The following is a 226,538-nucleotide window of genomic DNA, read 5'->3' on the forward strand; positions in this document are numbered from 1 at the left end:
TCGCCACCGGATAGCCGCTGGCCATTGCCAGCGCCAGCCACAGCGCGCCCAGCACCAGCAGCGCCATGCCGGTGCCGACGCCGCGGAAACGCCCGCGCTTCCACGCGATGCCCAGCTGCTGCGGGATCAGCCAGACCACCAGCATGTTCAGCCATGCGATTCCGGCCGGATGTTCCGACACGCCGCGGCCAAGCCAGCGCAGCGCATCAAGCGATGTCGCGCCTGCGCGCACCACGTCGAACACGGCCGCCAGCGCCACCAGTCCCACCACCGCACGCAGTCCGAAACGGACGTCCAGCCGCAGGCACCACGGCAGCAGCGCCTGCACCGTCAGCAGCATCAGCAGGAACCACAGGTGGATGGTGAGCGACTGGTTGAACACGCCGAGCAGGCGCCCGCCGGTCAGGAGCGAGAACGCCGCCAGCGCCACCAGCACCGCGAGGTAGGTCACCGTCGGCCGCGCCAGCCCGAGCGCGCGCGCCGCCCACCAGTGCTTCTGTCCGCCGCCTTCCATCCGTCGCGCCACGCCATCGGCGCTGACCGCGGCCGACACGAACACGAACAGCGGCACCACCTGCAGCACCCAGGTCAGGAATCCCGCCGCCTCCCAGATGCCCAGCAGGTGGTCGGTGTCGACCAGCTGGCCATCGACCAGGCGCGGGAGGGTGGCGACCCAGTGTCCCAACACCACGACCAGCAGCGCGCACGCGCGCAATGCGTCGGGATAGGGGTCGCGCTCCGATCGGGTACGTGCGCTGTCCAAGACCGGCAACGATCCGCTAGACGCGACGCAGCATGCGACGCCCGGCCACGATGCCCAGCCATGCCATCGGCAGGTACGCGAACACGAGATCCAGCGCGATGAACCACGCCGGCGCCGGGATCATGAACGCCGCCGCCACGCCGCCCGCCAGGAACACGACGCCGATCACCCATGCGAAGGCCGCCTTGCGACTGGCCGCGACCAGGTAGGCCACCAGGGCACCGGCAAACGTGCCCAGCGCATGCGCCAGGAACGGCACCACGAAGTGCTCCGGCCGGAACAGGTGGATGCCCGCAGCGAGGCCTTCCGCGGTCGTCATGTCCACGCCGGCAGGCGGTGGCACCAGCATCGGGCCACCGGTCACGATCGCCATGTTGACCAGGCTCCCGATAACGATGCCCGCGGGCACCGCGGCGATATTGCGCAACAGCTGTTTCATCTCCCCTCCCCCGCCCGTCCCCCGCCAAGGGGGACAGGCGCGAGTCTAGCCGCAAACCCCAGTGCCCCAGTGCACCCCGTGGCAGACCGGAGTCGGGCCAAGCCGCGGCCTGCAGGTCCGGCGAAACGCAGGCCTTGGGGCAAACCGCCTCCGCGCTATCATCGCGACAGGGGAACGCGGGGAACACCATGGGGATGGGACTGTTTCGCATCGCGCTGCTGGCGCTGCTCTGCGCGGCTGCATGCTGGCCTTGGCACGCCCGGTCCGATGACGACCCGGTGCAAGCGTCGGTCAGCGAGGTCGACGCGCACATGCTGGCCGCGTACGAGCAGCAGCTGCGTCTTTTCGACGCCGGACCCACGTCCCTCCCGGACCACGCCGCCCGCGCGGTGGCGCGCTGCGAATTCATCGCCGCGTTCAGCGACGCGGAAACCGGCCGCTACGTGGACAGTGCGCCCGACGCGCTGGACGAATGCATCGACGCGATCGCGGCAGCCGCGCCGGACCACCCGATCGTGCGCGTCTACATGCTGGAGATGGGTCGCCTGCACGATGCCGACGGACAGGCCGACGCACTGGTCGCCGAGTCCGTCGACTGGCCGCCCGAGCTGCGCAGGCGACTCGCGACCGCCCTCTACTGGGAGCTGCACGACGAACGCGAGGGGGTGATGGCGACCATGGCCGCGCAGCTGGGCGAGTCCCCGCTGGTGCCGCGCGCGGTCACCCACCTTGTCGGTACCGGCGATCACGCCGGCGCGCTGGCCCTGCTCGAGAACGCCGGCCCGGCCAGCGGCAGCCATGCGGCGGTGCGGCGCGTGGAGGCGGCGATGCAGCTGCAGCCGCCGGGCGCCGCCGCTCGCGAACTGCGCCGCCAGGAGCAGGACGGTTTCGCGGTCGACGCCGCCATCGCCGCGCGCGCCCTGCTTCGCGCCGGCGAGATCGACACCGCCCAGGAGCGGCTGGCCGCATCAACCGACGGGAACGACGATGAACTGGCCCTCGCACGCTTCGACGTGGCCCATGCGGCGGGCGACTGGAGCACGGCGGCCGCGGCGGTCGACCTGGTCCGCGCCGAGGGCTTCGTCGCGCACGCCGAACGCTTCGCCAGGCTGGTCGCGGCATCTCCTGGCAGCCTGCTGCAGCCGGCCCTGTGGCCGTCGCTCGCCATCTTGCTGGTGATCCTCCTCGGCCTCGCTCTCGTCCCGGGCCTGCTGCTGATCCCGGTCCACTACCGCGGGGCGCTGCGGCGGCTCGCGGGGCGCGCACGCACGCCGCTCTACCAGACCTTCGGACTGCGACACGCCTGGATGGCGCTGGCGGCCGTGCTGGTCCTGCCGATGCTGGTGCTCGGAATCGTGGCCCCTCACGACGTGTCGGTGATGCTGTCCGAGGACCCGCAACCGGGCGGCCGCACCTTGATGCTGGTCGGACTGTGGGGCGGCCTGGCATGCATGGCGGCGCTGGCCCTGCCGCTGGCGCGCTTCAGCACCGCCGGCGGCTTCGGCTGGGCGCGGCTGCACCGGGCGTGGTGGCGGATCCTGCTGGCCTGGGGTGTGCTGCTTGTGCTTGGCGGACTGCTTGCAGCCTGGCATCAAGGCCAAGGCACGGACACCGACACCGCGCAGGTGCGGATGGTGGCCGAACTGGTCAACAGCGGACGCACCACGCTGGAGATCCTGCTGGCCTTCGCCGCCGTCGTGCTGGTCGGGCCGCTGTGGGAAGAGATCGCCTTCCGCGGCATGCTCCTGGGCGGAATCGCGCGGCACATCTCATTCGGCTGGGCCAACCTGCTGCAGGCCGTCCTGTTCGCCGTGATCCACGATGACCCGCCGCGCTTCCTGTTCTACCTCGCGCTCGGGCTGCTCGCAGGCTGGCTGGTGCGGAGCACGCGCTCGCTTGGGCCGGCCGTGGTCCTGCACATGCTCAACAACGCGCTGGCCTTCGCCCTGACCCTGCGCTGAGCTGGCGCGCAGGGTCACTCATGCGCACAGGCGCGATGCCACTGCGCCCTTGTGGTTGCCGTTGAAGCCCACCCAATGATCGCGTCCGCAACGCATGAACACGGACTTGGGCACGGCTGCGCCGGCGGGCCGCAGCACCAGCTCAAGCCAGTCACCCCACAGGACCGCCCGCTTGAACCTGGCCGGCTGGTCGTCGATCCAGGCCTCGCCCTCCACCCGCTGCCAGGTCTGCTGCAGGCGTACGCGGAAGCGCCGGCCGTTCGATGTCTGCCAGCCCCAGGTGCCCGCCACGCCGGCCGGGATCATCCACAGGAAAATGGCAACCCCGCCGGCGGACATCTTGCGGTCCGGCTTCCAGTCGCCCATGTCGAAGTCGTGCGACACCACCCGCGTCCCCGGCCGCAGTTCCTCCAGCAGGCGTGGGCGCAGGTCCAGGTTGACGCTGTGCAGCAGGTACATCGTGACCACCGTCGCCGGGCTGAAATCGGCGTGGAACAGGTCGTATTCGATGAAGCTGACCCTGTCTTCAACCCCGGCCCGGGCCGCGTATGCCTCGGCCCGCTCCACCCGCACGCGATCGATTTCCACGCCCACCGCCTGCGCGCCGTGGTCGCGGGCGGCGGCGACCACGATCCGGCCGTCACCCGAGCCCAGGTCGTAGACCACGTCGCCGGCATCCACAGCGGCCAGCTTGAGCATCGCCTGCACCACCCGCTCGCCGGTGGGCACGAACGGCACGTCCAAGGGCATGGCGAACGGATCAGACCCGTCAAACACACATTCCCTGGACAACCCTTGCACCCCACTTCCGGAAAGACGATCGGACAATCAGCATAGCAGCGGCCCTTGGTGGGCCGCCGGCGTTCGCGGGTGGCGATCAATGCACTCCGTGGCAGACCGAGGTCGGGCCGAAGCTCTCGCCGAACGCCTGTCCCTGCCGATGGTGCTGCCAGTAGAACTCCGGTGCGGGCACGGCCTGGTTGCCGATTTCCGCCATGTCTGCGGCGACGTCGAACAGGCGGCCATCGACCATCACGTAGCGCGTGTCGGCGGTGTGGCGGATGTTGTCCAGCGGGTTGCCGTCGAGCACCACCAGGTCCGCGCGCTTGCCGACCTCGAGCGAACCCAGCTGCGCGCCGAAGCCGATGTAGTCGGCGCCGTCGATGGTGGCCGCGCGCAGCGCCTCGAAGTTGCTGAAGCCGCCCTGGGTGAGCATCCAGATCTCCCAGTGCGTGGCCATGCCCTGCAGTTGGCCGTGGCCGCCCACCTGCACCTTGACCCCGGCATCGCGCAGGCCCTTGAGCGCCTTCGCCACCTCGATGTGGTGGTAGTCCCAGTCCGGCGCGATCTCGCGGCGGATGCTGCGCGCGTCCAGGGTCTCGCGCGGGAAGAAGCGGTTGAGCTTGGCGTCTTCCCACACATTGTCGCGGGCGTAGAACCAGTACTCGCCGGACAGGCCGCCATAGCTGACCACGAGCGTCGGCGTGTTGCGCACGTCGGTTTCCTTCCACAGATTCACGACGTCGTCGTAGAGCGGCGCGATCGGCAGGTTGTGCTCGATGCCGGTGGCGCCGTCCAGGATCATGGTCATGTTGTGGTGGAAGGTGGAGCCGCCCTCCTCGACCACCAGCATGCCCAGTTCGCGCGCGGCCTGGTTGACCTGCTGGCGCTGGTCGCGGCGCGGCTGGTTGTAGCTCTTCACCGAGAACGCGCCGTTGGCCTGCATCCGGCGCAGGTGGCTGCGCGCGTCGTCGAGGGAATCGATCTCGGCCTTGAAGCCGCCGTCGGCGCCGTACAGGATCGTGCCGGTCGACATCATGCGCGGACCGACCATGCGCCCGGCCTGCAGCAGCTCGGCCTGCGAGAACACGAACTCGGTCGTCGCCGAAGGATCGTGCAGGGTGGTGATGCCGAACGCGAGGTTGGCGTAGTAGGCCCAGTTCTGCTGCGGCACCACGCCCTGGCCGAAGTTCGAGGCGTGCGCGTGGACATCGATGATGCCGGGCACGATGGTCTTGCCGGAGACATCGATCACGTTCGCTCCGGCAGGCACCTGCACGGAGTCCGCCGCGCCCACCGCCGCGATGGTGTTGCCGTCGAGCACGATGGTGCCGTTCTCGATCACCTCTTCCCCGTCTTCGGCATTGCGCATGGTGACGATGCGGGCATTGGTGAAGGCCACCACGTCGCGCGGCGCGTACACCGGCGCCTCGAGTCCCACGGCGGTACCGCCGCCTGGTGCCGGCGCAGCGATCTCCTGCGGCGCGCCGGGTAGGAACGGGAAGGTCTGGTCGAGCCGGCGCGAGTGGTAGCGGTCGCCGACCATCCAGTGCAGCGAGCCCGAGTCCGCCGCCCAGTGCAGGTAGCTGCCGACGTCGGCGCTGACCGGGCGCACCGGCAGCGCCTTGGTCTTGCGGTCGAGCGTGATGCTGCGGCCGGTTTCCGGCATCGGTGCCACGTAGGCGTTGAAGAGCTCGGTGAAGGCCACCCATTTGCCGTCGGGGCTGATCTGCACGGAGTCCACGTACTTCAGGTCGAACACCGCGCGCGGCTCTTCGCCGTGCAGGCCCACCGACATCAGCTTCTTCTCCATGCCGCCGCCGGTGAGGTAGAGCACGCGCGTGCCGTCGTGGTTGAACTGCGGCGACTGGCCGGTCTCGGCCACGCGCACCGGCTTGCCGCCGGCCGTGGGCACGACGTAGATGCCACGGTCGCCCGACCACAGGCTTCCCGTCAGGCCGCCGCCGCTGCTGCGGCTGTAGACCACGTGGCGGGCATCGGGCGAAAAGCGCGGGTGGTAGTAGAAGCCAGGCTCCTGCGTGAGCTTGCGCCCGGCGCCGCTGCCGCTGGCGCCGCGCACGTGGATCGCGCCGAGCGCAGCATCGGACCACGTGGTGTAGAGCAGCTGGCGGCCGTCGGCGCTGAAGCTCGGCTGGTATTCGTAAACGTCGCGATTGCCGGTGAGGCGCGCCGGGGTGCCGCCGGGCAGCGGCTTGCGCCAGAGCTGGCCCAGCGCATGGAACACCAGGGTGCCGCCATCGGCGGAGGTAGCCACGTCACGGATCATGCGCGGGTTGAAGCGGCCCTCGGGCAGCGACTGCGCGAACCGCAGCGGCTCCGAGACCACCTGCTCCACCTGCGCCGTGAACGGGATATTCGTCGCCGCGCCACTGCCCATGTCCACGCGCCACAGCCCGCCCTGCGCCCAGACCACCACCGCGCGCGAATCCGGCGTCCAGTCGAACCCGCTGTAGGGCCCGAAGATCGCCCAGGCTTCCTGCTGGTCGTGGCTGAGGCCGTCCCAGACCGGGCGCACCTCGCCACTCGCCAGGTCCAGGTGGTGCAGCACGCTCGCATCGCGCACGCGCTTGACGAAGGCCAGCGACTTGCCATCGGGCGACACCTGCGGACGCACCGCGCCGCCCGGCGTCGCGACCACGGTCTCGGTCTTGCCGGTCTGCCGGTCGAAGCGCTTGATCGCGTAGATCACGCCGTGCGGGTCACGGTTGTACTCGAAGCTCGGCCCGGGGCTGACGTCCTGGGAGAAGTAGACATGGCGTCCGTCCGGCGACACGGAGGGCTCGCCGAGGTCCTGCTGCTCGTTGGCCTTTTCCACCAGCTGGATGCCGGCGCTGGTGCCGCCGGCGTGATACAGCCACAGCTCGCCCGCGCCAAGCGAGCGCGTGGAGGTGAAGTGCTTGCGGGCCACGATGTATTCGCCGTCCGGCGTCCAGGCCGGGTTGTTGATCAGGCGGAAGGTCTCCTCGGTGACCTGGCGCGCATCGCTGCCGTCGGCAGCTACCGTCCAGATGTTGTTGCCACCGCTGCGGTCGGAGGTGAAGGCGATGCGGCGGCCATCGGGCGACCAGCGCGGCTGGATGTCCCAGGCGCGACCGGTGGTGATGCGGGTGGCGGCGCCACCGGCGATCGGCGTGCGGTAGATGTCGCCGAGCAGCGAGAACACCAGCTGGCGGCCGTCGGGCGAGACGTCGACGTCCATCCAGGTGCCTTCGCCGGTCTCGAAGCGCACCGTCTTCGCCTGGCCCTGGGTGGATTCCACGTTCCACTTGGCGGCCTCGTCGGTGCCATCCGCGTCCTCGCGCAGGCCGCGCGCGCTCTCGAGGGGCGCCCGTGCCTCGTCCACGCCGGCGGCGTCCAGCGCGTCCTGTTCCAGTTCGACGTTGTCATCGCGGTTTTCCTGCTGCTCCGCCTTGTCCTGCGGCGGCGGCGCAGGCGGGTCCTGGGCGAGGACGGGGAACGAGGCAAGCGCGCAGGCGAGCGCGAGGGCAAGGGCGTTTCGGGACATGCGGTCGGCATCCAGGAGATAAACCCGCCCAACTTAGCCAGCCCCGCGCCACTTGGCACGGGACAAAAGTCCCGGCTGAACGCGGGATGTAGGCCCCTGCGGCCACATTTCCACCCGGAGGGCACCGCTTGGTCTAAGGTGCGCCCACCCCCCGCATCGGAAAGCCCCATGAACCTGACGCACGACGGCGCATGAGCGCCGACGTCCATCACTGCGCGTCCTGCGACGCTGTCTGCTGCCGCATGACCGTGGTCCTGCAAGCCGAAGACCGTATCGCCGACCACCTCACCACCTGGACCGACGCCGGCCTGCATGTCATGGCCCGGGACGAATTCGGCTGGTGCGTGGCGGTCGATCCCGCCGGCGGCGGCTGCTCGATCTATGAATCACGTCCCGACGTCTGCAGGCGGTTTGTGATGGGCGGCGCCTATTGCCGGGCACTGCGCGAAGACTATTCGGACCGCAACGCCCGCGGGATTCCGCTGCAGATGTTCTAGATGCAGGCCTGCCGAGTGGGCGCGGAGGCCCCGGATCGCCCGTTTTCGTACAATGGACGTTCTGATCACGACGGATGACCCATGGCCAAGCCAAACTACTCGTTTGAAAAGCGCCAGCGCGAGCTGGCAAAGAAGAAGAAGCAGGACGCGAAGGACGCCAAGAAGCGCGCCGAACGCGAAGCGGCCAAGGGCGACGACGCCCCGGCGCAGGACACGCCTGCCTGAGCGAGGCGGTATCAGCGCCCGCGCAAGCGCTTACAGATGCCGGACAGGCCCCAGCATCTGCTCCATGTCCGCATCCTTTTCCTGCCACACCCCGTTCATCCACTGCTGGAAGCGGGCGCGCACGACGCGGTCGTCCTGGTAGCGGCCTGCCATCACTTCGGTCGGGATCGGGCGCTGCCGCACGTGCACGCGCACCTCCGGGATGCGCCCGCCCATGAGGTCCATCATCGTGGGCCGGCCGGCGGGATAGGCGATGGTGACGTCCAGGACGGCATGCAGGGCGTCGCCCATCGCATCGATCACGAAGGCCACGCCGCCCGACTTGGGCTTGAGCAGGTGCCGGTAGGGTGAGGCCTGCCGCGCGTGCTTGTCGGGCGTGAAGCGCGTGCCCTCGACGAAGTTCATCACTGCGACCGGCAGCGCCCGGAATTTTTCGCAGGCACGGCGCGTGGCTTCCATGTCGCGCTTGCCAAGCTCGGGGTTCCTCGCGATCTCCTTGCGGGTGTAGCGGCCCATGAAGGGGAAATCCAGCGCCCACCACGCCAGTCCCAGCACCGGCACCCAGAACAGCTGGCGCTTGAGGAAGAAGCGCAGCAGCGGGATGCGCCGGTTGAACACCTTCTGCAGCACCACGATGTCGACCCAGCTCTGGTGGTTGGCCAGCACAAGGTAGTGGCCATCGGCCTGCAGCGCCGCGTCCCCGCTCACCTGGAAGCGGGTGCCGGTAAGGCTGTCGACCATCGCGCCGTTGGCGCCGATCCAGCTTTCCGCGAGCACCGCCAGCAGGCGGTTGATGGCCCGCCGCACGCCCTCGATCGGCAGCAGCGCCTTGCCCACGGCCACCAGCAGCAGCGGCACCGCGTGCACCAGGGTATTGAGGACGATCAGCAACAGCACCAGCGCGGCGCGCATCAGGGACATCGGGGACACCGGCCAGGCATTCGGGAATCGGGGGCGGAAGCGTAGCAAAACCGACCCCGCCGGCGTGACTAACGACCGGTGAACCGCGGCTGCCTCTTCGCTAGAGTTGTCGGTTTCCAGCGCCCCGGGCGCAGAGGGGATCCCGATGTTGAAGCGTTGCCTGATGGTGTTCTGCCTGGGGGCCAGCGGCCTCGCCGCGGCCACCGAGCCCGTCGACCTCGACATGGTCAGCCGCATCCGCCAGGAGGCCTTCCACAACTCCCAGGTGATGGCCACCTTCAGCCATCTCACCGAGAACATCGGCGCCCGCCTGACCAACTCGCCGCAGATGGCCGAGGCCAACGCCTGGACGCGCGCCAGGTTCACCGAGTGGGGCCTGTCCAACGTCCACGACGACGCGTTCGACGACTTCGGGCGAGGCTGGGAGTTCAGCCACGCCAGCGTGGAGATGCTCAGCGACCGCGTGCAGCCGCTGCACGCCCTGCCCAAGGCCTGGACCCCGGGCACTGACGGCGCGGTGGAAGGCGAGCTGGTGCATGTCGAGATCAAGAAGCTGGCCGACATCGACACCTACCGCGGCAAGCTGGCCGGCAAGATCCTGCTGCTGGGCGAGGCGCGCGAATACAAGCGCGGCAGCGAGCCCGATTCGCAGCGCCACGACGCTACCTCGCTGGAAGGCCTGCAGCAGTTCACGGTGCCCAAGACCGCCGCCAGCGACCGCGCCAAGCGGGTCAAGGAGTACAGCGAACGCCAAGAACTCGCCCGGGCGATCAATACCTTCTTCGCCGAGGAAGGCGCGCTGGCCGCGATCAGCATCAGCAGCTGGGACAACGGCATCATCCGCGTCGCCGGTGGCGGTTCGCGCAAGGCCGGCGAGCCGGTGGGCATCCCGGAGCTTGCGATGATCGCCGAGCACTTCAATCCGCTGGTGCGGGCGCTCGAGCGCGGCGACACCGTGCGCCTGCGCGTCCGGGTCGATGCCCGCTTCACCGACGTAGCCGACCAGCCCGGCTACAACACCATCGCCGAGATCCCCGGCCGCGGCCGCAAGGCCGGGGAGATCGTCATGCTCGGCGCCCACATGGACTCCTGGCACACCGGTACCGGCGCCGCCGACAACGCCGCCGGCGTGGCGGTGATGATGGAGGCCATGCGCATCCTGAAGGCCGTGGGCGCCCGCCCCGACCGCACCATCCGCGTGGCGCTGTGGAGCGGCGAGGAGCAGGGCCTGATCGGTTCGCAGGATTACGTGTCACGCCACTTCGCCGCGTACCCCGAACCCACCGATCCGGCGCAGAAGGCGCTGCCCGGTTCGCTGCGCGAGCCCACCGGCCCGCTGCAGAAGCAGCGTGACTACGACCGCTTCTCGGCGTACTTCAACATGGACAACGGCTCCGGCCGCTTCCGCGGTATCTACGCGCAGGAAAACCTGGCCGCCGTGCCGATCTTCGAAGCCTGGCTTGCGCCCTTCCACGATGTCGGCGCCACCACCGTGGCCACGCGCAACACCGGCAGCACCGACCACATCGCCTTCGACCGCGTCGGCCTGCCCGGCTTCCAGTTCATCCAGGACCGCCTGGACTACTTCACCAATGTCCACCACACCCACCTGGACACCTGGGACCACATCGAGCCCGAGGACCTGAAGCAGGCCGCGGCGATCGTCGCGACCTTCGCCTACCACGCCGCCATGCGCGAGGAGCGGATGCCGCGCAAACGCCTGCTGGAGCGCAACTAGCCTGGCCCACTCAGGCCACGCGGTCGCGGCCGTCGTGCTTGGCGCGGTACAAGGCCTGGTCGGCCTTGTGCAGCAGCTGTTCCAGGGTGGCGCTGTCGCCGTCGTCCTGGCACAGCCCGGCGCTGAGGTCGAAGCCGAAGGTCTGCCCGAACACGGTGATCGGCTCCAGCCGCGCGCGCAGGCGATCCAGCAGCGCTTCGGCCTCCGCCGCCGAACCCTCCAGCAGGATGGTGAACTCGTCGCCACCGCTGCGGCCGGCAATGCCGCGTCCTTCGACGACTTCGCTGATCCAGTCGCCAAGCGAGCGCAAGGCCTCGTCGCCCGCGGCATGTCCGTAGCTGTCGTTGACCTGCTTGAACAGATCGATGTCGGCAACGATCGCGGTGAACGGGCGCCGGTTGTTGCGAGCACGCACGAAGGCCGCCTCGCCGCGCCTGCGGATCTGCTGGTAGTTGAACAGCCCGGTCAGACCGTCACGTTCGGACTGCCGCCGGTAGCGGCCGCGTTCGAGGAACGAATGCCGCAACAGGATGGCCAGCAGGACAGCGGTGACCAGCAGCGCGAACATGCCCAGGCCCAGCAGCCACTGCCGGCGCTGGGTGGCGGTGACCTGGAGCGCGGCAAGCTCTTTCTCGGCTTCCAGCAGCGCGATCTGCTGCTCCTTCAGGCGGGTGTCGAACTCGACCTGCAGGTAGGCGAGCTGGCGCTCGCGGGTGATGGCTTCGGCGGCTTCCAGCGCCGTGGCGGCGAACTTGCGATGGGCAAGCGCCTCGCGCAGGTCGCCGCGTCGTTCGGCCAGGTCGCCCAGCAGCTGCTCGGTTTCCGCGATGGCGAACTGGGCGCCTTTTTCCCTGTAGTGCGCCAGCGCCTGCGTGAGCAGCACCTGCGCTTCGCCATGGCCGCGGCCAAGCGTGGTCAGGCTTTCGGCTACCACGAGTTTCGCGCTCCAGGCGCCGGCGGCAAAGCCCGCGGCCTCGAACTCGGCGATCGCCTGGCGCCCCCAGCCCAGGGCCTCCGAATGCTTGCCCTGGGCGGCGAGCATCTTGCCGACGCCGTATTTGGCGTTGGCGATGAAGATCATGTCGCCCGCACGGGTGCATTCCTCGATCTGCCGCAACCGCCAGGTCTCCGATTCGCGGTAGTTGCGCGCATGGTCCTCGGCAAGCGCCACGTCGGACACGGCCAGGCATACCGCCCGCGCGTCTCCCTGTGACTCGACCAGTTCCAGGCCGCGCAGGGCCAGCTCCCGCGCCTTCGCGGTTTCGCCGACCAGCGTGTGCAGATAGCTGGCCACGCCCATGAGCCTGCCCGACTCCGAGGGCGCGTCCGCCAGGTACGTCAGGGCTTCGCCCAGCCAGGCAAAGGCCAGCGGCCAGTCCTCGATATTGGCCGCCACGCTGATGGCCGTGGTGTACACGCGCACGCGCAGCTGCGCCGACAGGTCCTCGTGCAGCAGCTCGACGAAGCCCTCCAACGATTCCTGCTCGCGCGTCGACACCGCCAGGTTGCGCAGGCGGACGAACTCCAGGCGCTGCCGTTGCTCCGGGCTGAAGTCGTCCAGCCGCGGCGCGAGGCCTTCGATCCTTACGTCCGACTGCCGCCAGTGCGCAGTGACCGCCAGCCGCTCGATGTCCCTGACTTCCGCTTCCAGCGCGTCGTTCGCGAACGCCGGCATGCCGGCAAATGCCAGCAGCAGCAACGTGGTCCGAATCAGCCGGCACATGACGTCGGTCGAGCTCGGCCGCAGGGCCTAGTCGCAGGCCCTGATGACGTACGGCATCGCCAACACGGCATCGCCGCCGCGGGTATCCAACAGATCAAGCAGTACCGACATCCAAGTCTCCCCCCCAATGAACCACCCCGGCTTCCGATGCCGACCGCGGGATGGATGCGTGCCCGCGCCGTCGCGTCGCGGACACTAGCACAGGACCGGCGGTGACCACGGTACAGCGCGGTCACGGCGCGATCATTGCCCCGCTGCGAACATTTGCCGCCATGACGCGACCCGAGACCCCGGCACCGCAGGCCCGCTATTTCCAGGATGGCCAACCGCCCGTCCCCACCGCCGCGGCGCGCGAATGGAACATCGCGGTGGCCGACGGCCCCGTGGTGGCCACCGCCATCCACGACGGCCATGCCATCCGGCCTTCGCTGCAATCGCTGCTTGCGCTGCCCGACGACGTGCGGTTTCGCGAGGAAGATCCGCTGACCGGAGTCCTGACCGCCGTTGGCGACGTGCGCATCCAGGTCCCGACCTCGCGCTTCGAGCTTGACCTCAATCGACCGCGCACCGCGGCCGTGTACGCGCGGCCGGAGGATTGCTGGGGACTTGAAGCCTGGCGCGGCACGCTTCCCGATGCCGAAATCGAACGTTCGCTCGCCAGCTGGGACCGCTTCCACGCGATGGTGGCGGAGCTGCTGGACCGGCTGCTGCAACGCTGGGAGGCGGTGCTGCTGATCGACCTGCACAGCTACAACCATCGTCGCGACGGGCCCGACGCGGCGCCGGCGCCACAGGACGCCAACCCCGACATCGAGCTCGGCCTCACCACCGCTGATCCGGAGCGATGGGCCGCGGTCTGCGAACGCTTTGCGGCCGCGCTGCGCGCCACGCCCCTCCATGGGCGCGCACCGGACGTGCGCGCCAACGTGCGCTTCCCCACCGGCGGCGACTTCCCGGAATGGGTGTATGCGCGCTGGGGCGCGCGGGTCTGCACGATCTCGCCCGAGTACAAGAAGATCTTCATGGACGAACACACCGGGCAGGCCGACATCGCCGCGCTGTATGCGCTGCGCGACGGCCTGCAGGCAGCGGTGGACGCGGTGCGCCCGGACTTCGAGGCACGGCAGTGAGCACGGTCACGGGTGCGCCGGGCGTGCGCTCCCTGCCCCCCGTGGCGGCGGAAGTGGATGCCGCGCTCGCCGACATCGATGCCGGCCTCGACTGGCTGCTCGCGCTCACGCCCCTGGGCACCGATGCGCTGTGGGAGGAGTTCGTGGCAAGCGGGCACACGCGCGTGTCGCCGCTGCGCTATGCCGAGCCGACGCTCGACCTCGCGGCGATGCGCAGGCGGCTGCTCGACCTCCCGGTGGAGCGCATCGAATCATCGCTGCTCGCCGGCGTGCTGGGCGAGAAGCAGCGCGAACTCGACCGCATGATCGAACTGGTGCGGCTGCGCGGCACCCGGGGCTTCGTGTCGGCCAGCATCGACCTGTTCGGCGGCGTGGAGCCGGGCCTGCTCGAACTGGCCCAAGCGATCCTCGCCGGCGTCGATGACAGCGAGCCGCTCGAGGCCGACATCGGCGTCGACGCGGTCGTCGCCGCCGTGGAGGACGAAGTCGCCTGGTATTGCGAGCGCGCGCCGGATTTCCGCCTCGACATCGTCGTCGATGCCGACATCGGCTCGCTGATGATGGTCTCGCACGGCCGGCTGTACCTCGACGCGCAGCTGCGCCTGCCGCATGCACGGCTGCAGCCGCTGGTGCAGCACGAAGTCGGCACCCACGTGGTCACCCGCTACAACGGGCTGCGCCAGCCGCTGCGGCAGCTCGCCGTCGGGCTGGCGCACTACGATCCGCTGCAGGAAGGCCTGGGCGTGCTGGCCGAATACATGGCCGGCTACCTGCCCGGCGAACGCCTGCGCGTACTGGCCGGCCGCGTGGTCGCCGCCGACATGGCCATCCGCGACCGCGACATCCCGGAAATCTTCGCCTGCCTGCACCAGAAGCACGGGTTCCCGACCGAAGACGCCTTCGACGTCGCCGTGCGTGCGCGCCGCGGGGGCGGCCTGACCAAGGATGCCGTCTACCTGCGCGGGCTGCGCGACCTGCTCGACCACCTGCGTGGCGGCGGCGCCTTCGAGCCGCTGTTCGCCGGCAAGTTCGCACTCACGCACCTGGTGGTGCTGGAGCAACTGGTCGAAGCCGGCTGGGTGCTGCCCCCTGCACTGCTACCGCGCTATGCCACCGCTGCCGGCTTCACGCGCGCACTCGACCAGTGCCGCGACATCGGCGTCGAAGACCTCCACCACCACCACCAGCCCGCCCCTCCGGCCTTCCAGGAACCGCCCGCATGACCGACCGACCGCTGCGCATCGGATTCGTCGTCAACGACGTCGCCACCGAGCAGGACAACTACACCACCATCCGCCTCGCGCGCACCGCCGCCAACCTGGGGCACAGCGTGGCCCTGATCGGACTCGACGGGTTCGTCTACGACGCCAACGGCACCGTGCGCGCCAAGGCGCACATGCCCGCCCGGCAGGATTACGCCGACGACAACGCAATGCTGGAAGAGATACAGGACGAGGACGCCGCCACCGAACGGATCAACGTCGAGGAGCTCGACGTGCTGATGCTGCGCAGCGACCCCGCGCCGGAACAGGTCGAGCGGCCTTGGGCACCGACCAGCGCGCTGCTGTTCGCGCAGCTGGTGACCCGCCGCGGCGTGATCGTGCTCAACGATCCCTTCCACCTCACCAATGCATCCAACAAGACCTACTTCCAGCATTTCCCGGAAGAGGTGCGGCCGGTGACCTGCATCAGCCGCGACGCCGACGAGATCCGCGACTTCATCGCCACCCATGGCAACCGCGGTGTGATCAAGCCGCTGCAGGGTTCCGGCGGCCAGGGCGTGTTCGTGGTCCGGGAGGATGACGGCGGCAACCTCAACCAGATGATCGAAGCGGTGACCCGTGACGGCTACGCCATCGCCCAGGAGTACCTGCCCAAGGCCGCCGACGGCGACCTGCGCCTGCTGACCCTCAATGGCCGGCCACTCCAGGTGGATGGCCAGTACGCCTGCTTCCGCCGCTACAACGACAGCGGCGACGCGCGCAGCAACATCAGCGCCGGCGGCAAGGTCGAACTCGCCGTCCCCGATGCCGATGCGCTGCGGCTGGCCGAGATCGTGGCGCCGAAGCTCATCCGCGACGGCATGTATTTCACCGGCCTCGACATCGTCGGCGACAAGCTGATGGAGGTGAACGTCGACACGCCCGGCGGGATCAACATGGCCGAGGAGCTGACCGGCGTGGATTTCAGCAGCCACGTCATTGCCGACTTCGAGCGCAAGGTCCGGCTGCGGGAGCAGTACGGCGGCATCCTGGCCAATGTCGAGCTTGCGATGCTCTGAGCGGCTGCCGGCGGGAACTGGCCCCGGCGTCCGCTCGCTGTCGGGAAGCCGCAGCAACCAGGACGGATTCACCGTCGCGAGCACCATCACGCGCGCGTCTGCAGGACCCTCGCCGGGTCTGTTCAGTTGCCCGGGCCAGAGGCGTCACTCCCTGGAATCGATCTCCTGCACCATCTGCTCCGTGATCGCCGCGACCTGCTTGGACGTCATCGCCGCGAAGATCCCCTGCCACGCGCTGGACGAGGTGGAGTACTCGCGGGTGCCAGCCAGGGTCCTGCCCGGCAGCACGTAGAAGGCGGCATCGGCCTCGACGCGGGCGTTGCCGGTCATCACGCCCAGCCCGTAGCGTGCTCCGGTGGACACATGGCGGTAATCCGTGATGGTCACTTCGACCAGCGTTCCCGGCATCTCGAACGTCGCCGGCAAGGTGTCCAGGTAGACGAACTCCCGCCCGGCCCCGGCAGCCGTGGCGGCCATCGCGCTGCGCCACTCCGCGCGGAAGGCCTGCCAACCGTCGGAGGCCACCATCTCCGGCGTGCCCTTCACGTGCAGGAGGATGCGCGAGGTCGCTGGCACCGGGATGTCCATGCCCGCCGCCGGCGCCGCCGGCCGCTGGACGGTGGCTGCACAGCCGGACAGCGCAGCGCAGGCGACGAGCGCCATGCTCGCGAGCAACTTGTTCATCGGTCGCCTCGTGCGGGGGACGGGATGACCTGCACGCTAACGCCATCCGCACGGCCCGTGCAGCATGGGGACATCCCTAGCCCTGCTTTCCGCCGCGCCGCCGGCCGCGACGTGCCGGAATGCCCGCCCATGGGCAAAGCGGCAGCGCTCACCCGCGCCAGTTGGCGTGCGTGCTCCAGAACGCCACGCTGCGCGCATACGCCTCGCGGTCCACCGGCACGCCCGAACCGCCCTCCTCGACGCCCAGCGCGTTGCGCATCATCGTGATCGGCGCCATCGGCGTTTCTTCGGGCTCCGCGGTGTACATGCAGCCCACCACGCCCCAGTCGGCGCTGATGCGCGTGCCTTCCTTCTCCAGCTGCGCGCGGCTGTAGAGGATCGGGATCAGGTAACCGGCGACAGGCGGCTCCAGGCCTTCGAACCAGCGCACGAGCACGGGCAGTTCGTCGCGCGTGCGCGCCTCGTAGTCCGAGCGCAGCAGGTGCCGGTTGGCGTCGGTGATCGGCGCCGCCAGGCAGCGGGTGGAGGTCCAGTTGCGATGCACATGCAGCTTGCAGAACGGCGCGTAGCCATCGAGCACCTCAAGCGGCGGCACCTCGTTGAGATGGTGCTCGAAGGCCTCCGGCGTGCAGTCCTGGATGGTGTTGCCACGCGGCTGACGCGGGAACAGGCGCCCGCGGGCGAAGTCGGTGAGGATGATGGACATGCGCGAATGCTACCGGGACCCTATAGTCGGCGGCCAGGGAAGGGGATCGAAGGGGAACTCCATGCGCATCGTGCTCTGGCTGGCCTTGGCCGCATCGCTGTACGGCGGCTGGCAGTGGTGGCAGGAACGCTCCGCCGACGCGGCCATTGCCGCGATCGGCGCCGAACCGAGTCCCAACGGATTCGTGCCCGCGGCCATGCCGGTGGGCGCGCCGCGCAATGTCGTGCTGGTGCTCGCGCCGCGCAACTGCCCATCCGAGCAGGCGCAGCGGTCCGAAGCGCTGCTGGCCGCACTGGAACGTGACGGGGTTCCCGTGCGTCGTGGCACCAGCATCGAGTTCGAAGCGGTTGAGCCGACGCGCGAAGACCAGGCGGCGATCCGGCGCTCCATCGAGGTGTTCAAGCGCGGCGCGCCGGCGGTGTTCGTCAACGGCATGGCGATGTCCAATCCCACGCCGGAGCAGGCCATACGCGAATACCGCCGCACGCGCGGCTAGCGACCTGCGGCAAGCGTCTTGCAGCCGACGCAGCCGATCCGGAACGCCCGACGCTTCACCGTCACGACGCGCAGCCACGCAGTACCAGGCTGCGCGCCGCCGTCACGCGGAGCCGCCGCGCGCGGAACGGCGCAGCATGCGGCCCGCGCGTGCGACCGGCTTCCCGGCTTCGTAGACGGGCCGGCCGTTCACCACCACCAGGTCGAAGCCCTCAGCTTGAGCGGTCGGATGCACATAGTCCGCCCGCGCCCGCACGGCTGATGGATCGAACAGCACCAGATCGGCGATCGCACCCACGCGCACCGTGCCGCGGTCGGCCAGGCCGAGGATGGACGCGGGCAGCGACGTCGCCTTGCGCACGGCTTCTTCCAGCGACACCCGCGGGTCGCGGACGGCAAAGTCCTCGATCCATTTCGCGAACGTCCCGGCACCGCGTGGATGGCTGCCACCCGGCGAACCATCCGAGGCCACCGCCACGCGCGGATCCAACAGCAGCCGGTCCTGCAGCGCGCGGTCCATCACGAAGTGCGCAGCCTGCCCCCCGCCGGGGCCGATCTCGAGCAGGACGTCGGCGAAGGGAAGGCCGCGCTCCGCCGACACCTGCTCCAGCGTCCGTCCCGCATGCGGTCCGGTGCCGAACAGCAGCGCCGACGGCCCGCCACGCTGCGTCATCCGCTGCTGCAGCCAGGCGCGCAATTCGTCGCGCCGCGACTGCAGCACCGCTGCGTAGTCGCCCGGCGGCAGCGCCCACTCCGGGAACAGGATCGCCACGCCCGTATAGCTGGCTTCGTAGGGATAGGCATCGGCGGTGAGCGGCTGCCGCGGCCCGCGCAGCGACTGCAGGAAGGCGAGCAGTTCGACGGCGGCGTCCTCGCCCTTCCCGTACACCACCTTCAGGTGCGAGACGTGCGCACGCGCGGGGCCGGCGGCTTCCACCAGCTCCCGGATCGACGCACGCACGTCGTCGACATCCTCGGAACGCATATGGCTCATCGCCACGCCGCCATGGCGCGCGACCACCGGCCCGAGGCTGGCGAGCTCGCGCATCTCCGCGTAGCGGCCCGGCACGTACTCAAGGCCCGTGGAGAGACCGAACGCCCCGGCGCGCATATCGCCGTCCAGGACCGCCTGCAGCCGTTCGAGCTGCGTATCCGAGGGCCGGCGCGTGCCGTCATCGATGCCTGCGCGCCGCCGCAGCGTGCCGTGTCCGGAAAGCGTGGCGATGTTGATGTCCGGGTTCGACGCGTCCACCGCGTCCATCCACGCCGGCAGGCTGTCGGGCGCATTCCGCGCCTCCGGCAGCGCGGGGCTGCCGCCGTCCTGGCCAAGCACAACCGTGGTCACACCCATGGCGAGGAAGGGCGTGAACGCGGCTTCCAGCGGATCGCCGTGCGTATGCAGGTCGATGAAGCCGGGCGCCAGCACGCGGCCCTCGCCCTGTACCACGCGCAGCCCGCGTGCATCGGCGTCGGACGACGGGCCGATGTGTTCGATGCGATCACCGCGAATCCTGACATCGGTGTGCTGGCCGGGCCCGCCGGTGCCGTCGACAAGAAGCACGTCGCGCAACAGCAGTCCGGACACGTCTGCTCCCGGCATGGGTTGCCTGGAGCACGCCGACGGGGCCAGCGCGCAGGTGGCGCCTGCAGCCATCGCCCCCAACACATCGCGCCTGGACCAGGTCAGGTGCCGCATGGCCACGCCTCCGCTGCAATGACAGGCAGCCACATTAGCGAAGCGCGTCCGGCCAGTCACACCGCATTGCGGCAGCTTTACAGGAACGGCGCTGCGTCCGAAGGCCTTTCGAAACGCCGGTGCGCGCCGGTCAGCGGATCCACGAACTCCAGTGCGTGTGCGAACAGCTGCAAGGGCCGTGCATGGTCGTCTTCCCCGATCGCACGTAGCACCGGATAGTACGGATCGCCCTGGATCGGGGCGCCCAGGGCCGCCATGTGCACCCGGAGCTGGTGCTTGCGTCCCGTCACCGGCTTGAGCCGGTACCACCAGGCGTCCGGCCCGCGCGCGGCAACGTCGATCAGCGTTTCGGAGTTGGGCTCTCCGGCCACTTCGCGCATCCGGAAGAACGGCTCGCCCGCTTCGAGGCGGCTGCGGCGCACATGCGGGAACCCGAGCTCCGGCAGCGGGGCCGCGAGGGCGAAGTATTCCTTGCGCATGCGTCGCTCGCGGAACAGGGCCTGGTAGTCCGCCCGACTGTCCCGGCGCACGGAAAACAGCACAAGGCCCGCGGTGTCGCGGTCGATACGGTGAAGCGGTACCAGGTCCGCGGTGTCGAGACGGGTGGCAAGCCGTGTCAGCAGGGTTTCGCGCACGAACGCGCCCGTGGGAGCGACCGGCAGAAAGTGCGGCTTGTCGACGACCACCAGGTGTTCATCCACGTGCAGCACCGTTTCAGAAAACGGGATGCAGCGCTCGTCGGCAACTTCGCGGAAGTAATGGATCTCCGAGCCGGCGCGGTACGCAGTGGTGTCGTCCAGCGCGCGTCCCTCCGAATCCAGCACGCGCCCCCGGCGGAAACGGTCGGACCACGTCGCCCGGTCCACTGCCGGAAAACGTGCGCACAGGCCATCCAGCAGGGTGCCCCACGGACCGGGGGGCAGTTGCAGGCGACTGGCGGGAATGCCGTCGCGGATCGGGCGGGGCGAGCGAGTCACGCGCGCAGGTTACCGCGCCCGGCCGGGACCTACGTCCTTCAGCGCGCTACCACCTCTGCGATGGGATCGGATGCACTGCCACTGCGGCCGGATCGAAGCGCGGCCATCCTGCGATCGTGCTCGCGCAGCTTCGGCAGAGCTTCCCCGGCGAGGTGCGCGCCCGGCCCGCCCTGGTCGAGCTCGCGCTGGCACAGGCGGATTGCACGGCCATGGCCGCGCGCCATGTGCCGGAGCCACGCACGGTCGTAGGCTTCGCCCTGGTTCCGGTCGAGTTCGTGCAGCGTGCTCCGCTGGCGTGCGTCGGGCTTCGGGGGCGCGCTGCCGGCGGCTTCGGCAAGCACCCGGTTGAGCGCCACAAGGTCGTGTTCCAGCTGCTGTGCGAACCGGCGCAGCTCCGCCGACGCCCCGCGCAGCTGTGCCGAACGCGCCGCCTCCACCGCGGCGACGCCGTCGTACAAGGCCTGCCCGAGTAAACCGCGCGATTTGTCGCGTCGCGAATACGCTTTCCACGCAGCGGCGCCGGCGCCGGTGAGCAAGGCAAGCTTGATGAGCCTGGCGAGCATGGGGGATCTCCGTGTGACTGCTGGTTGAGCAGGCACCAAGGACAGCAGCCGCGGGATTCGGTGCGCGTGAAGCCGACAACGAGCACGGCGCTCGCGTTCATCCCGCGCCCGGATCCCGCGCTGCCTTCCTACGCACTTCACGCCCCGGCGCATGCTCCCGAACACGATCCGGACGTGCCAACCGACCCTGGCCTAGGCTTGGCCTTGGAAGACCGGCTCCAGCAGCCGGAAGCTCCCGTCACCCGCGTCCATCTCCACCCGGCCGCCCACCGGCACGATGAACTGCTGCCGGATGTGGCCGATCATCGCGCCGCGGTAGGCGGGAATGCCCAGCGGCTTGATGTAGTCGTCGAGGATCTGGTCGAGTCCCAGCGAACCGTAGCCGTCGCCCGGGTCGCAATCGGTGCACTCGCCGAAAATGAAGCCCGCGATCCGGTCCAGCGCGCCCATCAGTTTCAAGGTGCTGAGCATGCGGTCCACGCGATACGGTGCCTCAGACACGTCTTCAAGGAACAGGATCTTCCCGCTGAAGTCCGGCAGGAAGGGCGAGCCGGCCAGCGCCGTGAGCACGGTCAGGTTGCCGCCGACCAGCTCGCCGCGCGCCGTGCCACCGGTGATCGTCACCGTGCGGTTCTTGCGCTGCACCAGCTCGTCACCGCGATCGGCCACGTTCCGGTACTGCATCAACTCCCGATTGAAGAACAGGCGCCTGAACTGGTCGGCGTTGAAGCTGTTCCAGCTGCCGGAGCCGTTGGGGCCGTGGAAGGTGACGAGCCCCGTCTGCGCGTGGATCGCGCTGTGCAATGCGGTGATGTCGGAGTACCCGAGCAGCACCTTCGGATTGGCGCGGATCAGGTCGTAATCCAGCAGCGGCAACAGCCGCGCGGCGCCGGAGCCGCCACGCACGCAGATCACGGCGTTGACGTCGGTATCGGCGAAGGCCGTGTTGATGTCGTCCGCGCGCCCGGCATCGCTGCCCGCCAGGTGGCCGCGCTTGTCCGCGTAGTGGGCGCCGGCCTTGACCTTGAAGCCCAGCGCTTCCATCACTTCCTGCGCAAGCTGCAGGTTGAAGGCATCGTCGACGGGCGATGACGGACTGACCAGGGCAACGGTATCGCCCGGCTTCAGCGCCATGGGAAGCAGGCGCCCGCCCACCGAGGCCAGCGCGCGGTGCCCGCCGGCAAGTGGCAGCAGCAAGGCCGCTGCCGCCGCGCCACCGATGAACCGCCGCCTGTCCATGCCGCCGCGCCCGCCGGACACGGCGATCAGGGCGCGCCGGCGACGCGAACGCCGTCGGCGACGATCCGGTATTCGACCGGCTCGGCCGCGATGCCCTTGGCACTGTCGCCGCTGAGGTGTTCGACCTGCTCGGGAGTGAGCTCCTTGCGCTCAAGTACGCCGTGCACCACCGCCGCGCCGCTTGCGTCCTTGGGCAGGAAGAAGGCGTGGTCGCCGAACATCACCCGCGCCACCTGGCCGTCGTCCTCCAGCATCATCCAGCAGCCCTTGGCCTGGCAGACCTCGGCGATGCGGCCGCTGAAGCGACGCGGCTCGCCGGCATGGCCGTCGAAATCCGCAATGGCTGCGGATACCGGAACGGTCGGGCCATCGGTGAAAGCCTCGCCGTAGGAGACAGGCTCCGCGGCATGGGCCAGCAATGCGGTGGTGGACAGCAGGATGGCGGCGAGGAAGCGCATGGGAGCCCCGGATCGGCAAAGGATGGGGTCCGACGATAGCGGTGGATGGCGGCGTGGGCCAGTGTCTCCCGCGGCAGCGGGCCCCATGCCGGGACCCGCCGCCGTTCAGTCAGAACCGGGCTTCGACGCCGAGCATCAGCGTATCGGCGCGGTCCGCGTCGTAATAGAACGTGCCGCGGTCCCAATAGGCTTCGTTGAAGTACACGTAGTTCGTGTAGACGAGGCTCATGTTGAAATGACGGTTGAAGTCCACGCCCAGGCCGACGCCGACGTAGCCGCCGTCGACATCGTAGTCGGCCGACATGTAACCGGCGCGCACGAGGGCGTACACCGGGCTGGTGCTGACAAAGTTGAAGCGCGCGTTCACGCCGATGCTTGCGTAGTCGACTTCGGCGAAACGCCAGCCGTCCTCGGTGGTGCTGTCCAGCCGACCGGCGGCCAGCTCGATACCGACCAGGCTCACCGCGCCGGCCTGCCAGCGGTAGCCCGCGTTGACCAAGCGCGCCGACTGGTCGACGTCGTCATATACCCAGCCCTTGCCGCCTTGGACGCCGACGAAGAAGCCGCCCCGGCCTTCCTCTTGGCGCGCCGGAGCCTCGTAGCTGCCGGTATACGACTGCGAGTGGCCCACGCTGGACTGCTGCTGCGGCGCAGGCTGCGGCGCTTCGTCTGCAGCGACAACCGGTCGCGGCGCTTCGGGCACGCGCTTGGCCGGATCCATCTCCTGGCGCGGCGGCGGTGACGCAGGCTCGATCGCCTTCGACTGGGCGTAGGCACCCGTTGATGCGATGACTGCGAACGCGGCGGCCATCATGGCCACCGAACTGGACTTCTTCATGAAACTCCCCTGTTTTCATTGTTTTTGACCGCGCCGGAAGACGCTGGCGCGCTGCGCATGAAGCACGTCGCGTGCCAACGCCGTGCCATCGGGCGATACATCCCACGCCCCATCCACCCGAGCAGGCGGCCGCTTCACGGCGGGTAGTGACGATTCACGTCAGCAGCACCTGTTTGCGGCGACGAGGCCCGCCAATCCACCAGGCACCCAAGGCATATAGTTGCCGCCTCACAGGGGGAAACATCATGAAACAGACCATGCGCGGCGCGGCGTTGGCCGCAGCCTTGTTCCTGTCCGCCTGCGCGACGCACCAGGACGTGCTTCTTGCGAAGTCGGCGCCGCCGGCGATCGTGTCCGTCGCGCAGGCACCGGCCGAGGGAAATTCCGCAGAGATGGACGTGGCGGTGCGCAATGCGCTGCTCGCGAACGGATTTACCGTGCAGGCGCCCTTGCCCGCCGGGACCCGCACGTCGGACGGTGTCGACGCGATCGTGAGCTACGTCGATGTCTGGCGCTGGGACATCGTGATGTACCTGCAGTCCGTAGCGGTCAAACTGTTCGATGCCAAGAGCGGCGACCTTCTGATCGCGGGCGACTGGAAGAATTCCGCGTTCCACGGATTCCAGGACGAGGCACGCGTCATCCAGGATCTGATCGGGGAAATGACCGCCAAGTTGAGGGCAGCGAGTCCGGCGCCGCAGCCACAGGAGGCAACCGTCGCCCCCGATGACCACGCCGCGCTCGATGAGGCCGCGGGTCCGCTTGGGATCAGCTCGTCCGGAACGGCATCAGACGTGCTCGAGTGAGGTCGTCTGCTTCGAGAGCGTCCCTGCCCGCTCCACTCTGAAGTCGATGGGCTTGCAGCTGAATCGGATGCGTTATCGTAACGCCCGCCGCCAAGGCCTCCGGGAAAGGACCAAATGAGCGACCAGGCTACAAGCACCGGCGTCGACCACCCGGCCCACTGCGAAAACTGCGCGGCCGCCCTGCACGGCGAGTTCTGCCACGCCTGCGGACAATCCGTACACAATCCGATCCGCCATTTCGGACACGCGATCGAAGAGTTCTTCGAGGCGTTCTGGCATCTCGACGGGCGCGTCTTCCGGACGCTCCGCGACCTCTGGTTCCCGGGGCGGGTGGCGATCAACTATCTCGCCGGCCACCGCGCCCGCTACATCGCGCCGCTGCGCCTGTTCGTGATCCTGAGCGTGCTCACGTTCTTCATCGGCGCGGTGTCGGTGCACGTCGACGACAACCCGGTCACCGTCACCGGCATCGAGGAAATCCGGGGTGCGGGGACCGTCGAAGAGGTCGAGCGCATCCGCGACGCGATGACCGCCGAGATCGAAGCCGCACGCGTGGAAGCCGGCAACACACCGGGCATCGACCCTGCCCTCGTGGCAGCCGAGGTGCGGATTCACGGTGCCGCCGCCAACCGCATCGTCGAGCTGACGGGCGAGCCGGCGGCCGGGGACACGGGCGAATCGTCCGCACCCGGCGGCAAGCGTCCCTCGTCACTGCAGTTCAACTCGTTCGGCCACAAGGGCGTGTGGGATGCCGAGACCAACCCGCTTGTCGTCAACTGGTGGCCGCGCTTCGCGAACGACTGGCTCAACCGCAAGGTGGGCAATCTCGAAAAGAACATGCAGTCCTTCGACGGTGCGGCCCCCGACGTGTGGCTGCAGGGCATCATGTCGTCGGCGCCGTCGGCGCTCTTCCTGCTGGTCCCGGTGTTCGCCCTGTTGTTGAAGGTGGCCTACCTGTTCACGCGACGCGTGTACCTCGAACACCTGGTGGTGGCGCTGTACAGCCACATCTTCCTGTTGCTCATGTTGACCGCGGCCTTCCTGCTGGCGGCGCTGGATGACTGGGTGGGCACGCGCGCCGCGGGCGTCGTGTCCGCCCTGGCGATGTTCGCCATCCTCGTGTGGATGCCGGTCTATCTGCTCATGATGCAGAAGCGCGTCTACGCGCAGTCCTGGTGGCTGACGGTGCCCAAGTACCTGGTCATCGGCTTCATCTATTTCATGATGCTCACGTTCGCCACCTTGCTGGTGTTCCTCGGGCGGCTGACGGCGGCCTGACCACGCCAGGGCCCATAGGCTGCGTCCGGCCTTTGCGGATGCTTCATCCGCACTCGGCTAAACAGGGGGACCCCACAAGGAGCTCCCCGATGACCGCACACGATGCCCCCGCCACCGTCCCCGCCGTCGACCTGCAGCGCTACCTCGGCACCTGGTACGAAATCGCCCGCCTGCCGATGCGGTACGAGCCCGAGGACTACCGGAACATCACCGCCACCTACACGCTGCAAGACGACGGCAAGGTGCGGGTCGCCAACCGCGCCATCGACGGCAAGGGCGAGCCGCAGGAGTCGATCGGCGAGGCCACCCCGGTCGACGGCAGCCAGGACAGCAAGCTCGAGGTGAGCTTCCTCCCGCAAGGCCTGCGCTGGATCCCGTTCACCAAGGGCGACTACTGGATCCTGCGCCTGGACCCGGACTACCGCATCGCCCTGGTCGGCAGCCCGGACCGCAAGTACCTGTGGCTGCTCGCGCGCGAACCGCGCCTGGACGCGTCGACCCGCGAGGACTACCTCGCCACGGCCCGTGCACAGGGATTCGAGCTCGACGACCTGATCGACACCCCCCAGGGCGGTGCGAGCCCCACCCTGTAGCAGCGCCGTGCCGGCCGCCGGGCGGCAATCCGGTTCCGGATGGCTGGCGCATACTGTGTGGGCCGACTGCAACCGCAGTCCCGCGCCAATGCGCCGAGGAGAACCAGATGAGCAAGGGCCTGAACCAGAAGAAGGAACAGAAGAAGAAACCGCTCAAGACCATGAAGGAAAAAAAGGCCGAAAAGCGCGACAAGGGCGCGACCAAGCCCTTTGCGCCGGCCTGAGCGCGCTCCAGTCAATCAACGGAAAAGGCCCGGACATGTCCGGGCCTTTTTTTGTTGGCCCTCCGGGTCATCCGCCAGGGCGTTCGCGTCGGCCTATGGCAGCACCGCGGTCCACTCCGGCGTCGAAAACCGGTCCCGCGCCAGCGCCTGCGCGCGCCCGAGTTCGTCCGGATGCAGGATGTCGGGCTGCAGCCCGCCATGGCGGCTGCGGAAGGTGTCCACCATGCGGTCGATCACCACGGCGCGTGGCAGTCCGGTCTGGCTGCGCAGCGGGTCCACGCGCTTGGCGGCGCTGGTCGTGCCCTTGTCGGACAGCTTCTCGCGGCCGATGCGCAGCACCTCCATCATCTTGGCCGCGTCGATGTCGTAGGCCATGGTGACGTGGTGCAGCACCGCCCCGCGGCGCCGGGTCTGTGCCGCGCCGGCGATCTTTCCGGCACTGGACGTGATGTCGTTCAGGGGCTGGTACCAGGCCTTGATCCCGAGACCGGCCAGGGCCTCGATCACCCATTGGTCCATGAACGCATAGGCCTGCTCGAACGTCATGTCCTGCACCAGCGTCTCCGGCGCGACGATGGAATACGTGATGGTGTTGCCGGGCTCGATGAACATCGCGCCGCCGCCGCTGATCCGCCGCACCACCTCGATGCCATGGCGACGCGCGGCTTCCATGTCGACCTCGTTGCGCAGGGACTGGAAGCGCCCCATCACCACCGCCGGCCCGGCCCACTCCCACACCCGCAGCGTGGGCGGCCGCCGACCGGCAGCCACCTCGTCCAGGATCACGTCATCCAGCGCCATGTGCAGCGCCGGCGCCTGCGCTTGCGCGTGCACCAGGTGCCAGGCGTGGTCGCGCCAGTCGCTGCGGCTCACGCCCGGCCCCCAGCGTCGCCGCCCGCGGCACCCACTGCCCGGCGCACAGCGATCGCCACACCCGCGGGGGTGATGCCATACATCCGCGTCTCCGGATCCGTCGCCGCGGCCACCAGGGCAGCCAGCGCGGCCTCGTCGACATCGACGGGTGTTCCTTCCAGGGCCGCGGTGATCGCGTCCAGCGCACTGTCGGGCTCCAGGAAGAAGTCCCCGCTGACCTGCACCGCCGTCATCCGGCCCTCCGCGACGGCCAGGTCCACCACCACCAGCTTGCCGCCGGGGACCTTGTACTCGCCGTGCGCCCTGCCATTCGTTTCGTCCATGCGCGCAGTCTATCCCCGGACATCGCGCGCCACAGCCGTGTTCCCCTATCCTTCCGCCACGGCTGGAACTCCGTTCCACCCCGGCCCTTTTCCGAACCGAGGCTTCTGTGCACACCGCAGACAGGGGCAACAGCGGCGCAGCTGCATTGATCGCAAACGATGACCGCGCCCTCCTGCGCGGCATCCTGGTGCACGACATCCGTCGCGACCTGCGCCGCCACCTGCGTCCGATGCTGGCCTGGTACCTGCTGTTCACCGTGTTCGCGACGGTGGCGGCGGCACCGCTGACCACGTGGTCGCTCGCCGCGCTGCTGCACTGGATCGAGCGCCCGTTCGCAGGCGACCTGGATGGCGCCCTCGACAACCTGCTCGCGCTCACCTGGCTCATGCTGGCCGGCGCACTGTCCTGGTACGTGGTCATGCTGCAGCAGGCCGGCATGCTCCTGGTCTCGGCAAGCCACGGCTGCCGCTACCGCACGGCCGCTGCAGCGCTGATCGGCATGCTGCGCCGCGCCGGGCCGCTTGCCGTGCTGGCCACCCTGCAGGTCCTCGCGCACACGCTGTTCGCCCTGCCCTGGCTTGCGATCGGCGGCACGCTCTACTGGCTGCTCCTTGGCGGCTACGATCCGTATTTCGTGGTGGCGGCGCGACCACCCGCGCTGTGGTGGTTCCTCGCCGCCTTCCTGCCGGTGCTCGCGATCGGCCTGCTGCTGCACGCGACGCTGTACTTCAGATGGCTGCTCGCCACGCCGGCGCTGGTGCTGGAAGGCCACTCGCCACTCGCCGCCCTGCGCCGCAGCCGCAGGCTGACCCGCGGCCGGCACCTGCGCATCGCAGCGCTCGTGGTGGGCGTCGCGCTCACCGTCGCGGCCATGCCGCTGGTCGTGACCGAACTCTACGACCGGGCGGCCACGCCCCTGCTGGACTGGCTGCCCGAGCATCGCCTGCTGGTCAGTGGTGGCATGGTGGTGTACCTCACGCTCTACGTCGCCACCGTGCTGGGCGTGCTGCTGCTCGGCAGCACCTTGAACACCCTGCTCGTCCGCGCCCTGTTCCACCGTCTCGGCGGCGCCCGCGGTGCACGGGTGGCCGACCCCACTCCGCGGCGCCCGGGCCGGCTGGTCTGGGGCGCCGAGGCCGCGTTCCTCGTCGTTGCACTGGTGCAGGCGACGATGGCCGTGAGCAGCATGAACCTGCGTCGCGATGTCACGGTGACCGCGCATCGCGGCGCCGCGCTGATGGCGCCGGAGAACACGCTCGCGTCGTTCCAGGCGGCGATCGCCGGCGGCGCGGATGCGATCGAGTTCGACGTCCGGCTGAGCGCCGACGGTGCCGTGGTCGTGTTCCATGACAGCGATTTCCGCAGGGTCGCCAATGACCCCCGCACCGTGCTGCAGACGCCGCTGTCGGCCATGCGCGGCATCGACGTCGGCAGCTGGTTCGATCCACGCTTCTCGGGCGAGCGCATCCAGACGCTGGCCGAGGCCCTGGCCTTCATCGACCGCCGCGCGCTTGCGCTGGTCGAGCTCAAGCCCGACGCACACAACGCACAGTCCCTGCTCCACGCCACCCTGCGCGAGATCCAGCGCGCGGGCCATGAAGATGCCGTCGTGCTGGCCTCACTCTCGCCGGAGCTCGTCCGCGCCGCGCGCGCCGCCGCACCCGGGGCGCGACTGGCCCTGTTCGCGAATGCTGCCCTGCCCGGCACGGCACTGCGGACCGACTTCGACATGCTCGGGATCAACCACCTGCAAATCGACGCCGCCGCGGTCGCCGATGCGCGCCGCCGCGGCTACCTGCTGCAGGCATGGACGGTCAACGATCCTGTACGCATGGCGCGTTACATGGACCTCGGCGTCGACGACATCAGTACCGACGTGCCGGAACTTGCGGTGCGCCTGCGCGCCGAACGGGCGGCGCTGACCGACGTCGAATTGCTGCTCGTGCGCCTGCACAGCTGGTTCCGGCGTTGAAGCGAGCGACCGCCTAGAGCTCAGCGACCGCCACCCGCGCCAGCGCCAGCGTCTGCTGCTCACGCTGCGTCAGGGTCGTCTTGTGCCACTCACGACTCGCGGCGACCATCTCGGCGAGGCCCGCGGGGGCCGGCATCCTGTCGCCGTGGTAGGCGGTCACGCTGAAGTGCAGGTTGTCCTGGAGCACGCTCAGGTCGCCCCTGCCGACCTGCATGCGGGCCCGGTCCCCGATGCCCATGACTTCGCTGAACTGGATTCCGCCCGACCCACTGCGGGAGGCGCTTCCGGCCGCACCCAGCAGTGCGTCCGTTGCGGCACTGTCGGCCGCGTTCTCGCGCGCCTTCTCGCCGATGGAGTCCATGGCCGCGTCCAGCTCGGCGCCGCCTATCCCGCGCGTGGCGCTGGCGAAATAGTCCGCGGCATCGGCGGCGTTGTCCGACACCCGTGTCACATGGATGGTGGCATCCATGACCTGGCCGTTGCCCTTCCAGCTGTACAGGCACATCCCCGCGGCCGCGTGCTGTTCGATCTCATCCACCGGCAGCCCGAACACCGTCGCCACGGTGTCGATGGTCACCACGCTGCAGGGGGTGTCCCTGAGCGAAGGATCGAACTTCGCCGAGGCCCGGCTCAAGCCCTGCTGTCCGCCGGCACTTGGATTCCCGGCGGCGTTCGCGGCGTCACCTCCGCAGCCCGCCAGCATCAGGGCAAGCGCAAGCATCGACACCGCCGGAAGCTGGACGCGACCCGGGGACCGCCGGGCGGAATGGTGGAAGTGGATCTGCATGGCATGAATCTCCCCGCGCGAACACTCGCGCATTTGATGAAGGACCGGGCCTGGATCAGCGGCCGCGCGACTGGTGGAGCAGTGCCGATTCGGGCGCGGAATCCAACACCTGGCGCCAGCGGACCCAGATGGTGCCGATGTCGTGATCCAGCACCATCGCGTCGCGCGCGAGTGCCGTGGTCGCCAGGTCCTGGCCGTCGGCATTGGCCGAGATCACGAACACGAAGCGCGGCGCGTCGGGATCGAAAGGCATCGCGCGATCGGCCTCTTCGCCCAGCGCGGCAACCAGATCGTCGGCGACGCGTGCCGGATGCGGCCCACCGGGCGCCGGCGCATAGCCGATCGACGGCGCCGTCACATCGCGCGCGAACCATTCGCCCTCGGGCGCGACCGGATCCGGCAGTGCCGCACAGGGCGCACCCAGGCAGTCCGCCGCAAGCGCTTCGGCAGCGGTCAACTCCTTGCGCGAGGCATGCATGACGCCGGCACGCATGCCCTGCCGGGGCGCCATCACGAAGCGCCAGGCCACGTCCGCCCCGACGCCGAACTCCGAGACGTCGGCCAGGTGCTCCGCCGCCACCGATGCGCGCAGATCGTCATGCCGCGCCGGCCCCAGGTTGAATCGCTGTACTTCGACGTAGTCCAGCTGCCGATCCGGCGCCTGCGCATCGGCCGCCACGTGCCAGCTGACCCGGTAGCGTGCGTGCGGCAGCAGCCCTTCGCGATGCTCGACCAGCAGCAGCGCACGCACCGGCGGCGCCAGCCCGGCGTCCGGATGGAATGCCGAACCGCCCTGCGCCGGAAAGCGCTCCGCGCTGTAGTAGTCCGCGCTTTCGGTGGGTTCGGCATCCACCACGCTGAAGCCCGGGGCGCCAATGTAGGCAGGTGGCGCCGCTTCCGACGCAGCACACGACATGGCGCCTGCACCGAGCAGGCTGGCGAGAAACAAGGGGCGCATACGCAGCATCGTCGGCATCCTTTCCACGAAGAAGAAAGCAGGGCCCGGCCGCGCAGCGCCAGGCCAGGCAACCGGATTCCCAAGGTGTACGCCGTCCGACCGGGCGAGAGGACAGGTCCCGCGCACCGGTACACTGCGCGTCCCGATTCCCGGCAGCCTCCCATGTCCGACCCCGTACGCCTGGCCAGACGCGTCATCGAGATGACGCAGTGCTCGCGCACCGATGCCGAGCAGTACATCAAGGGTGGCTGGGTGTCGGTGGACGGCCAGGTGGTCGAGGATCCGGCGTTCCGGGTCACCACCGAAACCGTGGTGGTGGACCCCGCCGCCCAGCTGGCCGCCGCCGAGCCGGCCACCATCCTGCTGCACAAGCCGGCGGGCTACGACGCCATCACCGGCCCGAAGCCCGCGGACACGCTGGTGCAGCCGGACAGCCGCTGGAGTGAGGATCCCTCCGGTGTGCGCCTGCTGCAGCGGCATTTCCATCGCCTGACGCCGCTGATGCCGCTCGATGCCGAAGCCAGCGGCCTGATGGTGCTGACCCAGGACGGCCGCGTCTGGCGCCGGCTGAGCGAGGACCGCGACGACATCGAGCAGGAGTTCGTGGTCGAAGTGGACGGCGAGATCGCGCCCTACGGCCTGCAGCGCCTGAGCCACGGTATGAGCTACAGCGGCCGCCCGCTGCCCCCGTGCAAGGTCAGCTGGCAGAACGAGATCCGCCTGCGCTTCGCGATCAAGGGCGTGCAGGGCGGGCAGCTGCGCCACATGTGCGCGCAGGTGGGGCTCGACGTGGTGGCCATCCGCAGGATCCGCATCGGCAAGGTGCCGCTGACGAAGATGCCCGTGGGTGCCTGGCGCTATCTGCCCGCCGGCGAGCGCTTCTGAAACCCTGGGGACCTGCCGCCCTGCGGGCTCAGGCGCCGCGCACGCGCAGCGTCAGCCCCTTGAGGAACGCACGCAGCAACTGGTCGCCGCACAGGCGGTAGTTCTTGTGTTCCGGCTGCCGGAACAGGGCCGAAAGCTCCGGCTTCGCCAGCGGGAAGCCCGCGGCGGCGAACACCGCGTGCATGTCGTCGTCCTTGAGCTGGAACGCCACCCGCAGCTTCTTCAGCACCACGTTGTTGCGGATGCGCTTTTCCACCGGTCGCGGCGACACGCTTTCGTCGCGTCCCCGCAGGTGCACGATCAGCCCGTCGAGCACGTGCGCCAGCACCGCATCGCCGCAGGCCACGTGGCCGGGCTCTTCTTCCCTCAGCAGGAAGGCGCGCACGTCGTCCCGGTCCAGCGGCAGTGCCGGATCCGCCAGGTGCGCGATCTCCACCACCTTGTTGTCGCTCAGGTCGAGCATGTAGCGGATGCTGCGCAGGACGTCGTTGTTGATCATGGTGCCTCGCGCTTGAGCAGCGACTTCAGGTCGGCGAACGGATTGGACGTGGCCGTGGCCGGTTTGTCTTCGGCCACCAGCGCGCTCACTCCGGTGTGGTCAAGCTGGCGCGAGTGCTCGTTGTCGTGGCAGTACACGCACAGCAGCTCCCAGTTGCTGCCGTCGGCCGGATTGTCCGAATGGTTGTGGTTGCGGTGGTGCACCGTCAGTTCCTGCAGGTTGGCGCGGGTGAACTCGCGCGCGCAGCGGCCGCAGATCCATGGGTACATCTTCAGGGCCCGCTCGCGGTAGCCCTTGTCGCGCTGCTCCGCGCTGCGCCGGGCCTCGGCGACGATGCGGTCGAGCTTGGCGTTGTCTGGAACGGCCATGGTGATCGGCTTCAGTGGGAATCGGGAAAGGGTAGCACCGGGTCCGGGCCACCCGGCCATCGGCACCGGGGTGCGTTAGGCTTGGCGCGCCTTTCCCGCCACAACGCAGCCCATGCCCACCCTCTTGGGCGCTCACTGAGCGACGACGGCACGATCAGGCACGCAGCTCCCATGAAGCCATCCCCACCCACGCTGCATCCGCGCAACCGGCACCAGGGCCGCTACGACTTCGTGCGCCTGGTGCAGGCCTGCCCTGCCCTGGCACCGCACCTGCTGACGACACCGCGCGGCGACACCAGCATCGATTTCAGCGACCCCGCCGCCGTGCGCGAACTCAACCGCGCGATTCTCCGCAGTGACTACGGCATCGCCCACTGGGACCTGCCCGATGGTGCCCTGTGCCCGCCGATCCCCGGCCGCGCCGACTACCTGCACGGACTGGCGGATCTGCTCGCCGAAAGCGGCGACGGCGCGATCCCGCGCGGCACCTCGATCCGCGTGCTCGACGTCGGCGTCGGCGCCAGCTGCATCTATCCGCTGCTGGGACACGCCGAGTACGGCTGGCGCTTCGTAGGCTCGGACATCGACGCGACCTCGCTGCGGGTCGCCAACGCGATCGTGCAGGCGAACCGGCTCGACAAGGCGATGGCACTGCGCCAGCAACCGCGACGGGGCAATGTATTCCGCGGTGTGATCCACGAGGACGACCGCTTCGACCTCACTCTGTGCAATCCACCCTTCCACGCCTCCGCAAGCGAGGCCGCGAACGCCAACCAGCGCAAGCGTCGCCAGCTCGGCACGCAGTCCCCACCACTGTCACAGCGGGCGCCAGCGCCCGCACTGAACTTCGGCGGCCATGCCCACGAACTCTGGTGCGAGGGCGGAGAAACGGCGTTCCTGCGCCGGATGGTCCGCGAAAGCGTGGAGTTCCGCGACCAGGTGCGCTGGTTCACCAGCCTCGTCGCCCGGTCGGAGCACCTCCCCGCCCTGCGCAGCCAGCTTGTCCAGGCCAGCGCCTCGGACATCCGGGTGGTGCCCATGGCACAGGGCGCCAAACAGAGCCGGTTCGTCGCATGGACGTTCCGGTAGCGCCCCACTGGACTCATCAGCGTGAACGCTGCTCCCACGCGGCGAAGAGTTCGCGCATCCGTTCCTGCTGCGGTGCATCCCAGCGCCGGATCCTGTGCTCCATGCCTTCCACGGTCCCCCACTCCGGCTGGCCGGCGGCCGTGGTGTCGTACCACTGCAGGGCAAGGTCGGCTTGTCCGGTCGTCCAGTACAGCAGTGCCATGCTGTAGGCCGCCCAGAAGGGTTCGCCGCCATGCAGCGCGATTGCACGCTGCCAGTCGGAAAAGGTGGTCGCAAAATCGCCGAGGTCATAGCTCGCCCAACCCCTGGACCACAGCGCGTTGCGCTCGTACGGCCCCCCGGGTTCTGCCACCGACAGGGCGGTGTCGAAGTCACGACGCGCGCGCACCAGGTCGCCGCCTTCCATGAACAGGTACGCACGCTGCGAAAGCGCGGCCCCGTTGCGCGGGTTCTTCTGGATCGCGGCGTTGACCATCCGGCGGAAGCGCGCCCGGTCCCCGGGGGGCGTGGGGTGATACCTCGCGGACAGATCGTCGTCGACATAGCGTCCTTGCGGCTGCACCGCAGGCAGCGGCTCGACCGCGCCCGCGGCGCCCACCCATAGCAGCACGACGACCAGTGCAATGCGATATCCCATGAATGGCTCCCCCTGATGACGGGCGAAGAGTGCCATACGACGGGTGGGGGCGCGATCGCTGGGGCGAACAAGCTGCGCCAGCTCGGCGGCGCGCCCGTGCGTGCTTCGCGGCAGCGCCGCGCAGCTGTCACCGGCTACAGCAGGAGAGGTCGATCCACGCCTGGATCGGGTCGGCCGGCGCAGGCATGTGCTGCACGCCGCCTTCGCCCACCAGGACGATGTGGTCGCGATCTACCGCGTCAAGGCCGGCTTGGCTGCGCGAGGCGGAGTCGGCAGTCAGTCACTTCCGCCGAACGGGCGGGGATCAGGCGTCCTGCCCTCGGCAAACGTCTGGTACAGGGACGCAGCGCGCCGGTCGACCATCCGGTGCTCGACCGGCCCGAACCGCGACAGCCGCTCTGCCAGCACGTCACCCGCGCGATGATCGCCAAGGATATAAGCCAGCCGGAGGTAAGCGCCGGACTCGAGCATGTCCTGTCGCGGGCCCTTCGCGGCATGGATGTCGGCAAGCACGTGATAGGCGAAGAGGTTGCCCGCCCTGGCGAGCGGGTAGGTCATGCCGATCGCGTGGTACGGGTCGCCTGCGTCCAGATGCCGCATCGCCAGCTCGAGCACCGCGGCCTCGTTGCCGGGCGCCTCCGACTCGAGCTGCTCGATCGTGAGTTCTTGCAAACGCTGTCGTTCCGCAGGAGAGGGATAGCCGTTGCGGATCAGCCAGTCAGCTTCCCTGGCATCCACAGCCATGAACACATCATCGGAGCAGCGTGCATGGGCACCCGCACAGAGATACGCATCGGGACCATCCACCCTGCGCGCGGGCGACTCACCCAAGACCGCTTGCGGGCTGGGCTGGGACCAGTCGACCGCCTCGCTTGCGGCCGGGATTCCATCCGGCGCGACGTCCTGCGGATTGACCGGAGACTCGCTGCAGCCAGCCGCCACGATCGCGGCCGCAAGGGCCACCGCGATGCACCGACGGCTGGAGATGTTCAGGTGCCGCATTCGCACTCCCCGATCTTATTCAATCGTCTGCGCATTTTGCCCGACATCGCCCCGACACACCCGACCCTTGCTTTCAAAACACAGACAGCCCCGTCATCCGCGTGAAGCGATGCAGTGCATAGCGGCCGAGCAGTGAATTGCCCTTGTCGTCCAGCCCGGGCGACCACACGCACAGGCCCATCACGCGCGGCACCACCGCGACGATGCCGCCGCCCACCCCGCTCTTGGCGGGCAGGCCGACATAGAACGCGAAGTCGCCGGCGGCATCGTATGTCCCCGCCGTCATCATCACCGAATTGATGCGCGTGGCGCCTTCGGACGTGGTCACCTGCTCGCCAGACGACCCGCAGCGGCCACCATCGGCCAGGTATTGCACGCTGCGCGCCAGGTCCACGCAGTCCATGCGCAGCGAACACTGCAGGTAGTAGAAATCCAGCACATCCTGCACATCGTTGTGCAGGTTGTCGTAGCTGCGGATGAAGTTGGCGAGCGCCACGTTGCGGTAGCCGCTCTCGCGCTCGGACTTCGCCACAACCTCGTCGGTGCCGACCTCCGGATTGCCCGAACGCGCCCGCATGAACTCGAGCAGCAGGGTCTCGGCATCATCATGGCTGGACAGCACCACGTCGGCGGTCACCAGGGCCCCGGCGTTCATGAACGGATTGCGGGGAATGCCCTTCTCGTGCTCGAGCTGGATCAGCGAATTGTACGCATCACCCGAGGGCTCGCGGTCCACGCGCGTCCACAGCTCGTCGCCAACCGCCTCCAATGCCAGGGTCAAGCTGTAGACCTTGGAGACGCTCTGGATCGAGAAGCGCTCGCGCGAATGCCCGACCTCGTGGATCGTGCCATCCAGCAGCGCCAGCGCCATGCCGAAACGATCCTTCGGCACGTCGGCCAGCGACGGGATGTAGTCCGCCACCTCGCCTTCGCCGAAGCGCTGCCGCACCTCCTCGTTGATGGTGCCGAGGATGTCGTCGAGGTCGAGGCGGCCAAGGTCGTCGGGGTTGGGTGGAAGCTTGCGCATGCGCGGGTCCATCGGGTGCGGGGTGCCCACTGTACGCAGCGTCGCATGATACCCGCGGCGCGTGCGGCCCAGAGGTTGAAATGACAGAGGGTCACCGTCTCGTCCGGGCTGAGGCCCGGATAGTGGATCTCCATCTGCAGTCACCATCTCAGCGCGCCAGCAATCGCCGGGTCCAGTCCAGCAGCACCAGCGGCAGCCGCTCGGGCGTCGACAGCAAGGCGTAGTGGCCCGGGCCGAACACCTTTGGCAGATAGCCAGGCGCCTGCAGGTCGACAGTCAGGCAGAAGGGAAAGATGCCCTGCAGCCGTGCTTCTGTGACCGACTGGCGCATGTCCTCGACGCCGAACAGGCCATCGTAGCGGTCGGCGTCATTGGGTTTGCCATCGGACAGCATGAGCAGCAGCCGGTGCTCGGCGGGCTGCCGCATCAGCAGCGACGTGGCATGGCGGATCGCTGCGCCGGCGCGCGTGTAGTGCTCGGGTTCCAGGCCGGCAATGCGCAGCGCGACGTTCTGCCCGCAGGCCTCGTCGAAGGCCTTGAGCATGCGCAGCGTCACGCCGTGCGGGCCTTCGCCGGAGAAGGCCATGACCGAGAAGGGTTCGCCCAGGCCGTCCAGGGCCATGCAGACCAGCAGCAGGGCCTCGCGTTCGACGTCGATCACGCGCCGGCCGCCACCGATGAAACCGTCCGTGGAACCGCTGGCGTCGACCAGCAACGACACCGCGATGCTGCGCCGACCCGGTCGGCGCGACTCGTACAGCCCTTCGCGCAGGAATCCCCCGGCGCGCAGGTCGGCGCGGCCTTCGACGCAGGCATCGATATCGATGTCCTCGCCATCGCTCTGCCTGCGCAGGCGGACGCGCTCGGGACGCAGGGCCTCGAACTGGCGGCGGATGCCGTCGAGGTGCGAGCGGTGGCGGGCCAGGGTCGCGTCGATCCAGCGGCTGTCGCCTTCCACCGACGGCATCATGCGCACCGTGGTGCCGTGCTCGATGTAGGACCTGCTGGCGTGGTCCCACTCGGGATAGCGGAAGCGGATGCCGCCGGCGTCGGGATCGTCGAACTCGATCCTTGCGCGACTGGAGGGTGGATCGTCCGACAGCAGCACTTCGCGCGGCGGGTCCGGCGCGGCGACCATCCGCGTCGATGCCAGCTCGGAAAGCATGTCGCCGTACTCGTCCGCGCTGGTCTCGTCATCGCGGTCGACCGGGCGCTGCAGGCCGAAGGGATCTTCGGCAACCTCGTGCGGCGCGTCCTGCTGGACCATCCACGCGCCGGGCTCGCCGTCCTGGTCCTCGTCCGCGGCCGCTTCGCGCTCCTCGGGGCGCCGTTCCATCCGCGCGCTGCGCACGGGACCGGCGTCATCGTCGTGGTCGAAGGGCTTGCCTTCGACCAGTCCGGCGGCGGCGCCCGCCTCGCGCAGTTCACCAGTCCACCAGTCGCGATACAGCGGCATCGGGCCAAGCCGGCGTACGTCCGCACTGGCGATGCCCCACTCATGCAGCAGTCGCCCGGCACGTGCGAGCGAATCCTCGACCGGTCCCGGCGGCGATGCCGGCACGGCCGACAGGTCGCGCGCAAGGATGCCGCGGACCAGCTGCTCGAGCGGCTGCCTGGCCGGCGCGAAATCGGCCAGCGGCGGCCGCCCTGCCAGCGCAAGGCGGCGCAGTCGCGTCAGCGCCGGCAGCAGCCCGGGGAAGCTCCGCGCAATCTCCGCTTCGGCGGCCTGCGTCTCGAGGACCAGCGCGGTATCGCGCAACAGCGGTGACCCGCGCTGACCGAGGATCGCCTGCACGCTGCCACGCATCGCTCGGCGCGCCTGCTGCAGCGCCATCGCGCGATACAGCTCAGACGCCTCGACACCATCGCAAGTGCCCAGGTGCGCCGGGAGCCAGATCGCATCCCCGCTGGTGGCCGGCAGCGCCCGGCGGTGGCGCGGATAGGCGCCGCGGTGGAACAGCCGGTGCAGCACGGTCGGGCGCGCCGGCGGCAGCGCCACGCGCATCGGCAGGCTTGTCCCGCAGGCGGCCGACACCAGCAGGTCCAAGCGCCGCACCAGCGACGCCAGTGCGACCGGCGCATCGGGTTCGCGCGCGTAGTGCCGGCGCCAGGTGTCGCGGATGAACACCGTCGCGTGCCGCGCGGCATCGACGACAACGTCCTCGGCCTCGGCCACGTCGGGTCCGCCTAGGGGAACATCGCGTCGACGAGTTCGCGCATCGCACCGAGCAGGGTCGGATCGTCGCTCAGCGGCGAAACCACCGCGGCGTTGCACGCCTCGCGCACGCCGATGCCGCTGGCGACCAGGCGGCCCGCGGCAATCAGCAGGCGCGTGCTCGGCACCTCGGCCAGGCCGCGGTCACGCAACGAGCGCAGGCGCCCGGCCAGCTCCACCAGCGCCGCCGCCGTGCCGCTGTCCACGTCGCTTTCGGTCGCGACGATCGCGGCTTCCGCCGGCGGCTCGGGAAAGCCCAGCTCGATCGCGACGAAGCGCTGGCGCGTGCTCGGCTTCAAGTCCTTGAGCATGCGCTGGTAGCCGGGGTTGTAGGAGATCACCAGCTGGAAGCCCGGTGCCGCCTCCAGCGTCTCGCCGGTGCGGTCGATCGGCAGCATCCGGCGGTAATCGGTCAGTGGGTGCAGGACCACGATGGTGTCCTGGCGCGCCTCCACCACTTCGTCGAGGTAGCAGATCGCGCCCTCGCGCACGGCGCGGGTCAGCGGGCCGTCCTGCCAGACGGTGTCGTCGTGGCGGATCAGGAAACGCCCGATGAGGTCGCTCGCGGTCAGGTCGTCGTGACAGGCCACCGTGATCAGCGGGCGCCCCAACCGCCAGGCCATGTGTTCGACGAAGCGCGTCTTGCCGCAGCCGGTGGGACCCTTGAGCATCACGGCAAGCCCGCCTGCATGGCACTGCTCGACGATCCCGATCTCGTTGCCCGTGGGCAGGTAGTACGGGCCGGCCTTCGCCGTCGCGGTCGCTGAGCGCTCATCCATCGATCAGCGTCCCGGCTTGACCTGCAGCTCGCCCTCGGCCCCGTCCGCGATCACATCGAACTGCGGCCGGTACCGGAAGAAGTCGAAGATGAACATCGCAACGCCGGTGGCGAAGATCGTCGCCGTCAGGATCAGCATGAGGAAGTGCACCTGGATCTTGAGCTGTGCGTCCAGGTAGCCCATCCCCATGATCCGCTCCAGGTAGACCTGGGCGATGCCTGCGGTGCCGAAGGACAGCGTCATGCCGAACATGCCCGACACCTGCAGCCAGAACGCCCAGTAGCCCAGCGGCGAGTGCTTTCCCGGCGGCCGGTTGGTCAGGCCCGGCATCGCGTAGCTGATCATCGCCATGATGATCATCGCGTAGGCGCCATAGAACGCGGAGTGCGCATGCATCGCGGTGATCAGGGTGCCGTGCGTCCACTTGTTGACGCTGGGCCAGGTGTGGGCCAGGCCAAGCAGGCCCGCACCGAACAGCGCGAAGATCGCGCTGCCGATGGTCCAGTGCAACGCCAGGCTGTTGGGATGCGTGACCCCGCCGCGCCGCATCGCGGCATAGGCGTAGATCGCCATCGCGGCCAGCGCCAGCGGCTCCAGCGCGCTGAAGAAGCCACCGATCGGCAGCCAGATCTGCGGCACGCCCACCCAGTAGTAATGGTGCGCGGTGCCAAGGATGCCGGCGAAGAACACCAGGCCCACGATCACATACAGCCACTTCTCCATCACCTCGCGATCGATGCCCGACAGGCGGATCAGCAGGTAGGCGAGGAAGCCGGCCATGATCATCATCCACACGCCCTCGACCCACAGGTGGATGGTCCACCAGCGGTAGAAGATCGACACCGTGTAGTTCTCGTAATGCAGCAGCGCCGGGATGTAGAGCACCGCCGACAGCGCAAGTCCGCCGATCAGCACGCCCTCGGTCGTGGTCAGTCGCCCCGACCGCTTGATCGTCATGCCGATGTTGTAGAGGAACATCAGCATGCAGATGACGATGACGATCTTGTGCGGCAGCGGCTGCTCGAGCAGCTTGTTGCCGGTGCCGTAGCGGAACAGGTAGCCGATGACCGCGGTGACGCCCATCACCGTCCACAAGCCGAGCTGCCAGTACGCGAGCTTCGTGCTGTACAGCTCGGTGCGCGACTCGTCCGGCACCATCCAGTAGGTCGCGCCCATGAAGCCCGTGAGCACCCAGACGATCAGCAGGTTGGTGTGGATGGTCTTGGTGACGTCGAACGGCAGGATGTACAGCAGCGGGTCCGGCCCGAGGTACTTGGCCGCCGACAGCAACCCGAACACGATCTGCAGCCCGAACAGCACCATGGCCACGGCGAAATACCAGTAGGCCACTGATTGGGACTTGTAACGCATGGAAGATCTCCCGGTGCCGGCGCAGGACGCCGCCAGTGTTATTTCATCGATCCAAGGAAGGCGACGAGCTGGTCGACCTGCTCTTCGGTGAGGGTCTCTGGATACGTGTTGGGCATGAACGACGTGCCTTCCGCCGAGAACATGGCTCCCGGAACCAGGTGCGCGCTTGGGGAAACGATCGCCTCGCGGATATAGCCCTCCACGTCGGTCGCACTGCCGGTGTAGTCCGGGGACGCGATCGTCTGCGCCGCACGTTCCGCCATGCCAGCCATCGACGGGCCGGCGAGCTGGACGCCCGGCTGCAGCGAGTGGCATGCGGTGCACACGGGCACCGCGGTGCCGAACAGGTGTTCGCCGATTGCGCGCGGGTCGCTGTCGGCACGCACGGGCCTCACGTCCTGCGCCGTGCCCTCTTCGGTGCCCTGCGCGGCCACGTTGACGGTGCCGCCGGCGACCAGGATGGGCCGCGGCGGCCAGCCCTGGTTGTCGACCTTGGACACCCACTCGAGAAACTTCACCAGGTTCGCGATCTCGAGCTCGCTGAGGTTCTGCGTCGGCATCAGGCGGCGATGGCGCTGCTCGTCGTAGAACTGCGATGGATCGCGCATATAGGCCTTCAGGTAGGCCTCGCCGCGGTGCTGCGCGATCTTGGTCAGGTCGGGGGCGTAGTAGGCGCCTTCGCCGAACAGGGTGTGGCAGTTGATGCAGTTGTACTTGTGCCAGACATCCTTGCCGTGGGTGACCTCCGGCGTGATGTCCTGCGCGTTGGTGAGGTCGTCGAAGCGCGCATGGCTGTACAGGGTCAGGCCGAGGAATGCGACGGCGGCGAGGCCTGTTGCGACGATGGCGAAGATCCGGGACTGCCGCTTGTTCATGGTGTCGTTCCTAGACGGAGATCGAAGGCCAATACTCAATCGCCGTGTAGCCGGCGTAGATCACGGCCACCGCCATCAGCACCAACACCAGCATCCCGAGCCAGCGCACGGGAGAAATCAGCTTGCTTGCCTTCATTCGTCTGCTCCCCGAACGGGTCGACTCAGGACACGCGCCTGATTCACTCTGTCATTTACTCAACCTTCATGCAACGCATGAATCTCCGCCCCTTCCCGGCTTCACCCGTCGCGACGCCTCCATGCTGCGAAGAACCGCAGCATTTGCGCAGATGCGTCGGGGCCATGCGGATCGGTGTACGCGATCGGCATCGAGCCGGTGGGTGGCCACCAGGTCGCCGGGCGGCGCGCTCGAAGCCGCCACCTTCTACGCCGCGACCTTCCCCGACAGCGCCGTCACCGCCGTCAACCACGCGCCGGGCGATTACCCCTGCTGCTCCTACGGCCCGCACTGCCACCAACCACTCCACCTGCGCTGCGCACCGTCGGCACGGTGATAGACGAGGGTCGCAGGGCGGACCGGTGATTCCCCGCCTCCGCTCGCCGCGCCGGTGAGCGTGATGTCGATCGTCTTGCCGGCGCCGGAAAAGCGCGTGCCGCGGAGCATCGCGTCGAAACCGCCGGGCGCCGCCACGGGCTCTATGTAGTCGCCGACCTTCACCACGCCGCGTGCGGACTCGGCGGAGGCCACATCGCCCCTCGCCAGCAGCAGGGGTGCCTCGCCCGCTTCGCCAGAGGAGAAGCTGCAGGCGAGCTCCCCGGCAAGCGCCGCCGCATCGATCTCCGCCGCCGACAGCGGCATGAGCGCGATCGCAGAGCCGTCGCCGCCACGGGTCGGGTCACTGCCGTCATCCAGCGGCACCAGCCGGTGCGCGGCATCGCTGCACACCGTCAGGCCATCTCCGTCCCCGGATGCACCCACCACCAGCACCCGCATGCCCACGGCCAAGGCCTGCACGTCCACTGGTTCGGCTTCGCAAAGATTCCAGCGCGCGGGCAGCCGCACCGCCACGCGGCCGCGGCCCACGACATCGACCTCGACCACAGCGCTGCCGTCGTACGTCCACGGTTGCGTGTCGATGGACGCCACGATGCCCTCGACGGAAACGTTGCCAGGGGCGGCGGAAGGTGCTTCGGGTGGCGTGGCGCAGGATGCGGTGGCCAGCGCAATGGCCAGGGCCACTGCGGACGGGACGGCAATAGATCGAAGGGAAGGCATTTCCTGCTCCAGGGCGTGGCGGTTGCGTGGAGCGTATCTTGACGGTGTCTACGGCGTGGCAAGGCGCCGGACAGCCGCTCACTTGGGGCGCAGCGCCCGCCTCTGGATAACCGTCCCAACGCCATCCCGTACCGTCCACGGGCGCAGCGATCAGGCCATGAAAACATCAGTCCCTGACCCCGTTCCGCGGCTGTCCTCGCTGGTGCAGCGGGTTGCCGTCCACCATGCCTCTGGCCGTTCTGTCGTCGGGATGTCGTGTCCTTCAGCAAAGGAGGCACCCATGCGCGTTCTGATCCTGTCCTCCCTCGCGGCCCTGCCGCTCCTGGCGCAGGCAGACGACACGGTCTTCAGCTGCACGACAACGAACGGCAAGGTCGTACAGGTGGTGCAGACGGTGACCCACGTCCGCTACACCTTCGGCAAGCCTGGCCAGGCGCCAGAAATGACGATCGAGACGCCTACGGCGGAGCTCGAATACTCCGTCTCCACGGGTTCGCAGGTTGAAAGCTTCGTGATGAACTTCAAGAACGGCGACACGACTTATCTGCTCGACGCATCAACCTCCTACATGGATCCGGACTGGTACGGCCAACTGACCGTGTTCCAGGGCGACACGCGGCTTGCGATGCTCGACTGCAAGAAGGGCACGGTCAAATTCACTGCCGCCAACATGGCCAGGGAGCCCGATCGGCCTTGAGTCCATCCGCCGGCGCGCTATTCTCCCGACAGGGAACGGGGAGCAAGCGTTGAACGGATCAGCCAGGAAGAGAGCAGCCGCCATTGCGCTGCTGCTCGCATGCGTCATGACGTCATGCGCGAACGTGGATCACACCGCACGCGCACCGGCGACCGCCACCGCCACCCCGCTCAGCTGGGAACTGGCGTACGCGCAGGCCAACGAAGCCTACGAGCGCGCCGCGTATGCCGATGCGTCGCAACTGGCGCGCCTCGCGCATTCACAGGCGACGGCGACCCTTGGCCCCGACACCACTGAAGCCGGCGCGGCGTTGAGCCTGCATGCCGCCGCCGAGCTTGCACTTGGGCATTTCCCCGAAGCCACCACGGCCTTTGAATCATCCCTGGCCACGCTGCGCCGTAGTCCCGACCCCGATCCCAGGGACATGGCGGTGGCCATGGGCAACCTGGGCGAGCTGCACCGGCAACAGGGGCAGTTCGATCGCGCGTTGCCGTGGCTCGAAGAGTCGTATAGGACCAGCGAACTGGCCTACGGCCCCACGCATGCCGAGACCGCAACGGCCCTCGCCGCGCTTGCCCTGATCCGCCACCAGCTGGACGCACTTCCCGAGGCCGAACAGGCCTACACGGAGGCGTTGGCGCTCATGGCGGCTACCGGCGCACCGCCACTGCAGCTGGCCAAGGTGCAAGCCAACTTTGCCGACCTTCTCATCCGAACGGAGAGGCTCGACGAAGCGCACCAGATGCTTGACCGTGTACTCGCCACGGAGCAAGCCCAACTTGGACCCGGCCACCCGGACCTTGCGTACACGCTGAACACGCAAGGCATCCTGGCGGATGCGCGAGGCCAGCATGAAGATGCACTGCAGCTCTATCGACGCGCGCTCGATATCCGGCGCAACGCACTCCCCGCTGGACATCCCGCCACCGCCACGGTGCTCGCCAACATGGCTGGCTCTTACCAGGATCTCGGCGCCATCACCGAGGCGCGCGACAACTACGCGCAGGCCCTGACCATCCTGCGCGAAGCCCACGGTGAAGATCATCCCGACGTTGCCGACCTCGAATCCGCCTTGCGGGCGCTGGACTGAGCCGACAGCGCGCATCGACAGCGGCCGCTACCTGGAACCGACGATCGACTTCAACGAGCGGGTGTCGGCGGTGTTCGAGATTTCCAGATGAGCGGAGGTCTATCCCGAAATCTCCCGCACCGCCCGCACCGCCCGCTCCACTTCCTCACTCGTGTTCACCAGGCTCGGCGCCAGCCGGGCATAGGTGACGGCATAGGGACTGGTGCTGGCGATGATGTTGCGCGCCAGCAGCTGCCGCACCATCTCCGCCGGCGCCACGCCCTCCACCTCGAACGACACCAGCCCCGCTGACAGCTCTCCCGACATCGGAGTGTGCAGCTTCACCTTCGGATTGGCGGCGAGCCCGGACTTGCACTGATCGTTGAGCTTGCGGATGCGCGCCGCCACGTGCGCGCGCCCCATCTGCTTGTGCATGCGGAACGCCGCGGCGGCGGCCCACTAGTGCTCGTAGGCGTGCCCAATTCCCGGCGCGTGCGCGCACGCGGATCGGCAGGCGGATGCCGCTGCTGGAATGCACCCAGGTCAGCCCCACCACCCGTGCTTTGGGGCCGATGGCCTTGAGCAGCGCGTCGATGATCGAATCGGTGGTGGCCGACGCCTCGTCCTCGAACAGCGGGACCATGCGCATGCTCGCCCCGGCGCGTTCGACGGCCAGGCGAGCACTTCGTCGCCGGCCCGTAGCGGCAGGCCCTGGTACACCAGCGCCAGGCCGGTGGTGGTGTTGCCGGTCAGGCAGACGTCCTGCGGTCGCGCGCCCAGGTAGTCGGCGATCTCCGCCTGCACCGGCGCCGGGTGACTGGCGATGAAGAAGCTGGCGAAGTGCATCAGCGTCAACGGGGCGCGCAGCGGGCCGCGGCCATTGACGGTCACCACGCCCTCAACGATCTCTTCCACCGGGGTTTCTTCCTCAATAGGGCGGCGCCCTGCGCTGCCGCTGCAGGCGCGCGGCCTCGGTCCACCACGCCAGGTCATCCGCGAAGCGGGCAAAGCTCCTTTGAAGCGACCTGCCGGCCTCATCAACTGGTTGACCCTGATCGTCCAGGGTCTTCGCAATCGGCCCGACTTCCACCGTGCTTGAGATCACCACCATGCCCATTTCCGACAAGGTGCCGTGCCAGGCGACATTCGCGCGCGCACCGGCCAGACGCCCGGCCGAATAGCTGACCACCCCGGCGGGGCGCCAGAACCACTCCTCCAGGAAGTGATCGGTCAGGTTCTTCAGGCCCGGCTGCATGCCCCAGTTGTATTCCCCGGTGACGAACACGAAGCCGTCGGCGCCGCGGATCTTGCCGGCCAGCGCCTCCATCGCCTCGGGCGCCTGGCCCTTCGGATATTCCTTGTACATGCGGTCCAGCATCGGCAGATCCACCGCCCTTGCGTCGATCAGCTCGGCGTCGATTCCGCGTGCCTGCAACGTGCGCACGCAGTAGTCGGCCAGGCGGATGCCCATGCGGTCGCTGCGGTAGGAGCCGTAGAACACCAGGATGCGTTCGGACATGACGTTGCCTTCGCGGTAGTGAAGAGTCTTTAGCAGGGCCGGCAGGCACGCAGCCAGCACGTGTCCGCCATGCTGCAGGAGTCGAGGCCGGGGGATCCATGCATGGCGCCATCTTCGTCGATCAGGCATGAAGCATCCGACAGGCCACAACCTGCGCGCCGGCACAAGTGACGCCCCAGCCACCCATCGCCGCCTGCCCCCGCAGGAGGGCTGTATTCTTCCCGCGGGGGCCATGGGAGCGGACGATGTCGATGGCGCGCGGCACCTGGCGGTATCGCAGAACACCCATCGGAAGGCAGCCAACGCATCCACTACAAGGGTAAATCCAGAATGTACAGGCAGATTGCAGGTGCCATGATCTTGTCGTGCGTGTGCACGACCGCCATGGCTGATCATGGATTCGAGCTGGTCTCCGCGATCGCTCCCGCGGGGATCGACGCCAAGGCGGTGGCGGTAGGCGACGTGACCGGTGACGGCCTTGACGATGTGCTCGCGCTCGGCGGCGGCCAGTCCCACTTCCGGAACCGCGTCATCCTCTACGCACAGATCGCGAACGGCTTCGCGCCGCCTGTCGCGATCGACTACCACCCCGAGCCGACCGACTACTACGCCGCGGGCAAGGGGCTTGCGCTGGCTGACCTTGACGGTGACGGCGACCTCGACATCCTCGTGCCCTACGGTGACTACCCGAGCAGCGAGCTGGCCGTGCTCCGCAATGACGGCGGCGCATTCACGGTGGACGCATTTTCCACGACCGAAGTGCTGCGCGAAATGAGGTTCACCGATGTCAACGGCGATGGCCATCTGGACCTTGTGGGCAACGACAACTACGGCAACATCGCCATCCTCCACGGCGACGGCGAAGCCGGGTTCGGCCAGATCACCTGGCACGGATACAACGCCTACCCCTCGATGTTCCAGCTGGCCGATATCGATGGCGACGGCAGGGAGGACCTCGTCTACCACGCGTGGGACGTGTTCCAGGTCCGTCGCAACGAGGGCACGGGCTTCGCCGAGTCGCCCCGCACCCTGGTCCGGGCCAGCTTCGATGACCGGTTCGCGGTGGCCGACTTCAGGGGCAACGGCCGCATCGACCTCGCGCACGCTGTGGGGTCCTGGCCGACGTACTCGGTCGTCCTCCACCTGCAGGGCAATGACGGCGCGTATCGTCTGAAGCAGCCCCTTGGTGGTGGGAGACTGGTCAGCGTCGACGAAGTGCTGGCCACTGACCTGGATGGCGATGGCCACCAGGACGTGCTGGTCTTCACCCGAAGTTTCGACCAGGCATTGGTCGTCCGACTCGGGCGTGCCGGCGGTGGATTTTCTCCCGCGGTCACGCACGAGCTGGGCAACACCGCGAGCTACGCCCTTGGCGACGTCAACGGCGATGGCGAGAGGGACATCGTGCTGCGCGACGCCAGCGGAGGCATCTCCTACAGGGCCGGCCGCAATTCATCACTGGGGACCGACCTTGCGGTGTTCACCGGCCTCAACGCAGGCGCGGCGGCGATACGCGTGGAAAACCGCGGCACCTTGCAGGCCGCGGCCTACAAGTTGACCTTCCGCCTCGAACCGCGCCTCGGGTCGGTCAGTGGCGGCACCCTCCCGGGCGACTGCACGTCCCAGGCCTGGAACGGCTCCCTCGCGATCACCTGCCAGATGCCGGCGCTCGCAGCGGGCGCGCATCACGAGCGCCAGTTTCCCTTCGTCCTCACCACCTCGGCCGCGCAGACCATGGTCACGGGCACCGCGCGCGTGCTTTACGACTGGCCCGAACTCCGCACGGACAACAACGTGGCGAGCAAGCGGGTGCTGTTCGAAGCGTCGCTCCCTCCCCCACTGTCCCACCCACACCAAGTGAAGAGGAGTCAGAAGCGGTAGTTCATGCCCATCGCAAGCCCACGGCACGGTGCCCGGTGGGGTGGCCGCGGCGCTGGTTACGATTGATGGCAAGCGTCGCTGCCGCCACGCCCTGCCCCTGAGGACTACGCATGGATCGTCGCCGCTTCCTTGGCGTGACTGGAGCAGCCGCCGCGTCGCCGATGTTGGCCGCACTGGGCACTTCCCCCGTGGCAAACGCCACCGCAACATTGTTCAAGCGCGTGAACTTCGCGTCCGACGGGCTTGGGCTCAGCCCCGCCGAGTACGCAGCACTGCTGGGCGAGGTCGTGGCGGAGGACGGCTTAGAACCCGACTACTACTCACAGGGCGGCGTCATCCGTGAGCTGGAACGCAAGTTCGCCCGGCTGCTCGGCAAGGACGACGCGATCTACCTGCCCACCGGAACGCTCGCGAACCACCTCGCGGTGCGCAAGCTCGCCGGGGACGATCGTCGCGTGCTCGTGCAGGCAGAAAGCCACTTCTACAACGACAGCGGCGACTGCGCGCAGACCCTGAGCGGGCTGAACCTCGTGCCCCTGGCCGAAGGAAGCAGCACCCTCCCCGTCGAAGACGTGAAGGGCTGGCTGGCGCGCTCCGAGAGCGGCCGGGTCGAGACCCGCGTCGGCGTGATCGCGATCGATCGACCAGCGCGGGAGTGCGCCCGATGACACCCGCATAACGGACGCGGGCGTACTCAGGCGTCTCCTCCACCGGACACAGGGAAGAGCCATGAAGATCGTGACCAGCCTGAGCTTCCAGGGGCAATGCCGCGAAGCGTTCGAGTTCTACGCCAAGGTGCTGGGCGGCAAGATCACCGCCGCGATCCCCTACGCCGATGCGCCGCCGGACATGCCGATCAGCGGCGACAAGTACAAGACCTGGCTGATGCACTGCTGGCTCGAGGTCGACGACCAGGCCCTGATGGGCGCCGACATGGACGTCGAGTGGGCGCCCAATGTCGACAAGCCCAAGAACGGCTTCGACGTCACCGTGCACACCGATGACATCGACAAGGCGCGGCGCTGGTTCGAACAGCTGTCCGAAGGCGGCAAACAGGTGATGCCGTTCGAGGCGACCTTCTGGTCGCCAGGCTACGGCGCCCTGGTGGACCGCTTCGGCGTGCCGTGGATGGTCAACACCGTACCGGCCGCGGACTGGACCCCGCAGCCATGATCGCCAAGAACACCATCTGCGTGTGGTACGACCGCGACGCGCTCGATGCCGCCAACTTCTACGCCCAGACCTTCCCCGACAGCGCCGTCACCGCCGTCAACCGCGCGCCCGGCGACTACCCGTCCGGCAAGGAAGGCGACGTGCTGACGGTCGAGTTCAGCGTGTGCGGCATCCCCTGTCTTGGCCTCAACGGCGGCGACACGTTCAAGCACAGCGAAGCGTTCTCGTTCCAGATCGCCACGGAAGACCAGGCCGAGACCGACCGCCTATGGGACGCGATCGTCGGCAACGGCGGCCAGGAAAGCGAATGCGGCTGGTGCAAGGACAAGTGGGGCATCTCCTGGCAGATCACCCCGCGCGTCCTGACCGAGGCCTATACAGGCCCGGACCGCGCCGCCGCCAAGCGCGTGTTCAACGCCATGATGACCATGCGCAAGATCGATGTCGCCGCGATCGAGGCCGCGCGGCGGGGCTGAGTCGCCGTCCTACATGGGGCCTGCGGCCCCATGCAGGAAGAAGTCAGAAGCGGTAGTTCATGTCCAGGAACCAGGTCGAGCCGATCTCGAGGCCAGCGCGAAACATGTCGTGGTTCGGGCCAATCGTGCGCCCGCGGCTCTTGCTGAAAATGTTCCGCCCGCTGAGTCGAAGCTGCAGGTTGGAGCTCACGTTCCACTTCGCGGTCAGGTCGACCGTGGTCAACGGCTGGATCCAGAGCGTGTCCCAAGGATTGGCGTCGAAGCTTTCAAGGTACTTGCCTTGGTGGTTGACCGCCAAACGCAGTTCGGAGCCCTTGTTGAAGCTCCAGAACACCGCGGCGTTGCCGGCAAATTTCGACTGGTACTGGAGCTGGTCGATCTCGTGGATCCCTTCCCCGTAGATATAGGAGGACTTGCCGTCGATCCACATCATGTTGACGGAAGCGCCCAGCGGTGCCAGCGCGTGATGCAGACCCCCGAAGCTGCTGTGGATCACACCCAGCTCCAGGCCCTTGTAGGTGGTGTCTTCACCATTGATCGGCGAGGTCACTGTCCAGGTTTCATCCTCGATGGTTTCCTGCCACGACATGTTGAGGATGTCGTCGCTGATGTCCTTGTAGAAGCCGGTCAGCGTGACCATTCCCAGACCCTGGTGGAAGTAGTACTCCATGCCCAGGTCAAGGTTGGTTGATTGCCGTGGCTTGATACCGGCGTTGCCGCGCGAGACGGTGAATTCCTCGTCATTGAAATTCTCGACTGTTGCGATCATTTCCGGGTTGGCGCGGCCAAGGGTCTTCGACGCCGATGCCTTGATGCGGAAATCCGGCGACAGCGACCAGATCACGTTGAGGTAAGGAAGGACTTCGGTGTCACTGCCCGACGCGAACGCCTTGCCGGGCTGGACCACACCACCGGCCACGCTCGCCATTTCCGCATCGAACTCGGCACGATCCAGGCGCAGGCCGCCACTGACGCGAAAGTCATCCGTGGCGTACACGCCATTCACGTAGCCGGCGAGAACTTTTTCGCGGTATCGGTAATCGTTCGCCAGAGAGTTGTAGAGGGACGTTTCCTCGTCAATCTCCATGCCGGGGATCACGTTCTTCCAGAACTCGTCCGCATCCAGCCAAAGCGCCGGCCAGCTGTATCCGGGAGTGTCGAAGTCTGGAGTGAAAGCCAGTCCCTCCAGCGTCACTTGGCCCCTTGCATATTGGGTGGCGGTGTTGTCGCGCTCCATATCCCAGACCCGGTAGTTGAGGCCCGTTGAGAAGCCCCAGCCCCTATCTTCAGAGCCATCGTTGAAGCCGTAATCGACCTTGGCTTCGGTGACATAGGAATTGGCTTCGCGCCGGTCCTTGTACACGTTCCAGTTGGTGAACTTGCCGGGATCAAGCAGGGCGCCACCATCGTCAGGAACGAAAATGTGGCCCGGGTCTGCAAGGTCGTAGCTGAGCCGGCCTGCGTTCTGGACACGGAACGCCGAGAACGGACGGTCAGACCGGTACCACGCCTTGGACCTGCCCAGATTCGCGCTGAGCCGGCCCTTGTCCGCGAGATCCCATTCAACCCGGCCCTGGATGCCCATCTGGTCGCGGTTGAAGTCGTTGAAACGCCACTGCGTGTCGGCGGCGCGAATATTGGCGGTTCCAGTATTTTCCGTCTGGTCGCGGTGCTGGTCGAGGGTGACAATCCGGTTGCTGTTCCGCGTCTCCTGCTCGTCGGACAGATAGGCAAAGCCGAACAGTGAGGCGTTGAACCGCTCGTTCGGCCTCCAGTCCAGTTTCACGGTGCCCCCGTGCTTGGTGAATACGTTCGTGTAGCTGTGGGCGGTAAACCCGTCGGGGGCGCCGATGCCGTTCCAATCCGCGGAGTCCGGTGTGGTGATACTGCCGGCGTCGTTGTAGTACATGCGGTTCGGGATCGCGTTGTTGGACTGGGTCCGCGGGCGCTGCTCATAGACGCCGGTCACCAGCAGACCGATGGTGTCGTTGGCAAAGGTCGGCGCCCAGGCGAGCCTCGCTGAACGGCCCCAGGGGGAACTCACCCCGTCGCGGCCACCCCTGTTGTCGTCGGGCACATCCATATAGGTGGAGTAGCTGGTGCCCAGCGTCGCGTTGACCAATGGCTGACCCATGTCGAACGCGCTGGACGGCACGATGTTGATCAGGCCGGCAAGCGCGCCGGCGTCAAGCTCGGGCGAGAGCGTCTTGAAGGCCTGGAGCTGCTGCACGGCGTTGGTCGGGATCACCTGCAGGTTGACCTTGCGGGTGCCCTCACCGTGGTCGCCAGTGGTGGCAATCGTCAGGCCGTTGATGGTGACCGGGACAAAGTCGGGGTGGGAGCCGCGGATCGAAGCGAACTGTCCGATGTCATCGTTGTACACCGTGGTCACGCCGGTGATGCGACGCAGCGACTCGGCGATGGTGAGGTCGGGCATTGCACCGATCTCGTCGGCGGACAGGGAGTCCACGATCGCGACCGCTTCGCGCCGGGTGTCGATCTCTTCCTTGGCCTGCATCCGCGAGCCGACCACCACCAAGGTGTCCAACTGGGTGGCCGTGGCCTCGGCGCCCGTCTCCTGGGCGGCTGTGGGGAGCACCACCGAGGTCATGGCGGTTGCCAATGCCAGGGTCAGGGCGCGGCGCCGCGGTGTGTTCTGAGGGGCGCGATGGAACGTGCGCGAAGCAAGAGCGGACATCTCGAATATCTCCATTGAACAGCCGTGACGGCCGCACGGCAGCGGCCGCCACAATCCGGCGGGGTTGGGTAACGCGTGTGGGGTGGTGCCTTGCGTTCCGGGTCTACTCGCCGGCGCCCTGGAACCGCCCGTGGAAATCGGCCAGCCCGATCTCGAACTCGTCGCGCGCAAGGAACTCGGCGTCACTCAGCTCGGCCCGCCTTTCGCCGGCCTTGTACCAGGGCGCGTACTCGGGGATCTCGGAGCTGAGCTTCCCGAAGTGCGTGGAGTAGGTGCGCACGTTGACGCTTGGCTGCGGACTGTCGAGATCGAAGGTCAGCAGGCGCAGCCACCCGTCACCGGTCTGGGTGTTTCCCGGGTACTTGCCGTCCGGGTCGTGCGACCTCGCCACCTGTGCACGCGGCTGATAGTCGGCGAGCATCTGGTGCACTTCATGGCCCTCGTCGTTGTAGTCGACACCGTAGCCCTGTCCCCCGATGTGACCGCTGAGAACAAGAAAAATCTGGTCGTGCTGGCTGATGAAGTCATCCCAGACCATTTGCGGATTGTTGTCGACCGGATCCAGCAGGCTCATGTCCAGCGAGCCGCCCACCGCATGCTCGCCGTCGCGGTTGGTGTACTTGTGGGTGGTCACGATCGTCGGCAGTCCAGGGTTCTGCTTGATGACCCTGCGGGCCCAGGCAAGCGAGCTGTCGGGCGCGTCGTACTGCAGACCGATATGCAGGAACCTGCACTCCCCAGCGGTGAAGACCTGGGCGCTGTCGGCGCCGCCGTCGTTGGACGCGATGTACCAGGGCTGGTCGCGGAAGAAGTCGGACTCCGCCGAAAGAACCGAGAGGAAGCCGGTCAGACCGCCGAAGTGACGGATCTCCGGCGCCATCGGGTCGGCCTCGGGCAGGGGCGGATGTGCCGGGTCGGTCCAGACCGCGTCGTAGTCGTGATTGCCCGGGACCACCGAGAACGGCAGCGCGCCGGCGATGATCTCGAAGCCTTTCACCGCCGTCGGGATCTCGTGGTTCCGGACCTCTTCGGGATAGAGGTCCGGCTTGCCGCCAGTGACCGAATCGGGCGCCGCCTTGAAGCCCCGCGCCGCGTGGCCCGGATCAATGCGCGTGACGCGGTTCTGCCAGATGTCGCCGACGTGGGTGGCGAACACGATATCGCCGCCGTTGCTCCTGGCGTTGTCGGCGATGTACTGCATCTGCTCGAAGTACAGCTCAGCGGCGTCGATCGGGAAGCCGTGGGACTTCTGGTGGCTGAAGTCCATGTAGTTCTGGGTGTCGGGGATGACGGCGATGGTGAACTCGCCGCACTGGCCCTGCCGGTACTCGCTGGCCGATGCATGGAACGAAAGTGTGGCTGCCAAGGCAGCGGTGGCCAGGGCCACGCCAACGGGCAGGCGCGCAGGCCGGATGCTTTTCAGGAGCGTCATTCAAATCACTCGGGTGGGAAGGATGCGCCGAGTGCTGTCATCGATGCACATGCCCCCATGATCAGGAAGGGGATGATCGGATGCGGCGGAGACTCCTTCTCCTGCGTCACTTGGCAAGCGCAGCATTGAACGCAATGAACATTGCACACGCATGACTCGCGCATTACCTGGCCTGGCTTCGACACCTCTCGTGGCCCCGGGGTGCCCTGGAGAACGGGCTTGGCGGAAAGGACGGCGTCAGCGCCGGTGGGTTTACTTCCGATCCGGCAAACGGCTCCGTCCCGCGGAGCGGACGCAGCAGCGTCAGGCGTCGACCACCATCCCGTCCCTGGCGGATCTTGAAGACCCGCAGCGGCCTGCCGTCGTCCAGCCGCAGCTCCATAGCATCCTGCAGCTGTTGCACTTGCTCCAGGCTGCCGCACAGGTCTCGGCCGCTGCCGCGATCTCGGCCTCGAACTCGTCGCCGAAATCGTTGGAGGGCCACTCACCGCGGCCGGCCATCTCATCCACGCGGGCCAGCGCGCGCTCGCGCAGGCGCTCAAAATCGCGCGCCTGGCGCCGGTTGCCGGTCAGCGCCGCGTTCACCTCGCCCAGCGCATCGAAGGCGATCCCGGTGGCCTCGCAGCTGACGGCCGCGATCTCAGGCAGCATGCCGCGCACGCCGGACTCTATCGCTTGCAATCGCGCGGCATCGGCTTTCGACACGGCACGAGGCTTGCCGTCCACGCGGAGCGTGCCGTCGCTGATCTCGACCAGCCCCGGAAGCGTGACCTCGGCGTCGTCATCAGCCTCCAGCCGCAGCCCGCCTGCACCGATTTCCAGTCCGTAGGCGCTGTCGATGCTGCAGCTGTCCCCGATCGCGCCGGACTGCAGGCGGTCTCCCGCCAGGGCGGGGAGCGATGCGCCCGTGGACAACCCCGCGCGGCAGCACCGCGTGTGAGCTCGTCGCACGCCACATCGCCCTTCGCCAGCAGCAAAGGTGCCTCCTCCGCTTCACCGGCGGAGAAGCTGCAGGCAAGCCACCGGCAAGGAAGAACATGGGTGCACCTCGGGGGGCTAGCGTGGAGCGTGCCCTGAGCAACGCCGCAAAGAGGTTTTCACCGAGCGATCCATGGCTGTGCGTTGCGGTGGCGCATACCCAAGGACGAGCAGAATCAAACGCTACGTTTGGTGTCACGGTTCCAGTGGCACCTGGCATGGCGTGCATGCTTGATCGTGCTCAACCCCTTTCAATTCCGTCACTTCGATTCTGACTATCGAACAGCTGCTCAACCACACGCTCATCTGCCTCGTGGCGAGCTAAAAGCTGCTCCCCACGCTGGGTGAACGCAACCCCCTTGGGGGACTGTGCAAACTCCTGCAAGATCCGACTCACGTCTGCGTCCTCTCCTACTGCAACAGCGGCGAGCACGCGATTGAGGTACGGGCTATCGAACGGGCTCGCGGGTGCTCGTACGGATCCTTGGCGCTCACGCTCTGGAGCTAGGCCTTGATGCAAGCCAGCAGTCTCCAAAGGTTCTCCTGTGCACCCCTCATCCATACGTTGGAGGAGCGTGTCAGCAAACTCCCGGCCTCGTCCGTTCATGGCATGTCTGATCTCGTCTGGAGTCGTCGCCATGTCCGCGCGCGGAGCCGGCACTCGGGGATCGACACGCAACAACGTCACGTGCACGCCACTTTCGTTGATTGTCAACTCGGTCGTGCCGTCGCCATTCCGCACGCGCGCCAAGCTGGCTGGATCGATTCGACGCCACTGCCCGTCGATGAAAGCCTGTCCTTGGCCGTTACGATTCCAATGTACGAAGTCATTGCCCGAAACATAGAAGCCCGCCTGCCGGCTCCCGTTAGCCTGCGGCTGTGGGTTGCCTTCGGCTAGCGACGCGCCCCTGTCGAGTGCTGCAATGAACCTACGTGAGGCTTCCGGTGTGAGGAACAGGGATCGCATCGTGTCGTATTCAAAGCCGAGATCAGGACTCGCCGTGTCAGGACGGTGAGCCGCCACCGGCCCGATCAGCGGATCGGCTGTTTTGGTAGCCGTCCAGTAGATTCGCGAGCCACTTCCGGATGCTGGCCAAGATCGATCTGTAGCGTGCCGAATGAGTAGCCGCTGTTGGCCACTGGCTCCATGCGTCCGCCTGCCCTGACGTTGCCAGCAAAGCTCAAGCGGTAGGCAACATCACGACCTGCAACGCTGCCTTCCGAACTCACCCCTACAGCGAAGTAGGCGGCCGCTCGCAGCTCATTCAAGGTAAGAGGATTCGGGTCCGTCATGATCCATCTCCTTATGGGTCATTCGCTACTTGCCGTCTGAAAGGCAGTTCTCCACCCAAGGTTGCGCCTGCAATGCATCCCACTCGCCTTGCTGGGTGGGCACTGCCCGATAGTCGGCGAGACATGCGCCATCCGCGGCTGTCAGATCGCCGAGATTGCCGTCGCAGAGCCGCAGTGGCTTGTCGATACCTTGCCATCCGTCTCCGCATTCCGTATCGGTCTCGGCGCCTGGACGACCACACACTTGGGTGCGGCGCGCTTCGTTCGAGGATGTTGCGCGAGCTACGACCCTGCCTTCATACACTTTGCCGGACGCGAGGTAAGACCAGGTCCCACAGATGCGATCGGCGCGCTGCACCAGCAGGTAGCGGCTGCATTCCTCACTCGATGCCACGCCTTCGCATGACTCCCACGCACCAGCGAAGGGCGTCTCGGTTGGCACTTCCGCGGTCCCCAACCCGGCACACGCCGCAAGACCCAGCAGCGCCATCATTCCCAGTACACGCATCCAGAATCCCTCCCGGCGAGCGTTCCACATTACGCCTCGCTCAGCGAGCTTACAAAGCTTGCGGCGAAACGCGCTTTACGTGACAGCGTGCGAGAACCTGTGTCCTCCGCCGCCACGGTTCGGCCGATCCGGCATGCGGAGTCCCCGCTTCCACGCGCTGCTGCAGTCACTCCAAGTCACTTACGCGCCTCAATCCAGCACCCCGGCAAACGGCTCCGGCCCATCGATATCCACCCCCAGCACCCGCGCCATCCCCTCCTCGCTGCGGTCGGTGGTGAACTCCACCCACAGCGGCAGGTGGTCGCTCACGCGCGGTGAGACCTGGGCGTTGGACAGCTCCTGGTACACCGCGCCGGCGAAGTCGATGCCGCCGGCGCGGCCGCTGGGCTTCAGGCCGAAGTCCTCGCCCTGGAACCAGGCGATCTGGTCGTAGTGCTTGGCGGTCTTGCCGGTCGTGGTCTTGACCGCCTGCAGCGGCACCGGCACCCACAGACCGGTTTCGACGAAGGCGTCGAACAACGGGTTGCCCTGGCGCTTGTCGATATTGAAGTCGCCCAGCACCAGCAGGTTCGGCTCCTCCCGGCTCTGCCCGGCCCGCGCCCGCGCGCGCAGCTCCTGCGCGGTGAAGCGGGCGATGCGCTGCAGCTCGGGCAGGCGGTCGGCGGGCACGCTGCCGTAGCGGATGTGGGCCGTGAGCAGGGTGAAATGCTCGTTGGCGGCGCGGAAGCCGGCGATGAAGGGCGTGCGGTCGAACTGTTCGGGCAGGCCCTCGGGCGTGGGCGGCAGCACGATCTCGCCCGCCAGCCCCGACAGCACCACGCGGCGGGTGTCGTACAGATAGGCCAGCCGCTCGGAGTTGCCCTTGTCGCCGCCGCTGACGTCGGTGAGCAGCACCGCCCAGTGCGGCCCGAGGAAGTGCGTCATCAGATGGCGCAGCGCGGTGGTGTCGCGCAGGACCTCCTGCAGGGCGATCACGTCGAAGCAGCGGACCACCTCGGCGATGACGGCCAGCGCCCGCAGGTTGCGCTTGGGGCTGCCGGGATTCTCCGACCAGTCGGGATGGAAGCCGCCGAACTTCTGGATGTTCCAGGTGCCGACGATGACGTTGGCGTCGGTGCGGCGCGGCGGCAGGCCGGCATGGGCGATTCGGCGGCGAAGGCGGACGATGTCCTGGATGGCGGCGACGGAGTACTGGGCGTGGTCCATGGCTGGCTCCTGCGCCTGCGGCGCTCCAGTTGGACAACGTGCCGACAGACGGAAAGTGGCCGCCTGTTTGAATCGCGCAAAACCACGGCAACGTGACCGGCGAGGTGGGCGCGGCGTTGGTTATGCTTTATGGCAGGCGTCGCTGCCGCCACGCCCTGCCCTGAGGACTACACATGGATCGTCGCCGCTTCCTTGGCGTGAGTGGAGCTGCCGCCGCGTCGCCCATGTTGTCCGCACTGGGCATACCTGCCACGGCAAACGCCACCGCGACATTGTTCAAGCGCGTGAACTTCGCGTCCGACGGGCTTGGGCTCAGCCCCGCCGAGTACACAGCACTGCTGGGCGAGATCGTGGCGGAGGACGGCTTCGAACCCGACTACTACTCACAAGGCGGCGTCATCCGTGAGCTGGAACGCAGGTCCGCCCGGCTGCTCGGCAAGGACGACGCGATCTACCTGCCCACCGGAACGCTGGCGAACCACCTCGCGGTGCGCAAGCTCGCCGGGGACGATCGTCGCGTGCTCGTGCAGGCGGAAAGCCACTTCTACAACGACAGCGGCGACTGCGCGCAGACCCTGAGCGGACTGAACCTGGTGCCCCTGGCCGAAGGAGGCAGCACCCTCCCCATTGAAGACGTCGAGCGCTGGCTGGCGCGCTCTGACAGCGGCCGGGTCGAGACCCGCGTCGGCGTGATCGCCATCGAATCACCGATGCGACGGCGCCACCACGAAATGGCCGACTTCGACGAACTCCGCCGCGTCAGCAGCCTCGCCCGCGAACGCGGCATCCGCCTGCATCTGGACGGCGCACGGATGTTCAACCTGCCGCTGCATTCGGGCAAGAGCCTCCACGAATACAGTGCGCTGTTCGATACCGTGTACGTCTCGCTTTGGAAGCACTTCAACGCCGCCTCCGGGGCGATCCTCGCCGGGGATGCCGGCTTCATCGAGGGGCTGTACCACCAGCGGCGCATGTTCGGCGGCGCCCTGCCCCATGCCTGGCCAGCGGCCGCGGTAGCCCTGCGGTTCGTCGACGGCTACCTGGAGGACTACGCCAAGTCCTGGCAGGTCGCTGATCGGTTGATTGCACTGCTGCAGGACGACAGCCGGTTCTCGTTCGAGAAGCTTCCAAACGGCACCAGCCGTTTCTTCATGACGGTGACCGGGGTAGGCGCTGACCTGCTCCGCGAACGACTCGCGAAGCAGGATGTCGTGCTGTCCTACGGCCACCCGGACAGCGGCAGGTTCGCGATGCAGGTCAACCCGACGCTGCTGCGGGTATCGGCGGAAACGCTGGCAGGGAAGTTCATCAGTGCGGCTGGTGGTCGAGCAGGTTGATCCGGGCGAGGACGGCGCATCGGAAACAGCCGTCAGGCGACCACGCTGCGGCGCGAGACCCAGGCATGGATCAGCCCGGCCTGGAAGAACTGGACTGGCGTGTCGAAGCCGCCGGAAGCGATGATGGATGCCACCTCCGCCGGCGGCAGGACCGCCACGTCCCGGGTGTAGGCGACGCGGGCGCGTTCGATGGCCTCTGCCGGCACCTCCGCCGCGGACATCATCCGCAGCCAGGCCGGCAGCAGCACCCCGTAAGCGGGCGAAGCCACGTCGGAGGCGAGGTCCGAACTCGCCAGCAGGCCGCCGGGGCGCAGGCGGGCGGCGATGTCGGCGAAGAAGCGCACGCGCTGCACGCGGTCGACAAGGAACTGCGACACCAGGAAACAGGTGGCGGCGTCGTAGTTCGTCCCGGCCGGCAGCGAGTCGACGAAGCCTTCGTGGAAGTGGCAGCGATCGGCGAATCCCTCCGCCGCGGCGCGGGCGCGGCAGGCCTCGAGCATCCGGCCCGATGGCTCCAGCGCGGTAAAGGTCCACTTCGGGAACGCCCGCGCCAGGTGCGCCATTTCCACCCCCGTGCCCACGCCCACGCACAGCACCCGTGCATCGGCAGGCAGCCCGGCGAGCATGGGATCGAGCAGGAAGTAGAGGCAGTCGCGGATGGCGACGGTGCGCGACCACTGCTGGTCGTAGCCCGGCGCCTGCTGGTCGAACAGTTCGACGATCTGAGTGGCATCCATGCGGGCGACTTTAACCGCCCGCAGGCTACAGCCGGAACCGACCGGGGGTCGGGCTGGGCGGGTGCGAATCGCGCACGCAAAACCCGCAGCCTGGTGTCGGGACGGCTGGGCTATTCTCCAGTCGGGGAACGAGGAGCAGGCGTTGAACGGATCAGCCAGGAAGTGCGCCTGCGCGAAGACGCGCGCGCGCAGGCCGTGGCGGATGCGCGCGAGAAGGCAGGCGGCCTGGCGACGGCGTTTGGCGGGCGACTCGGGCCCGTGTACAGCATCAACAGCCTGAACTCGATGCAGTCGGATGGTTACGGGAACACCACGCTGGATCGCATCCAGGTCACGGGCTCACGCATGGACAGCGGACGCTACCTGCAGCCGACGATCGAATTCACCGAGCGGGTGTCGGCGGTGTTCGAAATTTCGCGGTGAGGCCGGGTGCAGGTGTTTGGGCAAGGCGGGCCGATGCCCGCCTCCCCGGTGACGGTCAGTCGTCCCGCGTGCAGCCCAGCGAGACCCGGGCATGCGAATAGCCGGTCGCCGGGTCGATCCATTCATCGAGGACGGTGATGTCCTGGTCGGACTGGCCCCAGCTCAGGTAGCACTGCCTGTCGGCGTCGCGCCACGCGTTGTCGATCGCCTCTTCGGCGCTGCGACCGTAGGACTCGCCGATCACCTGGATGTAGTGCCGCGCAGCCATCGCGTCCGCGCTGTAGCCGGCGGCCATCAGGACGACCGCCGCAGAAAGGGTCCACTTGTTCATCGCACGCTCCTTGCCTGGTTGGGAGCCTCACCCTAATCCAGCGCGAACGGCGCGAACCGTGCACAACGCATGAAATATCGATGACAAGCATGACCCGGATCCCGTTTCCGGCTTCCGGCTCCCGCCCGCGTGTGAGCCATGCTGGAGAACAGACCGTGGCCAGGAGCACGCTTCCAGCGCGGGACGTATTCGAATGGAGCTGGGGTCTACCCTACCTGTTGCGTGCCCATGCCCGCCGCGAACATGGGACACCCCACACCGGTCGAATATCTGCCATGTACGACATCCTCATGACCCCCGACGCAGGGGCGCCAAGCCCGACCACTCCGTCCTGCAATGCGGTCGATGTCGACCAGGCGGTGGACAACGTCCTGGAGGCACAGGGACGCGGCGACCCCACGGCCGTACTGCTGGAGGAGCTTTCCAAGTGCTGCACGCCCGAAGAGGCCAAGGCGATCCTCGACGAACTGCAGCGCCGAGAGCCGGATCGCTGGACCGATATCATCAACACATCCAGCCTCGCCGCCCAAGAAGGCAGCGGCTACCCGCGAAGCGGCATGACCGCCCTTGCCGACGCGATCGCCGCCAAGCACGCGGAAGGTTCGCTCAGCCAGGACGAACTCTATGACGTGTTCGGCCTGGGCATTGGCGGTTTCGGTCCACAGCAGGAGCGGGGCGCACAGATGCTGTTCGGCGCATCCAACAGCCAGGTCATGCAGGATTTCGAGGAGGCGATGGCCACCCAGGCACTGGACACCCTCGCCGGTGCCGATCGCCACCAGGCCGCGCACGGCACCGAGGTACCGATCACCGGTTGGGCGAACATCGTGGTCGCAGGCTTGGGCGGCGACGGACTGAGCCGCCAGGCCCTGTACAACGCCTATGCATCCCCCGAGCGCAGTGCCGCCGAGCGCCAGCACATCCGGGAGCTCCTGGCCGACAAGGATTCCGTTGGCTATGACACACATTCACCCGATGCCCTCGCCGGCCTGATCGTCGCCGTCGCCGAGGCCGGTGGCCCCCGAAGCACCGAGCTGGCCGTGGAGATAGCCAACTGGGCCGGCGACAACCAGGAATACTTCGTCCAGAACGATATCTTCTCCCAGCGCACTTCCGATCCCCGGACCGAAGCCCTGTCGCGCCTGATGATCAGCCATTCCGACGCGATCTTCGACGACCTCACCGACGGTTACGAAAACCCGGACCAGTACGCCGCCGACGACTCCCGGCGCCTCGGCTTCCTGCTCGGCGTGACCGCCTTCAACGGGGACAATGCCTACGGCGAAGCCGTGGCCAACAAGCTCGATGCCTACACCCAGGAACAGGCGGACATCGTGGGCGTGGATCCGCGGTCCGCCGAAGCACAGGACGCACTGGGGCGCCTGGAGATCCTGTCACCCGCCCTGCTGATCGCGCAGGCCATGCCCTTCCTGGGCGACCTGGAATCGAACGAGGCCCGCGTCAACGGCATCCTGCGAATCATCGACACGGTGGTCACCATCGGCAGCCTTGTCCCGACCGGCAAGTTCGCCGACTTCCTCATCGACCTGTACGGCACCGCCGAAGGACTGAGCGATTCCCAGATCGAGGCGGGCCTGAGGGAGTACCTCACCGAGCTGATGTCCGGCTCGCCCGAAGAGATCGAGGCCGGCCTGCAGGAACTGGCGGACATGGTCGATGCGGGCATCCAGGCTGAGTACGGCGACAACCCGGTGGTCGCGGGCGCGATGTCACGCCGCCTGGAGGACACGCTCTACGGCATGTTGCTGGCCATCGCCAATAATGATGTGTCGGGTTATCTGGAGACGCATCACGACGGGTGATGCCGCCGAGCGAACCCCAGACGCACAACGAGCACCTCCAGCATGGAACCCCTGAAGATGCCGTCGGGACAGCTCACTGTCTCCGTGGGTCGACCGGCAGTTCAGGCGTCGATTCCCGCAAAATTTCCATGGATTCGGCATTACGTTTCCGCCATGCCTCCATTTCGGCTGGCGACTGCTGGTGGATCACTGGAGCGCTCGGCCTCGACTGGTACGCATTCGTGCTGCTTCTCCGTGCCGCTTCAGGCCCTGCTCCAGGACTCGAAGGCGCCTCCGCGGGCTGCGTCTTATCAACAGCGGCGGCAGGTGTCGGCGCGATGTTCCGAATGGCTCGCTGAAGAATCGTGCTCCCGAAGTAAAGCAGTGCCAGCGCGAACAGCAGCTTCAGCAAGATCGCCGAAAGCCCAGCCCCGACGCTGCTGGCGATCATTGACCTCCCGCGTCGCTTTCCGCCGTGGCGGATCCGCTCTTCCGCGGCGGAAACAAGCCGCTCCGCCGCATAGACGCCAAAGCTTCCGGCCGTGGTTCCCCAGCGTCTACCGCTGTCCCGGCCCTGCCCCTGCACCGTGCGCTCGAAGCCCTCCATCTGCGGCCCCAGCATCCGCCGGAGAGCTCGCGAGGTCCCGGGCGAGCATCTATCGCGAAAGCCTGAGCGTTCGGGTCTAGCGCGTCACCCGCGATCGTCAGAGGAATCGACCTGAGCTGGCGAGGGCGAGCGCCCAATGGCGATTACCTGGCGCCTGGAGCACCCGCTTCCGGGTGATCTCTACACGAAGTTCGCAGCCGCGGTCAGCCAACGGCCACGCAAGCCACCGTCATCACCGCGGCGGCAGCTCGATCTCTGGAGTCGAATCGCGCAGGATGTCCATGGACTCCGCGTTACGTCGCTTCCACTCCGCGAACTCTTCAGCAGTCGGCTCATGGATGACCGGGACGTCCGCCTGGGCAGTTGCTGCCTCTTCACCGTTTGTGGCCGTCGCCGCTCGCGCGCCCATCGTGGTGGGTGTGCGCGCCGCTGGAATCGCTTTGGCAGCTTTGACCGGCACATTTCGTACGGGCTCCGGCCGACTGCACTGCCACAGCACAAGTGCGGAAAGCGCGAGCAGCGTACCCACCAGCTTGATGCCCTCGTTCCCTGGCCGCGATCTGGCGACCCGGGCACTTGGCCCATCACCAACCGGAATCCATTCCGGCGCCAAACTGGGGGCAGGCACCGCAAGATCGGGGAACCAGCGCCGAACCTCGTCACCATCCACCAGCGCGAGGCGTCTGTCGCCTCGGGCGCTTTCGCGCGCATACGGAGTGAACTCACCCGCATTGACCACGATGGCGCCCGTGGCACCCTGCGTGCACATCACGCCAATCAGCTCGTGCCCCACATTGTGGGTTACCTGAAGTGCGTTCTCGCGCTTACATTGCACGACGATGTACTCGGTGCCACGCCGCAGCTTGAGGTCGATGCCGCCATCGAAATGGGCGCCGCCATGTCCAATCCTCTCTACCTCGTAGCCTAATTCGCGGTAGTGCGTGGCGACCAAGGCTTCGAATGCACCGGGATCCAGTCGCGCCAGCTTGTCGTCGTGAGGGTTGACCACCCGCGGCCGGCCGTATCTTGAGCGAGTGCCTGCCATGATCAGACCGCGAAAGTTTCAGGCCACAGGAAATACGGCCCGAAGCGTGGGCTCAGCCGAAACTCGCCACCCGCATTCCTTCCGGCTTCGGTGAGGTGGTGCTTGCCGTCCTTCATCTCGAGATGACCGCCCGCGACCAGCTTGTCGAGGAACTCGTTGGTCTTGAGTCCCAGCTTGCGCGCCAGCTTTGAGGATGTGACTTTGCCGCCGTCGCCGGCCTCCCCCTCTGCGTCGCCCTGGCTCCCAGGTTCGGTCTTTTCCGCCGGGACATCGATGCTCGCCACACGCTCTAGCGAAATCCTGACCTCGTCGCTGATGCGGATGATCCGCTGTGCTTCCTCGTAGGCGTCGCGATAGAGCTCCGGGTCATCGGAGCGTCGGATCAGGATTCCCATTTCGTTGTTGTTGACCTGGCTGAACTCGTAGAGGTTGAGGCTGGTGACGATGCACAGCTCTTCGTTGAGATAGCACTTGGCGTGCAGGTTCTTGCAGAAGCTGGTGCGCACGTAAGTCTGCTCGCGCAGCCAGCTGATCTCGGCCGGCTGCAGCTCGCTCTTGCCATAGACCATGCGCACATCGATCTTGAGGCGGTTCTTGTCGGCCAGCAGCTCCCTTACCCGGTCGTTGAGCTTCAGGTACGGACTGATCAGGATCAGCCGGTCTTTGGCATCCTTGATGAGCTCCTCGAGAAAATAGTTGGTAGCGCTGGTGTTGAGAAACTTGGCCATGGCCGTTCCTTGGTCGGGGACCACGGGATTCTGCCACCAGCCGTGACCGGGGGGTATGCTCAGCGCGGCCGGCACGCCTTGGAGTCACAGATCACAGTTGGGCGAAAGCGTTACATCCCAGCTACGCGCTGCACCCTGCATCCGCGTCACGAGATCTTCGATCGACCCCCACAGCCGCAGACCGGAGTCGCCCTCGGTCATTGGGCGCAAACCAACAAATTCATGGAATGCGTGGTCCAGATCCGACGGGCCTTCACCCACGGACGTCCAGTGCTCGTCACACAACGCCGGGATACGGACCTGCTCGGCGACGAACTGATCACCCCAGTCCAGACACGCCCGAATCGTCTCCTCGGCCCCGTCTGTGGTTCCAGTCAGCAGAAGACGACCGTTGGTCTTGAAGTTGCCCGCGTCGCGGTAGAGGTACTCAAAAATACAGCGGGACTGCTCCATGTCGGCTTCCATCCATCTCGGGACCTAGAAGTTAGAAGCACTAGATCTCACGGGATGCGAATGTGCGACGGACAGCCCCGCCTCCCCCTCTGAGCGAAGTCGACTAGCTCTGCGTCTAATCGACTCCGGCTGCAGGATGGCAACCCAGTCAGCTAATTCGCGATTACGGCGACGTCAGGCGCCCACAGGCGTCACAGCGCTTGGCCGGGTCAGCCTCATACGGACGCTGCACGGGCGCCGAGGATGGCGTCGAAGGCAGAGGGGCAACTGCAGGTTGCGGCACTTCAAGTTCCGTGTGCGCAACCGCGGGCCCTGCTTCAGATTGGGCGCGTGAGTCCGGTGCGTATTGAGGCGCGTTCGCGACGTGCCCCGAGTCCGGCACATAGATCGCCAGTCCATTACCCGTGCGATTCATGATTGCGGTCGAGAACCCGACACCGTGAACACTGTTGCCGCTTGCCCAAGCATTGCCGCTGCCAATGCTGCCCGCGTACTGACTACCCATGCCCTGCAGCAAGATGCCGTTGGCGCCCAAGGCCGCAGCCTCTTCCTTCATGCGCTCAATGACCGTATTAGTCCGCTGCTGATCTGTGAAGTTCAGAGCACCGCGATTGCTCGCCTCAAGAAGGGCGACTGTCTCGTAGCGCGCCGGAGGCTCGACGTACAGCCTGACTTGTTCGGCGGAGATCGGCTCGCGGGCCTGACCCACCAGCACATGGGACGACGCGCAGCCCGAAAGAACGAGTGCAGCGATAAATGCGATGACGAATTTCATGACGGCTCCTTCCTTGTGAGTCCCAAGGACGCAGCAGGTCCTGTGCCAGACGTTGGGGTCGTCTACAGGCGCGGAAGTACTGAGAAGGTCAGCAACTGCGGCAGAAGCTGACGTTGCGCGCCTACTCGAGGCTCGGATACCGCACAGCCAATGCCTTGGCGATCGTTCCGCGCTCGTCTGGGCTGAGGCGTACTGGCTCCCAGGTCATGAACTCCGCTCCCTTCCCCATGGGAGTGAAGACAATTATCGTGGACCTTTTGCCGGCCTCAGTTCTGGTCACAAACCATCCTGGCAGAGCGACGGCAGCCATGACTGGAACATCACGGCCCAAGGTTTCCCGCAGCTCGCGAGCGACCCAGTGCGCATTCCGAACCGCCTGATCGAGCGGCTTTCGGGTGCGGAAATCTGGGAACACCAATTGATCGCCGTCGAAGGTGACGCGGCAAGCCTCATCGCCTTCCAGATGCTTGGCCTTTCGAAACGACTTTGTCTCTACGACGTAGACGCCGCGCGGCGAGACCACTACATGGTCGATATTGAAGTCATCGCCGGGCAGGTCATGCAATACCGCGCAGCCGTTCGCGACAAGTCGGTTTAACTGCATTCCCGTCACGCGCTCAGCGACAAGTCCATCACTGGCACGATCCCGAGCGAGGAAAGCCCTCACGTAGCCCCAGAACGCGTAGACGAAGACGCCAAGACCAACAACTAGAAACACCGTCTCGGTACCGCCCCACTTGATTGCCGCCCAATCGATTCGAAGGCCTGCCCAAGCCGTGAACATCAGCGGCAGCGCCAAGAACATCAGCATGATGCCGTCAACGACTTGATCGTGATGGTCTGCAATCCGCTTCAGAAGTTGCTGACCAGGCAGGTGACCCAACTTGCGACCCATCAAGGGCGAGCGACGACGCGAGCGTGCCCGAATTGCCTTGAAGGTCAGGGCACAGGCCAGGGCAAGCAGCGTCGAAGCAAAGAACGGAACAAGTCCGAGTAACACACTCCATCTCATGCGCCAACCTCCTGAGAAACTGCAGGCAGTTCGCGCATGCCAACTCGACGAAGCAGCTCGTACGTGTGGTCGTACACGTCATGCGTTCGAGTTGGGTCATGCGCGTCGCCTCGAGGCACCACGATGACTGTCCCTTGCCTCGCGCGGGTGAGCAGCACGCGATAGGCATTCAGCAGGTATCGGCGGCGATCATCTTTCAGCACGCGCTTCCAGCTGTCCCCAACGAATCCGAAGTAGCCCCACCGATCGCCGAGATATCGCAGGTCGCCGTCCCAGACGACGCAACTCCAATCAAGCTCAAGCCCCTGAACCTGGAACTCGGTGGCAACGTCCTCCAGGTAATAGGACGAACGCGTATCGTCCTTTCCAGCGAGAAACCAGTGCACCGGATCAATCGGAACGCGCACGTCAATGGCGTGAGGCTTCAACCGCTGCGCTTGCGAGGACACCACCATCCCATAGCGCTCTGTGCCGCGCGCCCGCGCCCGCACCCATATCTTGGCCAGCCCCAGATCCCGCGTTAGCAGAATCGGAAAGCGCTCTGTTACCTCTGCAAGCATGCCGCTCGCGCCTTCGACATCCAGATCCAGCAGGCGATTAACGAACTCGGACACGCGCTCAGACCGGAACGAGCGCACTGACGTAGCTAGATGCAGCGATTGAGCCTCATGCAACTTTCCGCGCTCACGGGCAGATGCCAGCTCTTCGGTTACCACCGGATCTCGCCGGTCAATTGATGGAGATACGTAGACCTGCCAATCCGGAAAGCTACGGCTTAAAGACGCCAGCCACTCACCGATGCCGGCCTCACCACGGTTGATCTCCTGTCCTGTCCCCACCAGGCATACAACGACAGCCCAGTCGTGATGGCGATCAAGGCACGAAATGAGGAACTCCGGCTCGGACTTGTCGAAGCCTGCCAACCCGCGCTTTCTCTGCATGAACGATGCAGTTTGCTCCCGATCCCAAGCACGTTGCGCCTCATCGAAGATGGCGACGTGATCGTGTGGCGGCCTTGAGTCGGAAAGCCCCTCATCCCGAAAATGATGAACCGCCTGGATGAAGCTCTTCACTTGGCGCCGAGCGTCACCGATGCGCAGGTTGCTTCCCACCTCCGCTTCGCGTCGCACCTTGTCACGCGCGAGCGCCTCGTGGAGCACCTTGACCAGCGGTCCGTTTCCGGAGAGGTACACCGCATGAAGTTCCTCAGCCGCCTCGGTGCTCTGCGTCGCCACATCCAGGCCTACAAGGGTCTTACCTGCCCCAGGAACTCCGGTTACGAAGCACAGCGCCTTCCTTCCTTGTGCTCGCGCGTCCTGAATGACCCCTGTAATGAACCCAGACGTCTGCCCGAGATTTGCCGCATCACTGCGCGAAATGTCGACAACGGAGTGCCGGGCATACAGCGCCATCGCAGCCTCGACGATGGTAGGCGTCGGCCGGTAGCGTCCGGCCACCCAGGCTTGCGCGTCAATCATCGGCCCGACTGCGAAGCAGAGCACTTGATTCAAGGTAGCCCCAAGCGTGTCCGCATTACAGCTAAGGCAGTCAAAGAGTCCATCTGCCGCACTGCTCGTCGCCACCGACAATGGCTGGGCGGGAGCCGCGGTGGCGACGAGCACCGGCACCAAAGGTGCTTGATGGCTTGGCTCATGGAAGTGCTTCAGGTCCAACGCGTAGTCGATCACCTGATCGATGTCGCCGGCAAGCGCTGCCTGCGCGCCAACCTTGAACTCGATCACGAACACCACATGGTCAAGCACTAGAACCACGTCGACACGCCGCCCCATGCGGGGAATATCGAATTCCAGGAACACGTGCCCACGTGCGCCTAATGCGGTAAGCGCGGACTTGATGACGTCGATCGTCCCCTGCCAAGCGCGAACTTGCGTCTGCTCAACATTGAAGCGGGATCTTCTGGTGAGCTGACCGATGACATCATCGGGCGTGGCCTTCAGAAAGACGCTCGCCTCGGCGCCGTAACCGAAGCGGCGTAATACGCCCCGAGAGGTGGATTGCTGGGCCGTCATGACTTCCCCTTGTGGCCACTAGGATAGCCCGCTAGCCACTTTGACCTGAGGCAGCCACCTCACAAAGGACGAAGTCCCTGCCCTAATCCGACTGGGCGACGTTGCCGTAGTGCTTTTTGCACTAACCGGTAGGGGTGACCGCCAGAGCCACTGAGCGTCCACGGACCAAGTCGTGACTAGCGCATGGAACAGTGGATTGTCTAGCGCTTATCGCTGTTTGAGTCGTCCGGGACCAGCAGGTTCGACAGCTCTGCCCGGCGCTAGCCCGCGCGCATTCCTTCATGGTTTAGGCAGTAAAACGCGGTAACTCAGTCAGTGGGAAAGTCGCGGTAATGCACGTACGCGGTGAGCAGGATGAATGCTCATGAGCCGCGCGGAAGCCGTCGAAGTAAGACGCGCAGCCGAATTGCTCAGGCAGCACGTACAGGGCGGGCGGCAGCACAGTCTCGCCTGCCAGCCGCCAGCACTATCCGCAGCGCGTCGTACAGGTAGGCTACCCATGCGGCATCCCTTCTTGCCGCCGCCCCCCTCAGTGAGTACCAGCACCCGCCGCATCCGCTCGCGGCTGCGGCTGCTCGGCGCTACGGAATTGCGCCCTCAAGAAAGGCGTCCAGGGAGGTGATTGGGCCAAGCCGACCACCCAATGCCTCAAAAAGACGACCCTCGCGCAAGGATGCAGGAACCCTAACAGCCTTGCGCTTCGCTGAACGCCTCTTTACGGCAAGCTGTTCAAGAAAAAGCATCAAAAGCTTCTCAAAGAACCACAGCTCATACTTTCCACGGAACCAAAGCTTGCTGTTGATCGCACGCAGACGACGCGCCCAGCGTAGCTGGTCCTGGAATGGCACTACGGCATCCTTCGGCAGAACGGACGCGCGGCAGCGAGACGCAGCACCTTGACGGCGCTTTATCTGACTGGATTCCAAGGAGACAACGAACACATTTGAAAGCGTCAGATTCTGCAGATTTGTCTTGAGCCCCCGCTCCCGCGCTGCCAGTGTCATTGCAATGTAAGGCAACGCTGCTTTCGCACATTGCGCTAGAAGATCCTCAATCGATGACAAGAATTTTGAACAGTCGAAGTCGCCCTGCGACAATCCCGAAAGGTCTACTAAAACTACTTCCGCTTGCGACCTTCCTACCAGGTAGTTCTCAATCGAGTAATAATCAGTTATGAACGTTCTAGGTTCACTGCTGATTTGGCAGCCAAGAAGATCATCAAAATCCCGATCCACAAAGAAAAGCACCCTACTGAGCGGATACCCCTTTTTTACTAAGTAGTTGCGCAGCTCAGCCAACGCGGGCTTGCCGTTACAAACGTACTTCCAGCTAATAAGCTTCGATGCGCGAGCTCGCACGGCTGGCATATAGAAAGAAGGATCTTCCTCTCCCTCAAAAAAGAGGTGCAAATCATCACTACTTTCCACAAACCGCAACATGAACTCATGCAAGGCAGCGCTCTCAGTCTGGGACTGAGAAACTAAATAATCGGCAAAGTCCTCCATTTCTATGCCCCTGCAATCGTTGTAGCCCTACGAAGATCGACAGCAGATTCTCTAAGCTCTTGCTCGTAGATAAACGGACTATGCGTAACAGCTAGCAACATAGAACATTTTCCACTCCGCATAATATCAATCAGAAAACGCTTCTGCCAAGGAACTGAAAGCGAAAGCTCTGGCTCGTCGATGATGACAACCTGGTTCACCGCGTCATCAAGATACAAATGTGAAAATATCGAAACGATCTGCTTTTCCCCAGAAGACAGTGCAGCCAGCTCAATTCTCTTTCCGCTTTCGTCCTCAGTCCTAATAGAAAACTTTATCTCGTCGTATACCATTTTCTTAGAGGGATTCAAATACGCATTGCATACCTGTACAAACGAGGTGATGTCACGCTCTCTTTCGCCGATCTCTACATTCACCGCCACAAGCCTACTGAAATAGTGGGCCAAGAATTTGTCGCTAAGCGCGAGCGATGACTTCTTCTTCTGCTGAATCTGCTTTACTTTTTTAAGAAGCAAGCTTTTGTCTTTTGCTGGCAGAGCAGTCTCGTCTACCCTATCGAGAATCTCCGTAATACGCTCTTCTGTCAGCTCATTTAGGTCCTTGGCAACAAAGGAATCGCCTTGACCTCTAATCACATCTCTTAGATACGTCGCTGACAGATCGTTGTATTGCTTCAAGGAATAGTCACGCATCTCGCCCATTCGTCTGTCGACATTCTCTTTGACGTCGTTCATTCCGAAGCTGACAAGATCGACATAGTGGCCGGAGGATCTAGCTGAGAACCCAGCTGACTCCAAAATTCCAAATCTGCGAATGTGTTCTTCCAAGTCTGGAAAGATTTCTTTCAGATCTTTTTCGATTCGCCGATATGTGGGCAAGTAGAGAACTCGACCAGATACTACTTCCGCCAGGGCGCGCTCAAGCTCGACACGGGGAGAATCTTGTGACTCGCCCTCTGTATCTGGGACACGCCTCATCAGGTAATGGTGGAGCTGCAAGATTTCTGAAGGCGGAACAGAAAGAATTTCCGCGAAACGCCGCCGGTCGCCAGTGTTCTTCGAGGCAACAAGAAAGAACTCCTCCAGCTGCCCCAGCTCTCTCAACCGATTAATAAGTCGGCCGGGGCGCGACATGGGAGCGATGTCTGCTAAAGCTCGATTGAGCCGCTGCAATCCGAAGATCTGATCACGCGTTGTTTCGATCACCCGGTCGCCACTACTTACGGCGACCGCCTGGAAGTCGTACTCAAGCAGCCTGTCCCACTGACGAGTAACGAAGAAGTAAAATATGTTAATTACGGTGCTTTTTCCGGCTCCGTTAGGCCCAACTAGAATAAGCGCGCCATTCGTTATCTCCAGACTTATGTTTCTAGAGCCAAATAGCTTGGTGATAGTAAAGCCCGTAATTTGACTCATATGGCCCCCTGGTAATTGCTGAGCAACCTAGTCGGCATTAATGTTTTCGCCAACACGACGACGCGACTACTGTCAAAGCGCGGACATTCAGCGATGCAGCGTACTGCCGCATTGTCGCGACGGCGGAAAACTTGATCGCTTTGCGGCCGAGTAACGGCTACATATTCCTTCGATACTCCCCACCCACGTCATAAAGCGCATGGCTGATCTGCCCCAGGCTATGCGTCTTCACCGCCTCCATCAGCGCCTCGAACACGTTGCTCCTCTCCCGCGCCGTGTTCTGAAGGTACGCCAGGCCATGCCCGTCATGCACCACCTCCGGCTCTTCATCCGACGCCGCCTGATGTGCATGTGACGTTTCGCCGGCCGGCGCCAGGGCGTTGCGCCCCTGCTGCCACAGCTCCACGTTGGCGATCTGCTGGCCCTTCTCTTCTTCCGTGCTGCGGATCAGTTCGATCTCGGTGGCGATCTCGCCGGCGTGCTCCTTCGGCAGGAACGTGTTCACGCCCACCAGCGGCAGGCTGCCGTCGTGCTTCTTGTGTTCGTAGTACAGGCTCTCTTCCTGGATCTTGCCGCGCTGGTACATGGTGTCCATGGCGCCCAGCACGCCGCCGCGCTCGCTGATGGCTTCGAACTCCTTGTACACGGCCTCTTCCACCATGCCGGTCAGGTAGTCGACGGCGAAGCTGCCCTGCCAGGGGTTCTCGTTGAAGTTGAGCCCCAGCTCCTTGTTGATGATCATCTGGATGGCCACGGCGCGGCGCACGCTCTCTTCGGTCGGCGTGGTGATGGCTTCGTCGTAGGCGTTGGTGTGCAGTGAGTTGCAGTTGTCGAACAGCGCGTACAGCGCCTGCAGCGTGGTGCGGATGTCGTTGAACTGGATCTCCTGCGCGTGCAGGCTGCGGCCGCTGGTCTGGATGTGGTACTTCATCATCTGGCTGCGCTCGTTGGCGCCGTAGCGCTCGCGCATGGCGCGCGCCCAGATGCGGCGGGCCACGCGGCCGATCACGGTGTACTCGGGGTCCATGCCGTTGGAGAAGAAGAACGACAGGTTGGGCGCGAAGTCGTCGATCTTCATGCCGCGCGCCAGGTAGTACTCGACGATGGTGAAGCCGTTGGAAAGCGTAAAGGCCAGCTGGCTGATCGGGTTCGCCCCGGCTTCGGCAATGTGATACCCGGAAATGCTCACCGAGTAGAAGTTGCGCACGCCGTTGTCGACGAAGTACTGCTGGATGTCGCCCATCATGCGCAGGGCGAACTCGGTGCTGAAGATGCAGGTGTTCTGCGCCTGGTCCTCCTTCAGGATGTCGGCCTGCACGGTGCCGCGCACGGTCTTGAGCGTCTCGGCCTTGATGCGTGCGTAGGTCTCCGCATCCACCATCTCGTTGCCGGTCACGCCCAGCAGGCCCAGGCCGAGGCCGTCGTTGGTGGGCGGCAGGTCGCCGTAATAGCGCGGGCGCTGCTTGCCTTCAAAGACCTTGGCGAGCTTCTGTTCGGCGGCGGCCCAGCGCGCGGGGTCGGCCTTCAGGTACTTCTCCACCTGCTGGTCGACGGCGCAGTTCATGAACATCGCCAGGATCATCGGCGCGGGACCGTTGATGGTCATCGACACGCTGGTGGTGGGCGCGCACAGGTCGAAGCCGGAGTACAGCTTCTTCATGTCGTCGAGCGTGGGCACGTTGACGCCGGAGTTGCCGATCTTGCCGTAGATGTCCGGGCGCGGCGCGGGGTCTTCGCCGTACAGGGTGACCGAGTCGAACGCAGTGGACAGGCGCGCAGCCGGCTGGCCCACCGACAGGTAATGAAAACGACGGTTGGTGCGCTCCGGCGTGCCCTCGCCGGCGAACATGCGGATCGGGTCCTCCCCGGTACGCCGGTACGGATACACGCCACCCGTGTACGGATAGCTGCCCGGCAAATTCTCCTTGCCCAGGAACGTCAGCAGCTCGCCCCAGCTCTTGTACGTCGGCGCCGCGATCTTGGGAATCTTCTGGTGGCTCAACGACTCGCGATAGTTCTCCACCCGGATCGCCTTGCCACGCACTTCGTACTCGGTCACCTCATCGGTGATCGACTTCAACCGCTCCGGCCACGCCCGCAGCAGGTTCAACGAATCCGGCGTCAACGACTGCAGCGCATCGTTATACCGCTGCCGCAGCGTCAGCAGACTCCGGTCCACCACCCCCGCATCGCCCTCCTTCGCGTCTTCGCGCCTTCGCGAGACAACATCGCTCATGCCGTAAAGATCCAGCGCCCCCGGCAGCGCAGGATCACCAAGCTCCTGCAACGACTGCCAGAACGCCTGCGCCCGATCCGCCGCCTCAGCCTGCTTCTCGATGCTCGCGTTGATCGCCCTGCCCTGCTCCGCGATCTCCGCCAGGTACCGCACCCGCGCCCCCGGAATCAGCACCGTAGCCCGCGGCTCCTTCAACGAGGTGTCGACGTTCGGCGTCCACCGCTCGGCCGGCAGCGAAAGCTTTTCGCGCAGCAGCCGGCACAGGTTGGCAAACATCCAGCTGATGCCCGGATCATTGAACTGGCTGGCGATGGTGGGATAGACCGGTACGTCTTCGTCGGCGGTCTTGAACGCCACGCGGTTGCGCTTCCACTGCTTGCGGATGTCGCGCAGGGCGTCTTCGGCGCCGCGCTTGTCGTACTTGTTGAGCACGATCAGCTCGGCGAAGTCGATCATGTCGATCTTCTCGAGCTGGCTGGCGGCACCGTAGTCGCTGGTCATGACGTACATCGGGAAGTCGACCATGTCGACGATCTCCGAGTCCGACTGGCCGATGCCGGCGGTCTCCACGATCACCAGGCCAAAGCCCAGGCCGCGCAGGTAGGCGATGCAGTCCTTCAGCACCACGTTGGTGGCGACGTTCTGCCGGCGCGTGGCCATCGAGCGCATGTACACGCGATGGGACCGCAAGGAGTTCATGCGGATGCGGTCGCCGAGCAGCGCGCCGCCGGTGCGGCGGCGGGTCGGGTCCACCGAGACCACGGCGATGCGCAGCTCGGGGAAGCTGGCCAGGAACCGGTTCAGCAGCTCATCCGTCACCGACGACTTGCCGGCACCGCCGGTGCCGGTGATGCCGATCACCGGCGCGTGCGTGCCGACGTCCCACTGCTTGCGCAGGGCGGTCAATTCGGACTCGCTGTAGGTGCCGGCTTCGATCGCCGACAGCGCGTGGCCGATGGCGACCTGGTCCGGGTCCGCATGCGACGGGCCGATGCGGGCGATCACGTCATCCGCCGGCGGCAGGTGCGCCTGGCCGCGCTGCTCGCGGGCGGCGGTGACCCGCGCCACCACGTCTTCGATCATCTCCACCAGGCCCAGCTTCATGCCGTCGTTGGGGTGGTAGATGCGCTCGACGCCGTAGTCCTGCAGCTCGCGGATCTCTTCCGGGGTGATGGTGCCGCCACCGCCGGCGACCACGCGGATGTGGCCGGCGTTGTGCTCGCGGAGCATGTCGACCATGTACTTCATGTACTCGACGTGCCCGCCCTGGTAGCTGGACAGTGCGATGGCGTCGGCATCCTCCTGCAGCGCGGCGCGCACCACGTCTTCCACCGAGCGGTTGTGGCCAAGGTGGATGACCTCCGCGCCCTGTGACTGGATCAGGCGCCGCATGATGTTGATCGCGGCGTCGTGGCCGTCGAACAGGCTGGCGGCGGTGACAAAGCGCAGCGGTGCGGCTTCGGCGCGGGCGGTGGCGATCGGGTGGCTGGCGGGGACGCTCATGAGGCAGTTCCAGGGGCGAAAACGGATTCATTCGATTGTAACCCGCGCCCCTGCAGGCGCTTCCGCGTGACGATCGGCCCGGGAAACGGCCTGCCCCGTCCGCCTAGAGTGGCGCCTGGTCCAGTCCGGAACACGCCGATGACCCTCACGTCGCTCCTGCGCTCCCTTGCCGTAGCCGGCGCGCTCGTCACGGCCGCCTTTCCGGCGTCCGCCGCCCCGCCCGAGCCCCTGTCCGCGGAAGCCACCGAGGCGCTCGCCGCCATCGAACGCGCCGGGCGCGACAGCCACAGCGATGCGCTGCTGGTGATGCGCGATGGCGACGTCCTGCTCGAGCAGTACGGCGAAGGCGAGCGCGGGCCGATCGAGCTGATGTCGGCCACCAAGTCGGTGGTGGCGCTGGGCATCGGCCTGCTGCTGGCCGATGGCCACCTGGACTCGCTCGATGCGCCGGTGTCCACCTGGTATCCGGAGTGGCGCCAGGGCCGCAAGGCCGACATCACCGTGCGCATGCTGCTCGACCACACCTCGGGCCTGCAGAACAGCCCCAACGCCGGCGCCGAGATCTATCCCGCGCCGGACGTGGTGCAGCTTGCGCTCGCTGCCGAGCTCACCACCGCGCCAGGCGAGGCGTTCGCCTACAACAACAAGGCCACCAACCTGCTTGCCGGGGTGATCCACCGCGCTTCCGGGCAGCCGATGGACCAGTACCTGGGATCGCGCCTGTTCGCGCCGCTGGGCATGCAGGCCGGTGAGTGGCATCGCGACGACGCAGGCAACCCGCATGCCATGGCCGGCCTGCCCTTGAGCGCGCGCGATGCGGCGAGGCTCGGCCAGCTGCTGCTCGATGGCGGCCGCCTTGCCGATGGCACGCGACTGCTGCCGGAAGGATTCGTGGACGATCTGTTCGCACCGTCCGCCCACTCCCAGCGCGTGGGCCTGTTGTGGTGGCGCCTGCCGGAATGGGAGCGCGTCACCCTGCGCGACGACGCCGCCGATCGCATGGCCGCGAAAGGCGTGGATGCCGGACTCATCACGGCCCTGGAAACGCTGGACGGCCGCATCTTCGGCAGCGTGACTGACGCCCTGCAGGCCGCGCTTGGCAACGACTACGCCGATCGCTACATGCCCGGTATCGCCGCGCGCGACCTGAAGCGGGCGGACCTGTTCGACGAGACCCTCGGCCCGGTGGTGGCGTACGAGGCCAACGGCTACCTGGGCCAGTACATCGTGGTGGTGCCGGAGCAGCGCCTGGTCGCGGTGCGGCAGATCCGCAGCCGTGAAGCCGAGGGCACGCACCCGGCCGACAGCGGCTACGCACGCTTCTCCCGCGATGTGATCGCGCTGGGGCAGGCGCTGGCCGGCGACGCCGCCGGTCCCCGGGCCTGGCTGGTGCGGCACGCCGAAGCCGGCAGCGGTCCCGACCCCGCGCTCACGCCGGCAGGCGTCGCCCGCGCCGACGCGTGGTACGCCACGCTGGGATCACCCGCGCTGCGCCGCGTGTATGCGACCGACACCGGCCGTTCGCGCGAGACCGCGGGCGCAATCGCGGCCGACGCCGGGGTCGAAATCGACATCTACGACCCCGCGCACCCGGAGGCGCTGGTGCAGCGGCTGCTGGAACGCGGGGAGCCGGCGGTGGTGGTGGCGCACTCCAACACGCTCAATGAGCTTGCCCAGGCCATGGGCGCTGACCTGCACCTGCCGGCGATCGCCCACGACGAGCACGACCGTGTCTACGCGATGTCGCTCGGCAAAGCCGCGAAAGCGCGGGCGCAGGACGCGCGCGACGCGCGGTAGCCGCCGGCGCCGGCCAGCACGCCCCTGACTGCACCCAACCCCGCCCCGCCTACGAACCCACCTCCACCAACCCCTCCAGCACCCGATTGCGATGCCCTTCCAGCGCACCCGCCGTGCGCTTCACGTCCACATCCGCATCCCCCGCCGCCCGGCCGAGGATGAACGCGATCAAGGCCTGCACCGTCGCCGGATCATCATCGAAACCGCCGTGCGTGGTGGCGCGCGATGCACCGGCATCCCCCAGCGGCCGGTCGTTCGGCGCCTGCACCCACGCCAGCCGCCCGCGCGCGATCAGGTCCCCCACGCGCTCGTGGCCCCAGGCCTGGTCGGCGGGTGTCGCCGCCTCGATGAAGCGCGCCATGCCGGCGATCGGCGTGCCTTGGCGCAGGCGATTGTCGATCCAGCTGCGCGGCTGCTTCTCGAACGCGCGCGCCACCAGGTACAGCAGTGACTTGTTGTAGATGCGCAGGCAGTGGTCGTCCTGCTCGGCGCTGTCGGTGAGGGTGAAGAGCGACGCCCGCGCCACCGCACGCGATGAGATCGCCGGGACATAGGCCTGGATGAAGGTGTCCATGTCGACCGCCGGCGCCCACAGGGTGAGGCTGGCCAACCGCCCGCCCATGCCGAGCATGCCGCGCGCGGGTCCGCCGATGACCTGGCCGGGGCGCGTGAACAGCTGCACCAGCGGTGCCATCAGGATGCTGCCGGCGCTGTGCGCGGCGACGTGGATCTCGACCGAGGGATCTTCGCGCCGCCATTCGTCGAGCAGGCGCGCGACCTGCGCGGCGCCGCCGTGCTCGATGGTGCCGCCGCCAGGCTGCAGGCGCACGGCGGTGGTGGCGAGCAGCGCGTTCTCCTTCATCTCGTCCCACATCGCCTTGCCGCCGATGGCGCGCGCCAGCGGCTCGATGGTGTCGTCGAGGCGGTCGAGCAGAAGGTCCTTGGCCTTGTCGAATAGGCCTTCGCTGCGCGGGTGCGCGGCGTCTTTCAGGATGTTGCCGAGCGTGGTCCAGAGGTCGGTCTTCCAGACGAAGCACAGCGGGTAGATGTCCTCGCGCAGCATGGCTTCGCGGTAGTCGGCCACGCGCTGGATGGCGGCGGCCTCCGGCACCAGGCCGCCGTGCGCGTACAGCAGCACGCGCTTCTTCTTCCAGTCCTTCGTGATCGCGCGCATGTCGCGGCGCACGATGTTGCGCACGTCGTCCTGGGTGCAGGCGAAGCGGCCTTCGCAGCGCAGGGCACCGTTGTTGCCGAGGCTGATGACGTGCGGGCGCAGGTCTGCCTGGGAATAGCCGACCGACTGCCGGCCCAGCGGTGAATTGCTGACCGCCACCGAGCTTGCGCGGTCAAGCTCCACCGGCACCGCCAGGCGTGCGACCCAGACGTCGCTGCCGCGTTCCAGCCATTCGTCATAGCTGACGTGGCCGTAACCGGCGCGGCCCCAGCGCGTGCCCCAGGAATTCTGGATCCAGAAGCCGTTGCGGTCGTAGCCGACGACGGCGAAGGCGTGCCAGCCGACCACCGGCTGACGAGTCCAAGCGATGCGGCCGCTGTCGGGCGGCGCGTGCCAGCCTTCGTGCACGGCGGACGAGGCGTAGAGCACGCCGGTTTCGGCGAAGGCGGCGTGCATGGCGACCAGGTCGCGGTGGTTCACGCGCGCGTAGGCGCCCAGCGGATTGCGCAGGGCGTCGCGCGCGCGTTCGTCGGTATACGGCTCGACGTGCAGGCCCGGGGTCCAGGGCCAGAGGTCTTCGGCGCAGACACCATGGCGGTGCCAGGCCTTCATCGCGCCGCGGCAGCTGGAGCCGGAATAGCTTTCGCCCTCCCACTCGTCATAGCGGCGGGCCATGTCGTAAAGCATGCGGGTGCTGACGATCCCGGGGTCGGCCTCGGGGCGGCGGCGGCGCAACAGCGCATGGGCGACCGTGGCCAGGCCGAAGGCGGTGCAGGCGCCGTCCGCGCCTTGGTCGAGCACCGGCACGCCCTGGTCGATGAAGGCGGCAAGCGGTGCGTCGGTCGGCACATCGACCAGGGTGGGCTCGAACATGCGGTCGCGGAAGTCGGCGGTGTCGGGCCGGGCGTCGAAGAGCCGGCGCTTGCCGGTGTTGAAGCCCGCGATCGCGGGCGGTGGAGCGGGTGTGGACACGGCCATGCCTGGTATCTCCCTCGCCTACCTCAGCCAAGCCCCTGTAGGAGCAGCTATAGCTGCGACCGGCATCTGCCGCAACCCTGGGCGCATGCGGCGATCGCGGCTATAGCTGCTCCCACAAGGGCGGTAAAGTGTCGGGATTCGCGGGATGGGGGTTGCGGGTGATCACACGGGCACGGCGCATCGCGCTCTGGGGGGCGTTCTCACTCTTGATGCTGGTTGGCAGCGGCCTGCTGCTGGCCGATCGCCTGACGCCGCCGAACACGGGCGAGCCGTCATACACCCTGCCCCTTGCCGCGGACCACACCGCGCTTGACCGCGAACTCGTGCCGCTGCTGGCGCGCAATCCCGGCAAGACCGGTGCGCTGACGCTCGTCGACGGAATCGACGCCTTCGCCGCGCGCGCGATGTCGGCGCGGCAGGCGGGCCGCAGCCTGGACCTGCAGTACTACATCTGGCACGACGACCTCACCGGCCGCCTGCTCGCGCGCGAGGCCTGGGCCGCCGCCGAGCGCGGGGTGCGCGTGCGCCTGCTGCTCGACGACATCAACGCCGGCGGCAAGGACACGCCGCTGCTGGTGCTTGATGGCCACCCCAACATCCAGGTGCGCCTGTACAACCCCTTCCGCAACCGCAGCGGCATCGCGCGGCTGCTGGAGATGCTGCAGCGTGGCTTCAGCCTCAACCACCGCATGCACAACAAGGCCTGGATCGCCGATGGGCGGGTGGCGATCGTCGGCGGGCGCAACGTCGGGCTGGAGTATTTCAGCGCGTCGGAAAGCAGCAACTTCCACGACCTCGACCTGCTGCTGTTCGGGCCGGAAGTCGCGCAGGCCAGCGCGATCTTCGACGCGTTCTGGAATTCCGATGCCGTGGTGCCGCTGTCGGACCTCGGCCAGCTCGGCATGGATGACATCCGCGCGGTGGCCGACACCATCGGCACCGAAGCCCGCACCCCCGCGGCACAGCGCTACCTGCAGCGGGTGGACAGTTCCCCCAGCGTGCGCGCCTATCTCGACGATGCGCTGTCGCCGCACTGGAGCGAGCACATCCGCGTGGTATCCGACCCGCCGGTGAAGCGCCCCGGCGAGGACACCTCGGGCTGGCTGGTGGAACGCGTGGACGCCAGCCTCCGCGGCGCGGAGCAAGCGGCGCTGCTGGTGTCGCCCTACTTCGTGCCGGGCGACGACACTTCCGCCGTGCTCACCGGCCTGGCCGCGGACGGCGTGCACGTGGGCGTGATCACCAACTCGCTGGCCGCCAACGACGTGGTCGCCGTGCACGGCGGCTATGCGAAGTACCGCAAGCGACTGCTCGCCGGGGGCGTGCACCTGTACGAATTGCGCCCGGAAGCCGCGGCGGGGGACGGCAACGGCGACGGCAGCGCGGCAACCGCCATCCCGCGTCCGCGCGGCGGCGGGTCCGGCAGCAGCGGCGCGAGCCTGCACACCAAGGCCTTCCTGGTGGACGGGACCCAGGGCTTCATCGGGTCCTACAACCTCGACCCGCGCTCGGCGTACCTCAATACCGAGATGGGGGTGTTCTTCGACGATCCGGGCCTGGCGGCCGACCTGCGCGCCGAGTACCTGCACCTGGCCGGCCCCGCCATCAGCTGGAAAGTGGGCCTGGACGGCGACGGCGACCTGGCCTGGCTGGACGCCGCGGGACCGGAGCCGCGCCTGCTCCACAACGAGCCCCAGGCCAGCCGCTGGCGCCGCCTGCAGGCCTTCGTGTTCCGCTGGCTCCCGCTGGAGTCGCAGCTCTAGCAACTGCGGACTGTATGCTGCGCTGCGGCATGGGCGCCACGGGCAATTGGCCGGGCGGCGGCGTAGAATGCCGCGGCTGTCGCACGGCACTTGTGACGTCGGGCGATCCTGGCGACTGATACGAATCAGCAACTTACCTAAACCACCGGCCGCCGGTCGCGCTCAGCGCGGTGACGTGCGCCGGCTGCGGAGTCCGGAATGATCTTTGAGCATCTCGATACCTACGGCCACGAGCAGGTCGTCTTCTGCCACAACAAGGATGCGGGCCTGAAGGCCATCATCGCGATCCACAACACCGTGCTGGGCCCCGCGCTGGGCGGCACCCGCATGTGGCCGTACAAGACCGAGGCCGACGCGCTCAACGACGTGCTGCGCCTGTCGCGCGGCATGACCTACAAGAACGCGGTGGCCGGCCTCGACATCGGCGGCGGCAAGGCCGTGATCATCGGCAACCCGGCCACCGACAAGTCCGAGGCCCTGTTCCGCGCCTTCGGCAAGGCCGTGCAGTCGCTGGGCGGCCGCTACATCACCGCCGAGGACGTCGGCATCGACGTCAACGACATGGAGCACGTCTACAAGGAGACGGAGTTCGTCACCGGCGTGCACCAGGTCCACGGCGGCTCGGGCGATCCGTCGCCGTTCACCGCCTACGGCACCCTGCAGGGCCTGATGGCCGCGCTGAACGCCAAGTTCGGCAATGAAGAAGTCGGCAACTACAGCTACAGCGTCCAGGGCCTGGGCCATGTCGGCATGGAGTACGTGAAGCTGCTCAAGGAGCGCGGCGCGAAGATCTTCGTCACCGACATCAACCAGGCGCTGGTCGACAAGGCCGTGAACGAGTACGGCTGCGAGGCCGTGGGCCTGGACGAGATCTACGACGTCGACGCCGACGTGTACTCGCCCTGCGCGCTGGGCGGCACCGTGAACGAAGAAACCCTGCCGCGCCTGAAGGCCAAGATCATCTGCGGCTCGGCCAACAACCAGCTGGCCAACAACGCCATCGGCGACGAGCTCGAAAAGCGCGGCATGCTGTATGCGCCCGACTACGCCGTCAACGCGGGCGGCGTGATGAACGTGGCGCTGGAGATGACCGGCTACAACCGCGAGCGCGCCATGCGCCAGATGCGCACGATCTACCACAACCTGACGCGCATCTTCGAGATCGCCCAGCGCGACGGCATCCCGACCTACAAGGCCGCCGACCGCATGGCCGAAGAGCGCATCGAAGTGATGGGCAAGCTCAAGCTGCCGATGGGCCGCACCGCGCCACGCTTCCACGGCCGCATCCGCGGCGGTGCGTAAACTGCCGCTACGCTGAAGACGACGGGGCCTGGCGCCCCGTCGTTGTTTCTGGACACCGCGCCGGCGCAGGACGCGCCGGTTGCCATGATGGGAGACACGAACATGCGCACCTTCCCGCTGGGTGAGGAACTCGACGCGCTTCGCGACGCCGTGCGCCGCTTCGCCGAAGCCGAGATCGCGCCGCTGGCCGAGGCCGTGGACCACGACAATGCCTTCCCGCAGGCGCTGTGGCCGAAGCTCGGCGACATGGGCCTGCTGGGCATGACCGTGCCGGGCGAGTTCGGCGGCAGCGAGATGGGCTACCTGGCACACCTGGTGGCGATGGAGGAGATCTCGCGCGCCTCGGGTTCGATCGGTCTGAGCTACGGCGCGCACTCCAACCTGTGCGTGAACAACCTGCACCACAACGGCAGCGACGCCCAGCGCGCGAAGTACCTGCCGAAGCTGTGCAGCGGCGAGTGGAAGGGCGCGCTGGCGATGAGCGAGCCGGGCGCGGGCTCCGACGTGGTCGGTTCGATGGCCTGCCGCGCGGAGCTTCGCGATGGCGTCTGGATCGCCAACGGCAGCAAGATGTGGATCACCAACGGCCCCGAGGCCGACGTGCTGGTGGTGTACATGCGCACCGCGGGCAAGGACGCCGGCAGCCGCTGCATGACCGCCTTCATCGTCGAGCGCGGCATGAAGGGCTTCAGCACCGCGCAGAAGCTGGACAAGCTCGGCATGCGCGGCAGCAATACCTGCGAGCTGGTGTTCAAGGACTGCGAGATCCCGGCCGAAAACGTGCTGGGCGAAGTGAACCAGGGCGTCAAGGTGCTGATGTCGGGCCTCGACACCGAGCGCCTGGTGCTGACCGGCGGCCCGCTGGGCCTGATGCAGGCCGCGCTCGACGCCGCCCTGCCCTATGTGCGCGAGCGCAGGCAGTTCGACGCCGCCATCGGCACGTTCGGGATCATGCAGGCCAAGATCGCCGACATGTACACCGCGCTGCAGTCCAGCCGCGCCTACGCCTACCAGGTCGCGCGCGACTACGACGCCGGCCACCGCTCGCGCATCGACCCGGCCAGCTGCCTGCTGCACGCCTCGGAAGCGGCGGTGCAGGTGGCGCTGGAGGGCATCCAGGCCCTGGGCGGAAACGGTTACATCAACGAATACCCCACCGGCCGCATCCTGCGCGACGCCAAGCTGTACGCGATCGGCGCGGGCACCAACGAAATCCGCCGGATGCTGATCGGCCGGGAGCTGTTCGAAGGTCGCGACTGAGACCGTGCTCCATTGTGGGCGCGGCTCCCACAGAGGAAGAGGCGCGGCCCCGGACCAATGGGCGATGGCGGAGCCATGTTGCAGTGCGATAATGGCCGCACACATCCACCGGAGTTCCCCCCATGACCGACGTCGTCATCGTCGGTGCCAAGCGCACCGCCATCGGTTCCATGCTCGGCCAGTTCACCGGGGTGCCGACCCCCACCCTGGGCGCCGCGGCCATCGGCGGCGCGCTCGACCACGCCCGCGTGGCCGCCGACCAGGTTGATGAAGTGATCATGGGCTGCGTGCTGCCGGCCGGCCTCGGCCAGGCGCCGGCGCGCCAGGCCTCGCGCGCGGCGGGCATCCCCGATGCCGCGGGCGCGACCACCATCAACAAGGTCTGCGGCTCGGGCATGAAGGCGATCATGCTGGCCACCGACATCATCAAGGCCGGCTCGGCCAACGTGGTCGTGGCCGGCGGCATGGAGTCGATGACCAACGCCCCGCACCTGCTCAACGGCTCGCGCACCGGCATCCGTTACGGCACTGCCAACTTCCTCGACCACATGGCCCATGACGGCCTGACCAACCCCGACGATGGCCAGGCCATGGGCGTGTTCGGCGATGCGACCTGCACGAAGCTCGGCTTCAGCCGCGAGGCTGTCGACGCGTTCTCGGCCGAGAGCGCGCGCCGCGCGCAGAAGGCGATCGCCGACGGCACGTTCAAGGACGAGATCGCGCCGGTAACGGTCAAGACCCGCAAGGGCGACGTGGTGGCCGACACCGACGAGGAGCCGGGCAAGGTCAACCTCGAGAAGATCCCCGGCCTGCGCGCGGCCTTCGGCAAGGAGGGCGTGCTGACCGCGGCTTCGTCGTCGAAGATCTCCGACGGCGCCGCCGCCACCGTGCTGATGTCGGCCGCGGAAGCCGCGAACCGCGGATTGCAGCCGCTGGCCCGCATCGTCGCCCACGCCACCCATGCCCAGGCCCCGGAGTGGTTCACCACTGCGCCGATCCAGGCGATCGAAAAGGTGCTGGAAAAGGCGGGCTGGACGGTGCAGGACGTCGATCTCTTCGAGATCAACGAAGCCTTCTCCGTGGTGGCCATGGCGCCGATGCAGGAACTCGGCATTCCCCACGACCGGGTGAACGTCAACGGCGGCGCGGTCGCCCTGGGCCACCCCATCGGCGCCAGCGGCGCGCGCCTGGTGGTGACACTGCTGCACGCCCTGAAAGCCCGCGGCGGCAAGCGCGGCGTGGCATCGCTGTGCATCGGCGGCGGCGAGGCGACGGCGATTGCGGTCGAACTTGCCTGAACCGTTAACACGACCTTTACGGTGCCCGATTCAAACTTCCGCTTGACAGTCGCAAGCGGCTTGTCATCATGATATCCGGCGCACTTGTGTGCGTTGACCTGATACCACGACGAGGATAAGAAACAATGAGCATGAACAAGCTGCTGATCGCGCTGGCGCTGGGCCTTGGCCTGGCCGCCTGCTCGAACCAGGACCAGGCTGCCAACGCTGCCGCCGACGCTGCCGAGGCCGCCGACCAGGCTGCCGCTGACGCCGCGCTGGCCGGCACCACGGCTGCCGACGCCGCTGCCGACAGCGCCGCTGCCGCCGCTGACGCGGCTGCCGACGCTGCCGCCGACGCCGCCACCGCGGTCGAAGGTTCGGCTGCCGACGCCGCTGCCGACGTTGCTGACGAGGCCGCCGACGCTGCCGAAGCCGCCGCCGACGCGACGGAAGAAGCCGCCGACGAGGCCGTGGACCAGTAATCACTGGTTCCACAGGTTCGAGAGTTGCAAAGCAATACGGACGGCCGCTGGTTTCCAGCGGCCTTTCCGTTCCTGACCCCGGGCCGAGACAACGGTCCTTCCATGACGAGGATCCATCCATGAAGATCAAGACCGCCCTCCTGGCCACCGCCTGCATCTTTGTCCTGGCCGCCTGCCAGAACGAAACCGCCACCGCGCAGCAGGAAACCGCCGAAGCCGAAGCCGCCCTGGAGCAGGCCGGTGACGCCGCCCAGGACGCCGCCGTTGCCGCTGGCGATGCCGCCGAAGCCGGCTGGGACGCCACTGCCGCCGCCACCGGCGAAGCCGCCGCCGAAGTCGGCGCTGCCGCTGACGAGGCTGCTGCCGACGCCGAAGTCGCCGCGCAGAACGCCAGCGAAGAGGCACGCGCCGCCGCCGCCGAGGCCGAAGCCAGCGCCCGCGAAGCCAGCGCCGACGCGCTGAAGAAGGCTTCCGAGGCCGCCGACCGCGCCGCCGAAGACGTCCGCAACTGATCCACGCGGTTCGCTTTGGAAGGGCCCGCTCCGGCGGGCCCTTTTTTTGGTTCATCTCCCAAGTCCGGGGAAGCCGCTTCGACGAGGAGTGCCTGCTTCTTTCGCTATGCCTCACCGTGACCTGGAGGGCCCCGCCGCGGCCGGGAGGCCTTCGCGGCTCATGTCCCCCGGCATCCGCCTGGCGGCGAATGCCTCCTCCTTTACTTCCCCGCGAAGGCCTCCCGGCCACGACGGGGCTCGGCTTTGCTGCAGGTGCGCGGGATACCGGCTTTGCTCCCGGGCCACCGCGTACTGCTGCGAACCGGGGGCCAAGGCCCTTGAGAGCGAAGTCAAGGAGGAGGCGATGGCCGCAGGCCAGCGCCGGGGGACATGAGCGCTCAAGGGCCTTGGCACCCGGCACCCGCGCTATCGCGCCATTCCCTCAGTTGGGAGAAGAACCAAAAAGAGAGCGCGGCCTGGGCCGCGCTCCGGGTAGGGTAGGGCTATAGGCGACTCAGCGGCCGCTGATCCCCTTCACCGTCTTCGACGCCACGTTGTCCTGCGGAGCCGGGTCGTTCGCCGCGGACGCGGCGCTGGCCTCGATCCTGTAGGACGGCGGCATCATCCTGCCGCCCGTGTCGACCACGACATCGAACAGCGCCTCGTCGCCGCTGGCCAGGCTTGCGCTCTTGTCCATGGTGCAGTTGGCAAGGAACGTTGCCCGGGCGGCCACGGCGCAGGTCCAGCCCGCAGGGACCTCGATGGTCGTGCGCGCCGCCTGGCTGGTGGACGCGATCGCCACGATCGCGGCCGGCGCCGGGGCCGGGCCGGAGTTGCCGACCAGGACGGACACCACCGACGGCGACGCCTTGACGAAGGTCGCGCTGCCGCCCAACACCACCGAGAGGTCGGCGCTGGCGTCAACGGCGATGGCTGCGCTGCCGCTGTCGTTGCCCGGCTCCGGGTCTTCGGTCTGCGAGGTGGTCGCCGCGCTGAGGGTGATGGTCGAACCTGCGGCCGATATCGGCGCCGTCGCGGTGACGGTGAACGCGGCCGTGGATCCACTGGCGAGCGTGTCCGCGGTGCAGGCAGCCGTGGTCTGGCCGCCGCCCACCGTGCGCGGTTCGCAGGTCCAGCCCGTCGGGGCGCTGACCGCGAGGTCCAGCAGTTCGGCATCCACGGCGAGGCCCATGCCCGGGAACTCCGCCGCGTCGGGGCCGGCATTGGCGGCCGCGACCGCCCACGTCATGGTGCCGGCCACCGGCACCGAAGGCTGCGGCGCGGTCACCACGGCGCTCATGTCCGCGAACTGCAACGCGTTCAGCCTGAGCATCAGCACCGACGGATCGTGGTCGGACAGGCGTGCGGCGCTGTTGGCGTCGTTGCGCGCGGTCTCCGGGAAGTCGGCATTGAGGCGTGCGTGGCTGATGGTCCAGGAGTTGCCCAGAGGCGAAGTCAGCGTCGCCTGGTTCACCAGGATGTGGTCGAGCGACTGGGCGTTGTTTTCGAACACGAACGAGTAGCGCTCGGAGGGCTCGAGCACAAGCGTGGCGTTGACGAGGTCCGGTTCGACCAGGTCGGCGCCGTCGCCGTTCACCGCGGTGCTGTCGTCGTCCGAAGGCGCGCCGGTGACGGTGCCCATGATGTCCGCATAGCCGTCGTTGAACTCGAAGGCATTGAAGTCGCCCAGCACCACGATGTTGCGCGCGGGATCCGCGTCCTGCATGTCCTGCAGCATCCCGGCGAGGAACTCCGCCTGGCGCTGGCGCTTCTGGCGCACGCGGTCGCCGAGGGTGCCGGTGCCGGCCGGGTCTTCGCTGTTGACGCCGTTGAGCGAACGCTGGTGCACCGTGACCACGGTGACCGGCAGCGCGCGGCCGTCGACGAAGTTCACCACGGCATCGAGCACCAGCGGCGGACGATCGTTGAGCAGGCTGCTGGCCCCCGTGCCCTCGTAGATCCAGGTGGTGTCGGCCCCGACCTGCTCGACGGAGAGCACGTCCACGCGCGGCAGGGCGGCATCGATCTCGCCGGCCTTGACCAGGAAGCCGACGTCGATGCCGCCGACGTCGTTGCCCTCCATGAGGTAGGCGATGTAACCCGGATCCGGGTCGCCCAGGGCGACCGCGTCGGCATTGATCTTCGTGGCCAGCGCCTGCAGCGCGTTCAGGTTCTCGACTTCGCTCACGCCGATGACGTCGGGCGAGTGCATGAAGGCGCGGATGCCCAGCGAGGCCTTGTTGAGGCGGGTGGCGAAGGCATCCTGCGTCAGCACGGGTTCGCTGATGCCGGGATCGTTCACCGTGTCGAAGAAGCGCTGCAGGTTGTAGGTCGCGAACGTGGCGTGGTCCGGGCTGGGCAGCACGGAACCGCGCGGCTGGTCGAGGCCGTCGCACTGCACGTCCAGCGCGCTTTCCGGATACACGGTGTAGCGGCGGAAGGTGTAGTCCAGCGGGCCGGTGAGCGTGTCGTTGACGATGCGGCAACCGGCGGCCACGTTCGCCTGGGGCGCACCGATGGTGTCGCTGTCCACGGCGATTACTTCGGGGTTGAAATCCCAGCGCGGGATGTCGATGGCGGTGGTGCCGCTCGGGTCCGGATCGGGCACCTGGATGCCGGCTTCGCGCAGCGGACGCTCCACGCCGGCCGTGACCACGGCGAACTGGCCGTTGCTGGTGGCGGTGGCGTTGACTTCGCTGGTGTTGCCGCGGGTCGGGGCCACCACGCGCGCGTCGGGGATGGTGACGCGCATGCCCTCATAGCGCTCGAGCTGGTCGAGGTCGCCGTCGGGGAGCGTGTCCGCGGCGGCGATCACCACCGGTGCCGGCAGTGCGTGCCCGGTGGAGAGTTGGGTGACGGTCGCGAAGCTGAGCTCGGTCATCGGCAGCTGGTACGGGTCCGCGGCGGGGATGTACTCCAGCACCGTGGCCTGCACGCGCACGTGGTTGCCGACAGCCGCTTCCGGACCGGGCGCGCCGGCGGTGAAGACGAACATGCCCTCGGAGGTCGCGTCGTTGCCGTCGTCCTGGCCATCGGGCGTCTGCATGAAGAAGCCGTTGTTCTTGCGCGCGGTGACGATGCCGCTGGTGACCACCTCGGTGCCGTCGTAGGGCGAGGTGGCGCCGTCGCCCTGGATGGCCGAGATCGGCAGCACGGTGAAATCGTCGTTGACGATGGTGCCGGTGCCGACGAGAGAGCCCTCGGCCGCGCCGGTGATGCCCGACAGCACCAGGGTGAAGGTCTCGTCGGGCTCGACCGCGGTGTCGCCGATCACGGTGACCGACAGGGTCGCGGAAGTTTCGCCCGCGATGATCGAGGTGGTGCCGCTCTTGGCGAAGTAATCCTCGCCCGCGGTCGCGCTGCCGTCGGCGGTGGCGTAGTTGAACGTGACGCCGCCGGCGCCCGCCGGCCTGCTCAGGCTGACGTCGAAGAACAGCTCCGTGGTGCCCGCGTCGCCCTCGACCACGCTGGCGTTGCCGATGCCGATCACCGGGTCGCCGCTGGTGGCGCCGGCGGCCACGACGATGTCGTCGATGCCGATCCACTCGTCGCTGCCGACCGCGTCGGTGGTCATGATCCGCAGTTCGACCAGCGCCTGGTTGTCGACCGCCGCCGGCAGGGTCACCGAGACCGGCGTCTCCATGGTCTGCGCCGGCCCCGCGCTGGCGTCGGCCACGAAGGCCTCGGGCACGTTGGTGAAGTTGCCGCTGCCGCCGACGCGGTAGTGCAGCGCGACCGGCTGCACCGAATTGTCGTTGTTTCCGTCGACGTCGCGCAGCAGGTAGGACATCTGGATGCCGCTGGCACCGCGGGTGTCGAGATGGAGCTTGAGGTACGGCGCGCGCGCGCTGCCGCTGCCCTGCATGGCGACCACCGGGTTGGCGATTTCGAACTCGGCCACGCCGCCGTTGTTGATCGTGGTGTTGACCTGGTTCGCGATCACGTTGACCGTGCCCGGTGCGTCGGGAGCCAGGATCGTCTGCGGATCGGACCCGGTACCGCCCGCCAGGCCGGCGCCGTTGTAGCCGACGATGCCCGGCACGTTCGTCCAGGTGTTGTTCGCGGTGATCAGGCTGGTGTCTGTCCAGTCCTGCGCGAAGGGCAGGATCTGCGGCGTGTCGTCGGCGTGCGCGGCGCCCATGGCGGCGGTCAACGCGAAGACGAGCGCCAGGCGGTACGGAAGCGGTTGCATGTGGCGATTTCCCCAAGGTGTTCGGCGCGGCCCCCGCCGCGACTGGCCGATTGTGCCCCAAGCCTGCTGCAGGCGGGTGACAGCCCGCGCAACCCCGGGTGGGGCCGCGACTCGCCTGCTGCCCGCCCTGCGCTACCCTTCACGGATGAGCATCGAAGACAACGAACGCGCCCTCGAGGCCGGCATCCACACCGAGCTGTCCGGGCGCCTGACCTATGGCGGCTACCTCCAGCTCGACCGCCTGCTTTCGGCGCAGCAGCCGGTCTCGGACCCGCCGCACCACGACGAGATGCTGTTCATCATCCAGCACCAGGTCTCGGAGCTGTGGCTGAAGCTGCTGGTGCATGAGCTCCAGGCCGCCGTCGGGCACCTGCGCGAGGGCCGGCTGGACCGCTGCCAGAAGATCTTCGCGCGCTGCAAGGGCGTACTGCGCCAGCTGACCGCGATGTGGTCGGTGCTGGAGACCCTCACGCCGTCCGAGTACGCGGAGTTCCGTGACCTGCTGGGGCCGTCATCGGGCTTCCAGTCGGCCCAGTACCGCACCGTGGAATTCCTGCTCGGCAACAAGAATCCCGGGATGCTGAAGGTGTTCGCCCACGACCCGGCGGCCCAGGCGATGCTGCGCAGCGCGCTGGAATCGCCGAGCCTCTACGACGAAGCGCTGCGCTATCTCGACCGGACCGGCCACGCCATCCCGCGGCGGCACCTGGAGCGCGACTGGACGCGGCCGCACGTGATGGACCCCGACCTGATGCCGGTGTTCGAGCGCATCTATCGCGACACCGCGGCGGACTGGGAGGCCTATCACCTGTGCGAGGACCTCGTGGACCTGGAGACCGAGTTCCAGCTCTGGCGCTTCCGCCACATGCGCACCGTGATGCGCATCATCGGCTTCAAGCGCGGCACCGGCGGATCCAGCGGCGTGGGCTTCCTGAAGCAGGCGCTGGAGCTGACTTTCTTCCCGGAACTGTTCGAAGTGCGCACCCGCATCGGCGGCTCGCCCGCCGACGCCGCGTACTGAGCCCGCGAGCTGCCTGCTAGCATCCGCCCCTGATTTCGCAGGGGGATTCCCGAATGATGCAAGCAGGACCGGAGGCGGCCATCGCCCCGCGTGGTGCCATGGCACGTGCCCTCGACGCCATCGAGCGCGTCGGCAACCGTCTTCCCGATCCGGCGGTGCTGTTCCTGCTGCTGATGCTCCTGGTCTGGGGGCTGTCGTGGGCGCTGTCGGGCATCGACTTCGCCGCCATCGACCCGCGCAGCGGCGAGCCGGTCCGCATCGTCAACCAGCTCGCCGGCGAATCGCTCACCGCCTTCATGGCGAACATGGTCAATGTGTTCCTCGGCTTCGCGCCGCTGGGCGTGGTGCTGGTGGCCATGCTCGGCCTGGGCGTGGCGGAGCACACCGGCTTCATCAACGCCGCCCTGCGCCGCGCGCTGTCGGTGACGCCGAAGCAGCTGCTGACCCCCGCCCTGGTGGCGGTGGCGGTGCTGAGCCACGTCGCGGTCGATGCCGGCTACGTGCTGGTGATCCCGCTGGGTGGCGTGATCTTCTATGCCGCCGGCCGCCATCCGCTGGCGGGCATCGCGGCGGCGTTCTGCGGCGTGTCGGGCGGGTTTTCGGCGACGCTGATCGTGCCCTCGTCGCTGGATCCGCTGCTGGCGGGCTTCACCCAGGAGGCGGGGCGGATCCTCGATCCGCTGCTGGTGGTCAATCCGCTCAACAACTGGGTCTTCACCACGGCGTCGTCGCTCCTGATCATCGCCATCGGCTGGTTCGTCACCGACCGTATCGTCGAACCGCGACTGGCACGGATGAAGGTCGACGGCGACACCAGCGAGCTGCCGACCATGGAGCCGCTGACCGTCGCCGAGCGCCGTGGCCTGGGCTGGGCGCTGGCGGCGATGGCGGTGGCCGGCGTGCTGTTCGCGCTGAGCCTGTGGCCCGAGACCAGCCCCTGGCGCGCGGCGCCCGAGGTGGTCCCCGCGGGCAGCCATCCGCTGCTGGTGGCCGCGGCGCCGGTGATGCGCTCGATCGTGGCCCTGATCTTCGTGTTCTTCCTGCTGCCCGGCGTGGTCTACGGCTGCATCGCCGGCACCGTGAAAAGCCATCGCGACGTGATCGCGGCGATGACCAGGTCGATGGCCGGCATGGCCTATTACATCGTCATCGCCTTCTTCATCGCCCAGTTCCTGGCCGGCTTCAACGGTTCGGGCCTGGGCACGCTGATGGCGGTGGAAGGCGCCGACTTCCTCAAGGCGCTGGGCCTGCCGATGTGGATGACGATCATCGGCCTGATCCTGATGACCGCGGTCGTGAACCTGTTCATCGGCTCGGCCTCGGCCAAGTGGGCGCTGCTGGCGCCGATCATGGTGCCGCTGATGATGCAGCTGGGCGTCTCGCCGGACCTGACCCAGGCCGCGTACCGCGTCGGCGACTCGATGACCACCATCCTGACGCCGCTGATGCCGTATTTCCCGCTGATCGTGGTGTTCTGCCAGCGCTATGTGTCCTCGGCGGGCATCGGCACGCTGGTGTCCATGATGATCCCGTATTCGGTGGCCCTGTCGGTGCTGTGGACGCTCTTCCTGCTGGCGTTCTGGGCCTTCGACATCCCGCTGGGCGTGGGCGCGAGCTACGTCTACCCGGCCGGCTGAGCCGGGAGGTCCCTGCCCCCGTGGGCGGGCCCGGTTCCCAAGGATGCCCAGTCCGGGATAAGTTCGCGCTCGAAGCGACCGGCGAAAGCGCGGCCGTGGCGCCGCCGGAGCCCGCGGGTCGGGATGGGCGGAAGTGCGATCCATCCAACGGGGAGTCACCACGATGAATTCGAACCGCGTCGAGCCCGCCGGGCCGGGCATGGAGAAGCCCGCGGGCGGCTCCGCCATTCCGGAGTTTGCCCAGGTCATGGGCCATCCGCGTCCGCTGTGGATGCTGTTCATGACCGAGTTCTGGGAGCGCTTCGCCTTCTACGGCATGCGCTGGGCGCTGGTGCTGTACATCGTGGCGCAGTTCTACAACGGCGACGCCACAGGCGAAGCGCCCGCGAGCCAGCTGTACGGTGCCTACCTGGCGCTGGTGTACGCGGCGGCGATCTTCGGCGGCTACGTCGCCGACAAGCTGATCGGCTACCAGCGCGCGATCCTGCTGGGCGCGATCTTCATGGCCGCGGGCCTGTTCCTCATCACCATGCCCAGCGAGCAGTGGCTGAAGCTCGGCCTGGCCACGGTGATCGTCGGCAACGGCCTGTTCAAGCCGATCATCTCGACCATGGTCGGCAAGCTGTACGCGAGCGATGACCAGCGTCGCGATTCCGGCTTCACCATCTTCTACATGGGCATCAACATGGGTGCGTTCATCGCGCCCATCCTCACCGGCTGGCTGGCCGAGAAGGTGTTCGGCGCCGACGGCATGCCGGCCTACAAGGTGGTGTTCATCGCGTCGGGCATCGGCATGCTGCTCAGCCTGGTGTGGTTCTGGTTCGGCCGCAGCCAGCTCAAGGGCATCGGCGCCGCGCCGGCGGATGCGCCGGGTCTCGGTCGCGTGCTGGTCGTGGCGGTCGGCGCGCTGGTCGCGATCCCGGTGTTCTACCTGCTGCTGACCATCGACGCCGGCGTGCTCAACTGGATCCTGCTGGCGCTGTTCGTGGTGCCCGCGATCATGCTGCTGGTCGAAGGCATCCGCGAGGGCTCGCGGCAGCGCGACATGGTGATCGCGATGCTGATCATCTTCGGCTTCAACGTGCTGTTCTGGATGTTCTTCGAGCAGGCCGGCAGCTCGTTCAACTTCCTGGCGCAGAACATCGTCGACCGCGACCTCAACGGCTGGATCTTCCCGGTGGGCTGGTTCCAGTCGGTGAACTCGATCGCGATCATCACCCTGGCGCCGGTCCTGGCCTGGCTGTGGGTGGCCATGGGCCGCGCGAACCCGTCGATCCCGCGCAAGTTCGGCCTCGGCCTGATCTTCAACGGCCTGGCGTTCCTGCTGCTGGTGTTCGCGCTGTCGAACCTGGTGGACCCGGCGTCGCTCAAGATCCCGTTCTGGACGCTGTTCATGGTCTATGTCATCCAGTCGGTGGGCGAGCTGTGCCTGTCGCCGATCGGCCTGTCGATGACCACCAAGCTGGCACCGGCCAAGTTGACCGGCCTGGCGATGGGCGGCTGGTTCCTGTCGATCGCGATCGGCAACAACCTGTCGGGGATCTTCGCCTCGAGCGTCAGCGGCGAGGGCGGCATGACGGTCGCCTCGGCGCAGGCGGGCTACACCTTCGGGTTCTGGGCGCTGCTTGGCGCGGGCGTGGTGCTGCTGCTGATCGCGCCGCTGATCCAGCGCCTGATGCACGGGGTGAAGTAGGCCCGACGCGCCAGGCGCAGGCTCCGGACGGCGGCCTTCGGCCGCCGTTCGCGTTCTCGACATCGCGTTCAGCTTCCATGCTGGCGCCGCAGTGCGGTAAGTTGGCGGATTCGGCCCGTCGCAACGCGGGCGTAATCCACGGAGTACCGAGTGTCCCATCCAGATCACGCTATCGAGGCGCAGAAAACCATCCTGGGTCATCCACGCGGCCTGTTCGTGCTGTTCTTCGCCGAGATGTGGGAGCGTTTCTCCTACTACGGCATGCGCGCGCTGCTGATCTTCTACCTCGTGCAGCACTGGATGTTCTCGGACTCCGACGCCTCGGTGATCTACGGCGCGTATACCGCGCTGGTCTACATCGCGCCGGTCGTGGGCGGCTACCTCGCCGACCGCTACCTGGGGCAGCGCAAGGCGGTGCTGTTCGGCGCCGTGCTGCTGACCTTCGGCCACTTCCTGATGGCCTTCGAAGGCACCGGCGGCCAGGACGCGCCGGAGATGAATATCTTCTGGCTGGCGCTGTCCTTCATCATCGTCGGCTCGGGCTTCCTGAAGGCCAACATCTCGGTGATGGTCGGCCAGCTGTACCCGCGCACTGACATCCGGCGCGACCCGGCGTACACGATCTTCTACATGGGCATCAACCTGGGCGCGATGCTCGGCTCGCTGATCGCCGGCTACCTGGGCCAGACCTATGGCTGGAAGTACGGCTTCGGCGCCGCCGGCGTCGGCATGCTGCTGGGCCTGGTGGTGTTCGTGATCGGCAAGCCGATGCTGATGGGGCGCGGCGAGCCGCGTGATCCGCAGCGGCTTGCGGCGCCGCTGTTCGGCATCCGCTTCGAGTGGCTGCTGTACGTCCTCAGCTTCCTGACCGTGGGCCTGGTGTGGTGGATGATCCAGCACCAGAAGCTGGTCGGCTTCCTGCTGGGTGGCGCGGGCCTGATCCTGGTCGGCTACGTGCTCTACAAGGCGGTGTTCTCGATGCAGCGCGAAGAGCGCAACCGGATCTTCGCCGCGATGTACCTGATCATCGGCTCGATCCTGTTCTGGGCGCTGTTCGAGCAGGCCGGCGCGTCGCTGAACCTGTTCACCGACCGCTCGGTCGACCGCAACATCCTCGGCTGGGAAGTGCCGGCGTCGATGTTCCAGTCGCTGAACTCGATCTACATCGTCTGCCTCGCGCCGCTGTTCGCGATGCTGTGGCTGTGGCTGGCCAAGCGCGGCTGGGAACCTTCGACCCCGGCCAAGTTCGCCATCGGCGTGGTGCTGGTGGGCGCGGGCTTCCTGGCCCTGGTCGCCGGCGCCAACGCGTCGACCGTGGGCGCGACCCCGGTGATCTTCATCTTCGTGATCTACCTGATCCACACCCTCGGCGAGCTGTGCCTGTCGCCGGTCGGGCTCTCGGCGATGAACCGGCTGACGCCGGCGCACATGGCCAGCCTGATCATGGGCACCTGGTTCTTCGCCTCGGCCACCGGCAACTTCGCCGCGGGCCTGATCTCGGCCGCCACCGGCGGCGAGGGCGCGGGCCCGGAGAAGGTGCTGGAGGTCTACTCCAACGTCGGCTGGCTGGCGGTGGGCGTGGGCGTGGTGATGCTGGTGATCGCACCGCTGGTGAAGAAGCTGATGCACCTCGACACCCTGCGCGACGATGACCTCGCGGGGCAGAGCGAACTCGGCGAGCCGGCCGCTGCCGGGATCGACGTCACCGAAGAGCGCCGCTGAGCGACGCCCACGCGTACTCCCGGCATGAGTGACACGCCGCGCCCTCCGGGGCGCGGCTTTTTTTGCGCGGAGTTCAGTCCAGCGTGACCCCGAGGCCCGCCGCTAGCGGGCCGAGGTGATCGCGGTAGGGCAGCCAGTCGGGCGCGCGCGGCGCCCGCAGGCCTGAGCGCACCTGCGCTGCGCTGGCGGTCGCCACGGCGCCACCGCTGCGTTCGGGCTTCAGCACCGAGGGATCGAAGGCCAGGCCGAGATGGTCGAGTACGCGACGCATCGTGGCGTCGGGGTCGCGCAGCAGGTCGTCGTGGCGGACATCGAGCAGCCTCGGGCCCAGTACCCCGCGCCAGTGCGACATCAATGCCGCGTGCGCCTGGTGCCACGCAGCAAGCTCGCGCTGGTCGTAGGACCAGCGCGCGGAGCCGCCATAGAGCATGCGCAGGTTGGAGAAGCACACGTCCATCGGCGTGCGCTCGGTATGGATGAACCGCGCCCGCGGCAGTGCGCGTGCGATGCAGCCCAGCAGCAGGGAGTTGGTGGGCAGCTTCTCCGTCCACAGGCTGCGGCCGCGCGCGCGCCATGCGTTGGCCTCGAGGAAGGCCCGGCCCAGCGCCGGCCAGTCGATCGTTTCCAGGCGCTCGAGCAGGCCGGCGTCGACCAGGCCCTGGCCGCGATGGTCCGCGGCCAGCCGCAGCGCCGCGGCAAAGCCCATGCTTTCGCCGCCCTCGGCCACCGCGGGATGGCCGCCGAGCATGCGTTCGAGCACGGTGGAACCCGAGCGGAACAGGCCGACGATGAACACGGGCAGCTGCGCGCCAGTGCCCGGGTCATGGCCCGGACCGGCCAGGAATCCCGCGTCGCAGCGGTCGCGGATAGCCTCGAGCAGGCGCAGGTCGTCGGCGACGTCGTAGCGCATGGCGGCGCGCTTGGCGCGCATGCCGCGCTCGAGTTCGGGCCAGGCGGCCTCGTGTTCGCCGAGGTCGTGCAGCTCGTCGAACAGGGAGTGGCTGAAATGGATGTCGTGCTCGCTGCCGGGCGCGACGCGTGCGCGCTCGTCGCGCAGGCGGGCGATGCGCGCCCCGGTGCCGGCCACGTCGTGCGCGCGCAGCTGCGACAGCCGGCGGTGGGCATGGGCGAAGTGCGGCGTCACGGCGATCGCCCGGTCCAGGTCCTCGCGGGCGCCGGCCATGTCGCCCAGGAACAGGCGCGTGCTGCCGCGCACGTAGCGTGCGGGGGCGTGGCCGGGTTCGCGGGCCACGGCACGGTCCAGCCACGCCAGCCCTTCTTCGTGCAGGTCCTCGGCGCCGAGCAGGTCCGCCAGCGCGACCATGTCGTCGACGCTGGCGTGATGGGCCTGCGCGGCAAGCGCGAGCGAAAGTTCTGCCAGCGCGCGGGGCTCGTGCAGGTCGCGCAGCAGCCGGGCGAGCGCCAGTGCGTGCGGCCAGGAACGCGGGCCTGCCGCGTGCGCCCGCATCGTGGCCGCGTGCATGTCGCGGTAGGCGCCAGTGCGCGCCAGGGTCTTGGCCAGTCCGATCCACGCCGCCGCATCGCCGGGCGTCGCTTCGGCCAGTCGCGCGTAGGCATCGGCGGCGCCGGCCCAGTCGCAGGCCGCGGCAAGGGCGTTGGCCTCCAGCCAGGCGCTGGCGCCGGGGAATCGGGCGTCGTCGGAACCGGTGTCTGGTCGCATCGTAGTGGTCAGTTCGCTATAGCCCGTAATGTTCGCCGAGTTTGTGCAGCATGCGCGAAAACTGCGCGCGTTCGGACTCGGTCAGCGCCGACAGCAGGTCGCGCTCGTAGCCCAGCGCCACCGGCGCGACCTGGGCATGGATCTCACGCCCGGCGTCACTGAGCTCGAGCACCGAGCGGCGGCGGTCTTCGCCGTCGACCTCGCGGTGCAGCAGGCCGCGTTCCAGCAGGCGGGCCACGGCGCGGCTGACCGCGACCTTGTCCATGGCGCTGCGCTCGGCCACGCCGACTGCGGACAGTCCCGGGAAGCGGCCGAGCACGGCGATGATCCGCCATTCGGTGACCGCGAGCCCGAAGCGCTCCTCGTAGGCCTGGGCGATTTCCTGGCTGACGACGTTGGACAACAAGCTCAGCTGGTACGGAACGAAACGCTCCAGGTCCAGGGCCGCCGCGGCGTCCGTAGAGGGGGCATGGGCATTTGGAGCGTCGGGGAGATCGGCGGGAGGGGTCATTGCTGCGCTGCGCCTTGCAACTGGTTTCATATGAAACTATAACAATGCGTCCCTCCCGTCCACTCCAGGAGCCGCCATGAGCGCCCAGACCCAGGCCAGCACGCAGCCGAACCTCGGCATGCAGGTCACCACCTTCGAAAACCCGATGGGCATCAACGGCTTCGAGTTCGTCGAATTCGCGGCGCCCGCCGGTCGTGCAGATTCGATGCGCGAGTACCTGGAGAAGCTTGGCTTCACCGCGATCGCGAAGCACCGCCAGCGCGCGATCACCCTGTTCCGCCAGGGCACGATCAACTTCCTGCTCAACGAAGAGCCGGACTCCTTCGCCTCCGATTTCGCGGCCAAGCACGGTCCGTCGGCCTGCGGCTTCGCGATCCGGTTCAAGAAGCCGATCCCCGATGTGCTCGAGCACGTGCTCGCAAACGGCGGCGAAAAGGCCGGCTTCAAGCCCGAGACCGGCGCCGTCGGCTTCCCGGCGATCAAGGGCATCGGCGACTGCATGCTGTATCTGATCGACGACGGCAGCAACGACGTCTACGCCGACTACGAGCCGCTGCCCGGCGTCGACCAGCATCCGAAGGGCTTCGGCCTGACCTTCATCGACCACCTCACGCACAACCTGTTCCTCGGGAACATGCAGAAGTGGTCGGACTACTACGAGACGCTGTTCAACTTCCGCCAGATCCGCTACTTCGACATCAAGGGCTCGAAGACCGGCCTGCTGTCGAAGGCGATGACCGCGCCCGACGGCGTGGTGCGCATCCCGCTCAACGAGTCCTCGGACGAGAAGAGCCAGATCAACGAGTACCTGCGCGACTACAAGGGCGAGGGCATCCAGCACATCGCGCTGTTCACCGACGACATCTACGAGTCGGTGGAGAAGATGCGCGAGGCGGGCATCCCGTTCCTCGATACGCCGGACACCTACTTCGACGTCGTCGACCAGCGCGTGCCCGACCACGGTGAGGACGTGGCGCGCCTGCGGAAGAACGCCATCCTCATCGATGCCGACATGGAAACCAAGAAGCGCCTGCTGCTGCAGATCTTCGGCCAGAACGCGTTCGGCCCGATCTTCTTCGAGATCATCCAGCGCAAGGGCAACGAGGGCTTCGGCGAGGGCAACTTCCAGGCCCTGTTCGAGTCGATCGAGCGCGACCAGATGCGGCGCGGCGTGCTCTAAAAGCTTTTTTGCCACGGATCTGCGCGGATGAACGCGGATCAAGCGAAATGCATTATCAAAAGCTTTTGCTCTATCCGCGCTTATCCGCGTAATCCGTGGCCAAACGCTGTTCGCTTTTCCGGGAGACAACCGTGGTCGGATACATGTCGGGGTTTGGCAACGAGTTCGCCACCGAGGCGGTGGCCGGGGCGCTGCCGGTGGGGCGCAATTCGCCCCAGCGCGTGGCGTATGGGCTGTATGCCGAACAGCTGAGCGGCACCGCGTTCACCGCGCCGCGGCACGCGAACCGGCGCAGCTGGCTGTACCGGATCCGGCCGGCGGCGATGCATGGCGAGTTCAAGCCCTGGGCGCAGCCCCGTTTCCATGAGGATTTCGGCCAAGGGCCGGTGACGCCGGACCAGCTGCGCTGGGATCCGCTGCCGATGCCCGGCGAGGGCGAGACGGTCGACTTCGTCGATGGCCTGTCCACCATGGCCGGCAACGGTGGATCCACCGTCGGCACCGGCGTCGGCATCCACATGTACGCGGCAAACGTCTCGATGCAGGGCCGTTTCTTCTACAGCGCCGACGGCGAGCTGCTGATCGTCCCGCAGCAGGGCCGGCTGCGCATCGCCACCGAACTCGGCGTGCTCGAGGTCGAGCCGCAGGAGATCGCGGTGGTCCCGCGCGGGGTGCGCTTCCGCGTCGAGCTCATCGATGGCACGGCACGGGGCTATGTGTGCGAGAACTACGGCGCCATGCTGAAGCTGCCTGACCTGGGACCGATCGGCTCCAACGGCCTGGCCAATCCGCGCGACTTCCTGACGCCGGTAGCCGCGTACGAGGACGAGGAAGGCGAGTTCGAGCTCGTCGCGAAGTTCCAGGGCCACCTGTGGCGCGCCGACATCGGCCACTCTCCGCTGGACGTGGTCGCCTGGCATGGCAACTGCGCGCCCTACAAGTACGACCTGCGCCGCTTCAACGCGATCGGCTCGATCAGCTTCGACCATCCCGATCCGTCGATCTTCCTGGTGCTGCATTCGCCCAGCGACACCGAGGGCGTGAGCAACATGGATTTCGCGATCTTCCCGCCGCGCTGGCTGGTGGCGCAGGACACGTTCCGGCCGCCGTGGTTCCACCGCAACGTGGCAAGCGAGTTCATGGGCCTGATACACGGCGCGTACGACGCCAAGGCCGAGGGCTTCGCACCGGGTGGCTGCAGCCTGCACAACTGCATGACCGGCCACGGTCCGGACGCCGCGACCTTCGAGAAGGCATCGGCCGCCGACCTGTCGAAACCCGACGTGATCGCCGACACCATGGCCTTCATGTTCGAGACCCGGGCGGTGATCCGGCCAACGACGCAGGCGATCGATGCCGCACACCGCCAGCGTGGCTACCAGGCCTGCTGGGCCGGATTGCGCAGGCATTTCAACCCGGACGGCTGATTCGCCGGCGCGGCCCGTGCCCCGCGTGTCCGCCGGCGCCTCCACGTGCGCCCACGCGGTTTTTGTGTAGCCTTGCGTCTCCCCACACGGAGACATCGCATGCGTCCTGTCCACGTCGTTGCCCTGCTCACCCTCGCCCTGGCCGCCTGCAGCGCCGAGCGCACGGCGGACGCCGGCGCCGAAGCGGCGTCGAGCGCGATCGAGGCGATCGAACCCGTGACCGAGCCTGCCGGCGCCGCGGCCGCGATTCCTGCTTCGGGCGATGCACGCATGGATGGCTACGGAAGCATCGAATTCGGCATGACCGCCGAAGAGGCGCGGACGGACTGGACCGGCAATGCGCTGGGCCCCGACGGCGGCCCCGAGGACGTCAACGCCTGCCATCACCTGAGTCCCGCGGGACAGGCGACGCCGGCCGAACTGGCCTTCATGTTCGAAAACGACCTCTTCGTGCGCTACAGCGTCGAATCCGGCGAGCTCACTGCGCCCGGCGGCGGCCGCGTCGGCATGGACGAGGCGACGCTCCAGGGCCTGTACGGCAAGCGGCTGGAGTCGACGGGCCACAAGTACGTCGAGGGCGGCAAGGTGCTGATGAGCGCCCAGGACGCCGGCAGCGTGCCGTCGCGGCTGTTCTTCGAGCTCGGCGCCGACGGTCGCGTGACAAGTTGGCGGGTCGGTCTTGCCCCCCAGATCGGCTACGTCGAAGGCTGTAGCTGAGCCCGGGATCATTGGATTCAATGGAGGCGAGCGATGGGTGAGGCGATCGGATTCACACTGTTGGGACTCCTGTTCCTTGCCCTGGGTGGCGACTCGCTGGTGAAGGGCGCCGCGGGACTTGCCGAGCGCCTTCGCATCCCGCGCTTCGCCGCCGGCCTGGGCCTGGTGGCGGTGGCGACGTCGCTCCCGGAACTCGCGGTCAATGCGCGCGCAGTCGCGTCCGGCGACAGCGCGCTGGCCTTGGGCAACGCGGTCGGCAGCAACATCGCCAACATCGGCCTGACACTCGGCGCCGCCGCGCTGGCGGCACCGCTGGTGCTGCGCTGGCGCGCCCTGTCCCCGCTGTTGCTCGTGCTGCTGCTGGCGACGGTCGCGGTGGGGGGGCTCAGTCTCGATGGCGGCCTGTCGCGCATCGAAGGCGTGGGCCTGCTGCTCGTGTTCGTGGCGGTGGTCGCTTACGCCGCCACGCGCGCCGACGACGAGTCGCCAGAGGTGCGCGCGGAAATCGACGCCTTCGCCGCGACCCGCGGCGGCCTCGGCCTGAACCTGGTGCGCGTGGCGCTGGCCACGGTGCTGCTGTGGTTCGGTGCCGGCTGGATCGTGGCCCAGGTGCCGGTGATCGGCCATGCCCTGGGCATGGACTCGCTGGTCGCGGGCCTGGTGCTGGTGGCGATCGGAACGGCGCTGCCGGAAGCCGCCGCCGCCGTGGCCGGCGCGCGGCGAGGTCAGGGTGACATCGTCGCCGGACACGTGATCGGCTCCAGCCTGTTCAACCTGCTGGTGGTGCTGGGCGGCATGGCGGCGATCGGCGGCATGGTGCCGGTGCCGGCCTCGTTCGTGCGCCTGGAACTGCCGGTGGCGTTCCTGTTCGCGTTGCTGCTGGTACCGCTGCTGCGCGGCAACACCACCATCAGCCGTGGCGAAGGCGGGTTGTTGCTCGCCGCCCTGGTCGCCTGGCTGGTGCTGGAGTTCGCGCTGCTGGCCTGAGCCGCGGCGTCAGTACCCTTCGTCGTCGCTGCCGTCCGGCCGCGGTGGCACGTGCGTGTCCTCGTCGGACTTGCCCGGCAGCTGCGGCCATTCGTCCATGCGCAGCGACAGCGCCGCCTTCGACATCAGGTGCGCACTGATCGGCGCGGTGATCAGCAGGAAGGCGATGATCAACAGCTCTCGCGGTTGCGGGTCGCTGCCCACGAACAGGTGGTAGCCGACCGACGCGGTCAGCACGCAGCCCACGCCGAGCGTGCTCGCCTTGGTTGGCGCGTGCAGGCGGCGGAAGAACTCCGACAGCTTCACCAGGCCGATGCCACCCATCAGGATGAAGAAGGTGCCCACGAGCAGCAGTGCCACCAGCAGCAGTTCCCAGAAGACGTTCATTCGACGATGTCCCTCCGCATGACGTACTTGCTCAGCACCACGGTGCTGACGAAGCCCAGCATGGCGATGATCAGGGCGGCCTCGAAATAGATGGCGGTCCGCAGGTGCATGCCCAGCAGCATCAGCTCGGCGATGGCGGTGACGTTGAGCGTGTCCAGGGCCAGGATCCGGTCGGGCACGGTCGGGCCGCGCAACAGCCGCCAGATCGCCAGCAGCATCGCGGTGCCGACCACGTACATCGATATCCCGATCGTGGTTTCGATGAGGCCGTGGCCGAACAGCTGGATGCCGACGAGTTCGGGAGTGTTCACGGGAAGATCTCCATCAGCGGGCGCTCGTAACGGCGCTTGATGTCGGCCACCAGCTGCGCCTCGTCGGCGAGGTCGAGCACGTGCACCAGCAGGTAGTGGCGGTCATCGGACAGCGCGGCGGTCACGGTGCCGGGGGTCAGGGTGATGCAGCAGGCCAAAGCGGTGATGCCGTGGATGTTGCCGATCTCCAGGGGATACCAGATGAAGCCGGAATGGATGCGGGCCTCGCGGCTCAGGACCTGCTTCGCCACCCGCACGTTGGACAGCAGGATGTCCCACAGCAGCACGACCATGAGCTTGGGCAGCGGGCGGAGGCTGCCGATGCGGGCGAACTCGCGGTCGATCCGGGTCGCGTACAGCGGGATCACCAGGCCCAGGAGGAGGGCCAGCGCCACCTGCGCCGCGTTCACCTCGGAGACCATCAGCAGCCAGAAGACCGTGATCGACAGCGTCAGCGGCAGGGATGGCAGGAGACGGCGGTAGTTCATGGCAGCCTCCTCTGCGGCATCGCGGCGCGCACCTGGTCGACGTAGGTCGCCGGTGCGAGCAGCTGTTCGGCGGTGGCGCGGGTGTAGGCCGTCACCGGGCCCGGTGCCACCGCCATCGCCACGCCGTAGGACAGCAGCAGCATGGTGGCGATAGTCTCCGGCAGGCGCAGGCGGCCGCGCGCGTTGCGCGGGCCGTCACCGGGCGGCGAGGACTGCAGGGGCGCGGGCTTCCAGAAAATGCGGGTCCCGGCGCGGGTCAGTCCCACGATCACCAGCATGCTGCTGCCCAGGATCGCCGGCCACGCCCACTGGATGTCGGCCTCGGGGATCGCCTGCAGCAGCAGGGTCTTGCCGATGAAGCCCGACAGCGGCGGCAGTCCCGCCACCGAGACTGCGCCGACCAGGAACATCACGCCGGCCATCACCCGGACGCCCGGCGCCGGGGCAAATGCCCGCAGCGCGTCGCCGGCGTCGCCGCGACCGCGGCGCACCAGGTCGGCGACCAGGAACAGGGCCGCGGCGACGAAGGTGCTGTGCATCAGGTAGTACAGGCCTGCGCCGATGGTGCCGGCCGAGCGCAGCCCGAAGGCGACGAACAGCGTGGTGGCCGAGACCAGGACCACATAGGCCACCAGCACCCGCAGCCGCGACGCCGCGAGCACGCCCAGCGTGGCCAGGGCCAGCCCGCCGACCGCGGCCGGCAGCATCCAGTCCCAGCCGTAGCCGGCCATCGCGCCCGCGCCGTCGCCGAGCATCAGCGAGCTGACGCGCAGCACCGCGTAGATGCCGACCTTGGTCATGATCGCGAACAGTGCCGCCACCGCCGCCGGGGCGCGGGTGTAGGCTTCGGGCAGCCACAGGTACAGCGGCAGCAACGCGGCCTTGGCGCAGAACACCACCAGCAGCAGGCCGATGGTGGCCTTGGCCAGCAGCAGCGAGCCCGGCGGCACCTCGGCCACGCGCACCGCGAGCTCGGCCATGTTGAGCGTGCCGAACACGCCGTACACCAGGCCAAGCGCGATCAGGAACAGGGTGGATGCGGCGATGTTGAAGGCCACGTAGTGCAGGCCCGCGCTCATGCGCACGCCACGGCCACCGGAGAGCAGCAGGCCGTAGGAGGCGATCAGCATCACTTCGAAGAACACGAACAGGTTGAAGATGTCGCCGGTCAGGAACGCGCCGTTGAGACCCATCAGCTGCAGCTGGAACAGGGCATGGAAGTGCGGCGCGCGCCGGTCCCAGCCCGAGCAGGCGTGCAGCAGGCAGGCGACGCCCAGCAGCGACGTGGTGAGCACCATCAGCGCCGCGAGCCGGTCGACCATCAGCGCGACGCCGATCCGCGCCGGCCAGTCGCCCACCAGGTAGACCAGGATGGAGCCTTCGTTCGCGCGCGCCACCAGAAGGATCGAGGCCAGCAGCGTGGCGAGCATGAACGTCCACGCCACCGAGCGCTGCACCACGGTGCCCACGCGCCGGTGCTCGACGAACAGCGACAGCGCGCCACCGAGCAGCGGCAGCAGGATCGGGAGGATGGGGAGCTGGCTCATCAGCGGTCCCCCCGGTCGTCACGCACGTCGCCGGCATCGACATGGTCGCTGTCGTTGTCGGCACGGCTGCGCATCGCCAGCACGATCATCACCGCGGTCATCGCGAACGAGATCACGATCGCGGTCAGCACCAGCGCCTGCGGCAGGGGGTCGGTGTGGTTGGCGAGCGTCGCCTCCATGCCAGGCTGCAGCACGGGCGGCTTGCCCACGACCAGGCGGCCGCTGGAGAAGATCAGCAGGTTGGTCGCGTACGACAGCAGTGTGAGCCCGAGGATCACGTCGAAGCTGCGTGCGCGCAGGATCAGGTACACGCCGGCGAAGACCAGCACGCCGATGCCGCTTGCGATCGCCATTTCCATCAAGCGGCCTCCCCGGTGATCGCGGAGCGCGTGGCGGGATCGATCGTGCCGCGGTGGGCGATCATCTTCTTGGAGGGCCTGAGGGTGCCCATCATCGACAGGATCAGCATGGTGCTTCCGAACACGACCAGGTAGACGCCCAGGTCGAAGACCGCGGCGCTGGCCAGCGGGATCGTCCCCAGCAGCGGCAGCTCGAGGTCGTAGTGGCCGCTGGACAGGAAGGGCAGGTCGAACACCATGGCCGCCGCGCCGCCGAACAGCGCCACGAGCAGGCCGAGGCCGATGGCGCGGATGTAGTCGAAGCCGAAGCGCGACTCGACCGACTCGGCACCCTGGATCACGTACTGGATCAGCAGCGGCACCGCCAGCGTCAGGCCGGCGATGAAGCCTCCGCCGGGCGCGTTGTGGCCGCGCAGGAACAGGAAGATCGACACCACGAGCGTCAGCGGGAACATCATCTGCGCAAGGTCGGCGGGCACCGGCAGCTTCACCGGTGGCCCGGGCATGATCTTCTCGGGCGCCATGCGCGCGCGGCGCAGCATGGCGTGGACGGCGAGGCCGGCGATGCCGAACACGGTGATCTCGCCCAGGGTATCGAAGCCGCGGAAGTCGACCAGGATCACGTTGACGATGTTGGTGCCCCAGGCCTCGGGCAGCGCGCGCGCAGTGATCTCGGCGGCGGTGCCGTTCATGGCCGGGCGCGTCATCATCGCCCAGGCGAGCCCCGCGGTTCCCACGCCCGCGACCAGCGCTACGGCGCCGTCGCGCAGGCGGCGCGGCAGCGAGCGCGACAGCGGCGAATCCTTGGGCAGGTAGTGCAGGCCCAGCAGCATCAGCGCGACGGTCACCAGCTCCACCAGCAGCTGCGTGAGTGCGAGGTCCGGCGCCGACAGCGCGACGAAGGTCATGCTCACCGCCAGCCCGCAGCCGCCCATGACCAGCACCGCCAGCAGCCGGTGCCGGTACAGCGCCAGGGTGCCCAGCGCGCAGGCGACCAGCATCAGCCACAGCACCCAGGCCAGGCGCACCATCGGCTGGCCGACGAAAATCGTCTCGGGGCGGGGCTCGCCCCAGTTGGCGATGAACGGCGCAGCGCCGGCGGCGATCGCCACCAGCACCAGCCACAGGATGCTGCGCTGCATGCTGCCGTTGGCGACGGTGTGGGTGAAGCGGCGGCCGAGCCGGAACAGCGCCTCGATGTTGAGGTGGAACAGCTTGCGGCCCTGCGACTGGCGCACGATGGCGTGCATGTCCAGCAGCCGGCGCAGGCCCAGGTACAGCAGCACGCCGCAGACCACTCCGCCAAGGCTCATCAGCAGCGGGGTATTGATGCCGTGCCAGACGGCAAGGCTGTAGTCGGGCAGTGCATCCCCAAGCACGCCGCGCGCCGCGGTCTGCAGCGCCGGGCCGATGGTCCACTGTGGCGCGATGCCCACGGCCACGCAGGTGACCACCAGGATCGCCACCGGCACCTGCATGAAGCGCGGTGGCTCGTGGACGTCGTCCTGGACCGCGCGCGGGCCGCGCCCGAGGAAGGTGTCGTAGACGAAGCGGAGGCTGTAGGCGACGCCGAAGGTCGCGAACAGGAACGCGGCGACCGTCACGAAGATGCGCATCGCTTCGTGGCCCTCGATCTCCAGCGCCTGGGCGAAGAACATTTCCTTGGACAGGAAGCCGTTGAGCAGCGGGATGCCGGCCATCGCCAGCGAGGCGATGATCGCCAGCGCGCTGGTATAGGGCATCAGCCGGCGCAGCCCCCCCAGGCGGCGCATGTCGCGGGTGCCGGTCTCGTGGTCGATGATGCCGGCGGCCATGAACAGCGAGGCCTTGAACGTCGCGTGGTTGAGGATGTGGAACATCGCCGCCACCACCGCCATCGGCGTCGACAGGCCGAGCAGCAGGGTGATCAGCCCGAGGTGGGAAATCGTCGAGTACGCCAGCACGCCCTTGATGTCGTGCTGGAAGATCGCGTTCCAGGCGCCCACCAGCAGGGTCAGCGCGCCCACGGTGGTCACCACGTAGAAGAACAGGTCGGTGCCCGCCAGCGCCGGGTGCAGCCGCGCGAGCAGGAACACGCCGGCCTTCACCATCGTCGCCGAGTGCAGGTAGGCCGAGACCGGGGTGGGCGCCGCCATCGCGTGCGGCAGCCAGAAGTGCACGGGGAACTGGGCGCTCTTGGTGAACGCGCCGGCCAGCACCAGGCCGAGGATCCACGGGTAGTACTCATGGGCGCGGATGGCATCGCCCGCGGCCAGCACGGCATCGAGCTCGTAGCTGCCCACGACCCTGCCGATCAACACCACGCCGCCGAGCAGCGCCAGGCCACCGGCCGCGGTGATGGTGAGCGCCATGCGCGCGCCCTCGCGGGCGTCGTCGCGGTGGAACCAGAAACCGATCAGCAGGAAGGAGCTGATCGAGGTGAGCTCCCAGAACACCACCGTGAGCAGCAGGTTGCCCGACAGCACCATGCCCAGCATGGAGCCCATGAAGAGCAGCAGGAAGCAGAAGAAGCGCCGGGTCTTTTCCTGCGGCCCGAGGTAATAGTGGGCGTACAGCACCACCAGGGCGCCGATGCCCAGCACCATCAGCGAGAACATCCAGCCCAGGCCGTCCAGGCGCAGGCTGAAGGCGAGCCCGGCCTGTGGCAGCCATTCGTGCATCGCGCGCGGGATGTCGCCGCCCATCACCGCCGGCGTCAGCCAGACCAGCACCGCAAGCGCCAGCAGCGGCGCCAGGCCCGCGAGCCAAGCGACCGCCCGGGCCGGTGCGTCGCGCAGGATCGCGAGCACCAGCGCCAGCACGAAGGGCAGGGCCAGCATCAGTTCAAGCATCTGTGTCCTTGGGTCTTGCAGGGGGACGCCGCGCTCCGCACGGCACCAGGGGATTCTAGCAGCGGTGGAAATGACCTCCGGTATCGGTGGTCGCATATCCTGAGCCGATGTATTCCATTTCCGACCCTTCGATCGCACCCCTGCGGATGCGACCGGCATGACCGCCGCGCGTGGCCGCGCGCTGCTGTTCGGCGGCAGCGGACAGGTCGGCGAAGCTGTGCTCGCGCGCCTGTTGCTCGCGGGCTGGCAGGTGGATGCGCCGTCGCGTTCGGCGCGCGCGCCGCAGCCGGGGCTGCGCTGGCTGCGCGGCGGATTCGATGCGATGCCGGCGCTGGCGCCGGACTACGACGCCATCCTCAGCTGTGGGCCGCTGGACCGATTCGCGCAGTGGCAGGCGGCGGCCTGCGTGTCCGCGCCGCGGGTGGTGGCGTTCGGCTCGACCAGCCTTGCGGTGAAGCGTGGGTCGGCCGATGCCGGAGAGCGTGGACTCGCCGCGCGTCTCGCGGCGTCGGAGCGGGCGCTCTTCGAAACGGTGCGTTCCCGCGGTACCGACGCCATCGTCCTGCGTCCGACCCTGGTCTATGGCGCGGGCCGCGACCGGACGCTGAGCCGGATCGCGGCGATGGCGCGGGCACGCGGGCTGTTCGTGCTGCCACGCGGTGCGTCCGGCCTGCGTCAGCCGGTGCACGTCGATGACCTTGCGGCGACCGCGATCGCGGCGCTGGACGCCGAGGCTGCCGGCGGTCACGGCTACGACCTGCCCGGAGGCGAAACGCTGGCCTATCGCGACATGGTGGCGCGCGTGCTCGCGGTGCTGGAACCGCCCGCGCGGCTGGTGGAACTGCCCGCGCCGGTGTTCGCGGCGCTGGCCGCCGTGCTGCGCGCATCCGGCCGCCTGCAGGGGTTCGGCCGCGAAGCGCAGCTGCGGCTGCGGCAGGACCTGGTGTTCGACAGCGCGCCGGCCGCCGCGGCGCTGGGCCACGCGCCGCGTCCGTTCCGGCCCGATGCGACGATGTTCGGCCTCGACTGATCCGATCCGGCAGAAATCAGATGTCGCGCGCCGGCGGCAGCGGCCGCGCCTTCGCCAGCGCGCGCAGCGCGATCGCCACCACGCCTCCCAGCACCAGTGCGCCGCCGATCCACAGCTGCGGCCCGGGGCTGTCGCCCCAGACGAAGATGCCCAGCAGCACGGCCAGCAGCGGCGTCAGCATCAGCCACGGCGTGAGCTGTGCCACCGGGTGGCGTTGCAGCAGCAGGAAGTAGATGCCGTGGCCCAGCAGCGACGCCACCAGCGCCGAGTAGGACACGCCGATCCAGGCCCGGGGGCTCGCCGTCGCCAGCGCCGCAATCCCGCCCGGTTCGAACACCAGGCTGAGCGCAAGCAGCGGCAGTACCGCGATCAGCGCGCTCCAGCCCTGCTGGGTGACCATGCCGATGCCGCCCAGGCGGCGCATCAGCACCGTGCCCAGCGCCAGGAACGCGGCAGAGACCAGCATCGCCAGGATCGCCACCGGCTTCTCGATGATCGAGGGATCGAATCCGATCACCAGCACGCCGATGAAGCTGGCCGCGATCGCGGTGCCGGTGCGCCAGGCGAAGCGTTCGCCCAGCACCACCCAGGCCAGCAGCGCCGACATCGGCACGTAGCTCTGCATCACGATCGCAACCGCCGACAGCTCGCCGGCCAGGCGCAGCGCCCAGAAGCTGAGCCCGAAGTGGAACACGTTCATGCACAGCGCCACGGCGAGGAAGCGTGGCCACTGTTCACGCCGCACGGGCTTCAGGAACGGCAGCAGCACCAGCGCCACGATCGCCATCCGCAGCGCCGTGTACAGGAAGGCCGGCATCTCGAGCAGTGCGTAGGCCGAGAACAGGAAGTTGCCGGCCCAGGCCAGGCAGACGACCAGGATCAGGAAAAGGTCACGTGGGGACATGGGCCATTGTCGCCTGCGCCGCCGCGCGCCGCGCGTGCCCGGCGGCCATCGTCATGGCACGGATCGTTGCGCCGGGGCGCGGCTACCAGCGCCAGCCGAGCCGGCGGTAGAGCTTGGACAGCACCCAGGCCGGGCCGATCAGCAGGTAGACCAGGTCAGTGAGGAAGCTGGGCTTGCGCCCCTCGAGTTTGTGTCCGACGAACTGCGCGATCCAGGCGACCACGAACACGGCCACCGCGAGCCAGAGCAGCCCGCGGGTGCCGAGTTCGCCGTGCAGCCACCAGGTCAGCGCCGACAGCGCCAGGAACACCAACAGCATGCCGGTGCCCAGCAGGCGCGAGCCGCGCTGGTAGAACAGCCAGGCCGCGAACATCGGCAGCGCCGCCCAGATGCCCGGCTTGAACAGGGTGCCGGGCGCCGGGATGCACCACAGCAGCGCGATCACGCTCCACAGGATCGCCGGCACTGCGAAGACGTGGATGACCTGGTTGGTGTCGTTGCGATGGTCGTCGGAATAGCTGGAGAACCAGCGGTCGATCGGACGGTCTGCGTGGCCGGGTGTCGCCATGTGTGGAGCCCTCGACGCGTGTTGGGGCGAGCATAGGACAAACCGGGCGCCGCCGCGCCTGGCGTTCGCTCAGGCCAGCCCCAGCCGCGCGCGGACCTCGGCGGCCACGCGCGCGGTCTCGCGCAGCGGTTGCGCGTTGAAGGACAGGGCCGCGTCGTCGAGCGGGCGGATACGGCCGCGCGCAAGCAGGTCGTCGATGAAGCGGCGTGGCCGTCCGTGCACGGCGTCGGGGCGCTGCACGAAGACCGGTGCTCCGGTCGCGCAGGCTTCGGACAGCATGTTCACCGAGTCGGCCGTGCAGGCGATGCGGTCGGCCCAGGCCAGCAGGCCGGCGTAGGGGTTGGCGCCGTCGGCGTCGTCGACCCACGCCAGGGTCGGCACCTCCCGGGGCCGCGCACGCAATGCCGCGCGCACCGTGTCGGGCGTGCGCCGCGACGCGGTCACCAGCAGGCTGCCGCCGGCGCTGGCGGCCATGCCTTCGGCGCTGGCCATCAAGGCTTCGAAATCGGCGACCTCGAAGCCGGCGTGCGCGCTCGGGCCGCCGACGAGCACTGCGATTCTCGGCGTGGGCAGTGCGGCGATGTCCGGGAAGGCTTCGCGTCCACGCGCCAGCCAGGCGTCGTCGACCGGATGCAGGCTGCCGGCGAGGGTGATGACGTTGTCGCCATGCAGGCCGTCGTGCGCAGGGGCGATCACGAGGTCCCAGTGGCGTGTCGGCAGGCGCGGATCGAGCACCTGCACCACGCGCGCGCCGCACCCGCGCAGGAGGCGCGTGGCCAGCGCCGCCTGGCGCCCGCAGCCCACCGCCAGCGCCGGCGGCGCGGCCAGCAGCGTCGCGAATCCGGAGCCGAACGCGTTGCGGTCGCCCGGCAGCCGCCGCGGGGCCAGCCAACGCCAGGGCGCCTTCGGTGCCAGCACCAGTTCGCCGGGCGCCGGCGACAGCGCCGCGGCCAATGCGTTGGCCTGGCGCGCGTTGCCGGCGCGGCCGTCGCTCAGCGCCAGCACGCCTGGCGCATCGCGCTGCGCGTTCAAGACCATGCGTTGCGGCCGTGGGAAGGTGGAGGCATCGCCGGGACTCTACACTGCGGACTTCTGTCATCGAACCACGAGGGATCCTGATGTCCGACGCGCTGCCTGACGCCACGCTTGCCCAGATGTTCCGCGAAGCCCGCACCCACAACGCCATCGGTGGCGAGGTCGGCGACGACACGCTGCGCGCGCTGTACGACCTGCTGAAGTTCGGCCCGACCGAGGCCAACTCCTGCCCGGCGCGTTTCGTCTTCGTGCGCTCGCCCGAGGCCAAGGCGAAGCTGGCGCCGGCGTTGAGCGACGGCAATCGCGACAAGACCCTGGCGGCGCCGGTCACGGTGATCGTGGGTTACGACATGGCCTTCTACGACAAGCTGCCGGTGCTGTTCCCGCATACGGATGCGCGCTCCTGGTTTGCCGGTGCCGAAGAGGCGCGCCTGGAGCGCGTCGGCCTGCGCGGCTCGAGCATGCAGACCGCCTACCTGATCATGGCCGCGCGCGCCCTGGGCCTGGACTGCGGCCCGATGACGGGCTTCGACAACGCCCTGGTTGACGAGGCCTTCTTCAAGGGCACGGCGGTGCGCTCCAACATCCTCGTGAACCTCGGCCAGGGCGATCCGGCGCAGTTGTTCCCGCGCTCGCCGCGGCTGCCGTTCGACGAGGCCGCGCGCATCGAATGAGTGCGGGACCCGGCCATGCGGCGGGCGCGCCGGCGCTGCGTCCCGCCGCCGCGCGCGGACGCTGGCACCGCGACGGCATCGAAGCGACCGAGGCGTTTTCGCGCGGCGGCGACATCGACTGCGACTGGATGGGCTGGGGCGTGCTGCGCGTGCTGTCGCGGCAATCCTGGGCGCCCGGCGCCGCCCGCGACGACGGCCGCGTGGCCAACATGGAGCGGCTGGTACTGGTGCTGGACGGCGTGCTGGACGTCGACTGCGGCGATCTCGGCCGCCACCGCCTGGAAGCGGGCGGCATGGTGTGGATGGGATCCGGCCATGGTATGGCGTCGCGGCTGGCCAATGCATCGGCCACGGCATCGCTGCAGATCCTGGAGTGCTGGCTGCAGCCGGATCGGGTGAACGCGGCGCCGGCGCTGGAGGTGCGTGCCGGCGGGTTTCCGGGTGTGTCCGAGGCCGTCGCGCGTGAGTCGTCGGCCGACGCGGACGCCTGGATCACGCTCGCGGCCGCCGCGGGTGCCGGGGACAGCCTGCCGCTGCGCCAGCGGGCGCGGATCATGGGTGCAGGCGTCGACGCCGGTGCCATCCTGGCCCTCCCCGCCGGCAGTGCTGGCCGCTGCTGGCTCGAGGTGCTCGACGGCGGCGTGATCGTCGACGGTGTGCAGCTTGCCGCCGGCGACGGCCTCGGCTGGCCGGTGCAGGGCGCCGGAACGCCTGTCGCGCTGGTCGGCGCCGCCCCGACGACGGCCCGGGTGCTGCTTTTCCAGCTGCCCGCCTGACCCGGGCCAGACGCGCGCAGGCGCGGTAAACTGTGCCTATTCCCGCAACTCCCCGGTCACGCCACGATGTCCACCGCCCAGTCGCAGCCCGCCAACGCCCAGACCCGGTACGAGGTGCGCCGCGCCGACCTGCCGCTGAGCTGCCCGCTGCCGTCGATGGCGCTGTGGAACTCGCATCCGCGCGTGTACCTGCCGATCGAGACCGAAGGTGGGCAGTCCGACTGCCCCTACTGCGGCGCCCACTTCGTCCTGGTCGACTGAGCCCGGCTCGGCCCGCCGCCGGCGCATGCTCCGGCCGCTGACCGTCCTGCAGCTGCTCCCGGCGCTGGAGTCGGGCGGCGTCGAACGTTCCACGCTGGAAGTCTCCGCAGCCCTGGTCGCGGCTGGCCACCGCGCGCTGGTGGTGTCCGCCGGTGGACGCCTGCTGCCGGCGCTGCGCGCTGCCGGCGCGGAGCACGTCGAACTCGACATCGGCCGCAAGTCACTGGCGACCCTGCGCCTGGTGGGTCCGCTGCGGCGGCTGCTGGTCGAGCAGGGCGTGGACATCGTGCACGCGCGCTCGCGGTTGCCGGCCTGGATCGGCTGGCGTGCGCTGCGCGGCCTGCCCGCCGATGCGCGTCCGCGGTTCGTCACCACGGTGCACGGTCTCAACTCGCCCTCGCGCTACAGCCAGGTCATGGCCCGCGGCGAGCGGGTGATCTGCGTGTCCGACACCGTCCGCGGACACGTGCTGCGCCACTATCCGCGGACCGCGTCCGGCCGCCTCAGGGTGATCCCGCGCGGCATCGATCCCGCTGAATTCCCGCGTGAGCCGCTGCCTGGCCGCGCCGCCCGCGCGGCTGCGGCGGCTGCAGAGCCATGCCTGGGCGGCGACGGTCCGCTCCTGCTGCTGCCCGGACGCGGCACCCGCCTGAAGGGGCACGCCGATGCGCTCGACCTGCTGGCCACGCTGCGCGCCGACGGTTGCGACGCACGCCTGTGGATGCCGGGCGCGCGTGATCCCGCGCGCGCGGCCTACGTCGCCGAGCTCGAATCGCGCGCCGTGGCGCTGGGCATCGCCGACGCCGTGGCGATCACGCCACCCACGTCCGCCATCGCCGCCGCGTATGCCGCCTGCGACCTGGTGCTGCAGCTCTCGCGCAAGCCCGAGGCCTTCGGCCGCACCGTGATCGAAGCCCTGTCCGTCGGGCGCCCGGTGCTCGGCTGGGATCACGGCGGCGTCGGCGAACTGCTGCACGAACTGCAGCCTGCGGGGGCCGTGCCCGCGTTCGACGCCGCCACGTTGCGCGCCCGTGCACAGGCACTGCTCGCGCGCGACGGATCGCTTCCGGCTACGATTCCCGCGATGGTTCCAGCCCGCTATCTGCTCCGGTCCATGCAGGACGCCACGCTTTCGGTCTATGACGAACTCCGCTGACATCGCGCCGCCGGCGCCGCACGTGTCCGCCGCCGGCTGGCGCTGGGCGCCGCACTGGGTGCTGGCCTTCGTTGCCCTGTGGCCGGCGCCGGGCTACGCCGAGGGCATCATGGTGCTCGGTGCCCTTGCGGCCCTCATCAAACTGATGGCCACGCGCTTCCGCGGCGGCGCGCAGCTGCTCAGCGGTCCGGCGTGGGCATTGACCAGCGTGCTGTTCTTCGCCTACTGGCTGCCGGAGCTGCTGTCGACGGTGGGCTCGGTCGATGCCGGGCGCGCGCTGCGCGAAGCCGCGGCCGACCTGCGCTACCTGCCCTTCCTATGGCTGGTGGCGATCGCGGTCGCCGACGACCGCGGCCGGCGCCTGACCTTCACCGGACTGGCGGTGATCGCTGCCGTCTGGACGCTCGACGCGCTGGTCGAGGTGGCCTTCGATACCAGCCCGCTGTTCTGGGGCATCGATGTCGCCAAGCAGGCGATCAGCGGCCGGCCGATGTGCAACCTCGACGAACTGGCCGCGGCCGACCGCCTGGGCGGCGTGCTCGGTCCCTGCAACCTCAAGCTCGGCCTGGTGCTGGCCAGCCTGTCGCCGTTCGCCCTCTACGCGGCGGGACGGCGCTGGCATACGGCCGGCTGGGTGCTCGCGGCCGCGGCGATCGGCGTGGTGGTCGTGTTCGCCGGCTCGCGCGCGTCCTGGCTGACATATGCCCTGGTGCTGCTGCTGTCGGGCTGGCGGCTGCTCGGCTGGAGGCGGCTGCTGCTGGTGTTCGCCGCCGGGGTGGCGCTGCTGGTGGCGATCGGCCTGGCATCACCCGAGGTGCGCGGACGCCTGGAGCGGACCACGCATGCCCTGCAGGCCGACGAAACGGGTGTCGATGCCGCGCTGTCCGGACGCGCGCGGATCTGGGGCGCGGCGCTGTGCATGGCGCGCGAGCACCCGGTGAACGGCGTCGGCGTGCGCGGCTTCCGCGAGGCCTTCCCGGCCTGCGATCCGGAAGACGGCGCGGTGGCCGCCTGGGGCGAAGGACCGGCGCTGCACGCGCACCAGATCGTGCTCGAGGTGCTGAGCGAAACCGGCATCCTCGGCCTGCTGCTGTGGCTGGCCGGCGCGGCACTCGCGCTGCGCGCCTGGCGCTACGCGAGCGCAGCGGCGCGCGAACGGGCACGGCCGGCGATGCTGGCGCTGTTGGTGACGGTGTTCCCGCTCAACACCCATCTGGCCTTCTATTCGACCTTCTGGGGCGCGTTGACCCTGATGCTGGCCGCGCTCTACGCCGGCAGCCTGCTGGCGCGCGCGGGCCAGGGGCCCGCGGACACTGTCCCCGCCCAACCGGCTCCGCCGATGCCCTCGCCTCAGTAGGCCGAGCTGCCGTCGGGCTGCCGCTTGAAGCGGCGGTGGATCCACAGGTACTGCTCCGGTGCCGCACGCGCCATGGTTTCGATCGCGGCCATCACCTCGGCGGTGTCCGCGGTCGCATCGCGCGAGGGGTAGTCCGCGCTCGCCGGGAAAAGGCGCAGGGTGTAACCGCCATCCTCGCGCCGCGCGTGCTGGAAGAAGAGCACCGCCGCGCCCGACATGCGCGCGAGCTGGTGGGTCGAGGTCAGGCTGTGCGCGGGCTGGCCGAAGAAGGGCACGTACACGCTTTCACCGCGGCTCGGGTCCTGGTCGGGTGCGTACCAGAGCAGGCCGCCACGCTTGAGATGGCGCACGGTGCCGCGCAGGTCCTGCTTGGGGAACATCGCCGCGGCGTAACGCATGCGTCCACGGCGCACCGCCCATTCCATCGCCGGCTGCGCATGTGGCCGGTACATCCCGGCCAGCGGCGCGTAATCGCACATCAGGCGTCCGCAGACCTCCAGCGTGGTGAAGTGGCCGCTGACCACGATCACGCCGCGGCCATCTGCGCGCGCGGCGTGCATGTGCTCCAGGCCCTCGACCACGAGGCCGCGGCGCAGCGGTGCCACTGAACCCCACCATGCGCGGGCGAACTCGAACAGGCCGATGCCGATGGATGCGAAGTGGCGGCGCAGCAGCGCTTCGCGCGCAGCGGCATCGAGTCCGGGGAAGCAAAGCTCCAGGTTGCGCGCGGCCACCCGCTGGCGCGACGGCAGCACGCGCCGCAGCAGTCCGCCGATGCCGCGCCCCAGTGCACGCTGCAGCGGCCAGGGCAGGCGCGCGAGCAGCGCCATCGCACCGATTCCCAGCCAGGTCGGCCAGTGCCGCGGTCCCAGCGGCGGTTTTTCCGGATGTTCGGCCATGCAGGGATTCTACGGTGGGGGCGATGCATGCGCCCGCTGCCACGGCGGCTTCGCTATCCTTGCGGCATGGAGGCAGCCCCCCGTGACCGCGCCGTCGAACGCCTGCTGCGCGGCCTGTATTCGGCGGCGCTCTACCTGCTGGTGCCGGTTACCGTGTACCACCTGATCTGGCGCGGCTTCCGCCAGGCCGAATACCTCGAACGCTGGGGCGAGCGCTACGCGGCCTATCGCGCGCCGCCGCTTGCGGACTGCGTCTGGGTGCACGCGGTGTCGGTGGGCGAGGTCAATGCCGCCGCGCCGCTGGTCAATGCCCTGCTCGAGCAGCGGCCCGACCTGCGCCTGCTGGTCACCACCATCACCCCGACCGGATCGGCGCGCGTGCGTGCGCTCTGGGGCGAGCGCGTCGACCATGTCTACCTGCCCTACGACCTGTCGGGTGCCGTGCGTCGCTTCCTCGACCACTTCCGCCCGCGGCTGGCGCTGGTGCTCGAGACGGAGCTCTGGCCCAACCTGCTGTTCTGCTGTCGCGACCACGGCATCCCCGCCTACCTGGTCAACGCGCGCCTGTCCGAGCGCTCGCTGCGCGGCTACCGCGCGCTGCGCCCGCTGATCGGCCGCGCGCTGCGCACGCTCACGCGCGTGGCGGCGCAGTCGGACGCCGATGGCGCGCGCTTCGTGCGCCTTGGCGCGAGCCCGGACGCGGTGTCGGTGCTGGGCAACCTGAAGTTCGACATCACCGTCGATGACGCGGCGCGCCGTACCGCGGCTGCCTTCGCGGAGCACAGCGGCGGGCGCCCGGCGTGGATCGCCGCCAGCACCCATCCCGAGGAAGAGGCCGCGGTGATCGCCATCCATCGCCGGCTGCGCGAGCGCTGGCCCGACCTGTTGCTGCTGTGGGCACCGCGCCATCCCGAGCGCTTCCGCCCCGTGGCCCAGGCCTGCGTCGAAGCCGGCTGGCGCGTGGCCACGCGCAAGCTCACCCGCTGGCCGGACGGCGGCGACGATGTCTTCGTGATCGATACCCTGGGCGAGCTGGTGCACTTCTACGCCTGCGTGCAGGTCGCCTTCGTTGGCGGCAGCCTGCAGGCGGTGGGTGGGCACAACCTGCTCGAACCCGCGGCCCTGGGCGTGCCCGTGGTGACCGGCCCGCACCTGCACAACTTCGTCGACATCGCACGGCGGATGGACGAAGCCGGCGCGCTGCGCATCGGCGTCGATACCGATGCCGTGGGCAACGCGGTGGGCGAACTGCTGGGCGACGATGCCGCGCGTGCGGCGATGTCGGCCGAAGGCCTGCGCCTGGTGCAGGAGGGCCGCGGCGCGCTGGCACGGACCCTGTCGATGATCGCGCCGGAGCTGCCTCCGGCGTGACCGCGGCGGTGCTCAGCCGTTGCTGCTGGTGCCCGGCTGCGTCGGCGGCGTGGCGGCGTCGACGGTGAGCAGGCGGTTGATCTCCTGCACGTCGGCGATGCTCAGCGTGCCCGCGGCCTGGGCCAGCAGCAGGCGGTTCTGCAGGAAGTTGTAGCGCGCCAGCGCGTACTCGCGCTCTGCGTTGAAGAGGTTCTGCTGGTTGATCAGGACGTCGACCACCGTGCGGGTGCCGACCTCCAGGCCGACCTGCGAGGCCTCGTGGGCGCTGCGTGCCGAAATGAGGGCCTGTCGGCGTGCTTCGATTTCGCTGACCCCGGCCACCACCGTCTGGTAGGCGTTGCGGGTGTTGCGGTCCAGCGCGCGGCGCGACTGCTCGAACTGCTGCTCGGAGATGTCGCGGCGCGACAGCGCCTGGCGGACCTGCGACTGGGTGGCGCCGCCCGCGAAGATCGGCACGGTCAGGGTGAGGCCGACGCTGTGGCCCTCACCCGTGGTCGTGCCGGCGCCGCCGCCGGTGCCGAGGTCGCCCCAGGCCGCGCCGTTGTCGTAGCCGGCGCCAAGCGTCAGCCGCGGCAGGTGGCCGGAGCGGGCGGTGGTGACGCCGTGCTCAGCGGCGCTGACGCTGTACTCGGCGGCGCGCAGCGACGGGTTGTTCTCCATGGCGGCTGCGAGCCAGCGATCGAGGCCGCCGGCTTTCGGGGCCTCGGGCTGGAAATCCTCGGGCAGCGCGCGGAGCTCGCGCACCGGGCGGCCGGTGATCTCGGCCAAGGCCTGGTAGGCGTCCTCGAGCGCGTTGCGCGCAAGGATGGCGTTGGCCCGCGCGGCGTCGTATTGGGCGCGCGCCTCGTGGACGTCGGTGATCGGCGCCAGGCCGACCTCCAGGCGCTTGTCCGCGAAGTCGTACTGCTTCTGCAGCGCGGCTTCGGCGGCTTCGGAGGCGGCCAGGGTCTCGATCGCGACCAGGACGTTGAAGTAGGCGGCCGAGGTGCGCGTGATCAGTTCGTGGTTGGCGGCGTCGAGATCGAAGCCGGCGGCGGTGTCCAGGTCGCGCTGCGCGCGCAGGTTGGAGATCGCGCCGAGGTCGAATACCGTCTGGCTGAGGTCCACGCCGACGCTGCGCCTGCGCGCGTCTCCGTCGAAGCCGGCCTCGTAGCTGCGGCTCAGCGATGCGCTGCCGTTGATCTGCGGCAGCAGCACGGCGCGGGCCTGGACGCGGCCCTCGCGGCTGATGTCGCGGTTGCTCTCCGAGATCGCCAGCAGCGGATCGCTGCTGCGCGCCAGCTCGTAGGTCTGCAGCAGGTCTTCGGCCGATGCCGCGGCGGGCACGAGGGCGAGGAGGAGTGCGAGGGCGAGGGGGCGACGGATCATCAGGGGGAGTCCTTGTAGGGGCGGGGCGATCAGAACGCGAATGCCGGGACCGGCGCCGCGCCCGCCAGGTAGGCGAGTTCGGTTTCGAACAACGATTCAATGCGCGGGCCGTTGACGTCGGCGTGCACCAGCACCGCCTCCATCGCCGGTGCGCGGCCGCGCACGATGAACATGCGGCCACCCGGACGCAGCCAGCCGAGGAAACGCTCCGGCACGGCATCCACCGCGGCGGTGACGCAGATGGCGTCGAACTGGCGACCCGGTTCCCAGGCGAAGGCATCGGCGTGCTCGACCGACACGTTGGTGGCGCCCTGCGCCAGCAGCGTGGCCTGCGCGCCGGCCGCGAGGTCGGCGTGGCGCTCGATGGTGGTCACCGAACGCGCAAGGCGGCCCAGGCAAGCGGCCAGGAAGCCGCTGCCGGTGCCGATTTCGAGCACGTCCTCGGAGCCTCCGAGCGCCAGTGCCTGCATGGCACGGCCTTCGAGCACCGGCTTCATCATCGATTCGCCATGGGCCAGCGGCAGCGCGACGTCGGCATAGGCCAGCGCGCGGTGCGCGTCGGGCGCATAGGCCTCGCGCGGCATCCGGAGGAGCACGTTGAGCACGCGGACATCCAGCACCTCCCAGGGGCGGATCTGCTGCTCGACCATGGCTTCACGGGCTTTGGCGAAATCGAGGGTCATGGTGTCGGGGCCTGGCTGATCGGGTGGACCGGCCATTTTACGGTGAATTGGCGGGTTTGGCCGTGACAGCATCGCCGCGGGCGCGGAACGGCTTGAGTGCCGGAAGTCACCGGGCCGGTCGGCGGCCGGTTCAGGGCCGCGGGCGGACGGCGTAGGCGCCGAGGAAAAGATCCACCGTGGCTTCGACATGGGCGTCGACGTCGAAGTCGGGCGGCACGTCGACACCCATCAGCAAGCGTGGGTGGACGTCGCCGCGGAGCAGGGCGAAGAACTGGCTCGCCGCGCGTGCCGTGTCGTCGACCGCCAGCTCGCCGGCGGCGGTGCGCCGCGCAAGCAGCGCCGCGAAACCGGCCTGCAGATGTCCCGCGCCGGCGTTCCAGAACAGTTCCGGCAGCGCCGAGCCCAGGCGCGTGGGCGCGCACATCAGTCGGAAGCCCGACATCGCTTCGGGGGACACCATCAGCGCATACACCGCCCGCGCGATGCCGGCCAGGCGCGGCCGCAGGGGCTGGCCCGAGGCCGGGGTGAACAGCGTCGGTGGCACCTGCTGCTGGCAGTAATGCTCCACCGCCGCGATGAAAAGCGCTTCCTTGTCGCCGAAGTGGCTGTAGACGGTGAGCTTGGAGACGCAGGCACGCGCGGCGATCTGATCCATGCTCACGCCCTCGAAGCCGTGCTCCAGGAACATGCATGCGGCGGCTTCGAGGATGGAAGCGCGCTTCGCGAGGTCCTTGGGGCGGCCTGGTGCCGGTCGCGATGCCGGCTGGCTGTCGGGAGGCATGGACATCGGCAAATACTAGACCGTAGAGTTTGGTAAATATAGCATTCGCTGCTCCGTACCGGGCCGCAGCCCACAGCTCAGGAGCAGCACCATGGCAGGCTCGCGCGGGAACCTCTGGATCGCAAGCGTGGTACTCGTGTTGGCCCTTTCCGCGTGTGGCAGCGGAGCACCCGATCGCGTGCCCGCGCGCCCGGTCCTGGTCGCACAGCCGCAGCCGGGCTCCGGCGCCGCCCACAGCTTCCCGGGCGAGATCCGCGCCCGCGAGGAACGTCCGCTGGCGTTCCGCGTCAGCGGCAAGCTGATGCGGCGCGAGGTCGACGTCGGCGACCGCGTCACGCAGGGCGCACTGCTGGCAGTGATCGATCCCGGCGATTTCGACGCCCAGGCCCGCGCCGCCGAGGCGCGGCTGTCGGCCGCGGAGGCGCAGCTCACGCGCGCGGCCGCCGACCGCGCCCGCTACGCGGCGCTGGCCGAAGGCCAACTCGTCAGCCGTTCCACGCTCGATGCCCAGGAGGCCGCGTGGCGTGCCGCCGACGGCGAGGTCCGCGCCGCCCGTGCCCAGGTCGAGGTCGCGCGCAACCAGGCCGGCTACGCCGAACTGCGCGCGCCGTCCGACGGCGTCATCGCCAGTCGCCAGGCCGAAGCCGGGCAGGTGGTGGCGGCCGGGCAGGCGGTGTTCACCCTGGCCGGCGACGACGGCCGCGAGGTGGCGATCGCGCTGCCGGAATCCGCGCTTGCGGAGTACGCCGTGGGCCAGGTGGTCGAGGTGGAGCTGTGGAACGCGCCCGGTGACCGCTTGCAGGGGCGCTTCCGCGAGATCTCGCCATCCGCGGACCCGGACACGCGCACCTACGCCGCGCGCGTGGCGCTCGACGCCGCCGAGGGCGCGCGCGTCGCGCTGGGACAAAGCGCGAAGGTGATCGCCGCGCGCGAGGGCCCTGCGCTGTCGGTGCCGCTGTCCGCGGTACAGCGGGGCGATGACGGCGCGGCGTCGGTCTGGGTGTTCGAACAGGGCCGCGTGCGCGCGGTGGCGATCGAGGCCGGGGACTTCGGCGCCGAGCGCGTGCCGGTGACGGCGGGAATCGACGCCGACGACTGGATCGTGGTCGCGGGCGGGCACCTGCTGCAGGACGGCCAGGGCGTGGCTGCGGTCGATCGCGACAACCGGCCGGTGGCGCCGGACGCCCCCCGGCCCTGATCCATGAGCGCGCCTTCCCGCTTCAACCTGTCCGAATGGGCGCTTCGCAACCGCGCGCTGGTGCTGTACGTGATGCTGGTGTCGGCCCTGGTCGGTGCCTGGTCGTACAAGCAGCTGGGGCAGTCGGAGGATCCGCCCTTCACCTTCAAGGCGATGGTGGTGCGCACGATGTGGCCGGGCGCCACCGCCGACCAGGTCGCGCGCCAGGTCACCGACCGCGTCGAGCGCGCGCTGATGGAGACCGGCCGCTACGAGATGATCCGCTCCTACTCGCGGCCCGGCGAGTCGCAGGTGATCTTCATGGCGACCGACTCGCTGCCGCAGCGCGACGTGCCGGAGCTCTGGTACCAGGTGCGCAAGAAGGTCGGTGACATCCGCGCGACCCTGCCGGCGGAGGTGATCGGTCCGTTCTTCAACGATGAGTTCGGCGACACCTTCGGCAACATCTACGCGCTCACCGGCGAGGGCTTCGACTACGCCGTGCTCGAGGACTATGCCGAGCGCATCGAACTGGAGCTGCAGCGGCTGCCCGACGTCGGCAAGGTCGAGCTGATCGGCCTGCAGGACGAGAAGGTCTGGGTGGAGGCCAGCAACGCGCGCCTGGCGAACCTCGGCGTGCCGATGGCGGCGCTGCAGCAGGCGCTGGCGCAGCAGAACGCGGTCGCGCCGGCGGGCTTCGTGGAAACCGCGACCGACCGCGTGCAGCTGCGCGTGGACGGCGCCTTCCGCTCGATCGACGACATCCGCGCGCTGCCGGTGCGTACCGGCGACCGCACCCTGCGCCTGGGCGACATCGCCGAAGTGCGCCGTGGCCATGCCGATCCGGCGGCGCCGCGCATGCGCTTCATGGGCGAGGACGCGATCGGCATCGGTGTGGCGCTGCGCGACGGCGGCGACATCCTCGCCCTGGGCGACACGCTGGCAGCCGAGGCCGCCCGGCTGCAGGCCACGCTCCCGATAGGGCTCGAGCTGCGCAAAGTCTCCGACCAGCCCGCGGCCGTGCGCGAATCGGTGGGCGAGTTCGTGAAGGTGCTGGCCGAGGCGGTGGTGATCGTGCTCCTGGTCTGTTTCTTCTCGCTCGGCCTGCGCACCGGCCTGGTGGTGGCGGTGTCGATCCCGCTGGTGCTGGCGATGACCTTTGCCGCGATGCACTGGTTCGGCATCGGCCTGCACAAGGTGTCACTGGGCGCGCTGGTGCTGGCGCTGGGCCTGCTGGTGGACGACGCGATCATCGCGGTCGAGATGATGGCCATACGCATGGAGCAGGGCGACGACCGCCTGACCGCGGCCAGCTACGCCTGGTCGCACACGGCCTTCCCGATGCTCACCGGCACGCTGGTGACCGCCGCCGGCTTCCTGCCCATTGCGACCGCGGCATCGTCGGTGGGCGAATACACGCGCTCGCTGTTCCAGGTGGTGACGATCGCGCTGGTGGTGTCGTGGGTGGCGGCGGTGCTCTTTATTCCGTGGCTGGGCGACAGGATGCTGCCGGACTTTGCCAAGCCGACGCCGCCGCGTCCGGGCTCGCTTGCCGCGCGCCATCGCGCCTGGCGCCTGCGGCTTGTGGATCGCTGGCCGCAGTACGCATTCGTGCTGGCGCCGCCGGAGCTGCGTGCGCATGACCACGATCCCTACCAGCGGCCGTTCTATCGTCGCCTGCGGCGCGTGCTCGACTGGTGCCTGGTGCATCGTTGGCTGGTGATCATCGTGACCGTCGGCCTGCTGGCACTGTCGCTGCTCGCCTTCCGCTTCGTGCCGCAGCAGTTCTTCCCCGACTCGCAGCGCCTGGAGCTGATGGTCGATCTCGAGCTCGCCGAAGGCAGCTCGTTGCGTGCGACCTCCGATGCCGCCATGCGGCTGGAGGCGCTCCTGGCCGACCGGCCCGGGATCGACAACCACGTCGCCTACGTCGGCAGCGGTTCGCCGCGCTTCTACCTGCCGCTGGACCAGCAGCTGCCACAGACCAACCTCGCGCAGTTCGTGGTGCTGGCGCGCGACGTCGAGGCCCGCGAGGTGCTGCGCGACTGGCTGATCGACGACGTGGCGCCGCTGTTCCCGGAGCTGCAACTGCGCGTCACGCGGCTCGAGAACGGGCCGCCGGTGGGCTATCCGGTGCAGTTCCGCGTCTCGGGCGAGCATGCCGACCAGGCGCGTGCGATCGCGCGCGACGTTGCGGACCAGGTGCGCGCGAATCCGCACGTCGCCAACGTCAACCTCGACTGGGACGAGCCGAGCAAGGTTGTGCGCCTGGTGATCGACCAGGAGCGCGCGCGGGTGCTGGGCGTTGACTCGCAGCAGCTGGCGCGCTTCCTGTCGGCGTCGCTGTCGGGGCAGGCGGTGAGCGTGTACCGCGAGGGCAACGAGCTGATCGAGGTGCTGATGCGCGGTCCGCTGGACGAGCGCACGGGGCTGGCCGAACTGGGCAGCCTGGTCGTGCACGGTGCCGACGACAAGCCGGTGCCGCTGGCGCAGGTGGCGCGTCTGGAATACGCCTTCGAGGACGGCATCATCTGGCATCGCGACCGCCTGCCGACGGTGACCGTGCGCGCCGATGTCCGCGGCGACGCGATGCCGGCAAGCGTGGTGGCGGAGATCCTGCCGACGCTCGCGGGAATCCGCGCGGTGCTGCCGCCGGGCTACCTGCTCGAGACCGGCGGCACGATGGAGGATTCCGCGCGTGGGCAGGATTCGATCAAGGCCGGGATGCCGCTGTTCCTGTTCGCGGTGTGGACGCTCTTGATGCTGCAGTTGCGGAGCTTTTCGCGCAGTGCGCTGGTGTTCGCGACGGCGCCCTTGGGGCTGATCGGTGCGGTGCTGTTCCTGCTGGTGTTCCGGGTGCCGTTTGGCTTCGTCGCGCTGCTGGGCACGATTGCGCTGGCGGGGATGGTGATGCGCAATTCGATCATCCTGGTCGACCAGATCCAGCAGGACATCGATGCCGGGCATGCGCGCTGGGATGCGGTGGTCGATGCCACGGTGCGTCGTTTCCGGCCGATCGTGCTGACGGCGCTGGCGGCGATCCTGGCGATGGTGCCGCTGTCGCGCAGTGTGTTCTTCGGGCCGATGGCGGTGGCGATCATGGGTGGGCTGACGGTCGCGACGGTGTTGACGCTGCTGTTCGTGCCGGCGCTGTACGCGGCGTGGTTCCGGGTGCGTCGCGACGAGCCGATTCCTGCCAACCAAGGCCCCCTGTAGGAGCAGCTATAGCTGCGATCCGGTCTGGCCGGGATCTCCCGCCCGGAAGCGCGCGGTACGGCAGGTTGGTGGGTACTCCGTGGGCTGTCCCGCTTCGCGGGCCTTTATGCCCACTGCGTACCCCCCCAACCCGCCTCGCGGCGCCTCACCGCAGGCCGTGGGGAAAAGCAGAGCCGGCTGCACTGAGGGTGCTTGCTCCCCTTTTCGCCTTCGCTCGCGCCCTTGCCTTGCTCCTCGCCCCCGCCAGCCTGGATTCAATCCACCTCGACCAGCTCTGCGCGCGGGCCGGCGACGGGTGACACGTGGGCCTGCGCGGCGTAGCCGGAGGCGATGAAGCCGGCGACCATCGCGGGCGCAGCCGCCTCGGCTTCGGCGCGGGATGCGAACCAGGCGAAGCAACTGGGACCGCCGCCGGAGATGGAGGCGCCAAGTGCGCCGTGGCCCAGCGCCGCCTGCTTCACGGCGGCGAAGCCGGGGATCAGGGAGGCGCGCCTGGGTTCGACCAGGACGTCGCGCAGGCCTTCGGCGATCAGTGCGGCGTCGGCGCGCGCGAGTCCGGTGAGGAACAGGGCCAGGTGGGTGGAATGCGCCACGACCTGCGGCAGTGGGTACGGTTCGGCCAGTACGGCGCGGGCGTGCCGTGTCTCAAGCACCAGGTCGGGTTGCACCGCCACGCAGTGCAGCCAGTCGGGTACGTCCAATCGCAGCAGCCGGGTCTGCGTGGCCAGTGCGACGCCGCCGACCAGCATCGGGCCGACGTTGTCGCCTTGGCGGCTGTGGGTCGAGGCCCATTCGCCTTCCAGTGCGAAGGGGTAGAGCGCTTCGCGCGACAGCGGCGCGTCCAGCAGGGCGTTGGCCGCGACGAGGGCTGCTACGCAGGAGGCCGCCGAGCCGCCGAGGCCAGAACCCAGCGGGATGCCCTTGTCGAGTTCGATCGCGAAGCCGTGGGGAAGCTCCAGCGCTTCGCGCAGCGACATCAGTGCGCGTCCGGCCGTATTGGCGGCCGGCTCCAGGGGGATGCCCTCGATTCCGCGCACGCGGCCGCGCACGGCGTCCACGCGTACGACGGGTTCGTCGATCAGGTGCACGGTGGCGACATCGCGCGGCCCTTCGATCACGTGGCCGAGCAGGTCGAAGCCGACGCCGATGTTGCCCACGCTTGCGGGGGCGAAGGCGCGGGCCTGTAGCGGGTGCAGGGGCATGCGGTGATTGTCCCATCCGGCGCCCCATCCGGCAGTCCCGGTTTCGGACAGGCTCCGCGCATCCATTCATGGGTGGCTTGCGAGGGTGTGCTGCGCCGCCGCAAGCGGGGCCCGCGCTTGCGCCTAGACTGTGGCCGCGAGCGATGGCCGGAGCCTCCGGCCAGCCAGCCACGGGGGGCGCAGTGAAGCCGACCGATATCCGCGATCCCGACACCTTCCACAAGGTCGTCGATTGCCAGTGGGCCTGTCCCGCGCACACGCCGGTTCCGGAATACATCCGCCTGATCGCCGCCGGCCGGTTCGCCGACGCGTACATGGTCAACTGGGTGAGCAATGTGTTTCCGGGGATCCTCGGCCGCACCTGCGACCGTCCCTGCGAACCCGCTTGCCGTCGTGGGCGGGTCGAAGAGAACAACGGTCCGTCGTCGATGCGCGACAAGCCGCAGCCGGTGGCGATCTGCCGCCTGAAGCGCGTGGCCGCCGACCACAAGGGTGATGTCAGCGGTCGCATGCCCCGACCGGTGGCGCAGCGCAACGGGCGCCGCATCGCCTGCGTCGGTGCCGGACCTTCATCGCTGACGGTCGCCCGTGATCTCGCGCCCTTGGGCTACGACATCACGGTGTTCGAAGCCGATCCGAAGGCGGGCGGCTTCATGCGCACCCAGGTGCCGCGCTTCCGCCTGCCGGAGGAGGTAATCGACGAGGAGACGGACTACATCCTCGACATGGGCGTGGGGTTCGTTGGTGGCCGGCGCATTGATTCGATGCGCGACCTGCTCACGCAGGGCTACGACGCTGTCTTCGTCGGCAGCGGCGCGCCGCGGGGGCGCGACCTGGACCTGCCGGGCCGGAAGGAGTGCGCCGACAGCATCCGCGTCGGCCTCGACTGGCTGGCCAACGTGTACTTCGGCCACGTCACCCGCGTCGGTCGTCGCGTGCTGGTGCTGGGCGGCGGCAACACCGCCATGGACTGCTGCCGCTCGGCGCGGCGGCTGGGCGGTGACGAGGTGACGGTGGTGGTGCGCTCGGGCTTCGACGAGATGAAGGCCAGCCCCTGGGAGAAGGAAGACGCGATGCACGAGGGCATCCCGATCCTGGACTACCGCGTGCCCAAGGCCTTCGAGCACGCCAGTGGCCGGCTGACCGGCATGCGCTTCGAGCGCGTGCGCGCCGAATACGACGAGCGCGGCCGTCGCCGGCTGGTGCCGACCGGGGCGCCGGACGAGGTGATTCCCTGCGACGAGGTGCTGATCGCCGTCGGGCAGGAGAACGCGTTTCCCTGGATCGAACGCGACCTCGGCATCGACTTCGACGAGTGGGGCATGCCGGTGGTCGACACGATCACCCACCAGTCCTCGCTGCCACGGGTGCTGTTCGGTGGCGACGCGGCCTTCGGCCCGAAGAACATCATCTGGGCGGTGGCGCACGGCCACGCGGCGGCGATCTCGATTGACCGCCTGCTTGAAGGCGGGGATCCGCGCGAGCGCCCCGCGCCCGGCGTTACGCTGGCTTCGCAGAAGATGGGCATCCACGAGTGGCGCTACGACAACGCGGTGTCGCCCGACGAACGCTTCGCGGTGCCGTGGTCGGAGGCGGCGAAGAAGCTCGACAGCATGCACATCGAAGTCGAGCTCGGTTTCGACGCCGCGACCGCGTGGAAGGAGACCCAGCGCTGCCTCAACTGCGACGTGCAGACCGTGTTCACCGACGACAAGTGCATCGAGTGCGATGCCTGCGTCGACATCTGCCCGACCGACTGCATCACCTTCACCATCAACGGCGAAGAGGACGAGCTGCGCACGCGGCTGACTGCGCCGGCGCTCAACCTCGACCAGCCGCTGTACGTCTCCGGGCCGCTGAAGACGTCGCGGGTGATGGTCAAGGACGAGGATGTCTGCCTGCACTGCGGCCTGTGCGCCGAGCGCTGTCCGACCGGCGCCTGGGACATGCAGCAGTTCCTGCTGCGCGAGACGCACGCCGGCGGCGAGCCTGTTCCGGCAAGGACGGAGGCCGTGGCATGACGCCGGCGCACGCGCCACTGCGGGCGGTCAACGACTTCGTGGTCAAGTTCGCCAACGTCAACGGGTCCGGTTCGGCTTCGGCCAACGAACTGTTCGCCAAGGCGATCCTGCGCATGGGCGTACCGGTCGGCCCGCGCAACATTTTTCCCTCCAACATCCAGGGGCTGCCGACCTGGTACGAGGTCCGGGTCAGCGAGCGCGGCTGGCTGGGCCGGCGCGGCGGCGTCGACATGATGGTGGCGATGAACCCGCAGACCTGGGACGCCGACGTCGCCGAGATCGAGCCCGGCGGCTATCTGTTCCACGACAGCAGCAAGCCGCTGCCGCGGGCGCGCTTCCGCGACGACATCACCGCCATCGGCGTGCCGCTGACCGAGAACTGCAACACGCACTACAGCGATCCGCGCCAGCGCCAGCTGTTCAAGAACATCATGTACGTGGGCGCGCTGTCGGCGCTGCTGGACATCGACACGACGGTCATCGAAACGCTGATCGGCGAACAGTACCGGTCCAAGCCGAAGCTTCTGGCGCCGAACATCGAAGCGCTGCACCTGGGCCGCGACTGGGTGCGCGAGCACCTGCCGCATCCGATCGGCCTGCGCGTACAGCCGGCCGACGCGGTCGGCGACCGGATCTTCGTCGACGGCAACGACGCCGCGGCGCTGGGCTGCGTCTACGGCGGCGCCACGGTCTGCGCCTGGTATCCGATCACGCCTTCGTCGTCGCTGGCCGAGGGTTTCCAGAAGTACTGCCAGAAGTACCGCGTCGATGGCGAGGGCCGTGCGCGCTACGCGATGATCCAGGCCGAGGACGAGATCGCCTCGATCGGCATGGTGGTCGGTGCCGGCTGGAACGGCGCGCGTGCCTTCACCACGACGTCCGGCCCGGGCGTGTCGCTGATGAACGAGTTCATCGGCCTGGCCTACTTCGCCGAGATCCCGGTGACGATCCTCAACGTGCAGCGCGGCGGGCCGTCCACCGGCATGCCCACGCGCACCCAGCAGTCCGACGTGCTGGCCTGCGCCCATGCCTCGCACGGCGACACGAAGCACGTGCTGCTGTTCCCCGAGGACCCGCGCGAGTGCTTCGACTTCGCTGCCGCGGCGCTGGACCTGGCCGACCGGCTGCAGACGCCGGTGTTCGTGATGAGCGACCTCGACATCGGCATGAACCAGCGCCTGTGCGCGCCGTTCGCGTGGGACGACGCGCGCGTGCATGACCGCGGCAAGGTGATGACGGCGGCACAGCTGGATTCGGGCCGCGAGTTCGCGCGCTACAAGGACGTCGACGGCGACGGCATCCCGTGGCGGACCTGGCCGGGTACGCATCCCGACAAGGGCGCGTATTTCACCCGCGGCACCTCGCGCAATCCGCAGGCGCAGTACTCCGAGCGCGGGCCGGACTACATCTACAACATGCAGCGCCTGCTGCAGAAGTTCGACACCGCGAAGACGCTGGTACCGCAGCCGGTGGTGTCGCAGGCGCAGGCGCAGGTGCCTGCGCGTTATGGCGCGATCTTCTACGGCTCCACCAGCCCGGCGATGGAGGAAGCCATGGAGCAGCTGCGCGATGCCGGCGTTGCGCTGGACACGCTGCGGGTGCGCGCCTATCCGTTCCCGGACACGGTGCGGGACTTCGTCGACACCCATGCGCAGGTGTTCGTGGTCGAACAGAACCGCGACGCGCAGCTGCGCCTGCTGCTGATCGACGCCTTCGGCACCGATCCCGCGCAGCTGGTGGCGGTGCTGCACTACGACGGCACGCCGATCACCGCGCGCTTCATCACCGGTGCCATCGAAGCCCACATGCGCAAGCACGCGACGCAGGAGAAGGTGGCATGACGTATCTCGCCAAGCCCAGGCTCCACCACCCGACGCTGCCCTGCAACGCCATCGGCTTCACCCGCCGCGACTACGAGGGCAAGATCAGCACGCTGTGCGCGGGCTGCGGCCACGACTCGATCTCGGCGGCGATCATCCAGGCCTGCTGGGAGCTCGACATCCAGCCGCACCGCATCGCCAAGCTGTCGGGCATCGGCTGCAGCTCCAAGACCCCGGACTACTTCCTCGGCCAGTCGCACGGCTTCAACACCGTGCACGGGCGCATGCCTTCGGTGCTGACCGGCGCCAACCTCGCCAATCGCACGCTCACCTACCTCGGTGTGTCCGGTGACGGCGACTCGGCGTCGATCGGCATCGGCCAGTTCGTGCACGCGATCCGGCGCGGCGTCGACATGACCTACATCGTGGAGAACAACGGCGTGTACGGACTGACCAAGGGCCAGTTCTCGGCCACCGCCGACCAGGGCTCGGTGTCCAAGCGCGGCGTCGCCAATGCCGACAGCCCGATCGACCTGGTGACGATGGCGCTGCAGCTGGGCGCCAGCTACGTCGGCCGCGGGTTCTCCGGCGACAAGCAGCAGCTGGTGCCGCTGATCAAGGGCGCGCTGTCGCACCGCGGCGCCGCCTTCCTCGACGTGATCAGTCCCTGCGTCGCGTTCAACAACCATGCCGGCAGCACCAAGAGCTACGACTACGTGCGCGAGCACAACGAGGCCGTCAACCGCCTGGACGTGATGCCGTCGCGGATGGCGATCGAGGTGGAGCACGACGCCGGCACGACCATCGACGTCGCCCAGCACGACGGCCGCACGCTGCGCCTGCACAAGCTCGACGCCGGCTACGATCCCCGTGACCGGATTGCCGCCCTGAACCTGATCCACCAGGGCAATGCACGCGGCGAGGTGGTGACCGGCCTGCTGTTCGTCGATCCGGACGCTGAGGACCTGCATGGCCATCTCGGCACCGTGGAGGCGCCGCTGAACGCCCTGGGTGCGGAGGCGCTGTCGCCGGGTGCGGCGGCGTTGGAGCGGATCAACGCCTCGCTGCGCTGAATCGCGGGGGGGCGCGGGAGCGGGGCCCGGTCGCGCAGTTCGCCCAGCGGCAGTGCGCCTGACGCGTGGCCGCAGCAGCGGTCATCGCGCGGGTTGCAACAGCGCGTGCCGCAGCGCCGCGTAGTCAGGCTCCAGCCACGCCCCCTGCGCCGGGCGTGCCAGGCATTCGGCCAGCGCCGGTGGCGGCGTCACGGGATGGCCGACCAGCGGCTCGACGATGCCCTCGAACTTGGCCGGATGGGCGGTGGCGACCACCGCCCAGTGCCCGTCCGTGCCGGCCTCGCGCAGGGTCTCGAGCAGGTGCAGGCCGGTGGCAGTGTGCGGACAGGGGACGATGCCGTGCCGTGCCGGCGCGGCGCGGATCACGGTGCGGATCGTGGCGTCGTCGACCGAGACCGCGTTGAACTGCGTGCGCAGCTCGGCGTCGTCGCGGTGCCAGTGGCGCAGGCGTTCGAAGTTGCTCGGCGCGCCCACGTCCATCGCGTTGGCCAGGGTGGCGCGGGTGGGGCGGGGAGCGTAGTCGGCGCCGGCGAAGTAGCGGGGCAGGGTGTCGTTGGCGTTGCAGGCGAGCCGGATCCGGCCGATCGGCGCGCCCATGCGCCGGGCGACGAGGGCGGCGCAGGCGTTGCCGAGGTTGCCGGTGGGCACGATCAGGTTCAGCACGTCGCCGGTGGCGGCGTGGTGGTGGCCGGCGGCGTGCACGTAGTACGCCGCCTGCGGCAGCAGCCGGCCCAGGCTGATGCTGTTGGCCGAGGCCAGCGCCGTCCGCGCGCGCAGCGCATCGTCGGACAGGGCCTGCTTGACCAGTCGCTGGCAGTCGTCGAAATCGCCGGGGACCCGGTAGGCGCGCACGTTGTCGCCCCAGCATTCGAGCCCGTGGGTCTGGCGCGGAGACACCTTGCCTTCCGGATACAGGATCACGACCTGGAAGCCGGGGCTGCGGTGGAACGCGGCCGCCACCGCCGCGCCGGTGTCGCCGGAGGTGGCGACCAGGATCGTGGTGTCCGGATCGTTGGGGCCGCGCAGTGCGGCCAGCGCCCCGGCGAGGAAGCGGGCGGCGTAATCCTTGAACGCGGCGGTCGGGCCGTGGAACAGCTCCAGCAGGTGGTCGCCGTCGCCGGCCAGGGGGCGCAGCGGAGTGTCGAACGAGAACGCCTGCGCGCAGATGCCGGCCAGGCGCCCGCGCAGCGACGAGGCGGCGAAGTAGGGCGCGAGCACCGCCTGCGCGGTGTCCGCCAGGCGCGCGCCCGGGCGCGGGTCGGCGAGCACGGGAATCCGCTCCGGCACGTACAGGCCGCCGTCGGGGGCCAGCCCGGCGACCAGCGCGACGTCGATGGGCGTCGGTGGCGTGCCGCCCCGGGTGCTGATGAAGTTCATGCGTTGTCGATGACCTCTGCACGCGCGGCCGCGACCGGGGACACGTAGGCACGGGCGTCGAAACCGGCCGCGGCGAAGCCGGCGCGCATCGCCGGCGCGGCAGCCTCGGCCCCGGCCTTCGATGCGAACCAGGCGAACGCGCTCGGTCCGCCGCCGGAGATGCTCGCGCCGAGCGCGCCGTGGTCGAGCGCCGCGGTCTTGACCCGGTCGAAACCGGGAATCATCGGCGCGCGCCGGGGCTCCACCAGCACATCGCGCAGGCCCGCGCGGATCAGGTCGGGGTCGCCCCGCTGCAGGCCGGTGAGGAACTGGGCCAGGTGGGCGCAGTGGGCGACCACCTGCTGCAGCGGATAGGGCGCGGCCAGCAGCGCGCGCGAGCGTCGGGTTTCCAGCACCTGGTCGGGGTGCACCACCACGCAGTGGAGCCAGTCGGGGACCGCCAGCGGGATCATCCGCTCGGGCGTGGCCATCACCACCCCGCCCAGCAGCATCGGCGCGACGTTGTCACCATGGCGGCTGCCGCTGGCCACGAACTCGCCGTCGAGCGCGAACGGATACAGCGCCTCGCGCGGCAGCGGCGCGTCCAGCAGCGCATTGGCGGCGACCAGCGCGGCCACGCACGAGGCGGCGGATCCGCCGAGGCCCGAGCCGAGCGCAATGCCTTTCTCCAGCTCCAGAGCGAAGCCGTGTCGAAGCCGCAGTGACCTGCACAGCGAGATCAGGGCGCCGCCGGCGGTATTGCGCGCGGCGTCCAGCGGCAGCCCGTCCACGCCCGGGGCATCACCGCGGATCGCATCGATGTGCACCACCGGCGCATCGATGCGGCGCACGACAACGACGTCGCGCGGGCCCTCGATGACGTGGCCGAGCAGGTCGAAGCCGACGCCGATGTTGCCAACGCTGGCCGGGGCGAAGGCGCGCACGGCACCGCTCACGCCTGCGGCCCCGGGTAGCGCAGGAACGGCAGGCCGGGCTGCTGGCCCAGCGCGTGCGCCACGGCCAGCACGTCGCCGAACACGCCCGCCGCGGTGACCTCCGGGCCCGCGCCCGGACCCTGCACCACGAGCGGATTGTCGGCATAGCGCGCCGTGGTGAACTGGACCAGGTTGTCGGTCAGGCGGGTGTGGCAGCAGGGATGGTCGGCCGCGAGCGCGAGCACCCCGACGCTGGCGCGCCCATCGCGTCCGAGCCGGGCGAGGTGGCGCAAGGAGCGGCCTTCGGCGCGTGCGGCCTCGAGCCGCGAAGCCATCGGCGCGTCCATCTCACCGAGCCGGGCGATGAATTCCCCCAGCGGCACCGCGCGCAACGGCGCCGGCACCAGGTTCTCCACCTCCACATCGCCCAGCGACAGCGTGCGTCCCGCTTCGCGCGCGAGGATCACCAGCTTGCGGGCCACGTCGAGCCCGGACAGGTCGTCCCGGGGATCGGGTTCGGTGTAGCCCAGCTCGCGCGCCTCGGCCACCAGAGTAGAGAACGGGCGGCTGCCGTCGTATCGGTTGAACAGCCATGCAAGGGTGCCGGACAGCGTGCCGTCGATGCCGTGCAGCTCGTCGCCGGTGTCGAGCAGGCTGCGCAGGGTCTGGATCACCGGCAGCCCGGCGCCGACCGTGGTTTCGTAGAGAAAGCGCCCACCGCCCTCACGCTGTGCGGCCCGGATCGCGGCGTAGCGCTGCCAGTCGCCGCTGCCGGCGTGCTTGTTCGGGGTGACGATATGGATGCCGGCCGCGAGCCAGTCGCGATAGTGCGCGGCGACCGCATCACTGGCGCTGCAGTCGATGATCATCGCGTGCGGCAGGTGGTCCGCGCGCACATGGCATGCGAGCGCGTCCAGGTCGGCCGGTGGGGCGGCGTCCGATCCCAGGCGGTCGGGCACGTCCCCGGGAGCGATCCGTCCCGGTTCCAGGACCATCGTGCCGCGACCGGCCACGGCGCGCAGGCGCAGGTCGATGCCCGAACGCTCGCGCAATCCCGGCAGGACCTGGGCGAGCTGCCTGAGCAGTGCCTGGCCGACCTGGCCCGGACCGATGAGGCCGACGGAGACCGTCTGCGGCGAAAGCCAGAATGCCGCGTGCGCAGCGCGCAGTCCGCGCTCGGCGTCCCCTGCGGCAATCGCGACCGACAGGTTGCGTTCGCTCGCGCCCTGGGCGATCGCGCGCACGTTCACGCGCGCCTGGGCCAGTCCGGCAAACAGGCGCGCGGCCACGCCCGGCGTGCCGACCATGCCGTCGCCGACCGCGGCCAGCACGCAGAGTCCATCGGTCACCTGCACGCCGTGGATCTGTCCGCTGGTGATCGCATCGGCGAAAGTGGCCAGAATCGCCTCGCGGCCGTGCGCGGCCTGGTCCTGCTTCACCACGCAGCAGATCGAGTGCTCGGATGATCCCTGCGAGATCATCGTCACCGACACCCTGGCCGCATGCAGCGCCGCGAACAGCCGTTCGGCCACGCCCGGGACGCCGGTCATGCCGCTGCCGGTCAGCTCCAGCACCGCCATGCCGTCGACCAGGCTCAGGCCCTTGACCGGTGAGCGCGTGGGTCGCGAGCACGCCGCGACCCGGGTGCCCGGGGCATCCGGGCGCAGGCTGTTGCGGATCAGCAGCGGGATGCCACGCGCCTGCAGGGGTGCCAGGGTGCGCGGATGCAGCACCTTGGCGCCGAAGTACGCCAGTTCGTTGGCCTCTGCATAGGACATCGAGGCCAGGCACACGGCGTCGGGCACCAGCCGGGGGTCGGCCGAGAGCACGCCATCGACGTCGGTCCAGATGGTGAGCGCCGAGGCGTCGAACAGGTCGGCGAAGAGCGCGGAAGAATGGTCGCTGCCATTGCGGCCCAGCGTCGTCGCGCGACCGTCCGCCGTGCGGGCGATGAAGCCGGTCACCACCACGTCGCCCTCGCCATGGCGGTCGCGCCATGCGTCCAGCAGCGCACGACTGGCCTGGCGGTCGGCCGCCATGCCGATCTCGTCCGCGTGCACCACGAGCACCTCGCGCGCGTCCAATCGACGCCAGCCCGCAGGCACGCCGCCCAGCGCGGCCTGCACCAGGCGCGAAGACACGATCTCGCCGAACCCGTGCACGCGGGCGATCGCGTCTTCCAGGTCGGTGTCGCCGCGGGCGATGGCGCGCAGATCGTGGGCGAGGATCGAAAAGTCGGCTTCGACCGCCGCGCGCAGGCCGTGGCGCGCCCGGGCGTCAATGGCGTCCGCGGCCTCGAGGTGGCGTTCGCGAAGCCTGGTCTGTGCGGGTCCGGGATCGCCGCCGTTGCGGGCGTCCCCGGCCATCGCGACCAGGGCGTCGGTGGTCCCCTGCATGGCCGACACCACGACCACGCGGGTGCGGGCACCGTCGTCCACGAGTGCGCCGAGCCTGCCCATGTGGGCGGCCGTGGCCAGGCTGCTTCCGCCGAACTTGTGCACGCTCAGGCGCAGGGGGACTTCGCCGGCGTCAGCGGAATCGGAGGGCGCGGGACCAGCAGGGTCGGGCGGCATCGGGAGGCTCCGGTTGGGCTCCGCGTTCGGCTCGGGCGTGGGCGTGGCGTGTCGTCCCCATCCGACTGGTACAGCGGCGTCGACACGTCGCAGCATCATTACTCGACGATGGTGCGGTGCGTCAAGCAGCGGCCCGCCGCGGTTCGAAGATGGGGCCGGATGTGCTCCAATACCGCCTGAAGCGGGGGTACCGCGCCATGGGCGCGGTTGAGACAGACCCTTCGAACCTGATGCGGTTGATACCGCCGTAGGGAAGCTTCGCGGCAAGCGGCTACCGGACCCGGTGGCGGGCTGCCGCGCCTTCGCTTCGTCCGGCACGCGGGACCGTCCCGCAGCCACCGACAGGACGATGCCGATGAACGCAGTGCCTTCCCACCTGCTGCAGCAGGCGCAGCAGCTTTCCGATTCCGTCACCCGACCGATCCCGGGTTCGCGCAAGGTCTTCGTGGAAGGCTCGAGCCCGGACCTGCGCGTCGCCATGCGCGAGATCGTGCAGACGAAGACCCCGACGCTGTTCGGTGGCGAGGACAATCCGCCGATCACCGTGTACGACACGTCCGGTCCCTACACCGATCCCGAAGCGCGCATCGACCTGGCCGCGGGGCTGCCGGCGCTGCGCGCGCGCTGGATCGAGGCGCGCGGCGATACCCATGCGTTGACGGCACTGGGTTCCGAGTTCGGACGCGCACGCGAAGGTGATCCGAAACTCGATGCGGTCCGGTTCCCGGCCCGCCCGCAGCCGCGGCGCGCGAATGCCGGTGCCAACGTCACCCAGATGCACTACGCCCGCCGCGGGATCATCACTCCGGAGATGGAGTACGTCGCCATCCGCGAGAACCAGCGCCTCGACGAATTGCGGGAGCGGCTACAGCCGCGATCCGGGGAGAACATCGCGGCCGTGGCCGCTCCCACACTGCTGGCCCAGCATCCGGGCGAAAGCTTCGGCGCCAGCATCCCGGCGCGCATCACGCCGGAATTCGTCCGCGACGAGATCGCCCGTGGCCGCGCGATCCTGCCCTGCAACATCAACCACCCCGAAAGCGAGCCGATGGTCATCGGCCGCAACTTCCTCACCAAGATCAACGCCAACATCGGCAACAGCGCGGTGTCGTCGGGCATCGCCGAAGAGGTCGAGAAGCTGGTCTGGGCGATCCGCTGGGGCGCCGACAACGTCATGGATCTCAGCACCGGCAAGCACATCCACGAAACCCGCGAGTGGATCATCCGCAACTCGCCGGTACCGATCGGCACGGTGCCGATCTACCAGGCGCTGGAAAAGGTCGACGGCCGCGCGGAAGAACTCACCTGGGAGATCTTCCGCGACACGCTCATCGAGCAGGCGGAGCAGGGCGTGGACTACTTCACCATCCACGCCGGCGTGCTGCTGCGCTACGTACCGCTCACCGCGAAGCGCGTCACCGGCATCGTCTCGCGCGGTGGCTCGATCATGGCCAAGTGGTGCCTGGCGCACCACCGCGAGAGCTTCCTGTACGAACACTTCGAGGACATCTGCGAGATCATGAAGGCCTACGACGTGGCCTTCTCGCTCGGCGACGGCCTGCGTCCGGGCTGCATCGCAGACGCCAACGACGCGGCCCAGTTCGGCGAACTGGAGACGCTTGGCGAACTCACCAGGATCGCCTGGAAGCACGACGTGCAGACCATGATCGAAGGCCCCGGCCACGTGCCGATGCAGCTGATCAAGGAAAACATGGACAAGCAGCTGGCCGAGTGCGGCGAGGCGCCGTTCTACACCCTGGGGCCGCTGACCACCGACATCGCGCCGGGCTACGACCACATCACCAGCGCCATCGGCGCGGCGATGATCGGCTGGTTCGGCACCGCCATGCTCTGCTACGTGACGCCCAAGGAGCACCTGGGCCTGCCCAACCGCCAGGACGTGCGCGACGGGATCATGGCCTACCGCATCGCCGCCCACGCCGCCGACCTCGCCAAGGGACACCCGGGCGCGCAAGTGCGCGACAACGCCCTGTCCAAGGCGCGCTTCGAATTCCGCTGGGAGGACCAGTTCCACCTCGGGCTGGATCCGGAGAAGGCGAAGGAGTTCCATGACGAGACCCTTCCCAAGGATGCCCACAAGCTCGCCCACTTCTGCTCGATGTGCGGCCCGCACTTCTGTTCGATGAAGATTACCCAGGACGTGCGCGACTATGCGGCCGGGCAGGAGCAGGCCGCGGTGGAGGCGGGTATGGCCGACAAGGCCGCGGAGTTCCGGGAGCTTGGTGGGGAGGTCTATCGGCGCGGCTGAACGGTGGGAAAAAGAAGCGCGGGAAGGGGGCGCCCCTGGGCGCCCGCATCACGTGCCGGTGGCAGCGGCCATGCTAGTTTCCGGGCAACCAAAAGGAGGTTCCACCATGGCTCGCATCGGCTCCTCGTCCCTCCGCTGGCTGCTTGCCGTCCTCCTGATGGGGTTGCTCGCCGCCTGCGTCACCGGTCCCCGCATCAGCACCGATTCCGATCCGCGCGCCGATTTCTCCGCTTACCGCACCTTCGCGTTCTACTCGCCGCTGGCGATCGAACGCGAAGGCTATGCCAGCCTGGTCAGCGGGCGCATCAAGGCCGCCGCACGCGCCGAGATGGAGGCGCGTGGCTACCGCTACAGCGAAAGCGATCCCGACCTCTGGCTCAACATCAACGCCTACATGCAGCAGCGCACCGACGTCAGCACCATTCCCGACGTCGATTACGCGTACTACTACAGCTACCGCTATCGCGGCTACGTGGCGATGCCCTACTGGCATGACCGCACCACGGTGCACCGCTACACCGAGGGCACGATGAACGTCGACCTGGTGGATGCGGAGCGCAATGCTCTGGTGTGGGAGGGGATCGCGGTCGGCCGGGTCGCGCGCAACCAGGATCCGCTGAAGCGCGACGAGGCGATCGACGCCACCATCCGCGACATCTTCGCGCAGTATCCACACCGCGCCGGGGCGCGCTGACACGCCCCGCGAGACGCAAGGGGCGGCGGCGCGGCACACTCCGCCGATGGCCAACATCCTGCGCAACCCGTTGCTCTGGCCCGCGGCCATGGCCCGGCATCCCTCGGCGCTGCTGCTCGCGGTGCAGCTGGCCAGCCTGCTGGTGTATCCGCTGGTGGACGGCCGCGACACCCGGGTGCTGTTCGGCGCGTTCACCCTGGTAGCGGTGCCGCTGGCGGTATGGGTGGTGTTCCGCAGCCACGCAGCGAACTGGTTCGCCTGGGCGCTGGCGGTACCGGCCATGGTGCTGGCGGTGGCGGCGATCGCGCTGGGGCTGCCGTCGCTCGCGGCGGCGTCGGCCGGGCTCGAGTCGATCCTGTACTTCTATGCCGCCGGCGCGCTGATCGTGTACATGCTCGAGGACCACACCGTCACCGTGGACGAGCTGTTCGCGGCGGCCGCCGCGTTCACGCTGCTGGCCTGGGCGTTCGCCTATGCCTTCCTGGTCTGCGAAGCGCTGGCGCCGGGCAGCTTCACCGGGGCGGTCGAGCCCGAGCGGCCGCGGACCTGGCTGGAACTGCTGTTCCTGAGCTTCTCGACGCTGTCGGGCACCGGGAATGGCGACGTCATGCCGCTGTCGCCCTATGCGCGGGTGCTGGTGATGCTCGAGCAGTTCGCCGGCGTGGGTTACATCGCGGCCGTGGTCTCGCGACTGATCGCGCTCAGCATCGTGCGCCAGAAGGCACGTGCGCGCGGTTGAAACCTGCGGGCGACGGCAGGCCGCCGCCCGTGCAGGCCGGACTCACTGCTGGCGGTAGCGCTCCATGGCCTCGAGCAGCAAGCGCTTGGCTTCATCGGCGTCGCCCCAGCCCTCGAGCTTCACCCACTTGCCCTTCTCCAGGTCCTTGTAGTGCTCGAAGAAGTGGCCAATGCGCTCCAGCCAGTGGCCTGACACCTGCTTGATGTCGGTGATGTGCGCGTAGCCGGCGAAGACCTTCGGTTCCGGCACCGCCAGCAGCTTCTCGTCGCTGCCGGCCTCGTCGGTCATCTTCAGCACGCCGACCGGACGGCAGCGGATCACCGAGCCCGGCACCAGCGGCAGCGGCAGGATCACCATCACGTCGGCCGGGTCGCCATCGCCGCAGACGGTGTTGGGCACATAGCCGTAGTTGCAGGGATAACGCATGGGCGTCGACAGCACGCGGTCGACGAAGATCGCCCCGGACTCCTTGTCGACCTCGTACTTGACGGGTTCGGCGTCCTTCGGGATCTCGATGATGACGTTGATCTCGTCCGGCGGGTTCTTGCCGGTGTTCACATGGTCCAGGCCCATGGTGGCTCCAGTGGTGGGGGAGACGGCGCCGATCGCCCGGGCCGCTTGGGAACCGGACATTCTACGCGCCGCTGCTGCGATGCACCAAAGCGGCGCGGGAGCGCCTGAATGGCAGGGGGCGGACCCGAGGTGGGGTACGCCCCAGCTTGGTGGGGCGCCGGCAGGGGCTTAAACAGTACGCCACCGTATCCATCCGAGAGCGCCAGGCCCATGACCGTCCAGTCCGCCCAGTTCGACCCGACCGCCGCCGCCAACCTGCAGCGCACGGCCTATTGGAACAATCCGGCGGATCCACAGGGTGGCCACCACCATGGTCCGGACGCCACCGGCAGCGACGCCCCCGCGCCCCGTTCCATCGACGTCGACGGCGGCGACAGCCGCGCCGACGCGCCGGACACCGCGGAGCAGAAGGCGGTGGCGGTCGACGGGACCGCGACCAACAGCGGCGAGCGCACCACGCGCAGCACGCCGGACGGCAAGCCGATCCTCGTCGATCCGCTGCACCGCGACGGCCAGGTCGAGATCGCCCGCGAGCGCACCAATGCGAGCGGCTATGTCAGCAGCGACCAGCTGGTGTTCACCACGGGCGCCCGCGACGACGCCATCGGCGTGAAGCAGCGCGACGACGGCACCCTGGATGTCAGCGTCAACGGTGAGAGCTACGAAGTGCGCCTGGGCCAGGGGCAGGAGCTGACCCTCCGCGCGGGCGCGGGCAACGACGTGATCGAAGTCGCGCCCAACGTCACCGTCAACATCGTGGTCGAAGGTGGCGATGGCAACGACACCATCACCACCGGCGCCGGCGACGACCGCATCGACGGCGGTGCGGGCAACGACACCATCTTCTCCGGTGCCGGCCGCGACGACATCTTCGGCAACAGCGGCGATGACGTGATCACCGGCGGCGACGGCGTCAACATCATCCATGGCGGCGACGGCAACGACGAGGTCACCGCCGGCGCGGGCACCAACTTCATCGAAGGCGGCGCGGGCGACGACGTGATCCGCGGTGGCGGCGTGAGCGACATCCTGTCCGGCGGCGTCGGCAACGACCGCATCACCGTGGGCGACGGCGCGAGCCGCGTCTATGCCGGCGCGGGCGACGATGCCATCGAGAACGCGGGCGACAAGGCCGTGGTCTATGCCGAGGTCGGCGACCTGGTCAGCGCCGCGACCAACGCCAAGCCCACCGTGGTCAATGTCGCCATCGACGCCAGCCTGGGCAGCACGATCCGGGTGGAGGGCTCCGAAGCCTTCGTGCAGCGCATCCAGTCCGAGCTCGACTTCCTCCGCGCCTCGCCCGTGGGCCACCAGATGCTGGCCGAATTCGACAAGGCCGCGGAAGTGAAGGGCAACACGGTCACCATCAAGGAGCTGGCCAACGAGCAGAACGGCTACGCCCAGACCTTCAGCCGCGACGCCGACATCCGCAACGGCCGTGCCGGCGCCGGTGGCGATGTCGACATCAGCTACAACCCGTCCTTCCACATGGACGAGTTCCCCGCCCCCGTGGTGGTGCTGTACCACGAGATGTCGCATGCCTATAACGGCGTGAACGGCACCTTCCAGCCCGGCACCTATGTCGGCCAAGGCCCTGATTCGGGCCGCGTCCCCAATGCCGAGCGCCAGGCGGTAGGCCTGGAGACCAGCGCCGCGCCCTTCGACTTCGATGGCGACCCCGCCACCCCCGCGACCACGACCAACCCCGACCATCTGACCGAGAACGGCTTCCGCGAAGAGCTGGGCCTGCCGGACCGCCCGAGCTACGCGCTCTGATCCACGCGCTGGCCGCAGCCGGGACACGCAGCCTGCGTTCACCGCGGGCTGCGTGCGTTTCGTCCATCCTGTCGTCCCGAACCTCCACAGGTGAACCATGCCGATGAGCCCGACCCCGCGAGCCGGCGCCGCCCTGGCGCTCTTGTCCGCAGCCCTGCTCGCTCCGCATGCTGTGGGTGCGCAGGCGAACACGGAGTCCACGCAGATGCACGAGGAAGACCGGGTGGCGCGCACGAGCGTCGATGGCGAAGGGGCACGGCTCGAGGTCGCGTTCGATCCGGACGGCGATGCGCTTGCCGTGCGCTACCGCATCAGCAACACCGGCCAGGCGCCGATGGCGGTGTTCGACCGTGGCGACAGGCACGCGGTGCTGGCGAAGACGCTCGTCGCGGGTGAGGTTCCAGTGCCGCGCTTCGAGGAGGCGGAGGGCGGGCTGGTCCTGTCGCATGGGGCGCGCCCGCTGCCCAGCCCGGCGCCGACGGTGCCCCCGGTGCCACTGGCATCCAGGCTTGCCTCGGGCGCCGCGCTGGACGGCGCGTTCGCGTTCGACCTGTCGCTGGCCGGCAAGGTCGACCGGGTGCGCTGGTGCCTGGGCGTGGCGGCATTCGACGATGCGCTGTTCGAGACATCCGAATCGATGGGCGATGTGGCGGTCTGGACGGCGCCATTCGAGATGGCCGAGGCGCAGCAGCTGCTGTGCACGCCGTGGTTCGACGTGGCTGCGGGCGTGTTCGAAACGTCCTGAGGATCGCCTGTCCTTCGCGCGCCGCCGGCGTGCTGGCGGGCAGTGGCCACGCGGCAGCCGTGCATACGTCGGCAATGAAAAAGCGGCCCGAAGGCCGCTTTTTCCGTCGCCTGGCCGGGACTCCCGAAGCGGAGGTCCCGGCGGAGCGTCCTTACAGCAGCGGCACCATCAGCAGCGCCACGATGTTGGTGACCTTGATCAGCGGGTTGATCGCCGGGCCGGCCGTGTCCTTGTAGGGATCGCCCACGGTGTCGCCGGTGACCGCGGCCTTGTGCGCCTCGGATCCCTTGCCGCCGTGGTGGCCTTCCTCGATGTACTTCTTGGCGTTGTCCCAGGCGCCGCCGCCGGTGCACATCGAGATCGCCAGGAACAGGCCGGTCACGATGGTGCCCATCAGCAGGCCGCCCAGCGCGTCCGCGCCCAGCGTCAGGCCGACGATGATCGGGATCGCCAGCGGCAGCAGTGAGGGGATGATCATTTCCTTGATCGCCGACTTCGTCAGCAGGTCGACCGCGCGGTCGTACTGCGGCTTGCCGGTGCCTTCCATGATGCCGGGAATCTCGCGGAACTGGCGCCGCACTTCCTCCACCACCGCACCGGCCGCCCGGCCCACGGCCTGCATCGCCAGTGCGCCGAACAGATAGGGGATCATGCCGCCGATCAGCAGGCCGATCACCACGTTCGGGTTGTCGATGGAGAAGTTCACCGCCGTGCCGGATGCCTCCAGCTTGTGCGCGTAGTCGGCAAACAGCACCAGCGCGGCCAGGCCGGCCGAGCCGATCGCATAGCCCTTGGTCACCGCCTTGGTGGTGTTGCCCACGGCGTCGAGCGCGTCGGTGGTCTCGCGGATGGCGGGATCGAGTCCGCTCATCTCGGCGATGCCGCCGGCGTTGTCGGTGATCGGGCCGTAGGCGTCGAGCGCCACGATCATGCCGGCCATCGACAGCATCGCGGTGGCGGCGATCGCCAGGCCGTAGAGCCCTGCGATCTCGTAGCAGCACCAGATCGCCGCGGCGACCGCGATCACCGGCGCCGCGGTCGACTTCATCGACACCGCGAGGCCTGCGATCACGTTGGTGCCGTGGCCGGTTTCCGAGGCTCGGGCAACCTGCTGCACCGGCGCGTACTCGGTCGCGGTGTAGTACTCGGTGATCACCACCAGCGCCGCCGTCAGCACCAGGCCGATGATCGCGCACCAGAACAGCGGCATGGCGTGCTCGGGCCCGATCATGTTGTGGGTGATGAACCAGAAGGCGATCGCCGCCAGCACGCCCGACACCGCCAGGCCCCGGTACAGCGCGTTCATGATCTTGCCGCCCGGCCGCACCTTGACGAAGAAGGTGCCGATGATCGACGCGATGATCGACGCCGCGCCCAGCACTAGCGGATAGACCACGCCCGACCAGCCGTGGGTGCCGAAGAAGATGCCCGCCACCAGCATCGACGCGATGATCGTGACCGCATAGGTCTCGAACAGGTCGGCCGCCATGCCGGCGCAATCACCCACGTTGTCGCCGACGTTGTCGGCGATCACCGCGGGGTTGCGCGGGTCGTCCTCGGGGATGCCGGCCTCGACCTTGCCCACGAGGTCTGCGCCGACATCGGCGCCCTTGGTGAAGATGCCGCCGCCCAGGCGCGCGAAGATCGAGATCAGCGACGAGCCGAAGGCCAGGCCGATCATCGGCTGCAGCGCGGCTTCCACCGCCAGCGCGTCGCGGCCGTCGCCGATCACGTACATGAAGTAGCCGGCCACGCCGAGCAGGCCAAGTCCGACCACCAGCAGCCCGGTGACCGCGCCGCCGCGGAAGCTGACCGCCAGCGCTTCGTTCAGGCCGACCGTGGCCGCCTGCGTCGTGCGCACGTTGGCGCGCACCGAGACGAACATGCCGATGAAGCCGGCCATGCCCGAGAGCACCGCGCCGATGGCAAAGCCGATCGCGGTCGGCCAGCCCAGCGCCGGCACGAAGCCGATGACCAGGAACAGCGCGACGCCGACGATGGCGATGGTGGTGTACTGGCGGCGCAGGTAGGCGCCTGCACCTTCCTGGATCGCGGCCGCGATCTGCTGCATGCGTTCATTGCCCGCGGGCTGCGCCAGGATCCAGCGTGCGGAGAAAATGCCGTAGACGATCGCCAGGCCGGCACACGCAAGTGCCAGCCACAATGCTTGTTGCTCGAGCATGAAACCCTCCCCAGGGTGTGGTCGGAGAAAAACTGACTGAAGCGCGGAGCCGCCCGACTATGGCACAGGGTCATCACGGCGTATTGCCGCGCCGCAGCGCGGGCGCGGGCGTGTCGCGATGGCCGGGGGCGGGGCGTGGAGGGTCGATTCAGCCGCGGCGTGCCAGCCTGCCTTCCCGTTCCACCGGAGTGATGCCATGCGCTTCGCCAAGTCACCGATCACCGCCGGCGTCGCCGCCATCGCCCTTGCCTGCGTGGCCGGCCCGGCTGTCGCGGCCGACCCCGCGCCCGAGGTCACGCGCCCGGCGGCCACGCCGCAGGCGGTCGGCGTCGTGCACACGCTGCGCCAGATCCCGGAGGCCTGCGCGCGCATCGAGGGTGCCTTCACCGGTGACACCGCCGAGCCTTATCGCTACGCGGTAGTGCGCACCAGCCCCAACTGCCAGCCGCGCGCGCGCTTCGTCGATGCGGCGAAGGCGCAGCCGTCGGAGGCCGGCGGCTGGATATTCAACGACGAGCTGCGCGTGCCGAGCGTCGAATGTCCCTCGCAGCAAGCGGTGGTACGGATCTGGCGCAAGCCCGTCGACCAGACCATCGAGCTCGATGGCCAGGGCCAGTCACGGATCTATGTTGGAGAGGCGAAGCAGGCGGCTGCCGCGGGCACCATCGCCGCGACCCCGATGTACGCCGCGGAGATGGGGGTCGAAGGCAAGGCCTGCGGCCGCTGATCCGTATCAGGAGTGGCGGCTCAGCCTTCCCAGGCCGGCAGCTTCTTCGCCACTTCGACGTTCTTCAGCGTCACGTACTTCGGTAGGCCGTCGCGGCCGTAGGGCGGATACGCCTCGCCGCGGATCAGCGGCTCCAGGTAGGTGCGGGCCGCGGCGGTGATGCCGTAGCCGTCGCGGCGGATGAAGCCCTTTGGCATCGTCTTTTCGCGGTTGGCGATCCGGTCCAGCGGCGCCGGTTCGATCTTCCAGCGATAGGGCGCGTCGGACGTGCGGATGATCGCCGGCATGGTCGCGTTGCGCCCCTCGAGCGCGTAGCGCACCGCGGCCTTGCCCACGGCCAGGGCCTGGTCGAGATCGGTCTTCGAAGCGATGTGGCGCGCCGAGCGCTGCAGGTAGTCGGGCAGGGTCCAGTGCACCTTGAGGTCGAGGCGGTCCTTGACCCGACCGGCCAGGTACGAGGCCACGCCGCCGAGCTGGGTATGCCCGAAGGAATCCTTGCCGCCACCGGCGTCCGCAACGAAGGTGCCGTCGGCGGTGCGGATGCCCTCGCTCGCGACCACCACGCAGTAGCCGACCCGGTCGACCACCTTCTGCACGCGGGCGAGGAAGTCGTCTTCGTCGTAGGCGCGCTCCGGGAACAAGATCAAATGCGGCGCCGCATCCGGGCCGTCGCCGGCCAGTCCCGCTGCGGCGGCGAGCCAGCCGGCATGGCGGCCCATGGCTTCGTAGACGAAGACCTTGGTGGAGGTGTCGGCCATGGCGGCGATGTCGAGCGCGGCTTCGCGCACCGACACTGCCGTGTACTTGGCCGCCGAGCCGAAACCCGGGCAGCAGTCGGTGACCACCAGGTCGTTGTCGACGGTCTTGGGCACGCCGATGCAGGTCAGCGGGTAGTCGAACTCCGCCGCGAGCTGCGACACCTTGTTCGCCGTGTCGGCCGAGTCATTGCCGCCGTTGTAGAGGAACCAGCGCACGTCGTGGGCGCGCAGGACATCGAGCAGGCGCTCGTACTTCGCGCGGTCGTCGGCGAGCGACTTGAGCTTGTAGCGGCAGGAGCCGAAGGCGCCGCCTGGGGTGTGGGCCAGGGCGCGGATCGCGGCCACGGGCTCCTTCGAGGTGTCGATCAGCTCTTCGCGCAGGGCGCCGAGGATGCCGTTGCGGCCGGCCAGCACGCGGACCTTGCGGGCGCGGGCTTCGGTGATGACCGCCGAAGCCGTGGCGTTGATGACGGCGGTGACGCCGCCGGACTGGGCGTAGAAAAGGGTACCTTTGGGCATCTTGGATCCGGGGAAAGGGGTTCAGACCTGGGGGGGGATTACGGTAAGCTGGCGCGGTCGTGGCCGCAGGCGGTGGATTCTACGCTCCGTGCCGTCCACGCCCCGAGATCAAAATGGAGCGTTCGATGCGACTGGTACTGCTTGGTGCGCCGGGTTCCGGCAAGGGGACGCAGGCCACGCGCCTGAAGGAGCACCTGCAGGTGCCGCATGTGTCGACCGGCGACCTGCTGCGGGCCGAAGTGAAGGCCGGCAGCCCCCTGGGACTGCAGGCGAAAGAGGTCATGGCCCGTGGCGAGCTCGTGTCCGACGCGATCCTGCTGGGCATGCTCGAGGACCGTTTCTCGCGCGATGACGTCGCCAATGGCTTCATCCTCGATGGCTACCCGCGCAACCTCGCGCAGGCCGCGGCGCTCGACGCGCTGCTCGAGCGCATCGGCCAGCCGATGGACGCCGCCGTCCAGCTCGAAGTGGACAACGAACTGCTGATCGACCGCCTTGCCGGCCGTGCCCAGGCCGAAGGCCGCTCCGACGACAACCCCGAATCGGTTCGCAAGCGCCTGCAGGTCTACGACGACCAGACCGCGCCGGTGATCGGCTATTACCGCGATGCCGGCAGGCTCGGCGTGGTCGATGGCGTCGGCACCCTGGACGAGGTGTTCACCCGCATCCTGGCTGCCCTCGAACGGCCTTGAAGCTCCACATCCTCGGTATCGCCGGGACCTTCATGGGCGGGGTGGCGGCGCTCGCGCGCGAACTCGGCCATGGCGTCGAGGGCAGCGACCAGGCGGTGTACCCGCCCATGTCCACCCAGCTCGAGCGGCTGGGCATCGCGCTGCGACAGGGCTACGACCCGGCCAACATCTCGCCCGACTGCGACCAGGTGGTGATCGGCAACGCCCTGTCGCGCGGCAACGCCGCGGTGGAGCACGTACTCGACCACGGACTGGCCTACACGTCGGGCGCGGAGTGGCTGCGCGACAACGTGCTGCCCGGCCGCGACATCATTGCCGTCGCCGGGACGCACGGCAAGACCACTACCACCACGATCCTGGCTTGGCTGCTCGAAGCCGCGGGACGGAATCCCGGCTTCCTGATCGGCGGCGTGGCGGAGGATTTCGGGGTCTCCGCGCGGATCGGCGGAACGCCCTCCGGCGGCGTCGCGCAGTCGCCCTTCGTGGTCGAGGCGGACGAGTACGACACCGCCTTCTTCGACAAGCGTTCGAAGTTCGTGCACTACCGGCCGCTGGTGGCGGTGCTCAACAACCTCGAGTTCGACCACGCCGACATCTTTCCCGACCTCGCCGCGATCCAGCGCCAGTTCCACCATTTCGTGCGCACGGTGCCGGGACGCGGCCGGCTGGTGGTCAACGGCGAAGAGCCGCACCTGGCCGAGGTGCTGGCAATGGGCTGCTGGACGCCGGTCGTGCGCTTCGGGATCGACGCCGATCAGGGTGCGCCGCTCGACTGGCGTGCGCGGCTGCTCGCCGATGACGGCAGCGCCTTCGAAGTGCTGAAGGCCGGCGAGGTCCTCGGCGAGGTGCGTTGGCCGCTGCTTGGCCGCCACAACGTGATGAACGCGCTGGGTGCGCTGGCCGCCTGCGATGCGGTCGGTGTAGACGTCGCGTCCGTGCTGCCGGCGCTGTCCGCCTTCCGCAGCGTCAAGCGGCGCATGGAGCTGCTGGGTGAAGCCGGCGGCATCAGCGTCTACGACGATTTCGCCCACCACCCCACGGCCATCGCCACGACACTCGAAGGCCTGCGCGCCAAGGTCGGCGCGGGCGGCCGCATCGTGGTGGCGATGGAGCCGCGCAGCAATTCCATGCGGCTGGGTGCGCATGCGGCCGCGCTCGCGCCGTCGCTGTCGCTGGCCAACGCAGTGGTGTTCCTGCACCGCCCGGAACTGGAGTGGGATGCCGGTGCTGTGATCGACGCGTTGGGTGGCCAGGGTATGGCCGTGCCCGATGTCGACGCCCTGCTTGCCGCCCTGCAGGCCGGGGCGCGTGCAGGCGACCACGTGGTGTTCATGTCCAACGGCGGCTTCGACGGCGCGCCGCGACGCTTCCTGGCGCTGCTGCGCAAGGTCTGAAATCCGGCACGTCCGGTGAGATGCCGGCACCGCGCCTGCGCGTCCGGTACCGGGCGCGTAAACTTCAGACGATGGTCGAGACCCGGATACTCCCGTTGTTCCCGCTTCAGGCCGTGCTGGTGCCCGGCGCGCTGCTGGGCCTGCGCGTGTTCGAACCGCGCTACCTCGACATGGTCGGCGAATGCGGCCGCAACGATGGCGGCTTCGGCATCTGCCTGATCGCCGAGGGCGGCGAGGTGGGGGAACCCGCGGTCCCGGCCGAGTTCGGCACCGAGGCGCTGATCGAGGATTTCGGCACCGACGACGACGGCCTGCTGACCCTGCGCGTGCGCGGCGCACGCCGGTTCCGCGTGGCACGCACCGCGGTGCGCGGCAACGGCCTGGTCGAGGCCGAAGTGGAGTGGCTCAGGGACGATCCGGCGAAGGCCCGCCTGCGTCCGCAGCATGCGCTGCTGGGCACCCTCCTGGAACGCATTTTCGACCAGGTCGGCCGGCCTCCGGGCGTCGAACCCGACTTCGAGGACGCGGCCTGGGTCGGCTGGCGCCTGCTCGAGCTGTTGCCGATGGCGGAAGAGCGCCGTGCGGAACTGCTCGCGGTGGATGATCCGCACGCTAGGCTCGACGGCCTGCTGGCGCTGATCGGCTAGGGGCGCGTGCCCGCAATCATCGGCGTGCGCAGCCGTAGTACCTGTACGCCAGAGGCCGGGTGCGGGTCTTCGCGCAGTTCCAGCCCTTCGAGGTCTTCGCGCAGAAGGGCATAGGCGACGTCGGTATCGGCGTCGGGCGACCACAGCCCGAACAGGTCGAAGGGCCGCGCATGCACCAGGGTCTGCACCGTGCCGATCCACAGCGGCGTGCCATCGCGTGGTTGCCGTGGCGCGCGCCACAGGCGCAGGGCGAGGACGCGGCCGTCGTCGAGCGTGCGTCGCAGGAGCAGCGCTTCGGCACTGGCGCCCAGCGTTGCCGGCAGCACCTTCTGCGCCAGTGCCGGGGTGTCGTCGTCGAGCAGGAGCAGGGTGTCGCGCCAGTCCGCCTGGGGCTGGACGTGCCAGCCCTGCGCTTCAAGGTGCAGCTCCAGCGGCGCGAGTGGGCCGGCCACCTGGACGTCCAGCGGCCAGCGACGGCTCTCGTCGCGCTCGTTTCGCTGCCAGGGTAGGGCCGCCCAGCCGTCCTGCCACCAGGTGGCGAGGTCGATGTTGGCCGGCGGCGGCGCTGGCGCGAAGCGGTCCAGCATCGGATCCACCGCGCGCGGCGCGTGCCACAGCGCCGCCAGCAGGAAGGCGCCGTAGAACAGCGCCGCCAGCGGCCGCATCCAGAACGAGCGCGCCACGTGCCGACGGTAGGCGATGCCCAGCGCCAGCAGCCAGGCGATGCCCAGGAGCATCCCGCCGACCAGGTCGGTGAGCCAGTGCGCGCCGAGATACAGCCGCGCGAAGCCCAGCACCGCGACAACCGCGCCCGACACCAGGTAGGGCCAGACCCGCTGCCGGCCAGGCAGTTCGCGCGCGATCAGCACGGCGAAGAAGCCGAAGGTGATCGTGGTCATCGTCAATCCCACCGAGGGGAAGCCGAAGCCGCTGAGCGCGGTGGGCGGACGTGGCATGTCGATCGCGGCCTCCAGGGCCGCGGTCAGCACCAGTCCGAAGGCGAGCGCTGCCAGCCAGTGCGCGGCGGCCATCCAGCGCCGGCGCCACAGCAGCCAGAGCGTGGACAGCGCCACCGGCAAACCCAGCACCACCGGATCGCCGATCGAGGCCAGGGCCGCCATCAACCGGTCGGCCAGCGGGTTGCGCAGCGCGTACATCGCGTCGTGGATGCGCAGGTCCAGCGCCAGCGGGCCGCCGCGCGCGAGCATCGTCGCCAGCAGCGTGAACCAGGCGACGCCGATGGCCAGCAAGCAGGCGGCCAGCAGGACCAGCGACGCGGATTCGGGGCGGTTGGGCGAGATCAGGGCGGCGGCGTAGCGGCCCAGGCGCGGATGGTCGCGGGTCCAGCGCAGCGCGCGTGCAAGCAGGGCGTCGGCATGGTTGGCGAACCAGCGGTAGGTGTAGAGCACCAGCGCCCAGGCCAGCGCGATCGCCGCAAGCAGCGCGCCAACCACCAGCGCCAGGCGGTCGGCCACCGCGGCCACGGCCTCGTAGGCCTCGCCCAGCAGCCAGCCGGGACCCAGGAACAGCACCGCCCACGTGATCGCGGCCACCACGCTCGCCGGCACGTACCGGCGCAGTGGCATGTGCGACATCCCGGCGATCGCGGGCACGAAGGGACGCACCGGCCCGACGTAGCGGGCGATGAAGATGCTCTTGATCTCGTTGCGACGGAACAGCACCTCGCCGCGCTCGAGCAACTGCGGGTACTTGTGGAAGGGCCAGGTGGCGCGCAGCTGCGGGCCCCAGCGGCGGCCGATCCAGTAGCTGCTGGCATCGCCGGCGAGTGCGCCGAGCGCGGCACAGGCGACGGCATACGGCCCGGAGATCTCGCCGAAGCCGATCAGCACGCCGATCGCGAAAAGCATCGGCAGCGCGGGGACCACGGCACCAAGCACGATGACGGCGTCGCAGAACGCAATGAGGAATATGGCGACGCCGGCGGCCACGGGATGGGCGCCGATCCAGGCAACGAGGCTGTCGAACCAGGCACTCACCGATGCAATTATGGCAGCCGGCACCCGGGTTGCGCCCCCTACAATGAGGACATGGATCACTCGGGTTCAGTCGAAGTCGCCGCGTTGAAGGCCGACAGCTTCGGACGCATCGCGCTGATGCGGTCCCGGAATGGCACGCCGTTCGTGCGCCGTGACCTCCGCCACGTGCCGTGGTGGCTGCGGCCGCCGGCCTGGTGGCTGGCGCGGCGCGAGGCGCGCGGGCTGCAGGCAGTGGCCGGGATGGCCGACGTGCCGCAGTTGCTGGCCTGGAACGGACGCGTGCTCGATCGCAGCTACATGGCCGGCGATGCGATGTACCAGCGTCCGCCGCGCGGCGACATCGCCTACTTCCGCCGCGCGCGCCGGCTGCTGCAGCAGCTGCACCGGCGTGGACTGGCCCACAACGATCTAGCGAAAGAAGCCAACTGGCTGGTGCTCGAGGACGGTCGCCCGGCGCTGATCGACTTCCAGCTGGCGGTGCGCGGCCGCCCGCGTTCGCGCTGGATGCGCCTGCTCGCGCGCGAGGACCTGCGCCACCTGCTCAAGCACAAGCGCACCTACTGTCCCGAAGCGATCACTCCGGTCGAACGCCGGGTGCTGCGGCGTACGTCCTGGCTGCGCGAGGTCTGGTTCGCCACGGGAAAGCCCGTCTACCGCTTCGTCACCCGCCGGATCCTGAAGTGGGAAGACAACGAGGGGCAGGGTCCGAAACCCTGAGCGCCCGTCCCGATCCACCCTCCCCAACCCCGGTGCCATCCATGACTACTCTCTCCGGCAAGACCCTCTTCATCACCGGAGCCTCCCGTGGCATCGGCCTCGCCATCGCGCTGCGTGCCGCGCGCGACGGCGCCAACGTGGCCGTCGCCGCCAAATCGGACGTCCCCAACCCGAGGCTGCCGGGCACCATCCACACCGCGGCCAAGGCCATTGCCGAAGCCGGGGGCCAGGCGCTGGCGCTCAAGTGCGACATCCGCGAGGAAGACCAGGTGCGTGCCGCGGTCGCCGCGACCGTCGACACCTTCGGCGGCATCGACATCCTGGTGAACAACGCCAGCGCCATCTGGCTGCGCGGCGCGCTTGAGACGCCGATGAAGCGCTTCGACCTGATGCAGCAGGTCAACGCCCGCGGCAGCTTCCTCTGCGCCCAGGCCTGCCTGCCCTACCTGCTCGAGGCGCCGAATCCGCACATCCTCACGCTGGCACCGCCGCCGTCGCTGGATCCGAAATGGTGGGGCCCGCACACCGGCTACACGCTGGCGAAGATGGGCATGAGCTTCGTGACCCTGGGCCTGGCCGCAGAGTTCGGGCCACGGGGCGTGGCGGTCAACGCGCTGTGGCCACGCACCATCATCGGCACCGATGCGCTGAACATGATCCCGGGCGTGGAGCCCGAGAATGGCCGCAGCCCGGAGATCGTGGCCGACGCCGCCCATGCGGTACTGGTGCGGCAAGCCGGCGGCTTCAGCGGCAACTTCCTGATCGACGAGGACGTGCTGCGCGAGGCCGGGGTGACCGATTTCGACCGCTACGCCCCCGATGCAGCGCGGCTGCTGCCCGACCTGTTCCTTGACTGAGTCCGACCGAATGCACGTCGACACCGACCCCGACGCCCTGATCGCGCTTGGCGACCGGCACTACCTGCCCGTGTACCGCCAGCGCCGCCTGGTACTGGACCGGGGCCACGGCGCCCGCGTCTGGGACACCGAAGGGCGCGAGTACATCGATTTTTCCGCCGGCATCGCCGTCTGCGGCCTGGGTCACGGGGATCCCGACCTGGTCGCGGCCCTGGTCGAGCAGGCCGGCAAGCTCTGGCACACCAGCAATGTCTTCCACAGCGAGCCGCCGCTGCGGCTGGCGCAGGAGCTGGTGGACGCCTCGCGCTTCGCCGAGCGCGTGTTCCTGTGCAATTCCGGAGCCGAGGCCAACGAGGTTGCGATCAAGCTGGTGCGCAAATGGGCCGCCGCGCAGGGCCGCGAGCCCGAGCGGCGCACCATCGTCACCTTCCGCGGCAGCTTCCACGGCCGAACCCTGGCCACCGTCACCGCCACCGCTCAACCGAAGTACCAGGCGGGTTACGAACCGCTGCCCGGCGGCTTCCGCTATGTCGACTTCAACGCGATCGAACAGCTCGAGGCTGCCATGGCCGCTGGCGATGTCGCCGCGGTCATGCTCGAGCCCGTGCAGGGCGAAGGCGGGGTGATGCCTGCCGCGCCCGGCTTCCTGCAGGCCGTGCGCGCGCTGTGCGACCGCCATGGGGCACTGCTGGTGCTGGACGAGATCCAGGCCGGCATGGGCCGCACCGGCACGCTGTTCGCGCACTGGCACGACGGCGTGGTGCCCGATGTCGTGACCCTGGCCAAGGCGCTGGGCGGGGGCTTTCCCGTGGGTGCGATGCTCGCCGGGCCGAAGGTGGCCGACGCGATGCGGTTCGGCGACCACGGCACCACGTTTGGTGGCAATCCGCTGGCGGCGGCGGTGGCGCGGGTGGCGTTGCGCAAGCTGGGTTCGGAGGGGGTTCTGGCCAACGTGGTTCGGCAGGAGGCGGCGCTGCGTACCGGCATCGCGGCGATCAATGCCGAGTACGGCGTGTTCTCGGAGGTGCGTGGCCGCGGCCTGATGCTTGGCGCCGTGCTGGAGCCCGCGTTCGCGGGCCGCGCGGGCGAGATCCTTGACCTCGCCGCCGGACGTGGCCTGCTGCTGCTTCAGGCCGGCCCCGATGTGCTGCGCTTCGTGCCCGCGCTGACCATCAATGATGACGAGGTGGCCGACGGCCTGGTGCGCCTGCGCAGGGCGCTCGCGGATTTCGCACGCTGACAGCAGCGCGCCCGCTCAAGCCAGGCCGTAGCGCCCGAGCACCCGCCGCAGCGAGCGTGCATCGTTCACCGTATCGGCGTGCAGGCCGGCGCGCCGGGCACCCTGCACGTTGGCGAACTTGTCGTCCAGGAACAGGGTGCCGCCTGTGTCCCAGCCGAGGCGCTCCAGCGCCGCGAGGAAGGTCCGGGGATCCGGCTTTCGCATTGCGAGCGAGCCGCTGGTCAGGACACGGCCTTCGAACCGGCGTGATACCGGCGCGATGATTCCGGGGATCGCGCGCTCCAACAGCGGGCCGTTGTTGGTCAATACGCCCAGCCGCAGCGCGGCATCCAGCGAGGCCACCCTGGCGAGCACATCGGCATCCGCTGCCGTGCAGGCGCGCCGCGACGCCAGCCACGCTTCCTCGTCGATCGTGCAACCCAAGGCGTCGCCAAGGCGGCCGAGGTAGGTCGCGGTATCGACCAGTCCGCTGTCGTACTCCGTTTCAAGGCCGGAGGCGAACAGCGCCTCGTGCACGTGCCCCGGGTCGCAGCCGGCGTGGCCGGCCAGCGACCCTAGCCGCAGGTGGTGTTCGTAACGCGCCAGCACGCCGTCGAAGTCGAACAGCACCTGGCGAATGCGTGGTCTCACCCGGCGGCGACCACCCGGAACGCCTCGCGCGCCGCGGCCAGCGTCGCCTCGACCACGGCGTCGTCATGGGCGCTGGAAATAAAGCCGGCCTCGTAGGCCGAGGGCGCGAGGAACACGCCGCGCTCGAGCATGGCGTGGAAGAAGCGGTTGAACGCGGCCGTGTCGCAGGCGATCGCATCGGCGTAGGTGTCGACCTTCCGGTCGGTGAAGAACAGGCCGAACATCGCGCCGACGCGGTTGGTGGTCAGCGGCACGCCGGCATCGCGCGCGGCCTGTTCCAGGCCGTCGCACAGCGTGTTGGCGGTCGCCTCGAGGCGGTCGTGGAAGCCCGGTGCCTGCACCAGCTCCAGCATCGCCAGGCCTGCGGCCATGGCCACCGGGTTTCCGCTGAGCGTGCCGGCCTGGTAGATCGGGCCTGCAGGCGCGATCTGCTCCATCAGGTCCCGGCGGCCGCCGTAGGCGCCCACCGGCATGCCGCCGCCGATGATCTTGCCAAAAGTGGTCAGGTCGGGCGTGACGCCATAGCGCGCCTGGGCGCCGCCCAGCGCCACGCGGAAGCCGGTCATGACCTCGTCGAAGATCAGCAGCGCGCCGTATCGCGTGCACAGTTCGCGCAGGTGCTGCAGGTAGCCCTCGCGCGGCGGCAGGCAATTGGCGTTGCCGACAACCGGCTCGATGATCACGGCCGCCACTTCGCTGCCGATCTCCTCGAACAGCCTGGTCGCGCCTTCGAAGTCGTTGTAGCTGATGGTCGACGTGAGTTCGCTCAGTCCGGCGGGCACGCCGGGCGAGGTCGGTACGCCCAAGGTCAGCATGCCGCTGCCGGCCTTGACCAGGAAGGAGTCGCCGTGGCCGTGGTAGCAGCCCTCGAACTTGACGATGCGCTGCCGCCCGGTGGCGCCGCGCGCCAGGCGCACGGCCGACAGCGTGGCCTCGGTGCCGGAGTTCACCATGCGCACCATTTCGCAGGAGGGCGCGATGCGGGTGATGGTCTCGGCCATGGTGACCTCGGCCGGGCAGGGCGCCCCGAAGGACAGGCCGCTGGCGATGGCCGCCTGCACCGCCTCGCGCACCCGGGGATGGTTATGGCCGACGATCATCGGCCCCCAAGAGCCCACGTAGTCGATATAACGGTTGCCGTCGACGTCATGGAGGTAGGCGCCATCGGCGCGCTCGACGAAAAACGGTTCGCCGCCCACCGACTTGAACGCGCGCACCGGCGAATTGACGCCGCCGGGGATCAGCTCGCGGGCGCGGGCGAACAAGGCCTTTGACTTCTCATGCTTCATCGCAACTCGGTTCCTGTATGTCGGTGTGCCTGTGGATCGGGGGGAGGCACTAATCCCTGCCGGGCTGGAACGCCCGTTGATATGCGCGGGCCGCGGCCGCTGGGTCCGGCGCGTCGAACACGCCGCTGATCACAGCGACGAGGTCCGCGCCGGCTTCAATCACGATGCGGGCATTGTCGGGCGTGATGCCCCCGATAGCCACCAGAGGCAGGCCGAAGCCCGCGGCGTTGCGCAGCAGCTCCGGCGTCGCCCGGCGGGCCAGCGGTTTTGTGGGCGAGGGGAAACAGGCGCCGAACGCGAGGTAGCTGGCGCCGGCGTTCGCCGCGGCTTCGGCCGTGGCCAGGCTGTCGTAGCAGGAGGCGCCGATGATCGCGTGGTCGCCCAGTGCCTTGCGTGCCGCGCGGAGGTCGCCATCGCTTTCCCCCAGGTGCGCGCCGTCCGCGCCGCAGGCCAGCGCCAGCCGCCAGTCATCGTTCACGAGCAGGGGCACGCCGCGCGTCCGGCACAGGGGCAGCAGGGCCGCCACCTGTTCATGTGCAAGCGCGGCGTCGGCGCGCTTGTTGCGGTATTGCAGCAGCGCGGCGTGGTCGATCACCACCGACACCCTGGCCAGCAGGCGCGCGGTGACGGTGTCGTCGGGCGTCAACAGATAGAGTCCGCGCCCGGTCGGTGGTACGCGCGTCGGTGGCGTTTTCATGTCCGGCATCGCGTGGTTTCCTGTCGACAGGCGGAGTGTGACAATGAGGGCCCGCGCATGCGCGCGCTTGCCGACGCATTATCCGATGAACGAGTCCGCCACCGCCTTGCGCACCTGGATGTGCGTCGTCTGCGGCTTCATCTATGACGAAGCCCAGGGGCTGCCCGAAGAAGGCATCGCGCCAGGGACGCGCTGGGAAGACGTGCCGGAGACCTGGACGTGCCCCGACTGCGGCGTCACCAAGGACGACTTCGAGATGATGGCGCTCTGAGGCCTGCAGCGGTGTTGGCAGGGCCCGCCGGCGCCGCGTTCAGTGAACGGGTGCCGCGATTCCCGGCCCGAGTTCCAGTTCTGCCCCGTCCTCGAGGCCCAGCCGGCGCGCTTCGCCGGCATTGAGTTCCAGCACATACAGTGCCGCCCCGCGGCTCGGGTAGGGCGGGCAGCGATCGCCCGCTGAGCACGGCGGGACGTCGCGCTGTTGCGACACCAGCCGCAACGAGGCGTCGAAGTACAGGATGTCGAGCGGGATCCGCGTGTTCTTCATCCAGTACGCCAGGCGCTCCTCCCGTTCATGGATGAAGAGCATGCCGTGGCCCTCCGCGAGCACGTCGCGGAACATCAGGCCGCGTGCGCGCGTCTCGTCGTCGACGGCCACTTCCACGCGATAGCGCTCTCCGGCGAGCTCCACCCAGCGCGCGTCGCTCGCGCAGGCGCTCGCGAGCAGGCTGGTGCAGCACAACAGTGCGGCGATGAATGGCATGCGCATGGGAGGGTCCACCCTTTACATATAGAAGGATCAGCGCCCAACAGTCTTGGAGCCGGGCGCGGCGGTCAAGTCTTTGCGCATACCCCCTTCCCAAAACGATTCGGGCACTGCACAATGCGCGCCCCGCCACGGTGCGGTCGACGCAGTCGGCGACCAGGGCGGGGAGAGGAACGAAAAATACTGCTTCACAGGGTGTTGACGTTCTTCAAAACCGCGCTAAGATGTGCGGCTCCCCAGACGGAAACGGCCTTCGGGCCACGACGGAAAGGGAGGCTGAAATCAACCCCACACAGGGTGTTGACGGAAGCGAAAGTCGCACTACAATGTGCGGCTCCCTCGGACGAAACGGTCGCTGACCGCCACCTCCGAAGGACGCTGAAGAAAACGCCCACAGGGTGTTGACGGAAGCAAAAGTCGCGCTATAATGGGCGGCTCACCCCGGCGGAAACGCCAGGGACTGCGAAGCAGGCGCTGAGGCCTCTTCCAAGATCTTTGACAGTGTGCGCAGGTGACTTGTGCGGACGTCTGGCAAGTGGATGGTTGTCCATATTGCAGACGTACGTCACAAGAGCAACAAATCAATCAAATGCAGAAATGCACGCGAGTGGTTCGAGCTCAGGTAACGACGACTGCACTCAAGAGTTTGGACTTAGGTCCATGCAATTTTAAGTGAAGAGTTTGATCCTGGCTCAGAGTGAACGCTGGCGGCAGGCCTAACACATGCAAGTCGAACGGCAGCACAGGAGAGCTTGCTCTCTGGGTGGCGAGTGGCGGACGGGTGAGGAATACATCGGAATCTGCCTATTTGTGGGGGATAACCTCGGGAAACCGGGACTAATACCGCATACGACCTACGGGTGAAAGCGGAGGACCTTCGGGCTTCGCGCAGATAGATGAGCCGATGTCGGATTAGCTAGTTGGAGGGGTAATGGCCCACCAAGGCGACGATCCGTAGCTGGTCTGAGAGGATGATCAGCCACACTGGAACTGAGACACGGTCCAGACTCCTACGGGAGGCAGCAGTGGGGAATATTGGACAATGGGCGAAAGCCTGATCCAGCCATGCCGCGTGAGTGAAGAAGGCCTTCGGGTTGTAAAGCTCTTTTGTTGGGAAAGAAAAGCAATCGGTTAATACCCGGTTGTTCTGACGGTACCCAAAGAATAAGCACCGGCTAACTTCGTGCCAGCAGCCGCGGTAATACGAAGGGTGCAAGCGTTACTCGGAATTACTGGGCGTAAAGCGTGCGTAGGTGGTTCGTTAAGTCTGATGTGAAAGCCCTGGGCTCAACCTGGGAATTGCACTGGATACTGGCGGGCTAGAGTGCGGTAGAGGATGGCGGAATTCCTGGTGTAGCAGTGAAATGCGTAGATATCAGGAGGAACATCCGTGGCGAAGGCGGCCATCTGGACCAGCACTGACACTGAGGCACGAAAGCGTGGGGAGCAAACAGGATTAGATACCCTGGTAGTCCACGCCCTAAACGATGCGAACTGGATGTTGGGGACAATTGAGTCTTCAGTATCGAAGCTAACGCGTTAAGTTCGCCGCCTGGGGAGTACGGTCGCAAGACTGAAACTCAAAGGAATTGACGGGGGCCCGCACAAGCGGTGGAGTATGTGGTTTAATTCGATGCAACGCGAAGAACCTTACCTGGCCTTGACATGTCGAGAACTTTCCAGAGATGGATTGGTGCCTTCGGGAACTCGAACACAGGTGCTGCATGGCTGTCGTCAGCTCGTGTCGTGAGATGTTGGGTTAAGTCCCGCAACGAGCGCAACCCTTGTCCTTAGTTGCCAGCACGTAATGGTGGGAACTCTAAGGAGACCGCCGGTGACAAACCGGAGGAAGGTGGGGATGACGTCAAGTCATCATGGCCCTTACGGCCAGGGCTACACACGTACTACAATGGGAAGGACAGAGGGCTGCAAACCCGCGAGGGCAAGCCAATCCCAGAAACCTTCTCTCAGTCCGGATCGGAGTCTGCAACTCGACTCCGTGAAGTCGGAATCGCTAGTAATCGCAGATCAGCATTGCTGCGGTGAATACGTTCCCGGGCCTTGTACACACCGCCCGTCACACCATGGGAGTCTGTTGCACCAGAAGCAGGTAGCTTAACCTTCGGGAGGGCGCTTGCCACGGTGTGGCCGATGACTGGGGTGAAGTCGTAACAAGGTAGCCGTATCGGAAGGTGCGGCTGGATCACCTCCTTTAGAGACTAAAGACAGCTAATTGCCTGTCAGGCGTCCGCACAAGTGACCTGCATCCAGGAGTTCCACGGCGAAAGCCGGGAACCGACCCCTTTTATACGGGGCCATAGCTCAGCTGGGAGAGCACCTGCTTTGCAAGCAGGGGGTCGTCGGTTCGATCCCGACTGGCTCCACCACGCTGGACAAACATTGGGTCTGTAGCTCAGGTGGTTAGAGCGCACCCCTGATAAGGGTGAGGCCGGTGGTTCGAGTCCTCCCAGACCCACCACCCCTGGATGATCTGCGCACACACTAAAGATTTGAATCGGATTGGCATTGTGGCCGGTTCGTGTTCTTTGAAAATTAGGGACGTAGCGAGCGTTTGAGACGAATATCCAAACGTGTCGTTGAGGCTAAGGCGGGGCCCTAGAGGCCCTACATTTGAAGTTGTCGTATCTATTCGCGACGAATAATCCCGAGGCGACTTGGGGTTATATGGTCAAGCGAATAAGCGCACACGGTGGATGCCTTGGCGGTCAGAGGCGATGAAGGACGTGGTAGCCTGCGAAAAGTGTCGGGGAGCTGGCAACAAGCTTTGATCCGGCAATGTCCGAATGGGGAAACCCACTCCGCAAGGAGTATTGCATGGTGAATACATAGCCATGCAAGGCGAACCCGGGGAACTGAAATATCTAAGTACCCGGAGGAAAAGAAATCAACCGAGATTCCCCTAGTAGCGACGAGCGAACGGGGAGCAGCCCAAAAGTTGTTCCGGTTCTAGCAAAACAGTCTGGAAAGACTGGCCATAGAAGGTGACAGCCCTGTATGCGAAAGGGCCGGAATGATGATAAGTGAGTAGGGCGGGGCACGAGAAACCCTGTCTGAACATGGGGGGACCATCCTCCAAGGCTAAATACTCCTGACCGACCGATAGTGAACCAGTACCGTGAGGGAAAGGCGAAAAGAACCCCGGTGAGGGGAGTGAAATAGACCCTGAAACCGTGTGCGTACAAGCAGTAGGAGCCCTTCGGGGTGACTGCGTACCTTTTGTATAATGGGTCAGCGACTTACTGTTCGTGGCGAGCTTAACCGTATAGGGGAGGCGAAGGGAAACCGAGTCTGATAAGGGCGCATAGTCGCGGGCAGTAGACCCGAAACCGGGTGATCTAGTCATGCCCAGGGTGAAGGTACCGTAACAGGTACTGGAGGCCCGAACCCACTCCCGTTGCAAAGGTAGGGGATGAGGTGTGATTAGGAGTGAAAAGCTAATCGAACCCGGAGATAGCTGGTTCTCCTCGAAAGCTATTTAGGTAGCGCCTCGCACGAATCTTCTTGGGGGTAGAGCACTGTTATGGCTAGGGGGTCATTGCGACTTACCAAACCATTGCAAACTCCGAATACCAAGACAGAATATGCGGGAGACACACGGCGGGTGCTAACGTTCGTCGTGAAAAGGGAAACAACCCAGACCCACAGCTAAGGTCCCAAATTCCATGCTGAGTGGAAAACCATGTGGAAAGGCACAGACAGCCAGGAGGTTGGCTTAGAAGCAGCCATCCTTTAAAGAAAGCGTAATAGCTCACTGGTCGAGTCGGTCTGCGGGGAAGATTTAACGGGGCTAAGCATGGAACCGAAGCTTGGGGTGCATCACTTTGTGATGCGCGGTAGAGGAGCGTTCCGTAAGCCGTTGAAGGTGGATTGAGAAGTCTGCTGGAGGTATCGGAAGTGCGAATGCTGACATGAGTAACGATAATGGGGGTGAAAAGCCCCCACGCCGAAAGCCCAAGGTTTCCTTGCGCAACGTTAATCGACGCAGGGTGAGTCGGCCCCTAAGGCGAGGCAGAAATGCGTAGTCGATGGGAAGCTGGTTAATATTCCAGCACCTCGCACAAGTGCGATGGAGGGACGGAGAAGGTTAGGTCTACCGGGCGTTGGTTGTCCCGGGGAAAGGCGGTAGGTTTGGGTCTTTGGCAAATCCGGGACCCTTTAAGACCGAGCACCGAGACGAGCTCATTAGAGCGAAGTGACCGATACCACGCTTCCAGGAAAAGCTCCTAAGCTTCAGCTTGTGCAGACCGTACCGTAAACCGACACAGGTGGGTAGGATGAGAATTCTCAGGCGCTTGAGAGAACTCGGGTGAAGGAACTAGGCAAAATGGTACCGTAACTTCGGGAGAAGGTACGCCCCCTTTGGTGGCCACATGCGTGGCTGAGCTGAGGGGGGCCGCAGATACCAGGCCGCTGCGACTGTTTATCAAAAACACAGGACTCTGCAAACACGAAAGTGGACGTATAGGGTCTGACGCCTGCCCGGTGCCGGAAGGTTAATTGATGGGGTCAGCCGCAAGGCGAAGCTCTTGATCGAAGCCCCGGTAAACGGCGGCCGTAACTATAACGGTCCTAAGGTAGCGAAATTCCTTGTCGGGTAAGTTCCGACCTGCACGAATGGCGTAACGATGGCGGCACTGTCTCCACCCGAGACTCAGTGAAATTGAAATCGCTGTGAAGATGCAGCGTTCCCGTGGCAAGACGGAAAGACCCCGTGAACCTTTACTATAGCTTTACACTGAACGTTGAGTTCGTCTGTGTAGGATAGGTGGGAGGCTGTGAAACTGTGGCGCTAGCTGCAGTGGAGCCATCCTTGAAATACCACCCTGTCGTGCTTGACGTTCTAACCTAGGTCCGTTATCCGGATCGGGGACCGTGTATGGTGGGTAGTTTGACTGGGGCGGTCTCCTCCCAAAGAGTAACGGAGGAGCTCGAAGGTACGCTCAGCGCGGTCGGACATCGCGCACTGTGTGCAAAGGCATAAGCGTGCTTGACTGCAAGATCGACGGATCAAGCAGGTAGGAAACTAGGACTTAGTGATCCGGTGGTTCTGTATGGAAGGGCCATCGCTCAACGGATAAAAGGTACTCCGGGGATAACAGGCTGATACCGCCCAAGAGTTCATATCGACGGCGGTGTTTGGCACCTCGATGTCGGCTCATCACATCCTGGGGCTGTAGTCGGTCCCAAGGGTATGGCTGTTCGCCATTTAAAGTGGTACGCGAGCTGGGTTCAGAACGTCGTGAGACAGTTCGGTCCCTATCTGCCATGGGCGTTGGAGATTTGAGAGGGGCTGCTCCTAGTACGAGAGGACCGGAGTGGACGAACCCCTGGTGTTCCGGTTGTCACGCCAGTGGCATTGCCGGGTAGCTACGTTCGGAAGCGATAACCGCTGAAAGCATCTAAGCGGGAAGCGCGCCTCAAGATGAGATCTCCCGGGGCACAAGCCCCCTAAAGGAACCATCAAGACTAGGTGGTTGATAGGCTGGGTGTGTAAGTACAGCAATGTATTGAGCTAACCAGTACTAATGATCCGTGAGGCTTGACCATATAACCTCAAGTGGCCTTGGACTCGACGACGCGTCGATGTTCGACCCCAAAAGTTCGCTACGTCCCTACCTTATTCGCCAACGGCGGAGCTGATTCATGGCTCCGTTCCGAGGCAAACCAACGAGAGCGTGTGCGCGTCAAGCCGGCAACGGCCCGCGACCCTCCACCCTCTCCCTGGTGACAATAGCTGCGTGGAACCACCCGATCCCATTCCGAACTCGGAAGTGAAACGCGCATGCGCCGATGGTAGTGTGCATTTAGCATGCGAGAGTAGGTCATCGCCAGGGTTTTACCCCAAAACCCCGCAGCCACGGCTGCGGGGTTTTTCTTTGTGCGTGTTCCAGCGATCTTGCGCGTCGCCCTGCCCTCGGATAACGTGGGCGACTTCCCTACGTACCGGTGATTTCCATGCGTCGTGCAACATGCATCCTGTTTACCGCAAGCTGTTTCCTGGGCCTGTCATTGAGTGCTGGAGCGGCAGAAGTGGCGCGCGTCGACGTGCAGGGAGCCACCGGCATGTGCAAGGCGGCGACCAGTGCCTTCGCGGTCGGTACCCGTTACCGTCCGCTGGCGGTGGGGAACGAGTCCTCCGCCAATGCATTCGTCACCTGCAACTGGCAGGGCGATGACCGGACGGGCAGCGTGCGCGCTGCAAAGCGCCTCTCTGTGGTCGTCAGCAACTTCCACACCGTTGCCCAGAACGTCACCTGCACCCTCGTCAACGGTCACCAGACCGGGGCCCTGGTGTACGCAAGCTATACCCCCAAGACGGTCAGCATCCCCGCCGGCGGGTTCGCCGAGCTGGCGTGGGTGCCGGGCGAGGTTGAAAACTCGAAGCCTTCGGGCATTGACCGCCCATCCTTGAGTTGCACGCTGCCGCCGCAGACTTCGCTGCAGCACACCCGTCGTGAGTACAACGAAGATGTCGGCGCCTGACGTGCGCGGGCGGCTGCCCGCATGCACCGCTGCGGTGATCGCCGCCCTGCTGCTTGCAGGGCAGGCAGGCACCGCTGCTGCCGTAGAGGTCGAGCGCTACGACTATCAGGGGGCCGCCGCAATCTGTCAGCCTGCGACCCACCAGTACGGTACCAAGCTCCGCTCGCGGCCACTGGGCCTGGTAAATGAAGGTACGACGGCCGCCTTTGTTTCATGTGCACTTGTCAGTGACCCCCGTCCTGCGGGGCGGGGAGCGATGAAGGTGCTGGTCGAAGTGGGCGCTTCAGCAAACGTGACCGGCGGTGTCAGCTGTACGTTCGTGGATGGGCTGCAGCAAGGCGCAAGCTCGGACGCGGTGTATCGCACGAAGTCGACGTTGCTGACGGGTGGCGCGCGTGGCGTGCCCCTGACATGGCAGCCGAGCGAGATTGCCGGCGCTCCGGAACATATCTTCAGGCCCGCGGTGCAGTGCTTGCTCGGCCCGAGCATGGTCCTGCACTATCTGAGCATCACCTACGACGAAGATATCGGTGGCTGAGCCTGTCGGCTGAGAGGATCGAGTCCCTCTCGGCCGTCATCGCACCAGCGGAGGCGTCCCGCCGACGATCACCACGTCGGCAGGGCGTCGCGCGAAGATCCCCACGCTGACCACGCCGGGCACTTGGTTGAGCGATTGCTCAAGCGCCACGGGGTCGGTGATGGACAGTCCGTGGATGTCGAGCACCCAGTTGCCGTTGTCGGTCACGGTGCCCTGGCGCCAGACCGGCTGACCTCCGGTCATCGCGACGATCTCGCGGGCAACCAGGCTGCGAGCCATCGGGACCACCTCGACCGGCAAGGGGAAACGCCCGAGCACGGGAACCTCTTTGGATGGGTCGATGATGCAGACGAAGGTCGCGGCTGCCTCGGCGATGATCTTCTCGCGCGTGAGCGCGGCGCCACCGCCCTTGATCAGGCGCTTGCCGGGATCGCATTCATCGGCGCCGTCGACGTACAGCGGAATGGGGCCGCAGGCGTTGAGATCCAGCACCTCGATGCCGTGGCCGCGCAGTCGCTGCGTGCTCTGCTCCGAACTCGATACGGCACCGGCGATGCGGTCGCGCATGGCGGCCAGTGCATCGATGAAGTAGGTGACCGTCGAGCCCGTGCCGACCCCCACCACCATCCCATCCTCGACGTAGTCGATGGCCTTTTCGCCAGCCAGGCGCTTTGCGTCGCTCATTTCGGCTCCATGGCCAACAGGACTTTCCACTGCGCGGCGGTCACCGGCAGCACCGACAGGCGGGTGCCCTTGCGGATCAGGGCGAAATCTTCGCCCAGCGCCGTGGAACGGCCGCGGATGGCTTCAAGCGTGACCGGTCCGGCGAGATGCCGCACGAAGCCGACGTCGACCAGCATCCAGCGCGGTTCCTCGGGCGTCGACTTGGGATCGAAGTACTTGGACTTGCCGTCGAACTGCGTGGGATCCGGGTAGGCGCTGCTGGCCACTTCCGCGATGCCATAGATGCCAGGCACGGTACAGTTGGAGTGATAGAACAGCACCCCGTCGCCGACCTGCATGCCGTCGCGCATGAAGTTGCGCGCCTGGTAGTTGCGGACGCCCGTCCAGGGCTCGGTGCCGACGCGCTCGAGGTCGTCGATCGAAAAGTCCTCGGGCTCGGACTTCATCAGCCAGTAACGCTTTCGCTTGCCAGTGCTCATGTCGGACGCGCGAGGGTGGATTGATCGGTGCAGACCGCATCGAGCTGCACGTCCCAGTCTTCGCTGGGGAGCTCGCCTGCAACCTGCTGGAGCGCGAACGCCGCACCGACCAGCCGCGGTGGGGCCGGTTGGCGGTGGCGGAACGCGAAGCTGCGATCGTACCAGCCGCCGCCCATGCCCAGCCGGTGGCAGCGCGTGTCGAAGCCGACGAGGGGAACCACGACCAGGTCCAGCGCCGACGGCTCGAGCAGCGCGTCCGGCGCGGCGACGGGTTCAGGGATGCCGTAGCGGTTGGCTTCGACCGCTTCGCCCGCGCGCCATGGAGCGAAGCGCAGCCTGCCGTCCCCGTGCAGCACGGGCAGGCAATAGATGACGTCGCGCGGGAGCCGCAGCTGCCAGGCATGCAGCGCGATTTCCCCATCGGCAGCCCAGTAGCCGGCAACCCTGGCACCAGGCGCCAGCGGCTGGGCGAGCAGCTCGGTGGCCAGGCCACCCGCGGCACCGATGCGCGCGGCCGGCGGCACCGCACGGCGGCTTTCGCGCAGGGTCGCGCGGAGTGCGGCGCGGGCCGAGGTCATGCCGGCGCCACCGCGCGGTGCGCAGGCCTGCCGGAAAGAAGAAATACGTCCTCCACCATGTCGATGCGAGCCAAACGACCTTGAACCCGGGGTTCAAGTGGGAACGCTTGGCTGCCTTCGGGCTTTCCGCTCGTGGGCGGACATGCACGCCAGGCTTCCGTTGCGTCCCCGTGGTCGTCATTAAGGGACAAGGCGAATGTTTGTGCGCGCCGTCGGTCACGGCAGAGGACGCGTTCGCAGTATACCGCGGGGTCTCGTGTTTCGAGGGCCACCTGTCGGCCGACGTTCACCTTGCGCACGACGGCACGCGCGCGGTGCGTGCACCCATCAGGCATCGAGCAGGCCGTCGAGCTTGGCCTGCAGGGCCGACAGCGCGCCGGCCAGTTCGCGGTCGCGCCGTTCGCCGTCGCGCTTCAGCTGTTCCAGCTCGTGGGCGAGGTTCAGCGCGGCAAGCACCGCCACGCGATCGATCGCGGCCATGCGGTTCGCGCCGCGCACCTCGCGCATGCGCGTGTCCAGCAGGCGCGCGGCGGACATCAGGCCGTCAACCTCGCCGCTGCCCACGCCCACGGTGTATTCACGGTCCAGCACGCGGACGCTGACCGCCTGGGTATTGCTCACGTGTGCTGCTCCAGTGATTTCAGGCGCGCGATCATCGCTTCGACGCGGCTGCGCGCCTGCTCGTTCTTCGCCAGCAGCTGCGCGCGTTCGCCCGAGACCTGCTCATGCTGCTGGCGCAGGCTGCGATTTTCCTCCGTCAGCCGACGCGTGCGCACCGCCAGCTCGTCGAAGCGTTCGGAAAGCCTCTGCAGCTGGGCAAGCACGTCTTTGGTGTCCATTCCCGGCACGATAGGCAGGCCGGCGGGGGCGGTCAAGGCGCGCGCGCGGCGCCGGCGAGCTGGCCCACGGCAAGCTGCCGCTTGCGGATGAAGGCCATGCACGACATCGCGTCGATCGGCTGCGAGACCCAGTAGCCCTGGATCTCATCGCAGCGGTGCTGCGCCAGGAACCGCGCCTGGGCCTCGTTTTCGACGCCCTCGGCGACCACGACCAGGCCCAGTCCGTGGGCCATGGCGATCACCGTGGTGGTGATCGATGCACCTTCGCGGTCATGGCAGAGGTCGGCGATGAAGGTCTGGTCGATCTTGAGCGTGGTGATAGGCAGCCGCTTGAGGTAGGCAAGCGACGAGTAGCCGGTGCCGAAATCGTCGATGGCCAGCGATACGCCGAGTTCGCGAAAGGCCTGCAGCTTCTGCGCGGTCTGGCTGGCATTGGCCATCAGCACGCTTTCGGTGAGTTCCAGCTCGAGCGCCTGCGGCGGAACGCCGGTGTCGTCAAGCACCCGCCGCACGACTTCGGCGAAATCGCCGCGCAGCAGCTGCAGCACCGACATGTTCACCGAGACCGTCAGGTCGGACAGCCCGTGCTCCCGCCAGCGTCGGTGGGCCAGGCAGGCTTCGCGCAGCACCCATTCACCGATCTCGAGGATCATCCCGTTCTCTTCCGCCAGCGGGATGAAGTCCGCGGGCGGGATCTCGCCGTGTTCGGGGCTGGTCCAGCGCAGCAGGGCTTCGGCGCCGGTGATGCGCGACGTCGCAAGCGACTGCCGCGGCTGGTAGACCACGCGCAGTTCACCGCGGTCGAGCGCCTTGTGCAGCGCGCCCGCCAGCGTCGCGCGCCGCCGGATCGCGGCCTCCATGCTGTCGTCGTAGCGCATCCAGGTGCGGCGGCCCGCGGCCTTGGCCTGGTACATGGCGGCATCGGCGCGCTTGAGCAGCTCCGTGGGCACCTGCGCGTGGTCGGGATACAGGCTGATGCCGATGGATGCCGACACCGATACCTCCTGGCCGTCCTCCGGCACCAGCGGCGCCTCGAAGGCCATGATGATCTCGCGTGCCACCCGCTCGGCGTCCTCGGGGACCGCCAGGTCTTCGAGGATCACCGTGAACTCGTCGCCGGCCAGCCGCGCCACGGTCTGCCCGTGGCCGACGGCCTGCTGCAGACGGGCGGCCACGGCACGCAGGATGCGGTCGCCCACGGCGTGGCCGAGCGAGTCGTTGATGTCCTTGAAGCGGTCGAGGTCGAGGAACAGCACCGCCACCCTGGAGCCCTCGCGGCGCGCGCGCACGATCGCGCGCGACAGCCGCTCTGCGAGCAGCGAGCGGTTGGGCAGGTTGGTCAGCGCGTCGAAGTTCGCCAGGTAGCGCAGCTCCTCTTCGGCACGCTTGTGGAGCGTGATGTCGCTGAGCATCAGCACGTACATGCGCTCGCCGTCGGCGTCGCTGCCAAGCACCGTCGCGGCCTCGACCGCGCACAGGAACTCCTCGCCGTTCCGCTGCCGCTGCCACATCTCGCCCGACCAGCGGCCATCGCGCGCGACGGCTTCGCGCATCGCGCGGCCGCTCGACGGGTCGTGTTCGAGGCTGTCGAGCACGCTCACGCCACGCCCGGCGACATCGGCCGCGTCGTGGCCCGTGATCCGGGCAAAGGCGGGGTTCACCGAGAGGAAGCGGAACTGCGCGTCGAGCACGGCCACGGCCTCGCTCATGCTGCGCAGGACTTCACTGGCGATGCGGTTCTCGCGCTCCACCGCGCGGCTGGTGCCGATGTCCAGGGAGGTGCCGGCCAAGCGCAGGATCGTGCCATCGGGATTGAACTCCACGGCGCGGCCGCGCGCGCGGATCCAGACCCATTCGCCGCGCGTGGACACCGGGCTGTCGGCGCGGACGCGGTGTTCGGATGCGAATTCCGATGTCTCGCCCGCGACGTGGCGGTGCATGGCATCGACCACGCCGGGCAGGTCCTCGGGGTGGATCACGGCCGCGGGGTCGGCCTGCTCAGAGCTGAAGTCGTAGCTGCGGCCCGTGTCGTGACGGGCGACCAGGTAGCGCAGGCGCGCGGTCGGGACGTGGAAGTCCCAGTAGCGCTGGCCGCTCGCCCACAGCGCCATCCGGAAGCCCAGCTCGCGATCCTGCAGGCGCGCCACCGCCCGCCGCGCGGCGCGGGCGCGCAGGGCCACGGCGATGCAGGCCGCTGCGAACAGCAGCGCCATCGCTACGGCGACCACAAAGCGCGTTTCAGCGGCCACTGGCTCGCAGGATTCCCTCACGCCTCCCCCGGCGGTCCTTGCAGTGTAGGCATGGGGCGCCGCCGGCAACAAGCCATCCGCGGCGGTACACTGCGCCGGCCCTTCGCAGCCGCTTCCGTACCCATGTCCGAATCATTGCCTTCCCTGTCCGAAGTCGAGCAGGCCTGCCGCGAATCCGAACTCGCCACGCCTGCCGCCGAACTCCATGGCGGCCTGTGCGGCTGGCTCGCCGGCGGTGGCGACGCCGCCGGCAACTGGTTGGCGCAGGTCATGGTGGACGACACCCTGCCTGCTCCGCCGGACGGCTCGGTGCTTGCACGGCTGCAGGTCGCGACCCGCGCCCAGTTCGAGGACCGCGATTTCGGCCTGGTCCTGCTTGGTCCCGGCGAAGAGGCCTCGCTGGCGGAACGCAGCGGCGCGCTGTTCGACTGGTGCCGCGGTTTCGTCGGCGCCTTCGGGCTCGCCGCCGGCGCCGACCCGCGGCTGTCGGGAGAGGGCGAGGAGGCACTCGCCGACATTGCACGCCTCGCCCGCGCCACCGCGCAGGACGAGGGCGACGAAGAAGACGAGGCCGCGCTGGCCGAGATCGAGGAGTTCGTGCGGGTCGCCGCATTGCTCCTGCACGGTGATTGCGCGCTGGCCGCGCGGCACCGCAACAGCCTGAACTGAAGGCCGCGGCATGGCCCTTGCCACTACGCTGGCCAGCTACGGGCGCCGTCGCCGCCAGCTGATGCGCATGGCCGGCGATGAAGCCATCCTCATCCTGCCCGCCGCGCCCGAGCGCGTGCGCAGTCGGGACACGTTCCATCCCTACCGGCAGGACTCCGACGTCCTGTACCTGAGCGGCTTCGAGGAGCCCGATGCCGTGCTGGTGCTGGTGCCCGGCCGCGCGCATGGCGAGTCGCTGCTGTTCTGCCGCGAACGCGACCCCGTGCGCGAGGCCTGGGATGGTCCGCGCGTCGGACCCGAAGGTGCGCCCGAAGCGCTGGGCGTCGACGACGCGTATGCGATCGACGATCTCGACGACATCCTGCCCGGCCTGCTCGAGGGCCGCCGCCGCGTGTACTACCACTTCGGCCGCGACACCGACTTCGACCTCAAGCTGATCGGCTGGCTGAACCGGGTCCGTGCGCAGGTGCGCCACGGCGCCCAGCCGCCGCACGAGTTTCTCGAACTCGGCCACCTGCTCGACGAGATGCGCCTGTTCAAGACCGCCGACGAACTGAAGCTGATGCGGCGCGCGGCCAAGGTCACGGTGCAGGCCCACCAGGCGGTGATGCGCAGCGCGCGCGCCGGCATGCGCGAGTACGAACTGCAGGCCGAACTCGAACGCGTGTTCCGCGCCGCCGGCACCGAGCCCGCCTACGGCAGCATCGTCGGCGCCGGCGCGAACGCATGCGTGCTCCACTATCGCGCCAACGATGCCGTCGCGCGCCGCGGCGACCTGGTCCTGGTCGACGCCGGCGCCGAGCACTGCGGCTACGCCGCCGACATCACCCGAACCTTTCCCGTTGACGGGCGCTTCAGCCGCGAGCAGCGCGTGCTGCACGACCTGGTGGGTGCCGCGCATGCCGCAGCGCTCGCCCAGGCACGGCCCGGCGTCCCGTACGAGGCCGGCCACGAGGCGGCGGTCGAGGTGCTGACCGAGGGCATGCTGTCGCTTGGCCTGCTCAAGGGCACGCTGCGCAAGGCGCTCGCCGACAGCGCCTACAAGCGCTTCTATCCGCACAAGACCGGGCACTGGATCGGCCTGGACGTGCACGACGTCGGTGACTATCGGATCGACGGCGAGTCGCGCCTGCTCGAGCCGGGCATGGTCTACACCATCGAGCCGGGCATCTACATCCCGCCGGGGGACACCGGCGTGGCGGCGAAGTGGCGCGGCATCGGCATCCGCACCGAGGACGACGTGGCCATCACGCGCGACGGCCACGAGGTGCTCACCGCCGGCCTGGCGCGCAGCGCGGACGAGATCGAGGCGTTCATGGCCGCCTGAGCCGCGCGACGCCCCGGGCTCAGGCCAGCGCGGTGAATTCCTCGCGCGTCAGGTTGACCGGCGCGTCGTCGGTGCACACGACGTTGTCTTCGATGCGCACGCCGCCAAACGGGCGGAAGGCGTCGATCCGATCCCAGTCGACCAGCCCTGCGTTGTCGCCGGCCGCGAGGTCCTCCATCAGCATGTCGCCGAAGTACAGGCCGGGCTCGATGGTCACCACCATGCCGGGCGCGAGTTCGCGCGTCAGGCGCAGGTAGGGATGGCCTTCGGGCTTGTCGATGGTGCCGCCGGCGTCGGAAGCGGCGAAGCCGGCGACATCGTGCACCTGCAGGCCCAGGCCGTGGCCGATGCCGTGCGGGAAGAAGCTCGAGCTCAGGCCCGTGGCCACCGCCTCTTCGGCGCCGCACTTCACGATGCCGAACTCCTTCAGCACGCCGGACAGCGCCAGGTGGGCATCGAGATGCAGTTGGCGGTAGTCGACGCCGGCGCGGACCTGGTCGCACATCGCCAGCTCGGCGCGGTCGATGGCGTCGATGAAGGCCTGGAACTCCCCGTCGCGATCGATGGCGTGGGTGCGGGTGATGTCGGCGGCGTAGCCGGCATGGCCGGCGCCGGCGTCGAGCAGGAAGCTGCGCACGGGCTTGGGCGGCAGGCGGTCGCGTTCGGTGTAGTGCAGCACCGCGCCATGCGTGTTGAGCGCGACGATGTTGCTGTAGGGCAGCTCGTTGGCGTCCTGCCCGACCGCCTGGCAGTACGCCAGGTGGATGCCGAACTCGCTGGCGCCGGCACGGAAGGCGCGTTCGGCGGCGCGATGGCCGCGCACGGCGTGCCGCGTGGCCTCGCGCATCATCGCCAGCTCGTAGGGCGTCTTGTAGGCGCGGTGGTAGTCGAGGTAATCCAGCACCGGTTGCGGATTGTTGGGCGCGAATGCGCCGTAGCGGCCCAGCGCGCTCTGCGGCTCGCCGAGGATGGCGCAGCGGGTGGCGTTGCGCGGCAGGTGCTGCAGGGCGTCGTCGGGATTGCGCACCACTTCGATGTCGAAGTGCTCGACCCAGTAGCCCGAGGGCGCATCCGGCACCACGTGCCAGTAGTCGCGCGGCTGCAGGTAGACCAGCTTCGGCCGCGCGCCCGGCGTGAACACCAGCCAGCTGCCGGGGTTGCGGACCAGCGGCGCCCAGGCCTTGAACTGCGGGTTGGCGGCGTAGGGATAGTCGCGGTCGTCGAAGACCTGGTAGTGCAGGGTGCCACTGGGCACCACCAGGTGGTCGAAGCCGCCGCGCTCCAGGGCCACCGCGGCGCGGGCGGACAGCGTTTCGATGTGGGCGGGGTAGAGGGCGGCAGCGGTCTGGGAGGTCATGGCGGCTACATGTACGGGGGAAGGCCCATTTTGCCGCATCGACCGCGATCCCGCCGAGACGCTATTCGTAGCGGCTGCCGGGCGCGTCGATCCATGAGCGCAGCGGGGCCGCCTGCTGCTCGGTGGTGCCGATGAAGCGGAATCCCGCCCAGACCTGGCCGGGCGCGCTGGCCTGGTCCATCCACAGCAGGTGCACGCCGATCTCGATGGTGGATTCACCGCCGCTTGCCGCAGGCAGGCTGAAGCGGAACTGGTACAGCGCATCGTCGACCAGCGGGGTGCCGGCCATCAGCAGCATGCCGGTCTCCGACAGGTTGCCGATGCGGCCGACCACGCGCTCGGTCATGGCATCGACCACGAGGATGGTGTCGGGTGCCTTGCGGCGGCGTGCGCGGCGGAACTCGTTGATCATGCGTGTGCGTCCCCGGTGATGGGCAGCGCGTCGCCGCGGCCGGCGAAGCTGCGCAGGGTCCGCAGCGCCGCCTGCCAGGCGCGGTCGACCAGGCGCCCGCGCTCGGCGGTGACGATGCGGGCCTGGCCGGCCACGACCATCCGCGCCAGGGAATCCAGCGAATGCTCGCCGATGCGCTGGCCGCGCTGGTTCACGAACAGCGCGTTGTCGGTCACCGGGCTGAACCAGGACATGCGCCGGCGCACCACGTCGCCCTGCTGGTTCAGGGTGAATTCGATCCAGGTGCCGAAGGGCATCACCCGCAGCTGGTCGTAGCGCGCCTGCTCCTCGGGCGTGCGCGGCGGCAGGTCGGGGCGGCGCGCGCGTTCGGCGTCTTCGCCGAGCCGGGTGCGCGCCTTGAGCTTCATCGCAAGCTCCGTGCGCGAGGCCGGATCGTCTTCGTCGCTGCGGCTGCTGGTCAGGCGCGCGGTGATGATGCCGGCCTCTTCGGCGTGGTAGCCGACCTGCGACAGGGCTGCTTCGACGTGGCTGGCCAGCGCCGGGTCGGCGATCTCCTCGCCGCGCGCGCAGGCGGTGATGATGCGCCGCGTGGCATCGAGCTGGGCCTGCCATTCCGGCGACGATTCGCCCTGGCGCAGCAGCGTCAGGGTCAGCACGTCGGCCCAGGCCTGGTTGAGCAGTGCCTTGGAGAACTTGGGGATCCGCTGGTCGCCCAACAGCTTTTCAAGGACCGTCGCCGACCGCCGCTTGGCGACCTCGAGCTTCTCCTTGCCGCGCGCGGCCTCGATGTGCCGGCGCTCGAGCATCTCGGCCTTGCGCACCTGCGCCTGCAGGTGCGCCTGCAACTTCTCGTTGCTGGTCTCGAACACCTTGCTGTCGCCGTCGTACTGGTCGACGACGTGGTTGACCGCTTGTTGCAGCGGCTCCAGGAGCTGCGGGTCGACGTCGTCCTTGTCCAGCCAGCTGGCGGCGGTTTCGGCGACGGTGTTGAGCAGTTCGCGCGCCGGGTGGGTGGCCTGGACGAAGAACGCCTGGTCCTGCAGCGCGACGCGCAGCAGGGGCAGCTGCAGGCGCCGGATCAGCGCCGCGGCCGGCGCGTCGGTCTGGATCTCGCCCTCGAGCTGGCCATACAGCAGGTGCAGCAGCTCGAAGGTGTCGTTGTCGCGCTGCGACAGGGCCGCACCCTTGCCGTGCCGCTGCCGCGCCTGCGCCAACAGCATCTGGCGCACGTCCATGAGGTTCGGCTTGGCGCCGCCGGGGCCGCTGGGCTGGCGCTGCAGCGTTCCCAGCGCATGCATCAGCTCGCCGGTCCCCAGCGTCGCCATCGGCCCTGCGCTCTTGCCGGCCTTGAGCTTGCCGATCAGCGCCCGGCGCCCGGCCAGCAACTGCTGCAGGGCGGTATAGGACGCCTGTTCGTCGCTGCCGGCGAGGGCAGTGGTGGTTTCCGCCATCCAGCCCGTGTGCGGTTGCCCGGCGCCGCCGGGCATGCCTGGAATACCGGGCTGCCGCGCGCGCGCGCCCGCTGCACCGGCGGCCGGGCCCGAACCGGAGCTGTCCCGGGCCGCCGTGTCCCCGGCGTGGTGCCCCTGGTCGGATGCACCGCTGTCCCGGCTCTCGGCCGTGGCGCCCTGTGCGCCCGCCTTGCGGCGCCCGGTGGCCTGGCCGGGTGCCGCGTTTTCCGCGGCCTCTTCGGCGGAGCTGCGAGGTGACGCGCGCAGGCGCACGGGCACGTAGGTCAGGCCTTTGAGGATCCCGGCCTGGTCCAGCGTGGCGTCCAGCTTCTCGAGCACGGGCGCGTAGTGCGCCATGACCATGCGGTCGAACAACCGGTACAGGAGTTCACGCGCCTCCGGGCCCACCTGCAGCGACCGGCAGGCGTTGCGCAGCGCGCGGCACACGGCCTGCGGTCCGAGCGGCAGGCGTTCGGCATCCATCGCGGGCGTGCCGGCCAGCACGCCGAAGCGCTGGCCGAGCAGGTGCATCGGCAGGCTGGCGCGGCCCTCCTGCCGGGTGGCGATTTCGCGCAGCAGGGTGTCCTCGTCGATCATGGAATCGTCGACCAGGCTCAGTACGCGTCCGGCGGCCGGCGTTGCACGCGACGTCGCCGGCGTGGACGTGACGGGTGGCGTGCGCAGGGTCGCCAGCCCCGCCTCGAGTTCGAGCATGAACTGCGGCACCAGGTCCGAGCGGTTGCTGCGGAAGGTGCGGAGTGCCTGCACGTAGGCGGACTCGCTGCCGGGATGGCGTGCGCGCTCGGCCAGTCGGAACAGTTCCTGCTCGTATTCGTCGAGCAGCAGTGCCAGGTAGGTATCGAGTTCCATCGACACCAGTCTCAGCGCCGCATCGAGCGCCTTGCGCACGCGCCGCGGCAGCTCAGCGGCCGCCAGGCTTCGCTGCCCGGGGCTGTCGTTTGGATGGGTCGTCAATGACATGAGTGCGTGGCTTGTTCCCCGGTGATCTTCATATCACGGGCACGGTATAACGGCCAGCACGCAGGATGTGCGCGCGACCGGCCATCGGAGTCGCGGGTTCTCGATCACGCCAGGAACAGCGAGACCACGTCGTTTCCCAGGCGCCGCCCCAGCGCGGTGGGGACCACGCGTTCGCCGCCGATGTGCAGCCAGCCGCGGGACACGGCCTCGCCCAGCTCGCGGTCGATCGCGGTCCGCGGCAGGCCGGTGCGCGCCTCGAAGTCGGCCAGCGCGAACCCCTCGTGCAGGCGCAACACGTTGAGCATGTATTCGAAGGGCAGGCGCGACGACTCGACGTCCTCGTCACCGCCCAGCGCGGCGTCGCTGCCGGCCACCGGCATCCAGGCCGTGGGGTGTTTGAGCTTCCAGCGCCGGCGCACGGTCTGCGCGGCGCCCAGGCTGATCTTGCCGTGGGCGCCGGCGCCGATGCCGAGGTAATCGCCGAAGCGCCAGTAGTTGAGGTTGTGCGCGCACTGCCGGCCGGGGCGGGCGTAGGCGCTGACTTCGTAATGCTCGAAGCCTTCCGCGGCCAGCATCTCCTGGCAGTGTTCCTGGATGTCCCAGGCCGCGTCCTCGTCGGGAATGCCGCCGGGCGGCCGCGCGGCGAACAGCGTGTTCGGCTCCAGGGTGAGCTGGTAGTGCGAGACGTGCGCGGGTTGCAGCGCGAAGGCGCGCTCGAGGTCGGTGGCGGCGCCGGCCAGGTCCTGGCCGGGCAGTGCGTACATCAGGTCGAGGTTGATGTTGTCGAAGCCCGCGTCCTGGGCGAGTTTCACAGCCGCATCCGCCTCGCTGCTGTCGTGGATGCGGCCCAGGCGCTGCAGGCAGCCGTCGTCGAAACTCTGGATGCCGAAGCTCAGGCGGTTGACGCCGGCGGCGAGGTAGCCCTCGAAGCGGCCGTGCTCGGCGGTACCGGGGTTGGTTTCGAGCGTGATCTCGCAGCCGGGCGCGAAGCGCAGCCGCGCGCTGGCCTGCTGCAGGAAGTCGTCGATCGCATCCGCCGGGAACAGCGAAGGCGTGCCGCCGCCGAAGAACACGCTGTGCACGGTGCGGCCCCAGGCCAGCGGCAGGTCGTGCTCGAGGTCCGCGATGAGCGCCCGCACGTAATCGCCGAAGGGCAGGGCGCCGCGCTGCTCGTGCGAGTTGAAGTCGCAGTACGGGCATTTGCGCACGCACCAGGGCAGGTGCACGTAGAGCGACAGCGGCGGTGGCACGAGCATGGTCAGGCGAGTTCGGGCAGGCGCGCGCGCAGCGCGGCCAGCGCGCGGCCGCGGTGGCTGACCGCGTTCTTGGTGGCGGCCGGCAGTTCGGCGGCGGTCTGGCCGCTGTCGGGATCCAGGAACACCGGGTCGTAGCCGAAGCCGCCGTCGCCCCGTGGGTCGCGCAGGATGCGGCCGCGCCAGCTGCCTTCAACCACCAGCGGGCAGGGGTCGGTGGCGTGGCGTAGCAGCACGATGCAGCAGTGGAAGCTGGCGCCGCGCGCCGCGTCGCCGACGCCGTCCAGCTCGCGCAGCAGGCGTTCGATGTTGCGCCCGGCGTCGCCACCGGGACCTGCGTAACGCGCGGAGTACAGCCCGGGCGCGCCGCCGAGGGCGTCCACGCACAGGCCGGAGTCGTCGGCCAGCGCCGGGAGCCCGGTCGCCCGTGCCGCGTGGCGCGCCTTGAGCAGGGCGTTCTCGACGAAGCTCAGGCCGGTTTCCTCGACGTCGACGACGCCGAACTCCGACTGCGCGCGCAGCCTGAACCCGTCATCGCCCAGCAGCGAATGCAATTCGGCGAGCTTGCCGGCATTGCCGCTGGCCAGCACCAGGTCCACGGCTCAGCCCGCGGCCAACGCGGCCTGCTGCGCGGCGAACAGCTCGCCGCAGCCCTTCGTGGCCAGCGCCAGCAGCGCGTCGAGTTCGTCGCGGCGGAAGGCGTGGCCCTCGGCCGTGCCCTGCAGCTCGATGAAGCCGCCGCCGTCGTTCATCACCACGTTCATGTCGGTGTCGCAGCCGCTGTCCTCGACGTAATCGAGGTCGAGCACGGGCAGGCCGCCATGGATGCCGGCCGAAACCGCCGCTACCGCGCCGTGGATCGGATCGCGCTTGAGCTCGCCGCGGCCCTGCAGCCAGCGCACCGCGTCGACCAGGGCGACGTAGGCGCCGGTGATGGCCGCGGTGCGGGTGCCGCCGTCGGCCTGCAGCACGTCGCAGTCGAGCGTGATGGTGCGTTCGCCCAGGGCGTCGCGGTCGACGCAGGCGCGCAGGCTGCGGCCGATCAGGCGCTGGATCTCGAGCGTGCGCCCGCCCTGCTTGCCGCGCGAGGCCTCGCGGTCGCTGCGGGTGTGGGTCGCGCGCGGCAGCATGCCGTACTCGGCGGTGACCCAGCCCGCGCCCTTGCCGCGCAGGAAGCCGGGGACCCGGTTCTCGACGCTGGCCGTGCACAGCACCCGGGTTTCGCCGAAGGCCACCAGCACCGAGCCCTCCGCATGGCGCGTGAATCCGCGCTCGATGCGCACCTCGCGCATCTGGTCGGGCGCACGGCCGCTGGGGCGAGGGGTCTGGGACATGTCGATTACCGCTGGAATGGCGCGCGAGTTTACCATCGGCACCCCAACCCACTGGATGCCGGCATGATCCGCAGCATGACCGCCTACGCCTCCGGCGAGCGTACGACCCCCTGGGGCACGCTTGCCTGTGAACTGCGCGCGGTCAACCACCGCTTCCTCGAGGTCGGGCTGCGCGCGCCCGACGAGCTGCGCGTGCTGGAGCCGCAGCTGCGCGAACGGGTCTCGGCGAAGGTGTCGCGCGGCAAGCTCGACCTCTCGCTGCGGCTGCGCAGCGCGGAGGGTGCGGCCTCGCTGCACGTCGACGAGGCGCTGCTTGGCCAGCTGGCAACGCTCGCGCACGATGCCGAAGGGCGCTTTCCCGGCCTGCGCACGCAGTTCGTGGATCTTCTGCAGTTCCCGGGCGTGCTGCGCTCGGCGGCGCCGGAGCCCGCGGCGCTGCAGGCCGAGGTGCTGGCCCTCCTGGACGAGGTGCTCGATGCCTTCATCGCCGCGCGCGAGCGCGAGGGCGGCAAGCTGGTCGCCGCCATGCTGGAGCGCGTCGACGGCATCGCCGCCCGCGCAGCCCAGGTGCGCGACCTCGTCCCCGTGATCCGTGCCGGCCAGCGCACCAAGCTCGAGGCGCGCCTGGCCGACCTCGCGCAGGCGGCGGACCCGGGCCGGGTCGAGCAGGAGCTGGTGCTGGCGCTGCAGAAACTCGACGTCGACGAGGAACTCGACCGCCTCGACAGCCACGTCGTCGAGATCCGGCGCGTGCTCGAGCAGCCCGAGCCCGCGGGGCGCCGCCTCGACTTCCTGTTGCAGGAGTTCAACCGCGAGGCCAACACCCTGGGCTCGAAGTCGGTCGACGCCCGCACCACCAACATCGCGGTGGAGCTGAAGGTGCTGATCGACCAGGTCCGCGAACAGGTGCAGAACATTGAGTAGCGCCGGCCGCCAGGCGCGCGGGACGCTGTTCATCGTCGCGGCGCCCTCGGGCGCCGGGAAGTCGAGCATCGTCAACGCCTGCCTGGCGCGCGACCGCAACATCAGCCTGTCGATTTCGTTCACCTCGCGGCCGCCGCGTCCCGGCGAATGCCACGGGCAGCACTATCACTTCGTCGACGATGCGCAGTTCCAGCGCATGATCGACGCCGGCGACTTCTTCGAGTACGCCCGCGTCCATGGCGACTGGAAGGGCACCGCGCGGCAGTCGGTCGAACCGCAGCTGGCCGCGGGCCGGGACGTGCTGCTGGAGATCGACTGGCAGGGCGCGCGCCAGGTGCGCGCGATGGTGGACGACGCGGTCGGCATCTTCATCCTGCCGCCGTCGCGGGAGGCGCTCGACCAGCGCATGCGCAAGCGCGGGCAGGACAGCGAGGAGGTCATGGCCCGTCGCCTGGCCGCCGCGCGCGAGGAGATGTCGCACTACGACGAGTTCGATTTCGTGATCGTCAACGACGATTTCGACACCGCCGTCGCCGAGATGTGCGCGGTGTTCACGGCCAGCCGCCTGCGCCGCGCCTCGCAGGCCCAACGCCATGCGAACCTGCTGGACGCGCTGCTGCAGGACGAATAGGGCGGGCAGTCGGGCCGCAAGTGGCTGATTCATATGACGTTGCTTGCGAAGCGGGGGGCTTTGCCCTATCATTTCCGGTCCCTTACCCTGCATTGACGGCCCGCCGGCCGCCCGGAGATTTATGGCCCGCATCACCGTTGAGGATTGCCTCCAGGTCATCGACAACCGCTTCGAGCTCGTCATGCTGGCCGCCAAGCGCGCCCGCCAGCTCGCCAACGGCGTCGAGTCGAAGCTCGACAACAGCGAGAACGACGACAAGCCGACCGTGCTGGCGCTGCGCGAGATCGCCGCCCGTACCATCGATGCCGATTTCGTAGAAGCCGTCGAGAAGTCCGAGCGCGAGCGTCGCGAGCGCGAGGCCCTGGAGTGGGCCGCGGCCGAGGTGGTGGCCGACGACGACCTGGCCAAGGGCGACGACATCTGAACCCGGCGCGCGCCGCGAGGCGCCGCGCCGCAGCGACGGCCCCGCCCTGGCGGGGCCGTTTGCATTCCGGGGCCGGCATCCAGGGCGCGGCCTGCGTTGCCGCCCCGCGGGCGCGCGCGTAGGCTCTTCGCATGAATTCCGCCGAGCTAGCGCTGGTGCAGGTTTCCGTGCCTGGGGACGAGGACGTCCCCGGCTACATGCGTGCGCTCGAAACCGCCGCCGCTTACCTTCCGGCGGAACAGCTGCGACTCCTGCGCCGCGCATGGGCCGTGGGCGCGGCGGCGCACGAGGGACAGGTGCGCAAGTCCGGCGAGCCCTACATCACCCACCCGGTGGCGGTGGCCGGTGTGCTGGCCGAGCAGAAGGTCGACATCGAGACCCTGGTGGCGGCGGTCCTGCACGACACCATCGAGGACACGCCGCTGACCCGCGCGGCGCTGGCCAGCGAGTTCGGCGAGTCCGTGGCGGAGCTGGTCGAGGGCGTGACCAAGCTCGACAAGCTGCAGTTCGCCAGCCGTCGCGAGGCCGACGCGGAAAGCTTCCGCAAGATGATGCTGGCGATGGCACGCGACCTGCGCGTGATCCTGATCAAGCTCGCCGACCGCCTGCACAACATGCGCACGCTCGGCGCGCAGTCGGCCGAGGCGCGCGAGCGTATCGCGCGCGAGACGCTCGAGGTCTATGCGCCGATCGCGCAGCGCCTGGGCATGAACCTGATCAAGTCCGAACTCCAGGACCTGGGCTTCCGCGCGCTGTACCCGATGCGCCACCGCATCCTCGACAAGCACATCCGCGCGCAGCCGATGCTGCGCCGCGAGGCCATGGCCAAGATCGAGGCCCAGCTTGCGCAGAAGCTGACCAAGGAAGGACTCGGCTACCGCCTGGTGAGCCGGGTGAAGTCGCCCTGGAGCATCTACAACAAGATGCGCACCGAGGCCAAGACCTTCGAGCAGGTGATCGACGTCTTCGGCTTCCGGATGATCGTCGGCAGGGTCGCGGACTGCTACCACGCGCTGGGCGTGGCGCACTCGGTGTACAAGCCGGTCGATGGCCGGTTCCGCGACTTCATCGCCATCCCCAAGGCGAACGGCTACCAGTCCCTGCACACGGTGCTGTTCGGGCCCTACGGCTCGCCGATCGAGGTGCAGATCCGCACCGAGGAGATGGACCTCATCGCCGAGCGCGGCATTGCCGCGCACTGGGCCTACAAGCACGGCGGCGACGGACCCAACAGCGCCCAGCAGCGCGCGCACTCCTGGATTTCCGGCCTGCTGGAGACGGAGAGCGACACCGGCTCGTCGCTGGAATTCCTGGAGAACGTCAAGGTCGACCTGTTCCCCGACGAGGTCTACCTGTTCACGCCCAAGGGCGCGATCATGTCGCTGCCGCGCAATGCCACCGCGATCGACTTCGCCTACTCGGTGCACACCGACGTCGGCAACCAGGCCGTGGCGGCGCGCGTCGACCGCAGGCTGGTGCCGCTGCGCACGCGCCTGGCCAGCGGCCAGACGGTGGAGATCGTGACCGCACGTTCCTCGCAGCCGCGGCCGCAGTGGCTGGAATTCGTGGTCACCGGCAAGGCCCGCACCGCGATCCGGCAGCAGCTCAAGCAGCTCGAGCATGAGGACGCCGTGCAGCTGGGACACCGGATGCTCGACAGCGCGCTCGAAGACCTGGACAGCTCGCTCGAGCGGCTGCCGGCGGCGCAGCTCGAGGCCTACCTCGCCGAGCACCGCTACCCGCGGCTGGAGGCGCTGCTGTCCGACGTCGCGCTGGGCAACCGGATGCCGGCTCACGTGGCGCAGTCGCTCAGCCGCAAGGATCCGGCGAGCACCCGCGCGCACCATCGCGAAGACCGCATCCTGATCACCGGCGCCGAACGCGGCGTGGTGACCTTCGCCAACTGCTGCATGCCGATCCCGGGCGACGAGATCATGGGCTACCACACCGCCGGCCGCGGCGTGATGGTGCACCGGATCGAGTGTCCCAACGTGGCCGAGTACCGCAAGTCGCCCGAGCGCTGGGTCGACATCGGCTGGGATCGCGAGGTCACCGGCGACTACAACGTCGCGCTGCGCTTCCAGGTCGAGAACCGTCCCGGCGTGCTGGCGCAGGTTGCCGCGGCGGTGGCCAAGGCCGATTCCAATATCGACGCGGTCGAATACCTGGAGCGCGACACCAACGTCGCGGTGATCCAGTTCGCGATCGAGGTCCGCGACCGGACCCACCTGGCGGACGTGATCCGCAAGGTGCGCAGGCTCGGCGTGGTCCACGGCGTGCAGCGCCAGTAGTTCGCGTCGTGCGCGCCGGCGTTGGCCGCGATGGCCGCGGGCGCGGGCGGCGGTCATAATCGCCTGCCACGCATCGAAGGATCCACGCATGCCCAGGCAACCCGTCCGCACCGCCGACGCGCCCGCCGCCATCGGCCCGTATTCGCAGGCCACGCGCTGCGGCAACACCGTCTTCCTGTCCGGGCAGATTCCGCTCGATCCCGCCACCGGCGAACTTGTCGCCGGTGATCTCGCGGCCCAGGCGCGCCGCGCCTTCGACAACCTGCGCGCGGTCTGCCAGGCCGCGGGCGGCTCGATGGATGACGTCGCCCGCGTCGGCCTGTACCTCACCGACCTGTCGCAGTTCGCGGTCGTCAACACGGTGATGGCCGAGTACTTCGCCGAGCCGTATCCCGCGCGTTCGACCATCGAGGTGTCGGCGCTGCCCAAGGGCGCGCAGTTCGAGGTCGACGCGGTGATGGTCCTCGACTGAAGCAGTGGCAGCCCCCAGGCGCACGCGCGGCACGCCGGCGCCCGGACTGGCACCGGACGGCGCGACCGCACTGTCGGCGCTCGCCGGCGTGGGTCCGAGGGTCGCGGAAAAGCTGGCCGCGCGCGGGTTGGACACCCTGCAGGACCTGTGGCTCCAGCTTCCGCGTGGATATGAAGACCGCACGGCGCTGACACCGATCCGCCTGCTGCAGCCAGGCGTCGCGGCGCAGGTCGAGGGGCGGGTGGAGGCGGTGGAGCGGGGCTTCCGCTACCGCCCCTTGCTGCGGGTGGCGCTTGGCGATGATTCGCGCGCGACCCTGGTGCTGCGTTTCTTCCATTTCCGCGCCGCGCAGGCCGCGCAGTTCCAGCCCGGCGTTCGCGTGCGCGCCTATGGCACGCCACGGCCGGGGCAGCGCGGCCTCGAGATCGTGCACCCGAGCTACACGCTGCTCGACGATGAAGACGTCTCCGGTCTTGGTGATCGACTGGATCCCGTGTATCCGGCCGTCGAGGGCGTCGGCCCGGCGACCATGAAGCGCCTGATCGCGCAGGCGCTCGACCGGCTTCCCGGCGATGACGTGCTCGAGCTCCTGCCGCCGGCGCTGCTGCGCGAACACCGCCTGCCCGGGCTGCGCGAGTCGCTGCTCACCGTGCACAGGCCGCCGCGCGACGCCGACGTCGCTGCGCTGCTGGCCGGCACCCATCCCGCGCAGCGGCGGCTGGCGCTCGAGGAGCTGCTTGCCCATCACCTGAGCATGCGGCGCCAGCGCATCGCCCGCCGCGCGCACGCCGCGACGCCGCTGGCGGATGCGACTCTCGCCGGGCGCCTGCGCAAGCAGCTGCCGTTCGCGCTGACCGGCGCTCAGGAGCGGGTGTTCGCCGAAGTGCATGCGGACCTCGCGCAGCCCGTGCCGATGCTGCGTCTGGTGCAGGGCGACGTCGGCTCCGGCAAGACCGTGGTCGCCGCGCTGGCGGCGCTGATGGCGGTCGCTGAAGGTCGCCAGGCCGCACTGATGGCACCCACCGAGCTGCTGGCCGAACAGCACCTGGCCAACCTGCGCGCGTGGCTCGAGCCCTTGGGCATCGAGGTCGCGTGGCTTGCGGGCAAGGTCACCGGCCGCGCGCGCAGCCGCGCGCTGTCCGATGTCGCCGATGGCAGCGCGCAGGTCGTGGTCGGCACGCATGCGCTGATGCAGCAGGGCGTGGTCTTCCATGACCTGGGGCTGGCGATCGTCGACGAGCAGCACCGCTTCGGCGTGCACCAGCGGCTGGCCCTGCGCGACAAGGGCGGCGAGGGCGGGCGCGTGCCGCACCAGTTGGTGATGACCGCGACGCCGATCCCGCGCACCCTGGCCATGGCCGCCTACGCCGACCTCGACGTGTCGGCGATCGACGAGCTGCCGCCGGGCCGCACGCCGGTGCAGACCGTGGTCATGGCGGAAGGCCGTCGCCCTGAGCTGATCGAGCGCATCCGCGCCGCGTGCGCGGAGGGGCGCCAGGCCTACTGGGTGTGCACGATCATCGACGAGTCCGACGAGGTCGTCGCGCAGGCCGCGCAGGCAACGTACGAAGGCTTGTCCACCGCGCTGCCCGAACTGCGCGTCGGCCTGGTGCACGGACGCATGAAGGCCGCGGAAAAGCAGGCCGCGATGCGCGCTTTCAAGGAGGGCGACTGCGACCTGCTGGTGGCGACCACGGTGATCGAGGTCGGCGTCGACGTGCCCAATGCCTCGCTGATGGTGATCGAGAACGCGGAGCGCCTGGGACTGGCGCAGTTGCACCAGCTGCGTGGGCGAGTGGGGCGCGGCAGCGCGGCGTCGAGCTGCGTGTTGCTTTACCAGCCGCCGCTGTCGGCGATGGCGCGTGAGCGCCTGGAGACCATGCGCGAGACCGGCGACGGTTTCGTCATCGCTGAGAAGGATCTCGAGCTGCGCGGTCCCGGCGAACTGCTGGGCACGCGGCAGACCGGGCTGGCCGCGTTCCGCGTCGCCGATCTCGCACGCGATGCCGGCATGCTGCCGCTGGTGCATGAGCTCGGCGAAGGCCTGTTGCGCGACCAGCCTGCGCTTGCCGAGCGCCTGGTGGATCGCTGGGTGGGCGGCGCCGCGCGGTACGCATCGGCCTGATCGGGGATAATCGCCCGATGGACGAACGCATTCCGCTGCTGATCGATACCGACCCGGGCGTCGACGACGCCCTGGCCCTGCTGATGGCCTTCGCCGATACGCGGCACGAGGTCGTCGGCCTGACCATCGCCGCCGGCAACGTCGGCCTGCGGCACACGGTGGCCAATGCGCTGAAGCTGTGCGAAGTGGTGGGCCGCGACGACGTGCCGGTGTTCCCGGGCTGCGACCGTCCGCTGCTGCACCCTTCGCCCGACGCCGCCAACGTGCATGGCCGCGACGGCTTCGGCGACGTCGGCCTGGCGCCGGCGGCGCGCGGTGCCGAGTCGCGCCACGCGGCCGAGGCCATCATCGAGCTTTCGCATCGCCATGCCGGGCGCCTGCTGCTGGTGACCCTGGGCCCGCTGACCAACGTCGCGCTTGCGCTGCGCCTGGATCCCACGCTGCCCACGCGAGTGGCGCGGCTGGTGGTGATGGGCGGCGCGGTGACCGCGCACGGCAACATCACGCCATCGGCGGAGTTCAACGTGTTCTTCGATCCCGAGGCCGCGCACATCGTGTTCGAGGCCTTCCCGCGCTTTGATCTGTGCGACTGGGAGGCGACGCTCGCCCACGGCTTCCTGCTGGGCGATGCGGAGCGCTGGCTGGCCGCGCCCGGGCCGGTGGCGGCGTTCTACGAAGCCGTGTCCCGCCATACCCGTCGGTGGTCGGAAGATGCGCGCGGCGAGCGCTGGCACTCGGCGGACGCGCTGGCGATGGCGATGGCCCTGCAGCCGGACGGCGTGCTCGAAGCGGCCGAGCGTCCGGTGGAGGTGGTGCTGGGTCATTCCCCGGCGCGTGGCGCGACCCTGGTGGACTGGCAGCGCCAGCTCGGGCGGCCGGACCGGGCCAGGATCCTGCTCCGGTATGACCAGGCCCGGCTGGAGGCCCTGGTGCGCGCGGCACTGACCTGAGCGTAAAGCGCAGGAAGGCTTGCGGGGTCTGGAACTGCCCGCTATAATGCCGCTCTTTCCTTGCTCACTCTGGTGCCGCCATGAAGGCCGACATCCACCCCCAGTACCGCGACGTCGTCTTCCAGGACGTGACCTCGGACTTCAAGATCCTCACCCGTTCCACGCTCTCCAGCAAGGAGACCGTGAAGTGGGAAGACGGCAATGAATACCCGCTCGTCAAGATCGAGGTGTCCTCGGCTTCGCATCCGTTCTACACCGGCCAGAACAAGCTGATGGACACCAGCGGCCGCGTCGACAAGTTCCGCAAGCGCTACGCCAAGTAAGCGCCGTCGCAGTCCATGTCCAGATGGCCGCCGCAAGGCGGCCATCGTCGTTGCAGGCGGATGCATTGTCCCGTGTCGCCCCACTGAAAGTGGATACGGCGGCGCACGTCGCTATGCGATAATTGCGGCATCGCGCCAGAGCCGCGATCCGCCCGATCCCCCGCTGCCCGCGCCCCCGCGCCGCGGCGCGACGCAAAGATAAGGAGTGCGACGAGTGTCCGCCAACGAGAACAAGGCCGGCGTCGAGCCGTCCATCGCCACCCTGCAGGTCGCCGGTACCTCGGTCGAGCTGCCGGTCCTGAAGCCCACCCTCGGCAACGACTGCATCGACATCGCGAAGCTGCCCAAGGCCACCGGGCGCTTCACCTACGATTCCGGCTTCACCGCCACCGCCAGCTGCAAGTCCGCCATCACCTATATCGACGGCGATGAAGGCGTGCTGCTGTATCGCGGCTACCCGATCGAGCAGCTGGCCGAACACTCGAACTTCCTCGAGGTCGCCTACCTGCTGATGAACGGCGAGCTGCCGGACAACGCCCAGATGGCCGCGTTCGACCACGACGTCACCCATCACACGATGATGCACGAGGCGTTCAAGAGCTTCATCGGCGGCTTCCGCCACGACGCCCATCCGATGGCGATGCTGGTCGGCATGCTCGGCTCGATGGCGAGCTTCTACCACAACGACCTCGACTACGACGATCCGGAGCAGCGCCGCCTGGCCGGCATCCGCCTGATCGCCAAGCTGCCGACCATAGCGGCTGCGTGCTACCGCTATTCCATGGGTTGGCCGGCGAACTATCCGCGCAACGACCTCGGCTACGTCGAGCGCTTCCTGCACATGATGTTCGAGCTGCCCAGCGGTCCGCTGGAGCTGTCGCCGGTCGCGGCGAAGGCGATGGACCTGCTCTTCATCCTGCACGCCGACCACGAGCAGAACGCGTCCACCTCGACCGTGCGCCTGGTCGGTTCCACCGGCGCCAATCCGTACGCGTGCATCGCCGCCGGCGTCGCCGCGCTGTGGGGGCCCGCGCATGGCGGTGCCAACGAGGCCGTGCTGAAGATGCTCGCCGAGATCGGCGACGTGAAGAACGTGCAGTCGGCCGTCGACCGCGCCAAGGACAAGGAGTCTGGGTTCCGCCTGATGGGCTTCGGCCACCGCGTCTACAAGAACTTCGACCCGCGCGCCCGGATCATCCGCGAGATGACCCACAAGGTGCTGGGCGAACTCGGCATCGACGACCCGATGCTCGAAGTCGCGATGCGCCTGGAAGAGGCCGCGCTGAAGGACGACTACTTCGTGCAGCGCAAGCTGTACCCGAACGTCGATTTCTACAGCGGCATCATCTACAAGGCGCTGAAGATCCCGACCGAGATGTTCACGGTGATGTTCGCCATCGCGCGCACCGCCGGCTGGGTCTCGCACTGGCTCGAGCAGCAGACCGACCCCGAGTTCAAGATCGGCCGTCCGCGGCAGATCTACACCGGCTCGGCTTCCCGCGACTACGTCGGCGTCGACAAGCGCTGAAGCTCCCTCCAGTGTCCATGATCACGCCCCGCACCCGCGGGGCGTTTTCTTTTCAACGGGAGTACTCCCATGCCGGTCCAGTGAGCGACGGATGCCATGCATGCGCATCGCTGGGTTCGGGAGATCCTGCGATGGTCCTGGCGACCGGGAGTCGAGTCAGCGGCGGAGGCCCGAGGACGCATGGTCGGAGATTTCCTCCGCTGCCATGAGCTCACGCAGCTGCGCCTGCGATGCGCGCTGCATTGGCCGCTCATCGATGCCTGACAGCGGCGCCTGGCGCAATGCGTCCAGCGGCAGCACCGTCAGGTCGAAGGCGAGATCGTCGGCACTGAACAGCCACACAGGGGCGTCGTGTTCGCGGGTGCGGTCCAGGCGTACGCGGCGAACGCTCGCCTCGGCTGGAACGCCGGCGTCGGCGAGGAATCGCGCGACGTCATCGGCGTCATCGGCATACAGGTGCAGTGTCACCGGCGTGTGTGAATCAGCCGTACCGTCGAGCACGCGCCCCACCAGCCGCGGTTGGAAGCGTTCGAAGAATGCCAATGAGTGCAGTGCGGCCTCGCGGCGGACGCGCAATGCGTGGGTTTGGCTGCCGCCCAGGAACAGGCGCTGGTACTCGCGCAGCGCGTCCTCGATCTCGCGGTTGCGCGGCAGCGAGGCGTCGTCGTGGATGCCGAGGCGTTCGGCCGCTTTGAGCTTGGCCTGGTGGTAGTCCCGGATCCCGCCTTCAGCCATCAGCCGGGCGGCCTCGTGAGCGAGGCGGTGCCGGCGTTCGCGTGTATGGCGCTCGGCGCGTTGTCGGGCTCTATGCATGGCGGGGCCTCCCTGCTGGCCCCGCCAAGCCTAGCGGATGCGCGCGTCAGAAGATGTCGAAGGCTTCCTCGGCCGGCATCGCGTCGTCGAAGGTATCGAAGCTCGATTCCATGCGCTCCAGGTCCTCGGCCTTGACCCACTCGGTGATCCCGCCTTCGCCGCCGGCGAGCAGCTGCCCGCTGTTGCTGACCGAGACCTTGACCATGCCGGGAGGCGGTTCGTTGGTGGCCAGCGGCATGCCGTCGAGCGCCACGCGCATGTAGTCGATCCAGATCGGCAGCGCGGACCGGCCGCCGTATTCGCGGTTGCCCAGCGAGCGGTTGTCGTCGCGACCCACCCACACCACCGTCGAAAGGCTGCCGCCGAAGCCCGAGAACCAGGCGTCGCGGTGGTCGTTGGTCGAGCCGGTCTTGCCGCCGACGTCCTCGCGCCCCAGTGCCTTGGCCTGCGTACCGGTGCCTCGTTGCACGACGTCGCGCATCATCGAAACCAGCTGGTAGGCCACCCGGGGATCGATCGCCCGCGGCGCGATCACGGCGTCGGGATCAGGCTCCGTGGCCGGTGCTTCGCTGCTGGCTTCGGCGACCACCGCGGGCGCCGCCGGGCCGAGGTTGAAGCCGTCGATGACGGTGGCGGGAACCCCGGGCGCGCCGCCGGCGCCACAGCTGCGGCAGGCCACGGCCGGGTTCTCCTTGAAGATCACCTGGCTGTCGCGGTCGCGGACCTCGTCGATGTACCAGGGCGTCACGCGGAAGCCGCCGTTGGAGAACACGCTGTAACCGCGCGCGACGTCAAGGGGCGCGAGTGACGGCGTGCCGAGCGCGATCGACAGGTTCGGAGGCAGCTCCGATTCCTCGAAGCCCATGTGGCTGATGTAGCGGCGCGCGTAGTCGACGCCGATCGAGTCGAGCAGGCGCACCGAGACCAGGTTGCGCGAGCGCACCAGGGCCTCGCGCAGGCGCATCGGTCCGAGGAACCTGCCGTCGTCGTTCTGCGGACGCCAGTCCTGGCCCCGGCGCATGCGGAAGACCACCGGGGCATCGGGCACGATCGAGGCGGGATTGAAACCACGCTCGAACGCCGCGGCATAGATGAAGGGCTTGAAGCTCGAGCCCGGCTGGCGGCGCGCCTGGGTGGCGCGGTTGAACTTCTGGCCGGCGAAACTGAAGCCGCCGATGAGCGCACGCAGCGCACCGGTGTCGTGCTCCATCGATACCAGCGTGGCCTGCGCGCGCGGCAGCTGGTCGAGCTGCCAGGTGGGCAGGGCATCGGCCGGTGGCGGTGCGCCGTCCTTGCCCTGCGGCTCGATGCGGCGAACGCGGGTGAGGTCGCCGCGCTTCAGCAGCGCCGCCGGGTTGCGCCCGGTCCAGCGGCTGGACGCGGCATCGAGCGTGACCATGGTGCGGTCGGACAGGACCACGTCGGCGGTGCCGTTGTCGGCGCGCAGGACGACGGCCGGCAACAGGTCCGACTGCGCCGGGATGCCACGCAGGCGCGCGGCCGCGGTGGCGGCGTCCTCGTCGGCTGCCAGCTCGAAGCTCTGTTCGACCTTCGCCCAGCCGTGGCGGTGGTCGTATGCCAGCAGGCCGCTGCGCACGGCCGCTTCGGCGGCGGCCTGCTTGACCGGGTCGATGGTGGTCGTGACGTGGTATCCGCGAGTCAGCACGTCGCCGCCGTAGCGCGCGATCATTTCCTGGCGGACCATTTCGGCCACGTAGGGGGCGTAGACCTCGACGGGGCGCTCGTGAGGGCGCGCATGCATCTCGACCGTCTGTGCCGCGGTGGCCTCGGCACGGCTGATGAATCCAAGGTCCGCCATGCGCTCGAGCACGTAGTCGCGTCGGATGCGCGCACGCTCGGGGTTGGAGACCGGGTTGCCGCTGGAGGGGAACTTCGGGATCGCGGCGAGCGCCGCGACCTCGTCGAGGTCGAGCTCGGACAGCTGCTTGCCGTAGTAGAACTCCGCCGCTGCCGCGACGCCGTAGGACCGGTTGCCGAAGAAATTCTTGTTGAGATAGAGCTCGAAGATCTCGTCCTTGCTGAGCTCGCGCTCCATCTTCATCGCGAGCAGCATTTCCTCGAACTTGCGCGTGTAGCTGACCTCGGGGCTGAGGTAGAACTGCCGCGCCACCTGCTGGGTGATGGTCGAGCCGCCCGGCACGCCTTCCTTCGAACCGGTCTTGGCGATCAGCCAGATGGCGCGCGCCACGCCCTTGTAGTCGACGCCGTCGTGTTCGTAGAAGCGGTTGTCCTCGATCGCGATGAAGGCCTGCTTGATCGCCTCCGGAACCTCTGCGATGTCGACCGGGTAACGCCGCATCTCGCCGAACAGCGCCATCAGGCGGCCGTCGTTCGCGTAGACGTACATCGGCTCCTGCAGTTCGATGTTGCGCAGGCTGTCGACTTCGGGCAGGCGCGAGGACACGACGTAGTACAGCGTGCCCGCGGCGAGCAAGCCGAGTATGGTGGCAAGGATGGCCAGCAGCAGCAGCCAGCGGAACAGACGGCGGAAACGTGACATCGATGGGGTCCTGGGCCGGGTCGGGCCTTGGCGGGCCGTGGAGAGTCGCGCAGTATATATAGGTGGGCCGGACAACCGCGGAGCGCCGGCCCAAGGGTGACGTAGAACGTCAAGACGTGACCGAACGCGCAATGCAGCACGCTTTGGGGTGCCGCTTGTTGCCATTCGGTAAAAACTCCGTTATTTAATGCGTCGGGGCACGAAGCGCACGTAAGCGCCCGTGACATGGGGAGAAAAGCGTGGGGCTCATCACAAAAAGCCAGGCACCGCTGGTCGGTGTCGATATCAGCTCGACAGCGGTAAAGCTGTTGCAGCTGTCGCGGTCGGGTGATCGCTATCGGGTCGAGCACTACGCCGTCGAGCCGTTGCCGCCGAATGCCGTGGTCGAAAAGGGCATCGTCGAGGTCGAGGCCGTCGGTGAGGCGATCCGGCGCGCGATGGCGCGCGCGGGCAGCAAGGCGAAGACCGCCGCCGCCGCGGTCGCCGGCTCGGCCGTGATCATCAAGCTGATCCCGATGCCGGCCGACCTCGACGACGAAGAGATGGAGTCGCAGGTCGAGCTCGAAGCAGTCAACTACATCCCGTACCCGATCGAGGAAGTGAACCTCGACTTCGAGGTGATGGGGCCGATGCCGGGCAACGCCGAGATGGTGCAGGTGATGCTCGCGGCCTCGCGTTCGGAGAGCGTCGAGATGCGCGCATCCGCGCTTGAGCTCGGCGGCCTCACCGCCAGGGTGATGGACGTCGAGGCCTTCGCGATCGAGAACGCCTTCGCACTGCTGGCCAATACGCTCAACGTGCCTCGCGACGGCATCGTCGCGCTGGTCGACATCGGCGCGACCATGACCACGCTGAGCATCCTGCGCAACGGCCGCAGCCTGTACACCCGCGAACAGGTGTTCGGCGGCAAGCAGCTCACCGACGAGGTGATGCGCCGCTACGGGCTGTCGTACGAAGAGGCCGGGCTCGCCAAGCGCCAGGGTGGCCTGCCCGAAAGCTACGAGATCGAAGTGCTGGAGCCCTTCAAGGAGGCGCTGGTCCAGCAGATCAGCCGCCTGCTGCAGTTCTTCTACGCCGGCAGCGAGTTCAACCGCGTCGACCAGGTGGTGCTGGCCGGGGGCTGCGCCTCCATCGCCGGGATCTCCGAGATGGTCGAAGAGCAGTTGGGCGTGCAAACCGTTGTGGCCAACCCGCTCGCGCAGATGACGCTCGGTCCGCGCGTGCAGGCCCACGCGCTGGCACAGGACGCGCCGGCCATGATGATCGCCTGCGGACTGGCGCTGAGGAGCTTCGACTGATGGCACGCATCAACCTCCTCCCGTGGCGCGCCGAGCGTCGCAAGCAGCGGCAGAAGGAATTCGGCGTCATGCTCGCGTTCGCGGCGCTCGCCGGCTTCGTGCTCTGGTTCATGGTCAACGGCTATTACAACGCCCAGATCGACGGCCAGAACACCCGTAACGCGTACCTCAAGGACCAGATCAAGCAGGTCGAGTCGCGGATCACCGAGATCGACGAGCTCGACCGCCAGAAGGCGCGCCTGCTGGCCCGCAAGGAAGTGATCGAGCAGCTGCAGGCCAACCGTTCGCAGATGGTCCACCTGTTCGACTCGCTGGTGCGCACGATCCCCGACGGCGTGGTGCTCACCTCGATCAAGCAGGTCGGCGAGAAGCTGACGCTCGAGGGCCGCTCGCAGTCCAACGCGCGCGTCAGTACCTACATGCGCAACCTCGAGGGTTCGGGCTGGATGACCAAGCCCGACCTTTCGATCATCGAAGCCCGCGACGGCGTGGCCGGCCTGCCGTATGCCTTCACCCTCGCGGTGCAGCTCGCCAACCCGAACGCGCCGAAGGACCTCGACGGCGACGGCATTCCGGATGCGGTGCCGCCGGTCGATTCCGCGCCTGCCGTAGATGCCGTGGCAGCTGGCCCCGCCGCGGCCGAGCCCGCCGCTGACGCACCCGCCGCCGGTGCCGCGCCAACCGTGGAGGACGCGCCGGCAGTTGAAGACGAGCCCGCCGTCCAGGCCGAGTCCGCCGCTGAAGAAGGAGCCGCATCGTGAGCAAGCGGAAGATGTCGCTCAAGGAGCTCGACTTCAACAACATCGGCTCGTGGCCGCGCGAGTACAAGATCGGTTTCTGCGTGATCGCGGGCCTGCTGATCTTCGGCCTGCTGTGGTGGGTCGTGACCCGCGACAAGGGCGACGAGCTCAAGGGCCTGGAGCGCACCGAGTCCGAGCTGCGCGCCGAGTTCGAGACCAAGCAGGGCCGTGCGGCCAACCTGGAGCCGCTGAAACTCCAGCTGGCGCAGATGGAGCAGCAGTTGCAGCAGATGCTGCGCCAGTTGCCCAGCCGCACCGAAATGCCCGACCTCATCGTCGACATCTCGCAGACGGCGCTGGCCACCGGCATCCAGAACGAGCTTTTCCAGCCTGGGGCGGAGACTCCGAAGGAGTTCTACGCCGAGAAGCCGATCGCGCTGCGCATGGTCGGCACCTACCACCAGTTCGGCGCCTTCGTCAGCGGCGTGGCCTCGCTGCCGCGGGTGGTGATCATGACCATGCACGACATCCAGCTGCGACCGCGTGGGGGCGACAAGGATCCGCGGGCAGGTATCCGTCCCAATGCGGCGCTCGAGCTTGCGGGAACGGTCAAGACCTACCGCTATCTGGACGAAGAAGAGGCGGCTGCGCAGGAAGCAGCGGCGGCGGCTGCCGCAGCACCCAAGGGGAAGCGCTGACATGGGCATGACATCCAACGCCGTCCGCGGCCTGGCCTGCCTGGCCGCCATTGCGGCGCTGGCCGGTTGCGGCCGGGGAATCACCAGCGAGCCCGCTGGTGCTCCGAACCTTGACGAGTGGGTGGCCAACGTGCGTGCGCGCCCGGCGCCGCCGCTCGACCCGCTGCCGGTGATGCAGCAGTTCGAAACCTTCGAGTACGCCGCGCAGGGCATGCGCGATCCGTTCAGCGCCGCCTTCACCAATGACAACGGGGGCAGTGGCCCGCGTCCGGATTCCAATCGCCGCAAGCAGACGCTGGAGCAGTTCCCGCTCGACAGCCTCGATATGGTCGGGTCCCTCGGTGCGGGCAGCAGCCTGAAGGCCCTGGTCCTGGCACCGGACAAGGTGACCTACCAGGTCAGCTCTGGCGTTTACATGGGCCAGAACGACGGCCGCGTCACCAGCGTTTCAGAAGACCGCATCGAACTCGTCGAACTCGTGCCAGACGGCGCGGGTGGCTGGCTGGAACGGCCTGCGTCGATCGCGCTCGAAGACAATTGATTAGGGGAAGCCAGATGACGTTCACCAACACGCAACGCCGTTCGTCGACCCGGCGGGCCCTGCCCCTCCGGGCAGGCGCCTGCGGTCTCCTCGCGGGCCTCGTCGCCGCCTTCGGGTCGGTCAGCGCCGCACCGAACCCGGGCGTGCCGATGGCCAGCTTCGCCCAGTCCTCCGCCGTGGCGGTCGACCCTGCCAAGCAGGTTCCGGCCGAAGTGGCCGTGACCGACATCGACTTCAAGCGCGGCGATGGCGGGGCCGGAAAGCTCGTGCTCCGCTTCGACGGCGAGGGCGCGGCCCCCGACCTGCGCACCGAGGGCGGTGCGGTCATCATCAACGTCGGCAACGCGTCACTGCCGGCATCGCTGCAGCGGCCGCTCAACGTCACCGACTTCGCCACGCCGGTGCAGCGCATCGACGCCAACCAGGGCGCCAAGGGCACCCAGATCGTGCTGAGCACGCAGGGCGCCTTCGAGCCGCTCGCGTACCAGACGGGCCGCGACTACATCGTCGAGATCGTGCCGCGCGCCGAGGCTCCGGGCCGCGCCGTGGGTGCATCGGCTGCGAACACCGTGGCAGCCACGGGCCAGACCGCCGCGGCCCAGGCCGCCGGGGGTGAGACCCGCGCGTATCGCGGCCGTCCGGTGACGTTCAACTTCCAGGATGTGCCGGTGCGCACCGTGCTGCAGCTCATCGCCGAGCTGTCGGACCTGAACATCGTCGCCAGCGACAACGTCACCGGCAACGTCACCCTGCGCCTGATCAACGTGCCGTGGGACCAGGCGCTGGACATCGTCCTGCAGGCCAAGTCGCTGGACAAGCGCCGCAGTGGCAACGTGGTCTGGGTGGCGCCGCAGGTGGAGATCGCGAAGTTCGAGCAGGACATCGCCAATGCCCGTCTGGCGCTCGAAGAGAGTGCGGAGATGTTGACGGAGTACATTCCGATTTCCTATGGCAGCGCCGAGGACATCGCCAAGCTCTTGACCGAGGAAAGCAAGAGCAGCCAAGGCAGCCAGGGTGGCCAAGGCGGACAGGGACGGCAGAGTCAGGGCTTCCTGTCGATGCGTGGCAGCCTCAGCCATGACCGCCGCACCAATACCTTGCTGGTGATCGATATCCCGCAACGTGTGGCTGAGATCAAGCGCCTGGTGTCGGAACTCGACAAGCCTGTGGACCAGGTGGTGATCGAAGCGCGGATCGTGATCGCAAACGAGTCGTTCGCGAGGGATCTGGGTGCGCGCTTCGGCGTTCGTGGCGTCAAGGATCGATTGATCAGTTCGGGTTCGATCGACGCCAACCATAATCTGATCCGATCAGCTGCAACTGCTCCGCCGGGCACGCCGCTCAGCTGGGGCAGTGAGGGCGTACTCAACAACGACTTCAGCATTCGTAACCTCAATCCCGGCTCGATTGCCTTCACCATTCTCGGCAACACCATCGATTGGGATCTGGAACTGCAGGCGCTGCAACAGGAGAACCGGGGCGAGGTGGTGTCCAATCCGCGGGTTGTCACCAGCAATCAACGTGAGGCGATCATTCGCCAAGGTCGTGAGGTGGGCTATCTCACGGTCACGGGTGGCCAGTCGAACTCCGTGCCGACCGTACAGTTCAAGGAAGCACTGCTTGAGCTGAAGGTTACTCCGACCATCACAGCCGACGGCCGCGTGTTCCTGAACCTCGCGGTCAAGAAGGACGAGATCGAGGATTACACCGAGATTATCGGTATCGGCTCAATTCCAAATCTTGCCAAGCGTGAAGTCACCACTGCAGTGCTGATCGAGGATGGTCAGACCGTCGTAATCGGCGGCGTCTATGAGTTCAGCGACCGGGACTCTCTCTCCAAGGTGCCGTTCCTGGGCGACCTGCCGATCATCGGCAACCTGTTCAAGACCAAAGGACGCGCCAAGGCCAAGGCCGAACTGCTGATCTTCGTCACTCCGCGCGTACTGCGCGTGGCGCCGCGCAGTTACTGACAGATGTCTCCAGATGCAGTGCGCGACGGGGCCTTCGGGCCCCGTCGTCGTTTCGGGACTTGCCCGCGCTGAACCATTGCGGCCGATTCGGGTCAAACTGCTCCCGACGCGTCCTGCGCCGCAACCCGGTTTCCCATGGATACGACCAGCGACGACGACGCCCGGCTCCACGGCCTCTTCACGGGCCTGCGCGAGGCGCTCTCTGCCGAAATCATCGGCCAGGCAGCCCTGGTCGAGCGCCTGCTCGTGGCCCTGCTCGCGGACGGCCACCTGCTGGTGGAGGGCGCGCCCGGACTGGCGAAGACCAGCGCCATCCGCGCCCTCGCCGCGCGCGTCGAAGCCGACTTCGCGCGGCTGCAGTTCACTCCCGACCTGCTGCCGTCCGACCTGACGGGCACCGAGGTCTGGCGTCCGCAGGACGGGCGCTTCGAGTTCCTGCCGGGCCCGATCTTCCACTCGCTGCTGCTGGCCGACGAGGTCAACCGCGCACCGGCCAAGGTGCAGTCGGCCCTGCTGGAAGCGATGGGCGAGCGCCAGGTCACCGTCGGTCGCCAGACCTATGCGCTGCCGGCGCTGTTCCTGGTGATGGCCACCCAGAACCCGATCGAACAGGAAGGCACCTTCCCGCTGCCCGAGGCGCAGCTCGACCGCTTCCTGATGCACGTGCGCGTGGGGTATCCGGAGGCGGACGCGGAGACCGCGATCCTCCGCCTGGCGCGCGAACGCGCCGCGGCCATGCTGCAGGCGCCTTCCGTTCCGGCGCAGCGCATCCCGCAGGCCGACGTGATGGCGGCGCGCAGCGCGGTGCTGGCGCTGCACATGGCGCCTGCGGTCGAGCGCTACCTGGTCGAAGTGGTGCTGGCCTCGCGTGACGCCGGGCGCTACGACGCGGAGCTGGCGCGGCGCATCGCCTGGGGTGCAAGCCCACGCGGTTCGATCGCGCTCGAGCGCTGCGCACGAGCGCACGCGTGGCTGGCCGGGCGAGATTTCGTGACGCCTGACGACGTGCGTGCGGTTGCGCCGGACGTCCTCCGCCATCGCGTGCTGCCCAGCTACGAGGCCACCGCAGAGGGCTGGGATGGCGAGCGCCTGGTGCAGGCCCTTCTGGCGCAGGTGCCTTTGCCATGATCCGCAGCTCGGCCGCCGGATCCGGAGGGCCGGGGCGGACGGCAGGCGCCTTGGAGGCGCAGGGCGGTGATCGTGCGGAGGAGGGCGGCATCGTGCCGACGCTTCCTGAGCTGATCGCGCTTCGCGGACTCGCCCATGCGCGCGGTCGCGTGCACCGCGCCGCCGGGGGCGCGCGAAGCCAGGCGCCCTCCGCGCTGCGCGGTCGCGGGATGGAATACGCCGAGTCGCGCGGGTACGCCATCGGTGACGATGCCCGCCATATCGACTGGCGGCTGACCGCGCGCAGCGGCAAGCCGCATACCAAGCTGTTCCAGGCCGAGCGCGAGCGACTGACCCTGCTCGTGGCCGACACTGCGCCCGCGCTCTATTTCGGGACCCGGGTTCGTTTCAAGTCGGTGCAGGCTGCCCGTGCCGGAGCCATTGCCGCCTGGCGCGCGGTTGCCGACGGCGATCGCATCGCTGCGCTGCGCGGCAGCGCGGCCGTGCCCCCGGTGCCTGCGGCGTCGGGCGCGCGCGGTGCGCTGCGGGTGCTCGATGCCCTCGTGCGCTGGTATGCGCAACCCCCCGAGGACGATGGCGGCCTCGAGCTCGCGCTCGACCACGCCCGGCGCCTGCTACGTCCGGGATCACGGCTGCTGGTGCTGGCGGATCCCGCGAGCGTCGCGGCCGTTCCGGCCGCGCGCTGGCCCGCGCTGACCGCCCACCACCAGGTCGTGGTGCTGTTGCTCACCGACCCGCTGGAGATGGCGCCACCGGAGGCCCTGTTGGCGTTCGCACCGGCAGGCGGCGATGCCGGTGCCCGCATCGAGCTCGACCTCGCCGCCGCGGGCCAGCGCCGTCGCTGGCGCGATGCGTTCGCAGGCCGCCTCGACGCCACGATCGCCGCACTGGCGGCGCGCGGCGTGCACGCCGTGCCTCTGTCCAGCGACGCGCCCAGCGATGCCTGGCTGGCCAGCAGCGATGCCGGGCGGCGCTGATGGGCGACGGCCTCGTCCTTCGCGATATCCACCTGTCGACGGCGCCGTCGTGGTGGCCGCCGGCCCCCGGCTGGTGGCTGCTCGCCGCGGCGATGCTGCTTGCCCTCGCTGCGCTCGTCGCCTGGCGTCTTCTTCGCGCACGCCGGCGGCGGCGCTGGCTCGCCCTGTTCGACGCCGAGGTCGATGCAGCACCGGATCCGGCCGCGGCCGTGGCCGCGATGTCGGCCCTGTTGCGTCGCGCCGCGAAGCGCCAGTACCCGGCCGCCGACCGGCTTGAAGGCCAGGCTTGGCTGGATCTGCTCGACGCGGGGCGCGATGCGCCACGCTTCGACGGTGCCCGCGGCGCGCTGCTGCTCGAGGGCCTGTTCCAGCGGGAGGTGGATGCCGCCGCGGTCGTTGACCTGCGTTACGCGGCGCGTGAACGTTTCATGGAGTGGGTGGAGGACCGCCGTTGAGCGTGCTCGCCTCAGCCATGCCGGCATTCGCCGGATTCGCCTGGCCCTGGCTGCTGCTTGCGCTGCCGCTCCCTTGGTTGCTGCGCGCGTTTTTGCCGCCCGCGCGCGATGGCGGGCTCGCCCTGCGGGTGCCGTGGACAGCGCGTCTGGCCGAGGTCGCGGCGGCACCTGGCACGCCGGCGCGCGGGCGCGGCCTGTCCTGGGCCGCCTGGCTGGGCTGGGTGCTGCTGTGCGTGGCCGCGGCGCGTCCGCTGGCCTTGGGGGAGGTGGTGCAGCCGCCCGACAGTTCGCGCGAACTCATGTTGGCCGTCGACCTCTCCGCCAGCATGGGCGAGCGCGACATGCTCGTTGGCAACGAGGTGGTGGACCGCCTGACCGCGGCCAAGGCCGTGATCGCCGACTTCGTGGCGCGTCGCCAGGGCGACCGCATCGGCCTGCTCGTGTTCGGTCGCGGTGCGTACGTGCTGGCGCCGGCCACCGCCGACCTGGACACGGTGCGCGAACAGCTGCTGGCCACCGAAGTCGCGTTGGCCGGGCGCGAAACCGCCATCGGCGACGCCATCGGCCTGGGCGTCAAGCGCCTGCAGGCGCAGCGCGAGGGCGAGCGCGTGCTGGTCCTGCTCACCGATGGCGTGAACACCGCCGGCGTGCTCGACCCGGAGAAGGCCGCGGAGATCGCGCGCGACGAAGGCGTGCGCATCCACACGATCGCGTTCGGTGGCGACGGCGAGGCGCTGTCGGTGTTCGGTTTCCGCCTGCCGAGCGGTGGCGTCGAGATCGACGAAGAGGCCTTGGCGCGGATCGCGGCGATGACCGGCGGCCGCAGCTTCCGCGCCCGCGACACCGATGCGCTGGCGGGGATCTATGACGAGATCGATCGCATCGAGCCGGTCGAAGCGCCCGGCGAGCCGGTGCGTCCCCGCCTCGAACGGTATCCCTGGCCGCTGTCGCTGGCGCTGTTTTGCGCCCTGCTCGCGGCAGTGCTTTCCTGGCGGAGGATCGCGCGGTGACCTTGCCGCTCACCGAACTGCAGTTCCTGCGGCCGGCCTGGCTGATCGCACTGCTGCTCCTGCCGCTGCTCGCCTGGACCTGGCGCCAGCGCGCACGCCGGCGCAGCGCCTGGCGCACGGCGGTGGATCCCCACCTGCTGCCCCGGCTGCTCGCTTCGCGCGGCACCGGGCGCGGCATGGGCCTGGCCGGCGCGGCTGCGCTCGTCGGTCTGGCGTTGGCGATCCTCGCCCTCGCCGGACCAAGCTGGCGCAGCGTGCCGCAGCCGCTCCAGCGCGGTGGTGGCGCACTGGTGATCGCACTCGACCTGTCCAGCGCGACGCTCGCCAACGACCTGCCGCCATCACGACTGCTGCAGGCCCGCGCGAAGCTTGGCGAGCTCTTGCGCGCGCATGCGGGCGATGTCGCGCTCGTCGCCTATGCCGATGATGCGTTCGTGGTGTCGCCGGTGACCGCCGACGCCGCCAATGTCGCGGTCTTCCTTGATGCCCTTGCGCCGGAACTGATGCCGGTGGATGGCCAGGACTCGGGCCGCGCGATCGATCTCGCCCGCGACCTGCTGGCGGGTGCCGGGCACGCACGCGGCCAGATCCTGTTGCTGACCGCGGAACCGGGCCAGGGTGGCACCCGCGCGGCTGCGCGCGCCGCGGCGGATGGCTACCAGGTCTCGGTCCTGGCGATGGGCACGGATGCGGGCGCGGGCTATCGCGAGCGCGACGGTGGGATCCACCGCAGCGCGCTTGATTCCGCCGGGCTGTGGGAGCTGGCTGCGGCAGGCGGCGGGCGCGTGCATGACTGGAATGCGCCCGCCGCGCAGATCGTGGATACGCCGGGCGGCGACGCCGCGGCCACCGCAACGGGCAACACAGCCAAAGCCGGCGAGGTGCTGGAAGACGGCGGCTACTGGCTGTTGCCCCTGGCCATGCTCCTGCTGCTGGCCGTGTTCCGTCGCGGCGGGGTGCTGGCCGCGCTGGCGCTGTGCCTGGTGTTGCCCGTGCAGCCGGCATTTGCCGTCGACGATCAGCCGCCACAGGCCAGCCCCTGGCGTCGCGCCGACCAGGCAATGCACGCGCGCAGCGTCGAGGCGGAGTCCGCCTATCGCGCGGGGGAATTCGAAGCCGCTGCGCGTGGCTTCGCCGACGTGCCCGGCGCCGACGCCGCCTACAACCGCGGCAATGCACTGGCCCGCGCCGGTCGCTACCGGGAAGCACTGGCTGCGTACGACGAGGCCCTGGCCGAGACGCCCGGCATGGCCGATGCCGCGGCCAACCGCGCCGCCGTCGAAGCGGCCATGCAGCGCCAGCAGCCACCCGCAGGCGGCGGCCGCGGCGGCGATGCCCCGCCCGATGGCGGGCAGGGCGGTGCCCCCGGACCTGATGACGGCAAGCGTGGCGAGCAGGGTCAGGGCGAGCCCGATGCGGACCCCGGTCGTGAGCCAGGCGAAGAGGCACCCGAAGACCCATCTCCGGATCCCGCCGATGCCGGCACCGACAGCGCGGACCCGCCTGCGGCCGACGACGCCGACGCCGACGCCCAGGCCCGCCAGCAGGCCGCCGACGAAGCGCAGCGCGAGGCGATGCAGCGCGCCCTCGACGCCGGCGCTGCGCGCGAAGGTGCGGGACAGGCCGGCGACGGCACGGAAACGCAGGTGCAGGCGGAGTCAACCGCCGCCAGGGAACGCGAGGAGGCCAACGCCGCCTGGCTGCGCCGTATCCCCGACGATCCTGGCGCCCTGCTGCGGGCGCGCTTCCGCAGCGAACACCTGCGCCGCCGCGCCGGAGAGCGCTGAACACATGGGCACGAAGATGAAATCCCGGATCCATTCCACCTGGCTTTTGCCGCTGCTGCTGTCGCTGCTGTCGCTACCAGCCCTGGTCCACGCGGAGACCCGCGCCTGGCTCGATCGCGACAGCATCGGGCTGGGCGAAACCGTCACCCTCAACATCGAGACCGACACCGGCGCACGCCCCGACTACGCACCGTTGCAGGATGGCTTCCAGATCGAACAGCGCAGCAGCCGCCAGTCGTTCGAGCAGCGCGCCGGCCAGACGGTCTCGCGCACGCTGTACGCCGTGGCGCTGCAGCCCGAGCGCGCAGGCGCGCTGACGATCCCTGCGCTTCGCGTGGGCAGCGAGCGCACCACGCCCATCACGCTCACCGTGGCCGCGGCCAGTGCCGCGTCGGTGCGCGCGCGCGGCCCGGTGTTCATCGAGGCTGAACTCGACGATGTCGCGCCTTACGTGCAACAGGCCGTCGGACTGCGGCTGCGGCTGTACTACGTCCCGCAGCTGCTGTCCGGGCAGTTCGACCAGGCGGCACCTGACGGCGGTGCGCTGCAACGCGCGGGCAGCGACGTGCAATACACGCGGGACATTGGCGGCCGTCGCTACCAGGTGGTCGAGCGCCGCTACGTGCTGGTGCCGGAGCGCAGCGGCCGGCTCGAACTGCCTCCGGCCCGTTTCCGTGGCCGCGGCGCCGGGAGCTGGTTCGACGACCTGTTCGGCGATGGCCAGCGCACGCTCTCCGCCGAGGGCCCCCGGCTCGTGCTCGAAGTGAAGCCCGTGCCCGATGCCGCGCCGCGACCGTGGCTGCCGTTGCACGGCGTGGAACTTCGCTGGCGGGAGGCGCCCGAAGGCGTGCGCGCCGGCGATGCGGCCACGGTCGAGCTCGAGCTCGTGGCCGATGGCGCGACCGCGGCACAGCTGGAGCCGCCGATGATCACCGTCGACCAGGGCGCACAGGTCTTTCCCGAACCGGCACAGCACGACGAGATGATCGAGGACGGCCGGCCGCGCGTGCGCATGGTGCGGCGCTTCGCGGTGCTGCCGGCGCGCGAGGGCCCGCTGCACATCGAAGGGCCGCGACTGCAGTGGTGGGACGTCAACGCCGACCGGATGCGCGAAGCGACGGTGCCCGCGCTGGAGCTCGACGTTGCCCCGGCCGTACCCGGAACCATCGCCGCGTCGCCACGTGGCGACGCGGGCCTGGTGCGCGTACCGGGCGTGCAACACGGCGTTGGTGGATGGGCGCTGGCGACGGTCGCCTTCGCCCTGCTGTGGCTGGCCACGCTGGCCTGGGCGCTGCAGTGGCGACAGCGGGCGCAGGCGGGCGACGCCGGCGCGGGTGGCGGTGACGCCGCTGCGGGGACCCCGGGCGTGCGGCGCCCGTGGCAGGGTTCGGCGCTGCGCAGGGCGCTGGATACCGGCGACCTGGGCGAGGTCGCCGCCGCACTGTGCGCACTGGCCCCCGCCGGCACCCCGGACCTCGATGCGCTCTCGCGGATGCTGTCACCCGGTCCGCAGCGCGAAGCCATCGCCGCCCTGCAGTGGGCGCGCTGGGGGCAGGGCGAAGGGGGGGCTTCGCAGGCGCGCGCGGCGGTGCGCGAAGCCTTTGCCCGCGGTCCCGACTGGCTGCCCGGGAACGGCGCCGCCGACGAGGCGCTGCCCCCGCTCTACCCCCGCTGAGCGGGTCGCGGGACGTGCTTTGCTAAGCTCCGCCGTCCACACCGTTCCGGGGAACACCGCATGACCGAGCCGACCGCGTCCACGGGGCAGCGCATGCCGCTGCACTGGAAAATCGCCATCGGCTTCGTCGCGGGCCTGCTGCTGGGCCTGTTCGTGCACTACGGCATCGGCCGCGAGGCCGGCTGGGTGCAGGGCCTGACCCAGTACGTCACGCAGCCCTTCTCGACCCTGTTCCTCAGCCTGATCTTCATGATGATCGTGCCGCTGCTGTTCTCGGCGCTGGTGGTGGGCGTGTCGGAGATGGGCGACGTGAAGTCGCTCGGGCGCATCGGCTGGAAGACCCTGGTCTGCACCGTGGTGCTCTCGGGCATCGCCGTGCTGCTGGGCCTGGTGATGGTGAACGTGTTCAAGCCCGGCGTGGGCGTCGATCCGGCGCTGGCGCAGCAGCTGCTGGCCGACAGCGCCGAGCGCACTGCGGCGATCGTCCGCGACAGCGGCGCGCAGCCCACCGGCGTGCAGATGCTGCTCGACATCGTGCCGCAGAACGTGATCGGCGCCGCCGCCAACAACGCCAACATCCTCGCGCTGATGTTCTTCGCGCTGATGTTCGGCGTCGGCATCGTGATGAGCCCGGACACGGCGCCGATCCGGACGCTCCGCCGCGGCATCGAGGGCATCTTCGAGATCTCGATGACGCTGATCGGCCTGATCATCCGCCTGGCGCCGGCGGCGGTGTTCTGTTTCATGTTCAATCTCGCAGTGCTGTTCGGCTGGGACCTGCTGCTGCGCCTGGGCGCCTTCGTGCTGGTGGTGGTCGGCGCGCTGGCCGTGCACATGCTGGTGGTGTACTCGCTGGCCCTGAGGTTCGTCGGCGGCTACTCGCCAGTGAAGTTCTTCAAGGGCGTGCAGGAAGCGATGCTGATGGCGTTCTCCACGGCGTCCAGCAACGCCACCCTGCCCACCGCGCTCAAGGTCGCCGACCGCGACCTGCACCTGCCGACCAAGGTCTCGCGCTTCGTGCTGACCATCGGCGCCACCGCGAACCAGAACGGCACCGCGCTGTTCGAGGGCGTGACGGTCATCTTCCTGGCGCAGTTCTTCGGCGTCGACCTGACGCTGGGGCAGCAGTTCATGGTGATGCTGGTCTGCATCCTTGGCGGCATCGGCACCGCCGGCGTGCCCTCGGGATCGCTGCCGGTGGTGGCGCTGATCTGCGCCATGGTCGGGGTGCCGCCGGAGGGCATCGGCCTGATCCTTGGCGTGAACCACTTCCTCGACATGTGCCGGACCACGGTCAATGTCACCGGCGACCTCGGCATCGCGGCCATTGTGTCGAAGGGGGAGCTGGATGCGCCGACCGACCTCGCGCCGGACAGATCCGAAGCGGCGCTCTGAAGCGGTGGGCTCAAGCGAGAGGCTGAAGCGAGGGGCTGCAGCAAGGGGCTGAACGAAGGGGCTGAAACCTGTGGGAGCGGCCATGGCCGCGATCCGGGCAGCGACGATCGCGGCCATGGCCGCTCCCACAGGGGGTGCTTCTGCCAGCATCGCTTCCACCAGGCCGCTCCCATCAGGACTGCTCCCACCAGGGACTGCTCCCATCAGGACCGCTCCGGGAGACTCGGCGGGCAGGGGATGGGACAATGGCGGCTTCGCCCGCCGCCCCTGCCGCCGAGACCATGACCAGCCCCAGCCGCCGAGACCTCGCCAACGCCATCCGTTTCCTCGCCGCCGACGCGGTCCAGGCCGCCAACTCCGGGCATCCCGGCATGCCGATGGGCATGGCCGACATCGCCGAAGTGCTGTGGAACGACTACCACAGCCACAACCCGAACAACCCGAAGTGGTTCAACCGCGACCGCTTCGTGCTCTCGAACGGCCACGGCTCGATGCTGCAGTACGCGCTGCTGCACCTGGCGGGCTACGACCTGCCGATCGAAGAGCTCAGGAACTTCCGCCAGCTCGGCCACCGCACACCGGGCCATCCCGAAAACTTCGTCACCGACGGCGTCGAGACCACCACCGGGCCCTTGGGCCAGGGCTTCGCCAACGCCGTGGGCTTCGCGCTGGCCGAAAAGTTGATGGCGCAGCGCTTCAACCGTCCCGAATACGCGGTGGTCGACCACCGCACCTGGGTGTTCCTGGGCGACGGCTGCCTGATGGAAGGCATCTCGCACGAGGCCGCCTCGCTCGCCGGCACCTGGGGCTTGGGCAAGCTGGTGGCGTTCTGGGACGACAACCACATCTCCATCGACGGCGACACCGCCGGCTGGTTCACCGACGACACCCCGGCGCGCTTCGAGGCCTACGGCTGGCGCGTGATTCGCGACGTCGACGGCCATGACGCCGCTGCCATCAAGGCCGCCATCGAGCGCGCGCTGCAGCACGACGACAAGCCGGTGCTGGTCTGCTGCCGCACCACGATCGGCTTCGGCTCCCCCGCCAAGGCCGGCAAGGAGTCCTCGCACGGCGCGCCGCTGGGCAACGACGAGCTCGAGGCCACGCGCAGGGCGCTGGGCTGGGAGCATGGCCCGTTCGAGATCCCGCAGGCGATCCGCGACGGTTGGCGCGCGAACAACGCCGGCACCGTGCGCGAAGAGCAGTGGAACCGGATGTTCGACGGCTATGCGCAGCGCCATCCGGAGCTCGCCGACGAACTGACCCGCCGCTCGCATGCCGAGCTGCCCGAAGGCTTCACCGCCGCCGCGGACGCGTACATCGCCAAGCTGCAGGCCGACAGCCCCAAGGTCGCCTCGCGCAAGGCCTCGCAGATGGCGATCGAAGCCTTCGCGCCGCTGCTGCCCGAACTGGTCGGCGGTTCGGCCGACCTCGCCGGCTCCAACCTCACCCTGTGGAGCGGCAGCAAGTCCGTGACCGGGGGCGATCCCGACGCGAACTACATCTACTACGGCGTGCGCGAGTTCGCGATGACCGCGATCTCCAACGGCCTGTCGCTGCACGGCGGCTTCATCCCGTACGACGCCACCTTCCTGGTGTTCAGCGACTACGCCCGCAACGCCGTTCGCATGAGCGCGCTGATGGGCGCGCACGCGATCCATGTCTACACGCATGACTCGATCGGACTGGGCGAGGACGGCCCGACGCACCAGCCGATCGAGCACATGGCCAGCCTGCGCCACATCCCCGGCAACGATGTCTGGCGTCCCTGCGACGCGGTCGAGTCGGCGGTGTGCTGGAAGGCCGCCATCGAACGCCGCGACGGCCCCAGCTGCCTGGTGTTCTCGCGCCAGAACCTTGCGCCGCAGGCACGCGACGCCGCGCAGGTGGCCGCGATCGAGCGCGGCGGCTATGTGTTGAAAGAGTCCGTCGGCGCCCCGGAACTGATCCTGATCGCCACCGGCTCGGAAGTGGGGCTGGCGATGGACGCTGCCGCGCAGCTGGGCGATTCCGTGCGCGTGGTGTCGATGCCCTCGAGCGATGTCTTCGACCGCCAGGACAAGGCCTGGCGCGAGTCGGTGCTGCCCGATGCCTGCCGCCGCCGCGTGGCGATCGAAGCCGGTGTCAGCGACTTCTGGCGCAAGTACGTGGGCCTCGACGGCGCCGTCATCGGCATCGACCGCTTCGGCGCCAGCGCGCCGGCCGAGGTGCTGTTCCCGCACTTCGGCTTCACGGTCGAGGCCGTGGTCGCCGCCGCGCACGCGCTCTGAAGCGCGCGGAGCCCGGGACAGCCATGGCACAGCGAGAGTGGGTGGCGCGCGCCATCCACACCATCGAGGCCGACTTCAACCGCTCGGCCGACACCCATCTGATCCCGATGGAGCTGCCCGGGTATCCGGGCATCGATGTCTACCTGAAGGACGAGTCGAGCCACCCGACCGGCAGCCTCAAGCACCGGCTGGCGCGCTCGCTGTTCCTGTACGCGCTCGCCAACGGCTGGCTGCGCGAGGGCCGGCCGGTGATCGAGGCGTCGAGCGGTTCCACCGCGGTGTCCGAAGCCTACTTCGCGCGCCTGCTTGGCCTGCCCTTCATTGCCGTGATTCCGGCCTCGACCTCGCCGGAGAAGATCGCCGCGATCGAGTTCCATGGCGGTCGCTGCCACCTGGTCGACACCGCCTGCGCGCTCGACGCCGAATCGCAGCGCGTGGCGCGCGAGAGCGGCGGCCACTTCATGGACCAGTTCACCTACGCCGAGCGCGCGACGGACTGGCGCGCGAACAACAACATCGCCGAGTCGATCTACCGGCAGATGGCCGAAGAGCCGCACCCGGTGCCGGCATGGATCGTCTGCAGCCCGGGCACCGGGGGTACCGCGGCCACGCTCGGCCGCTACGCGCGCTACCGCCGCCACGCCACCCGCGTGCTGTGCGCGGATCCTGAGGAATCGGTATTCCACGACGCCTACCGCGCGGCGGTGGCGGGCGAACCGTGGCGCCAGTTCACCCATCACTGCGGTTCGCGCGTCGAGGGCATCGGCCGGCCGCGCGTGGAGGCGAGCTTCATCCCGAGCTGCATCGACGGCATGGTCAAGGTGCCCGATGCGCTGGCGCTGGCAGCGATGCGCCACGTCAGCGCGACGCTCGGGCGCCGCGTCGGTGGTTCCACCGGCACCAACTTCGTCGGCGTGCTGCACGCCGCCCGTCGCATGCGCGAAGCCGGGCAGGACGGCTCGATCGTGACCATCCTCTGCGACAGCGGCGAACGCTACGCGCACAGTTATTACGCGCCAGCCTGGTATGAGGCCAACGGCATCGACGTCGAACGGGCGGATGCGGCGATCGCCGTGGCGGTCGCGGGCGGCGAGCTCCCCGTTCTCGCACCGCTCGGCGACGCCTGACCCGCCCCGAAGGCTTCCTGTGGGAGCGGCTATAGCCGCGACAGCCAGTTGCTGGGCATCGGCCGACATGCGGCGCTCCGTAATCGCGGCTATAGCCGCTCCCACACAAGCGCGACCGCCACGGCGACCGCCGCTCCGACTCGTGCGCGATCGCCGCTCTCGCACGAGGGCGGCGGGTACTTGACAACGGGTTTGTTTACGCTTGTAATCGATCCATGGTTTACAGGTGTAATCGATATGTCGATCAGTGATTCCGAAGCCGTGGTCATGGATGTCCTCTGGGGCGAGCATCCGCTGGCCGCCGAGGACGTGGTCGCGCGGCTGTCCGCGCGCAGCGACTGGGCCGAGCCCACCATCAAGACCCTGCTCAACCGCCTGCTGAAGAAGGGCGCCGTGCGCGCTGAACGCGATGGCCGGCGCTACCTGTATTCGCCGGTGCTCAGCCGCGACGCCTGGGTGGCGGGCCAGAGCGAAAGCGTGCTCGACCGTCTGTTCGGTGGTCGCGTCGCCCCGCTGGTGGCGCACTTCAGCGAGCGCGGGAAACTCAGCCAGGATGACATCGACGCCCTGCGGCGCCTGATCGAGGAGCTCGACGATGACCGTCGCTGAGTCCCTGCTGCGCTGGCTGGTCGACGGCAGCCTCGCGGCCACCGCGGCGCTGCTGCTGGTGCTGGCGCTGCGGCGGCCCCTGCAGCGGGCATTCGGTGCGCGCGTGGCCTACTGCGCCTGGGCGCTGGTGCCGCTGGCCCTGTTTGCAGCCGCGCTTCCGCGGCCGCAGGCGGGGCAGGTGCTCGCGCCCCAGTTGCTGGCCCTGCACCCGGGCGTGCTCGTCGTCGCCGGCTCCGACGCAGCCTCGGCAGGCGTCGCGGCCTCCGGCGTGAACTGGGTCGTGCTGGTGGCCGTCGCGTGGCTGCTTGGAGCCGCGTTGGCCGCGCTGCGCTTCGTGCATCGGCAGCGGCACTTCGTCGCCGCGCTGGGACGGCTGGAACGCAATGCCGATGGCAGCTGGCGCGGCGAACGCGTGGTCGGCCCGGCGGTGGTCGGCGGCCTTCGCCCGCGCATCGTGCTGCCCGCGGATTTCGAAACCCGCCACGCGCCGGAAGAGGTCGCGCTGGTGATCGCCCACGAGCGCGCGCACCTCGCGCGCGGCGATAGCCGCGCCAATCTGGCGGCGGTTGCGCTGCGCTGCCTGCAGTGGTTCAACCCGCTGCTGCATTTCGCCGAGCGCCGCTTCCGGCTCGACCAGGAACTCGCCTGCGACGCCACCGTGCTCGCGCGCCATCCCCACGCCCGCCGCCGCTACGCGGACGCGATGTTGAACGTGCAGCTGGCCGTCCCTGGACTGCCGGTCGGTTGCCATTGGCAGTCCAGCCAATCCTTGAAGGAACGCATCCTCATGTTGAAACAACCACAACACGGCGCCGGTCGCCGACGCGCCGGAGTCATCGTGCTGGGCGTCGTACTGGCAAGCTGCAGTTACGCCGCCTGGGCGGTCCGGCCCGTCGCCGTGCCGGAACCGCCTCCGGCCCCATCTGCACCGGAAGCCCCGCCCGCACCGCCTTCCGCGGCCCCGGCACCGCTGGCGCCACTGGCCACGCCGCCTGCGCCGCCTGTTCCCCCCGTTGCCCCCGCGTCGCCTGCACCGCTGCCAGGCGACGTGCCCGTCAATCGCACGCCACCGCCCCGGTATCCGGCAGAGGCCGCGGCGGCGAAGCAGGGCGGGCGCGTGCTGTTGAAGCTCCTTGTCGGCGCCGATGGCCGCGTCAAGGACGTCGTCGTGGAGCGCTCCGAGCCCGCGGGCGTGTTCGACGCGGTCACCGTGGAGGCCGCGAAGCAGTGGGTGTTCTCGCCAAAGCTCGTGGATGGCAAGCCGGTCGAGGGCTGGGTACGCGTGCCGGTGGACTTCGAAGCCTCGCAGGACGAGCCAGCCACGGGCCAGGGCCAGGCCAGACCTGCCGCGTCATAGCTCCTCTCGCCCGGGTGGCCACGTCTTGACTTCGTGGCTGCCCGGACGTCGGTTGCCGCGTTGCGTGCGGACCCCTTCGGGTGGCGTCGCCATCAGTCGAGTTGGTGCACGGCCTTCGCGAGCCGCTGCACTTCCCCGGGGTGATGGCTGACGTACAGCATCGGCAGCCGCACCTCGTCGCGCACCCGCTGCAGATAGGGGATCAGTTCTTCGCGACGTGCCTGGTCCAGCGCGGACAGCGGCTCGTCGAACAGCAGGATCGCCGGCTGCGAGAGCAGTGCGCGGCCGATCGCCACGCGCTGCGCCTCGCCGCCCGAGAGGTTGGCGGTGCGTCGCCGCAGCAGCGCTTCGATCCCGAGCAGGGTGACCACGGCCTCAAGCTCGAAACGCTTTGCACTGGCAGCCGCAGAGTGGCGGCCGTAAAGCAGGTTGCCGCGCACGTCGAGATGCGGGAACAGGCGCGGATCCTGGAACACATAGCCGACGCGCCGCCGATGCACGGGCAGGTCGATGCCGCGCTCGGCGTCGAACAGCACCTGGCCGTCGACTTCGATGCGACCGGCCCGCGGCTTCACCAGCCCCGCGATGGCGTTGAGCACGGTGGTCTTGCCCGCGCCCGAGGGACCGGTGAGCGCGATCACGCGGGCCGCATCCTCGATCCGCACGCGGCGTTCGAAGCGGCCGCGGCGCAGCTCGATATCGAGGCTCAGCATGCCGAAGCTCCCCGGGCCGGTGCGCCGCTCATGCGTCGCTCCCGTCGCCGCGGCGCCCGTGCTGCCGCTGCACCAGCCACTCCGAAGCCAACAGCGCCAGCAGCGAGATCGCGACCGCCACCAGCGCCAGGCGCCAGATCCCGAGTTCGCCGCCGGGCACCTGCATCAGCTCATAGATCGCGGACGAGATGGTCTGCGTTTCGCCGGGGATGTTGGATACGAAGGTGATCGTGGCGCCGAACTCGCCCAGCGCCTTGGCAAAGGCCAGCACGCCGCCGGCGACGATGCCCGGCCAGGCCAGCGGCAGGGTCACCGTGGCGAACACCCGCCAGGGTCCCGCCCCCAGCGTGGCTGCGGCCTGTTCGAGGCGGCGGTCGACGGATTCGATCGACAGCCGGATCGCACGCACCATCAGCGGGAAACCCATGATCGCGCTGGCCAGCGCCGCGCCGGTCCACTGGAACGCGAAGCGGATGCCGAGGTGCTCGGCGAGGAAGGCGCCGACCGCGCCCTGGCTGCCGAAGGCCACCAGCAGCGCATAGCCCACCACCACCGGCGGCAGCACCAGCGGCAAGTGCACCAGCGCGTCGAGCAGGGCCTTGCCCGGGAAGCGCTTGCGCGCCAGCACCCAGGCCACCGCGATGCCCACCGGCAAGCTGGCCAGCGCTGCGACGCAGGCGACCTTGAGGCTGAGCGCGATGGCGGTGAGTTCCGCGGGGCTGAAGTCGGGCATGTGGTTCGGGGTTCGCGCGGGCGTCCGGCCTCAGCGCGTGCTGAGCCCGTGGCTGCGGAAGATCGCGCGTGCGTCGCGACCCTGCAGCCACTGCAGGAAGGGAACCGCATGCAGGTGCCTGCTCGCGCTCACGCGCGCTGCCGGATACACGATGTCCGGGTGCGACCCGGCGGGAAACGTGGCCAGCACGCGCACCCTCGGCTCGGCCAGGGCGTCGCTGCCGTACACCACGCCCAGCGGAGCTTCGCCGCGCGCCACCAGCATCAAGGCCGCGCGCACGTTCTCGACGCCGGCCACGCGCGGCGCAAGCGCCTCCCACATGCCCAGTGATTCGAATGCGGCCTTCGCGTACCTGCCTGCAGGCACGCTGTCGACCATGCCCAGCGCGATGCGGCCGCGCTTGCCGAGCAGCGGCCGCAGGTCGAGGCCCGGGCGTAGCGGGACCGGCTTCAATGCGGAAGCGGCGGGGGCGACCAGCACCAAGGTATTGCCGAACAGTTCCGCGCGCGTCCCGGCATCGACCATGTCGCGCGACTGCAATTCGTCCATCCATTCCAGGTCGGCGGAGACGAACACGTCCGCCGGCGCGCCCTGTGCGATCTGCCGCGCCAGCGCAGAACTGGCGGCATACGAGACGCGCACGGGCTGCCCGGTAGCGGCTCCGTAGGCAGCCGCGGCGGCGTCCATCGACTCCTTCAGGCTGGCGGCGGCGAACACGGTGAGCGGCCTGTCGGCGGCGACGGCCTCGTCGACACCCGGGAGCAGCAGGGCCATGGCCACGAGACCGCACAGGCCGAGCATGAAGCGGCGGGAACGCGTCATCGCGCGGCCTACAGCGTGTCCAGTGGAAGTTCGAGGTAGCGCACGCCGTTGCCATGCGGCTCGGGCAGCGCGCCGGCGCGGATGTTGACCTGCACCGAAGGGATGATCAGCGCCGGCATCGCGAGCGTGGCGTCGCGCGCCTCGCGGATAGCGACGAAAGCCGCCTCGTCCACGCCTTCGTGTAGATGGATGTTGCCGCGCTTCTGTGCGCCGATGCTGGTCTCGCATGCCGGCGCGCGGCCGTCGGGGCCGTAGTCGTGGCAAACGAACACGCGGGTCTCGTCGGCCAATTCCGTGAACAACGTCTGGACCGAGCGGTACAGCGTGGCTGCGCTGCCGCCGGGGAAGTCGCAGCGCGCGCTGCCGCCATCGGGCATGAACAGCGAATCACCGGTGAACAGCGCGTCGCCCATGAGGTAGGCGCAGCTGTCGGCGGTATGGCCCGGCACCGGCAGCACGCGACAGGCGATGCCGCCGAGCGCGAAGGTTTCATCGGCGGTGAACAGGTGGTCGAACTGCGAGCCATCAATCGCGAAGCCGGGGCCCAGGTCGAAGACGTCGCGGAAGCGCGCCTGCACGTCGCGGATGCCGCTGCCGATGGCTACGGGCGCCTCGGGCCAATGCGTGGTTTTCAGCCACTGCGCGGCCGACAGGTGGTCGGCATGGGCGTGTGTCTCGAGCAGCCAGCGCACGCGATATCCGTGCGCCTTGACGCAGTCGACCAGCGCCTGGGCCGCCGTGGTGGCCGTGCGCCCGGAGGCCATGTCGAAATCCAGCACCGGGTCGATGATCGCGGCGTCGCCGCTGGCCGCGTCCGCGACCACGTAGCTCCACGTGCCGGTGCCGGCATGGTGGAACGGGTGGACGGCGGGCGTGGCGGCGCTCACGGTCGTGGGCTGGGCGGAGCGAGCGCGTAGTTGAGCAGTGCCGCGAGGCGATGGCCGGCCTCGCGAAGGCGGCGTTCGGCCAGCGGCCGGCGCTCGTCGAGGAAGGCGGTGTCGATCGCGTGCGCGCCGTCGGCGGGATAGATGTCGCCGGCTTCCACCAGTCGGCAGGACTCCAGCGCCCATTCCAGGATCGGGCGATCCGAGCCGAGGGTCGGGTCGTCGGGCAGCGGCGTCTGCATCAGCTCCGCGGCGTAGGCCTCCGCTGCCAGTTCGCGGCGCGCGAGGATGGTGCCATCCCAGATCCGGTGCAGGTTGCTGCCCTCGCCATCCAGGTTCACCTGGTAGTCGTTGCCGCCCTTGTCGTCGCGTGGGCTGGCATGCAGCGGCTGGTGCAGGTCACCCACGAAATGCACGACGTACTTGAGCGCGGCCGCGCGCGATGCGTCTTCCGCTTGGGGATCGGCGAGCGTGCGGAACTTCAGGTTGGCCTGGGTGACGATGCAGTTGTTGCCGCGGCAGTCGCGCGGCGGTTCGAAGCCGCAGCGACCGTCGAAATTGATGTAGTGCCAGCGCGCCGTCATCCTGGCGAAATCCGGGTCTTTTTCGCGCTGCTCGTCGGCCCAGGTCGAAATGGCGGCGAGGGTCGGTTCGGGTTCGTCGGCGAGCAGGCGATCGACCTCCGCGCGGGCTTCGGGCGTGAGGTTGGCTTCGGCGATCCGGGCCACGATGCGGTGGCCTTCGGCGCTCCAGGCCAGGGCATCGCCGGCAAAGAATGCACAGGCAAGGGCGACGACGGGGAGGAAACGATGCATGGGGCGGACTCGGTTCGGGCGCATGCGGCGATTCTAGCCCGCATGCGTCCGGGGTCGCGCCGGGTGGTTCAGAAGCGCATGACGTAGGCGGCGCCGTAGACCAGCGGGTCGATCTTCGCGCTGCCGAGCTTGGCGCCGTCGAGCTTCACGTCACTGTCGATGTCCATCCAGCGCACGTCGACGCGGATCGCGCCCTTCTCGCCGACCTTGAAGTCGACGCCGGCGTGCAGCGCGACGCCGAAGGAGTCATCGAGCTCGAGCTTCGAACCCGCCAGCGCGCCGCGGGTGTCCTCGCTGAAGAAGGTGGTGTAGTTCAGGCCCACGCCGAGCAGCGGCGACACCTTGCCCTGGCCGTTGAAGTGGTACTGCAGGCTGATGGTGGGCGGCAGGTGCTTGGTGCTGCCCACGCGGCCCAGGCCGTCGATGGCGATGTCGTGCTGGAACGGCAGCGCGGCCAGCACTTCCAGGCCGAGGTTGTCGCGCAGGAAGTATTCGACGGCGATGGTCGGGCGGGTGCTGGAGCCGATGTCCAGCGGCAGGGTGCCCGCGGCGAGCTTGCCGTTGTCGGAGTCCGGGTTCACCTGGTGGGCACCGATGGCCACGGTCCAGTCGCCGGCGGACTGGGCGAAGGCGGACGGCGCGGCAAGCGCGCCGGCGATGGCCAGGGCAAGGAGGGGGAGGGTGTTGCGGGACATTGACGCACCTGTCGTGTGTTGGGGATGGCGCCATGGTGCGGTGTGCCATACGGGCCCGCATTGATCGGGATCAAGTCCGGGCCGGCCCCGTCCGGGCCTGCTAAAATGGGCGTTCTGCGTGTTCCACCCACCCTTGCCGCGGCGCGCGGCGATACGGAGTCAGCATCCCATGGCGATCAAGGTAGGCATCAACGGTTTCGGCCGCATCGGGCGCAACGTCCTGCGTTCGGCGGTGCAGAATTTCGGCAACGACATCGAGATCGTCGCCATCAACGACCTGCTGGAGCCGGACTACCTGGCCTACATGCTGAAGTACGACTCCGTGCACGGCCGCTTCGACGGCGAAGTGTCGGTCGACGGCGACACCCTGGTGGTCAACGGCAAGCGCATCCGCCTGACCCAGGAGCGCGACCCGGCCAACCTCAAGTGGGACGAGGTCGGCGCCGACGTCGTCATCGAATCCACCGGCCTGTTCCTCGACAAGGCCAGCGCGCAGAAGCACCTCGATGCCGGCGCGAAGAAGGTGATCCTGTCGGCGCCGTCGAAGGACGACACGCCGATGTTCGTGTTCGGCGTGAACCACGAAAAGTATGCCGGCGAGGCCATCGTCTCCAACGCGTCCTGCACCACCAACTGCCTTGCGCCGATCGCCAAGGTGCTGCACGACAAGTGGGGCATCAAGCGCGGCCTGATGACCACCGTGCACGCCGCCACCGCCAGCCAGAAGGTGGTCGACGGCCCGTCGAACAAGGACTGGCGCGGCGGCCGCGGCATCCTCGAGAACATCATTCCGTCGAGCACCGGCGCGGCCAAGGCCGTGGGCAAGGTGATCCCGGAGCTCAACGGCAAGCTCACCGGCATGTCGTTCCGCATCCCGACCTCCGACGTCTCCGTGGTCGACCTGACCGTCGAGCTGGAAAAGGGCGCGAGCTACGAAGAGATCAAGGCCGAGATGAAGGCGCAGAGCGAGGGCGCGCTCAAGGGCATCCTCGGCTACACCGAGGACAAGGTGGTCGCCACCGATTTCCGCGGCGATACCCGCACTTCGATCTTCGACGCCGAGGCCGGTATCCAGCTCGACGACACCTTCGTCAAGCTGGTGGCCTGGTACGACAACGAGTGGGGCTATTCCACCAAGTGCCTGGAGCTGGTCCGCGTGGTGGCGGCGAAGTAAGCCCGCGGCCAGCGTGACCCGATGGAAGCCCCGCCTCGCGCGGGGCTTCCTGCTTTCGGAAGTCCCTGACGGCCGGAACGTGCCGCGGGTCGTGCATCCGAGACACCGGCGCAGCTAATGTGCGTCCATGGCCGCGGGGAGTGGCGCGAGGAGATGCAGGAATGGAATCGATCATCTTGCTGTTCGTGCTGGTAGTGCTTGCGGTGCCGGTGCTGCTGATCGTGGTCCTGGTGGCCTTGGGCAACCTGAAACGGCGCGTCGCCGAGCTGGAATACGCGATGACGCGTCAGGAGCAGTACCGGCAGCCGGAGTCGCAGCCCCGGGCGCAGCCACAGCCGCAGCCGCGGCCTCAGCCTCCCCAGCCCCAGCCCCAGCCCCAGCCCCAGCCCCAGCCGCGCGCCGTGGACGTGGCACAGCCGGCCCCGCCGATTCCGCCGCGGCCACCCCGCATCGAGCCGATTCCCGCCGCCGCGCGACGGACACGCGTCGCACCGGGGCCGTTCGAACGCTTCGCCACCCGCGCGCGCCGCTGGTTCACCGAGGGCAACGTGCCGGTGAAGGTGGGCGTGCTGGTGCTGCTGGCCGGGGTCGCCGCGCTGCTCAAGTACGCCAGCGACCAGGGCTGGCTGACCCTGCCCATGAGCCTGCGCCTGGCGGCCGTCGCCGCCGCGGCACTGGCCGCGCTGGTCTTTGCCTGGCGCAAGCGCGACAGCCACCGCAGCTTCGCGCTGGCGGTGCAGGGCGGTGCGATCGGCGTGCTGCTGCTGGTGGTGTACGCGGCGTTCAAGCGCTTCGACCTGTTGCCGGCCGGGCCCGCGTTCGCGGCCAGCCTGGCGCTGGTGGTGGCGCTGGGCGTGCTGGCGGTGCTGCAGGAGTCGCGCACCCTGGCCGTGTTCGGCATCCTCGCCGGCTTCATGGCGCCGATCTGGCTGTCCACCGGCAGTGGCAACCATGTGGTGCTGTTCTCCTACTACGCCCTGCTCAACGCGGCGATCTTCGCCATCGCCTGGCTGCGGCCCTGGCGCGAGCTCAACCTGCTGGGCTGGATCTTCACCTGGGGCATTGGCGTGGCCTGGGGCGTGCTGGCCTACGAGCCCGCGAAGTTCGCGAGCACGCAGCCGTTCCTGCTGCTGTTCTTTGCCTTCTACCTGCTGCTGCCGATCCTGTACGCGAACAAGCGCGCGCCGGGGCGGCGCGACGTGGTCGACGGCGGCCTGCTGTTCGGCACGCCGCTGGTGGCGTTCGCGTTGCAGGCGGTGCTGCTGGACGGCGCGCGGACGCAGCTCGCGCTGTGCGCGCTGGGGCTGGCGGCGATCTATGCGGCGCTGGCGTGGTGGCAGCGGCGGGGCCCGCACGCGGTGCTTGCCGAGGCCTACCTGCTGCTGGCGGCGGCCTTCGCTACGCTGGCGGTGCCGCTGGCGCTGTCGGCCAGTGCCACGGCGGCGGTGTTCGCGGTGGAAGGTGCCGGGCTGGCGTGGCTGGGCCTGCGTACGGGACGGTTGCTGCCACAGTGGGCCGGCGTCGGGCTGCAGCTGGTCGCCACGGTGGCCTTCTTCAACGGCTACGTGGACCTGCCGCTGGCGGAGCACGCGATCGCCAACCCGGCCTTCGCCGGCTTCATGCTGCTGGCGCTGGCGGGCTTTGCCAGCGCCTGGTGGTACCGCGCGGCCGGGTGGACGGCGGCCGCGGCGGTGTACTACTGCTGGGGTCTGGTCTGGTGGTGTTCCGGCGCGCTGAACGAGGTGGTCCAGCACGTTGCCGCAGGCCTGCGCCCGGACGCGCTGTTGGCGGTGGCTGCGGTGACCGCGCTGCTCGCGGCGGAGGTACAGCGCAGGCGCGCGGCGGCGGCGCTGGTGCTGACCGTGCTGGGCGCCTTCGTCATGGCCGCGCCGTTGGCCATGGCGCAGTTGGATGCCGACGGCCAGCCACTCGCCGCCTGGGGTGGCGTGGCCTGGCTGCTGTTCGCGGCCTGTGGCGTGCGCAGCCTCACCGGCCTGCGCAATGAGGGCGGGCAGCTGGCGGCGTGCGCGCAGTTCGTCTGGTGGTTGCTGTGGCCGCTGGTGCTGTCACTGTCGGCGTTTGAATTCGCCCGGGCACAGGCGTTGGGCAGCGGCTGGCGGCTGGCGCTCCCGGCCTTGCCCTGGCTGGCCCTGCTGGGAGTGCTGCAGTTCCGCTGGCACTGGTTGCGACAACCGCTGGGTGCTGCGTTCGACTTCATGCGTACGCCGCTGTTCGTGACCAGTCTGCTGGTGATCTGTCCAGGTTGGCTGGGCGCGCTGCGTGATGCCGGCGGCAGCGCGCCGCTGCCGTGGCTACCGCTGCTCAATCCGCTGGATATCGTCCAGCTGGCCGCGCTGGTGCTGCCCGCGTGCTGGCTGTGGTCGGCACAGGTACCGGCTTCATTCGCGCGGCGGCGGGTCGCGCTGTTGTCGGTGGCGGGCTTCCTGCTCGTCACCTGCATCACCCTGCGCACGGTGCACCACTGGGGCGGCCTGCCCTGGGGCGGAGCCTTGTGGTCGGCCAGCCTCGCGCAGACGGCGCTGACCCTGGTCTGGAGCGTGGCGGGCGTGGCGGCGTGGATCGCGGGGTCGCGGCGCGGCCAGCGTGCGTTGTGGCTGGTGGGGGCAGTGCTGATGGCGCTGGTGCTGGCCAAGCTGGTACTTGTCGACCGCCAGCACCTGGGCAACCTGCTGGGCATCGGCTCATTCATGGCCTATGGCCTGCTGTGCACCGTCGTGGGCTGGTTCGCGCCGGCGCCGCCGCGGGCGCCACCCAGCGGTAGTGAGGGCGGCGATGGCAGCGGCGGTGAAGGCGGCGCCGCGGCGTTCCGGGCGTGAGCCGGGCGTCCCGTCCGCTCAGGCCCGGGGCGATGGCCTCGGGAGTTCGCAGCCTTCGGGGCCGCAGGCCGCGCCGTCGCCGCTGACCGCCGGCGGCGCGAGCTTGCGCAGCGCTTCGGCCAGCGCCTCGGGCGGGTGCGCGCCCTGGATGCCGTGGATGCCGTCGACGACGAAGGTCGGTACCGCGCGGATGCCCATCGCCTGCGCGCGGCCCAGTGCGGCCTGCACCTCGGCGACGCCTTCGTCCGAATCCAGCATCGCGCGCACGCGCGCTTCCGGCAGGCCGCCTTCGGCGCCGGCGGCGACCAGCACCTCGGCATCGGCCAGGTTGCGGCCCTCGGCGAAGTGGGCGCGGAACAGGGCCTCGGCCACGGCCTCCACGTCGCCCTCGCGCGCGGCCAGCCACATCAGGCGGTGGCCGGGCAGGGTGGTGACGCGCACCTGGCCGCGGTCGAAGTCCATCGGCAGGCCTTCGGCGCGCGCGGTGCCCTGGGTCTGCGCCAGGATTTCCGCGGCGCGCGCTTCGCCACCGAACTTGCTGGCATAGGCCTCGCGCAAGGGGACCGGCGTGGCATCGGCGTCCGGATCCAGCATGAAGGGATGCCAGTGCACTTCGACGGCGGGCGCGTCGTCGCCCAGCAGCGCGAGGGCGCGCTGGAAGCGATGCTTGCCGATCCAGCACCAAGGGCAGACCAGGTCGGACCAGATGTCGATGCGCATGGGGCTCACCTCTTCGTCTTGCGTTCGTAAACCATGCGCGTGCCCGCCGCGCGGTCGTGCCAGGTCAGGCGGTCGCGGTCGACCCAGGCCCACCAGAAGCCCAGGCCCCCCGCGGCCACCGACAGCGTGGCCACCGCGTAGCGGCACCACAGCGTCCGCCACGGCGGCGCGGGACCATCGGCGGCGACCACGCGCAGGCGCCAGGGCCGCATGCCCAGGGTCTGCCCGCCACGTCGCCAGCTCACCGTGGCGTAGGCGCCGGTGATCGCCCAGCAGCACAGCCACAGCAGCCACTGCAGCAGGCTCCAGGGCTGGATGTTCTCGCGCGGCCCGTGGCCGGCCAAGGTGTAGCCGAGTGCGAACACGAAGCCGAGCAGGAACCACAGCGACAGCACGGGCAGCAGGTCGTACAGCATCGCCAGCAGTCGCTTGCCGATGTGCGCGCCGGGCAGTGCGTGGCCGTCGGCCGCCTGCGGGTTCGGGTGGTGTCGGGCATCCGGGTTCATCGCGACAGGATAGCCGCCGCGGCTTCCGCGCCGCTAAGCTGGCGGCGATGTCCGCGTCCACGCCCGCAGAGCGCCGAACGCGCGCCATGCGGCTGCCGCCGCCGCGCGACGCCGACGCACGTGCCATCGATGCCTTCATCGATGCCTGGTGGGCCGAATCCGGCGCCGCCCGCCAGACCCTGGACAGCTATCGCCGCGATCTGAAGGGCTTCGCGCGCTGGCGCGACCGTGGCGACATCGTCGACGCCGATCGCGCCGGCCTGTTCGACTATCTCGCCCACCGCAGCCGCGAAGGCTATTCGCCGCGCAGCAACGCGCGCCTGCTGTCCGCGCTGCGGGCGTTCTACGGCTGGCGGCTGAGGCAGGGACTGCGCGCCGACGATCCCACGGCCCTGCTGGAGCCGCCAAAGCTGCCGCGCCTGCTGCCCAAGGCGCTCGCAGAGGGTGAGGTCGCCCGCCTGCTCGAGGCGCCCGATGTCGACGCACCCGCGGGCCTGCGCGACCGCGCCATGCTGGAGCTTATGTACGCCTGCGGCCTGCGCGTGAGCGAGCTGGTCGACCTGCCGGCCAACGGCGTCAACCTGCGCCAGGGCGTGCTGCGCGTGTCCGGCAAGGGGGGCAAGGAACGGCTGGTGCCCCTGGGCGACGAGGCCCGGCACTGGCTTGATCGCTATCTCGCTGATGCCCGCCCGGCGCTGGTCGGCGCCCGCCAGGTCCCGGTGGATGCGAAGGGTGACGCGCCGCTGTTCGTCGGTCCGGATCTCCGCGCCCCGACGCGGCAGGCGTTCTGGGCCCTGGTCAAACGCCACGCCGCCGCCGCCGGCATCGATCCCGGCAAGGTCAGTCCGCACGGCCTGCGCCACAGCTTCGCCACCCACCTGCTCAACCACGGTGCCGACCTGCGTTCGCTGCAGATGCTGCTCGGGCACAGCTCGCTGTCGACCACCCAGATCTACACCCTGGTCGCGCGCGAGCAGCTCAAGCGCCTCCACGCCCGCCACCACCCCCGAGCCTGAAAGCCGGCGCAATGGACGTCCCGGCGCGGGGGCACCGCAGCCGGGGCGCATGCGAGAATGTGCAGTCAGCCGCCGTCATGGCGGCATCGCCAAGCCGAGATCCACGAATGAAATCCTTGCTGCCCCTGATGCTGTGTGCCGTCAGCCTTACCGCCTGCGCCCAGGCGCCGGACGCCAGTGCACCGGGCACGCAGCAGCCGGCCCCCGCCGCGGGGCAGGGGCTGGCCACCGCCGCGGCGGGTTCGCCCGAGGAGCGCGCGATCCAGGCCCTGCACGCGATCAACCCGCGGATCGAGGTCGACCACGTCGGCGCCGCGCCGCTGCCCGGCTTCCGCGAGGCGGTGGTCGGCGGGCAGATGGTCTACATCAGCGATGACGGCCGCTATCTGCTGCAGGGCGCGCTGTTCGATGTCCACGAGAAGGTCGACCTCAGCCAGGCGGGCATGGCCGAGGTGCGCCGCCGGCTGCTGGCGACCATTCCCGCGTCCGAGCGCATCGTGTTCGCGCCCGAAGCCCCCGAATACACCGTCAGCGTGTTCACCGACGTCGAATGCGGCTACTGCCGCAAGCTCCACGAGGACATCGCGGAATACAACCGCCTCGGCATCGCCATCGAATACCTGGCCTTCCCGCGCATGGGTCCGGCGAGCGAAGACTTCAGCAAGATGGTGTCGGTGTGGTGTGCCAGCGACCGCCGCGCCGCACTGACCGCCGCCAAGGAAGGGCGCAACGTTCCGGCGAGCCAGTGCACCAGCCCGGTGGCGCGGCACTACGACATCGGTCGCCGGGTGGGCCTGACCGGCACGCCGATGATCGTCACCGCCGACGGGACCCAGATGCCCGGCTACATGCCGCCCGCCGACCTGCGCGCCGCGCTCGACCGGCTGGCCCTGGATGCGGCCGGGCCGGCAGCCAGCGCCACGCCGACCGACGCACCGACGGACGCGCCCGAACCAGACGTGGCCGCGGACGGCGCGCCGGGCGGGCGCTGAGCCGCCAGCCGCCCCGCGGCTTCGCTACAATGGCCGGCCCGTTCCACGGTCGAAACCGGACATGATCGTCCTCGAGGGCCTGCCCGCCCTGTCGCCCTTCCGGCGCGAACGTCTCCAAGCCCGCCTGCAAGCCATTGAACCCGGCATCCGCGTCACCGGGTCCTGGCACGTCTACTGGCTCGATGCCGACCCGGGCGCGATGCCCGACCGGGCGGTGCTGCATCGCATCCTGCAGGCCGCGGACGCCGTGGCGCCCGCCGAGCCCGGCGCCGCGACCCGCTTCGTTTCTCCGCGCGTGGGCACGCTCTCGCCCTGGGCCAGCAAGGCCGGCGAATTGCTGCGCGGTGCCCGCCTGCCGGTGAAGCGCGTGGAGCGCGGCACCCGCATCGACATCACCGGCTGGCCGTCCGATCCGGCGGCCGCGGCCGTCGTCGCGGGTGTCCTGCACGACCCCATGACGCAGTCGCTGCTGGCCTCGCACGATGAGGCTGCGGCGCTGTTCACCACGCCCGCGCGCGGCGCGGTCGAGGTCATTCCGCTGGATGGCCTGGAAGAAGCCAACCAGCGCCTGGGCCTGGCGCTCGCCGCCGACGAGATCGCCTACCTGCGCGAGCGCTATGGCGCGCTTGGCCGTGACCCGCACGACGTCGAACTGATGATGTTCGCGCAGGCCAACTCCGAGCACTGCAGGCACAAGATCTTCAACGCTTCCTGGACCATCGACGGCGAGGAGATGCAGGTCAACGGCGGCCCGCAGTCGCTGTTCCGGATGATCCGGCACACGCATGCGCAGACGCCGGAGCACACGCTGTCGGCCTACAGCGACAACGCCGCGGTGGTCGAAGGGTATGCCTCGCGACGCTTCCGGCCCGACCCGGAGACGGCCGTCTACCGCGCCGAGCCCGAGCGCGACGGCGCCTTCTGCATCAAGGTCGAGACCCACAACCACCCGACCGCGATCTCGCCCTTCGCGGGCGCCTCCACCGGCGCCGGCGGCGAGATCCGCGACGAGGGCGCCACCGGCCGCGGCGGCAAGCCCAAGGCCGGACTGGTCGGCTTCAGCGTTTCGCACCTGCGCATCCCGTCGCTGCCGCAGCCCTGGGAACGGCCGCGCGCGCTGAACCCGCGCATGGCGCCGGCGCTGGAGATCATGACCGACGGCCCGCTGGGCGCGGCGGCGTTCAACAACGAATTCGGCCGCCCGAACCTCACCGGCTACTTCCGCAGCTTCGAGCTGGCGGAGGGCGAGGGCCTGGTCCGTGCCTACGACAAGCCGATCATGCTCGCCGGTGGCCTTGGCGCCATCGACCGCGACCAGGTGGCCAAGCTGACGCTGTCGCCGGGTGACGCGGTGGTGGTGCTCGGCGGCCCGTCGATGCTGATCGGGCTGGGCGGCGGTGCCGCAAGCTCCGTGGCTTCGGGCGAGAGCGCCGAGGACCTCGATTTCGCCAGCGTGCAGCGCGACAACCCGGAGATGGAGCGCCGCTGCCAGGAGGTCATCGACCGCTGCGTGGCGATGGGCAAGGCCGGCAACCCGATCAAGTGGTGCCACGACGTCGGCGCCGGCGGCCTGTCCAACGCGATCCCCGAGCTGCTGCACGATTCCGGCGTGGGCGGCGTGATCGATCTCGATCGCGTGCCCAGTGACGATCCCTCGCTGTCGCCCATGCAGCTGTGGTGCAACGAGTCGCAGGAGCGCTATGTGCTGGGCGTTTCGGTGGACCGCATCGATGAATTCGCGGCGCTGTGCGAGCGCGAACGCTGCCCCTTCGCCGTGGTCGGGTATGCGACTGAAGAGGAGCACCTGGTGGTGGGCTACGGCGCATCGCCTGCATCCGTCGCGACCGGTGAGCCGCGCGACCTGCACGCCATCGACCTCCCCATGGACCTGATTTTCGGCAAGGCGCCGAAGATGCACCGCGATGCCGTCCGCCAGCAGCCGCACCGCTGGCCCCAGCTCAATGCCGTCGCGCTGGCCGCCGCCGGCCGTCCGGGCGAAGCCCTGCATGAAGCCGGCCTGCGCGTGCTTGCGCATCCGACGGTCGCCTCCAAGCAGTTCCTGGTCACGATCGGCGACCGCAGCGTCGGCGGCCTGACCGCGCGCGACCAGATGGTGGGCCCCTGGCAGCTGCCGGTGGCCGATTGCGCGATCACGCTTGCGGATTTCCACGGCCACAGCGGTGAAGCCATGGCGATCGGCGAGCGCACGCCGCTGGCCCTGATCGACGCCGCCGCCAGCGCACGCATGGCCGTGGGCGAAGCGATCACCAACC

The 226,538-nt window shown here is 68.6% G+C and carries 197 protein-coding genes, 2 tRNA genes, 3 rRNA genes, 1 other RNA gene, 2 pseudogenes and 1 riboswitch (2 of these 206 running past the window's edge); of the genes and pseudogenes, 103 read left to right on the plus strand and 102 right to left on the minus strand.

Translation table 11 applies throughout. The features are described 5' to 3' along the window. Positions 1-763, minus strand: the 5' portion of a protein-coding gene (locus tag ACW5E8_RS07315) for an acyltransferase family protein (RefSeq protein WP_456964802.1). It extends 545 nt beyond the left edge of the window; the window shows 763 of its 1,308 coding nt (coding positions 1-763); it begins with the start codon at positions 761-763; its stop codon lies beyond the left edge, outside the window. A gap of 16 nt (positions 764-779) precedes the next feature. Then, positions 780-1,202, minus strand: a complete 423-nt coding sequence (locus ACW5E8_RS07320; RefSeq protein WP_456964803.1) for a hypothetical protein — start codon at positions 1,200-1,202, stop codon at positions 780-782. Between the two features lie 194 nt (positions 1,203-1,396). Between ACW5E8_RS07320 and ACW5E8_RS07325 the strand changes: the two genes are divergently transcribed. Then, complete coding sequence (locus ACW5E8_RS07325) at positions 1,397-3,163, plus strand: CPBP family intramembrane glutamic endopeptidase (protein WP_456964804.1); 1,767 nt, start codon at positions 1,397-1,399, stop codon at positions 3,161-3,163. An 18-nt stretch (positions 3,164-3,181) separates the two neighbouring features. Here the strand turns inward: ACW5E8_RS07325 and ACW5E8_RS07330 are convergent, their stop codons facing one another. Together ACW5E8_RS07330 and ACW5E8_RS07335 are read right to left on the minus strand one after the other, a co-directional pair. After that, positions 3,182-3,913 (minus strand): SAM-dependent methyltransferase, encoded by a 732-nt coding sequence (locus ACW5E8_RS07330; RefSeq protein WP_456964805.1) that lies wholly within the window; start codon positions 3,911-3,913, stop codon positions 3,182-3,184. A 127-nt stretch (positions 3,914-4,040) separates the two neighbouring features. Further along, entirely contained in the window at positions 4,041-7,469 is a 3,429-nt protein-coding gene (locus ACW5E8_RS07335; RefSeq protein ID WP_456964806.1) for an amidohydrolase family protein, read from the minus strand. A 191-nt stretch (positions 7,470-7,660) separates the two neighbouring features. Between ACW5E8_RS07335 and ACW5E8_RS07340 the strand changes: the two genes are divergently transcribed. Together ACW5E8_RS07340 and ACW5E8_RS07345 are read left to right on the plus strand one after the other, a co-directional pair. Then, the gene (locus ACW5E8_RS07340; RefSeq protein ID WP_456964807.1) at positions 7,661-7,966 is read left to right on the plus strand and encodes a YkgJ family cysteine cluster protein; all 306 of its coding nucleotides are present in this window, start codon (positions 7,661-7,663) and stop codon (positions 7,964-7,966) included. An 81-nt stretch (positions 7,967-8,047) separates the two neighbouring features. Then, on the plus strand, positions 8,048-8,191 hold the full coding sequence (locus tag ACW5E8_RS07345) for a hypothetical protein (protein ID WP_456964808.1): 144 nt from the start codon (positions 8,048-8,050) through the stop codon (positions 8,189-8,191). 30 nt (positions 8,192-8,221) lie between these two features. Here ACW5E8_RS07345 and ACW5E8_RS07350 read toward each other — a convergent pair whose 3' ends face one another. Further along, positions 8,222-9,112 carry an acyltransferase gene (locus ACW5E8_RS07350; RefSeq protein WP_456964809.1) on the minus strand — a complete coding sequence of 297 codons (891 nt, stop codon included), beginning with the start codon at positions 9,110-9,112 and terminating at the stop codon, positions 8,222-8,224. 145 nt (positions 9,113-9,257) lie between these two features. On the opposite strand from ACW5E8_RS07350, the gene ACW5E8_RS07355 reads away from it, so the two are divergent. Next, the gene (locus tag ACW5E8_RS07355) at positions 9,258-10,850 is read left to right on the plus strand and encodes a M20/M25/M40 family metallo-hydrolase (RefSeq protein ID WP_456964810.1); all 1,593 of its coding nucleotides are present in this window, start codon (positions 9,258-9,260) and stop codon (positions 10,848-10,850) included. A gap of 10 nt (positions 10,851-10,860) precedes the next feature. Here the strand turns inward: ACW5E8_RS07355 and ACW5E8_RS07360 are convergent, their stop codons facing one another. Beyond that, positions 10,861-12,573, minus strand: a complete 1,713-nt coding sequence (locus ACW5E8_RS07360; RefSeq protein ID WP_456964811.1) for a diguanylate cyclase — start codon at positions 12,571-12,573, stop codon at positions 10,861-10,863. 272 nt (positions 12,574-12,845) lie between these two features. Here ACW5E8_RS07360 and ACW5E8_RS07365 point away from each other — a divergent pair, with 272 nt between their 5' ends. Genes ACW5E8_RS07365 through ACW5E8_RS07375 form a run of 3 tightly spaced genes read left to right on the plus strand, consistent with a single transcriptional unit; the run spans position 12,846 to position 15,984 of the window. Then, positions 12,846-13,703: an N-formylglutamate amidohydrolase gene (locus ACW5E8_RS07365; RefSeq protein WP_456964812.1), complete on the plus strand. Its 858-nt coding sequence runs from the start codon at positions 12,846-12,848 to the stop codon at positions 13,701-13,703. Further along, the gene (locus tag ACW5E8_RS07370) at positions 13,700-14,926 is read left to right on the plus strand and encodes a flavohemoglobin expression-modulating QEGLA motif protein (RefSeq protein ID WP_456964813.1); all 1,227 of its coding nucleotides are present in this window, start codon (positions 13,700-13,702) and stop codon (positions 14,924-14,926) included. The genes ACW5E8_RS07365 and ACW5E8_RS07370 overlap by 4 nt, the downstream gene beginning before the upstream one ends. Further along, entirely contained in the window at positions 14,923-15,984 is a 1,062-nt protein-coding gene (locus tag ACW5E8_RS07375; RefSeq protein ID WP_456964814.1) for an ATP-grasp domain-containing protein, read from the plus strand. The genes ACW5E8_RS07370 and ACW5E8_RS07375 overlap by 4 nt, the downstream gene beginning before the upstream one ends. 144 nt (positions 15,985-16,128) lie before the next feature. On the opposite strand, the gene ACW5E8_RS07380 is transcribed toward ACW5E8_RS07375, so the two are convergent. Next, complete coding sequence (locus tag ACW5E8_RS07380; RefSeq protein WP_456964815.1) at positions 16,129-16,668, minus strand: hypothetical protein; 540 nt, start codon at positions 16,666-16,668, stop codon at positions 16,129-16,131. A gap of 148 nt (positions 16,669-16,816) precedes the next feature. After that, a complete protein-coding gene (locus tag ACW5E8_RS07385; RefSeq protein WP_456964816.1) occupies positions 16,817-17,374 on the minus strand; it encodes a DUF3228 family protein in 558 nt (185 codons plus the stop codon). A gap of 61 nt (positions 17,375-17,435) precedes the next feature. Between ACW5E8_RS07385 and ACW5E8_RS07390 the strand changes: the two genes are divergently transcribed. Next, positions 17,436-17,870 (plus strand): hypothetical protein, encoded by a 435-nt coding sequence (locus ACW5E8_RS07390; RefSeq protein ID WP_456964817.1) that lies wholly within the window; start codon positions 17,436-17,438, stop codon positions 17,868-17,870. Positions 17,871-17,972: 102 nt separating this feature from the next. On the opposite strand, the gene ACW5E8_RS07395 is transcribed toward ACW5E8_RS07390, so the two are convergent. The 6 genes from ACW5E8_RS07395 to ACW5E8_RS07420 all read right to left on the minus strand — a co-directional run bounded on the left by ACW5E8_RS07395 (position 17,973) and on the right by ACW5E8_RS07420 (position 23,640). Beyond that, complete coding sequence (locus tag ACW5E8_RS07395) at positions 17,973-19,469, minus strand: N-acyl-D-amino-acid deacylase family protein (RefSeq protein ID WP_456964818.1); 1,497 nt, start codon at positions 19,467-19,469, stop codon at positions 17,973-17,975. A gap of 173 nt (positions 19,470-19,642) precedes the next feature. Further along, positions 19,643-20,542, minus strand: coding sequence for a pseudouridine synthase (locus ACW5E8_RS07400; protein WP_456964819.1), 900 nt, complete (start codon positions 20,540-20,542; stop codon positions 19,643-19,645). 38 nt (positions 20,543-20,580) lie between these two features. Next, on the minus strand, positions 20,581-21,105 hold the full coding sequence (locus ACW5E8_RS07405) for a DUF4142 domain-containing protein (RefSeq protein ID WP_456964820.1): 525 nt from the start codon (positions 21,103-21,105) through the stop codon (positions 20,581-20,583). A gap of 192 nt (positions 21,106-21,297) precedes the next feature. Further along, the gene (locus ACW5E8_RS07410) at positions 21,298-22,344 is read right to left on the minus strand and encodes a S66 peptidase family protein (RefSeq protein ID WP_456964821.1); all 1,047 of its coding nucleotides are present in this window, start codon (positions 22,342-22,344) and stop codon (positions 21,298-21,300) included. Between the two features lie 26 nt (positions 22,345-22,370). After that, positions 22,371-22,802: a DUF4920 domain-containing protein gene (locus ACW5E8_RS07415; RefSeq protein ID WP_456964822.1), complete on the minus strand. Its 432-nt coding sequence runs from the start codon at positions 22,800-22,802 to the stop codon at positions 22,371-22,373. Positions 22,803-22,911: 109 nt separating this feature from the next. Next, positions 22,912-23,640 (minus strand): hypothetical protein, encoded by a 729-nt coding sequence (locus tag ACW5E8_RS07420; protein ID WP_456964823.1) that lies wholly within the window; start codon positions 23,638-23,640, stop codon positions 22,912-22,914. A gap of 245 nt (positions 23,641-23,885) precedes the next feature. On the opposite strand from ACW5E8_RS07420, the gene ACW5E8_RS07425 reads away from it, so the two are divergent. The 3 genes from ACW5E8_RS07425 to ACW5E8_RS07435 all read left to right on the plus strand — a co-directional run bounded on the left by ACW5E8_RS07425 (position 23,886) and on the right by ACW5E8_RS07435 (position 26,317). Beyond that, positions 23,886-24,446, plus strand: a complete 561-nt coding sequence (locus ACW5E8_RS07425; protein WP_456964824.1) for a hypothetical protein — start codon at positions 23,886-23,888, stop codon at positions 24,444-24,446. A gap of 114 nt (positions 24,447-24,560) precedes the next feature. Next, on the plus strand, positions 24,561-25,724 hold the full coding sequence (locus tag ACW5E8_RS07430) for a DUF3667 domain-containing protein (protein WP_456964825.1): 1,164 nt from the start codon (positions 24,561-24,563) through the stop codon (positions 25,722-25,724). A gap of 89 nt (positions 25,725-25,813) precedes the next feature. Further along, positions 25,814-26,317, plus strand: a complete 504-nt coding sequence (locus ACW5E8_RS07435) for a lipocalin family protein (RefSeq protein WP_456964826.1) — start codon at positions 25,814-25,816, stop codon at positions 26,315-26,317. 317 nt (positions 26,318-26,634) lie between these two features. On the opposite strand, the gene ACW5E8_RS07440 is transcribed toward ACW5E8_RS07435, so the two are convergent. Together ACW5E8_RS07440 and ACW5E8_RS07445 are read right to left on the minus strand one after the other, a co-directional pair. Beyond that, positions 26,635-27,414: a lipoate--protein ligase family protein gene (locus tag ACW5E8_RS07440; RefSeq protein WP_456964827.1), complete on the minus strand. Its 780-nt coding sequence runs from the start codon at positions 27,412-27,414 to the stop codon at positions 26,635-26,637. Beyond that, the gene (locus tag ACW5E8_RS07445; protein ID WP_456964828.1) at positions 27,411-27,737 is read right to left on the minus strand and encodes a biotin--protein ligase; all 327 of its coding nucleotides are present in this window, start codon (positions 27,735-27,737) and stop codon (positions 27,411-27,413) included. Before ACW5E8_RS07445 ends, ACW5E8_RS07440 begins: the two co-directional genes overlap by 4 nt. 146 nt (positions 27,738-27,883) lie before the next feature. Between ACW5E8_RS07445 and ACW5E8_RS07450 the strand changes: the two genes are divergently transcribed. After that, the gene (locus ACW5E8_RS07450; RefSeq protein WP_456964829.1) at positions 27,884-29,710 is read left to right on the plus strand and encodes a glycerophosphodiester phosphodiesterase family protein; all 1,827 of its coding nucleotides are present in this window, start codon (positions 27,884-27,886) and stop codon (positions 29,708-29,710) included. Between the two features lie 13 nt (positions 29,711-29,723). Here ACW5E8_RS07450 and ACW5E8_RS07455 read toward each other — a convergent pair whose 3' ends face one another. Both ACW5E8_RS07455 and ACW5E8_RS07460 read right to left on the minus strand, forming a co-directional pair. Further along, positions 29,724-30,497: a hypothetical protein gene (locus ACW5E8_RS07455; RefSeq protein ID WP_456964830.1), complete on the minus strand. Its 774-nt coding sequence runs from the start codon at positions 30,495-30,497 to the stop codon at positions 29,724-29,726. A 55-nt stretch (positions 30,498-30,552) separates the two neighbouring features. Further along, positions 30,553-31,464 carry a hypothetical protein gene (locus tag ACW5E8_RS07460; RefSeq protein ID WP_456964831.1) on the minus strand — a complete coding sequence of 304 codons (912 nt, stop codon included), beginning with the start codon at positions 31,462-31,464 and terminating at the stop codon, positions 30,553-30,555. Between the two features lie 153 nt (positions 31,465-31,617). Between ACW5E8_RS07460 and ACW5E8_RS07465 the strand changes: the two genes are divergently transcribed. After that, positions 31,618-32,340, plus strand: coding sequence for an rRNA pseudouridine synthase (locus tag ACW5E8_RS07465; RefSeq protein ID WP_456964832.1), 723 nt, complete (start codon positions 31,618-31,620; stop codon positions 32,338-32,340). Positions 32,341-32,368: 28 nt separating this feature from the next. Here the strand turns inward: ACW5E8_RS07465 and ACW5E8_RS07470 are convergent, their stop codons facing one another. Next, positions 32,369-32,839 (minus strand): DUF1456 family protein, encoded by a 471-nt coding sequence (locus tag ACW5E8_RS07470; RefSeq protein WP_456964833.1) that lies wholly within the window; start codon positions 32,837-32,839, stop codon positions 32,369-32,371. After that, positions 32,836-33,207 carry a YajD family HNH nuclease gene (locus tag ACW5E8_RS07475; RefSeq protein ID WP_456964834.1) on the minus strand — a complete coding sequence of 124 codons (372 nt, stop codon included), beginning with the start codon at positions 33,205-33,207 and terminating at the stop codon, positions 32,836-32,838. Before ACW5E8_RS07475 ends, ACW5E8_RS07470 begins: the two co-directional genes overlap by 4 nt. Positions 33,208-33,378: 171 nt before the next feature. Between ACW5E8_RS07475 and rlmF the strand changes: the two genes are divergently transcribed. After that, entirely contained in the window at positions 33,379-34,296 is a 918-nt protein-coding gene (gene rlmF, locus ACW5E8_RS07480) for a 23S rRNA (adenine(1618)-N(6))-methyltransferase RlmF (protein WP_456964835.1), read from the plus strand. 16 nt (positions 34,297-34,312) lie between these two features. Here the strand turns inward: rlmF and ACW5E8_RS07485 are convergent, their stop codons facing one another. The 9 genes from ACW5E8_RS07485 to ACW5E8_RS07525 all read right to left on the minus strand — a co-directional run bounded on the left by ACW5E8_RS07485 (position 34,313) and on the right by ACW5E8_RS07525 (position 43,436). Continuing rightward, entirely contained in the window at positions 34,313-34,933 is a 621-nt protein-coding gene (locus ACW5E8_RS07485) for a tetratricopeptide repeat protein (protein WP_456964836.1), read from the minus strand. 276 nt (positions 34,934-35,209) lie between these two features. Further along, a complete protein-coding gene (locus tag ACW5E8_RS07490) occupies positions 35,210-35,935 on the minus strand; it encodes a hypothetical protein (protein ID WP_456964837.1) in 726 nt (241 codons plus the stop codon). A 73-nt stretch (positions 35,936-36,008) separates the two neighbouring features. Next, complete coding sequence (locus ACW5E8_RS07495; RefSeq protein ID WP_456964838.1) at positions 36,009-36,962, minus strand: glutaminase; 954 nt, start codon at positions 36,960-36,962, stop codon at positions 36,009-36,011. 148 nt (positions 36,963-37,110) lie between these two features. Beyond that, positions 37,111-39,138, minus strand: a complete 2,028-nt coding sequence (locus ACW5E8_RS07500; RefSeq protein WP_456964839.1) for a nitric oxide reductase activation protein NorD — start codon at positions 39,136-39,138, stop codon at positions 37,111-37,113. 11 nt (positions 39,139-39,149) lie between these two features. After that, a complete protein-coding gene (locus ACW5E8_RS07505; protein WP_456964840.1) occupies positions 39,150-39,956 on the minus strand; it encodes an AAA family ATPase in 807 nt (268 codons plus the stop codon). Between the two features lie 3 nt (positions 39,957-39,959). Further along, complete coding sequence (locus tag ACW5E8_RS07510; protein WP_456964841.1) at positions 39,960-41,327, minus strand: cbb3-type cytochrome c oxidase subunit I; 1,368 nt, start codon at positions 41,325-41,327, stop codon at positions 39,960-39,962. Positions 41,328-41,365: 38 nt separating this feature from the next. Further along, positions 41,366-42,202, minus strand: coding sequence for a c-type cytochrome (locus tag ACW5E8_RS07515; RefSeq protein WP_456964842.1), 837 nt, complete (start codon positions 42,200-42,202; stop codon positions 41,366-41,368). Between the two features lie 10 nt (positions 42,203-42,212). After that, the gene (locus tag ACW5E8_RS07520) at positions 42,213-42,338 is read right to left on the minus strand and encodes a hypothetical protein (protein WP_456964843.1); all 126 of its coding nucleotides are present in this window, start codon (positions 42,336-42,338) and stop codon (positions 42,213-42,215) included. A 318-nt stretch (positions 42,339-42,656) separates the two neighbouring features. Next, a complete protein-coding gene (locus tag ACW5E8_RS07525) occupies positions 42,657-43,436 on the minus strand; it encodes a hypothetical protein (protein ID WP_456964844.1) in 780 nt (259 codons plus the stop codon). Positions 43,437-43,716: 280 nt separating this feature from the next. Here ACW5E8_RS07525 and ACW5E8_RS07530 point away from each other — a divergent pair, with 280 nt between their 5' ends. Beyond that, complete coding sequence (locus ACW5E8_RS07530; protein WP_456964845.1) at positions 43,717-44,133, plus strand: hypothetical protein; 417 nt, start codon at positions 43,717-43,719, stop codon at positions 44,131-44,133. A 49-nt stretch (positions 44,134-44,182) separates the two neighbouring features. Beyond that, positions 44,183-45,223, plus strand: coding sequence for a tetratricopeptide repeat protein (locus tag ACW5E8_RS07535; RefSeq protein WP_456964846.1), 1,041 nt, complete (start codon positions 44,183-44,185; stop codon positions 45,221-45,223). Between the two features lie 99 nt (positions 45,224-45,322). Here the strand turns inward: ACW5E8_RS07535 and ACW5E8_RS07540 are convergent. From ACW5E8_RS07540 to ACW5E8_RS07550, 3 genes and pseudogenes are all read right to left on the minus strand, one after another. Continuing rightward, a pseudogene (locus ACW5E8_RS07540) lies at positions 45,323-45,640 on the minus strand (aminotransferase class V-fold PLP-dependent enzyme); the annotation flags it as partial. 105 nt (positions 45,641-45,745) lie between these two features. Further along, on the minus strand, positions 45,746-46,117 hold the full coding sequence (locus tag ACW5E8_RS07545; RefSeq protein ID WP_456964847.1) for a hypothetical protein: 372 nt from the start codon (positions 46,115-46,117) through the stop codon (positions 45,746-45,748). Positions 46,118-46,130: 13 nt separating this feature from the next. Beyond that, positions 46,131-46,721, minus strand: a complete 591-nt coding sequence (locus ACW5E8_RS07550; protein WP_456964848.1) for an NADPH-dependent FMN reductase — start codon at positions 46,719-46,721, stop codon at positions 46,131-46,133. 384 nt (positions 46,722-47,105) lie between these two features. On the opposite strand from ACW5E8_RS07550, the gene ACW5E8_RS07555 reads away from it, so the two are divergent. The 4 genes from ACW5E8_RS07555 (at position 47,106) to ACW5E8_RS07570 (ending at position 50,251) form a co-directional block, all read left to right on the plus strand. Next, positions 47,106-48,602 carry an FG-GAP repeat domain-containing protein gene (locus tag ACW5E8_RS07555; RefSeq protein WP_456964849.1) on the plus strand — a complete coding sequence of 499 codons (1,497 nt, stop codon included), beginning with the start codon at positions 47,106-47,108 and terminating at the stop codon, positions 48,600-48,602. A 110-nt stretch (positions 48,603-48,712) separates the two neighbouring features. Next, positions 48,713-49,270, plus strand: a complete 558-nt coding sequence (locus ACW5E8_RS07560) for a beta-eliminating lyase-related protein (RefSeq protein WP_456964850.1) — start codon at positions 48,713-48,715, stop codon at positions 49,268-49,270. Positions 49,271-49,331: 61 nt separating this feature from the next. Then, entirely contained in the window at positions 49,332-49,775 is a 444-nt protein-coding gene (locus tag ACW5E8_RS07565; protein WP_456964851.1) for a VOC family protein, read from the plus strand. Then, a complete protein-coding gene (locus ACW5E8_RS07570) occupies positions 49,772-50,251 on the plus strand; it encodes a VOC family protein (RefSeq protein WP_456964852.1) in 480 nt (159 codons plus the stop codon). Before ACW5E8_RS07565 ends, ACW5E8_RS07570 begins: the two co-directional genes overlap by 4 nt. Before the next feature lie 43 nt (positions 50,252-50,294). On the opposite strand, the gene ACW5E8_RS07575 is transcribed toward ACW5E8_RS07570, so the two are convergent. The 3 genes from ACW5E8_RS07575 to ACW5E8_RS07585 form a co-directional block, all read right to left on the minus strand. Then, positions 50,295-52,949 carry a TonB-dependent receptor gene (locus tag ACW5E8_RS07575; protein ID WP_456964853.1) on the minus strand — a complete coding sequence of 885 codons (2,655 nt, stop codon included), beginning with the start codon at positions 52,947-52,949 and terminating at the stop codon, positions 50,295-50,297. Positions 52,950-53,052: 103 nt separating this feature from the next. Beyond that, the gene (locus ACW5E8_RS07580) at positions 53,053-54,381 is read right to left on the minus strand and encodes a hypothetical protein (protein WP_456964854.1); all 1,329 of its coding nucleotides are present in this window, start codon (positions 54,379-54,381) and stop codon (positions 53,053-53,055) included. Between the two features lie 303 nt (positions 54,382-54,684). Further along, positions 54,685-55,296 (minus strand): DUF2884 family protein, encoded by a 612-nt coding sequence (locus ACW5E8_RS07585; RefSeq protein ID WP_456964855.1) that lies wholly within the window; start codon positions 55,294-55,296, stop codon positions 54,685-54,687. A 673-nt stretch (positions 55,297-55,969) separates the two neighbouring features. On the opposite strand from ACW5E8_RS07585, the gene ACW5E8_RS07590 reads away from it, so the two are divergent. Further along, positions 55,970-56,257, plus strand: a complete 288-nt coding sequence (locus ACW5E8_RS07590; RefSeq protein ID WP_456964856.1) for a hypothetical protein — start codon at positions 55,970-55,972, stop codon at positions 56,255-56,257. Between the two features lie 134 nt (positions 56,258-56,391). Here ACW5E8_RS07590 and ACW5E8_RS07595 read toward each other — a convergent pair whose 3' ends face one another. From ACW5E8_RS07595 to ACW5E8_RS07605, 3 genes are all read right to left on the minus strand, one after another. Continuing rightward, complete coding sequence (locus tag ACW5E8_RS07595; RefSeq protein ID WP_456964857.1) at positions 56,392-56,652, minus strand: hypothetical protein; 261 nt, start codon at positions 56,650-56,652, stop codon at positions 56,392-56,394. Positions 56,653-56,677: 25 nt separating this feature from the next. Beyond that, positions 56,678-57,160: a hypothetical protein gene (locus ACW5E8_RS07600; protein WP_456964858.1), complete on the minus strand. Its 483-nt coding sequence runs from the start codon at positions 57,158-57,160 to the stop codon at positions 56,678-56,680. A 189-nt stretch (positions 57,161-57,349) separates the two neighbouring features. Further along, on the minus strand, positions 57,350-58,366 hold the full coding sequence (locus tag ACW5E8_RS07605) for an endonuclease/exonuclease/phosphatase family protein (protein WP_456964859.1): 1,017 nt from the start codon (positions 58,364-58,366) through the stop codon (positions 57,350-57,352). Positions 58,367-58,539: 173 nt separating this feature from the next. Between ACW5E8_RS07605 and ACW5E8_RS07610 the strand changes: the two genes are divergently transcribed. Beyond that, entirely contained in the window at positions 58,540-59,703 is a 1,164-nt protein-coding gene (locus tag ACW5E8_RS07610) for a threonine aldolase family protein (protein ID WP_456964860.1), read from the plus strand. A gap of 32 nt (positions 59,704-59,735) precedes the next feature. Here the strand turns inward: ACW5E8_RS07610 and ACW5E8_RS07615 are convergent, their stop codons facing one another. Further along, complete coding sequence (locus tag ACW5E8_RS07615) at positions 59,736-60,440, minus strand: class I SAM-dependent methyltransferase (protein ID WP_456964861.1); 705 nt, start codon at positions 60,438-60,440, stop codon at positions 59,736-59,738. 162 nt (positions 60,441-60,602) lie between these two features. Between ACW5E8_RS07615 and ACW5E8_RS07620 the strand changes: the two genes are divergently transcribed. Continuing rightward, complete coding sequence (locus tag ACW5E8_RS07620; RefSeq protein WP_456964862.1) at positions 60,603-60,863, plus strand: SIMPL domain-containing protein; 261 nt, start codon at positions 60,603-60,605, stop codon at positions 60,861-60,863. Positions 60,864-60,918: 55 nt separating this feature from the next. Here the strand turns inward: ACW5E8_RS07620 and ACW5E8_RS07625 are convergent, their stop codons facing one another. Then, complete coding sequence (locus ACW5E8_RS07625) at positions 60,919-61,194, minus strand: hypothetical protein (RefSeq protein WP_456964863.1); 276 nt, start codon at positions 61,192-61,194, stop codon at positions 60,919-60,921. Between the two features lie 275 nt (positions 61,195-61,469). On the opposite strand from ACW5E8_RS07625, the gene ACW5E8_RS07630 reads away from it, so the two are divergent. Continuing rightward, the gene (locus tag ACW5E8_RS07630) at positions 61,470-63,017 is read left to right on the plus strand and encodes a hypothetical protein (RefSeq protein WP_456964864.1); all 1,548 of its coding nucleotides are present in this window, start codon (positions 61,470-61,472) and stop codon (positions 63,015-63,017) included. 73 nt (positions 63,018-63,090) lie between these two features. Here ACW5E8_RS07630 and ACW5E8_RS07635 read toward each other — a convergent pair whose 3' ends face one another. The 10 genes from ACW5E8_RS07635 to ACW5E8_RS07680 form a co-directional block, all read right to left on the minus strand. Then, positions 63,091-63,603, minus strand: a complete 513-nt coding sequence (locus ACW5E8_RS07635) for a hypothetical protein (RefSeq protein ID WP_456964865.1) — start codon at positions 63,601-63,603, stop codon at positions 63,091-63,093. Between the two features lie 232 nt (positions 63,604-63,835). After that, on the minus strand, positions 63,836-64,612 hold the full coding sequence (locus ACW5E8_RS07640) for a restriction endonuclease (RefSeq protein ID WP_456964866.1): 777 nt from the start codon (positions 64,610-64,612) through the stop codon (positions 63,836-63,838). A gap of 38 nt (positions 64,613-64,650) precedes the next feature. Then, positions 64,651-65,376, minus strand: a complete 726-nt coding sequence (locus ACW5E8_RS07645) for a phospholipase D family protein (protein ID WP_456964867.1) — start codon at positions 65,374-65,376, stop codon at positions 64,651-64,653. 84 nt (positions 65,377-65,460) lie between these two features. Next, positions 65,461-65,829, minus strand: a complete 369-nt coding sequence (locus ACW5E8_RS07650) for a hypothetical protein (protein ID WP_456964868.1) — start codon at positions 65,827-65,829, stop codon at positions 65,461-65,463. Between the two features lie 163 nt (positions 65,830-65,992). Continuing rightward, positions 65,993-66,604, minus strand: a complete 612-nt coding sequence (locus ACW5E8_RS07655; protein ID WP_456964869.1) for a hypothetical protein — start codon at positions 66,602-66,604, stop codon at positions 65,993-65,995. Between the two features lie 121 nt (positions 66,605-66,725). Continuing rightward, positions 66,726-67,604 (minus strand): nuclease-related domain-containing protein, encoded by an 879-nt coding sequence (locus ACW5E8_RS07660; RefSeq protein WP_456964870.1) that lies wholly within the window; start codon positions 67,602-67,604, stop codon positions 66,726-66,728. A gap of 8 nt (positions 67,605-67,612) precedes the next feature. Then, on the minus strand, positions 67,613-69,646 hold the full coding sequence (locus tag ACW5E8_RS07665) for a DUF2075 domain-containing protein (protein ID WP_456964871.1): 2,034 nt from the start codon (positions 69,644-69,646) through the stop codon (positions 67,613-67,615). A 581-nt stretch (positions 69,647-70,227) separates the two neighbouring features. Continuing rightward, positions 70,228-71,151, minus strand: a complete 924-nt coding sequence (locus ACW5E8_RS07670) for a DUF4435 domain-containing protein (protein ID WP_456964872.1) — start codon at positions 71,149-71,151, stop codon at positions 70,228-70,230. Positions 71,152-71,153: 2 nt separating this feature from the next. Further along, the gene (locus tag ACW5E8_RS07675) at positions 71,154-72,566 is read right to left on the minus strand and encodes an AAA family ATPase (protein ID WP_456964873.1); all 1,413 of its coding nucleotides are present in this window, start codon (positions 72,564-72,566) and stop codon (positions 71,154-71,156) included. Between the two features lie 157 nt (positions 72,567-72,723). Beyond that, entirely contained in the window at positions 72,724-76,305 is a 3,582-nt protein-coding gene (locus tag ACW5E8_RS07680; RefSeq protein ID WP_456964874.1) for a methylmalonyl-CoA mutase family protein, read from the minus strand. A 138-nt stretch (positions 76,306-76,443) separates the two neighbouring features. Here ACW5E8_RS07680 and ACW5E8_RS07685 point away from each other — a divergent pair, with 138 nt between their 5' ends. After that, a complete protein-coding gene (locus ACW5E8_RS07685; protein ID WP_456964875.1) occupies positions 76,444-78,102 on the plus strand; it encodes a serine hydrolase in 1,659 nt (552 codons plus the stop codon). A gap of 49 nt (positions 78,103-78,151) precedes the next feature. On the opposite strand, the gene ACW5E8_RS07690 is transcribed toward ACW5E8_RS07685, so the two are convergent. Then, positions 78,152-80,254: a C1 family peptidase gene (locus tag ACW5E8_RS07690; RefSeq protein ID WP_456964876.1), complete on the minus strand. Its 2,103-nt coding sequence runs from the start codon at positions 80,252-80,254 to the stop codon at positions 78,152-78,154. Positions 80,255-80,463: 209 nt separating this feature from the next. Between ACW5E8_RS07690 and ACW5E8_RS07695 the strand changes: the two genes are divergently transcribed. From ACW5E8_RS07695 to ACW5E8_RS07720, 6 genes are all read left to right on the plus strand, one after another. Beyond that, positions 80,464-82,017 (plus strand): phospholipase D family protein, encoded by a 1,554-nt coding sequence (locus tag ACW5E8_RS07695; protein WP_456965265.1) that lies wholly within the window; start codon positions 80,464-80,466, stop codon positions 82,015-82,017. A gap of 198 nt (positions 82,018-82,215) precedes the next feature. Next, positions 82,216-83,319: a Glu/Leu/Phe/Val dehydrogenase dimerization domain-containing protein gene (locus ACW5E8_RS07700; protein ID WP_456964878.1), complete on the plus strand. Its 1,104-nt coding sequence runs from the start codon at positions 82,216-82,218 to the stop codon at positions 83,317-83,319. A gap of 102 nt (positions 83,320-83,421) precedes the next feature. Further along, complete coding sequence (locus ACW5E8_RS07705) at positions 83,422-84,579, plus strand: isovaleryl-CoA dehydrogenase (RefSeq protein ID WP_456964879.1); 1,158 nt, start codon at positions 83,422-83,424, stop codon at positions 84,577-84,579. A gap of 122 nt (positions 84,580-84,701) precedes the next feature. Next, positions 84,702-85,877, plus strand: coding sequence for a thiolase family protein (locus ACW5E8_RS07710; protein WP_456964880.1), 1,176 nt, complete (start codon positions 84,702-84,704; stop codon positions 85,875-85,877). 125 nt (positions 85,878-86,002) lie between these two features. Further along, positions 86,003-86,341 (plus strand): hypothetical protein, encoded by a 339-nt coding sequence (locus ACW5E8_RS07715; RefSeq protein ID WP_456964881.1) that lies wholly within the window; start codon positions 86,003-86,005, stop codon positions 86,339-86,341. 119 nt (positions 86,342-86,460) lie between these two features. Further along, positions 86,461-86,853, plus strand: a complete 393-nt coding sequence (locus ACW5E8_RS07720) for a hypothetical protein (RefSeq protein WP_456964882.1) — start codon at positions 86,461-86,463, stop codon at positions 86,851-86,853. Positions 86,854-87,346: 493 nt separating this feature from the next. Here ACW5E8_RS07720 and ACW5E8_RS07725 read toward each other — a convergent pair whose 3' ends face one another. Further along, positions 87,347-91,024: a Calx-beta domain-containing protein gene (locus ACW5E8_RS07725; protein ID WP_456964883.1), complete on the minus strand. Its 3,678-nt coding sequence runs from the start codon at positions 91,022-91,024 to the stop codon at positions 87,347-87,349. Between the two features lie 145 nt (positions 91,025-91,169). Here ACW5E8_RS07725 and ACW5E8_RS07730 point away from each other — a divergent pair, with 145 nt between their 5' ends. The 4 genes from ACW5E8_RS07730 to ACW5E8_RS07745 all read left to right on the plus strand — a co-directional run bounded on the left by ACW5E8_RS07730 (position 91,170) and on the right by ACW5E8_RS07745 (position 97,097). Continuing rightward, positions 91,170-92,045 (plus strand): tryptophan 2,3-dioxygenase, encoded by an 876-nt coding sequence (locus ACW5E8_RS07730; RefSeq protein WP_456964884.1) that lies wholly within the window; start codon positions 91,170-91,172, stop codon positions 92,043-92,045. A gap of 53 nt (positions 92,046-92,098) precedes the next feature. Continuing rightward, positions 92,099-93,682 carry an AbgT family transporter gene (locus ACW5E8_RS07735; RefSeq protein ID WP_456964885.1) on the plus strand — a complete coding sequence of 528 codons (1,584 nt, stop codon included), beginning with the start codon at positions 92,099-92,101 and terminating at the stop codon, positions 93,680-93,682. 199 nt (positions 93,683-93,881) lie between these two features. Beyond that, positions 93,882-95,375 carry a peptide MFS transporter gene (locus tag ACW5E8_RS07740; protein WP_456965266.1) on the plus strand — a complete coding sequence of 498 codons (1,494 nt, stop codon included), beginning with the start codon at positions 93,882-93,884 and terminating at the stop codon, positions 95,373-95,375. A 150-nt stretch (positions 95,376-95,525) separates the two neighbouring features. Beyond that, positions 95,526-97,097 carry a peptide MFS transporter gene (locus tag ACW5E8_RS07745; RefSeq protein WP_456964886.1) on the plus strand — a complete coding sequence of 524 codons (1,572 nt, stop codon included), beginning with the start codon at positions 95,526-95,528 and terminating at the stop codon, positions 97,095-97,097. Between the two features lie 73 nt (positions 97,098-97,170). Here ACW5E8_RS07745 and ACW5E8_RS07750 read toward each other — a convergent pair whose 3' ends face one another. Further along, positions 97,171-98,778, minus strand: a complete 1,608-nt coding sequence (locus ACW5E8_RS07750) for a sulfotransferase (RefSeq protein WP_456964887.1) — start codon at positions 98,776-98,778, stop codon at positions 97,171-97,173. 16 nt (positions 98,779-98,794) lie between these two features. After that, the gene (locus tag ACW5E8_RS07755; protein ID WP_456964888.1) at positions 98,795-99,289 is read right to left on the minus strand and encodes a MarR family winged helix-turn-helix transcriptional regulator; all 495 of its coding nucleotides are present in this window, start codon (positions 99,287-99,289) and stop codon (positions 98,795-98,797) included. 76 nt (positions 99,290-99,365) lie between these two features. On the opposite strand from ACW5E8_RS07755, the gene hppD reads away from it, so the two are divergent. The 4 genes from hppD (at position 99,366) to ACW5E8_RS07775 (ending at position 103,600) form a co-directional block, all read left to right on the plus strand. Further along, positions 99,366-100,469 carry a 4-hydroxyphenylpyruvate dioxygenase gene (gene hppD / locus ACW5E8_RS07760; protein ID WP_456964889.1) on the plus strand — a complete coding sequence of 368 codons (1,104 nt, stop codon included), beginning with the start codon at positions 99,366-99,368 and terminating at the stop codon, positions 100,467-100,469. Positions 100,470-100,612: 143 nt separating this feature from the next. Next, positions 100,613-101,896: a homogentisate 1,2-dioxygenase gene (hmgA, locus tag ACW5E8_RS07765; RefSeq protein ID WP_456965267.1), complete on the plus strand. Its 1,284-nt coding sequence runs from the start codon at positions 100,613-100,615 to the stop codon at positions 101,894-101,896. Between the two features lie 99 nt (positions 101,897-101,995). Continuing rightward, complete coding sequence (locus tag ACW5E8_RS07770) at positions 101,996-102,613, plus strand: lectin (RefSeq protein WP_456964890.1); 618 nt, start codon at positions 101,996-101,998, stop codon at positions 102,611-102,613. Between the two features lie 33 nt (positions 102,614-102,646). Continuing rightward, positions 102,647-103,600 (plus strand): sodium:calcium antiporter, encoded by a 954-nt coding sequence (locus ACW5E8_RS07775; RefSeq protein WP_456964891.1) that lies wholly within the window; start codon positions 102,647-102,649, stop codon positions 103,598-103,600. 9 nt (positions 103,601-103,609) lie between these two features. On the opposite strand, the gene ACW5E8_RS07780 is transcribed toward ACW5E8_RS07775, so the two are convergent. The 6 genes from ACW5E8_RS07780 to ACW5E8_RS07805 are packed head-to-tail and all read right to left on the minus strand — an operon-like array spanning position 103,610 to position 109,523. Next, positions 103,610-103,987, minus strand: a complete 378-nt coding sequence (locus ACW5E8_RS07780; RefSeq protein ID WP_456964892.1) for a Na+/H+ antiporter subunit G — start codon at positions 103,985-103,987, stop codon at positions 103,610-103,612. Then, on the minus strand, positions 103,984-104,268 hold the full coding sequence (locus tag ACW5E8_RS07785; protein ID WP_456965268.1) for a K+/H+ antiporter subunit F: 285 nt from the start codon (positions 104,266-104,268) through the stop codon (positions 103,984-103,986). Before ACW5E8_RS07785 ends, ACW5E8_RS07780 begins: the two co-directional genes overlap by 4 nt. A gap of 26 nt (positions 104,269-104,294) precedes the next feature. Beyond that, positions 104,295-104,786: a Na+/H+ antiporter subunit E gene (locus ACW5E8_RS07790; RefSeq protein WP_456964893.1), complete on the minus strand. Its 492-nt coding sequence runs from the start codon at positions 104,784-104,786 to the stop codon at positions 104,295-104,297. Further along, entirely contained in the window at positions 104,783-106,333 is a 1,551-nt protein-coding gene (locus tag ACW5E8_RS07795) for a monovalent cation/H+ antiporter subunit D (protein WP_456964894.1), read from the minus strand. The genes ACW5E8_RS07790 and ACW5E8_RS07795 overlap by 4 nt, the downstream gene beginning before the upstream one ends. Further along, entirely contained in the window at positions 106,333-106,692 is a 360-nt protein-coding gene (locus tag ACW5E8_RS07800) for a Na+/H+ antiporter subunit C (protein ID WP_456964895.1), read from the minus strand. Before ACW5E8_RS07800 ends, ACW5E8_RS07795 begins: the two co-directional genes overlap by 1 nt. Then, positions 106,692-109,523: a monovalent cation/H+ antiporter subunit A gene (locus ACW5E8_RS07805; protein ID WP_456964896.1), complete on the minus strand. Its 2,832-nt coding sequence runs from the start codon at positions 109,521-109,523 to the stop codon at positions 106,692-106,694. Before ACW5E8_RS07805 ends, ACW5E8_RS07800 begins: the two co-directional genes overlap by 1 nt. A 157-nt stretch (positions 109,524-109,680) precedes the next feature. Here ACW5E8_RS07805 and ACW5E8_RS07810 point away from each other — a divergent pair, with 157 nt between their 5' ends. Continuing rightward, complete coding sequence (locus tag ACW5E8_RS07810) at positions 109,681-110,553, plus strand: NAD-dependent epimerase/dehydratase family protein (RefSeq protein WP_456964897.1); 873 nt, start codon at positions 109,681-109,683, stop codon at positions 110,551-110,553. Between the two features lie 16 nt (positions 110,554-110,569). Here ACW5E8_RS07810 and ACW5E8_RS07815 read toward each other — a convergent pair whose 3' ends face one another. From ACW5E8_RS07815 to ACW5E8_RS07825, 3 genes are all read right to left on the minus strand, one after another. Further along, on the minus strand, positions 110,570-111,457 hold the full coding sequence (locus tag ACW5E8_RS07815; protein ID WP_456964898.1) for a DMT family transporter: 888 nt from the start codon (positions 111,455-111,457) through the stop codon (positions 110,570-110,572). Between the two features lie 82 nt (positions 111,458-111,539). Next, positions 111,540-112,025, minus strand: a complete 486-nt coding sequence (locus tag ACW5E8_RS07820) for an Mpo1 family 2-hydroxy fatty acid dioxygenase (RefSeq protein WP_456964899.1) — start codon at positions 112,023-112,025, stop codon at positions 111,540-111,542. A 69-nt stretch (positions 112,026-112,094) separates the two neighbouring features. Beyond that, on the minus strand, positions 112,095-113,057 hold the full coding sequence (locus ACW5E8_RS07825) for a mitochondrial fission ELM1 family protein (protein WP_456964900.1): 963 nt from the start codon (positions 113,055-113,057) through the stop codon (positions 112,095-112,097). Positions 113,058-113,143: 86 nt separating this feature from the next. Here ACW5E8_RS07825 and ACW5E8_RS07830 point away from each other — a divergent pair, with 86 nt between their 5' ends. From ACW5E8_RS07830 to ACW5E8_RS07850, 5 genes are all read left to right on the plus strand, one after another. Then, a complete protein-coding gene (locus tag ACW5E8_RS07830; RefSeq protein ID WP_456964901.1) occupies positions 113,144-113,734 on the plus strand; it encodes a malonic semialdehyde reductase in 591 nt (196 codons plus the stop codon). Further along, positions 113,731-114,510: a pirin family protein gene (locus ACW5E8_RS07835; protein WP_456964902.1), complete on the plus strand. Its 780-nt coding sequence runs from the start codon at positions 113,731-113,733 to the stop codon at positions 114,508-114,510. The genes ACW5E8_RS07830 and ACW5E8_RS07835 overlap by 4 nt, the downstream gene beginning before the upstream one ends. A 66-nt stretch (positions 114,511-114,576) precedes the next feature. Beyond that, a complete protein-coding gene (locus ACW5E8_RS07840) occupies positions 114,577-114,771 on the plus strand; it encodes a zinc-finger domain-containing protein (protein WP_456964903.1) in 195 nt (64 codons plus the stop codon). A gap of 25 nt (positions 114,772-114,796) precedes the next feature. After that, a complete protein-coding gene (locus ACW5E8_RS07845) occupies positions 114,797-115,927 on the plus strand; it encodes a glycosyltransferase (protein ID WP_456964904.1) in 1,131 nt (376 codons plus the stop codon). Then, positions 115,911-117,284 (plus strand): O-antigen ligase family protein, encoded by a 1,374-nt coding sequence (locus tag ACW5E8_RS07850; RefSeq protein WP_456964905.1) that lies wholly within the window; start codon positions 115,911-115,913, stop codon positions 117,282-117,284. Before ACW5E8_RS07845 ends, ACW5E8_RS07850 begins: the two co-directional genes overlap by 17 nt. Here the strand turns inward: ACW5E8_RS07850 and lpxL are convergent. Then, positions 117,278-118,183 (minus strand): LpxL/LpxP family Kdo(2)-lipid IV(A) lauroyl/palmitoleoyl acyltransferase, encoded by a 906-nt coding sequence (gene lpxL / locus ACW5E8_RS07855; protein WP_456964906.1) that lies wholly within the window; start codon positions 118,181-118,183, stop codon positions 117,278-117,280. The two genes, ACW5E8_RS07850 and lpxL, sit on opposite strands and share 7 nt — an antisense overlap. Before the next feature lie 66 nt (positions 118,184-118,249). Here lpxL and waaA point away from each other — a divergent pair, with 66 nt between their 5' ends. Next, on the plus strand, positions 118,250-119,554 hold the full coding sequence (gene waaA / locus ACW5E8_RS07860; RefSeq protein ID WP_456964907.1) for a lipid IV(A) 3-deoxy-D-manno-octulosonic acid transferase: 1,305 nt from the start codon (positions 118,250-118,252) through the stop codon (positions 119,552-119,554). Positions 119,555-119,566: 12 nt separating this feature from the next. On the opposite strand, the gene ACW5E8_RS07865 is transcribed toward waaA, so the two are convergent. The 3 genes from ACW5E8_RS07865 to ACW5E8_RS07875 all read right to left on the minus strand — a co-directional run bounded on the left by ACW5E8_RS07865 (position 119,567) and on the right by ACW5E8_RS07875 (position 122,392). Then, a complete protein-coding gene (locus ACW5E8_RS07865) occupies positions 119,567-120,922 on the minus strand; it encodes a TolC family outer membrane protein (protein ID WP_456964908.1) in 1,356 nt (451 codons plus the stop codon). Positions 120,923-120,951: 29 nt separating this feature from the next. Beyond that, entirely contained in the window at positions 120,952-121,605 is a 654-nt protein-coding gene (locus tag ACW5E8_RS07870) for a protein-L-isoaspartate O-methyltransferase family protein (RefSeq protein ID WP_456964909.1), read from the minus strand. 130 nt (positions 121,606-121,735) lie between these two features. Further along, a complete protein-coding gene (locus ACW5E8_RS07875; RefSeq protein WP_456964910.1) occupies positions 121,736-122,392 on the minus strand; it encodes a TetR/AcrR family transcriptional regulator in 657 nt (218 codons plus the stop codon). An 85-nt stretch (positions 122,393-122,477) separates the two neighbouring features. Between ACW5E8_RS07875 and ACW5E8_RS07880 the strand changes: the two genes are divergently transcribed. Further along, on the plus strand, positions 122,478-123,584 hold the full coding sequence (locus ACW5E8_RS07880) for an efflux RND transporter periplasmic adaptor subunit (protein ID WP_456964911.1): 1,107 nt from the start codon (positions 122,478-122,480) through the stop codon (positions 123,582-123,584). Between the two features lie 3 nt (positions 123,585-123,587). Next, positions 123,588-126,779: an efflux RND transporter permease subunit gene (locus tag ACW5E8_RS07885; RefSeq protein WP_456964912.1), complete on the plus strand. Its 3,192-nt coding sequence runs from the start codon at positions 123,588-123,590 to the stop codon at positions 126,777-126,779. Positions 126,780-127,033: 254 nt separating this feature from the next. On the opposite strand, the gene ACW5E8_RS07890 is transcribed toward ACW5E8_RS07885, so the two are convergent. After that, positions 127,034-127,981, minus strand: a complete 948-nt coding sequence (locus ACW5E8_RS07890) for a homoserine kinase (protein WP_456964913.1) — start codon at positions 127,979-127,981, stop codon at positions 127,034-127,036. A 182-nt stretch (positions 127,982-128,163) separates the two neighbouring features. Here ACW5E8_RS07890 and ACW5E8_RS07895 point away from each other — a divergent pair, with 182 nt between their 5' ends. From ACW5E8_RS07895 to ACW5E8_RS07905, 3 genes are read left to right on the plus strand one after another with little or no spacing between them, the layout of a single operon-like run. Then, entirely contained in the window at positions 128,164-130,002 is a 1,839-nt protein-coding gene (locus tag ACW5E8_RS07895) for an FAD-dependent oxidoreductase (RefSeq protein ID WP_456964914.1), read from the plus strand. Next, positions 129,999-131,843: a 2-oxoacid:acceptor oxidoreductase subunit alpha gene (locus ACW5E8_RS07900; RefSeq protein ID WP_456964915.1), complete on the plus strand. Its 1,845-nt coding sequence runs from the start codon at positions 129,999-130,001 to the stop codon at positions 131,841-131,843. Before ACW5E8_RS07895 ends, ACW5E8_RS07900 begins: the two co-directional genes overlap by 4 nt. Next, positions 131,840-132,895, plus strand: coding sequence for a 2-oxoacid:ferredoxin oxidoreductase subunit beta (locus ACW5E8_RS07905; RefSeq protein ID WP_456964916.1), 1,056 nt, complete (start codon positions 131,840-131,842; stop codon positions 132,893-132,895). The genes ACW5E8_RS07900 and ACW5E8_RS07905 overlap by 4 nt, the downstream gene beginning before the upstream one ends. 81 nt (positions 132,896-132,976) lie before the next feature. Here the strand turns inward: ACW5E8_RS07905 and thrC are convergent, their stop codons facing one another. From thrC to thrA, 3 genes are read right to left on the minus strand one after another with little or no spacing between them, the layout of a single operon-like run. Then, positions 132,977-134,272 (minus strand): threonine synthase, encoded by a 1,296-nt coding sequence (gene thrC / locus ACW5E8_RS07910; protein WP_456964917.1) that lies wholly within the window; start codon positions 134,270-134,272, stop codon positions 132,977-132,979. Continuing rightward, a complete protein-coding gene (locus tag ACW5E8_RS07915) occupies positions 134,269-135,207 on the minus strand; it encodes a homoserine kinase (protein ID WP_456964918.1) in 939 nt (312 codons plus the stop codon). Before ACW5E8_RS07915 ends, thrC begins: the two co-directional genes overlap by 4 nt. Then, on the minus strand, positions 135,204-137,759 hold the full coding sequence (gene thrA, locus ACW5E8_RS07920; RefSeq protein WP_456964919.1) for a bifunctional aspartate kinase/homoserine dehydrogenase I: 2,556 nt from the start codon (positions 137,757-137,759) through the stop codon (positions 135,204-135,206). Before thrA ends, ACW5E8_RS07915 begins: the two co-directional genes overlap by 4 nt. A 173-nt stretch (positions 137,760-137,932) precedes the next feature. Beyond that, positions 137,933-138,031: riboswitch (TPP riboswitch) on the plus strand. Between the two features lie 83 nt (positions 138,032-138,114). On the opposite strand from thrA, the gene thiC reads away from it, so the two are divergent. The 3 genes from thiC to ACW5E8_RS07935 all read left to right on the plus strand — a co-directional run bounded on the left by thiC (position 138,115) and on the right by ACW5E8_RS07935 (position 141,461). Continuing rightward, positions 138,115-140,028, plus strand: coding sequence for a phosphomethylpyrimidine synthase ThiC (gene thiC, locus ACW5E8_RS07925; protein WP_456964920.1), 1,914 nt, complete (start codon positions 138,115-138,117; stop codon positions 140,026-140,028). 106 nt (positions 140,029-140,134) lie between these two features. After that, complete coding sequence (locus ACW5E8_RS07930) at positions 140,135-140,722, plus strand: DUF4136 domain-containing protein (RefSeq protein ID WP_456964921.1); 588 nt, start codon at positions 140,135-140,137, stop codon at positions 140,720-140,722. 46 nt (positions 140,723-140,768) lie between these two features. Continuing rightward, positions 140,769-141,461 (plus strand): ion channel, encoded by a 693-nt coding sequence (locus ACW5E8_RS07935; protein ID WP_456964922.1) that lies wholly within the window; start codon positions 140,769-140,771, stop codon positions 141,459-141,461. A 42-nt stretch (positions 141,462-141,503) separates the two neighbouring features. Here ACW5E8_RS07935 and ppa read toward each other — a convergent pair whose 3' ends face one another. Beyond that, positions 141,504-142,034 carry an inorganic diphosphatase gene (ppa, locus tag ACW5E8_RS07940; RefSeq protein WP_456965269.1) on the minus strand — a complete coding sequence of 177 codons (531 nt, stop codon included), beginning with the start codon at positions 142,032-142,034 and terminating at the stop codon, positions 141,504-141,506. 210 nt (positions 142,035-142,244) lie between these two features. On the opposite strand from ppa, the gene ACW5E8_RS07945 reads away from it, so the two are divergent. Together ACW5E8_RS07945 and ACW5E8_RS07950 are read left to right on the plus strand one after the other, a co-directional pair. Further along, positions 142,245-143,810: a M91 family zinc metallopeptidase gene (locus ACW5E8_RS07945; protein WP_456964923.1), complete on the plus strand. Its 1,566-nt coding sequence runs from the start codon at positions 142,245-142,247 to the stop codon at positions 143,808-143,810. Between the two features lie 103 nt (positions 143,811-143,913). Further along, on the plus strand, positions 143,914-144,555 hold the full coding sequence (locus tag ACW5E8_RS07950; protein WP_456964924.1) for a hypothetical protein: 642 nt from the start codon (positions 143,914-143,916) through the stop codon (positions 144,553-144,555). Positions 144,556-144,706: 151 nt separating this feature from the next. Here the strand turns inward: ACW5E8_RS07950 and ACW5E8_RS07955 are convergent, their stop codons facing one another. Then, the gene (locus tag ACW5E8_RS07955) at positions 144,707-146,737 is read right to left on the minus strand and encodes a sodium-translocating pyrophosphatase (protein WP_456964925.1); all 2,031 of its coding nucleotides are present in this window, start codon (positions 146,735-146,737) and stop codon (positions 144,707-144,709) included. A 196-nt stretch (positions 146,738-146,933) separates the two neighbouring features. Here ACW5E8_RS07955 and ACW5E8_RS07960 point away from each other — a divergent pair, with 196 nt between their 5' ends. Continuing rightward, on the plus strand, positions 146,934-147,464 hold the full coding sequence (locus ACW5E8_RS07960; protein WP_456964926.1) for a hypothetical protein: 531 nt from the start codon (positions 146,934-146,936) through the stop codon (positions 147,462-147,464). Between the two features lie 20 nt (positions 147,465-147,484). Here ACW5E8_RS07960 and ACW5E8_RS07965 read toward each other — a convergent pair whose 3' ends face one another. Beyond that, on the minus strand, positions 147,485-148,741 hold the full coding sequence (locus tag ACW5E8_RS07965; RefSeq protein WP_456964927.1) for a 6-phosphofructokinase: 1,257 nt from the start codon (positions 148,739-148,741) through the stop codon (positions 147,485-147,487). 125 nt (positions 148,742-148,866) lie between these two features. Here ACW5E8_RS07965 and ACW5E8_RS07970 point away from each other — a divergent pair, with 125 nt between their 5' ends. The 3 genes from ACW5E8_RS07970 to ACW5E8_RS07980 all read left to right on the plus strand — a co-directional run bounded on the left by ACW5E8_RS07970 (position 148,867) and on the right by ACW5E8_RS07980 (position 151,474). Beyond that, positions 148,867-149,433: an adenylate kinase gene (locus ACW5E8_RS07970; RefSeq protein ID WP_456964928.1), complete on the plus strand. Its 567-nt coding sequence runs from the start codon at positions 148,867-148,869 to the stop codon at positions 149,431-149,433. Further along, complete coding sequence (gene mpl, locus ACW5E8_RS07975) at positions 149,430-150,827, plus strand: UDP-N-acetylmuramate:L-alanyl-gamma-D-glutamyl-meso-diaminopimelate ligase (RefSeq protein WP_456964929.1); 1,398 nt, start codon at positions 149,430-149,432, stop codon at positions 150,825-150,827. The genes ACW5E8_RS07970 and mpl overlap by 4 nt, the downstream gene beginning before the upstream one ends. A 71-nt stretch (positions 150,828-150,898) precedes the next feature. Beyond that, positions 150,899-151,474 (plus strand): LON peptidase substrate-binding domain-containing protein, encoded by a 576-nt coding sequence (locus ACW5E8_RS07980; protein ID WP_456964930.1) that lies wholly within the window; start codon positions 150,899-150,901, stop codon positions 151,472-151,474. Here ACW5E8_RS07980 and ACW5E8_RS07985 read toward each other — a convergent pair. After that, positions 151,471-153,471, minus strand: a complete 2,001-nt coding sequence (locus tag ACW5E8_RS07985; protein ID WP_456964931.1) for a bifunctional DedA family/phosphatase PAP2 family protein — start codon at positions 153,469-153,471, stop codon at positions 151,471-151,473. The two genes, ACW5E8_RS07980 and ACW5E8_RS07985, sit on opposite strands and share 4 nt — an antisense overlap. A gap of 51 nt (positions 153,472-153,522) precedes the next feature. Here ACW5E8_RS07985 and ACW5E8_RS07990 point away from each other — a divergent pair, with 51 nt between their 5' ends. The 3 genes from ACW5E8_RS07990 to ACW5E8_RS08000 are packed head-to-tail and all read left to right on the plus strand — an operon-like array spanning position 153,523 to position 156,285. Next, positions 153,523-154,188 carry a serine/threonine protein kinase gene (locus tag ACW5E8_RS07990; protein WP_456964932.1) on the plus strand — a complete coding sequence of 222 codons (666 nt, stop codon included), beginning with the start codon at positions 153,523-153,525 and terminating at the stop codon, positions 154,186-154,188. 41 nt (positions 154,189-154,229) lie between these two features. Further along, positions 154,230-155,045, plus strand: coding sequence for an SDR family oxidoreductase (locus tag ACW5E8_RS07995; protein WP_456964933.1), 816 nt, complete (start codon positions 154,230-154,232; stop codon positions 155,043-155,045). A 10-nt stretch (positions 155,046-155,055) separates the two neighbouring features. Next, positions 155,056-156,285, plus strand: coding sequence for an acetylornithine transaminase (locus ACW5E8_RS08000; RefSeq protein ID WP_456964934.1), 1,230 nt, complete (start codon positions 155,056-155,058; stop codon positions 156,283-156,285). 15 nt (positions 156,286-156,300) lie between these two features. Here the strand turns inward: ACW5E8_RS08000 and ACW5E8_RS08005 are convergent, their stop codons facing one another. From ACW5E8_RS08005 to thiE, 3 genes are read right to left on the minus strand one after another with little or no spacing between them, the layout of a single operon-like run. Next, on the minus strand, positions 156,301-156,915 hold the full coding sequence (locus tag ACW5E8_RS08005) for an HAD family hydrolase (protein ID WP_456964935.1): 615 nt from the start codon (positions 156,913-156,915) through the stop codon (positions 156,301-156,303). Beyond that, positions 156,912-158,204, minus strand: coding sequence for a glutamate-1-semialdehyde 2,1-aminomutase (gene hemL / locus ACW5E8_RS08010; RefSeq protein ID WP_456964936.1), 1,293 nt, complete (start codon positions 158,202-158,204; stop codon positions 156,912-156,914). Before hemL ends, ACW5E8_RS08005 begins: the two co-directional genes overlap by 4 nt. Positions 158,205-158,253: 49 nt before the next feature. Then, the gene (gene thiE, locus ACW5E8_RS08015) at positions 158,254-158,910 is read right to left on the minus strand and encodes a thiamine phosphate synthase (RefSeq protein ID WP_456964937.1); all 657 of its coding nucleotides are present in this window, start codon (positions 158,908-158,910) and stop codon (positions 158,254-158,256) included. A gap of 34 nt (positions 158,911-158,944) precedes the next feature. On the opposite strand from thiE, the gene ACW5E8_RS08020 reads away from it, so the two are divergent. Further along, positions 158,945-159,172 carry a rubredoxin gene (locus tag ACW5E8_RS08020; protein WP_456964938.1) on the plus strand — a complete coding sequence of 76 codons (228 nt, stop codon included), beginning with the start codon at positions 158,945-158,947 and terminating at the stop codon, positions 159,170-159,172. A gap of 39 nt (positions 159,173-159,211) precedes the next feature. On the opposite strand, the gene ACW5E8_RS08025 is transcribed toward ACW5E8_RS08020, so the two are convergent. Beyond that, on the minus strand, positions 159,212-159,661 hold the full coding sequence (locus ACW5E8_RS08025; RefSeq protein ID WP_456965270.1) for a DUF192 domain-containing protein: 450 nt from the start codon (positions 159,659-159,661) through the stop codon (positions 159,212-159,214). Between the two features lie 672 nt (positions 159,662-160,333). Between ACW5E8_RS08025 and ACW5E8_RS08030 the strand changes: the two genes are divergently transcribed. The 7 genes from ACW5E8_RS08030 (at position 160,334) to ACW5E8_RS08060 (ending at position 166,706) form a co-directional block, all read left to right on the plus strand. Continuing rightward, positions 160,334-161,878, plus strand: a 16S ribosomal RNA gene (locus ACW5E8_RS08030). A 97-nt stretch (positions 161,879-161,975) separates the two neighbouring features. Then, positions 161,976-162,051 (plus strand) — tRNA-Ala (locus tag ACW5E8_RS08035). A 15-nt stretch (positions 162,052-162,066) separates the two neighbouring features. Then, a tRNA-Ile gene (locus tag ACW5E8_RS08040) sits at positions 162,067-162,143 on the plus strand. Between the two features lie 208 nt (positions 162,144-162,351). Continuing rightward, positions 162,352-165,232 (plus strand): 23S ribosomal RNA (locus tag ACW5E8_RS08045). 173 nt (positions 165,233-165,405) lie between these two features. Beyond that, positions 165,406-165,519, plus strand: a 5S ribosomal RNA gene (rrf, locus tag ACW5E8_RS08050). The 16S, 23S and 5S rRNA genes sit together here with 2 tRNA genes alongside, the layout of an rRNA operon. Before the next feature lie 121 nt (positions 165,520-165,640). Next, positions 165,641-166,168: a hypothetical protein gene (locus ACW5E8_RS08055; protein ID WP_456964939.1), complete on the plus strand. Its 528-nt coding sequence runs from the start codon at positions 165,641-165,643 to the stop codon at positions 166,166-166,168. Then, complete coding sequence (locus ACW5E8_RS08060; RefSeq protein ID WP_456964940.1) at positions 166,155-166,706, plus strand: hypothetical protein; 552 nt, start codon at positions 166,155-166,157, stop codon at positions 166,704-166,706. Before ACW5E8_RS08055 ends, ACW5E8_RS08060 begins: the two co-directional genes overlap by 14 nt. Before the next feature lie 36 nt (positions 166,707-166,742). On the opposite strand, the gene rpiA is transcribed toward ACW5E8_RS08060, so the two are convergent. From rpiA to ACW5E8_RS08095, 7 genes are all read right to left on the minus strand, one after another. After that, entirely contained in the window at positions 166,743-167,390 is a 648-nt protein-coding gene (gene rpiA / locus ACW5E8_RS08065; protein ID WP_456964941.1) for a ribose-5-phosphate isomerase RpiA, read from the minus strand. Next, complete coding sequence (locus ACW5E8_RS08070; RefSeq protein WP_456964942.1) at positions 167,387-167,869, minus strand: EVE domain-containing protein; 483 nt, start codon at positions 167,867-167,869, stop codon at positions 167,387-167,389. The genes rpiA and ACW5E8_RS08070 overlap by 4 nt, the downstream gene beginning before the upstream one ends. After that, entirely contained in the window at positions 167,866-168,447 is a 582-nt protein-coding gene (locus tag ACW5E8_RS08075) for a 5-formyltetrahydrofolate cyclo-ligase (RefSeq protein ID WP_456964943.1), read from the minus strand. Before ACW5E8_RS08075 ends, ACW5E8_RS08070 begins: the two co-directional genes overlap by 4 nt. A gap of 45 nt (positions 168,448-168,492) precedes the next feature. Next, a non-coding RNA gene (gene ssrS, locus ACW5E8_RS08080) (6S RNA) lies at positions 168,493-168,678 on the minus strand. Positions 168,679-168,774: 96 nt separating this feature from the next. Further along, positions 168,775-169,068, minus strand: coding sequence for a cell division protein ZapA (locus ACW5E8_RS08085; RefSeq protein WP_456964944.1), 294 nt, complete (start codon positions 169,066-169,068; stop codon positions 168,775-168,777). Next, positions 169,065-169,286, minus strand: coding sequence for a TIGR02449 family protein (locus ACW5E8_RS08090; RefSeq protein WP_456964945.1), 222 nt, complete (start codon positions 169,284-169,286; stop codon positions 169,065-169,067). The genes ACW5E8_RS08085 and ACW5E8_RS08090 overlap by 4 nt, the downstream gene beginning before the upstream one ends. Before the next feature lie 32 nt (positions 169,287-169,318). Next, positions 169,319-171,535, minus strand: coding sequence for a putative bifunctional diguanylate cyclase/phosphodiesterase (locus tag ACW5E8_RS08095; protein ID WP_456964946.1), 2,217 nt, complete (start codon positions 171,533-171,535; stop codon positions 169,319-169,321). 123 nt (positions 171,536-171,658) lie between these two features. Between ACW5E8_RS08095 and ACW5E8_RS08100 the strand changes: the two genes are divergently transcribed. Together ACW5E8_RS08100 and ACW5E8_RS08105 are read left to right on the plus strand one after the other, a co-directional pair. Further along, positions 171,659-172,204, plus strand: a complete 546-nt coding sequence (locus ACW5E8_RS08100) for a UPF0149 family protein (RefSeq protein ID WP_456964947.1) — start codon at positions 171,659-171,661, stop codon at positions 172,202-172,204. 10 nt (positions 172,205-172,214) lie between these two features. Continuing rightward, positions 172,215-173,531, plus strand: coding sequence for an aminopeptidase P N-terminal domain-containing protein (locus ACW5E8_RS08105; protein ID WP_456964948.1), 1,317 nt, complete (start codon positions 172,215-172,217; stop codon positions 173,529-173,531). A gap of 19 nt (positions 173,532-173,550) precedes the next feature. On the opposite strand, the gene pepQ is transcribed toward ACW5E8_RS08105, so the two are convergent. The 6 genes from pepQ to rph form a co-directional block, all read right to left on the minus strand. Continuing rightward, a complete protein-coding gene (gene pepQ / locus ACW5E8_RS08110; protein WP_456964949.1) occupies positions 173,551-174,888 on the minus strand; it encodes a Xaa-Pro dipeptidase in 1,338 nt (445 codons plus the stop codon). Between the two features lie 61 nt (positions 174,889-174,949). Next, positions 174,950-175,300 carry a PilZ domain-containing protein gene (locus ACW5E8_RS08115; protein ID WP_456964950.1) on the minus strand — a complete coding sequence of 117 codons (351 nt, stop codon included), beginning with the start codon at positions 175,298-175,300 and terminating at the stop codon, positions 174,950-174,952. Continuing rightward, entirely contained in the window at positions 175,297-177,732 is a 2,436-nt protein-coding gene (locus ACW5E8_RS08120; RefSeq protein WP_456964951.1) for a DUF1631 domain-containing protein, read from the minus strand. Before ACW5E8_RS08120 ends, ACW5E8_RS08115 begins: the two co-directional genes overlap by 4 nt. A gap of 104 nt (positions 177,733-177,836) precedes the next feature. Then, a complete protein-coding gene (gene hemW / locus ACW5E8_RS08125; RefSeq protein WP_456965271.1) occupies positions 177,837-178,994 on the minus strand; it encodes a radical SAM family heme chaperone HemW in 1,158 nt (385 codons plus the stop codon). Further along, the gene (rdgB, locus tag ACW5E8_RS08130) at positions 178,991-179,584 is read right to left on the minus strand and encodes an RdgB/HAM1 family non-canonical purine NTP pyrophosphatase (RefSeq protein ID WP_456964952.1); all 594 of its coding nucleotides are present in this window, start codon (positions 179,582-179,584) and stop codon (positions 178,991-178,993) included. The genes hemW and rdgB overlap by 4 nt, the downstream gene beginning before the upstream one ends. A gap of 3 nt (positions 179,585-179,587) precedes the next feature. Beyond that, positions 179,588-180,319 (minus strand): ribonuclease PH, encoded by a 732-nt coding sequence (rph, locus tag ACW5E8_RS08135; protein ID WP_456964953.1) that lies wholly within the window; start codon positions 180,317-180,319, stop codon positions 179,588-179,590. Between the two features lie 63 nt (positions 180,320-180,382). Between rph and ACW5E8_RS08140 the strand changes: the two genes are divergently transcribed. The 9 genes from ACW5E8_RS08140 to ACW5E8_RS08180 all read left to right on the plus strand — a co-directional run bounded on the left by ACW5E8_RS08140 (position 180,383) and on the right by ACW5E8_RS08180 (position 189,987). Further along, positions 180,383-181,243, plus strand: a complete 861-nt coding sequence (locus ACW5E8_RS08140; RefSeq protein WP_456964954.1) for a YicC/YloC family endoribonuclease — start codon at positions 180,383-180,385, stop codon at positions 181,241-181,243. Continuing rightward, the gene (gene gmk / locus ACW5E8_RS08145) at positions 181,236-181,874 is read left to right on the plus strand and encodes a guanylate kinase (RefSeq protein ID WP_456964955.1); all 639 of its coding nucleotides are present in this window, start codon (positions 181,236-181,238) and stop codon (positions 181,872-181,874) included. Before ACW5E8_RS08140 ends, gmk begins: the two co-directional genes overlap by 8 nt. A gap of 121 nt (positions 181,875-181,995) precedes the next feature. Further along, on the plus strand, positions 181,996-182,298 hold the full coding sequence (gene rpoZ / locus ACW5E8_RS08150; protein WP_456964956.1) for a DNA-directed RNA polymerase subunit omega: 303 nt from the start codon (positions 181,996-181,998) through the stop codon (positions 182,296-182,298). Between the two features lie 131 nt (positions 182,299-182,429). Continuing rightward, positions 182,430-184,589, plus strand: a complete 2,160-nt coding sequence (locus tag ACW5E8_RS08155) for a RelA/SpoT family protein (protein ID WP_456964957.1) — start codon at positions 182,430-182,432, stop codon at positions 184,587-184,589. An 88-nt stretch (positions 184,590-184,677) separates the two neighbouring features. Then, positions 184,678-185,061 (plus strand): RidA family protein, encoded by a 384-nt coding sequence (locus ACW5E8_RS08160; protein ID WP_456964958.1) that lies wholly within the window; start codon positions 184,678-184,680, stop codon positions 185,059-185,061. Positions 185,062-185,065: 4 nt separating this feature from the next. Beyond that, positions 185,066-187,186, plus strand: coding sequence for an ATP-dependent DNA helicase RecG (recG, locus tag ACW5E8_RS08165; protein ID WP_456964959.1), 2,121 nt, complete (start codon positions 185,066-185,068; stop codon positions 187,184-187,186). A 17-nt stretch (positions 187,187-187,203) separates the two neighbouring features. Continuing rightward, the gene (locus tag ACW5E8_RS08170) at positions 187,204-188,136 is read left to right on the plus strand and encodes a nucleoside hydrolase (RefSeq protein ID WP_456964960.1); all 933 of its coding nucleotides are present in this window, start codon (positions 187,204-187,206) and stop codon (positions 188,134-188,136) included. Positions 188,137-188,216: 80 nt separating this feature from the next. After that, positions 188,217-188,459 (plus strand): type B 50S ribosomal protein L31, encoded by a 243-nt coding sequence (locus ACW5E8_RS08175; RefSeq protein WP_132985584.1) that lies wholly within the window; start codon positions 188,217-188,219, stop codon positions 188,457-188,459. A 253-nt stretch (positions 188,460-188,712) separates the two neighbouring features. Further along, on the plus strand, positions 188,713-189,987 hold the full coding sequence (locus tag ACW5E8_RS08180; protein WP_456965272.1) for a citrate synthase: 1,275 nt from the start codon (positions 188,713-188,715) through the stop codon (positions 189,985-189,987). 156 nt (positions 189,988-190,143) lie between these two features. On the opposite strand, the gene ACW5E8_RS08185 is transcribed toward ACW5E8_RS08180, so the two are convergent. Together ACW5E8_RS08185 and ACW5E8_RS08190 are read right to left on the minus strand one after the other, a co-directional pair. Beyond that, positions 190,144-190,800 carry a hypothetical protein gene (locus ACW5E8_RS08185; protein ID WP_456964961.1) on the minus strand — a complete coding sequence of 219 codons (657 nt, stop codon included), beginning with the start codon at positions 190,798-190,800 and terminating at the stop codon, positions 190,144-190,146. A 46-nt stretch (positions 190,801-190,846) separates the two neighbouring features. After that, the gene (locus tag ACW5E8_RS08190; protein WP_456964962.1) at positions 190,847-193,321 is read right to left on the minus strand and encodes a penicillin-binding protein 1A; all 2,475 of its coding nucleotides are present in this window, start codon (positions 193,319-193,321) and stop codon (positions 190,847-190,849) included. Positions 193,322-193,560: 239 nt separating this feature from the next. Here ACW5E8_RS08190 and ACW5E8_RS08195 point away from each other — a divergent pair, with 239 nt between their 5' ends. The 16 genes from ACW5E8_RS08195 (at position 193,561) to ACW5E8_RS08270 (ending at position 212,358) form a co-directional block, all read left to right on the plus strand. After that, on the plus strand, positions 193,561-194,619 hold the full coding sequence (locus ACW5E8_RS08195; RefSeq protein ID WP_456964963.1) for a pilus assembly protein PilM: 1,059 nt from the start codon (positions 193,561-193,563) through the stop codon (positions 194,617-194,619). Further along, entirely contained in the window at positions 194,619-195,380 is a 762-nt protein-coding gene (locus ACW5E8_RS08200; RefSeq protein ID WP_456964964.1) for a PilN domain-containing protein, read from the plus strand. The genes ACW5E8_RS08195 and ACW5E8_RS08200 overlap by 1 nt, the downstream gene beginning before the upstream one ends. Positions 195,381-195,391: 11 nt before the next feature. Further along, positions 195,392-196,057, plus strand: a complete 666-nt coding sequence (locus tag ACW5E8_RS08205; RefSeq protein ID WP_456965273.1) for a type 4a pilus biogenesis protein PilO — start codon at positions 195,392-195,394, stop codon at positions 196,055-196,057. Between the two features lie 7 nt (positions 196,058-196,064). Further along, positions 196,065-196,598 carry a pilus assembly protein PilP gene (locus tag ACW5E8_RS08210; RefSeq protein ID WP_456965274.1) on the plus strand — a complete coding sequence of 178 codons (534 nt, stop codon included), beginning with the start codon at positions 196,065-196,067 and terminating at the stop codon, positions 196,596-196,598. A gap of 14 nt (positions 196,599-196,612) precedes the next feature. Further along, positions 196,613-198,568: a type IV pilus secretin PilQ gene (locus ACW5E8_RS08215; protein WP_456964965.1), complete on the plus strand. Its 1,956-nt coding sequence runs from the start codon at positions 196,613-196,615 to the stop codon at positions 198,566-198,568. 135 nt (positions 198,569-198,703) lie between these two features. Then, on the plus strand, positions 198,704-199,696 hold the full coding sequence (locus ACW5E8_RS08220; RefSeq protein WP_456964966.1) for an AAA family ATPase: 993 nt from the start codon (positions 198,704-198,706) through the stop codon (positions 199,694-199,696). 50 nt (positions 199,697-199,746) lie between these two features. Then, complete coding sequence (locus ACW5E8_RS08225) at positions 199,747-200,673, plus strand: DUF58 domain-containing protein (protein WP_456965275.1); 927 nt, start codon at positions 199,747-199,749, stop codon at positions 200,671-200,673. Next, positions 200,673-201,128: a DUF4381 family protein gene (locus tag ACW5E8_RS08230; protein WP_456964967.1), complete on the plus strand. Its 456-nt coding sequence runs from the start codon at positions 200,673-200,675 to the stop codon at positions 201,126-201,128. Before ACW5E8_RS08225 ends, ACW5E8_RS08230 begins: the two co-directional genes overlap by 1 nt. Positions 201,129-201,145: 17 nt before the next feature. Beyond that, on the plus strand, positions 201,146-202,138 hold the full coding sequence (locus ACW5E8_RS08235; RefSeq protein ID WP_456965276.1) for a vWA domain-containing protein: 993 nt from the start codon (positions 201,146-201,148) through the stop codon (positions 202,136-202,138). Further along, positions 202,135-203,925: a VWA domain-containing protein gene (locus ACW5E8_RS08240; protein ID WP_456964968.1), complete on the plus strand. Its 1,791-nt coding sequence runs from the start codon at positions 202,135-202,137 to the stop codon at positions 203,923-203,925. Before ACW5E8_RS08235 ends, ACW5E8_RS08240 begins: the two co-directional genes overlap by 4 nt. 4 nt (positions 203,926-203,929) lie before the next feature. Further along, positions 203,930-205,600 (plus strand): BatD family protein, encoded by a 1,671-nt coding sequence (locus tag ACW5E8_RS08245; RefSeq protein WP_456964969.1) that lies wholly within the window; start codon positions 203,930-203,932, stop codon positions 205,598-205,600. A 60-nt stretch (positions 205,601-205,660) separates the two neighbouring features. Next, the gene (locus tag ACW5E8_RS08250) at positions 205,661-206,995 is read left to right on the plus strand and encodes a dicarboxylate/amino acid:cation symporter (RefSeq protein ID WP_456964970.1); all 1,335 of its coding nucleotides are present in this window, start codon (positions 205,661-205,663) and stop codon (positions 206,993-206,995) included. 281 nt (positions 206,996-207,276) lie between these two features. Next, positions 207,277-209,265 carry a transketolase gene (tkt, locus tag ACW5E8_RS08255; RefSeq protein WP_456965277.1) on the plus strand — a complete coding sequence of 663 codons (1,989 nt, stop codon included), beginning with the start codon at positions 207,277-207,279 and terminating at the stop codon, positions 209,263-209,265. Positions 209,266-209,288: 23 nt separating this feature from the next. Then, entirely contained in the window at positions 209,289-210,392 is a 1,104-nt protein-coding gene (locus ACW5E8_RS08260) for a PLP-dependent cysteine synthase family protein (RefSeq protein ID WP_456964971.1), read from the plus strand. A gap of 237 nt (positions 210,393-210,629) precedes the next feature. Continuing rightward, positions 210,630-211,001, plus strand: coding sequence for a BlaI/MecI/CopY family transcriptional regulator (locus ACW5E8_RS08265; RefSeq protein ID WP_456964972.1), 372 nt, complete (start codon positions 210,630-210,632; stop codon positions 210,999-211,001). Further along, positions 210,988-212,358 (plus strand): TonB family protein, encoded by a 1,371-nt coding sequence (locus ACW5E8_RS08270; RefSeq protein ID WP_456964973.1) that lies wholly within the window; start codon positions 210,988-210,990, stop codon positions 212,356-212,358. The genes ACW5E8_RS08265 and ACW5E8_RS08270 overlap by 14 nt, the downstream gene beginning before the upstream one ends. Before the next feature lie 92 nt (positions 212,359-212,450). Here the strand turns inward: ACW5E8_RS08270 and ACW5E8_RS08275 are convergent, their stop codons facing one another. The 6 genes from ACW5E8_RS08275 to ACW5E8_RS08300 all read right to left on the minus strand — a co-directional run bounded on the left by ACW5E8_RS08275 (position 212,451) and on the right by ACW5E8_RS08300 (position 217,020). After that, a complete protein-coding gene (locus ACW5E8_RS08275; protein WP_456964974.1) occupies positions 212,451-213,071 on the minus strand; it encodes an ATP-binding cassette domain-containing protein in 621 nt (206 codons plus the stop codon). 28 nt (positions 213,072-213,099) lie between these two features. Beyond that, positions 213,100-213,804, minus strand: a complete 705-nt coding sequence (modB, locus tag ACW5E8_RS08280) for a molybdate ABC transporter permease subunit (RefSeq protein ID WP_456964975.1) — start codon at positions 213,802-213,804, stop codon at positions 213,100-213,102. Positions 213,805-213,834: 30 nt separating this feature from the next. Beyond that, a complete protein-coding gene (gene modA / locus ACW5E8_RS08285) occupies positions 213,835-214,626 on the minus strand; it encodes a molybdate ABC transporter substrate-binding protein (protein ID WP_456964976.1) in 792 nt (263 codons plus the stop codon). Positions 214,627-214,634: 8 nt separating this feature from the next. Next, positions 214,635-215,513: an MBL fold metallo-hydrolase gene (locus tag ACW5E8_RS08290; protein ID WP_456964977.1), complete on the minus strand. Its 879-nt coding sequence runs from the start codon at positions 215,511-215,513 to the stop codon at positions 214,635-214,637. Then, the gene (locus ACW5E8_RS08295) at positions 215,510-216,325 is read right to left on the minus strand and encodes a S1/P1 nuclease (protein WP_456964978.1); all 816 of its coding nucleotides are present in this window, start codon (positions 216,323-216,325) and stop codon (positions 215,510-215,512) included. The genes ACW5E8_RS08290 and ACW5E8_RS08295 overlap by 4 nt, the downstream gene beginning before the upstream one ends. A gap of 68 nt (positions 216,326-216,393) precedes the next feature. Next, a complete protein-coding gene (locus ACW5E8_RS08300; RefSeq protein WP_456964979.1) occupies positions 216,394-217,020 on the minus strand; it encodes an OmpW/AlkL family protein in 627 nt (208 codons plus the stop codon). Between the two features lie 169 nt (positions 217,021-217,189). Between ACW5E8_RS08300 and gap the strand changes: the two genes are divergently transcribed. Both gap and ACW5E8_RS08310 read left to right on the plus strand, forming a co-directional pair. After that, complete coding sequence (gap, locus tag ACW5E8_RS08305) at positions 217,190-218,194, plus strand: type I glyceraldehyde-3-phosphate dehydrogenase (RefSeq protein ID WP_456964980.1); 1,005 nt, start codon at positions 217,190-217,192, stop codon at positions 218,192-218,194. A gap of 161 nt (positions 218,195-218,355) precedes the next feature. Continuing rightward, positions 218,356-221,031: a DUF2339 domain-containing protein gene (locus ACW5E8_RS08310; protein ID WP_456964981.1), complete on the plus strand. Its 2,676-nt coding sequence runs from the start codon at positions 218,356-218,358 to the stop codon at positions 221,029-221,031. An 18-nt stretch (positions 221,032-221,049) separates the two neighbouring features. Here the strand turns inward: ACW5E8_RS08310 and ACW5E8_RS08315 are convergent, their stop codons facing one another. Together ACW5E8_RS08315 and ACW5E8_RS08320 are read right to left on the minus strand one after the other, a co-directional pair. Then, positions 221,050-221,751, minus strand: a complete 702-nt coding sequence (locus ACW5E8_RS08315) for a DsbA family oxidoreductase (RefSeq protein ID WP_456964982.1) — start codon at positions 221,749-221,751, stop codon at positions 221,050-221,052. A 5-nt stretch (positions 221,752-221,756) separates the two neighbouring features. Continuing rightward, positions 221,757-222,257, minus strand: a complete 501-nt coding sequence (locus ACW5E8_RS08320; protein ID WP_456964983.1) for an RDD family protein — start codon at positions 222,255-222,257, stop codon at positions 221,757-221,759. A gap of 86 nt (positions 222,258-222,343) precedes the next feature. On the opposite strand from ACW5E8_RS08320, the gene xerD reads away from it, so the two are divergent. The 3 genes and pseudogenes from xerD to purL all read left to right on the plus strand — a co-directional run. Further along, on the plus strand, positions 222,344-223,273 hold the full coding sequence (gene xerD / locus ACW5E8_RS08325; protein ID WP_456964984.1) for a site-specific tyrosine recombinase XerD: 930 nt from the start codon (positions 222,344-222,346) through the stop codon (positions 223,271-223,273). A 107-nt stretch (positions 223,274-223,380) separates the two neighbouring features. Then, positions 223,381-224,187, plus strand: a pseudogene (locus tag ACW5E8_RS08330) (DsbC family protein); the annotation flags it as partial. 139 nt (positions 224,188-224,326) lie between these two features. Further along, a protein-coding gene (gene purL / locus ACW5E8_RS08335; RefSeq protein ID WP_456964985.1) for a phosphoribosylformylglycinamidine synthase crosses the window boundary here: on the plus strand, positions 224,327-226,538 show its 5' portion. It continues 1,724 nt past the right edge of the window; the window shows 2,212 of its 3,936 coding nt (coding positions 1-2,212); the start codon lies at positions 224,327-224,329; its stop codon lies beyond the right edge, outside the window.

The organism is Luteimonas sp. A649, from assembly GCF_054072735.1.

Coding starts and splice junctions, on each gene's coding strand:
- ACW5E8_RS08160 (WP_456964958.1), top strand. CDS start 184,678: ATGCCCAGGCAACCCGTCCGCACCGCCGACGCGCCCGCCGCCATCGGC.
- ACW5E8_RS07995 (WP_456964933.1), top strand. CDS start 154,230: ATGACTACTCTCTCCGGCAAGACCCTCTTCATCACCGGAGCCTCCCGT.
- ACW5E8_RS07515 (WP_456964842.1), bottom strand. CDS start 42,202: ATGAACAAGCGGCAGTCCCGGATCTTCGCCATCGTCGCAACAGGCCTC.
- ACW5E8_RS07790 (WP_456964893.1), bottom strand. CDS start 104,786: ATGAACTACCGCCGTCTCCTGCCATCCCTGCCGCTGACGCTGTCGATC.
- ACW5E8_RS08270 (WP_456964973.1), top strand. CDS start 210,988: ATGACCGTCGCTGAGTCCCTGCTGCGCTGGCTGGTCGACGGCAGCCTC.
- ACW5E8_RS07645 (WP_456964867.1), bottom strand. CDS start 65,376: ATGGCCAAGTTTCTCAACACCAGCGCTACCAACTATTTTCTCGAGGAG.
- ACW5E8_RS07355 (WP_456964810.1), top strand. CDS start 9,258: ATGTTGAAGCGTTGCCTGATGGTGTTCTGCCTGGGGGCCAGCGGCCTC.
- waaA (WP_456964907.1), top strand. CDS start 118,250: ATGGAGGCAGCCCCCCGTGACCGCGCCGTCGAACGCCTGCTGCGCGGC.
- ACW5E8_RS07690 (WP_456964876.1), bottom strand. CDS start 80,254: ATGGCCGTGTCCACACCCGCTCCACCGCCCGCGATCGCGGGCTTCAAC.
- ACW5E8_RS07570 (WP_456964852.1), top strand. CDS start 49,772: ATGATCGCCAAGAACACCATCTGCGTGTGGTACGACCGCGACGCGCTC.
- modA (WP_456964976.1), bottom strand. CDS start 214,626: ATGACGCGTTCCCGCCGCTTCATGCTCGGCCTGTGCGGTCTCGTGGCC.
- ACW5E8_RS07815 (WP_456964898.1), bottom strand. CDS start 111,457: ATGTCCCCACGTGACCTTTTCCTGATCCTGGTCGTCTGCCTGGCCTGG.
- ACW5E8_RS07605 (WP_456964859.1), bottom strand. CDS start 58,366: ATGGACCACGCCCAGTACTCCGTCGCCGCCATCCAGGACATCGTCCGC.
- rlmF (WP_456964835.1), top strand. CDS start 33,379: ATGAAGCCATCCCCACCCACGCTGCATCCGCGCAACCGGCACCAGGGC.
- ACW5E8_RS07835 (WP_456964902.1), top strand. CDS start 113,731: ATGAGTGCGGGACCCGGCCATGCGGCGGGCGCGCCGGCGCTGCGTCCC.
- ACW5E8_RS08215 (WP_456964965.1), top strand. CDS start 196,613: ATGACGTTCACCAACACGCAACGCCGTTCGTCGACCCGGCGGGCCCTG.
- ACW5E8_RS08315 (WP_456964982.1), bottom strand. CDS start 221,751: ATGCGCATCGACATCTGGTCCGACCTGGTCTGCCCTTGGTGCTGGATC.
- ACW5E8_RS07945 (WP_456964923.1), top strand. CDS start 142,245: ATGACCGTCCAGTCCGCCCAGTTCGACCCGACCGCCGCCGCCAACCTG.
- ACW5E8_RS07435 (WP_456964826.1), top strand. CDS start 25,814: ATGACCGCACACGATGCCCCCGCCACCGTCCCCGCCGTCGACCTGCAG.
- ACW5E8_RS07325 (WP_456964804.1), top strand. CDS start 1,397: ATGGGACTGTTTCGCATCGCGCTGCTGGCGCTGCTCTGCGCGGCTGCA.
- ACW5E8_RS08120 (WP_456964951.1), bottom strand. CDS start 177,732: ATGTCATTGACGACCCATCCAAACGACAGCCCCGGGCAGCGAAGCCTG.
- rph (WP_456964953.1), bottom strand. CDS start 180,319: ATGTCCCAGACCCCTCGCCCCAGCGGCCGTGCGCCCGACCAGATGCGC.
- ACW5E8_RS07635 (WP_456964865.1), bottom strand. CDS start 63,603: ATGGAGGGCTTCGAGCGCACGGTGCAGGGGCAGGGCCGGGACAGCGGT.
- ACW5E8_RS07550 (WP_456964848.1), bottom strand. CDS start 46,721: ATGTCCGAACGCATCCTGGTGTTCTACGGCTCCTACCGCAGCGACCGC.
- ACW5E8_RS07885 (WP_456964912.1), top strand. CDS start 123,588: ATGAGCGCGCCTTCCCGCTTCAACCTGTCCGAATGGGCGCTTCGCAAC.
- ACW5E8_RS08245 (WP_456964969.1), top strand. CDS start 203,930: ATGGGCACGAAGATGAAATCCCGGATCCATTCCACCTGGCTTTTGCCG.
- rpoZ (WP_456964956.1), top strand. CDS start 181,996: ATGGCCCGCATCACCGTTGAGGATTGCCTCCAGGTCATCGACAACCGC.
- ACW5E8_RS07505 (WP_456964840.1), bottom strand. CDS start 39,956: ATGGATGAGCGCTCAGCGACCGCGACGGCGAAGGCCGGCCCGTACTAC.
- ACW5E8_RS07520 (WP_456964843.1), bottom strand. CDS start 42,338: ATGAAGGCAAGCAAGCTGATTTCTCCCGTGCGCTGGCTCGGGATGCTG.
- hppD (WP_456964889.1), top strand. CDS start 99,366: ATGAGCGCCCAGACCCAGGCCAGCACGCAGCCGAACCTCGGCATGCAG.
- ACW5E8_RS07730 (WP_456964884.1), top strand. CDS start 91,170: ATGAGCATCGAAGACAACGAACGCGCCCTCGAGGCCGGCATCCACACC.
- ACW5E8_RS07705 (WP_456964879.1), top strand. CDS start 83,422: ATGCGCACCTTCCCGCTGGGTGAGGAACTCGACGCGCTTCGCGACGCC.
- thiC (WP_456964920.1), top strand. CDS start 138,115: ATGAACGCAGTGCCTTCCCACCTGCTGCAGCAGGCGCAGCAGCTTTCC.
- ACW5E8_RS07670 (WP_456964872.1), bottom strand. CDS start 71,151: ATGGAGGACTTTGCCGATTATTTAGTTTCTCAGTCCCAGACTGAGAGC.
- ACW5E8_RS07530 (WP_456964845.1), top strand. CDS start 43,717: ATGCGCGTTCTGATCCTGTCCTCCCTCGCGGCCCTGCCGCTCCTGGCG.
- ACW5E8_RS08000 (WP_456964934.1), top strand. CDS start 155,056: ATGCACGTCGACACCGACCCCGACGCCCTGATCGCGCTTGGCGACCGG.
- ACW5E8_RS08220 (WP_456964966.1), top strand. CDS start 198,704: ATGGATACGACCAGCGACGACGACGCCCGGCTCCACGGCCTCTTCACG.
- ACW5E8_RS08155 (WP_456964957.1), top strand. CDS start 182,430: ATGAATTCCGCCGAGCTAGCGCTGGTGCAGGTTTCCGTGCCTGGGGAC.
- ACW5E8_RS07390 (WP_456964817.1), top strand. CDS start 17,436: ATGCGCATCGTGCTCTGGCTGGCCTTGGCCGCATCGCTGTACGGCGGC.
- ACW5E8_RS07380 (WP_456964815.1), bottom strand. CDS start 16,668: ATGAACAAGTTGCTCGCGAGCATGGCGCTCGTCGCCTGCGCTGCGCTG.
- ACW5E8_RS07430 (WP_456964825.1), top strand. CDS start 24,561: ATGAGCGACCAGGCTACAAGCACCGGCGTCGACCACCCGGCCCACTGC.
- ACW5E8_RS08055 (WP_456964939.1), top strand. CDS start 165,641: ATGCGTCGTGCAACATGCATCCTGTTTACCGCAAGCTGTTTCCTGGGC.
- ACW5E8_RS07560 (WP_456964850.1), top strand. CDS start 48,713: ATGGATCGTCGCCGCTTCCTTGGCGTGACTGGAGCAGCCGCCGCGTCG.
- ACW5E8_RS07930 (WP_456964921.1), top strand. CDS start 140,135: ATGGCTCGCATCGGCTCCTCGTCCCTCCGCTGGCTGCTTGCCGTCCTC.
- ACW5E8_RS07575 (WP_456964853.1), bottom strand. CDS start 52,949: ATGTCCGCTCTTGCTTCGCGCACGTTCCATCGCGCCCCTCAGAACACA.
- ACW5E8_RS07880 (WP_456964911.1), top strand. CDS start 122,478: ATGGCAGGCTCGCGCGGGAACCTCTGGATCGCAAGCGTGGTACTCGTG.
- ACW5E8_RS07710 (WP_456964880.1), top strand. CDS start 84,702: ATGACCGACGTCGTCATCGTCGGTGCCAAGCGCACCGCCATCGGTTCC.
- ACW5E8_RS07810 (WP_456964897.1), top strand. CDS start 109,681: ATGACCGCCGCGCGTGGCCGCGCGCTGCTGTTCGGCGGCAGCGGACAG.
- ACW5E8_RS08090 (WP_456964945.1), bottom strand. CDS start 169,286: ATGGACACCAAAGACGTGCTTGCCCAGCTGCAGAGGCTTTCCGAACGC.
- ACW5E8_RS08250 (WP_456964970.1), top strand. CDS start 205,661: ATGACCGAGCCGACCGCGTCCACGGGGCAGCGCATGCCGCTGCACTGG.
- ACW5E8_RS08100 (WP_456964947.1), top strand. CDS start 171,659: ATGTCCGAATCATTGCCTTCCCTGTCCGAAGTCGAGCAGGCCTGCCGC.
- ACW5E8_RS08075 (WP_456964943.1), bottom strand. CDS start 168,447: ATGACCTCGGCCCGCGCCGCACTCCGCGCGACCCTGCGCGAAAGCCGC.
- ACW5E8_RS07470 (WP_456964833.1), bottom strand. CDS start 32,839: ATGATCAACAACGACGTCCTGCGCAGCATCCGCTACATGCTCGACCTG.
- ACW5E8_RS07350 (WP_456964809.1), bottom strand. CDS start 9,112: ATGTCCCTGATGCGCGCCGCGCTGGTGCTGTTGCTGATCGTCCTCAAT.
- ACW5E8_RS07865 (WP_456964908.1), bottom strand. CDS start 120,922: ATGATCCGTCGCCCCCTCGCCCTCGCACTCCTCCTCGCCCTCGTGCCC.
- ACW5E8_RS08025 (WP_456965270.1), bottom strand. CDS start 159,661: ATGCCATTCATCGCCGCACTGTTGTGCTGCACCAGCCTGCTCGCGAGC.
- ACW5E8_RS07615 (WP_456964861.1), bottom strand. CDS start 60,440: ATGGATGCCACTCAGATCGTCGAACTGTTCGACCAGCAGGCGCCGGGC.
- ACW5E8_RS07625 (WP_456964863.1), bottom strand. CDS start 61,194: ATGAACAAGTGGACCCTTTCTGCGGCGGTCGTCCTGATGGCCGCCGGC.
- lpxL (WP_456964906.1), bottom strand. CDS start 118,183: ATGGCCGAACATCCGGAAAAACCGCCGCTGGGACCGCGGCACTGGCCG.
- ACW5E8_RS07960 (WP_456964926.1), top strand. CDS start 146,934: ATGCGCTTCGCCAAGTCACCGATCACCGCCGGCGTCGCCGCCATCGCC.
- ACW5E8_RS07715 (WP_456964881.1), top strand. CDS start 86,003: ATGAGCATGAACAAGCTGCTGATCGCGCTGGCGCTGGGCCTTGGCCTG.
- ACW5E8_RS07395 (WP_456964818.1), bottom strand. CDS start 19,469: ATGCCGGGAGCAGACGTGTCCGGACTGCTGTTGCGCGACGTGCTTCTT.
- ACW5E8_RS07725 (WP_456964883.1), bottom strand. CDS start 91,024: ATGCAACCGCTTCCGTACCGCCTGGCGCTCGTCTTCGCGTTGACCGCC.
- ACW5E8_RS07510 (WP_456964841.1), bottom strand. CDS start 41,327: ATGCGTTACAAGTCCCAATCAGTGGCCTACTGGTATTTCGCCGTGGCC.
- pepQ (WP_456964949.1), bottom strand. CDS start 174,888: ATGACCTCCCAGACCGCTGCCGCCCTCTACCCCGCCCACATCGAAACG.
- ACW5E8_RS07590 (WP_456964856.1), top strand. CDS start 55,970: ATGTCTGATCTCGTCTGGAGTCGTCGCCATGTCCGCGCGCGGAGCCGG.
- ACW5E8_RS07905 (WP_456964916.1), top strand. CDS start 131,840: ATGACGTATCTCGCCAAGCCCAGGCTCCACCACCCGACGCTGCCCTGC.
- ACW5E8_RS07665 (WP_456964871.1), bottom strand. CDS start 69,646: ATGACGGCCCAGCAATCCACCTCTCGGGGCGTATTACGCCGCTTCGGT.
- ACW5E8_RS07955 (WP_456964925.1), bottom strand. CDS start 146,737: ATGCTCGAGCAACAAGCATTGTGGCTGGCACTTGCGTGTGCCGGCCTG.
- ACW5E8_RS07595 (WP_456964857.1), bottom strand. CDS start 56,652: ATGACGGACCCGAATCCTCTTACCTTGAATGAGCTGCGAGCGGCCGCC.
- ACW5E8_RS07935 (WP_456964922.1), top strand. CDS start 140,769: ATGGCCAACATCCTGCGCAACCCGTTGCTCTGGCCCGCGGCCATGGCC.
- rpiA (WP_456964941.1), bottom strand. CDS start 167,390: ATGAGCGACGCAAAGCGCCTGGCTGGCGAAAAGGCCATCGACTACGTC.
- gap (WP_456964980.1), top strand. CDS start 217,190: ATGGCGATCAAGGTAGGCATCAACGGTTTCGGCCGCATCGGGCGCAAC.
- ACW5E8_RS07375 (WP_456964814.1), top strand. CDS start 14,923: ATGACCGACCGACCGCTGCGCATCGGATTCGTCGTCAACGACGTCGCC.
- ACW5E8_RS07345 (WP_456964808.1), top strand. CDS start 8,048: ATGGCCAAGCCAAACTACTCGTTTGAAAAGCGCCAGCGCGAGCTGGCA.
- tkt (WP_456965277.1), top strand. CDS start 207,277: ATGACCAGCCCCAGCCGCCGAGACCTCGCCAACGCCATCCGTTTCCTC.
- ACW5E8_RS07840 (WP_456964903.1), top strand. CDS start 114,577: ATGTCCACCGCCCAGTCGCAGCCCGCCAACGCCCAGACCCGGTACGAG.
- ACW5E8_RS07565 (WP_456964851.1), top strand. CDS start 49,332: ATGAAGATCGTGACCAGCCTGAGCTTCCAGGGGCAATGCCGCGAAGCG.
- ACW5E8_RS07580 (WP_456964854.1), bottom strand. CDS start 54,381: ATGACGCTCCTGAAAAGCATCCGGCCTGCGCGCCTGCCCGTTGGCGTG.
- ACW5E8_RS07780 (WP_456964892.1), bottom strand. CDS start 103,987: ATGAACGTCTTCTGGGAACTGCTGCTGGTGGCACTGCTGCTCGTGGGC.
- ACW5E8_RS07830 (WP_456964901.1), top strand. CDS start 113,144: ATGTCCGACGCGCTGCCTGACGCCACGCTTGCCCAGATGTTCCGCGAA.
- ACW5E8_RS07475 (WP_456964834.1), bottom strand. CDS start 33,207: ATGGCCGTTCCAGACAACGCCAAGCTCGACCGCATCGTCGCCGAGGCC.
- xerD (WP_456964984.1), top strand. CDS start 222,344: ATGCGGCTGCCGCCGCCGCGCGACGCCGACGCACGTGCCATCGATGCC.
- ACW5E8_RS07490 (WP_456964837.1), bottom strand. CDS start 35,935: ATGCGGCACCTGAACATCTCCAGCCGTCGGTGCATCGCGGTGGCCCTT.
- ACW5E8_RS08295 (WP_456964978.1), bottom strand. CDS start 216,325: ATGCATCGTTTCCTCCCCGTCGTCGCCCTTGCCTGTGCATTCTTTGCC.
- ppa (WP_456965269.1), bottom strand. CDS start 142,034: ATGGGCCTGGACCATGTGAACACCGGCAAGAACCCGCCGGACGAGATC.
- ACW5E8_RS07775 (WP_456964891.1), top strand. CDS start 102,647: ATGGGTGAGGCGATCGGATTCACACTGTTGGGACTCCTGTTCCTTGCC.
- ACW5E8_RS07735 (WP_456964885.1), top strand. CDS start 92,099: ATGATGCAAGCAGGACCGGAGGCGGCCATCGCCCCGCGTGGTGCCATG.
- ACW5E8_RS07800 (WP_456964895.1), bottom strand. CDS start 106,692: ATGGAAATGGCGATCGCAAGCGGCATCGGCGTGCTGGTCTTCGCCGGC.
- ACW5E8_RS07770 (WP_456964890.1), top strand. CDS start 101,996: ATGCGTCCTGTCCACGTCGTTGCCCTGCTCACCCTCGCCCTGGCCGCC.
- ACW5E8_RS07525 (WP_456964844.1), bottom strand. CDS start 43,436: ATGCCTTCCCTTCGATCTATTGCCGTCCCGTCCGCAGTGGCCCTGGCC.
- ACW5E8_RS08205 (WP_456965273.1), top strand. CDS start 195,392: ATGTCGCTCAAGGAGCTCGACTTCAACAACATCGGCTCGTGGCCGCGC.
- ACW5E8_RS07805 (WP_456964896.1), bottom strand. CDS start 109,523: ATGCTTGAACTGATGCTGGCCCTGCCCTTCGTGCTGGCGCTGGTGCTC.
- ACW5E8_RS08190 (WP_456964962.1), bottom strand. CDS start 193,321: ATGTCACGTTTCCGCCGTCTGTTCCGCTGGCTGCTGCTGCTGGCCATC.
- ACW5E8_RS07890 (WP_456964913.1), bottom strand. CDS start 127,981: ATGCCCCTGCACCCGCTACAGGCCCGCGCCTTCGCCCCCGCAAGCGTG.
- ACW5E8_RS08060 (WP_456964940.1), top strand. CDS start 166,155: ATGTCGGCGCCTGACGTGCGCGGGCGGCTGCCCGCATGCACCGCTGCG.
- ACW5E8_RS07405 (WP_456964820.1), bottom strand. CDS start 21,105: ATGCTCGCCAGGCTCATCAAGCTTGCCTTGCTCACCGGCGCCGGCGCC.
- ACW5E8_RS07455 (WP_456964830.1), bottom strand. CDS start 30,497: ATGCAGATCCACTTCCACCATTCCGCCCGGCGGTCCCCGGGTCGCGTC.
- ACW5E8_RS07675 (WP_456964873.1), bottom strand. CDS start 72,566: ATGAGTCAAATTACGGGCTTTACTATCACCAAGCTATTTGGCTCTAGA.
- ACW5E8_RS07415 (WP_456964822.1), bottom strand. CDS start 22,802: ATGCGCTTCCTCGCCGCCATCCTGCTGTCCACCACCGCATTGCTGGCC.
- ACW5E8_RS08115 (WP_456964950.1), bottom strand. CDS start 175,300: ATGATCAACGAGTTCCGCCGCGCACGCCGCCGCAAGGCACCCGACACC.
- ACW5E8_RS07695 (WP_456965265.1), top strand. CDS start 80,464: ATGCTGGTTGGCAGCGGCCTGCTGCTGGCCGATCGCCTGACGCCGCCG.
- ACW5E8_RS07465 (WP_456964832.1), top strand. CDS start 31,618: ATGTCCGACCCCGTACGCCTGGCCAGACGCGTCATCGAGATGACGCAG.
- ACW5E8_RS07965 (WP_456964927.1), bottom strand. CDS start 148,741: ATGCCCAAAGGTACCCTTTTCTACGCCCAGTCCGGCGGCGTCACCGCC.
- ACW5E8_RS08275 (WP_456964974.1), bottom strand. CDS start 213,071: ATGCTGAGCCTCGATATCGAGCTGCGCCGCGGCCGCTTCGAACGCCGC.
- ACW5E8_RS07485 (WP_456964836.1), bottom strand. CDS start 34,933: ATGGGATATCGCATTGCACTGGTCGTCGTGCTGCTATGGGTGGGCGCC.
- ACW5E8_RS07900 (WP_456964915.1), top strand. CDS start 129,999: ATGACGCCGGCGCACGCGCCACTGCGGGCGGTCAACGACTTCGTGGTC.
- ACW5E8_RS08170 (WP_456964960.1), top strand. CDS start 187,204: ATGGACGAACGCATTCCGCTGCTGATCGATACCGACCCGGGCGTCGAC.
- ACW5E8_RS07870 (WP_456964909.1), bottom strand. CDS start 121,605: ATGACCCTCGATTTCGCCAAAGCCCGTGAAGCCATGGTCGAGCAGCAG.
- ACW5E8_RS07655 (WP_456964869.1), bottom strand. CDS start 66,604: ATGAAATTCGTCATCGCATTTATCGCTGCACTCGTTCTTTCGGGCTGC.
- ACW5E8_RS08140 (WP_456964954.1), top strand. CDS start 180,383: ATGATCCGCAGCATGACCGCCTACGCCTCCGGCGAGCGTACGACCCCC.
- ACW5E8_RS07680 (WP_456964874.1), bottom strand. CDS start 76,305: ATGAGCGTCCCCGCCAGCCACCCGATCGCCACCGCCCGCGCCGAAGCC.
- ACW5E8_RS08230 (WP_456964967.1), top strand. CDS start 200,673: ATGGGCGACGGCCTCGTCCTTCGCGATATCCACCTGTCGACGGCGCCG.
- ACW5E8_RS07750 (WP_456964887.1), bottom strand. CDS start 98,778: ATGCGACCAGACACCGGTTCCGACGACGCCCGATTCCCCGGCGCCAGC.
- ACW5E8_RS07700 (WP_456964878.1), top strand. CDS start 82,216: ATGATCTTTGAGCATCTCGATACCTACGGCCACGAGCAGGTCGTCTTC.
- ACW5E8_RS07980 (WP_456964930.1), top strand. CDS start 150,899: ATGGTCGAGACCCGGATACTCCCGTTGTTCCCGCTTCAGGCCGTGCTG.
- ACW5E8_RS08260 (WP_456964971.1), top strand. CDS start 209,289: ATGGCACAGCGAGAGTGGGTGGCGCGCGCCATCCACACCATCGAGGCC.
- thiE (WP_456964937.1), bottom strand. CDS start 158,910: ATGCCGGACATGAAAACGCCACCGACGCGCGTACCACCGACCGGGCGC.
- ACW5E8_RS07365 (WP_456964812.1), top strand. CDS start 12,846: ATGACGCGACCCGAGACCCCGGCACCGCAGGCCCGCTATTTCCAGGAT.
- ACW5E8_RS07360 (WP_456964811.1), bottom strand. CDS start 12,573: ATGTGCCGGCTGATTCGGACCACGTTGCTGCTGCTGGCATTTGCCGGC.
- ACW5E8_RS07845 (WP_456964904.1), top strand. CDS start 114,797: ATGCTCCGGCCGCTGACCGTCCTGCAGCTGCTCCCGGCGCTGGAGTCG.
- ACW5E8_RS08020 (WP_456964938.1), top strand. CDS start 158,945: ATGAGGGCCCGCGCATGCGCGCGCTTGCCGACGCATTATCCGATGAAC.
- ACW5E8_RS08105 (WP_456964948.1), top strand. CDS start 172,215: ATGGCCCTTGCCACTACGCTGGCCAGCTACGGGCGCCGTCGCCGCCAG.
- modB (WP_456964975.1), bottom strand. CDS start 213,804: ATGCCCGACTTCAGCCCCGCGGAACTCACCGCCATCGCGCTCAGCCTC.
- ACW5E8_RS07600 (WP_456964858.1), bottom strand. CDS start 57,160: ATGCGTGTACTGGGAATGATGGCGCTGCTGGGTCTTGCGGCGTGTGCC.
- ACW5E8_RS07320 (WP_456964803.1), bottom strand. CDS start 1,202: ATGAAACAGCTGTTGCGCAATATCGCCGCGGTGCCCGCGGGCATCGTT.
- thrA (WP_456964919.1), bottom strand. CDS start 137,759: ATGCCGCCCGACCCTGCTGGTCCCGCGCCCTCCGATTCCGCTGACGCC.
- hmgA (WP_456965267.1), top strand. CDS start 100,613: ATGTCGGGGTTTGGCAACGAGTTCGCCACCGAGGCGGTGGCCGGGGCG.
- ACW5E8_RS07460 (WP_456964831.1), bottom strand. CDS start 31,464: ATGCTGCGTATGCGCCCCTTGTTTCTCGCCAGCCTGCTCGGTGCAGGC.
- ACW5E8_RS07720 (WP_456964882.1), top strand. CDS start 86,461: ATGAAGATCAAGACCGCCCTCCTGGCCACCGCCTGCATCTTTGTCCTG.
- ACW5E8_RS08210 (WP_456965274.1), top strand. CDS start 196,065: ATGACATCCAACGCCGTCCGCGGCCTGGCCTGCCTGGCCGCCATTGCG.
- ACW5E8_RS07990 (WP_456964932.1), top strand. CDS start 153,523: ATGGATCACTCGGGTTCAGTCGAAGTCGCCGCGTTGAAGGCCGACAGC.
- ACW5E8_RS07950 (WP_456964924.1), top strand. CDS start 143,914: ATGAGCCCGACCCCGCGAGCCGGCGCCGCCCTGGCGCTCTTGTCCGCA.
- ACW5E8_RS07755 (WP_456964888.1), bottom strand. CDS start 99,289: ATGACCCCTCCCGCCGATCTCCCCGACGCTCCAAATGCCCATGCCCCC.
- ACW5E8_RS07875 (WP_456964910.1), bottom strand. CDS start 122,392: ATGTCCATGCCTCCCGACAGCCAGCCGGCATCGCGACCGGCACCAGGC.
- ACW5E8_RS07385 (WP_456964816.1), bottom strand. CDS start 17,374: ATGTCCATCATCCTCACCGACTTCGCCCGCGGGCGCCTGTTCCCGCGT.
- ACW5E8_RS07820 (WP_456964899.1), bottom strand. CDS start 112,025: ATGGCGACACCCGGCCACGCAGACCGTCCGATCGACCGCTGGTTCTCC.
- ACW5E8_RS07555 (WP_456964849.1), top strand. CDS start 47,106: ATGGCTGATCATGGATTCGAGCTGGTCTCCGCGATCGCTCCCGCGGGG.
- ACW5E8_RS08200 (WP_456964964.1), top strand. CDS start 194,619: ATGGCACGCATCAACCTCCTCCCGTGGCGCGCCGAGCGTCGCAAGCAG.
- hemL (WP_456964936.1), bottom strand. CDS start 158,204: ATGAAGCATGAGAAGTCAAAGGCCTTGTTCGCCCGCGCCCGCGAGCTG.
- ACW5E8_RS07410 (WP_456964821.1), bottom strand. CDS start 22,344: ATGGACAGGCGGCGGTTCATCGGTGGCGCGGCGGCAGCGGCCTTGCTG.
- ACW5E8_RS07340 (WP_456964807.1), top strand. CDS start 7,661: ATGAGCGCCGACGTCCATCACTGCGCGTCCTGCGACGCTGTCTGCTGC.
- ACW5E8_RS07495 (WP_456964838.1), bottom strand. CDS start 36,962: ATGCGCAAGCTTCCACCCAACCCCGACGACCTTGGCCGCCTCGACCTC.
- ACW5E8_RS07650 (WP_456964868.1), bottom strand. CDS start 65,829: ATGGAGCAGTCCCGCTGTATTTTTGAGTACCTCTACCGCGACGCGGGC.
- ACW5E8_RS08070 (WP_456964942.1), bottom strand. CDS start 167,869: ATGAGCACTGGCAAGCGAAAGCGTTACTGGCTGATGAAGTCCGAGCCC.
- ACW5E8_RS08175 (WP_132985584.1), top strand. CDS start 188,217: ATGAAGGCCGACATCCACCCCCAGTACCGCGACGTCGTCTTCCAGGAC.
- ACW5E8_RS07740 (WP_456965266.1), top strand. CDS start 93,882: ATGGAGAAGCCCGCGGGCGGCTCCGCCATTCCGGAGTTTGCCCAGGTC.
- ACW5E8_RS07420 (WP_456964823.1), bottom strand. CDS start 23,640: ATGAAGAAGTCCAGTTCGGTGGCCATGATGGCCGCCGCGTTCGCAGTC.
- thrC (WP_456964917.1), bottom strand. CDS start 134,272: ATGAACTTCATCAGCACCCGGGGCGGCACGCCACCGACGCCCATCGAC.
- ACW5E8_RS07795 (WP_456964894.1), bottom strand. CDS start 106,333: ATGAGCCAGCTCCCCATCCTCCCGATCCTGCTGCCGCTGCTCGGTGGC.
- ACW5E8_RS08235 (WP_456965276.1), top strand. CDS start 201,146: ATGCCGGCATTCGCCGGATTCGCCTGGCCCTGGCTGCTGCTTGCGCTG.
- ACW5E8_RS08300 (WP_456964979.1), bottom strand. CDS start 217,020: ATGTCCCGCAACACCCTCCCCCTCCTTGCCCTGGCCATCGCCGGCGCG.
- ACW5E8_RS07330 (WP_456964805.1), bottom strand. CDS start 3,913: ATGCCCTTGGACGTGCCGTTCGTGCCCACCGGCGAGCGGGTGGTGCAG.
- ACW5E8_RS07685 (WP_456964875.1), top strand. CDS start 76,444: ATGACCCTCACGTCGCTCCTGCGCTCCCTTGCCGTAGCCGGCGCGCTC.
- ACW5E8_RS07630 (WP_456964864.1), top strand. CDS start 61,470: ATGTACGACATCCTCATGACCCCCGACGCAGGGGCGCCAAGCCCGACC.
- ACW5E8_RS07445 (WP_456964828.1), bottom strand. CDS start 27,737: ATGGACGAAACGAATGGCAGGGCGCACGGCGAGTACAAGGTCCCCGGC.
- ACW5E8_RS08310 (WP_456964981.1), top strand. CDS start 218,356: ATGGAATCGATCATCTTGCTGTTCGTGCTGGTAGTGCTTGCGGTGCCG.
- ACW5E8_RS07610 (WP_456964860.1), top strand. CDS start 58,540: ATGGATCGTCGCCGCTTCCTTGGCGTGAGTGGAGCTGCCGCCGCGTCG.
- ACW5E8_RS08185 (WP_456964961.1), bottom strand. CDS start 190,800: ATGCATAGAGCCCGACAACGCGCCGAGCGCCATACACGCGAACGCCGG.
- ACW5E8_RS07970 (WP_456964928.1), top strand. CDS start 148,867: ATGCGACTGGTACTGCTTGGTGCGCCGGGTTCCGGCAAGGGGACGCAG.
- ACW5E8_RS07850 (WP_456964905.1), top strand. CDS start 115,911: ATGACGAACTCCGCTGACATCGCGCCGCCGGCGCCGCACGTGTCCGCC.
- ACW5E8_RS08265 (WP_456964972.1), top strand. CDS start 210,630: ATGTCGATCAGTGATTCCGAAGCCGTGGTCATGGATGTCCTCTGGGGC.
- ACW5E8_RS08320 (WP_456964983.1), bottom strand. CDS start 222,257: ATGAACCCGGATGCCCGACACCACCCGAACCCGCAGGCGGCCGACGGC.
- ACW5E8_RS07335 (WP_456964806.1), bottom strand. CDS start 7,469: ATGTCCCGAAACGCCCTTGCCCTCGCGCTCGCCTGCGCGCTTGCCTCG.
- ACW5E8_RS07425 (WP_456964824.1), top strand. CDS start 23,886: ATGAAACAGACCATGCGCGGCGCGGCGTTGGCCGCAGCCTTGTTCCTG.